We start from the raw sequence: 164459 nt of genomic DNA on the forward strand, positions 1-164459 counted from the left end.
CGGCGGTGAGGGTGATGGTGCCGGTCCGCGCGAGGAGGTCGGTGGCTTCCCCCGTGCAGGTGAGGCCCGTGAGCTCCCAGCCCGGCAGCGCCTCCTGGGTGAGGGTGTACGTCCCAGTCGGGATCGGCCCGGTGGCGACCTGGCGCGGTAGGGCGGGATCGGCGTCGTCGTCCAGGGTGAACGACGAGCAGCCGCCGTTCCCGCAGCCCGTGTAGGCCTGGTCCTGGCCGGAGTCGGTGAGGTCGTCGTCGACGAGGGTGATCGACTGGGTGGTGTCGGTGAAGGTGCACACCGGGTGGTCGGTGGGCTGGCTGAGGACAATGGTCACGCGCCGATTGGGCACGTCCCTGGTGATCCCCGTCGTGGTGCTGCAGGTGATTCCCGAGAGCGACCAAGGCACGCCGGGGCTCTGGGTGATGGTGTAGGTGCCGGGGGTCAGAGCCCCGCTGGTCACCCTGGTCGGGACCGAGGGATCGGCGTCGTCGTCGAGGGCGAAAGTGCCGCAGCCAGAGCCGAGGCAACCGGTGTAGCTGAAGTCGCGAGTGTCGTCGGGGCTGGTGTCCTGGACGATCGTGATCGACGGCGCCTGGTTCTTGAACGTGCAGGCGATGTCGGCGCCGGCGGCCAGTGCGATCGTGGCGCGGCGTTCGGCGACGCTGGTGGACACACCGCTGGTGCAGGAGATCGACGTGAGCGTCCAGCCAGGGACGGCGTCCTGGGTGATCGTGTAGGTGGCGGGGGCGAGGCCGCTGGCGCTGATGCGGTCGGGGAGCGCTCCGTCGGCGTCGTCGTCGAGGGTGAACGGCGCGCAGCCGGTGCCCTGGCAGCCGGTGAAGCCGACATCGGTGCCGTCGGCCGGCGCGGTGTCGAGGATGACGGTGATCGACCCGCCGGTCGCGGCGGCGACGGGGGTGGGCTGGCTCACCGCCAGGGCCGCGGCGATGGCGGCCGCGGCGGCCACCAGCGCGACGAGGTGGCGGCGCAGGCGCATGGGTTCATATCGGCGAAATCGGGGGTTCTCTGAGGTGCTGATTGTGCAGAAGCGGCGAGTGAGGCGGGGCGCCGCGGATGCGGATGCCTCCGGTCGGGGAAGCAGGTGGGTCACACTCGTCGGCGGGATGATCAAGTACCTGGGGTCGAAGCGCCGGCTGGTGCCGGTGCTCGGCGAGCTGTTCGCCGCGTCGGGGGCGCGCACGGCCCTGGACCTGTTCACGGGCACCACCCGGGTAGCGCAGGAGCTGAAGCGGCGGGGCGGGTTCGTCACCGCCGTCGACACCGCCCGCTACAGCGAGGTGTTCGCCCGCTGTTACGTCGAGCTCGACGCCGGCGACGTCGACGAGGCCGAGCTCGACGCCGCCCTCGCCCACCTCGCCGCCCTGCCCGGCCGCCCCGGGTACTTCACCGAGACGTTCTGCGTGCAGTCCCGCTTCTTCCAGCCCTTCAACGGCGAGCGGGTCGACGCCGTCCGCGACGCCATCGCCGCCGAGTTCCCTGGTCACCCGCTCGAGCCGGTGCTGCTCACCAGCCTCATCGAGGCCGCCGACCGGGTCGACTCCACGACTGGCGTGCAGATGGCCTACGTGAAGCAGTGGGCCAAGCGCTCCTTCAACCCGCTCGAGCTGCGCCGCCCCAAGCTGCTGGCCGGCGGCGGCCGCGCCCTGCGGGCCGACGCCGTCGAGGTGGCGCCGACCCTCGGCCCGGTCGACTTCGCCTACCTCGACCCGCCCTACAACCAGCACCGGTACTTCACGAACTACCACGTCTGGGAGACGCTCGTGGCCTGGGATGCGCCCGAGCACTACGGCGTCGCCTGCAAGCGGGTCGACGCCCGCGACCCCGCCACCAAGAGCGTGTTCAACGCGAAGCGGGCCATGCCCGACGCCCTGCGGTCGGTGATCGCCGCGGTGGACGCCCGCCTGCTGGTGCTGTCGTACAACGACGAGTCGTGGCTGGCGCTCGACGAGCTCGTCGACGCCTGCGCGCCCCGCGGCAGCGTGGAGGTGCTGGCCTTCGACTCGAAGCGCTACGTGGGCGCCCAGATCGGCATCCACAACCCGGCCGGCGAGCGGGTCGGCGAGGTCTCGCACCTGCGCAACGTCGAGTACGTGCTCGTCGCGGGCGCGCCGGCCGACGTCGAGCGGGCCGTCGCCGGCCGGGCCCCGTCGCTCGTCGACAGCTGACACGCCGACGGCGCAGCGGCCATGATGGGGAAGTGCCGGTGGGGGACACCAGGGGTGGGACGCGCCGTCGCGGCGCCGCGACGCTGACCGTCGTCGCGCTCGTCGCCGGCTTCCTCGCCGCGGTGACCACCACGGCCGCCGCGCCGGTCCCGGCGGCCGCAGCCGACAACGACGACTACGTGGCCCTCGGTGACTCGTACGTCGCGGGGCCGCTGATCCCCGACCAGAGCGGTCAGCCCACGGGCTGCCTGCGCTCGGACCGCAACTACCCCCGGCTGGTCGCGCAGGCCCTGGGCCTCTCGCTCACCGACGTGAGCTGCAGCGGGGCCGAGACCACGGACATGGCCAACAGCCAGGGTGTCACCCCCGGGCCCAACCCGCCGCAGTTCAACGCGCTGAGCGCCGACACCGACATCGTGACGCTGGGCATCGGGGGCAACGACATCGGCTTCTCGAGCATCGTCACCGACTGCATCGCCTTGTTGCCCATCAGCAATGCGGTCTGCCAGCCCGACTACGTGCGGAACGGCGTCGACGAGATCTCCAACCGGATCACCGCCACCGCCCCCAAGGTGGCCGCGGTGATCCAGGGCGTCCGCTCCCGGGCGCCCCACGCCCGCATCTACGTGGTGGGCTACCCGGCCATCCTCCCGGAGTCGGGCGGCGGGTGCTGGCCCTCCTTGCCGCTCTCCAACGCCGACCTGCCGTGGCTGCGCGCCAAGAACAAGGAGCTGAACTCGATGCTCGCCGCGCAGGCGGCGGCCAACGGGGCCCGCTACGTGGACGTGTACACCCCCGGCATCGGCCACGACGCCTGCCAGGACAACGGCGTGCGCTGGGTCGAGGGCATCGTCCCGCGCCTGCTCCAGGCGGCGCCGGTGCACCCCAACGCCACCGGCATGGCGGGGGTCGCGTCGGTGGTCGGTGCCCGCATCACGGCCACCCCGAACCTGCCCAGCGTCCCGCGGAACGTCGTGGCCGTGCCCGGCAACGCCCAGGTGAGCCTGACCTGGGCGGAGCCCAACGACGACGGCGGCGGGGCCGTGACGGCCTACCGGGTGTTCCGCAACGGCACCCTCGTCCACACCACGCCGAACGGCGCCACCCGTGCGTTCATCGACACGGGCCGCACGAACGGCACCACCTACGCCTACACCGTCGCCGCGGTCAACGCCTCGGGCCCCGGGCCGCTGTCGACCGCGGTGCAGGCCACGCCGCGCTCGGTCCCCGGCACTCCCGCGGCGCCGGCGGCAACGGCCGGCGACGGCGAGGTGCAGGTGACGTGGACTCCGCCGGCGACCAACGGTGGGTCCGCCATCACCGGCTACCGCCTGTATCGGGACGACGTGGCCATCGGGACGACCTTCCCGGCCGCGACCACGTCGTACCTCGACGAGTCGGTGGCGAACGGCCAGACCTACGGCTACCGGGTCGCCGCGCTCAACGTGGTGGGCGAGGGCCCTCGCAGCGCGGCCGCCTCGGCCACACCGACCGCCGGGTTCACCTGCTGCCCACCCCACGGCTTCAGCGACGTACCTGCCTCGCTCGGCGGCGCGGTCGACTGGGGCGCCTGGTTCGGGGTCACCCCGGGCTTCCCCGACGGCACGTTCCGCCCGACGCGCAACGCCAAGCGAAGCCAGGTGGTGACCATGCTCTGGCGCCTGATGGACGAGCCCGCCGCGACGACGCGCCGCTCGTTTCCCGACGTGCCCAGGACCGCGGGCTATGCGGACGCCGCCGAGTGGGCGGTGGGCGAGGGCATCCTGACGGCCTCGCCGAACGGCTCGTTTCGGCCCAAGGATCCGGTCACCCGCAGCCAGTTGGTGGTGATGCTCTGGCACCTCGTGGGTGACCCCCAGGTCGACACCCACCACCCCTACTCCGACACCCGCTCGGGCGCCTACTACCAGGAGGCACTCGACTGGGCCACGCGCCACGCCGTTGCCCCGGTCCGCGGCAGTCGCTTCCGGCCGACGGCCACGGCCACCCGGGCCAACGCGGCGGCGTGGCTCTACAACCTGGCGTGGACCGAGGCGGCGTGGTCCGCCACCACTGCCCGCCCTGACGCCATCCTGTTCTGACCGTGCCCCGCCCCCGTCCCTTCGCGCGCGCCGTCTCGGCGGCGCCCCTGCTCATGCTCGGGCTTCTGGTCGCGCTGGTGGGTCCCGCCTCGGCCGAGCCCGCCGACCAGCGCGTCGGCGGGGCGAACGGGGTCGACCAGGGCGACTTCCAGATGCCCTTCCCGTGCGGCCAGGTGTGGGGAGCCAGCACCCACAGCAACCACCCGGCCGTGGACTGGAACGGGGTCGGGCCCGCCGCAGGGTCCAACGACCACGGCCTGCCGGTGCTGGCCGGCCTCGGTGGCATCGTCGTCGCGGTGGGCGACCAGGCGGGCTACGGCACCCGGGTCGTCGTCGACCACGGCGACGGTTGGTCGAGCGTCTACGGGCACCTGTCCGCCATCACCGTCGCCGAGGGCCAGGAAGTCTCGGCCGTGACGCAGGTCGGCAACGTCGGGAACACAGGCGCGTCGGGCGGGGCCCATCTGCACTGGGAGCAGCGCTACCTCGGCCAGCGGGTTCCGGTGCTGTGGGCCGCGGGTGCGCCCATCGAGACCACCTACGGGTCACCCGGCCCCACCTACACGAGCGCGAACTGCCCGGCCCGCACGTTCGGGGTTTCACTCGTGACGCCACCGGGGCGACCTCGCCAGGGGCCCGTCCTGGCCAAGGACTGACCAGGGCTCGGGTCGTCCCCGAGCCTTCCTCTACAGCCGCAAGGGCTTGATGGGGCTCATGATCAGCTCGGGATCGTTGGCCCAGTCGACGCCGGGCACGTCGATGTACAGCTCGATCTCGTTGCCGTCGGGGTCGTGGATGTAGAGGCTGTGGGTCACGGTGTGGTCGCTGGCGCCGGCGATGGGCACGCCGGCGGCCTGGACGGTGGCGAGCGCCTCGCGCAGCTCGTCGTCGCTGTCTCCGACCTTGAGGCCGAAGTGGTACAGCCCCACCCGTCGGCCCTGCGGGATGGCGGCGGCGTCGGGGCCGACCTCGATGAGCAGCAGCTCGTGGTGGGTCCGACCGCTGGAGAACGCCATCGCCGGGAAGGGGAGGGCGGCATCGGGGAACGCCGGCTTCCAGCCGAGCACGTCGCGGTAGAAGGCCACGGACCGCTCGAGGTCCCGCACGTACAGCACCAGGTGGCCGAGCTCTTTGACTTCCATGGTGATCTCCTCTGCCGTGAAATCCTTGTGTGTGCAAGTACCCAACCGGCACGGGGTCGTGGATATGCCCGACGGTCGGGGCCGATCAGGTCGCGGCCAGCGCCTTCCGGAACGCCCCGAGGCTGTCGAGGTCCCGCACCGCCGCGGTGGCCCGTTCGAGCCCGGAGCGCCACTGGGCCTCGGGTTGGAGGCGGTCGCCCATGGCCGCGGTGAACACGGCGCCCCGGAGGGGGTCGACCGCGTAGAGGCGGTAGTGGGACCAGGCGTCGTCCTCGCTCGGCGCGTCGGCTCCCAGGGCTGCGAGCTCGTCGAGGTAGCGACGGACCCACCCCCGCTCGTGCTCGCGCCGCAGCGCGGTAGGTGTCGAGAGCACGGTGAAGTAGGCGATGTCGCGCAGGCCGTGGCCCTGCTGGATCACCTGCCAGTCGTAGAGGCCGGCGGTGCCGTCGGGCAGTGCGTAGGTGTTGCCGAGATGGGTGTCGCCATGGAGCGGCGCAGCGCGCTCGCCACCATCAGGCGCTGGATGCGGCGGACGCGGTCGCCGTCGGCCGGTCGGAACACCCAGCGGAGATCGCCGCCGTCGCGCAGCCGGGGGCTGTTCCAGAGCGGGGCGTGCACCCGGGCCAGGGCGACCACCACCGCCTCGGCGTGCTCGGCGGTGCAGCCGTCGGCGACCGTGGGGAACCGGGCGCCGGCGGCGGCGAGGTCCTCGAGCACGAGGGCGAAGCCGCCCCGCCGGCCGGGCTGCGCCACGAGGGCGCGTGGCGCAGGGAGTTCGAGGTCGGGCCGGACCGACCCGTAGAACCCCACCTCGCTGGCGCCGAGGCCGACGAGGGTGCCGAAGGCCCGGGCGCCGAAGCCGTCGGCGGGCAGCTTCACGAACAGCGTGGTCGGCCCCGCGGCGGGGTCCCGCCAGGTCAGCCGGAGGCGCGCACGCGACGTCGTGCCCGAGTCGAGCGGCTCGACCTCCACCCACTCGAGCCCGTCGGCCGCCCCCTCGCCGCCCGCGGTCAGAAGCGCCGCCGCCAGCCAGTCCCGGTCGATGTCCCCCATGGTCAGCACCAGCCCACCCCCATGGGGAAGAGTGAACCATGCCTCGACTCCGTGAGATCCCCCGCAGCGAGGTGACGGCGCCGATCGTCACCGTCATGTACGACCACCTCTTCGGCGAGCGTGACCCCGTGGCCGAGCCCGGGACCACCACCGGCACCCCGGGGGACTGGTGGACGGTGTTCGCCGCCGCCCCCGATGTGTTCGAGCACGCCGTCGCCGGCTTCGGCCTCTACCAGAGCCCCAAGCGGGTGCTGGACCCGGTGCTGCGCGAGCTGGGCCAGACCCGCGCGGGATGGGCGGTGGGCAGCCAGTTCGTGTTCTCGCAGCACTGCAAGTCGTGCCGGCTGCTCGGCATGCCCGAGTCGAAGATCGCGGCCATCGCCTACTGGGGGGCCTCCGACGAGTTCAGCGAGGTGGAGCGGGCCGTGCTGGCCTACACCGACGCGCTGGCCCTCCAGGGCGGGCGGGTGCACGACGGGCTGTTCGCCAAGCTGCACGAGCACCTGAGCGACGTCGAGATCATCGAGCTGACCTACATCACCACCATGTACGTGATGCACGCCATCATGAGCCGGGCGCTGCGCACCGAGTGGGATGACCGCGACGACCCGATCGTCGAGGTGGCCAGCCCCGAGGGCTTCGCCGGCTACGACGTCGGCGCCGCCATCGCCCGCCCCGACGACTGATGCCCGAGGGCCTCAGGCCGGCGTGACGGTGACGGGCACGCCGTTGAGGACGGCGTTGCCCGACAGCGGGTCGAGGGGGCCGTCGTCGGTGAGGACGTTGCAGTTCACCCCGGCGTGGGCGGCGGCGACGGCCATGTCGACGGCGGGGTCGTCGTGGCCCCAGCCGTGGGGGAGCGAGACGACGCCGGCGAGGATCTCGTCGGTCACCTCGACCGGCGCCACCACCTTGCCGACCCGGGACGCCACCTCGGCCGGGCCGCCGTCGGTGAGGCCCAGGCGGGCGGCGTCGTCGGGGTGCACCTGGAGGGTGCAGCGGTCCTTGCCCTTCACCAGCACCTCGACGTTGTGCATCCAAGAGTTGTTCGAGCGGACGTGGCGGCGCCCGATGAGGGTGAGGTGGCCGTTGGGGGCGGCGGCGTCGGCCAGCGCCTCGACGAGGCGGGGAAGGTCGGCGAGGAACTGGGCCGGGGCCAGCTCGACCTGGCCGCTCGGGGTCTTGAGCACCTCGGGGAGGCGGGGCTCGAGGGCGCCGAGGTCGAGGCCGTGGGGGTGGTCGAGCAGGGTCTGGAACGTGACCCCGTCGGGGTTGGCGCCGAACCCGTCGCCGTAGGCGCCCGTGCGGACCATGGCCTCGAGCACCCGCTCGGGCGTGTCCTCGGCGACCATCAGGTCGACCAGGTCTGCGACGGTCTTGCCCTCGGCGACGCCCCCCGGCTTGGTGGCCCGGCTGAGCACCCGGTCGAGCACGAGGCCGTCGATGATGGCCGGGTCCGCGGTGGCGCCCATGCCGCTGAGCACGAGCGCGAGGCGGGCGAGGATGGTGTGCTCGGGCAGCTGCTCGGTGGGGTCGGGGGGCAGGACCGCGGGCGAGTAGTTGGCCACGTTGCGCACCGACAGGGTGCTGAAGGCCAGGTCGTAGTGGCTCTTCTCCAGCGCGTCGGGCGGCGGGAGGATCACGTCGGCGTGGCGGGTGGTCTCGTTGCGGTAGGGGTCGATGCTCACCATGAAGTCGAGCGTCGCCAGCGCCGACTCGAGATGGGCGCTGTTGGGGGCCGAGCGGGCCGGGTTGCCGGCGAAGGTGATCAGGGCCCGGACCTGTCCGTCGCCAGGGGTCTCGATCTCGTCGGCGAGGGTGGCGATGGGGAACTCCGAGCGGACCTCGGGGTGGCCCTTGACCCGGCTGGTGGAGCGCCCGGTGCTGAAGCCCCGGCCCTTGCCCGACCCCCGCGCGCTGGTGAGGGCCAGCGGGAACATCATCCCGCCGACCCGGTCGAGGTTGCCGGTGAGCGCGGTGACGAGGTCCGACGCCCACGAGGCGACCGTGCCGAAGGCCACGGTGTTGGTCCCGATGCGGCCGTAGACCGCGGCGGACTCGGCGGCGGCGACCTCCCGGGTGAGGCGGCGGATGGTGTCGGCGTCGATGCCGGTGTGCTCGGCCACGGCCTCGGGGGATAACGGCTCGACGGCGTCACGCACCGCGTCGATGCCGTTGAACACCGACGGGTCGAGCTCGGCCGAGACGAGGTCCTCGGCGAAGAGCACGTGGACCATGGCCAGCAGCAGGTGGCCGTCGGCCCCCGGGCGGATGGGCACGTGCTCGTCGGCGTTCTTGGCGGTCTTGGTCAGGCGGGGGTCGACCACCACGACCTTGCCGCCCCGCGCCCGGATGGCCTCGAGCCGGCCAGGGAAGTCGGGTGCGGTGCACAGACTGCCGTTCGACTCGTAGGGGTTGGCGCCCAGCATGAGCAGGTAGCCGGTGCGGTCGAGGTCGGGCACGGGGATGGCGTCGGGGCTGCCGTACATCGCCCCGCAGGAGACGTGACGCGGCATCTGGTCGACGGTGCTGGCCGAGTAGAGGTTGCGGCTGGCCAGCGAGGTGATGAGGGCCCGGGCGTAGATGCCGGCGCCGAGGTTGTGCACCGTCGGGTTGCCCAGGTACAGCGCCACGGCGTCCCGGCCGTGCTCCTCCATGATGGGCAGCAGGCGGCGCTCGATCTCGGCGAAGGCCTCGTCCCAGCTCACTTCTGTCCAGGTGGCGTCGGCGCCCTGCCCCGAGCGGACGAGCGGCCGGCGCACCCGGTCCGGGTCGGTGTGCAGCTGCTTCAGCGTCGACCCCTTGGGGCAGATGAACCCGCGGCTGAACACGTCGTCACGGTCACCCCGGATGCGCACCACCTCGTCGCCCCTGGTGGTGATCTCCAGCCCGCACGTGGCCTCGCACAGCGGGCAGGTGCGGAAGTGCGTCTGGGTCTCGGCGGCGTCGGTCACGAGTGGTCCCCCTCGGTGGCGTACCCCCGATCCTGCCACCCGCCGCCACGGCGGCGCCCGCTCAGCCCGGCGGCGTGCGGACCGCGCTCGGCCGGAACCGGGCGATCGCGTCGGTGCCGTCGCCCAGGGTGCCGAGGTACCCGAATCCCCAGCACCACACCCCGCCGTCCCGGGTCAGGCACGCGCCGCTGGTTCGGGTCGCGAGGCCGGTGGCGCCCGCGACCGGCTCGCCCGTGTCCGGATCGAGCACGAGTGTGGGGCGCCCGGTCGTCGCCGGGGGCAGGGTGCCGAGCTGGCCGTAGGCGTTCGACGCCGACCAGCACGCGACCTGCCCCGCAGTGAGCAGCGCGCAGGTGACGTCGCTGGAACGACTGATCGACTGGACACCAGTGAGGGGCCCCGCGCCCGATGGGCTGGGGACCACCGTAGGGGTGGAGCTGTCGAGAACGGAGCTCGTCCAGCACCGGGCCTCGCCGTTCGCCAGCGTGGCGCACCCGGCGTCGATCTGCGCCACGCCGGTGAGGGGGCCGACGCCGCTGACGTCGGGGAGAGGGGCGGGAAGCACGTGGTTGTTCCCCCAGCACCGGACCTGCCCCGAGTCCAGCAGCGCACACGTGAGCGGGCCTCGCGCAGAGAGCTGCGTGATGCCGGTCAGCGGGGTGGTGCCGGTCTCGTCCAGGACGGCGACGGGAGTCGCTCTGTCGGTGGTGCCGCCGTCGCCCAGCTCGCCTCGGCTGTTCTCGCCCCAGCACCGGGCCTCACCACTGTCGAGCAGGGCGCAGGTTCGATCCATCCCAGCCGACACCGCGACCACGTCCCCGAGCGTGGCGATCCCGCCGACGCCGACGACGGAGGCCGGGAGCTGCCGGCCGAGGGCGGTGCCGTCCCCGAGCTGTCGAGACTCGTTCGACCCCCAGCACCGCACCCCGCCGTCGTCCATCGCCGCGCAGGCGTGCTCGGCGCCGACGGACACGCTGTGGGCGCCAGAGAGTCCGTCGCTGTCCTCGCTGTCGCGGATCTCGACGGCGCTGCGGGCCACGACGGCATCGGGGTTGCCGAGCGCACCATGGCCCCAGCAGCGCAGCTGCCCGGAACCCGACGCACAGGCGAGGTACTCGTTCGCGTCGATCTGGCTGACCCCCGTGATGGCCGGCTGCGCAAGAGGGTCGACCACCAGGGTCGGTCGTGCGCGGGGTGTCTCCGTGCCGTCGCCGAGAAGCCCACCCGAACCGCCCCAGCACCGGGCCTGACCGTCGGTCAGCACGGCACAGGCCGAGTTGCGACTCACGGTGACCGCCACCACGTCATCCAGGACGCCTGCGCCCGTCTCGTCCAGCACGGGCTCCGGCCGGACGACGACGTCGCTGGTCGAGCCGGTGCCGAGCAGCCCATCGCCGTTGGTTCCCCAGCAGGACAAGGAGCCGTCGATCAGGAGCGCGCAGGTCTTCTCGCCGCCGGCGTGGACGCTGCGCACCCCGGTGAGCGGGCCGGTCCCGTCCCCGTTCGAGACGGTGACGGGCCGCGACCGGTCGGCCTGCGTGCCGTCTCCGAGCTCGCCGGCGCCGTTGCGCCCCCAGCACCGCACCTGCGTGGATGTGAGCACGGCGCAGGTGTGCTGATGGCCGGCGCTCACCTGCACCACGTCCTCGAGAACGCCGGGCCCGTTCGGCGCGAGCACCTCGCCGGGCCGGACCCGCTGGGTGGTCGTGCCGTCACCCGACTGTCCCCTGTTGTTCGCTCCCCAGCACGAGACCGTGCCGCCGTCCATCAATGTGCAGGCGTGGAAGAGCCCGACCGTGAGTGCTCGAGCTCCGGTGAGTGGACCCAGGCCGTCGGGATCGGAGACGGCAGCGGGTCTGGGGTGGTCGGTCGTCGTACCGTCGCCCAACTCCCCGTCGCTGTTGCCGCCCCAGCAGTGCACCTCGCTCGATCGGAGAAGCGCACAGCTGACGTTTCCGCCGGTGCCGACCGTGGTGACCCCCGTCAGGGGACCGCTGCCGGAAGCGTTCGAGACGGCCACGGGGGTCCGTCTCACCGACGTCGTGCCGTCACCGAGCGTGCCGCGGCTGTTGTAGCCCCAGCACCGGGCCTCGCCGGAGTCGACGACGGCGCAGGCGTGGCTGAAACCGACGCTGACGTCGACCACGTCATCGAGCACACCCGCACCGCCGACGCCGGCCACTTCCTCGGGCGTGGTGCTGTCGCCGGCGTTCCCGGTGCCGAGTTGTCCAGTGTCGGTCTCCTGGTCGCCCCAACAGCGCACTCGGCCCGTCGTCAGGCGGGCACAGGTGCTCTGCATCCCGGCCGAGACGTCGACGACGCCCTCGAGCCGCGGCAGGGGGCGTCGATGCGTCACCGTGCAGCGCGACTGCGACCCGGGACGCACCGCGACCTCGAAGGTGCCGGCATCGATGTCCACGTTCCGGTCGTTGCTGCCGCAGTCGATCGAGCTGAGCTCGTGCTCCGGCACGGGATCGACGGTGACGGAGTACCAGCCCGCGGGGAGGGCGGCTCGGCCGCTGTAGCGGTCCCGGTCGGGTCGGGCGTCGTCGTCGAGTACGACGTCGGCGCAACCACCGTCACCGCATCGGTGCATGGTGATGTCGACCGGGCCGTCCGGTTGCGTGTCCACCTCGAGCTCGAGGGATCCGGACTCGGTCGAGTAGTCGTTCCGGAAGGTGCAGGTGACCTGTCGCCCCGGGACCAGGGTGATGTCGACGCCGCTCTTGGTGCTCCACACCGACCCCGATGAGCACGTCAGGTTCGTTCGGGGCCAGTTCGGCTCATCGGTCGTCGACCACACCCGGTAGCTGCCCGGGGCGAGGCCGACGGCGGTGATGGACGACGGGTGCTCGGGATCGGCGTCGTCATCGAGGACGAAGGGGGCGCAGCCGGAGCCCATGCAGCCATCGAAGGAGAAGTCCTGGGCGTCGTCGGGGCTGGTGTCCTGGATGACGGTGATCGACGCCGCCTGGTTGGTGAAGGTGCACGTCGTCTGCTCGTCGGCGGAGAGCGTGATGGTGACCCGGCGGTTACCGAGGCTCACGCTCTCTCCGGTCGTGCACGTGATCGACGTCAGCGCCCACGTGGCGTCGGCCGCCTGGGTCACGGTGTAGGTGCCGGGGGCGAGGCCGGCGCTGGACTGGCGGCGGGGGAGGGTGCCATCGGCGTCGTCGTCGAGGGCGAAGTCGGCGCAGCCCGACCCGAGGCACCCGGTGAAGGAGAAGTCCCTGGCGTCGTCGGGGCTGCTGTCCTGGATGATGGTGATGGACGCCGAGGTGTTGGTGAAGGTGCAGGTGACGTCCTCGCCGGCGGTCAGGTCGATGGTGGCGCGGCGGCTGGCGAGGCTGGTGGTCTCGCCGGTGTCGCAGGTGAGCGCCGAAAGGGTCCAGTTGGGGACCGCGTCCTGGGTGACCGTGTAGGTGCCGGGCTCGAGGTCGGCGGTGGTCGTGTTCGACCGGGTCGGGTCGGCGTCGTCGTCCAGGACCATCGGTCCGCACCACTGCCCCTTGCACCCGGTGAAGCTGACGTCCTGGCCGTCGTCGGGCGAGGCGTCGAGCACGACGGTGATGGTCCCGGTGGCGGGCTCGTCTGCCGAGGCGGCGCCGGCGGTCAGCAGGACGAACCCGAGGACGGCGCTCGCGGCCACGAGCGCACCGGCGAGCCAGCGCGCCACGCGCGTCACCCCCCGACGGACCATCTCTCTCCATCGGCAGGGTCGCGAGTCATTTGGAGGAAATATCCCCCGGAATCCGGGGGGTATTTCCTCCAACGAAGGGCGATTCAGAGGAGGAGGGAGCGGGCGGGGGCCACGATGGTGGGGTCGGGCGCCGCCGCGGCGGCGGGATCCTTGCCGTCGTAGGGCAGGGCGTGGAGCACGTGGCGGATGGCGTGGAGGCGGGCCACCTTCTGGCGGTTGGCGTTCACGCCGGTCCAGGGGGCCCACTCGGTGTCGGTGGCGTCGAGCATGGTGTGCAGCGCCTGGGTGTAGGCGTCGTACTTCTCCATGGCCACCTCGTCGATGGGGCTGATCTTCCACGCCTTCAGCGGGTCCTCGCGGCGCTCCTGGAGGCGCTCGGCCTGGAGGTCGCGGTCGACGTCGAGGTAGAGCTTGAAGAGGTGGGTGCCGTCCTCGACGAGAGCCTGCTCCACCTCGGGGGCCTGGCGCAGGAACAGCCGGTGCTGCTCCTCGGTGCAGAACCCCATCACCGGCTCGACGCCGGCGCGGTTGTACCAGGAGCGGTCGAAGAAGACGATCTCGCCGGCGGTGGGCAGTTGCGCCACGTAGCGCTGGAAGTACCACTGGCCCTTCTCGGCGTCGTTGGGCTTCGGCAGCGCGACGACACGGGCCTGGCGGGGGGCGAGGTGCTCCCGGAAGGTGTCGATAGTGCCGCCCTTGCCGGCGGCGTCGCGGCCCTCGAACAGGATCACCACCCGAGCGCCCGAGGCGATCACCCACTGCTGGAGCTTGACCAGCTCGAGGTGCAGGGCGTGGAGCTGCTCGTCGTAGTCGTCGCCGTCGATCTTGGCGGGGCGCGTCAGGGCCATGGCGGGGGCTCCGTCCGGTTGGGGCCGGTCAGCGCTGGCCGCGCACGAGGCGGCCCGGCCGGGCACCGGTGTCCACGCCGTTGCGCCGGGTGACGGCGCCGGCCACGACCGTGGCGGTGTAGCCCGACGCCTCCTGCAGGAGGCGCCGGCCGCCACCGGGCAGGTCGTGCGCGAGGCGGGGCGAGCGCAGGGTGAGCGCGGCGTGGTCGATCACGTTGAGGTCGGCGCGCTTGCCCACCTCGACCGTGCCCCGGTCGCCGAGGCCGTAGAGCTGGGCGGTGCGCTGCGTCTGCATCTGCACGACGGACTCGAGGGACAGCTGCGGCCCGCGGCTGCGGTCCCGGGCCCAGTGGGTCAGCCCATAGGTCGGCAGGGAGGCGTCGCAGATCATCCCGCAATGGGCGCCGCCGTCGCCGAGCCCCAGCGCGGCCCGGGGGTGGGTCATCTGCTCGCGGAGGACGTCGTGGTTGCCGTGGGTGTAGTTGAACAGCGGCAGCATCAGGAGCGCGCGGCCCTCGTCCTCGCAGAGCAGGTCGTACACCTTCTCGTCGGCGGTGACCCCGGCGGCCTCGGCCAGCGCCCCCGCCGACTGGTCGGGCGTGGGCTCGTACTCGGGCGGGTCGCCCATGACGAACAGCTTCTGCGGAATGGTGCGCAGGAAGGCCGGCAGGCCGTCCCACAGGCTGCCGTCACCGGGCGCGTCCTCCTCCGCGAGGATGGCGGCCCGCACCTTCGGCTCGCGCAGCTGGCGGATGCGCTCGTCGAGGGGCAGGCCGGCGATGGCCAGGTACGACGGGCGCCGGGCGAACGGGTGGTGGGTCTGGAAGCCGATGAGCATGCCGAAGGGGCGGTTGGCGATCTGCGGGTAGATCTCGGCCCCCTCGTCGAGGGCCTTCACCGACTCCTCCATCTGCATCTTCCAGAGGTCGGGGGCGAGGTCCACCTGCAACACGATGAAGGTGACGGGTCGCTCGATCTCGCCGGACAGGCGTCGCATCCAGCTCATCTCCGCCGCGGCCGGCGAGAGGTCCAGTCCGTCCACCCCTGCGGGGGCGAGCTCGAAGATGGAGGCACCGCCGCGGGCCATGGCCCGGCCGATGCCGAACAGCTCGTCCTCGGCCGCGTACGTGCCGGGGACGGGCTCGCCGTCGATGGCCCGGTGGGCGATCGTGCGCGAGGTGGAGAAGCCGAGGGCACCGGCCTCAACGGCCTCCTGCACGATGTCGGCCATCGCCGCGATGTCCTCGGGCGTGGCGGGCTCGTTGCGGGCGCCCCGGTCGCCCATCACGTAGCCGCGCACCGCGCCGTGGGGGATCTGGGCGCCGATGTCCACCGCGAAGTGCCGCTGGTCGAGCGCGTCCAGGTACTCGGGGAACGTCTCCCAGCCCCACGTCATGCCTTCCGCCAGCGCGGTGCCGGGGATGTCCTCGACGCCCTCCATCAGCTGGATGAGCCAGTCCTCCTGGCCCGGGTGCACGGGAGCGAAGCCGACCCCGCAGTTGCCCATGACCAGGGTGGTCACCCCGTGGCCCGCCGACGGGTCGAGCGAGGTGTCCCAGGTGGCCTGGCCGTCGTAGTGGGTGTGGATGTCGACGAACCCCGGCGTGACCAACTGGTCGGTGGCGTCGATGGTCTCGGCCGCGTCCGCCTCGATGGCCGGCGCCACCTCGGTGACCACCCCGTCTTTGACGCCGACGTCGGCGCGGCGGGCCTCGGCCCCCGTGCCGTCGACCAGCGTTCCCCCCTTGATGACCATGTCGAACATGTCTGCTGTGTCCCTCCTTCGTCGGGACGGCTTCGCCATCCGGTTCGTCGGTGCTGCTGCTCCACTCCGTTGCGCAGCGTCGCCGCCGCCGGGCGAGCCCCTCGCGTGCCGCTCAGTCTCTCAGCTGTCGGAGCCCGTGGGGTCCTCGGGCGTGTGGTCGATGCCGGTCTTCGAGTAGCCGTCCATGATGTGCTCCATCCACCACAAGGGCGCGGCGTCGAGGAGCCCCTGGAGGTCGGGGTAGTCCCACCACCGGGTGATGCGCCCGTCGAAGTCGATCTCGTGGACCGACACGAATCTCACGGTGAAGCACTCGCCCGTGTGCCAGTGCCACTCCTCGGCGTGCTCGGTCATCACCGTCTGCTCGTCGGCGACGATGCGACCCGGGTGGTGGAAGATGCCCTCGAGGGGCTCGAGCCCGAGCCGGAGGCGGGCGGCGATCTGGGCGGGGCCGACCGCGAGGTCCTCGTCGGGGGTGAACACGTCGGTGTACTGCCCGTCGGGCGTGAAGTAGGCGCCCACGGCGTCGAAGTCCCGCCGGTAGAGGTCCGCCCAGAAGCGCTCGATGAGCGCCTTGTTCATGTCTGCCGTGCGCATCCTCCCGACGTTAAGCGGTCCCAGCCGCCCCGTCGTCAGGTTGTGACCTCCAGCCCTTGGCGGATCCCCCTCCTCCCCGGACGATGAGGTCGTGGGACCTGCCTGACCGGAGGAGCACACGATGACCGCGATCACGAGACGACCGAACCGGGCGGCTGCGCTGGCGGTGTCGATTGCGTTGGCCCTCGTGCCCATGGTGCCCGCTGGGGCGGGCCGCGCGAGTACCGCAGGCGCCGCGGCGTCGCCGGAGTCGACGGTGGTGTCGGTCGCCGACGCCGCCGGGTACCGCCAGGCGCTCTCGGACCTGTCGGCGCTCGCCGGCGCGGGCGCGAACCGCATCGAGGTCACGGCGGACTTCGCGATGAGCGGCTCGGCGTGGCCGATCTACGACGGCTCCCGCTCGCTCACGGTCGACGGCAACGGGCACCGGGTCGACGGTGGCACGGCGGAGCGGCCCTTCCTGCGCGTCGAGGGCGGACCGACGGTGAAGGTCCTCGACCTCACGCTCATGGGCTTCCGCGGCTCCGCGATCACCGCGACCGCGGACGCCGCCGACCGATGGGGCCGGCTCGTCGTGCGTCGCAGTCGCTTCACGGGCAACTCGACCAGTGGGCGAGGTGGTGCGATCTCGGCGGCGTTCGTGGAGATCGGCCAGAGCACGTTCGACGAGAACCACAGCATCGGCGCCGGCGGCGCGGTCCACGCGCAGTACCGCTTGGGCGCCGCTCGCAGCACCTTCACGGGGAACTCCTCCGGCACCGGCGGGGCCGCGCTCCACTCGACCGGCGGTCTCGACCTGTCCGCGTCCACCGTCGTCGACAACTCGTCGCCGAACGCCTCCGTCCGGGTCCGTGACTCGCTCATCGCCGGCGGATCGGTCGTGGCCAACCCGCTGGGCGGCGGCGTCGCCTGCGCCGTCGGCGCCTCCAACGACCACGGGAGCCTCGCGTCCGACCCCTCCTGCGGGTTCGACGTCGTCGACCCCGCTGATCCCGGCCTCGGAGCCTTGGCCGACAACGGCGGCCCGACGCCGACCCGCATGCCCGCCCCGGGCTCGCCGCTGGTCGACGCCGGCCCCGGCGGCGACCCCCTGTCCGACCTGTTCTGCTACCCGGCGGACCAGCGGGGCGTGCGCCGGCCGGTGGCCGGGGCATGCGATCTCGGCGCGGTCGAGCGCGGCTGGGGCGCCGTGGTGACCACCGGCGCCGATGCCGGCCCGGGCTCGTACCGCCAGGCGGTCACCGACGCGTCGGCGGCGCCGTGGCCGGTCCGCATCGACCTCGACGAGCAGCGGGTGTCGCTGACCGGCGGCGACGTCGTCTACAGCGGCGACCAGCCCATCGAGGTGCGCGGCGTGCCGGGGGCGGGGATCGACGGCGGTGGCGGCGGGCAGATCCTCCGGGCCACCGTCTCGCCCTCGGTCTCGGTGGTGGACCTGGTCCTGCAGCACGGGGTGAGCGACGACTCCGGTGGGGCCGTCGAGGTCGAGGCGGCGGGCGGCGCCCTGACCATCGAGCGCTCGGCCCTCCTCGACAACGTGGCCGACGTGTACGGCGGCGGGGCCGGCTCCCAAGGGACCCTCACCCTGCGCAACTCGACGGTGTCCGGCAACGAGGCAGGCATCGGCGGCGGTGGGGTCGCCTCGGCCGGCACGATGACCCTCGAGCACGCGACCGTCACCGACAACACCTCGGGCGTGGGGGCCAACGCCGCCGGCTTCGGGGCGCTCCACTCGTTCGGCTCGGTCCTCGCCGAGGCGAACGGCCCGTCGAACTGCTCGTTCCCGGAGGCGCCCGTGTCGGAGGGGTACAACTACTCGACCGACACGACGTGCAACCCCGGCACCGGCACCGACGTGACCGGGGGCGCCGACCCCCGACTCGGCCCGGTGCGCGACAACGGCCGAGCGACTCCCACGCGCTTCCCCCTCGCGGGATCGCCGCTGGTCGACGCCATCCCGGTGGACGAGTGCCGCGAGCCGTTCGACCAGCGACAGCTCGACCGGCCGTTCCCGATCGAGGGTCCGTGCGACATCGGCGCCATCGAGGCCGTGTACCCGGAGCACCACTTCACCGACGTGCCGGGCAAGTACGACGCCGCCGTGCGCTGGGTGTCGAGCCACGTCAACGATCCTGCGCTGATGGATCCCTACGCAGGGGGCGCGTTTCTCCCGAGGCTCGTCCTGACCCGCGGCAAGCTGGCGTTGACGCTGTACCGCCAGGCGGGCACCCCGGACGTGTCGTCCCTCCCGCCCGTCGCCTTCACCGACGTCCCCGCCGCCCAGCAGGACGCGGTGCGGTGGGCGGTCGGTACCAGCATCCTCGCCCCGCGGACGCCGACCGTCTTCGGTGCCGGCGACCCGAGCACCCGTGTGCAGGTGGCCGTCGCCCTCTACCGGGTGGCCGGATCCCAGGACGTGACCTCGTTCCCGCCGCACGGCCTCGACGACGTGCCGGCGTGGGCCGATGACGCCGTCACGTGGGCGGTGCACCACGGGGTCATGGTCGGCTCCGATGGCTCCTTCAACCCGCGCGAGCCCGTCAGCCGCGGTCCCTTCGCCCGGTTCGACTACCGGCTCGCGATCGACCCGGCCGCCTGGGCCGATCCCTCGGTGGCGCCCTCGACCGTGCCCTTCCGCCCCTCGCCCTGACAGGGGGCGTCCCCGGACGTGGGAGGCTGCAGCCGGCGCCGAGCGCGGCATCGTGGACGAACCGAACGGCGAAGCCGTCCCGACGAAGCATGACGATGCGCAACGGAGTGGAGCAGCATCGTGGACGAACCGAATGGCGAAGCCGTCCCGACGAAGGAGGGACACAGCAGATGGAAAAGGTGATGTACGTGGTGCGGGACCCCGCGCGCGGGCAGGGTGACGGGCTGCGGGACGCGTTGGTGGCCGCCGCCGACCGCTTCATCGAGGCCGGCGCGCTCGCCCTCACGGTCGACGTGGACGACTCCGACTCGGACGTTCCGCCACCCGTGCCGGCCCCCGAGGACGAGCCCACCTTCCGGGCGCTGGTCTCGGTCTGGTTGGACAACTACCAGCAGCGAGGGCCCGTCGAGGCGCTGCTCGACGAGCTGGTGCCTGACTACGACGGGTACCTCGTGGTCGAGTCGCTGTACACCGACTATGGGGGCAACGCCCACGCCGCGCCGCGCGACTGGCCCGATGGCGAGCGCTCCCGGGGCCTGCTCACCGTGACCTGTCTCGAGATGCCCGAGGGCGCGGACTACGAGGCCTGGATCGAGCACTGGCACGGCCACCAGTCCCCGATGTCCGAGGCCATGCAGCCCCGGACGCGCTACGTCCGCAACGAGGTCGTGCGACCGCTCACCCACGGCGCCCCACCCTGGAAGGCCATCGTGGAAGAGGCCTGGCCCAGCGCCGAGCACGTCACCGATCCGTTCCTCTTCTACACGGCGAGCGATCAGGACGAGCTGAACGCCAACCTGACCACCATGTTGGAGAGCGTCAGCCAGCTCACGGATCTTTCCACGCTGCGGGTCAACACCATGAGCGAGTACCTGCTGCGCACGCTCTGACCGGCGCCGCCCGCGTCGGCACGTTCTCCGGGAGCGTGGCGCGGGTAGTGACCGACCATGGCCGACCACATCGAGAAGCTGGAACGGGCGACCGACCGGGCGACGGCGCCGGAGCACGCCCGCAAGCACGCCCGCTCCGAGGACGTGCGCGACGACGTGCGCGAAGCCATCCGGGAGCAGCGTGAGGAGATCAACGGCTCCTGGGCGGGCCCCGGCCTGGGGCCCATGACCGACGGCCAGTGGAAGGGCTTCGTCATCGGCGCACTGGTCGGCGGGGCGCTCGGCATGGTCCTGCTGCTGCCCTTCGGCCTCCTCGGTTGGGGAGGCGGTCTGGCGCTGGGCTGGCGGCTGCTGGTGGCCGCGATCGCCGGTGCACTCGCGGGAGGCACCGCCGGCGTCATCTACCTGGGGGGCCGGGTACCCGAGCTGGAGGGGGAAACCGTCGACGCCGCCGGCCGACCGGACATCGGATCGTCACCGCGTGACCCGGCCACCGACGCTCGGGGGCGCCACCACGCCTGAGGGCGCTGGGCCCACCGTCACCCGTTTGCGCCTGCGGTCCGGACGGTCGTGCGGCCTCGGGCGTCACCTCGTCGCCTGCGCCTCCAACCAGGCGCAGGCCGCGTCGAGGTGTCCTCCGGGGACGCGGTCCCGGCCCACGGCGGCGCCTGTTCGTGCGGACGCCGCCAGCGCCGCGGCCACGTCAGGTCGGCTGGCGAGCACCCGGAGGGGTGCGAACTGCACCCGGATGGTGAACAGGACGGCCCCCGACCCCGGGAGCCGTCGCAGGGTCTGACGCTCGCTGCGCAGCCAGAGGCGCTCGCCGGCGTTCCCTGCCGTGATGCCCGGGCGGGGCGGCGGGTGCTCGGGCACGAAGAGGGTGTCGTGGTCGTGGACCCCCCAGTTGCGCCGCAGCACGATGCGGCCCTCGGGGATCCGCTCGAGGAAGCGGTCGACCTTGGCACGCAGCTCCTGCTCGTAGTGCGGGACGGGGCCGTGGATGGCGGCGGCCGACCCCCCGATCTTGTCGGCGAGGCGCCAGTGCGACGGGAAGCAGAGGGCCGCCGCCACCAGTGCGATGTCGCCGTCGCGCTCGGCCATGAGGCACAGGTCCTCCTGCACCAGTCGGGCCGCGGCCTCGAGGGGGTGACACCCTGCCGGCGGCGGCGCCGCCGCCGTGCTCCGGAGACCCTCGGGCCGGTGGGTCGCCAGCCACGCCTCGACCAGGGCGAGCGTCTCCGCGCCGGCGGCCTCGGTGCCGGGCAGGGCGGCGAACACGTCGTCGTGGCGCCGGCTCAGCAGGCGGGCCTTCTCCGTGAGCTCGGCCTCGCGCCGGTCGTCGACGGCCAGCCAGGCCGCTTCGTCGATCGTGCGCAGGCCCATGTGCAGCCAGGGCGGGCCCGGCTCGAGCACCAGCTCGTCGAGCCACGACGGCGGCTCGACGCGCGACACTGGCGAGCCATGGCCGGCTCGGGCGTCACCATCAACCATGTGGGGCAGTGTGTCAGCGATCTGGACCGCGCCAGGGCGTTCTACGAGGCCTTCGGCTTCGCCGTGGTGCGTGAGCTCCAGGTGCCCGACGGGGCGTCGTCGCTCCTGCGCCTCGACCCGCCCATGGGCATGACCGCGCTCTACCTCGAGCGTGACGGCTTCGTGCTCGAGCTGATGCACTTCGCCGGCGACGGCCCGGAGGCTGCGCCCGCCGTGCCCCGCCCGGTCAACCAGCCCGGGCTGACCCACCTCTCCCTGGGGGTCGACGACCTCGACGAGGCCCTCGCCACGGTGCGCGACCACGGGGGCGAGGTGCTCGACGACACGAACGTGGGGGTGGCGGTGTTCGTGCGCGACCCCGACGGGCAGCTCGTCGAGCTCTTGACCGGGTGGACCAAACCCACCCGCTGAGGGCGGTCGCCCTGGCTCAGCCGGCCGTGCCGAGGGCCGCCAGGGCCTTGTCGGCGTGGACGTTCATGTTCAGCTCGCTGGTGACCACCTCGACGATGGTCTGATCGGTCCCGATCACGAAGGTGGCGCGCTTGTTGGGGAGCGGGCCTCGGCGTGACACCCCGAAGCCGTTGGCCACGGTGCGGTCCGGGTCGGACAGCAGGGGGTACCCCAGGCCGTGCTTGTCGTCGAACTCGGCCTGCTTGTCGACGGCGTCGGCGCTGATGCCGATGCGCTGCGCGCCGACGGCCTCGAACTCGGCGCCGATGTCGCGGAAGTGGCACGCCTCGCGGGTGCAGCCCGTGGTCATCGCCTGCGGGTAGAAGAAGAGCACCACGGGGCCGTCGGCGAGCAGCCCCGCCAAAGTGACGGTCGCGCCGTGCTGGTCGAGGAGCTCGAAGTCCGGGGCCCGCTCGCCCACTTTCAGTGCCATCGGGCCAGGCTACGGGGCGGCGGCCGCACTGTGGGCATCGGGTGACGCGGGTGACCCGGTTGACCGCGTCGGTAGCCTTGAACCGATGTCCACCCGGCGTCGCGTGCTCGTGCTGTCGATGGTCGGCCTGCTCCTGGTCGCCGGCACCATCGCCTTGCGCGTCGGTGCCGATCAGCCCACGGAGACGTCGGCGCTGGCCGAGACCCTCGCCGGGGTCGAGCCGCCGCCGCCGACCACGTCGTCCACGAGCACCACCGTCGATCCCGCCGACGAGGGCTTCCTGGCCGCCCACGCAGGGGTGCCGTCGGTCGAGCTCTTCGACTCGCCGACGGCCACCCAGCCGCTGGCGGCGCTTCCCAACCCCACCGACGAGAACGTCCCGTTGGCGTTCCTCGTGCGTGAGGAGCGCGGTGACCGGCTGAAGGTGGCCATCCCCGAGCGCCCCAACGGCACGGAGGCCTGGATCGACAAGGTGGACGTCGTGACGAGGGAGGTCCCGAACCGCATCCGGGTCGAGGTCGGCGCCCGGCGGCTCACGGTCCTCCGCGGCCACAGCGACGAGGCGGTCGTCACCATGACGGTGGCCGTGGGGACCGATGCCACCCCCACACCCCTCGGCAACTTCTACGTCGACATCTCGGTGGCGCAGACGAACTACACGCCCTGGATCCTCAGCGTGGCCGGGTTCTCCGACGCCCTCCAGAGCTTCGCCGGGGGCAACGGCCAGATCGCCATCCACGGCTGGAGCGACAACTCGGTCCTCGGACAGAACGTCAGCAACGGCTGCGTCCGGGTGAGCTTCGACGACCTGTGGCGCCTCCGCGACCTCGCCCCGGTGGGCACCCCCGTCGAGATCGTCGCCTGATCGACCGCGGCGCGTCGCTCGGCGGCCCCGAGGCGCGGTGCCGTCACCCGGGTGAGGTGCCCTCCGGCTCCTGAGGGTCCTGCCCGAGGCCGGGGAGCACGAAGCGGTACCCGGCTCGTCGCAGGCCGGTGATCACGTAGGGCAGGGCGTCGACGGTGGTCTGGCGGTCGCCTCCGCCGTCGTGGAACAACACGACGGCCCCGGGCTCGACCTGGTCGAGGAGGGCGGTCACCAGGGCGGTGGGTGCCGGCCGGGCGAAGTCCTCGGTGTCGACCGCCCAGCCGAGCACCCGGAGGTCGCGCTCGTGCGCCTGGGCCACGACGTCGTCGGTGAAGATGCCGTAGGGCGGCCGGAACAGGGTGGGACGTTCACCGGTGATGGCTTCGACGCGGTCGGCCGTCGGCCCGATCTCCGCGGCGAGCACGTCCGGCGACGCGTCGGTCAGGTCGGCGTGGTCGATGGAGTGGTCGCACAGGCGGTGGCCCTCGGCGGCGATGCGGGCCACGAGGTCGGGGTGGGCGTCGACCATGTCGCCGACGACGCAGAACACCGCCGGCACGTTGCGGCGCTTCAAGATGTCGAGCACCTGCGGGGTCCACTCGGCGTGGGGCCCGTCGTCGAACGACAAGGTGACCACCCGGCCCGGCACCTCGTAGGCCTCGACCGCCGGGGTCACCACTGTGGAGCGCACGGCCTCGTCGCTGTGGGCGCCGACGACGACGCGCCGCACCCCGTCGCGGCCGGGTCGCCAGGCGTGGCGCTCCACGTCGGGCAGGCCGGAAGCGGCGATGGGCTCGGTCCGGCTCACCGTCGCCTCCACCCAGTCGGTGCCGTCGGCGGTGCGCACCACGTCTCCCTCGTGCACCCGGTGGTCGTGGGTCGTGGCTTCCCCATTGCGGGTGATCACCGCCGGGTCGGTGACCCCCCGGATCACCCGGCCCGAGACGACGCTGCGCAGTCGGCCGTCACGGGGCGCCACGCCGGCGAGGTCCAGGGCCCGCCCCACGGTCGCCGGTTGACCCACCGCGACGGGCTGTTGGTCCACGACCACGTGGATGCGCACCGTGGCCGGAGGCGGTGTCGCCACCCCGAGGCCGACGAGGGCGAGCGGGGCCACGAGCCAGCCCGCCACGGTGCGCCCCGTGCGGGGTCGTCCGGAACGGGCCATGGCGGCTCAGGCCGGCCCGACGCGTTGGCCGCAGACCGGCCAGGGGGCGGCGCCCCGCTCGTCCCAGAGGGCACGGGCCATGGCGTCCTGCTCGGCGACGCTTCCCTTGTGCGGACCGAGTCCTTCGAGCCACGGGTAGTAGCGACCGGCCACGTCGTTCCAGGTGGCGCGGGAGAACTGGTAGGCGCCGAAGTAGCGCCGGTTCGCGCTCTTGGCCTGGTAGTTGTCGCTCGACTCGCACTCGCGGAGGCGCAGGAGCTGTCGGTCGCTGAGCGCGTCGCGGTGCTTGGGCTCCTCGGCGAGGAAGGCGGCGAGCTGGGCGGAGGTGCAGGCCGAGAGCCCGAGGCACAGGGCCACCACGAGCAGCACGGCGCGCCAGGCCCGCGGGGGCGCGGTCGTCGGGACGGTCATGGGGCTTCCGTCGGCGTGCGACGGGCGACCTTGAGCGCAGGCTCGGTCGCTAGGGTCAGCGAACGACCGGGCGAGCCGGCCCATGGCGACGAGAGCGGGAGCGATGAGCGAGACCATCCACGAGCTGTTGATCGGCGGCCGGCGGCGTCCGGCCCGGTCGGGTGCAACCTTCTCGGTGAACGAGCCCGCCACAGGTCGGCCCATGGCCACGGTAGCGAAGGCCGGCCTGGCCGACGTGGACGACGCGTTGGCCGCCGCGACCCGGGCCTTCGACGAGGGGCCGTGGCCGCGGATGTCGCCCACCGAGCGGGGCCGGGTGCTGCTCCGGGCCGCCAACCTGCTCCGGGAGCGCAGCGAGGCCTTCGCCGAGGTCGAGGCCCGCAACGCCGGCAAGCCCATCGGCGACGCCCGCTGGGAGGTCGTCGAGGCCGCGGCCGCCACCCTCGAGTACTTCGGCGGCGCCGCCGACAAGCTCCAGGGCGAGGTGGCTCCCATCGCCGCCCCCGGACTCGGTCTGGTCCTGCGCCAGCCGGTCGGCGTGTGCGCGCTGATCGTGCCCTGGAACTTCCCGCTGATGATCGCCACGTGGAAGATCGCCCCCGCCCTCGCCTGCGGGAACCCCGTGGTGTTGAAGCCGGCGTCGTACACGCCCCTCAGCGCGCTCATGCTCGGCGAGCTGCTGGTCGAGGCCGGCGTGCCCGAGGACGCCATCTCGGTGTTGCCCGGGCCCGGCGGCGAGGTGGGCAATGCGCTGGTGAGCGACGAGCGCGTGGCGAAGATCTCCTTCACGGGTGAGACGGGCACGGGCACGTCGATCCTCCAGGCATCGGCACCGAACATCGCCCGGGTGTCGCTCGAGCTGGGCGGCAAGTCGGCCTGCATCGTGTTCGGCGACGCCGACATCGACCGGGCGGTCGACGAGCTCGCCGGCGCCGTGTTCGGCAACGCCGGCCAGGACTGCTGCGCCCGGAGCCGGGTGCTCGTCGAGCGGGGTGCCTACGACCAGTTCGTCGAGGCCTTCGTGCGCCGCACCGAGGCCATCAAGGTGGGTTCCCCCCTCGACGAGTCCACGCAGATGGGGCCGCTCATCTCCGAGGGCCAGCGGGCCACGGTGCGCGGGTACGTCGAGTCGGGTGCGGCTGAGGGCGCCGCCGTCGTCACCGGTGGGGACGCCCCGGACGACCCCGCGCTGGCCGACGGCTCCTACCTCCGTCCGTGCGTGCTGAGCGGCGTCGACAACGACATGACGGTGGCACGGGAGGAGATCTTCGGTCCGGTGGCGGCGTTGCTGCCCTTCGACACCGAGGCCGACGCCGTGCGCATCGCCAACGACTCCATCTACGGCCTCTCGGGCTCGCTCTGGACCCGCGACGTCGGTCGGGCCATCCGCGTCGCCAAGAGCGTGCGCACCGGTGTCCTCTCGGTGAACTCGAACCGCAGCGTGCACCCGCAGATGCCCTTCGGCGGCCACAAGCGCAGCGGTCTCGGTCGCGAGCTGGGGATGCACGCGCTGACGGCCTACACGGAGGTCAAGAGCATCTACCTCTCGGACGAGTGAAGGACCGCTGACCGTGGCCCGCGCCGGCGCCGTCGAGCTCCGCTGCTGCTTCTACAACGCGTTCCTCCTGCGGGCCGCCCGGGTGCCCCTGCCCGGCCGCGCGCGCTACCTGCACTCGGCGCCGGCGGTCGACGCCCGGTCCCGCGAGCTGGGCCGGCGCCTGGCCGGCCGCTACGACGTCGCCGCGCTCTGCGAGGTGTTCGACCAGTCCGAGCACCGGGCCCTGGTGTCCGGATGGCACGGGCGCGGCGGCCGCCATGGCCGTCCCCGCACGGCGGCGGGCCCACCGGTGCTCCTGCGGCGGGTGCCCCTGGTCAAGACCAGCGGCCTGCTGACCGTGGTCGACGGCCATGCGGTCGCCCGGACCGCCACGCACCTCTACCGCACCCGCGGGCACCGGTTCCTGGACGCCGACGCCTGGGCCCACAAGGGCGCCTTGCTGGTCGAGGTGGACGTGGGCCTCGCCGCCAACCTCGAGGTCTACAGCACCCACCTGATCTGGGGTGGCGACCTGCTCGTCCCCCGTGAGCGCCATCACCGCTCCGCCGTGGCCGACTTCCGCCAGGCGCAGGCCCACGAGTTGCTGGACTTCGTGCGCCGCACCCACCGCCCGGGCAACGCCACGCTGGTCGTGGGTGACTTCAACATCGACGCCCTGCACCCGAGCTCGGCCTACACCGACCTCACCGGCGCCATGGGAGACGCAGGCTTCGACGACCTCTGGCTGACCCACGGCACCGGCCCGGGATGGACGTGTGACCTGCGCAAGGCGCCCGAGGTCATCGCCGTGGCCGACCCCGACGATCCCGACCGCTGCCTCGACCGGGCCTCACGAGAGGACCAGGCGCAGGCGGACGCGCCCCCCGAGGACGGGAACGAGCCGGGAAAGCGGATCGACTTCGCGTGGCTGCGCCGGCCCACCGGCGAGGACGGGGTCGCCGTCGAGGTCCGGGCCGTTCGCCGCCTCGCGTTCCCCCGCGAGCCGGGGGTCCCGGGCTACGACGAGCTGCCGTTCCTCTCCGACCACCTCGGGCTGCACCTCGAGCTCGCCTTGCGCTGAGGCTCGCCGCGGCCGTAGCGCGCGTGCGTCAGCCCGGCGCGCGAGCTCGGCGGCGCACGAGGGCGAGGCCGGCGGCGGGCAGCAGGACGGCGGCCGCCACGACGACGACGGGGGCGAGCCAGGGAGCGAACCGGCCGTCCAGGCCCTCCGCCGGTGGCGCCGGCGCGAGGGGGTGGCGCACCGCCCCCTCGGTCACGGCGGCATCCGCGTCCACCACGCCCGCGCCGAGGCGGGGGTCCTCCTCGGGGTTGCTGGCGGTGGTCACGAGCACCTCACGGACCTCCTCGGCGTTCAGCCCCTGAGCCAGCAGGAGGGCGGCCACCCCCGACACGAGCCCGGCCGACATCGAGGTGCCGTCCAGTGCCTCGTAGCCGTCGGTGCCGTTCGGCCACCGGGTCGTGGGAGCGACCGGGGCGGTCGACAGCACGTCCACCCCGGGGGCGGCGACCGCGCTGGGGTCGCCGAAGGTGCTGAAGGAGGCGGGGTCCCCGCCGGCGTCCGTGGCGTTGACCACCACGACCGGTACGCCCGGCCGGTAGGCGGTCTCGGTCTCGGCCCCGTTCCCCGCGGCGGCGACCACGACCACGCCGCGCTCGGCGGCGTTGCGCACGGCCCGGTTCAAGGGGCCGTTGGTGAACAGCGCCGGGGCGAGGCCGTCTCCGCCGAGCGAGAGGTTGACCACCCTGGCACCGTGGGCCACGGCCCAGTCGACCCCCTCGGCGATGGTGCGGGCCGAGCCCGAGCCGTCGGTCCGCAGGGCCCGCACCGGGAGGAGCTCGGCCTCGGGGGCGGCGCCGGTGATGCCCTCGCCGTTGCCTCCCACGGCGGCGGCGAGACCGGCGACGTGGGTGCCGTGCCCGTTGGGGTCGTCGGGGTCCTCGTCGCCGTCGACGAGATCGACCCCGGGGCGCAGGTGGTCGGCGAGGTCGGGGTGGCGTGGGTCGACGCCCGTGTCGACGACCGCGATCAACACCCCGGCACCCTGGGTCCGGGTCCAGGCCGCGGGGAGGCGCAGGGTGGTGAGCGCGTACTGCGTGTCTCGCCGCGGGTCGCCGTCCTGGATCCGATCGGCGAGCGCCGTCGCGGGGGTGAGGGTCGTTGCGGTGACCACGCCGGCAACGGCGATCGCCGCGAGTAGCCGTCGTCCCATGTCGATCCGTCGGCCCGGCGGGGGGCCGGGTGAAGGTCGGGAGCGGCTCAGGCGGCTTCGGGGTGACGCAGCGGCGCGGCGGCCGGCGGCGTCTGTGCCGTGTCCTCGGCGCTCTGATCTGCCTCGCGCAGGTCCTCGAGGACCCGCTCCCAGCGCAGGGCCCCGGCCAACCACGCCTGGGCGGCGACGCGTCCCGCCTGCTCGGAGTTCGTGATCGTGTTCACAAGGAGCACGGTACCGAGTAGAACGCGTTCTAGAAATTCCTGGCGCTGTGATTGGTGTCACACCCCGGACGCGAAGAGGGGGCCCCTTCGGGGCCCCCTCCAGTCCAGTCTGATCGTGGGTTCGTCCGGGCCCGCGACCCCGAAGGGCGACCGGATTCCCTGACGATCAGGCGGCGTCGCCCCCGGCCGAGATGCGGGAGATGGTGGTGGTCGGACCGACCCACCGGACCTCGCCCGACTCCGACACCTGAAGGCGTCGGTCCTGTAGGAGTGCCCCCTTCGCGATCAGCGTGGAAACTCGAGGCACCATCTCGTCGGCGACGTGCATGTCACCGAGCGGAAGGTGCGTTCCCTCCTCTGTCCGCATGTTGTTCATGTCTGCCAAACGGCCCTCCGACCACCCCTCTGAAGGCCAATGGGCCGGGTGGATCAGGCAAATGATCCGTACGGCCCATCGATACCGACGGGTCCGGAACGACGCCCCGCGGCACGGGATCGGCCAAGGGTTCACCTGGGGGTCACGGAGACGTCATCGCGGTCCTCCAGGCCCGTCAGACGGTGTCCGTACCGTCCGTTCCATGGACGACACCACGACCGTCACCGCCCGCCAGCGGGTCGTCATCGCGCTGGCCGCCGCCGCCGTCGTCGCGCTGACGATGCTGCGGCCGACCGCCGACGTCGGCGCCCACCTCGACGGCGTCAACGAAGTGCCGGTGGGCCCGACCGTCTTCTCGGGGACGGCGCAGGGCCGCTGATCAGGAGCGTCCGGCCCGCCGACGGCGGCGGAAGGCCCAGCTGAGCGCGAACACCAGTGCGGTGAGGGCGACGCCCGCCCCCACCTTCTTCGCGGGGAGGCGGCGGGCGGTGCCGCCGACCTGGGCCGGCGCCGGGGAGGCGTCGGCCACGCTCACGGGGCTCGGCCCCGAAGGGGCGGCGGCCGGCTCGGACTCGGGTGCCTGCTCAGGCTCCGGTGCCGGTTCGGCGGCGACGTCGAGCAGCTCGTCCACGGGGGCGGGCTCGTCGGCGGTGGGCTTGGGCCGGGCGTGGCCCTTCTGGGGGTCGTAGGTGGCCATCAGGCGTCCTCGGAGGGGTCGGGCACGACCTGGGCGAGCAGGTCGGCGAATTCCTGGGCGGCGGTCTCGGCGCCGGCGCGCTGGCCCAGGGCGTGGAGCGGGAGGGACTGGGCGGATGCCTCGGCGACGGCCGCCCGCAGGTGGATGGGACCGACGACGAGGTCGCCGTAGGTCTCGACGAGCTGCTCGTGCCAGTAGCGGGCGTCGCGGGTGCGGCCCAGGCGGTTGACGACGATGCCGGCGACTGCCAGGTCCGTGCGTTGGCGGTCGCGCACCCGCTCGATGGTGCGCAGCATCTGGGCCACGCCGTCGGAGGCCCAGGCGGCGGGCTCGCTGACCACCACGACGCGGTCGGCCGCCACCAGGCCGTTGACCGTGAGCAGGCCGAGCGACGGAGGGCAGTCGATGATGACGAGATCGTGGGGGACGCCCTTGAGCGCCGTGTGCAGCCGGTCCTGGGCGCCGACGGCGTCGGTGGCGAGCTGCACCTCGCGGCCGGCGAGTGCAGGGGTGCTGGGGGCGAGTTCGGGCACGGGGCCGGCGCCGGCCGGCCAGGCCGCGGTGGTGATGCTGGCCTCGATGGCACCGGGACGGTCGACCGAGAGGGCGTCGTCGACGGTGGCGGTGGCGTCCCACACCCCCAGGCCGGTCGTGGCGTTGGCCTGGGGGTCGAGGTCGACCACGAGGACGCGCCGACCGGCCTCGGACGCGGCGGCGGCGAGGCCCAAGGCGACGGTGGTCTTGCCCACCCCGCCCTTCTGGTTGGCGACCGCGAGCACCGGCATGGGCCAACGGTACCAACCGCCGCCTCGGGCCCCGGGGGACCCGGGAGGCGATGCCACCCCGACGATGCCATGATCGGCGGTGATGCGGGGGACGTGGGGCAAGTGGACGACCTGGGGGGTCGTGGTCGTGGTCGCGGCGCTCGCGGTGTCCTGTGGCAGCGACGACGCCGCCCTCGATGCCCCCGACGACGGGCCCGACACCGCCGCGGTGGGCGAGTGCGACTGGCCGATGTGGGGCCAGTCCCCGGAGCGTCGCTTCGTGGCGCCGGCGGCGTGCCCGACGAGCCTGTCGGCGGCGACGGTGGGCGTCCTCGAGCAGGCCTGGTTCTTCAACACGGACGACGTCGTGACCGCGACGCCCGCCGTCGTGGGCGACTCCCTGTACGTCGGCGACTGGACCGGGCGCTTCTACGCCCTCGACCGCGACGACGGGTCGCTCCGGTGGAGCTTCCAGGCCGAGCCACACGAGCAGGTCTACGCCGGCCAGATCGTGTCGAGCGCGGCGGTGGCCGACGTGGCGGGTGCCCGCACCGTCTACTTCGGTGCCGGCAAGACCCTCTACGCCCTCGACGGCGCCACCGGCGAGGAGGTGTGGGCCCACGAGCTGAACCCCGACGGCGACGACGACGATCCGACCGAGATCGAGACGTCGCCCGTCGTGGTCGACGGGCCCGCCGGCCAGATCGTGATCGTGGGCTACGACGTCCACAACGCCCCGACCGAGCGGGCCGGCGTGGTGGCCCTCGACGCGGCCACCGGCGACGAGGTGTGGACCTTCGACCCCGACCGGGGTGGGCCCCCGAGCGGGTGCGCCGACGTGTGGTCGTCGCCCTCGGTGGACGTGGCGCGGGCGCTCGTCTTCTTCGGCACGGGCAACTGCAACACCTCGCCCGAGGGGTGGACCCGGTTCACCGACGCCCTGGTGGCGATCTCGCTGGACGACGGCTCGCTGGCGTGGCGCTTCCAGCCCCACGAGCCCAACAACGACGACCTCGACTTCGCCGGCGCGCCGAACCTGTTCAGCGCCGACGGCGCCGACCTCGTCGGCTTGGGGAACAAGGACGGTCACTACTACGCGGTGGACCGGACGACCGGTGAGTTGGTCTGGGAGGTGGAGGCCACGCAGCCGGGCCTCAACGAGCCCGGGGGCAACTTCTCGACGGGTGGCTTCATCGGCCCCACCGCCGTGAGCGACGACGGCACCATCGTCGGGGGGACCGCGGTGGGCCCCTGCCCCTGCCTGCACGGGATCGACGCCGCCACCGGCGAGATCGTCTGGCAGCAGGACCTCGCCGCCCCCACCTACGCAGCCACCTCGATCGTGGGCGACGTCGCCTTCTCGGGCGGCACGGACTTCACCCTGCGGGCGGTCGAGGTGGCCACCGGCGACGTGCGCTGGGAGCAGGAGATGGACGGCCCGGTCGCCGGCGGCGTGGCCATCCAGGACGACGACGTGTTCGCAGTGGCAGGGCTGCGCGAGCCCGGGCAGGACGTCCTGGCCGAGAACAGCGGCGTCTACCGCTTCACGCTCCCCGGCGAGGATGCGCCGACGACCACCACCGAGGTGGCGGCGCCGACGACCACGGCGGTGCCGATCGCGGCGTTCGTCGACGACGGCCAGGAGTGCGTCGGCGCGCCCTGTGCGTTCTCGTTCTCGCTGAAGGACCCCCCGGCAGGGCTGACCCCGGAGATGACGTTGGAGATCGCCACCGACCCGGCGTCGGTGACGGTCTTCGCCACCGGCCTCGGTGCTCCCGACGGCTGGTTGCGCCCCGGGAGCCCCGCGGCCAATGCCGGGGCGAGCGACTACGCGGTGTTCCTGTCGAAGGGGGTCGACAACCCGAACGGCGCGCTCGTGTGCGTGCTGGAGCCGACGGTCGACTCCGATCCCGACGCGCTGGCGTGCCACACCGACGCTCTTCCCGACCTGGGCACCGCGTTCGACCGCCTCAGCGTGCTCGCGGTCAACGACACGTCCGCCCTGCCGCCCATCGCCGAGGGCTTCGACCGCCTCGTCGACACCATCTCGTTCGACCCCCCGCTCCGACCGGAGGCACCATGACCGCCGTTTCCCGCGCTCCAGGACCACGCTCCCATGGGACCGACCGACACGGTGGTCCCGGAGCGAGGCGCCGCCGGGGGCTCGCGTCCTCCGCCCTGCTCGTCGTCGCGCTGCTCGCCGCGGCCGCGTGCAGCAGCAGCGGAGACGACGCCGGCGTCGCCGAGACCGGCGACGCGGCCACGACGTCCACCACCTCGGCGCCGGCCGCGCCCATCGTCCTCAGCGGCCAGGGCAACGACCTCGTCGCATACGCCACCGACGAACCCGGCGATTCGCAGGTGGTGCTGACCAACAAGGAGGACGACCCCGAGACGGGCCGGGACATCAACGCCCAGATCTGCTTCTTCCCCGACGACCCCACCCAGTTCATCGCCGGCGAGGACACCAACCAGCCCGACCCCCTCCAGGGTTGGGGGATCTTCCGGCTCGAGGGCGACACGGTGGGGGACCTGTCCGCCACGCAGGTGGGCAAGCTCACCCCGACCTACCAGGGTTCGGCCGACAACGCGGAGAACTACGGCTGCGGCTTCCTCTCCGACGGCCGGGTGGTCACCAGCGACATCGGCAACCAGGCCAGCGGCGAGGGGGACGGGCAGTTGATCGTCTGGTTCCCGCCCTTCACGGGGGGTGAGTACGTCGACGGGGCCGACAACGCCGGCTTCGACGACGTCGCCTTCTGCAAGGTGGACGTCGGTATCGCCACGGCGGGCGGCATCTTCGTCGACGGCGACGACAACGTGTACGTGGGATCGGCCCGCCCGCCCACCGCCGGCGTGCTGCGCTACTCGGGCGACTGGCCCACGGGCCCGGACGCCGCCGGCGGCTGCGGGCGTACCGACGGCACCGGCGCCCCACTGGTGGACGAGGGGGCGGTGACCCGCGAGGTCTTCATCTCCGCCGGGGAGAACGGCTTGTCGACGCCCCATTCCATCGCGCCGGCGCCCGACGACGGCTTCTACGTGTCGAGCATCATCACGGGGGTGATCAACGAGTACGACGCCGGCGGCGCCTTCCTGCGCACCATCCTCGAGCCGCCCGCCGGCGAGGCGCTCGGCCCCGAGCCGTTCTCCACCGGCACGCCCCTCGGCCTCGGCGTGGCCCCGGACGGCACCCTCTACTACGCCGACATCGGCGTGGTGGCCGACCCCGTCGACGGGTTCGGCCCCGGCGACGACACCGGCTCGGTGCGCGCCATCGTGTTCGTCGACGGCGAGCCCCAGCCCCCCGAGACCCTCGACGAGGGCCTCGCCTTCCCCGACGGCATCGGCGTCTTCGTCCCATGATCGGTGCGATGTTGCGAGCGGAGCGGAACAGCGCCACCGGCGAACCGGATGCCGAAGGGGTTCCGACGAAGGAGGAACAGAGGTGAAGGTGGTCGTGGTGGGGGCGGGGGCCATGGGGTCGGCGTCGGCCTGGCACTTGGCGAAGGCGGGCGCCGACGTCACCTTGCTCGAGCAATTCGAGCAAGGGCACGACCGCGGCTCGTCGCACGGCACCGTGCGCATCTTCCGGCTGGCCTACGCCGACGACCTCTACGTGCGCCTGGCCCTCGAGGCCGAGCCGCTGTGGGCCGAGCTGGAGGAGGCCGCCGACGAGGAGCTGCTCGACCGAGTCGGGGCGCTCGACCACGGCGAGCCCGAGCGCATCCACGAGGTGGCCGCCGCCCTCACCCGGGCGGGGGTGCGCCATGAGCTCGTGGGCCCCGAAGCGGCGGCCGAGCGCTGGCCGTTCCTGCGCATCGAGGGGCCGGCGGTGTTCCAGCCGGACGGGGGCATCTCCTTCGCCGACCGCACGGTGCGCGCCGCCCAGGACGTCGCCCGTGGTCTCGGCGCTGAGGTGGCCCACGAGGAGCCCGCCCGGGCCATCCACCTCCGTGACGGCGGCGTCGTGGTCGAGACCGACGGCCGCGAGCTGCTGGCCGACGTCGTGGTCGTGTCGGCCGGCGCGTGGGCCGCGCCGCTCGCCGGCGACCTGGTGCCGCTGCCGCCGCTGACCGTCACGTTCCAGCAGCCCGGCTGGTTCGCGCCCCGGGACCCCACCGCGGTCTGGCCGTCGTTCATCCACTACCGGGACACGTCCAGCGCGTCGGCGGCGTCGTTCGGCGCCTACGGCATGGGCGACCCGGGCATCGGCGGCCGGCGCACGACCTTCCCCGGCACCGCGGTGAAGGTGGGGGAGGAGAGCGTGCCCACCGTGGTGGACCCCGACGACGGGCCCTTCGAGGTGCGCCAGGACGCCCTGCGCCGCCTCGCCGACTACGTCGAGATGTGGCTGCCGGGCCTCGACCCGGTGCCCCTGCGGGCCGAGACCTGCCTGTTCACCCAGACGCCGAACGACGACTTCGTCCTCGACCGCCGCGGCGCCGTGGTGATCGCCTCACCCTGCTCGGGCCACGGCTTCAAGTTCACCCCGGTCATCGGGAGGATGGTGGCCGACCTGGTCCTGGACGAAGGCGCCGCCGACGCCCTCGACCAGCGCTTCCGCCTCAGGCGCTGAGCAGGTTGCGGGCGATCTGGGAGATCTGGATCTCGTCGGTGCCGGCGTAGATCTGGAGGACCTTGGCGTCGCGGGCGAGCTGCTCGACCTGGTACTCGGCCATGTAGCCGTTGCCGCCGAACACCTGGACGGCCTCGAGGGCGACCTCCATGGCCGCCTGCGCGGAGTAGAGCTTGCAGGCCGATGCCTCGGTGAGGTCCATGCCCGTGCCGTTGGCGGCCATCTCGATCTGGCGGAAGACCAGGTTCTGGATGTTGAGGCGGGCGACCTCCATCTTCGCCAGCTTCAGCTGGATGAGCTGGAACTCGCCGATGGGCTTGCCGAACTGGACCCGCTCCTTGGCGTACTCGGTGCAGAGCTCGAGGCAGCGCTCGACGATGCCGAGCGACATGGCGGCCACGCCGGTGCGCTCCATCGAGAAGGTGTCCTTGGCGCCGGCCCGGCCACCCGAGGGCAGGTCCTCGGTCTCGCCGAGCAGGCGGTCCTTGCCGACGCGCACGTCGTTGAGGAAGAGCTGGCCGGTGGGGGAGGAGTGCATGCCCATCTTGCGCAGGGGCTTCGACTGCTCGAGGCCGGGCATGCCGGAATCGAGGACGAAGCTGAGGATCTTGCGGTCGGCGGGGTCGTTGCCTTCGTCGAGCTTGCAGATGAACACGATGGTGTCGGCGTAGGGGCCGTTGGTGATGAAGGTCTTGGAGCCGTTGAGGACGTACTCGTCGCCGTCGCGCTTGGCGGTGGCCTTCATCGAGCCGAAGGCGTCCGAGCCGGAGTCGGGCTCGGTGATGGCCCACGAGCCGATCTTCTCCATGGTCAGCAGGTCGAGCGCCCACCGCTCCTTCTGGGCGGTGGTGCCCTTCGACATGATCGCCGAGGCGGTGAGGCCGACGCTCACGCCCATGGCCGTGACCATGCCGGGGCAGTACCGGCAGATCTCGATGATGGGGATGAGGGTCATCGACCCATCGCCCCCGCCGCCGCGCTTCTCGGTGGAGGCCTCGGCCTCGCCCGCGGCGACCGCCTTCTCCTTGTCCATCTGGCGCTTGAAGCGGTCGCGGGCGGCGGCGTCCATCCCGAAGGTCGACCACAGCTTGCGCAGCACCTCGTAGGGCGGGGTGTCGCCGTGCTCGAGCTCCTCGAGGTTGGGGACGATCTCGGCCTCGACGAAGCGACGCATGGCGTCGCGCATCATCTGGTGCTCTTCGCTCCACTCGTACATACCCCCAGTATCGGACGTGCTCCGGTGCTCCGGCCACCCCGCCCGTCCTCACACCGGGAGGGGAGCCTGCCGATTGGTCCATATGGCCCATGGCGCGCGCCGCTGGAGTGTGATGGCGCTCGCCGTCGCGCTCGTGGCCGCCGCGGGGTGCTCGGCGGACAGCGGCCGGGACATCGAGGCCCTCGAGAACCCCACGCGCACGACGATGGAGCCGTACGTCGAGCCACAGTTCGACGACACCCGCGACGTGACCCTCGCCCCCGTGCCGCCGGGCGCCCCCCTGGCCTTCCCGGTCACCATCCGTGGCGGGGACGCGTCCCTGACCGGCACCCTCGTCGGCCCGGACGGGCCGGTGGCCCGGGGACGGATCCGCCTGGAGCGCTTCGTGGGGGAGGCCTCGGCCGTGCTGGAGGTGGCCACGAACGAGCAGGGCCGATGGAACGCCAAGGGGATCATCGGCGGCCGTTACCGCGTGCGCGGCTGGCGCATGCCCGACCTCGCCATGAACTCGTCCACCGTGCTGTTCCTCGGAGCCGAGGAAGCCGGCACCGTCGACCTCGAGGCCACGGCCCAGGGCGGCGTGGACGTGCAGGCCGCGATCCTGACGCCGACGCCCACCATCGGCGCCGCGGTCAACGTCACGGCCCTCATCACCCGCCACGAGGTGGACGGCGACGGGGTGGTCCGAGGCATCCCCCTCACCGGCACGGTCGCCGCCCTGACGTCGGGCGCGGGCTGGGAGATCGCCGCCCCGGACGTCAGCGTCGACGGCGCCGGCGGCGCCACCTGGACCGTCACCTGCACGGCCCCGTCGCCGGGCGACCTCGTGATCACCGCCGGTGAGGGGGTGGCCCGGATCACGGTGCCGGCGTGCTCGCGCCCGGTGGGCCCGACCACGTCGACCACCGCGCCCGACACCCCGGTGGCCGACTTCGCCGTCGGCGAGCAGTTCACGCCGCCCTTCGCCGGGCCCCTCCCGGCCGGCACCTACACCGTCGTGGGCGACGCCGCCTCGTGCGCCCTCGTCTACGAGGTCTGGGAGGACGACGCCTGGAGCGACGACCAGCGCACGTTCACCGGTACCGGCGCGCTGGTGCTCGACACCTTCGCCCGCAACCTCGTCACCCTGGGTGACGCCCCGGCGTGCACGTTCGAGCGGGTGTCGTGATGGCCCGCCGAGCCGACCGCATCGCCCCGTTCCCACCCCCGAAGCGCCGCCGGCGCTGGTGGGGCATCCCCCGCATGACCGTGAAGATGGTGGTGCTGGTCGCCGTGGTGGTGGGCGTCTGCGTGCCCGCGGCGGCGGCGACGGCCTTCTGGACCCTCATCAAGGCCGACGTGCCCGGCACCCTGCCGACCGACCGCAACCCCCGCGTGCGGTCGATGCCCACCACGGTCTACGACGCGGCTGGCAACCCCATCACCCAGTTCCGCGAGTTCGAGCTGACGGTCCCGACCCGGCCCGAAGACATCCCCCAGGTGTTGAAGGACGCCGTGGTGGCGGTCGAGGACCAGAACTTCTGGGAGCACGACGGCGTCGATCCCGAGGCCATCGTGCGCGCCGCCCTGAGCAACTTCGAGGAGGGCGACACCGTCCAGGGCGGCTCCACCATCACCCAGCAGTACGTGAAGAACACCTACACGACCGGTGAGCGAAACCTGAGCCGCAAGCTCCGCGAGGCACTGCTGGCCAGCCGTCTCGAGCGGGAGATCACCAAGGAGCAGATCCTCTTCCGCTACCTCACCAGCATCTACTTCGGCGACGGCGCCTACGGGGTGGGTGCTGCGGCCGAGTCCTACTTCCGCAAGCCGCTGTCCGAGCTGACCGCCTCCGAGGCCGCCATGCTCGCGGGCACCATCGCCTCGCCCAACAACTACGGGCCCCGGGGCAACGCCGAGGTGGCGGAGACCCGCCGCATCCAGTCGCTGCGGGCCATGCGGGACCAGGGCTACCTGACCCTCACCGAGTTCCGGGCCGCCCGCGACGAGCACATCTGGTACGCCCCCTTCGGCGACCCGCCCGGGCCCGCGACCGTCGTCCACGCGCCGCCGCAGAACGACGTGGCCACCGTCCACCCGTACTTCGTGGACTACGTGCGGCGCTTCCTGCTCGCCCGCTTCGACCACGAGTCCCTCTACCGAGGCGGCCTGCGGGTGGAGACCACCCTCGACCCGAGGCTCCAGCTGCTGGCCCAGCAGTCGGTCAGCCGCACCCTCGACGGCACCGCGCCGCCGCTCGAGATGTCGCTCGTCACCGTCGACCCCGCCACCGGCCACGTGAAGGCCATGGTGGGCGGCCGGGACTTCGCCCAGAGCCAGGTGAACCTCGCCCTCGGCGGCACCCTGGGGGTGCAGCCGGGGTCGTCGTTCAAGGCCTTCGTGCTGGCCTCGGCGTTCGAGCGGGGCATCACCCCCGAGGACCGCTACCCGGCCCCGGCGTCGATCACGCTGCCCGACTGCACCGGCCAGTGCACGATCTCCAACGCCGAGGCGGGCAACGGAGGCGAGGAGGATCTGCGCCAGGCCACCGCCCACTCGGTGAACACCGTGTTCGCGCAGCTCATCCAGGACGTCGGCCCGCAGAACGTCGCCGAGCTGGCCCACCGTCTCGGCGTCCGCTCGATCGACCCCGAGACCACCCAGTACGGGGTGTCGCTCGCCCTCGGGGCCTACGAGACCTCCCCGCTGGAGATGGCGGCCGGCTACGCCGTGCTCGCCAACCACGGCGTGCGGGCTCCCGCCACCCCCATCCTGCGCGTGCTCGACCACGAGGGTCGGGTCCTCATGGACAACACCGCCCCGCAGGGCGAGCAGGTGCTCGACCCGGCCGTGGCCGACACGGTCACCAGCCTGCTCGGAGGGGTCATCTCGAGCGGCACGGGCCGTGCTGCGGACATCGGTCGGCCGGCGGCGGGCAAGACCGGCACCGCCCAGGAGCACCGCGCCGCCTGGTTCGTGGGGTACACGCCGCAGCTCTCGACCGCGGTGTGGATGGGCTACTCGGACGTGCCCCGCCCGCTCTACGGCATCAAGGGCGCGTCCCGCGTCTTCGGAGGCGGCTTCCCCGCAGAGACGTGGGCCGACTTCATGCGCAACGCCCTCGCCGACCAACCGGTGCTGGGCTTCCCCGTGCCGGGCCCGCTGCCCACGCCCGTGGCCCAGACGCCGGCTCCTGCTCCGGCCGCCACCCCGGGCGCACCGCCGACCACCGTGCCCTTCGAGCCGGAGCCCCTGGCGCCCATGACCCCGGGGCAGGTGGCCACCGACTGCGGCGGGCCCTGTGATCAGACACCGACCCTGGGGGACCCATGACGCCACCGGACCCACCTCTTGCTCAGGCGCCCGGCGCAACAGCCGATGAGAACACCATGATCGACCGCGCCGCCCACGCGGAGACCCGTCGACTGCACCGCGAGCTGCGTTCGCCGCTGCCGGACGACGAGGTGGACGTCGGCGTTGATCACGTCGACGAGCTGCGCCAGCTCTGGGACGGGCTCGTGGCCGAGAGCATGCCCGTCGAGCCCGTGGTGCCGCCCCTCCCGCCGGCGCCCGTCGCCGACGTCGTGGCGCCGGCGTGGCCCGCGGTGGCGCCACGCGTGCACACCGGCCCCGCCGGTCCGACCCCCCTCACGACCCCCCTCACCGATCCCCTGATCGTCCTCCCCGATGCCCGCACCGCCCCCGGGGCGCCGGTGCCGCCCGTTCCCCCGATCGCCCCCGCCGCGCCGGTGGCGGCCCCGGTCGTCGAGTCACCGAGCACCGAGCGCCCGTCCCGCCGCGAGCGTCGGGCCGCCAAGCGCCTCGCCAAGGACGAGAAGCGAGGCGCCCGCCTCGAGCTCCGCCGCCACCGCATCCTGCCCCGCACCGTGATCGGCATCTCGATGCTGTTGCTGGCGGCGGCCATCGGTGCGGCCTTCGCCGGGGCGATGCTCTACGCCTATTACGACTGGCGTCTGTCCACGAACGAAGACCGCGTCGGCGTGCTGGCCGAGAGCCTTCAGCAGCGCCTCACCGACGCCGGCGCCTCGATCGACGAGGCCCAGCAGCAGGCCCTCACCGAGCTCCAGGAACGGGCCGGGCCGCTGATCGACCAGAAGAGCGACGCCGTCGCCATGGCCGACCTCACCCCCGTGGTGCTGCCCTCCACCTTCTTCGTGTCCACCCTCGACGAGAACGGCCAGCCCTCGGTGGGCACGGCCTTCGTGGTCTCGTCCGACGACAGCCAGTCCCTGCTCGTCACCTCCTACCGGGTGGTGTCCGCATCGACCACCCAACCCGGCCCCGAGATCCGACTCACCAACGCCGGCGGCGAGGCCGTGGTCGCCCAGCTCCACAGTTGGGACCCCGCGCACGACCTCGCCCTGCTGAGCCTCGACCGGGGTGGCCTGGAGCCGCTGATCTGGGCGACGGGCGACGCCGCCGCCGTGACCGGCGAGCGGGTCTACGCCGCCAGCGGCGTGGGCGCGGCCGGCGTCACCTTCAGTCCGGGCATGGTCCTCGGCCAGAGCGCCGAGGGCATCCAGATGACCACGCCGGTGGGCAGCGCATGGCAGGGCGGGCCGGTCGTGACCCAGGACGGCAAGGTGGTGGCGGTGGCGTCACTCGCCTACCAGCCCCTCGGCTTCAACCCCGGCCAGGTGCCGTACGCGCCCCCGGTCGACGCCGCCTGCGAGACGCTCCTCGACTGCGGCGCCTGACACTGGCTCCTCGTTCCTCGGAGCGGCTTCGCCACGTCGGCGGGCCTGGCGGCGGGTTCGTCGGTGTTGCGACTCCGCTCCGCTCCGTCACGTGACCTGTCCGGACATCGGTGCCTCCAACGCCTGAGGGCATCGCCTCGGGTCAGGGTGCGATCGTGGTCGGGGTGACGGCTGGGGCGACCGTGGTGGGCGTCGGGGCGCCGTTGGGGAGGTCTTCTTCGATCGCCGCGAAGATCGCGTCGGCGGCACGGTCGCCACCGGCGCGGGTCATGTGGATGCCGTCGCTGTTGCGCATGTTGACGACCTCGCCGCCGGCGCCGGGCAGGTAGTCGGAGTAGTTGCCGTTCTCGTCGGCGAACAGGTCGTAGAGCGACACGATGGTGGTGTTGGGGTGGTCGGCGGCCACCTCCTCGAAGATGCCGTTCATGAGCTGGAGCCGGGCCGAGTACTCGCCGTCGCGGGCGATGGGCTGACCGATCCAGTAGACCCGCACGCCCTGTTGCTCGAGGTAGGTCATGACCGCGTCCACCCGGCGGGCGTACTCGGCGTTCCACTCGGGGTCGCCCGGCTGGAACACGCCGGTGTCGAGCTCCATGCCCTGGCCGTCGTTGGCCCCGAACACCACGACCATGGCGTCCGGGTCGGTGGTCTCGACCACCTGTTGGATCTCGGCCGGCCAGTTGAAGAAGTCGGGTCGCGTGAGCCCGCTCGAGAACTCGAAGTCGAGGGTGGCGTCCATCACCCCGGTGGCGGCGGCCTTGTCGATCACGGACTGACCCAGGATCTCGGCTTGCGAGTCGCCCACGACCACGATCTCGAGGGGGTCCGCCGCCGTGGGCTCGGGCAGCTCGGTGGCCGGGGGAGCGGCGGGCGGCTCGGCGGTGGTGAGGTCGTCGAAGGCCTCGGCGTCGCCGAACTCGTGGCCGAGGGCGTCGTCGGCGGTGGTGCGGGGGCGGTCGAGGAAGAGCAGGTGGCTCAGGCCGTCGATGGGCTTCACCAGGGCCACCTGGACCGAGCGCTGCCAGCCGAAGGGCTGACGCTCGACGATGCGCAGCAGGCTCGAAGCGTTCATGAGCGTGAACAGCCCGAGGGCCACGACCCCGACGATGGTGACCTGGCGCAGGTCGAGGGTGCGGGCCGGCGGCGCCAGAGGTGGTGTGAAGCGACCGTGGTCGCCGGGGTCCATGGCGTCGAGGCGGTCGAGGGCCCGCTGGGTCCGCGGGCCCGGCTCCTCGCTGCCGGGCCGGGCTGCGCCGGGGGAGTGGGGGTCGGGGGTGTGGTGGTCGGGCATCGGATCAGAACTGGAAGTAGATGAACGGGGCCACGCCGACGGGGCCCAGGGTGTCGATGAGCACGAAGCTGAGGGCCAGGGCCACCCCCTGGAGCACCGGAGCCAGGCGGGAGAACCCGGACTTGCTCCAGGCGCCGACCCAGCGGGGGGAGAACTGCGCCGCCAACATCCCTACCACCACGGCGACGAGCAGCAGGGTCGGCCCCGGCAGCAGGTCGGTGACGTCGAAGATCCCCTTGATGACGTCGAACGCCGTCGCGAACGACTCGGCCCGGAAGAAGATCCAGGCGAAGCACACGAGGTTGAAGGTGGCGAGCCACGCCAACACGGGCCGCAGGGCCTCGGGGATGACCGAGGGCGCCAGCGTCCCGGCCTCCTCCTGCGCCGCCCGCCGGCCATTGCGCCAATGGCCGACGCATTGGTAGGTGCCGTGCAGGCCGCCCCACACCACGAAGGTCCACGAGGCGCCGTGCCACAGGCCGCCGAGCAGCATGGTCAGCATGAGGTTGCGGTAGGTGGCGGACTCGGAGCCCCGGCTCCCGCCGAGGGGGATGTAGAGGTAGTCCCGCAGCCAGCGCGACAGCGTGATGTGCCAGCGCCGCCAGAAGTCCTGGATGGAGAGGGCCGAGTACGGACGGTCGAAGTTCTGCGGGAAGCGGATGCCGAGCAGCAGGGCGATGCCGATGGCGATGTCGGTGTAGCCGCTGAAGTCGGCGTAGATCTGCATCGCGTAGCCGTAGACCGCGAAGAGGATCTCGAGGCTCGAGAAGTTGCCGGGCACGGCGAAGACGGGGTCGACCACCTCGGTGCCGAGCCAGCTCGCGATCACGACCTTCTTGAAGAGGCCGGCGACGATGAGGAAGAAGGCCTCGGTGGCGGGGATGCGGTGCTCGTCGGGGCGCCGGCGCAGCTGGGGGACGAACTCGCTGGCCCGCACGATGGGCCCCGCCACCAGGTGGGGGAAGAACGACAGGTACATGCCGAACTCGATGGGCGAGGCCGGCTCGAGCTCGCGGCGGTAGATGTCGACCACGTAGCTGATGGCCTGGAAGGTGAAGAACGAGATCCCGATGGGCAGGATCAGCCGCAGCAGCGGGGGGTTGGCGTCGAGGCCCAGCTTCGCCAGCCCGTTGGTGACCGAGACGACGAAGAACTCGTAGTACTTGAAGAACCCGAGCACGACGAGGTTGCCGCTCACCGCCAGCCCCATCAGCAGCTTGCGGGTGCCATCGTCGTGGTTGCGGTGGATGGCCGTCCCCATGGCCTGGTTGAACAGCGTCGACCCGGCGATGAGCAGCACGAAGCGCCAGTCCCACCAGCCGTAGAAGACGTAGCTGGCCGCCAGGGTGAACGCCATCCAGGCGCGCCGGTTGGGGCGCAGGCGCCAGCTCACCAGGAACACGATGATGAAGAAGATCCCGAACTGGGCCGTCGGGAAGAGCATGGGTCGGCGTCACTCCTCGGGCCGGTGCCCCGAGACTAGGCATGCGGCCACCGCCGCCTGCGGCATCACGGCCCCAGGATCGGGCGGACCGGTGGGTGCGCCTCAGGGCGACGCGGGAGCCGTCGCGGCGCCGTCGAGCAGCTGCGGGAGGATCATCACGCGGTTGCGACCGAGTCGCTTGGCCTCGTAGAGGGCGCCGTCGGCCCGGGCCAGGAGCCGATCGGGGGTGTCGCCGGCGCTCCAGGTGGACACCCCCGCGGACGCCCCGGGCTTGCTGGACAGCACGAGTCGCTCGAGCACGCTCGTCGCCTCGGGCACCGGGCACGAGGGCAGGATGACCACGAACTCGTCGCCGCCGTAGCGGGCGAGGATGTCCGAGCCGCGCAGCGCCGCCCGCCACCGGTCGGCCACGCCGGCCAGCACCCGGTCGCCCATCTCGTGGCCGTGCGTGTCGTTGACCGATTTGAAGTGGTCGAGGTCGACGACGGCGACGCACAGCGGCTGCCCGGTCCGTTGGGCCCGGGCGATCTCGCGCCCGAGGAGGCCGGCCAGGGCCAGGCGGTTGGGCAGGCCGGTGAGCACGTCCGTGTGCGCGAGGGCCCGCATCTGCTCGCTCAGCCAGCCGGTCACCGTCCCCGCCACGAAGACCGTGCCCATGACGATCACCCAGATCGACGCGGGCGCGGGAAGGCCGACGGCGAGGAGGGCGCCGGCGTAGAGCGCGCCGGCGAGGCCCACGTGGGCGGCGGCGGCGCGCCAGGAGAAGAAGTAGGCCGCGTAGAGGGCGACCCAGACGTAGTAGGTCGACGTCGTGATGGAGGCGTCGCTGCCCTCGGACACCACCACGCCGGCGGTGATCATCACCGTGCCGCCCGCGAGCAGGAGGTGGAACGCGGCGTTGGGCAGGCGATCACCCACCCAGAAGAGTGCCAGCGCGGTCGGCAGGCCGAGCCCCGAGATGGCGGCCGACAGCCACCAGGTGACCTCCGGGGGGTGGGGGAGCAGGAGCGCGGCCCACGAGAGGGCCGCGCCGGCCGCGAAGAACACGGCGAGGGCCCGGGCCTGGACCGCGGCGGAGCCGACGTCGCCCGCGAGCTCCCGGGAGACCCAGCGCGCCAAGGGGACGGGCGACGGTTGCGGGCCGGCCGGGGTTCCGGTCGGCGCGCCCTCGGCGGTTCGGGTGACGGCGTGCCGGGCGTCGGCCCGGAGCAGCCCGGCGACGACGTCGGGAGGCTGCGGGGGCGAGAACAGGTAGCCCTGGGCCAGGTCGCAGTCGACGGCGGCGAGGGCGGCGAGCTGGTCGGCGGCCTCGACGCCCTCGGCGATCGTGGTCTTGCCGAGATCGTGGGCGAGGCTGACGATGGCGCCGACGATCGTGGCGGCCTCGGTGTCGCCGGCCATGCCGGCCACGAACTCCTGGTCGACCTTGACGACGTCGACGGGCAGTTGGCGCAGGTAGCTCAGCGACGAGTACCCCGTGCCGAAGTCGTCGACCGCGATGCGGACGCCGAGCGCCTTCAACTCGAGCAGCCGGGCGGTGGACTCGGCGACGTCTTCGACCAGCGCGCTCTCCGTCACCTCGAGGTGCAGGAGTGAGGGGTCGAGGCCGGTCTCCCGCAGCACCCTCGCGATCACCTCCGTGACGTCCGGGCGGGCGAGCTGTCGACTCGAGAGGTTGACGGCCATGGTCAGTGGGCGGCCCGGGCGCTGGTCGTTCCACTCGACGACCTGGCGGCACGCGGTCTCGAGGACGAAGGCGCCGATGGGCACGATCATGTCGTTGGCCTCGGCATCGGGCACGAAGGCGGCCGGCGACAGCAGGCCGTGCTCCGGGTGCTCCCACCGCACGAGGGCCTCGAACCCGACGATATGGGGGTCGGCGCCGACCACCACCACGGGCTGGTAGTGCACGGTGAACTGCCGCTGCTCGAGGCCGTCGTGCATGGCGTTCTCGAGCTCGAGGGCGGCCAGCTCGTCCTTGACCGAGCCCGACGACCGTTCGATGAGCAACGTGATGGTCGTGCCGATGAGCACGAACAGGAAGGTGCGCACGATCCACTCGGCGCTGGACTGGGCCACGCCCGTGGCGACCTCGGCGGGCATGACCGGCCCGCTCAGCAACCCGGCGGCGACGGCGGTCACGAAGGCGCCGCCCAGACCGAAGCGCACGCCGGCGAACACGATGGGCAGGTAGAACCAGTGGGGCGGCACCTGGTCGACGCCGCCGAGCCAGTAGGTGAGGGCGGTGCACGCTCCGAGCTGGAGCAGGACCATGCCCACCCCCTCGTGCGTGGAGGCGCCGAGGGGCACGGCGAGCACGCGCGTGACCCAGCGGTCCCGACGGCGGGGGGCCGGTGAGCCGGGCGCGGCGCGCGGATCCATGCCCCTCTCCATCGGCCGGGGCCGCCGGGCGTTGACCCCGGGGGCGAGTACGCTCCCGCCGGATGGACGAGGGGGCCCCTGACACCGCGCCGGACGGCGCCGACCCGGTGCTGCCCCACGGTGCCCAGGGGGTGCTGCCCAGCCAGATGCTCGAGCGGGCCATCGCCGCGGGCTGGATCGGCGCCACCTACGACAAGATCCCCACCGACGCCATCCAGCCCGCCAGCGTGGACCTGCGCCTCGGCGAGCGGGCCTACCGCGTGCGGGCCAGCTTCCTGCCCGACGACGACACCGTCGAGGCCAAGCTCGACGACCTCGTGGTGGACGAGCTCGACCTGCGCGACGAGGGCGCAGTGCTCGAGACCAACCGGCCCTACCTGATCCCCCTCATCGAGGAGCTGGCCCTGCCCCCCGGCGTGCGGGCCCGCACCAACCCCAAGAGCTCGACGGGGCGCCTCGACGTGTTCACCCGGGTCATCACCGACCACAGCTACCGCTTCGACGAGATCGACGCCGGCTACCAGGGCCGGCTCTGGCTCGAGGTGGTCCCCCTGTCGTTCACCGTGCGGGTCAAGCACCGCCTCGCGCTCAACCAGCTGCGCCTCGTGAGCGGCCGGGCCGGCCTCACCGACGACGAGCTGCACGAGCGCCACGCCCGCGAACCGTTCCTGTTCCGCGGCGACGAGCCCGTCTCCGATGCCGAGCTGGCGACCGCAGACGGGCTCTTCCTCAGCCTCGACCTCGAAGGCGACGAGTCCGGGCGGGTCGGCTACCGCGCCAAGGGCAACGCCCCGCTGCTCGACATGGGCCAGGTGCGCACCCACGCGCCCGCCGACTACTGGGAGCCCGTGCCCCGCGAGGGCGGCGACCGCATCATCTTGGACCCGGAGCGCTTCTACCTGCTCCTGTCGGACGAGAGCGTGCGCGTCCCGCCGGACCTCGCCGCCGAGATGACCGCCTATGACCCCACCAGCGGTGAGCTGCGCACGCACTACGCCGGGTTCTTCGACCCCGGCTTCGGCTACGACCGCGACGGCGCCATGCACGGCTCACGGGCCGCCCTCGAGGTGCGGGCCCACGACGTGCCCTTCCTCATCGAGCACCGCCAGCCCGTCTGCAAGCTCACCTTCGAGCAGATGATCGAGCCGCCGGCGAAGCTGTACGGCGCCGACATCGGCAGCAACTACCAGGGCCAGGTCGAGACCCTGGGGAAGCACTTCAAGCGCTGACCGCTGGCTCCTCGTCCCTCGGAGCGGCTTCGCCATCCGGTTCGTCGGTGTGCCGCGGTCCCGCCGTCACCGCACGCCCCAGGCGTAGGTCTGCTTCTCGAGGTGGAGGTAGGGGAAGGCGTCGGCGGAGCGGACGCCGGGGAGGGTGCGGATGCGGTCGTTGAGCAAGTCGAGCAGCTCGTCGGTGCCCTCGCACACCGTCTCGACGAGCACGTCGTAGCCGCCGGAGGTGACCACGACGTAGTCGATCTCGTCGATGGCGGCCAGGGTGCGGGCCAGCGCCCGCAGGTCGCCGTCGGCGCGGATGCCGATCATGGCCTCGAGGTTGAAGCCGAGCGCGAGGGGATCGGTGACGGCCACCACCTGCATCACGCCGCGCTCGATGAGGCGTTGGACGCGCTGGCGGGCGGCGGCCTGCGACAGTCCCACCGCCGGCCCGAGCCGCGCGTACGGCAGGCGCCCGTCGATCTGGAGCTCGGTGATGATGCGCTTGTCGATGTCATCGAGGGGGACGGGGTCGGGCGCGGCGGCCATCGAGACAGATTGTCACAGATGGGCTAGCATCTGACGATCGAATCCGTCGTCTGTCGACACGTTGACGACGGAATCACTCGCACGAACGCGAACGACCATCCGGAGGGGACATGCCCGACCAGAACTTCATCGGCGGCGAGTGGGTGCCGGCGCAGAGCGGCGCCACCGACGCCGTCCTCGATCCCGCCACGGGCCTGAGCCTGGCCGAGGTCGCCTCCAGCGACAAGGCCGACGTCGACGCCGCGGTGGCCGCGGCCGCTGCGGCCTTCGCCGGCGAGTGGGGCCAGTCGACCCCGGGTGATCGCGCCAACGCCCTCTGGAAGCTGGCCGAGGTGCTCGACGAGCACAGCGACGAGCTGGGCAAGCTCGAGAGCCAGAACGTGGGCAAGCCCATGAACACCATGGCCGACGAGATGGGGCAGATGGTCGACCACCTGCGCTTCTTCGCCGGCGCCGCCCGCACCCTCGAAGGCCGCGCCGCCGGCGAGTACATGGCGGGCTACACCTCGATGCTGCGCCGCGACCCGCTCGGCGTGGTCGGCTCCATCACCCCGTGGAACTACCCGCTCATGATGGCGATCTGGAAGATCGGCCCGGCGCTCGCCACCGGCAACACCGTGGTGCTCAAGCCGTCCGAGCTCACCCCGCTCACCACCCTGCGGATGGCCGAGCTCATCGCCGAGCACGACATCCTCCCCGCCGGCACCCTCAACGTGGTCACCGGCCAGGGCCCCACCGCCGGCGCGTCGCTCGTCACCCACCCCGAGGTCCGGCTGATCTCGCTCACCGGCAGCGTCGGCACCGGCAAGGCCATCGCCAAGGCCGCGTCCGACAGCCTCGCCCGGGTCCACCTCGAGCTCGGCGGCAAGGCACCCGTGCTGGTGTTCGACGACGCCGACCTCGAGACCGTCATCGAGGCGATCAAGATCGGCGGCTACTACAACGCCGGCCAGGACTGCACCGCCGCGTCCCGCGTGGTCGCCGCCCCCGGTATCTACGACGACCTGGTCGCCGGCCTGGCCGACGCGGTGTCGTCGCTGCCGCTGGGCGACCCGACCGACGAGGCCATCGACCTCGGCCCGGTGATCTCGAGCGCGCAGCGCGAGCGCATGGCGGGCATGGTCGAGCGGGCCAAGGAGGCCGGCGCCGAGGTCGTGACCGGCGGCGCCAAGGTCGGCGGCGACGGCTTCTTCTTCGAGCCCACCGTCGTGGCCGGCCCCGCCCAGGACGCGGAGATCGTCCAGAAGGAGGTCTTCGGCCCGGTGGTGAGCGTCCAGCGCTTCGCCGACGAGGACCAGGCCGTCGCCTGGGCCAACGGCGTCGACTACGGCCTCGCCGCCAGCGTCTGGACCCGCGACGTCGGCCGGGCCATGCGCCTGTCGAAGGCCCTCCAGTTCGGCACCGTGTGGGTCAACGACCACATCCCCCTCACCCCCGAGATGCCCCACGGCGGCTTCAAGCAGTCGGGGTACGGCAAGGACATGTCGGTGTACGCCCTCGAGGCCTACACCGAGATCAAGCACGTCATGATCAGCCACACGTGAGTCGGGGGCGAGCGGGCGTGAGGCTGCGAAGCGGAGCGGAGCAGCACAACAGTCGAGAGTCGGATCCCGAAGGGGCGACGACGGAGGAGGAGCAAACGATATGAGTGACCAGATCATGGACCGGGCCCACGCCATCATCGAGCGGGAGGGCGCGGCCATGCAGGCGCGCACGCCGAAGTCGGCCGCCCTCTTCGAGCGGGCGGTGCGATCGCTGCCGCTCGGCGTGGCCTCGTCCTTCCAGGCCGCCGACCCGTACCCGATCTACCTCGAGCGGGGCGAGGGCAGCCACGTGTGGGACGTCGACGGCAACGAGTACGTCGACTACCACTCCGGCTTCGGCGTCAACGCCGTGGGCCACGCCCACCCGAAGATCGTCGAGGCCGTCTCCGACGTCGTGCGCCGTGGCACCCACTTCGCGGTGACCACCGAGCTCACCGTGGCCTTCGCCGAGGAGCTGTGCCGGCGCTTCAACATGGACCAGGTGCGGTTCTGCAACTCGGGCACCGAGGCCACCATGGACGCCATCCGCATCGCCCGGGCGTACACCGGCCGCGACAAGGTGCTGAAGATCGAGGGGTCGTACCACGGGCACCACGACACGGTGATGTTCTCGGTGGTGCCCGACACCAACGAGATGGGCGACCGCGAGAACCCGCAGTCGACCCCGATGTCCAAGGGCATCCCGGCCGAGATGGCGCTGGACACCCTCGTGGTGCCCTACAACGACGCGCCGGCCCTCGAGCGCATGCTCGGCGAGCGCGGCAGCGAGATCGCCTGTCTGATCATGGAGCCGGTGATGATGAACATCGGCCTCGTCCTGCCCGACGAGGGGTACCTCGCCGAGGTTCGGCGCATCTGCACCGCCCACGGCGTGGTCCTCATCTTCGACGAGGTGAAGTGCGGCGCCACCATCGCCGCCGGCGGGGCCACCGAGCTCTTCGGCGTGCAGCCCGACCTCGCCTGCTTCGCCAAGGCCATCGGCGGCGGCACGCCGACGGCGGCCTTCGGCGGCAAGGCCGAGGTGATGGACGTCATCGCCAACGGGGCGGCCCAGCAGGGCACGTTCAACGGCAACCCCCTCGTGGCCGCCGCGGGTCTGGCCGCCCTCACGGAGGTGCTCACCCCCGACGCCTACGAGCACATGGCCAAGCTGGGCGCCCGCCTCGCCACCGGTTGCCGCGACGCCATCGCCGAGCACGGCATCCCCGCCAACGTGGTCGACCTCGGCTGCAAGGGCTGCGTCTGCTACCGCCCCGAGCCGCTGCGCAACTTCCGCGACTTCCTCGAGACGAACGCCACGCTGTTCGCGGCCTCGTGGGCGTGGGTCATCAACCGGGGCATCTTCATGACCCCGGGCGACGAGGAGCAGTGGACCATCTCGGCGCAGCACACCGAGGAGGACATCGATCGCTACGTGGACGTGTTCGGGGCCTTCTGCGCTGAGCTGGCCTCCTAGGTTCCGGGCCGGTCCGACCGCACTGCGTGGTCGGGCCGGCACGTGCTGCGTCAGGAAGAACCCGACGGGGTAACCTCGGGCGCAGTGAGATCCCGGCGCTCGCCCCTGGCGATCGCGCTGGTCGTCCTGATCGGCGGGCTGGTGACCAGCGTGGTCGCGTCCGCCGTCTGGCGTGCGGTGCTGCGCGACGACGCCTCGACGTCGTTCACCGGCGCCGCCACCGAAGTCGAGGACGACCTCGCGGCCCGGCTCGACGCCCTCGCCGTCGCCGCCCGGTCGACCCGCACCGAGCTCGCCGATGGCGACGACCCCGTCACGCAGCGCTCGTTCGAGCGGGCGGCGGCCACGGCCACCGCCGACCTCGACCCGGGGGACGCCGCCAGCGTCGTGTACGTGCAGCCCGCCTCGGGGACCGTCGCCCTCGACGAGTTGCGGGCCGAGGTCCAGGCCCGGGGGGTGCCCGGGTTCGACGTCAACAACCCGACGGGAGGCGACGAGCACCTGGTGGCCACCTTCGAGGCGCCGTCGCAGTCGGTGCCGGTGTTCGACGGGCTCGACCTCGCCACCGTCCCGGCCACACGGGCCGCCCTCGACGGCGCTCGGGTCGAGGGCCGGGCGGTGCTGAGCGACACGCTGGAGATGCTGCCCCGTGCCACGGCGCGCGCCTACCCGTCGCTGCGCCAGTCCGGTGTCGCCGTCGCGGTGCCGGTGTACCGGGGCGCCACCACTCCCACGACTCCGACGGGACGTATCGAAGGGCTCCAGGGCTGGGTGGTCGTGGTGAGCTCCGCGCAGGACCTGCTGGAGGCCGCCGTGGCCCCGACCGGCGGCGAGCTCGCCGCGCAGCTCGAGGACCTCGGCGACCCCGATGCGCCGGGACCCAGCACCCCCGAGGCCGGTCCCGTCCTCGTCGCCTCGACCACGCTGGCCGACGGTGGGCCGGTCCAGGCGCTCGACGGCGCCGACCCGGACACGACGGCCGAGGCCTCGGTGGAGCGCCTCGGTCAGAGCTGGGCTCTGACCGTGGTCGACGTCGACGGCTTCGGCGGCGCCACCACGCGCGAGCCCTTGTGGATCCTCGCCGGCGGAGCCACCCTCTCGGTCCTCCTCGCCGCCCTGGTCTGGAGCCTCGCCTCGACGAGAGCGTCGGCGCTGGCCATGGCGGCGGCCGCGACCGAGGAGGTCCGCCGCACGGAGGCCCGCTTCCGCGCCCTCGTGCACAACCTGCCGGACCTCATCGTCGTCACCGACGACGAACGGACGATCTCGTTCGTCAGCCCCTCGGTGACCGCGCTGCTGGGGTGGACGTCGGAGGAGGCGCTGGGGGCGGTCCTCGCCACGGTCGTGCACCCCGACGACCGTGCCCGCTTCGAGCAGGCGCTCACCCAGGCGGCCGGTGGGGCCAGCATCGAGATACGCGTCCTCGCCAACGACGGCCAGTACCGGTGGTTCGAGGGCGCGGTCACGAACCTCTACGACGACCCGGCGGTCGAGGGCCTGGTCATCACCGCCCATGACATCACCGCGCAGAAGGCGGTCGAGGACCGGCTCGCACACGAGGCGACGCACGATCCGCTCACCCACCTCCCCAACCGCGTGATCGTGAACGACCGTCTCGGCCACGCGCTGGAACGCGGTCGCCGCGACGGATCGCGGGCGGCGGCCATCTTCCTCGACATCGACGAGTTCAAGCAGGTCAACGACCGCTGGGGCCATGCCGCCGGCGATGAGCTCCTCCGGGAGGTGGCGGTGCGCGTCCAGCGGGCGGCCCGGTCCGCCGACACCGTGGGCCGCTACGGCGGCGACGAGTTCGTGGTGATCTGCGAGAACCTGCCGTCGGCCGCCGACGCCCTGGTGGTGGCCGAGCGCATCCGCGACGAGGTGGCCCGGCCGGCGAGCGTCGACGGCGCGGAGGTGCTGGTGGGGACGTCCATCGGGGTCGCCCTCAGCATGGATGCGGACGAGACCACCCGCGACCTCATCGGCCGGGCCGACGCCGCCATGTACGAGGCGAAGTCGAAGGGCCGTGGCCGCATCGTCATCGACACCGAAGCCACCGCGGGCCTGGGCGACTGAGCCCCTCGTCGACGCCGGCAGGAGGCGAGAGGTCAGCGACGGGGAAGCCAGCGGGGCAGCGGGTCGGTGAAGCCGGCGGCCCCCGGCCTCTGGTTCAGGGCGAGGGGGATCAGGGCGTCCGGCTCAGGGCGTCCGGTTCAGGGGGTGGTGCCGAGGCGGGCGATGCGCACCGCCCCGAGGGCGACGCCGACGAGGACGAGGCCGATGACCAGGCCGAGGGGAAGGGCGGCCCAGAGGCGGGAGGTAAACGGTGGCGCCGGGGCCATGCTGCCGGCGGGAGCGGCGAGGCCACCCTCGGCCAGCGCGGTCTCCCCGAACGGGGCGATGGCGGTCTCACCGTCCCCGGCAGGTGCGGCGCCTCCCGCCGAAGCGCTCGCGTCCTGGCCCCCGCCGGCGCTCGACGGGTCGGTGGCCCCGTCCGTCTGCTCGTCGGTCACGGCGGCCTCGGCGTCATCGTCCCCGCCCGTGGCGTCCGGGTCGTCGGCGCCCGTGGACCCGGGCGAGTCGACGCCGCCGCCGGCCACGGTGGTGGGCGGCACGGTGGTCGGCGCCTCGGTCGTGGTGGGAGCCGGTGGCTCCGTGGTGGAGGTGGTGGTGGGCCGGTTGGGAGCGATCACCCCCGGCGGGCGACAGCTGTGCTCCTTCTTGGGGCCGTCGTCGTCGCCATCGTCATCGTCGTGCCCGCCGCCGTGTCCGTTGTTGCCGCCGGCGCAGCCGCTGAAACCGGGAGACACGATCGAGGTGGGCACCGGAGGTGGCTCGGTGGTGGTCGGCGCCTCGGTGGTGGTCGTGGTGGCGGGCGCCTCGGTGGTGGTGGTCGGTGCTTCGGTGGTGGTGGTCGGGGCCGCGGTGGGCGGCTCGGGCACCATCGTCGTCGCCGTGGGGTCGACGACGGTGGTGGCCACGCCCGCACCCACGGCGATCGGGTCGCCGGAGACACCGTCGTCGGCGAGGGCGACCGCCGTGCTGGCGGTGAGGCCGAGGACCACCGTCGCGGTGACCGCGGCGGCGATCCGCAGGGCCTGCCCCCGGGGTGCTGGCCCGGTGAGCCGGGTGGGCGGCGACACCTTCACACCGCGGACCTTACCCCGGATCGCGCAAATGTGACACAGGGAGTTTCTGCGACCACGGAGGGTGAGAAGCTCCTCCCATCGAGGGCACGGAACGTGGTGGCTCGACCGCTCAGGGGCGTCGATCCCGCCAGCGGTACCACTGGCCCACGAGGGGCAGGTACGCGCCCCGCAGCCCCCGGACGGGGATGGACGGGCCGCGGAGCTCGGCGAAGGCAGGGGCGGGGTCGCCGGCGGCCATGGCCCCCACCTGGGTACCCATCCAGGTGTTGAGAGCCACGCCGGAGCCGTTGCAGCCGGTGGCGTAGTGCACGCCGTCGAGCACGCCGACCTGGGGCATGCGGTCGAAGGTGATGGCCACGTTGCCGCCCCAGGCGTGGGTGACGGCCACGCCGGCGAGCTGCGGGTGGACCCGCACGAGCGATTCGTAGAGGAAGTCGCGCGCCTCGGTGATGGAGACCGGCGCGAGGCTGCGCCTCCCGCCGAACACCATGCGCCCGTCGGCGGTCAGGCGCCAGTAGAAGAGGAAGTTCTTGCTGTCGACGAACATGCGCCGGTGCGGGTTCACCGCGGCCTGCACCTCGGGGGCCAGGGGCTCGGTGGCGATGATGTAGCTGCCCACGGGCAGGACCCGTCGACGCAGCGGCGGGACGAGCCCGTCGGCGTAGGCGTTCGTGGCCACGATCACCTGGCCGGCCTCGACGGTGCCCCGGTCGGTGCGCACGGTGAACCCGGCACCTCGCCGCTCGACGCCCTCTGCTGCGGTGTGCGGGTGCAGCAGCGCGCCGGCCTCGTCGGCGAGGGCCTCGAGCCCCTGGTGGAACGCCGCGGGCTGAAGCCCGCCGGTGCGCTCGAGCAACAGCCCACCGAAGTACTGGTCGGAGCCGATCTCGCCGGCGAGCTCGCCGGCAGGCACGAAGTGGGCGGGCTGGCCGGCGGCGTTCATCTCGTCGGCCTCGTGGCGGAGGTGCTCGACCACCCGAGGGTGGTGGGCGAGGTAGAGCTGCCCGGTGCGCTCGTAGTCGCAGGCGATGGGGCCCTCGCCGGTGACGAGCGACTCCACCTGGTCGAACGCGTCGTTGACCGCCTGGAACAGGCGACGGCCGAGCTCGCCGTACTTGGCCTCCAGCGCGGCGGGGCCGACCTTCAGCTCGGGGATGACCATGCCCCCGTTGCGGCTGCTGGCCCCCCAGCCCAGCGCCTCGCGGTCGACGACCACCACCTCGAGCCCCCGGGAGGCCAGCTCGGTGGCGGCGGCCAGCCCGCAGTAGCCGCCGCCGACGACGACGACGTCGGCGCGCGGCGGCAGGGGCGCAGGCTCGCGATCGGCGAGGGGTCGCTCGTCGGTCCAGAGGGGGGTCTCGCGGTAGCCGGCGGCGAGGGGGGTGCTCATCAGGTGCGACGGTAACCGCCGGGATCGGCGAGGATGTCCCGATGGCCGACGACCTCATCCATCACTGGCACCGTGGCAACGCCTGGACGGGCGCGGAGGGCGGGCGGGTGGGCGACGTCTTCGATCCCGCGACGGGAGCGGTGACCCGCACGGTCCCCCTCGCCTCGGCCGCCGAGGTCGACGACGTGGTCGCCGCCGCGGTGGCGGCCGCGGCCGAGTGGCGCTCCTCGTCGCTCACCAAGCGGGCCAAGACGATGTTCGCGTTCCGCGAGCTCATCGTGCGCCACACCGACGAGATCGCCGCGCTGATCACCTCCGAGCACGGCAAGGTGCTCGACGACGCCCGGGGCGAGGTGGCCCGAGGCCTCGAGGTCGTCGAGTTCGCCTGCGGCATCCCGCACCTCCTGAAGGGCTCCCACAGCGAGAGCGTCTCCACCGGCACCGACAGCCACTCGGTGCGCCAGCCCGTGGGCGTGGCCGCCGGCATCACCCCGTTCAACTTCCCGGCCATGGTCCCGCTCTGGATGTTCCCCATCGCCATCGCCTGCGGGAACGCGTTCGTGCTGAAGCCCTCCGAGCGGGACCCGTCCGCGTCGGTGCGCCTCGCCGAGCTCTTCACCGAGGCCGGCCTTCCCGACGGCGTGCTCAGCGTCGTGCACGGTGACCGCGAGGCCGTCGACGCGCTCCTCACGCACCCGTCGGTCGGCGCGGTCAGCTTCGTCGGCTCCACGCCCATCGCCCGCCACGTGTTCGAGACCGCCGCCACCTCGGGCAAGCGGGTCCAGGCCCTCGGCGGGGCGAAGAACCACATGGTGGTGCTCGCCGACGCCGACCTCGACGCCGCCGCCGACGCCGCGGTGAGTGCGGGCTACGGGTCGGCCGGCGAGCGGTGCATGGCCATCTCGGTCGTCGTGGCCGTGGACGCCATCGCCGACGAGCTCGTGGCCAAGATCGCCGAGCGCACCCGCACGCTCCGGGTGGGCGTGGGCACCGAGCCGGACAGCGATCTCGGTCCGCTGATCACCGGCGCCCACCGGGACCGTGTGGCGGGCTACGTCGAAGCCGGGATCGCCGCCGGGGCCGAGCTCGTGGTGGACGGGCGCCACCCGGAGGTCGCCGGCGGGGCCGCCGGTGAGGGGTTCTTCCTCGGCCCCTGCCTGTTCGACCGGGTCGACCCCTCGATGACGATCTACACGGACGAGATCTTCGGCCCGGTGCTGAGCGTGGTGCGCGCCCCGTCGCTGGCCGACGCCGTGTCGCTCGTCAACGCGAGCCCGTACGGCAACGGGGTGGCGCTGTTCACCCGCGACGGCGCCGCCGCCCGGTGGTTCGAGGCCGAGGTCGAGGTCGGGATGGTGGGCATCAACGTCCCCATCCCGGTGCCCATGGCGTTCTACTCGTTCGGCGGGTGGGGCCAGTCGCTGTTCGGCGACACCCACGTGCACGGTCCCGAGGGCGTGTCCTTCTACACCCGCGGCAAGGTCGTCACCACGCGTTGGGGGGTGCCGGCCGAGCTCGGCACCGCACCGAGCAGCCTCGACCTGCACTTCCCCACGAACCGCTGAACCCGCCGGCGTGGCGCCGGTAGCCTCCGCGGATGAGCGAGATCACGCCCTTCCGGATCGGTGACGAACGTGTGGAGGCAGCCTCCGCGGAGGCCGTCAGCGTCGTCACGTCGCCCTACGACGGCCACGAGATCGGCCGCGTGCCGGCGGGCACCACCGCCGACCTCGACCGGGCCGTCGCCGTGGCGCTGGCCCGCCACCGGGAGGGCCCGCTGCCCACCCACCGGCGGGCGGCCGTGCTCGACCGCGCCGCCGAGCTGCTCTCCGAGCCCGACCGCCAGGAGCATTTCGCCCGCTTGGTCGCGGAGGAGGCGGCCAAGCCCATCAAGACGGCCCGGGTGGAGGCCGCCCGCGCGGTCGACACCTTCCGCTTCGCCGCGGCCACGGCGCGCACGTTCTCCGGTGAGATGGTGCCCATCGACGCCAGCAGCGCCGGCGAGGGCAAGCTGGCCTTCGTCCAGCGGGTGCCCATCGGCGTGGTCGGCGCCATCAGCCCGTTCAACTTCCCGCTCAACCTCGTCGCCCACAAGCTGGCGCCGGCCATCGCCGCCGGCTGCCCCGTGGTGCTGAAGCCGGCGTCGGCCACGCCCCTGACCGCCCTCGCCCTCGTCGAGCTGCTGGTCGAGGAGTGCGGGTTGGAGCCCGGCTGGCTCAACATCGTCACCTGCTCGGGCAGCGTCGCCGACCACCTCGTCACCCACGACGACGTGGCCATGATCACCTTCACCGGCTCGCCGCCGGTGGGCTGGGGCATCCGGGCCCGGGCACCGCGCAAGCGGGTGAACCTCGAGCTCGGCAACAACGCGCCGGTCATCATCGAGCCCGACGGCGACTGGAAAGTGGCCGCGGCCAAGATCAAGGTGGCGGGGTTCTCCCACGCCGGCCAGTCGTGCATCTCGGTGCAGCGCATCTTCGTGCACCGTGACGTGGCCGAGGCCTTCACCGAGGCGCTGGTCGGCGAGGTCGCTCAGCTGAAGGTGGGGGATCCGCTCGACCCCGAGACCGACGTCAGCGCGCTCATCAACGCCGGCGAGACCGAGCGGGTCGAGTCGTGGGTGCGCGAGGCGGCGGCCGAGGGCGCGGAGGTGTGCACGGGGGGCACGATCGACGGCGGCGTCCTGGCCCCGACCGTCCTCACGGGGGTGCTTCCCGACATGAAGGTGTGCAACACCGAGGTCTTCGGGCCGGTGGTGGGCATCGCCGTCTACGACGACTGGCACGAGGCGCTGCGCCTGGCCAACGACACCCGCTACGGGCTCCAGGCCGGGGTCTTCACCACGAACGTGGCGCGGGCCCTCGAGGCGGGGCGTGTCCTCGACTTCGGTGGCGTGCTGGTGAACGAGGTCCCCACGTGGCGGGCCGACCAGATGCCCTACGGCGGCGTGCGCGACTCGGGCAACACCCGCGAGGGCCCGCCCTACGCGGTGCAGGAGATGACCGAGCGGCGACTGGTCGTCCTCCAGGGCTCACCCGTCGGCTACGGCGCCCGGACGCCGACGCCCGACCACGGCCCCCGGGCGACAGAGGGCGTCTAGATTCGCGGCATGGCGCTGTCCCCGTTCCTGCACCCGTTCGCCCCGCCCGCCAAGGACGAGGCCGCCTTCGTCAAGATCGTGGGCGGCGAGGGCGCCGTGGTGTGGGACGACGGCGGCAACCGGTACGTCGACGCCATGGCCAGCCTCTGGTACTGCAACGTCGGCCACGGACGCACCGAGATCGCCGACGCCGTCGCCGAGCAGCTGCGCACCCTCGCCGGCTACCACTGCTTCGACCCCTTCACCAACGAGCCCGCCGAGCGCATCAGCGCCGAGATCGTGGCCCGCGCCCCCATGGACGACGCCCGGGTGTTCCTCGTCTCCTCCGGGTCCGAGGCCGTGGACAGCGCCCTGAAGCTGGCCCGCCTGGCCCAGGGCCTGCTCGGCCATCCCGAGAAGCAGCTCGTCATCAGCCGGGAGTTCGGCTACCACGGGGTCACCTACGGCGGCATGTCCGCCCAGGGCCTGCCCGCCAACCAGGCCGGCTACGGCGCCATGCACCCCGGGCACGCCACCGTGCCCAACAACGACCTCGAGGCGGTGGCCACCGTGTTCGCCCAGCAGGGCGACGAGATCGCCGCGGTCATCGCCGAGCCGGTGCAGGGCGCCGGCGGCGTCTTCCCTCCGGCCCCCGGCTACCTCGAGGAGCTGCGCCGGCTGTGCGACCGCCACGGGGCCTTCCTCATCGCCGACGAGGTGATCACCGGGTTCGGCCGCCTCGGCCAGTGGTTCGGGTCGACCCACTTCGGCATCCGCCCGGACCTCGTCACCTTCGCGAAGGGCGTCAGCTCGGGGTACCTGCCCCTCGGCGGCGTCGTCGTCGGGCCGGCGGTGCGCGCCGCCCTGGAGGCCGACCCGGCGTTCCTGCTCCGCCACGGCCACACCTACTCCGGCCACCCGGCGGCGTGCGTCGCCGGCCTCACCTCCATGGCCATCACCGAGCGCGAGGAGCTGCTCCCCGCGGCCGAGCGCATCGGCCTGCGGCTCAGCTCGGGGCTGCGGGCCCTCGAGGCCGATGGCCTCGTGGCCGAGGTCCGGGGCGAGGGGGCGGTGTGGGCGGTGAGCCTCCCCGAGGGCAAGGACATCGCCGTCGTGCGCGACGCCATGCGTGCCGACGGAGTCATCGTCCGAGCCGTCCCGCCCAACCACCTCACCTTCTGCCCGCCGCTCGTCATCTCGGACGCGCAGCTCGACCAGTGCGTGGACGTGCTCGAGCGGGCGCTGGCGGCCTGATGGGGCGCCTCGACGACGTCGATCTCAGCCTGCACCTCTCCCGCAAGGAGGAGGCGGAGCGCCTCGCCGCCGCCCAGGAGAAGCTGCTCCGGCTCCGGCTCGAGTGCGGCGGCCAGATCGGCAACGGCGAGCTGGGCCCGCCGCTGTGCGTCCTGTTCGAGGGGTGGGACGCCTCGGGCAAGGGCGGGGCCATCAAACGGCTGGTGGCCAACCTCGATCCCCGCCACGTGCGGGTCGCCCAATTCGCGGCGCCCACGCCCGACGAGCTGCGCCACCACTTCCTCTGGCGGTTCTGGCCGGTGCTGCCGGGTTGGGGCGGCATGGCCGTGCTGGACCGCTCGTGGTACGGGCGGGTGCTGGTCGAGCGGGTCGAGGGCTTCGCCACCCCCGACGAGTGGGATCGCAGCTACGACCAGATCCACGAGTTCGAGTCATCGCTCGCCGACGAGGGCATGGTGCTGGTCAAGTTCTGGCTGCACCTATCCAAGGACGAGCAGATGCGGCGATTCGAGCGCCGCAAGGACGACCCCCTCAAGAGCTGGAAGCTCACGCCCGAGGACATGCGCAACCGCGAGAAGTGGGACCAGTACGTCGAGGCCGTCGAGGACATGCTCGACCGCACCGACCGCCACCGCCACCGCTGGCACGTCATCGAGGCCGAGTCCAAGCGCTTCGCCCGGGTCAAGGTGATCGAGACGGTCATCGCCGAACTCGAGGCCGGCATGGCCCGCGCCGGCACCCGCCCCAAGCCCGGCTGACGGCCAACGGAGGCCTCATGCCGCCCCCGGGTCGGCCGTAGCGGGGGGAGCGGCTGAGCTCGCCGCTTCGACCGTGACGTGGGGCACCAGCCGGTCGAGCCATCGCGGCATCCACCAGTTGCGGTCGCCGAGCAGCGCCATCGTGGCCGGCACGAGGACCATGCGGACGAGGGTGGCGTCGAGGAACACGGCGAGGGCCAGTCCCAGCCCGAAGACCTTGATCTCGCGGATGTCCTCGAACACGAACGACCCGAAGACCACGACCATGATCGCGGCGGCGGCGGTGATGACCCGTGCGGTCGAGGCCAGGCCGTCGGCCACCGAGGTCGTGGCATCGCCCGTGCGGTCGTACTCCTCACGGATGCGGGAGAGCATGAAGACCTCGTAGTCCATCGACAGCCCGAAGACGATGGCGAAGAGCATGAGCGGGATGAACGGGTTGATCGGCCCCTGCTCGATGCCGAGGAGCGTGTCCCCCCAGCCCCACTGGAAGACGGCCACGACCACGCCGTAGGTGGCGGCGATCGAGAGCACGTTCATGAGCACGGCCTTCAGCGGGACCAGCACGGAGCGGAACACCACCAGCAGGACCAGGAACGACACGCCCAGGACCGCGGCGAAGAAGAGCGGCATGCGCTCGGCCAGGTAGTCCGTGACGTCGATGTTGGTGGCAGCGCCGCCCGTGACGTGGACGTCGAGGCCGGCAGCAGCCGCCGCGGGGACCGCATCCTCACGGAGGGTGCGGACGAGGTCGGTGGTGGCCTCGTCCTGGGGTGCCGATGTCGGGATGAGGGTCATCAGGTAGGCGCTGGGGTCCGCCGGATCGTCGACGACGGGTGCGGTCACGGCAGCAACCCCGGGCGTCGCCACCAGGGCCGCGTGCAGGTCGTCGATGCTCGCATCGGTCGTGTCGGGCCCCGTCGTGGCGACGATCACGAAGGGGCCGTTGAATCCGGGGCCGAAGCCGTCGGCGAGCAGGTCGTACGCCTGACGGGTGTCGGTGGCCTCCGGGAAGTTGCCTTCGTCGGTCCAGCCCAGGGTCAGGCCGAGCACCGGCGTGGCCAACACGACGAGGACGACCGCCGCGGCCACCGCCCACGGCCACGGTCGCCGCTGGATGGTGCGGCTCCAGCGGTGCGACAGCGTCGTCTCGGCCGGCTTGGCCGCCCGGTGCGGCACCTCGCGTCGCAGGTCGGGGACGAAGCGACCCGCCACCAGCACCGAGACGGTCACGAGCACTCCGACGGCGACGAGCGGGGTGACGTCGATGCCGACACCGAGGAGAGCGACCGCCGCACCGCCGGCGGCGAGCAGTCCCCGCCACCGGGTGACCTCGAGCCGCCCACCGGTCATGGCGATGAGGGCGGGCAGCAGGGTCACCGACGTGAACATGGTCGCGAGCACCGTGACCGAGATGCCGATCCCCATGCCCGAGAGCATCCCGATGCCGACGAGCAGGAGACCGAGCATGGAGACGACGACGGTGGCGCCGGCGAAGACGACGGCCCGGCCGGCCGTGCCCATCGCGACCACGAGGGCGTCCCTCGGCGGGTGGCCGGCGGCCGCCGCCTCCCGGTAGCGGGTGACGATGAAGAGCGCGTAGTCGATGCCGACGCCCAGCCCGACCATCGTGCCGAGCAGCATCGTGTCCTCCGGCACGGTCGCCACCTGGGTGAGCAGGACGACCGATCCGAGGCCGATGCCGACGCCGCCCAGTGCCACCGCGATGGGCAGGCCCATCGCCAGCACCGACCCGAACGAGACGATGAGCACCACGATGGCGAAGGCGATGCCGATCAGCTCGGTCTGTGGTGGCTCGATGGTGGCCAGGTACTGGCCGCCCGCGAGGACCTCGAGGCCCTCGATCGACGGTGCCTCCTCGGCGATCAGCTCCCCGATCCGGGCCGACTCGGTGTCGTCGATGTCGGCCGAGAGGTGCACCGTGGCGAACGCGAGGCGGCCGGCCAGGGGCCCGGCCGTGGCGATCTGACCCGCCCCCTGATCCGAGTAGGGCGAGACCACCGTGGCGCCCGGTGCGCTCGGGACGCCCTCCTCGTCGGGGAACCCCGCGTCCACGGTGGCGAAGAGCTCCTCCATCGCTCCGACCACTTCGGGATCGTCGACGCCCTGCTCGGCCCGGAACACGATCGTCCCGGACTGACCGCCGGTACCGAGCTCGGGGAAGTGGGCCTCCAGTGCCGCGAACCCGGCGTCGCTGTCGGAGGCCGGTGCCGCCGAACCGCTGTCGAAGGCGGGACCGACGGCGCCGGCGGCCACGAAGACCACGGCGAGGAGGCCGGCCCACAGGGCGACGGCCGCTCGGCGGTGGTCGAAGCACCAGGCACCGAGACGGCTGAGGAGGGAGCCGTCCCGCGGTGAGGCACCGTCACCTCCTTCGTCGGCAGGCGGTGACACGGCAGGGGCGCGATCGATCATCGAGGTCGGCATGACCGCCATCTTCGGGAGGACACTGCCACGCCACATCAGGCGTCCGGCCACTTCGGCATCGCCTGATCGGCCGACTCCCGAACCGTCCTTTCGGCTGATCCCCACCCGGATGGGTTCTCGTACCCTTGCCCCGTGGTGCTGCTGACGAGTCGTCCGTACTGGGCAGAGCCACGAGCCGCCGATCCCACCGGACCGACACCGCGCGACTGGTGGCTCGTCGGGGTCGTGGTCGTGGTGGCGGCGATCGAGACGGTCGCCCGCGACCAGATGGTGTGGCGGTGGCCCTCCCTGGCCGTGACGGTCGCCGTCGCCTGCCTGCTGCCCTGGCGCCGGGTCCACCCCCTTCTGGTCGTGGCCCTGGTGTTCGGGACGATGAGCCTGGGCCACACGGTGGCGCTCGTCCGCGACGTGACCTGGGACGGGCTGTTCGTCAGCCTCGTACTGCTCCTGCTGCCGTACTCGCTGACGCGATGGGGGTCCGGGCGCGAGGTTGGCTTGGGCCTCCTCGTGCTCTCGATCCCGGTGGTGCTGACCGCGGCCGCCGGTGCACCGGTGGGCGACATCGTCGGCGGGGCCATCGTGCTCCTGCTCGCCTGCGCCGTGGGCGTCGCCGTCCGCTACGCCGTCGAGCTGCGGGCCGAGGAGGTGGCCGGGCTGCGAGCGCGCGAGCGTGAGGAGCTCGCCCGCGAGCTCCACGACACCGTCGCCCACCACGTCTCCGCCATCGCCGTGCGGGCCCAGGCCGGCCGGGTCGTGGCGGCCACCCGGCCCGAAGCCGCGGTTGACGCGCTCTCGGTGATCGAGGAGGAGGCGACCCGCGCCCTCGAGGAGATGCGATCGATGGTCGGCACGCTGCGCCAGGGCGACCAAGCGGACCTGCGGCCCCAGCAGGGCATCCGCGACCTGTGCCGCCTGGAGCACCGCGGTGGCGGACCCGGTCCCCGCGTGGTGGTGACGGTCGCCGGGGAGGTCGACGAGCTCCGCCCGGCGGTCGATGCGGCCTGCTTCCGTCTCGCGCAGGAAGCCGTGACGAACGCGCTGCGCCACGCCCGCCAGGCCTCCGAGGTCGAGGTGCGGGTCGAGGCCGACGACGACGACGTGCGCCTCACGGTCGTCGACGACGGGCGCGCCACGGTCGGGCCGACGGCCTCGGCCCCGGGGTTCGGGCTGGTCGGAATGGCCGAGCGGGCCAAGCTCCTCGGGGGCACGTTCGCCGCCGGGCCCGCTCCTGGCGGGGGCTGGACCGTCACGGCCACGCTGCCCCGTCGGGCGGTGACGGCGTGACCATCCGCGTGCTGATCGCCGACGACCAGGACATCGTGCGCACCGGTCTGCGCATGATCCTCGACGCACAGCCCGGCATCGAGGTCGTGGGCGACGCCGCCGACGGCCTGGAGGCGCTCGATCTCGCGCGCCAGCTGCGCCCCGACGTGTGCCTGTTCGACATCCGCATGCCCGAGCTCGACGGCATCGAGCTCACCCGCCGGCTGGCGGGCCCCGACGTGACCGATCCACTCGCCATCGTGGTCATCACGACCTTCGACCTGGACGAGTACGTGCACGGCGCGCTGAAGGCCGGCGCCCGCGGGTTCCTGCTGAAGGATGCCGGGCCCGAATTGCTCGCTCAGGCGGTGCGCTGCGCGGCCAGCGGCGACGCACTGATCGCCCCCAGCGTGACGGCTCGCCTGCTGTCGGCCTTCGCCGAGCTCGGCGATTCCCCACGGTCGCCGGGGGCGCAGCCGTTCGACCCGCTGTCCGAACGCGAGGAGGAGGTGTTGGTCACCGTCGCCCGCGGCCGCACCAACGCGGAGATCGCCGACGACCTGTGCATCAGCCTCAGCACCGTGAAGACCCACCTCGCCAGCCTCATGCAGAAGCTCGGCGCCCGGAACCGGGTCGAGCTGGCGATGTGGGCCTACGAGACCAACCGAGTGAGCTAACTGGCGAGCTCGGAGCGGCGGCGGGGGACCCGGCTGACGGGCGGCACCACGGTGCCGGCGGGGCCGGCGGGGGCCTGGCGTCGAGGCGCCATCAGGGGCTGGGGCTCGTGCGGGCGGGGCGCATCGCGCTGGACCGGCCCGGCGGCCGCAGCGGGTGCAGGGGCGGGCGCCGCGGCTGCGGACGCCTCGGCGCGCTCGGCGTCCACGGCGCGGGCCATGCGGGCGGCGAGGGCGGCACGGCCGGCCTGGGCGGCCGCGGCCGCCACCTCGGTCTCGCTGCCGGGCCACGCGGCGGGGGACTGGGCGGGGATCTCCGCCGGGCGGGCGGTCGGCGCCGGCTGGGGCATGGGCGGACGGGGCGCGGCGGCGGGCTCGGCGGGCAGGAGCACCTCGGCCGGGGCCGCGATGCCGCGCTGGGGCAGCGACTCCCCGCCACGGGGAGGTGCCTGGGTGCGGGTGAGGGAGATGTCGTAGAGCATGTCCTCGATGACCTGGGCCGCGACCGGGTGGCCGAAGAGGTAGCCCTGGGCCCGGTTGCACTTCAGGCGGCGGAGCGCCTCGAGCTGCTGAGGGGTCTCGACCCCCTCGGCGATGGTGATCATGCCGAGCTCGTTGGCCAGGGCGAGCATCAGCTCGACGATGGCCGTGTCCTCCCGGGCCATGCCGAGGCCCGAGACGAACTGGCGGTCGATCTTCATCACGTCGGAGCGGAAGGTGCGCACCGACTGGATGGACGAGGAGCCGGTGCCGAAGTCGTCGAGGGCGAGGGAGACGCCCAGCTCCTTGGCCTGGCGCAGCATCGTCCAAGCGGTGTCGAGGTCGTCGCGGAGCGCTGCCTCCGAGACCTCCAGGCAGAGCTGAGGTGGGCGCACGCCGGCGGGGACCGACACGGCGTCGCGGAGCACGTCGAGGAAGTCGCTCTGGGCCACCTGTCGGGCGGAGACGTTGACGGTCATGTCGATGGGGCCGAGGTCGGGGTAGGCCTGCTGCCACTGGACCACCTGGCGACAGGCCTCCTGGAGCACCCACTCGCCGACCGGGACGATGAGGCCGGTCTCCTCCATGGCGGGGAGGAACTCGCCGGGGCTGATGAGGCCCCGCTCGGGGTCCATCCACCGGATGAGGGCCTCGACACCGGTCATGCGGTCGTTCTCGAGGTTGATGATGGGGAGGTAGAGCAGCTGGAACTCACCGCGGGCGAGGGCCTCGGTCAGGCGGCGGTTGGCGTTCGCCGGGGTGAGGCGGGCGTGCATCGACTGCTCGAACATGGCGATGGAGCCGGGCCCGTCGTCCTTGGCCTTGTAGAGGGCGACCTCGGCGTCGAGCAGCACCGACCCGACGTCGCTCAGGCGCTCGTCGGTGACGGTCAGGCCCACGCAGGCGTCCAGGGCGATCAGGTCCTGGTCCACCTGGAAGGGGGTCTGGATGGCGCCGAGCACCCGGCGGGCGAGCTGCTCGGCGGCCGTGGAGTCGGGGATCTCGGGGCAGAGCATGGCGAACTGGGTGCCGGCGCTGCGGATGAGCTTGTCCTGAGGGCGGAGCACGGTGCGCAGGCGGGCCACGATGGCCTTCATGAGCTCGTCGCCGATGTTGGCGCCGTACGCGTCGTTGATGTGCTTGAAGCGGTCGAGGTCGATCAGCATCGTGGCCGCTCGGGCGGAATGTCGCCGCGAGGACGCGAGGCAGTCGGCCACCCAGGGCTCGAGCACCGAGCGGTTGGGCAACCCGGTGAGTCGGTCGTGGTGGGCGAGCTGGTTCAGCTCGGCCTCCACCTGCCGGCGGGCGCGCCGCTCTCGCACGGCCACGGCAGCAGCGATGGCCACGACCACCGCGGCGAGCACCAGCGTCACGAGCAACACGGCAGACCTCGATCCGAGAGAGACACTTGGGTTACTCATCGGTGCCCTTCCCGGCGAGTTGAGCCGGGGTGAGAGGGGTGCTGCTACACATCAGGCCATGGCCGGCATCGATCTCCCCCGAGTGCGCCACGACACCCCCGGCGTCGCCCACGTGGCCCACTTCAACAACGCCGGCGCGGCCCTGCCCACCCGACCGGTGCTGGACGCCATGACCGACCACCTGTGGCTGGAGGCCAGGGTGGGCGGCTACGAGGCGGCTGCCATCCGGCGGGACGAGCTCGACCGCTTCTACGACGTCGCCGCTGCCCTCGTCGGCGGCCGCGCCGACCAGATCGCCTTCACCGACAACGCCACCCGGGCCTGGGACCTCGGCTTCTACGGCGTGCCCCTCGGCGAGGGCGACCGCATCCTGGTGTCGAAGTCCGAGTACGCCAGCAACGTCATCGCCATGCTCCAGGTGGCGGCCCGCACCGGCGCCTCGATCGAGGTCGTGCCCGACGACGAGCACGGCCAACTCGACGTCGACGCGCTGGCCCACCTGCTCGACGAGCGGGTGAAGCTGGTCGCCGCGGTGCACGTCCCCACCCAGGGCGGGCTGGTCAACCCGGCCGAGGCCATCGGCGCCGTCGTCCGGGAGAGCGAGGCGCTCTACCTGCTCGACGCCTGCCAGTCGACGGGGCAGCTCCCCATCGACGTCGCCGCCATCGGGTGCGACGTGCTCTGCGCCACCGGCCGCAAGTTCCTACGCGGCCCGCGGGGGACGGGGTTCCTGTGGGTCTCGGACCGGGCCCTCGACATCGTCGACCCGCCGGTGCTCGACCTCTTCAGCGCCTCGTGGGAGGACGACCGGCGCTACGAGGTGCGCGGCGATGCCCGCCGCTTCGAGCTGTGGGAGGTCGGCGTGGCCGCGAAGCTCGGCCTCGTCACGGCCATCGACTACGCGCTGGACCTGGGGCTCGAGGCCATCGAGGAGCGTGTCGTCGACCTTGCCGGGCAGATCCGCACGCGCCTCGGGGCCCTGCACGGCGTGTGGGTCCACGACCGGGGCGAGCGGCGCTGCGGCATCGTCACCTTCACCGTCGACGGGTGGGACGCCGCGGACGTCTCCCAGGCCCTGCGCGAGCAGCAGATCAACACCTCGGTCACCGCGATCACGGGGGCACGCTGGGACCTCGCCGACCGGGGTCTCGACCGCATGGTCCGGGCCTCGGTGCACTACTACAACACCAACCAGGAGCTCGACCGCCTGATCGACGCCGTGGCCGACCTCAGCGTCCGCCCGGCACCCTGAGTGTCAGCGGCGGACGCTGAGGCTGAGGGCGAAGTCCCCGGCCGCATCGGTCCACCACTCGCGGAGCTCGAAGCCCGCAGCAGCCACCTCGTCGGCCACCCGGTCCCGGCGGAACTTCGCGCTGATCTCGGTGCGGATCTCCTCGCCGTCGGCCAGGTCGACCACCAGGTCGAGGTCGCGGACCTGGACCCGCTGAGCGCCGAGCGAGCGGAGGCGCATCTCGATCCACTCGGCCTCGTCGTCCCACGACGCCACGTGGGCGAAGCGGTCGAGGTCGAGGTCGGCGCCGAGGTGGCGGTTGATGACGGCCAGCACGTTCTTGTTGAACGCCGCGGTGACCCCGGCGGCGTCGTCGTAGGCGCGCACGAGGCGGTCGGGGCCCTTCACCAGGTCGGTACCGAGCAGCAGGCCGTCGCCGGGGCGGAGCGCACCGGCCAGGGCTGCGAAGAAGGTGGCCCGCTGGGCGGGGTCGAGGTTGCCGATGGTGCCGCCGAGGAAGGCCACCAGCCGTGGCCCGTCGCCGGGCAGGGTGGCGAGGGCCGGCAGGTGGCGTTCGAAGTCGCCCACCACGGCGCCCACGGCGAGGGCGGGGTACTGCTCGGCCAGCGCCGCCGCCGAGGAGCGGAGGAAGTCCTCGCTGACGTCGAAGGGCACGTAGCGGGCGAGGCGCCCGTCGGCGACCATGGCGTCGAGCAGGACGCGGGTCTTCTCCGACGACCCGGAGCCGAGCTCGACGAGCGTCTCCGCCCCGAAGGCGGCGACCGCGGGAGCCACGCGCCCGATGATCTCCGCCTCCCGGCGGGTGGGGTAGTACTCGTCGAGGCGGGTGATCTCGTCGAAGAGCTCGGAGCCGCGCTGGTCGTAGAACCACTTGGGCGGCAGCACCTTGGGCTGGGCGGTGAGCCCGGATCGGACGTCGGCGCTGAGGGCCCGCTCGAGCTCGTCGGGACGGAGGTGCACGTCGACGGGGAGCAGGGTGGGGGAGGAGGGCACGGGGGTCTCGTTTCGAGGACGGTGGGACGGTTCGGGTGCGTGTGGTCAGGCGGGAGGGGCGAGGGGCTCGACGTCCAGGGCACCGGCGGTGCCGGTGACCACGGAGCGGTCGGGCACCTCCCGCCAGCGCGGATCGGTGTCATTGGGCTCGGATGCGACGACGGTGCGCTCGCCGTCGGCCAGGCACCAGAGGGAGTCGCCCACCCGGGTGGCGGCCAGCGTGCGGCCGTCGGTGAGGACGAGGTTGAGACGCCCGCCGGAGCGCTGCTCGACCTCGGCCACGACCCGGCGGAGCGCGTCGCCGGGGGAGGCGCCGGCGGCCAGGGCGGCGAGGGTCAGGTGGAACAGCACCTCGCTGTCGGAGGCCCCGAGGATGGCCGACTCCTGCTCCGGGGTGAGGAGGCGGCGGAGCTCGGCGCCGACGCCGCGGCGGAAGCCCTCGACCGCTCCGTTGTGGGCGAACAGCCACGGGCCCGAGGTGAAGGGCGGCGTGCCGCTGGCCTCGGTCGGGGCGGGGGCCGTGGCGCCTCGGACCGCGGCGACCACCGCGGTCGAGGCGACCAACCCGCTGAAGCTGGCGAAGGACCGGTCGGCCCACATCGGCAGCGTGGTGCGGTGCACTCCCGGTTCCGGACGGCGGGCGAGGTCGTACCAGCCCACCCCGAAGCCGTCGGCGTTGACGGTTCCGCTCACCTGCTGCTCGGGGGCCCAGGCCTGATGGGCCAACCCGTGGGGCGGGTCGACGAGGAGCGCCTCGAGGGTGGCGGGCGGGCCGAGGCAGGCGAAGAGGCGGCACATGGTCAGCTGCCGGCCTCGACGTCGGCGGCGCAGCGGAAGCCGGCGAAGATCTGGCGGCGGATCGGGTAGTCCCAGTTGCGGAAGGTGGCCCGAACGGCGAGGGGGTCCGCCGCCCACGACCCGCCCCGCAGCACCTTGTACTCCGCGCCCCAGAACACCTCGGAGTACTCCCGGTAGGGGAAGGGCGTGAACCCGGGGTAGGGGACGAAGTCCGAGGACGTCCACTCCCAGACGTCCCCGATCAGCTGGTGGCAGCCGCTCGGGCTGACGCCCGCCGGGTACGAGCCCACGGCGGCGGGGCCGCGGTGGCGCTGGCCGAGGTTGGCGTGGGCGGCGGTGGGGGCCTCGTCGCCCCAGGGGTAGCGCCGGGCCGTGCCCGTGGTGGGGTCCCACCCCGCGGCGCACTCCCACTCGGCCTCGGTGGGCAGGCGCTTGCCCGCCCAGCGGGCGTAGGCGTCGGCCTCGTACCAGCAGACGTGCTGCACCGGCTCGAGGGGGTGCAGGGGCAGCCGTTCCCCGAAGCGCAGGACGGCCCAACCGTCGCCGTCGCGCTCCCAGAACTGGGGCGCCTCGAGCTGGGCCTCGGTGCGCCACGCCCAGCCTTGCGGTGTCCACCAGCGTTCGTCGTCGTAGCCGGCGTCGGCGATGAAGGCGGCGTAGGCCCGGTTGGTGACGGGGGTGACGTCCATGGCGAACGGCGCCACCTCGACCTCGTGGGCGGGCCGCTCGTTGTCGTACGCCCACGGATCGAGGTCGGTGCCGAGCACCACCGTCCCGCCGGGCACGAGGACCTGGTCGGAAAGCTCGACGCCGACTGCGGGCGCCGGGGTGGTGCCCGCGGGTGGCGTCGCCCGCTCACCCATGAGCTGGCGGGTGGCGAGGATGGTCTCGTCGTGCTGGTGCTCGTGCTGGAGCACCATTCCGTAGACGTAGGCGCCGGCCAGGAGGGGGTCGCCGCCCGGGGCGAAGGGGTCGTCGCCCGGCAGGCCGGCGAGGCGATCCAACACCCGGGCCCGCACTTCGGCGACGTAGGCGCGGGCCGCGTCGGGACCGAGGAGCGGGAGGGCCGGCCGGTCGGCGCGCGGGTGGCGGAAGGCGTCGTAGAGGTCGTCGTACCCGGGGTGGGCGGGAGGGGGGCCGCCGAGGGCGCGCTCGAGCCAGAGGTCCTCGTAGTTGCCGACGTGGGCGAGGTCCCAGACCACGGGCGACATCAGCGGCGACTGCTGGCGCAGCTGCTCGTGATCGTCCAGGGCGTCCACCAGGGCGAGGGTGCGGACGCGGCTGCGCTCGAGCTCGGCCGCGACCTGGGCGGCACGGAGGGTCGGAATCGAGGTCAGCTCGCCCATGCCGGCTCGCGATCGCAGGGGGTCCCGGCCGGCAGGAGGCGGCCGGTGCGGTGCCATTCGTCGAGGCGGTCGTCCGCCGGGCAGCGCCGACGGGCGACGTACCGCTCGGCGTACCGGGCGACCGCTTCACCGGCCCCGGTGGAGGCTCCGAGGCGGGGCAGTGCGTCGAGCGCCGCGGCGATGCAGGCGTCGGCGGCGCGGGCGAGGGCGGGATCGGCGAGGCCCACCTCGGCGGCCCGCTCCCACTGGTCCGCGGTCGACCGGGTGGCGTCGTCGGCGGCCTCTCCGGCGACCGGGTCGAGCAGGAGCGCGACGAGCACGGCCACGGCGACGGGCCACGTGTCGGCGTCGAGGGCGTCGAGCATGCGCAGTTCGAGCCACCCCCGGGGCCGTACGGGCGGGAAGAGGGTGGTCAGGTGGTACGAGAGGTCGTCCACGGTCGGCCACCCCTGCTCGTGACCGTCCTCCATCCACCGGGCGAAGGGGAACGGGGTGCGCACGGCCGTCGCCTGGTCGTCGGTCGCACCCCGGATCAGCAGCACGTTCGCGTCCAGCGCGTAACGCGCCCAGGACTCGGCCGGATCGGGGTCGAGGGTCGGCGCCGCGGTGCGGGTCGGATCGATGCCCCACCACGTGGCGAGGCGGTTGGCCACCCAGCCGCTCGGCCGACCGACGCCTCCCTCCGCGCCGAAGGGCGAGTTGGCGAACAGGGCGATCAGGGTGGGCCCGAGGGCGTGGGCGCGGCGCCACCGGACACCGGGGTCACCGGGCCCGAGATCGACGTTCACCTGCAACGCCGCGGTGTTGCACATCATCCGCCGCCCGTGGGGACCCTTGGCGTCGAAGGCCGCCTCCATGGCGTCGTAGCGGCCGGTGTGCAGCACCCGGTGCGGTGGTCGGCCGGCATCGAGGCCGATGGGCACGAGTCCGACTCCGACGCGTTCCAACCGCCGGCTCAGCTCGGCGGCATCGAGGTGAGCGGCGGCGCACACGTCGTCGAGACCGACCAGCGGGGCGGTGTTGAGCTCGAGTTGGCCCCCGGGCTCGAAGCTGAGGGTGCCCCCGGCGGGCAAGGGCCCGGGCCCGGTGGCGGCGGCGCGCAGTGCGTCGAGGTCGAGTCGCTCACCGGGGCGGCCGGCGGCAATGGTGTGCCACTCCAACTCGAGGCCGATGTGCTCACCGGGTGCGACACCCTCGGGGGGTGAGAAGCACTCTTCGGCGATCCTGCGGACGTCGCCGGACGTGAGCGTGCGGTGGGGGGAGGGCACGGGGTGAGGTTCCTAACGGTGACCGGTGGTCGCGCCGACCCACCGGGGGTTGAAGATGGCGGCGAGGGCGAGGTGCCGCAACTGGATCAGGTGGGTCATGGCCTTCCTCGGTGGGGTTTCTCGCTCTGTCTCGGCACAGGGCACTTCGTACCCGAGCAAGGATCCGGATGACCTCTCTCGGCCCGGCCGGGCACCGGAGGTGCCGATGGTGCAGCGTCCTCCACCTTCTTACCCCGGTGACGCCCGGACGTGCGTCGCGCGGGGTGGCGCGACCATGACGCACCCCTGGCGGCCCGCTACCTTGTTCCCGGTGCGGCCTGCGGATCAGCCGCACGGGTCGGAGGGTCCCACGGGGGTTCCGGCGCCGTGCCCCCAGCTCTTCGATCGGCGACGGCGCGCGCCCGTGCCACCGTGGGGCCTCGCCGCGGCCACCGTCGCGGTCGTGTGGACCATGGTCGGCGCCCTCGTCTCGTTCGCGCCGTCCGCCCAGGCGCTGACCGTCGGCGAGGCCGAAGAGCGCGTCGAGGAGGCCCGCGTCCACCTGGCCGACACCCACACCGCCGTGCGGGAGGCCGAAGCGGCCATCGTGGACGCGCAGGCCGAGCTCGGCGACCTCCAAGCCGACGAGCTGGCACTCACCGAGCAGCTCCGGTCGAAGCGGCGTCAGGCCCGCCAGCTGTCGGTCGCCGCCTACATGAGCGGCGGCAACGAGAGCAGCATCGAGCTGCTGGCCGACACGGAGGAGGCCAGCGACCTCCTGTGGCGCCAGACCATGCTGGCCGAGCAGAGCATCGACACCCGCCGGGTCGCACGCGAGTTCCAGCAGCTGCGCAACGGCACCTCCGACGACGTCGAGCGCACGGTCGAGCGGCTCGATCGCCTCGACCAGCGCCTCGAGGAGGCCCGCCAGGAGATCCCCCATGCCGAGCGCGAGCTCGAGCTCGCGGAGATCACCCTCATCGGCGTGCGCCAGGCCGAGGCGGCCGCGCGTGCTGCTCGGGACGCCGCCGCACTCGGTCTCGACAAGTGGGCGGCGCTGCGCCGCTGCGAGTCGGGCGGCAACTACGGCGCCAACACGGGCAACGGCTTCTATGGCGCGTATCAGTTCGATCTCCAGACGTGGCAGTCCGTGGGCGGCGTCGGCCTACCGTCCGACGCGCCCCCGTGGGAGCAGGACGCGCGCGCCAAGGCCCTCTACGCCGCCCGCGGGGCCCAGCCCTGGCCCATCTGCGGACGCTTCCTGCTGTAGCAGCTCGATCCGTAGGGCCCGATCGAACGGGCTTTCACGCTCAAGGGGTGGCGGGAGCGAGCGGGCTGGGCGAGTCGTCGTCGTCCATGGGGATCTGTCCCAGCGGGCCGTAGCGCCGCCGGAACGCCAGGTAGGCGACCAGTCCAGCAGGCAGCGGCAGCCAGTACGAGAAGAGGCGGAAGGCCAAGGTGGCGAGGAGGGCGTCGGCGGGTTCCACGCCGGCCAGGGTGAGGCACGCCACGAGGCCACCCTCGACGAAGCCCAGGCCCCCCGGGGTGATGGGGATCATGCTCAGGACCGCAGCGGCGCCGTAGGCGAGCAGCACCGCGGACATGCGGGGACTGGCACCGACCGCCCGGAGGGCGGCCACGAGGGCCAGGTAGTCGAAGGTCCAGTTGCCCACCGACGCGGCCAGGGACCGCTTCCAGCGCGGCCCCAGGGCGGCGACCACCCGGTCGCGCTGCTCGACGAACCCCTCGGCCCGGGGGTAGGTCTCCCAGTGCCGCTTGGCCGCGACCCAGCGGCCGATGCGCTCGACCCACCCGCCGACCACGATGAGCGGTTGCTGGGTGGTGACGAGTACGAAGCCGATGCCGAACAGCAGCAGGAACAGGATGCCCCCGCCCCAGGCCACCAGGAGCAGGCCCTGGGGGATCGGCGCCCCGAAGAAGGCCAGGCCGACGGCGACGACGGGCAGCGCGCTGAGCGTGGCGGTGGAGATGAGCGAGGTGGCCGCGAGGGTGGAGCCGGCCTCGGCCTTCTCGATGCCGGCCACCGACAGCATGCGGTAGAGGGCGGCGCCGCCGACGGCGGCGCCGGCGGGGATGACCTTGGTGACCGCGTTCGACACCAGCTGCGCGGTGCCGGCCACGAACCAGCTCACCTGCGGAAGGGCGCAGCGGGTCAGCGCCCAGGAGCAGAGGAAGCTGCACGCCATGAGGATGGCGATCGCGGCGAACCACTCGACCTTGACCGTGCGCAGCTCGGGGGCGCTGGAGAGCACCTCGGCGACCCGGGGGAACAGCACGTAGAGCGTGAGGAGGCTGGCGAGGAGGAACAGGGCCCGCCAGATCGACCACCGCGTGGACGGGGTCGACCCCGCCGCAGCACCGGGACCCCGCACCGGGGCGGGATCCTCGGGCGCGTCGGCATCGTCACCGCTGGAGGCGCCCGCCGACGCGCCGTCGTCGAGACCGGGCACGCCTAGGACGATAGTGGGCGCACGGCGGGCTGCTCCCCGACCCCCGGCACCGGTTCGCCGTCTCGCGGCCCGGCGATGGCCAGGACCACCAGGGTCACGGCCACGGCGGCCTTGCCCCAGCAGCGGTGGGGAGGCCCCGGAGCGGGCGCGGGTGGTGGAGGCGCGCCCGCCCCGGGGGACGGTGCGTCGAGGCCGGGGGCGGACACCGCTTGGAGGGGACGGTGGCCCCGCCGGAGCCGGCGGCGACGATGGCTCCGGGGCCTCGATCGCACGAGGATCACCGTAAACGGAAGGGCCATGAAAAGCAATGAAAAGATGTGAAAGGTCCTGCAGCGCGCTCAGTCGGCCTCGTCGCCCGGGACGTGGGGGCTGTTGCGAGGGGTGTCGCGCAGTGAAGACAAGATGGTGAGGAAGGGCCGCTTCTTCTCGCGTGGCGGTTTCGTCAGGTGGGTCTCGACCACGTCGTGGCGGTTCACGTAGGTGGAGACGAAGGCCTGGAGGGTGGCCCCGGCTGGCAGTGCCAGGAGCGCGCCGACGGGGCCGAGGATGCTGGCGCCGGCGATCACCGCGCCGAAGGCCACGGCTGGGTGGATGTCCATGGTGTGGGCGGTGATGGGTGGCGCCAACAGGTAGTTCTCGACCTGCTGGTACACGACGATGGCGATGAGCACCCAGAGCGCCTCGATGGGTTGGTCGATGAGGGCGATGACCAGCGGGAGCGCCCCGGCGAGGTAGGTGCCGACCACGGGCACGAACTGCGACAGGACGCCCACCCAGATGGCCAAGGGGAGCGGGAAGGGGACGCCGATGAGCAGGAAGGCGAGGTAGTGGAACACCGCGGACAGGAAGGCGAGCAGGCCGCGTGAGTAGATGTACCCGCCGGTCTTGTCGACGGCGATCTCCCACACCCGTAGGACCTCGCGCTGGCGATCGGGGCGCATGACCGAGCAGATCGAGCGGCGGAGGCGGGGCCCGTCGGCCACGAGGTAGAAGGTGAACAACAAGATGGTCAGGCCCCGGAACAGCACGCCGACCGCCTGCGCGCCGACGCTCAGCACGTTGCCGGCGAGCCCGGTGGCGATGTCGTTGGCCGACCCCGACTGGATCTGCTCGGTGAGGTCGTCGGTGTTGATGTCCGCGTCGAAGGTGTCGTTGGCCCAGTCCTCGACGTCGGCGACGTACTCGGGGGCCTGGTCGACGAGGTTCTGCACCTGGTCGACGAACAGCGAGCCGATGGCGTAGACGAACAGGCCACCGGCCACGAACAACATCGCGAACACCGCGGCGGTGCCGGGTCCCCGCCGCCAGCCCCGGGCCTGGAGCCAGTTGACCGCCGGCTCGAGCGCGAACGACAGGAAGAGTGCCACCAGCAACATCACCAGGAGCTCCCGGAGCTTGCCGATGAGCCAGACCGTGGTGGCGAGGGCGATGATGCCCACGAAGAACAGGGCGATGGCCCGGGGGACCCACCGGGGCATGCGGTCGTAGTCCGGGACGTCCGGCGTGGAGGGCGTGTCCTCGGGCCCGGCGTCGTCCCCTTCTGGCATCGGGATCCACGCTAGTGCTGGCGAGTAGACACCCCGCGGGACCGCTCGTAGGTTGGGCGCCCGACCGACAAAGGGGAACCAGTGAGCTACCGAGTCATCCAGTGGGCCACCGGCACGGTGGGGGTGCACGCCGTCCCGGCCATCGCCGCCCATCCCGACCTCGAGCTGGCCGGGCTCTGGGTGCACTCGGACGACAAGGCCGGCCGCGACGCCGGCGAGCTGTGCGGGGTCGAGCCCCTGGGGGTCACCGCCACCCAGGACGCGGAGGCGCTGCTGGCCTCCGATGCCGATTGCGTCTGCTACATGGCCCACTCCGACGTCCGCCCCGGTGAGGTCGTCGACGACCTGTGCCGGATGCTGGCCAGCGGCAAGAACGTGGTCAACACGTCGTTCGTGCCCCTGCTGTTCCCCCGCCAAGCGGGCTTCCACGACCAGCTCCAGCGGGCCTGCCTGGAGGGCGGCACGTCGTTCTACACGTCGGGCATCGACCCGGGCTTCGGCAACGCCGGCGTCACCATCCCGGCGTTGGCCCTCTGCAAGGAGGTGAACACGGTCCGGATGGCCGAGATCGTGAACTACGCCACCTGGGACAACCCGTTCACGATGTTCGAGATCATGGGCTTCGGGAAGACCGACCCGTCGCAGTCGCTGCTGCTCTCGCCCGGCTCGACGGCCTTGGCGTGGGGGCCAGTGGTGGCGCTGGTCGCCGAGGCGCTCGGCGTCGAGCTCGACGAGATCACCGAGTGGCACGAAGTCATCACCGCCGACGAGGACTTCACCATCGCGTCGGGCCCCATCCCCGCGGGGACCATCTCGGGCATGCGCTTCGAGATCCGCGGCATGGTCGGCGGCGAGGCCAGGATCGTCGTGGAGCACGTCACCCGCCTGCGCGACGGGGACGCCCCCGAGTGGCCGCAAGGCGCGGGCTACCGCATCGAGGTGGACGGCGAGCCGTGCATGAAGATCGAGCTGTCGGTGTCGTCCCACGTCGGCGACCACAACCACGCCGGGTGCCTCGCCACCGCCATGCACGTGATCAACGCCATCCCGCTCGTCTGCGACGCCGACCCCGGGGTGCTCACCTACCTCGACCTCCCCGTGTACAGCGCCCGCAACCTGATGCGGTGAGCGACACGCTCTACGACCGGGTCGGGGGCCAGCCCTGGTTCGACGCGCTCGTGGAGCGCTTCTACGAGGGCGTGGCCGACGACCCGGTGCTGCGCCCGATGTACCCCGAGGACCTCGAGCCAGGGAAGCGCCACCTCGCGCTCTTCCTCGGCCAGTACTGGGGCGGTCCTGGCACCTACAGCGAGGAGCGGGGACATCCCCGTCTGCGGGCCCGCCACCTGCCCTTCGTGATCGGCGAGCGCGAGCGAGACGCCTGGGTGCGCCACATGACCGCGGCGGTCGAGGCGGGCGCGACCGACGACGACACCAAGGCCGAGCTCCTCACCTATCTGTCCGACGCGGCCACCTTCGTCATCAACCAGCGCCCGTTGGATCTGCGCCCGCCCGGGGCCGGCCGGTAGCGTTTCGACGTCAACCGGCTCGACGGGAGCCGGACGGGGAGGCGACATGCGTGGACGGCGGCTGATCGGAGCGGTGCTGGTGGCCGGGCTCGTGGCCGTCCTCGCCCCGACCGCAGCAGCGTCGGCGTCGCCGCGCCCCGCGGCCGCTGCGGCGGGTCGTGACCCGGTCATCATCGTGGCCGGCACGCTCGCCGGCCAGACCCTGGCCAGCGTCTACTACGAGCCCCTTGCCGCCCGCCTCCGGGCCAGCGGGTACGACGTCACCATCTTCGGCCTGCCCGGCAGCGGCCTCGGCGACATCGGGGCCATCTCCCAGAACCTCAACCAGAAGGCCGACCAGGTGCGGGCCCGCACCGGTGCGACCCGCGTCGACCTGATCGGCCACTCGCAGGGCGGGCTCGTCATCCGCCACTACCTCAAGTACCGGGGCGGCGCGAACGAAGTCGACAGCGCCATCAGCCTCGGTGCGCCCCACTACGGCGCGGCGGTGGCCAACCTCCTCACGCTGCTCGGCCTCGGCTCGTGCGCCGGCGTGGTGGCGTGTCGACAGATGACCATCGGCTCGCCCTTCCTCGCCGCGCTCAACGCCGGCGACGACACCATCGGCAACGTCAGCTACACGAACATCGCCTCGGTGAACGACGGCATCGTGCAGCCCTACACCACGTCGTTCCTGAACAACGACGGCAACAACACCAACGTGAAGCTGCAGAAGCAGTGCCCGCTGCGGGCCGTCGGCCACGTGGGCCTGCCCCTCGACGGGATGGTCTACAGCGGGATCCAGGACGCCCTGGCGCACCGCGCCATCACGCTGAACTGCTTCGCGCTCTAGGCGGGCTGCCATGGCCGACGGGACGAGGGCTTCGTCCCGGGCGGTCGGCGTTGTCGTCGGAGCGGGGCGATGCGACGATGCCCGTGTGCCAGGGGGGAGGACACGACGCCGCGTGGCGTACGCGGCCGCCTCGGTAGCGGTCGTGGTGGCCACGCTTCCGGTCACCGTGGGCGCCGGGACGAACGAGCCCCCGCCCGCGCTGATCTCGACGTGGTCCGACACGGTGGACCTGTTCTGGCCGTTGGGGATCGCTGCGGCCGGAGACGGCTCCGTCTATGTCGCGGACACGAACAACAACCGCGTGCTGCGGTACAGCGCGGCGCAGGCCCTCGAGGACCAGTGGGGCACGCTCGGGTCGGGAGCGGAGGAGCTCGACCGCCCGGTGGACGTCGCCGTCGCGCCGTCGGGCGACGTTTACGTGGTCGACCAGGACAACGACCGCATCAAGCGCTTCACCGCCGAGGGCGACTACGTGTCCCAATTCGCGACGGGTGCAACCCACGTCGGCGAGGTGAGCTCACCGGACGGCATCGACGTGGCCCCGGACGGCACGGTGTGGGTGGCCGACGGCCGCGTCTGGCACCACAGCGCCACCGGGGCGCTGCTCGGGGGCTGGGAGGACGGCCTCGACGAGCCCGACGACGTCGCGGTCGCACCCGACGGTGACGTCGTGGTGGGCGGTGGCGGCGAGCTGCGTCGGTACTCGCCCCAGGGCGTGAGCCTGGCCGCGTGGGAGGCGAGTGCCGGGCGCATCACGGTCGAGCCCCGGGGGACGATCGCGGTGACGACCGGGGCCTCGATGGACCGCTACACCCCAGAGGGTGAGCTCGTGAGCAGCACCGTGCTCGGTGACGCCACCGCCGTCGCGGCGACACCGGACGGGCGGCTGCTGGCGCTCGCCGAGCGCCCCTTCAGCCACACCGTCCTGGAGTACCAGCCGGCGACCGCGGACCTCGTGCAGGTGGTGCTGCGCGCCGACCGGCGGACCGCCTCGCCGCCCGAACGCATCCGCTACACCCTGACCGTCCGCAACCCCGGAACCACGGGGCTGACCGGCGTCACCGTCACCGACACCACCGTGCCCCGTTGCGCGGGGCCGATCGGCTCCCTGGCCGCCGGCGCGGTCCACGAGGTCACCTGCTCGCACGTCGCCGACCCCGCCGACAGCCCGTCGTTCGTCCACACGGCGACCGTCGACAGCGACCAGACCGCTTCCGTCGAGTCGAACGCCGTTGCCGTGGCGGTGTCCGGGGTCCGGACGCCGCGGAGCTTCAACGAATGGGAGGTCCGTCCGGGAGCCGGCGGCATCGACGTCGATCCGGGGGGCGCCGTCCTCGTGAGCCGGGAGGCGTGGCCCACGGGCGCTCCTTCGGTCGCCGTTCACGACCTCTCGGGCACGGTCACGTCGTCGTGGGACCTCGACCAGTCGGGTGAGAGCGGCGCAGGGCCGCTCGAGGTCACTGACGGCGGCGACGTCCTCACCTCCGGTCGACGGGCGGACCCCGGCGGACCGTGCGTGCCCGCCAGCCTTGCGGTGACCCGGTGCCCGGTCGTCGATCGGTACAGCCCGTCGGGCACGCTGCTCGACTCGTTCGACGCCAACGGGCGAGGGTACGGGGAAATGGCCGCCGCGGCCGACGGTCGCACGTACGTCGTGGAGCACCCGGAGACCCACTCCGATGGGATCGGTAACGTGACCATCGGCACCGCCGGCGTCGGTCGTTTCGAGGCCGACGGCACGCGCTCCGGCTCGTTCCCGACCGATGGCCACGTGCCCGACGGGATCGCCGCGTCCGGTACGACGCTCTACCTGACGTTCCCGTCGCTCGACGAGGTGCGCGCCTACTCGACCTCGGGCACGCTCCTCGGGACCCTGACCGGCGAGGACCCCACCAGCGTCGATGTCGACGTCGCCGGCAACGTCTACGTGGCGTGGTCGGGAGACGACCGCCTCTCGGTGTACTCGCCCGCCGGCACCCAGCTGGGGACCGTCGAGACGCCGGTCGACGAGCTCGCCGCCGCACCTGGGGGCTCCGTGTACGCCTTGGCGGCGCACCCGGTCGAGGGCGTCGGCATCGACGAGACCGTCCACATCCGCCACTACTCCTTCGCCATCGCCGGCACGGTGACCGAGGACGACAGCGGGGACCGGCTGCCGGGGGTCTGGACCGTGGCGATCGACGAACAGGGCCACTTGGCCGACGGAGCGGTGACCGGAGCCGATGGCAGCTACCGGTTGGTCCTGCCTCCGGGTCGGTACAAGCTCCAGTTCGTCGCCCCCGACGGTGAGCACCTCGGTGAGTGGTTCGACGACGTCGTGCTGGGGGACCCGGACAGCTCGCCCTGGGTCACCGCGGGCGCGGCCACGGCCACGGCGGACGCCTCGCTGGCACCGACACCGCGCTTCGGCACGCTGGCGGGGACCATCTCGAGCGAAGGTGGTGGCGCCCTCGCGGGAGCGTGGGTCGCGGTCATCGATCTCGACCACGGCGGGCCGGTGGCCGGCGCCGTCACCGACGTCGACGGCGGGTACTCGATCAGCGGACTGCCGCCGGCGGACTACCTGGTCGCGGTCATCGACCCGGGCGGCGCACACCGGGTGGAGTACCACGCCGACGCCACGAACCCGGCGGACGCCGGGCTCGTCGCCGTGTCGGCCGGCGACACGGCGACCGTCGACGAGTCGCTGGCGGCGGTCGCTCCCGCCGGGACCGGCGCCGGTCTCGGGGGGACCGTGACGGCGAGCGGGGGCGGACCGGTGTCCGACGCCTGGGTGGCCGTGGTGGGCACCGACGGGCAGTTCGCCGGCGGCGCCGTCACCGACGAGACGGGAGCGTGGTCCCTGGCCGTGGCCCCGGGGAACTACCGCACGTTCGTGATCGACCCCACCGGCGGGCACCGGGCGGAGTGGTTCGACGACCAGCCCGACTTCGCGTCGGCCGACGCCGTGGCGATCGGGCCGGGCGCGACCGGCACCGCGGACGTCGAACTGGCCGCCGACGGGGCGACAGGCGCGGTCGGTGGGACGCTCACCGACCAGGGATCCGGTGAGCCCGTCCCGCGCGGCTGGGTGGCGGTCATCGACAGCACCGGCACGCTCGTGGGCAGCGATCTCACCGATGCCGACGGCCACTACCTCGTGGACGGGCTCCGCACGGGGTCGTACGTCGTCGGCTTCGTGGACACCCTCGGCCTGCACGCCTACGAGTTCTTCGCCGATGCCGCCTGGTTCGGCGATGCCGACCCCGTCGCGGTGACCGCCGGAACCACGTCGACCGCTGACGCCGCGCTCGCGCGCCCGGACCCGCTCGGCTTCGTCGATCCCTGGGGTGTGGCTGCGGCCTCGGACGGGGACGTCTACGTGGCCGACACCGGCAACGATCGGATCACGCGGACCGGGGCGAACCCCTTGGCCTTCGGGCGGTCGGGGAGCGGCCCGGGGCAGCTCGACGGTCCGACCGACGTCGCCGTGGCCGGTGACGGGAGCATCTGGGTGGCCGACACCGGCAACTCCCGGATCCAGCACTTCTCGGCCACCGGCGTCCACCTCGGTGGCTTCGGCGCCCCGGGGTCCGGGAACGGCGAGTTCGACCGTCCCCACGGCGTCGCCGTGAACCCGCTGGGTGGGGGGATCTGGGTGGCCGACACCGGCAACGATCGCATCCAGTGGTTCTCGAGCGACGGGACCTGGCTCGGGGCGTGGGGCACCACGGGCTCGGGACTCGGCCAGTTCGACAAGCCCTACGACGTCGACGTCGTCCCCGCCGGTCTGGGGAACCTCGGCACCGTGTACGTGGCCGACGGAGGCAGCAACGACCGCATCGCCCGATTCGGGCAGTCCGGCCAGCCCATGGGCTACGTGGGTGGGCCGGGCAGCGGTCTCGGCCAGTTCCAGGAGCCGTCGGGGGTCGAGGTCGACGGGCTGATCTGGGTCACCGACGACGCCCCGGCGGGCTCACCCGATCGGGTGCAGGGCTTCGGCATCGCGGATCGGGCGCTGAAGATCGTCTTCGGTACCGAGGGCACGGGCCCAGGTCAGTTCGACGAGCTCGGCGGTGTGGCGGTGGACGCCGACGGCAGCCTGTGGGTGGTGGACAGCGGGGTCAACGACCGGGTGAGCGCTTTCACGCCCGTCGGTGGCTTCCTCGGAAGCCTCGCTGCGCCCTTCTGACGTCAAGGGCGGGCGCCCCTTGCCTATCCGAAGGGGTTGCCCTCGGCGGAGACCTTGGCGGTGTCGTCCGCGGCGTCGGCGACGTCGACCTTCAGGACGGGCTGACCCTCGACGCCGTCGATGCGCAACCACTCCGAGTCATTCAGCGGGAACGGCACCATCTGGGTGCGGAAGAGGATGTCGGTGATCTCGCCCTTCCAACCGTCGCCCTCGAGCTGGGCGACGAGGTGGCAGGTGGCGAAGGAGTCACCGACGCTGGTGACGAGGTTGGCCGGGCCGTCGTAGACGTTGTCGCTCATGGGCGCGCACTCTAGGAGCGCGCCACGCAGTGACGCCAGGGACCAAAGTCCCTGCTGGCACTACGCCTCCGGTGGCGCGGCGGCGGCGTGGCGGCCGGCGAGGCGGCCGAAGAAGGTGGCGTCGCCGATGGACAGGCCGGAGGCGTACGTGCGGCCCTCGAGAGGGAGGCCGGCGGCCACCCGTCCGGCGGCGTACAGGCCGGGGATGGGCTCGCCGGCGGTGTCGAGCACCTCGCCGGAGGCCCTGGTGGCGAGACCGCCGAAGGTGAAGCCGGCGTAGATCGAGCTGGCGGTGGTGCAGTCCAGCGCGCCGTAGGGGCCCTCGCCCAGCGGACGGAGGAACTCGGGGGCCTTGTGGAACAGCGGGTCCTCGCCCTGCGCGGCGAAGCGGTTGTAGGTCTCGACCGTGTGCTGCAGCTGGCCCTCCGGGATCCCGAGGGCGGCCTCGAGCTCGGCGATGGTGTTCTCCACAGCGGCGACCTTGTGGAACGCCTGGGTGGGCCCGTGGATGTCGTCGTCGAGGATGATCCAGCAGCGGCCGTCGGCCCGGCGCAGCATGGCGTCGGTGGTGCGCCCGACGTAGGCGTCCTCGTTGATGAAGCGCTGGCCCTGGGCGTTGACGAGCACGCCCATGCAGTGCGTCCCCGGTGGGTAGATGGCGTTGACCACGAGGCCCTCGCTCATGTTGGCCACGTCGGCGCCCGCACCTTGGCCCACCCGGATGCCGAGGCCGTCGTCGGCGGGGGAGGCCGCCTCCCAGTTGCAGTCGAGGAGATCGGGCGCGTGCTCGGCCAGCATCTCCTTGTTCATGATGAAGCCGCCGGCGGCGAGGACGACCCCGCGGCGGGCGCGGACGTGGATGGTGGTGCCGTCGTGGTCGGCCACGAGGCCCACGACCCGCCGGGTGGCCGGGTCCTGCACGAGGCGCTCGACCCGGCACTCGTTGACCACGAGGGCGCCGGCGGCGTGGGTGGCCTGGAGGAAGAACTCCATGAGGTAGCCGCCCACCTCGCCCGGCCGGGCCGGCTTGTGGCCGCGCGGCGCGGGGACGGCGTGCTCGACGAACGGGTGCACCTTCTCGTTGCCGCTGTAGTAGAGCGTCTCCTCCCCGAAGGGGTGGGTGGACTTCTCGGCGGCGTACGAGTCGGCGAAGTCGACGCCCAGCGCGCTGACCCACTCGAAGTGCTCGACGCTGCCCTCGCAGTAGAGGCGCACCTTCTCCTCGTCGGCGTTGCGGCCGGCGGCGAGGCGCACGTGCTTGATCATCTCCTCGACGGGGTCGTCGAAGCCGCAGGCCTGCTGCACCCGGGTCCCCCCGCCGAAGTAGATGACGCCGGTGGAGAGCGCCGTGGTGCCGCCGCCGCGGGTCTGGCGCTCGAGCACGAGGGTGTCGACGCCGGCACGGGCCGCCTCGATGGCGGCGGAGGCGCCAGCGCCACCGTGGCCGACGACGACGACGTCGGCCTCGTGGTCCCAGGCGGGGACCTCGGTCGGCGGGATCGAGCGGGTGTCGGTGGTCACCCGCCGATCGTAGGACGGCGGGCGGGGCGCCTCAGGCGCCGGCGGGCGCCGGCTTCGGCGGCGGCTCGTGGAAGGCCTTCTCCCAGCCCTTCTCGGCGAGGCGCTGGCCGACCCGGCGGCCGACAACGACGCCGACGGCGATGGCGACCGCCCAGCTGACCGCGAGGGACAGCGGGGTGTCGGGATCCATCGGGTCGGGCGACTCGTTCGTGCCCGTCACCTTGGCGAAAGCGAACTTCACCACCTGGTGGGACACGAGGGCGGCGACGCTTCCCGACGAGAAGGCGACGACCTTCCACAGCACCTTGCGGCCCGCCTCGGAGGCCTCGGGGGCGAATTCGTTGGCCACGGCGACCGACCCTGCGATCGCGAACTTCCGGGCCGCTCGTTTCGCCATCTTCGCCGATCGGTCTCGTGCCATGACCGCAACCTACCCAACGGGGCGGGGATCAGCCGCCGGGACTGGGGCGGGCGTCGAGACGGATGCGTTCGCCGTTTCGGGCCACGACCGCGGGCAGGTCCAGGTCGCGGTCGACGGCCTCGGCCAGCGACTCGGCCGCGTCCGGCTCGCCGTGCACCACGAACACCGTCTCGGGTGGGGTGGTTCCGGTCGCGAGCCAGGCGAGCAGGTCGTCGCGGTCGGCGTGGGCGGACAGCACCACCCGAGCCACCTCGGCGCGCACGCGGTGGTACTGACCGAACATCTTGATGGTGCGCGCCCCCTCGGCGAGGGCGGCGCCGCGGGTGCCAGGGGCCTGGAAGCCGACGAGCACGACGGCGTTGCGGGGATCGCCGAGGCGGGCGGCGAGGTGGTGCAGGATGCGCCCGCCGGTGGCCATGCCCGAGGCCGACACGAGGATGAACGGCCCGTGGCGCTCGTCGAGGGCCTGGGACTCCTCGCGGGTGTGGGCCTGGTGGAGCTGGAGGTCGCTGAACAGCGGCTGGTCCCACAGCTCGGGGCGGATGTCGCGCTCGTGCGCGGACGCCGCCTCCGTGTAGGCGGCGAGGGCCCGGCTGGCCATCGGGCTGTCGACGAACACGGGGAGGGCGGGGACCCGCCCGGCGCGCTGGAGCTCCTGGAGGTGCCAGAGCACGACCTCGGTGCGGTCCACCGCGAAGGCCGGGATCACCATGACGCCGCCCCGTGCCGCGACCCGGGTGATGACCTCCGCCAGGCGGTCGGGGGCGTCGCTCTCGGGTCGGGACTCGTCGCCGTAGGTGGACTCGACGAGCACGAGGTCGGCCTCGCCGAGGGGGTCGGGCGGCGGCAGGATCGGGTGGTCGTGGGGGCCGAGGTCACCGCTGAAGGCGACCCGTCGGTCACCGAGGCGCACCGACAGCGAGGCGGCACCCAGGATGTGCCCGGCCCACCGCGGGGTCACTCCGACACCGGGGACGACTTCGGTCTCGCGTCCCCACGGCAGGTCGACGAACTGCTCGAGCGACGCCCGGGCCTGGTCCTCCGTGTAGAGCGGCAGCGCCGGGTCGTGCTTCGAGTAGCCCCGGCGGTTGGCGAAGCGGGCCTCCTCCTCGTGGAGGTGGCCGCTGTCGGGGAGCACGATGCCGGCGAGGGTCCGGGTGCCCGACGTGGCGTACACGGGGCCGGTGAACCCGTCCTGCACGAGCCGCGGCACGTACCCGCAGTGGTCGACGTGGGCGTGGGTCAGGACGACCGCGTCGAAGGTCGAGGGGTCGAGCGGCAGTCGGAGCCAGTTCCGCTCCCGCAGGCGCTTGGGCCCCTGGTAGAGCCCGCAGTCGACCAGCACCCGGTGCTCACCGGCCTCGACGAGGAACTTGCTGCCCGTGACCGTCCGGGCCGCGCCCAGGAACGTCAGCGTCGGGGGCAGGGGCCGTTGCACGGATCCACCATCCCTTCACCAGGGGCCACGAGCCAGAGGCGAACGTCCCGGAAGGCCTGTCCCGGACGGCGCGGGGGTAGCAAGATGGGACCGACGCCGGTTTGGGGGGCGCATGGCCGATCCCGAGGAGGGCGTGGTCGTCGTGACCATGCCGCAGATGGGCGAGACCGTGACCGAGGGGACCGTCACGTCCTGGCTGAAGGGGCCAGGTGACGCGGTCGTGGAGGACGAGCCGCTGCTCGAGATCTCGACCGACAAGGTGGACGCCGACGTCCCCGCGCCGGCGGACGGCGTGCTCGACGAGGTGCTGGTGGCCGAGGGCGAGACGGTGGCCATCGGGGTGGCCATCGCCCGCATCCGCACCGCGGGGGCGGCGCCGGTCGAGGCGGCGATCGCGGACGACGTCGGGCTCGCGGTCGACGAAGTGGCGCGCGCTCCCATGCCCGCGCTGGGCACGCCCACGGCATCGGCACCGTCGTCGACCTCTTCTTCGATCTCTTCGTTGACCTCGGCGCCGGCCCGCGCGTCGGCCGACGGGAGCGGCCCGGCTGCGTTCCGCTCGCCGGTCGTGCGCCGCCTGGCCGCCGAGCACGACCTCGACCTGACGGGACTGACCGGCTCCGGGGCCGGTGGTCGGGTCACGAGGGACGACGTGCTCGCCGCCATCGCGTCAGCCGACGGGGCGGGTGCCGCCGCGGCGGACCCGGACGTCGAGCACGTGGTCTTCACGCCGCTGCGCCGCACGATCGCCGAGCGCATGACCGCCTCGCTGGCCACGGCGGCCCACACGCTCGTCGTCGCCGACGTGGACTACCAGGCGGTGGCCGGCCCGCGGGAGGCCGGCGGCTTCACGTGGCTGCCCTTCATCGCCCGGGCGGTCGTGGACGCGCTGGCGGACTTCCCCCTCGTCAACGCCCGGGTGGCGGGCGACGGGCTCGACGTGCACACGAGCGTCCACCTCGGCATCGCCGTCGACCTCGACTTCCAAGGCCTGGTCGTCCCGGTGGTGCGGGGCGCCGACCGGCTGCGCCTGCCGGCGCTGGCCGAGGCCATCGCCGAGCGGTCGGCGGCGGCCCGGGTCCGTTCGATCGGGCCGGACGACATGGCCGGCGGCACCTTCACCCTCACCAACGCCGGCCGCTACGGGACCCTGCTCACGGGCCCGATCATCAACCAGCCGCAGGTGGCCATCCTCTCCACCGACGGCGTCAAGGTCCGGCCCGTCGCCGTGGAACTGGACGGCGGGGGCCACGGATTGGCCTTCCACCCGGTGGGCAACCTGGCCCTCTCGTTCGACCACCGGGCCATGGACGGCGCCTACGCGTCCGCCTTCCTCGCCCGCGTACGCGAGTTGCTCGAGACGCGGGACTGGTGGGCGGAGACCGGAGGCAGTCCATGACCGACACCGCCATCACCGACACCGTGGCTCGGCTGCTGGCCGACCGCCCGATGCCGGACGGGGCGCCGGCGACCATCCGCGGCGTGGCGACGGTCGAGGCGCTCGAGGACTTCTGCCTCGCGTGCGTGTCCCGCGCCATCGACGACCGCGAGATCAACCTGCAGAAGCGCAGCGAGGTGTTCTTCCAGATCTCGGGGGCCGGTCACGAGGCGCTGCTGCTCGGCCTCGCCCGCCACCTGCGGCCCGCCTACGACTGGTTCTTCCCCTACTACCGGGACCTGGCCCTCGTCCTGGGCCTCGGGGTGACGCCGTACGAGGTGCTCCTCCAGGCCCTCGGCTCCGCGGAGGACCCGGCCTCGGGCGGCCGCCAGATGCCGGCCCACTGGGGCTCCGCCCGCCTGAACATCGTCACCCAGTCCAGCCCGACGGGCAGCCAGTGCCTGCCGGCGGTGGGCTGCGCCGAGGCGGCCCGCTACCTCTCCCGTCGCCCCGACCTGCCCGGCTGCACCGCCCACGGCGACGAGCTCACCTACGTCTCCCTGGGCGAGGGCGCCTGCTCCGAGGGCGAGTTCTGGGAGAGCCTCAACACCGCCTGCACCCTCCACCTCCCCGTGCTCTACGTCGTGGCCGACAACGGGTACGCCATCTCGGTCCCCACGGCGAATCAGGCGCCGGCGCCGGTGTCGGACCTCGTGCGGGGCTTCGCCGGCCTCGAGGTCCACCGCCTCGACGGCACGGACTACTGGGCCGTGCGCCGCCAGGCCGCACCGGCCATCGCCCACGTCCGGGCCGGGGTCGGGCCGGCACTGCTGCACGCCGAGGTCACCCGGCCCTACTCGCACTCGTCGGCCGACACGCAGTCGAAGTACCGCACCGCCGACGAGCTGGCCCGGGAGGCGGCGCACGACCCGCTGGCGCGCATGGCCGAGACCCTGGTCGGCGCCGGCGTGCTCACCACCGAGCAGGTGGCCGACGTCCACGCCGAGGCCAAGGCCCTCGTGGCCGACGCCACCAAGGCCGCCCGTGCTGCCGCCCGGCCCGACCCGGCCACGGTCGCCGACCAGGTCGTGCGCCTGCCCGCCGTGGTCGAGTCCCCGCCGCCGCCCGACGACGGGGACCCGATCGCCTTCGGGGACGCCGTCAACCGTGCGCTGCACGAGCTGATGGCCGCCGACGAGCGCATCCGGGTCTTCGGTGAGGACGTGGCCGACGCCCGCGAGGCCGTCCTGGCCGAGCTCGAGGGCAAGGGGGGCGTGTTCGGCACCACCCACGGCCTGCAGCGCGAGTTCGGCCAGGCCCGCTGCTACAACACACCGCTGGCCGAGGCCAACATCGTCGGTCGGGCCGTGGGGCAGGCGCTCCGCGGTCTGCGGCCGGCGCCCGAGATCCAGTTCTTCGACTACATCTGGCCCGCCACCCAGCAGATCAAGAGCGAGGCGGCCACCATCCGCTGGCGCTCGAACGGCGCCTTCACCTGCCCGATGGTGCTGCGGGTGCCCATCGGCGGCTACCTGACCGGCGGCTCGATCTGGCACTCGCAGTGCGGCGAGTCGATCTTCGCCCACGTCCCCGGCCTGGTGGTGGCCTTCCCCTCAAGGGCGCGCGACGCCGTGGGCCTGCTGCGCGCCGCGTTCCTCGCCGAGGACCCGGTGCTGTTCTGCGAGCACAAGCACCTGCTGCGCCAGCCGTACGCGGCGGACCCGTACCCGCCCGACGACTACGTCGTCCCGTTCGGCAAGGCGGCGGTCCGCCGCCCGGGCCACCACCTCACGGTGGTCACCTGGGGCGCCACCGTGCAGAAGTCGTTGGAGGCCGCCGACGCGATCGCGGCCGGGGGCGAGGGCCCCGAGGTCGAGGTGATCGACCTGCGCACGATCTCGCCCTGGGACCACGATCTCGTGGGCGAGTCGGTGCGCCGGACCGGCCGGGCCCTCGTCGTCCACGAGGACGTCCGCACCGGCGGCTGGGGTGCGGAGGTGGCGGCGTGGATCGCCGACGAGCTGTTCTGTGACCTCGACGCTCCGGTGCGCCGCGTGGCGGCGCAGGACTGCCACGTGGCCTACGAGCCCACCCTGGAGCGGGCCGTGCTGCCCCAGGTCGACGACATCGGGGCCGCCGCCCGCGAGCTGCTGGCCTTCTGAGCTCCGGGGGAGGGCTACTCCTCGAAGCCCTCGCCCCGCCCGTAGGCGGCGTCGCGCTTCTTCACCTTCACGAAGGCGGCGATGAGCAGGATCGCGACGAAGAAGAAGATGCCGAGGCCGTAGATCATGCGCCCACCGTAGGCGGTGGCGTCAGGCGGCGGCCGACGCGACGGCGCCCTCGGCCTCGGTGACGGCGTCGAGCTCGGCGCGGCGGGTGTAGGCCCAGCCGGGGCCGCGGAAGACGAAGGAGAGGCGGTCGCGCCAGTTGTCCGAGTCGGCGACGTCGCGGACGATGTCGAGGTATTCGTGGTCGGTGATGCGCACGGGGTTGTGGGACTTGATGTTCTTGGTGAGGCCGTACACCACGGGCTCGTCGGGGTCCTCGCGCTCGAAGGTGCCGAACAGGCGGTCCCAGACGATGAGGATCGAGCCGTGGTTGCGGTCGATGTAGCGGCGGTTGCTGCCGTGGTGCACCCGGTGGTGCGAGGCGGTGTTGAGCACCTCCTCGGCGGGGCCGAGGGTGCGGATCACGTCGGTGTGGATCCAGTACTGGTAGATCAGGTTGATCTGGCGGGCGGTCTCGATGAGCGCCGGCCGGACGCCCACCAGGGTGAGGGCGCCGTAGGGGAGCGCCACGTTGAGCACGTCGGCCACGGGCTGGCGTAGCGCCGTGGAGAGGTTGTAGCGCTCGGACGAGTGGTGGGCCACGTGGTACGCCCACAGGTAGCGGGTCTCGTGGTCGAAGCGGTGGTTCCAGTAGTAGATGAAGTCCCAACCGGCGATGGCGACGCCGAGGGCGAGGGCGCCGGTGCCGAGGTCTCGGCCCCGCCGACCCTTCGAGCCCCAGAGGGCCTTGGGGCTGGTGGCGGTGGCGAAGGCGGTTGCCGCGGCGAGGCCGCCGGCGGCGACGGTGGCGGGGCCGGCGATGCGGGCCACCTGGCGGGCCTGCTCGCGCTCCTCGGCCCGGCGGGCCTTGCGGGAGCGGCGGTCGGCCCAGGTGGTCACGGCGGCGCCGGCCACCGCGGCGGCGATGAGGCCCTTGCCCACCTTGGAGCGCTGCGGGGCGATCTTCTCGGCCAGGGCCCGGGTGGCGAGGGGCACGACGAGGCTGAGGGTGCCCATGGCGAGGTTGGCCAGCGTGTCGTCACGCTCGTAGTCGGACGTCGACGGCCCCTCGCGCTCGGCCCGGCGCTTCAGGTACCAGGCCTCGGCCCCCATGCTCGAGAAGTAGAAGGGGATGGCGCCCACCGTCAGATCCATGCCCTGATTCTCGCGGGTCCGCGCTGCCGGCGCGCAACGACGGGCGACCGCGCCTGAGTAGCCCGGCCCCCGGGGTGCGGTGGATTTGAGTAGGGGCTGCTCATGGAACCGACCCCCGCGTGGGCGATGATGCAACCATGCGACGACACCTCTGCCTGCTCGCGGTCGCGAGCCTCCTGTGCGCCCTGGCGGCCGCCACCGTCGGGGCCGCGCCCGCCGGCGCCGCCATCAACGGGATCACCACCTTCACCGCCGCGGGCATGGGCTCGCCCGACAGCGTCACCACCGGGCCCGACGGCAACATCTGGTTCGCCAGCTCCAACGGCGACAAGATCGGCAAGGTGACGCCGTCCGGCACCGTGACCGTCTTCCCGCAGGACCCGCTCTACGGCCCGAACGACATCGTGGCCGGCCCCGACGGGAACCTCTGGTTCACCGCCCGCCAGGCCAGCGGCATCGGCCGCATCACCCCCACGGGCACGGTGACCCTGTTCACCAACGTGAACATCAACCGCCCCCAGGCCATCACCGCCGGGCCCGACGGCAACCTCTGGTTCACCAGCAAGGACAACGACCGCATCGGCCGGATCACCCCCGCCGGATCGGTCACCACCTTCACGAACGCGAACGTGGACGGCCCCTGGGACATCACCGCCGGCCCCGACGGCGCGCTCTGGTTCACCTCGCTCACCAACAACCGCATCGGCCGCATCAGCACGGCGGGCTCGATCACGACGTTCGTCAACGCCACCCACGTCCGGGCCCCGCTCGGGATCACGACGGGCCCCGACGGTGCCCTCTGGTACGCCAACAGCTCGAACAGCAGCCTCGGCCGGGTCACCACCGCAGGCAGCTTCAGCAGCATCCCCGGCGTGTCGGGCGCGACCGCGGTCGTGGCCGGCCCCGACGGCAACCTGTGGGCCACCGAGGGCAACCCCGACCGCCTCGCCCGGGTGACGCTCTCGGGCGCCGTGACGACCTTCGCCAACGTCAACCTCGAGTTCCCTCAGGGCATCACCGTCGGCCCGGACGACAACATCTGGTTCGCCGGCCAGGGCAACGGCCGGGTCGGCCGTCTGACCACCCCGAAGTGCTCGGGTGATGTGGCGACGGTGCTGCTCGGGGCCTACGGCGCCCCGACGGCCGGCAATGACGTCATCGTCGGCACCGCGGGCGTCGACGTGATCAACGCCGGCTCGGGCGCCGACGTCGTCTGCGGGCGCGGCGGCAACGACACCCTCCGGGGCCAGGCCGGCAACGACGAGCTCGACGGCGCCGGCGGCAACGACACGTTGAACGGTGGCAGCGAGTTCGACACCTGCATCGGTGGCACCGGCACCAACTCCATCACCAAGTGCGAGGCCGTCCCCGCCGGCCCGTGATCCTGGATCGCTCGCCCGCCGTCTCGGCCGACGGGCGCTCTGACCGCTAGAGAGCCAGCGGATAGGTGCTGGGCGGCTCGCCGGCCGCCCAGCCCTGCTCGCCCACCAGTGGCACGAAGCGCACCGGGCCGAGAGGCTCGGTGCGCAGGTCGTCGCCCTGGCGGCGCACCCGCTCGAGCTCCTGGTCGTGCTGGCCGGCCCCGACGGGCATGACGAGGCGGCCGCCGTCGGCCAGTTGGTCCAGCAGCGCCTTCGGGACGGTCGGGCCGCCGGCGGTGACCACGATGGCGTCGTAGGGGGCGGCGTCGGGCCACCCGAGGGTGCCGTCGCCGACCACCACGGTCACGTTGTCGAGCCCCAGCTCGGCCAGCCGCTCGGTGGCCTGCGTGGCCAGGCACTGGTGGCGCTCGACGGTCCAGACCTCGGCGGCGATGCGCCCGAGCACGGCGGCGGCGTACCCGGAACCGGTGCCGATCTCCAGCACCCGGTCGGTGGGCCGCAGCTCGAGGGCCTCGGTCATGAGGGCGACGATGTAGGGCTGCGAGATGGTCTGGTCGGCGTCGATGGGCAGGGCGCAGTCGTCGTAGGCCGCCTCGACGAGGCAGGGCTCGACGAAGCGCTCCCGGGGCACCTCGCCCATCACGGCCAGCACCGTCGCGTCCCGGATGCCCCGGCCGGCGAGGTCGCGCGCCACCATCTCGGCGCGCTGTCGGTCCGGATCGAGCGGTCGGTGGTGTCTCATCCCAAGGCCAGCCAACCCCCACGGGGCCGTGGGGGCCAGGGTCCTTCGTCCCTACCCGGCGCCCGGCGCCTCCGAACCGACGATCGCGGCGCGGTCGGGCGGGAGGTGCAGGCGGCCCCCGGCGAGGCGGACGTCCTCGGCGCTGGCGGCCAGCAGGACGAGGTCGTCGGTGACCTCGACCCACGTGGCGGCGGTGCCGAGGTTGGCCGCCACCGTGACCCGGTCGTCGCCGTGGCGCCGGTCGTAGGCGAGGAGCCCGGCACCGAGACCGCTGCGCAGGTGCAGGTCGCCGGCGTGCAGCGCGGGGCGTTCGCGGCGCAGGTGCAGCAGCCGGCGGTACCACTCGAGCATCGACCAGGGCCGGCCCACCTGGTCGGCCACGTTGCGGGTGCGGTGGTCGTCGTTGACGGCCAGCCACGGGGTGGCGTCGGGCGGGCAGAAGCCGGCGTGGACGGTGCCGTCCCACTGCATCGGCGAGCGCACCTCGTCGCGGTTCAGCCGCTCGGGCAGGCGCTTCGAGAGCGGCTCGGGGATCCACGCCAGCGAGCGGGCGATGGGGTCGAGGGCGTCGCGGAGCGGCCGGTAGGTGTTGGCCATGCCGAGCTCCTGGCCCATGTAGATCGTCGGGACGCCCCGCACGGTCAACAGGACGGTGGCCAGCACGCGGGCCTTCTCCTCGTCGCCGCCGAGGCGGTCGATGCTGCGGCTGCGGTCGTGGTTCTCCACCACGTAGGTGGGCTGCGCCGGCGCGGGGAACGCGTGCTCGAAGCGGGCGATGACGTCGTGGAACCAGCCGGCGTCGTACTTGAACACGAGGAACTCGAAGAGGAAGGCGAGGTGCAGGCCGTCGCCCCCGGGGCCGCCCGTGTAGGCCTGCAGCACCTCGGCCGGCCCGAAGACCTCGCCGAGCAGCACCCGCTCGGGCTCGTACTCGTCGCAGACGGCCCGCAGCTCCCGGGCCAGCTCGATGTTGTCGGGCGTGTTCTCGGTGAACTCGTGGGGGTACAGGCGGGGCGGCGTGACCCGTGAAGCCGTCGGGCGCAGCGGGTTGTCCCGGAATCCGGGGTCCTTCATGATCGAGCCGAACATGTCGAGGCGGAAGCCGTCGACGCCCCGGTCGAGCCAGAAGCGCACGGCGGCGAACATGGCCGCCTTCACGTCGGGGTTGCGCCAGTTGAGGTCCGGTTGGCACGGCAGGAACGACGCGAGGAACCACTGCTGTCGCTCCTCGCCCCACTGCCAGCCGGTCTTGACCTCGATGGCCGCCTTCCAGTTGTTGGGGGGCTTGCGCCCGCCCGGGCCCCGCCCGTCCCGCCACACGTACCAGTCGGCCTTGGGGTTGTCCCGGGACGTGCGGGACTCGAGGAACCACGGGTGCTGGTCCGACGAGTGGTTGAGCACGAGGTCGAACATGACCCGCAGCCCCCGCTCGTGGGCGGCGGCGATCAGGGCCTCCGCGTCGGCGAGGGTGCCGTACTCCGGGGCGACGTCGCAGTAGTCGCTCACGTCGTAGCCGAAGTCGGCCTGCGGGCTCGAGAAGAACGGCGACACCCAGACCGTGCCCACGCCCAGGTCCACGAGGTGGTCGAGCCGGGCGGTGATGCCGGGCAGGTCACCGATGCCGTCGCCGTCCGAGTCGGCGAACGAACGCGGGTACACCTGGTAGATCGTCGTCTCGTGCCACCACGGTCGGTGCTCGGGCTCGGTCACGCCCAGACGGTAGAACGCAGGCGTGAGGATCGCGGTGGTGGGGCTCGTGGCGGCGGCGGTGCTCGGCGCCGGCGCGTGCTCCTCGTCCTCCACGCCCTCCTCGTCCTCGACCCCTGTCTCGTCGTCGGCGGCGCCGGGCACGCCGGCGGTCACCTCGACGGACGGCGCCACGCAGCCGGACCGCCCCGACAGGACGGGCCGCGTGCTCCGGGTGACCGACGGCGACACCCTGGTGGTCGAGGTGGACGGCCGCGAGGAGGACGTGCGCCTCATCGGGATCAACACCCCCGAGCGTGACGAGTGCTTCTTCGCCGAGGCCACGAACGCCCTCGTCGACCTCGTCGACGGCCGGGACGTGCGCCTCGTCGTCGACCAGACCGACCGGGACCAGTTCGGGCGGCTGCTCCGCTACGTGTTCGTCGGCGACAGCTTCGTCAACGAGGCGATGGTGCGGGACGGCTTCGCCCAGGCCTTCCGCTACGAGCCGGACGTCGCCCGGGCCGACCAGCTCGACGCCGCCCAGGCCGCGGCCCGGGCGGACGAGCGGGGCCTTTGGGCGCCCGACGCCTGCGGGCGGGTGGACGCCGACGCCGGCGCCCTGGTGGTGGAGCGCATCGAGGCCGACCCGCCGGGGGACGACACCCTCGACGCCAACGCCGAGTACGCCGTGGTCGCCAACCGGTCGGGCGCCGAGGTCGACCTCACCGGCTGGGTGCTGAAGGACGAGACCGCCTCCCACCGCTTCGCCTTCCCCGCCGGGTTCACCGTCCCCGCCGGTGGGACCGTCACCGTCCGCACCGGCTGCGGGTCGCCGACCGCCACCGATCTGTTCTGGTGCAACCAGGGCTCGGCCATCTGGAACAACGACGGCGACACCGCCTTCCTCCTCGACCCCAACGACAACGTCGTCGACACCCGCTCCTACTGAGCCGTTGGGCAGCGGGGATGCTGCTGACCACGGATCAGAAGGTTGGGGGTTCGAGTCCCTCCAAGCGCGCCAGCCAGACACGGCCCTGACCAGCGGAGACGCCGGCCAGGGCCGTTCTCGTTCTGGCCGTTGCTCCGGGAGTGGTAGCAGTTCTTCGGTAGCAGTTCACCGTGGCTACGACACCGTCGAGGCCGACTGACCGCTACTCGGAGAGGCGGGCGAGGAGGAGACCGATGACGAGCTCCAGGAGGTCCGGTGGATGGCGTCTTCGTCCGTGGCGATCCCGTCGGCGACGAGGACCGTGGTCGTCGGCGTGTCGGTCTCGTTGTTGAACGCCGAGTCGATGTCGAGGGTCGGGCGGTGCTCGCCGCCGACACGGCTCATGACGGCCAGGCCGCCGATGATGACGGGGCCGGCAGGGGCGAGCCGGGCGATCGAGCCGATGAAGGCGTCCATCGCTGCACCGGGGAGCAGGACCGGCGGGACTGGTGGCTCGTCGGGCTCAGTGCCAGACATGGTCGCCTTCCCAGGCGCGGACGGTCTCGGCGCCACGGGCCGGGTCGATGGCCAGCGACAGCGCCACGATCGCCTCGGACGTGACCGGGATCATCCGGACCGACAGGCGGGCAGGGTGCTTGAGGCTGACGGCGAGGGGAGAGGGGGCGACGGCGTAGCGCCCCATCGGCCCGTCTCGGCCGAGCGCCTGGGTCGCCATCGTGGCGTACTTCAAGGCAGCCGAGGATGCGAGCAGGTACTCGGGCGGAGTCTCGGCGGTCACGGCGATCGGAGCGCCGAGCTGAGCGGCCGCCAGAGCCCCGACCGCTGCGGCGTCCGATCCCGGAGGCACAGCGATCAACGGCAGGTCGATCCACTCGGGCCGCCACTCGGCTGCGGCCGCCCAGAACAGCGCTGCGGTGGCACGGTGGTCCGAGGTCAGGTAGCCAGCGCCTGCGAGGCGACGGAACGCCAGCGACACGCCGCCGGGTGTCGCACCGAGCATCCGGGCGGTCGGGCGGACGCCTGAGAGGGGCTGGGGCCAGGCGGCGAGCGCTGCGACGGTGATGCCGGAGACGACCGCTCCAGCGAACACCGAGACGCTGCGCTGGCTGGTCTGGTCTGGCAGGCCGGGCACATCGGCGTTCACGACGAGGGTGGGCGACCTGAACGTGAGGTGGCCCGTGAGGTCGAGCCATCCGGCGCCGCGCTCGTGGAGCTGCCTGGCCTCGACCAGCGTCACCCGGTCCCGCACGACGATCTGGAGGTCCTCCGGGCCGACGTCGTCGAGGTGGACGGCGACGAGGTCTCCTGTGGCTGCGAGGCGAACGCTTCCGCCGACGGCCTCGGCCTCCATGTTCAGGTGGCGGAAGGCCTCGGCGACGGCGGTCGCCTCAGGTGTGGCTCGTGGACCCATGGCGACAGTGTAAATGCGAGAGTGTCAGGTGTTCAATCCAGATTGAACACCTGACACTGGCTGTTTCGCGAGCGCGCTCCCTGGTCCGGGTCGCTACCGGGACCCGAACGGGAGCGTCCCGGTCGCCACCGAAGCGACCCGGAGGTAGCGGTTGGTGCTCCACGGGACATCACGGCCCTCGGAGCGGGCATAGCGTGGCGCCATGGGGGAGCGGGTTCCGAGCTGGGTGCGCCTCGGGGTGCTGGTGGTGCTGGCCATCCCGCAGCTGCTGGTGGGTGTGTGGGCGCTGTTGGCCACCAGGAATTGGTACGAGAACTTCCCCGGGGTGGGGCCCGATCTGGTGGCCGCCATCCCGCCGTTCAACGAGCACCTGGCGGCCGGCGCCGGCGCGGGCTTCTTCGCCACCGGGGTGGGCCTGCTGCTGGCCTGCATCTGGCCGCGCCGGGAGCTGTTGCTGCTGGCCCTCGCCGTCTTCCTCGCCTTCGCCCTGCCCCACACTCTCTACCACTCGTTCAACGAGGCCCCCGGCCTCGAGGGGATCGAGGAGATCGTGAACGCCGGCGGCCTCTGGCTCCAGGTGCTGGCCGCCTCGCTCTTCACCTGGGGTGCCTGGCGGTCCGGGCCCACCGAGGTGGTTGCCGGGCCGCGCTAGCGTCCCCGCCGTGACGACCGAGGCCCAGGGACGCACGAGCGGCACGGGCGACGTCGTCGCCGGCCTCGGGCCCATCACCCGCCGGCGCTTCCTGGCGCTGATCGGCGCGACAGGTGCGGCTGCCGCGGTGGGGCTGCGTACCCGGTCGGCGTCGGCGCAGACGCCGCCGATCCCCGCCGGCTACGTCGTCGCGTGGCCCGACGGCGTGATCGCCGGCGACCCGCTCCCCGAGGGCACCGTGGTGTGGACCCGGGTCGTCGCGCCGGCCGGCGCCGAGCCCGTCCCGGTGACCTGGGAGGTCGCCACCGACGAGTCGTTCGCCACCATCGTGGCCGGCGGCGTGGCCGTGGCCGAGGCCGCCGCCGACTGGACCGTCAAGGTGCCGGTCACCGGGCTCACCCCGGACGGCTGGTTCCACTACCGCTTCACCGTGGGACCCGACGCCAGCCCGGTGGGGCGCCTGCGCACGGCGCCGCCCGAGGGCGCCGCCGTCTCGTCGCTGCGCTTCGGCTTCGCCTCGTGCCAGCAGCGGGGAACCGAGCGGGTGGCCCAGCGGGCCGCCGCCGAGGAAGGCGACCTGGACTTCTTCATGCACCTCGGCGACTACATCTACGTCAACGACGGGAGCACGATCTCCCTCGACGACTACCGGGGCGTCTACCACCAGTTCAAGGGCGACGCCCGCCTCCAGCAGCTCCAGGCGGCGCTGCCCCTGGTGGCCATGTGGGACGACGGCGAGTTCCGCAACGGCATCGACCGCAACGAGGTCCCGGCCCGAGCGCTCGCCGCCAAGACCGCGTGGTTCGAGAACATGCCCGTCGAGGCGCCCGGCGGCGACGTCACCCGGCCCTACCGCAAGGTGGCGTGGGGCGACCTGGTCGACCTGTTCCTCATCGAGACCCGCACCCAGCGCGATCCCGAGCTCGACGAGGACGACGTCGGGGCCTCGACCGCGGGCCGCACCTGCCTCGGCGCCGAGCAGAAGGCGTGGCTGCTCGACGGCCTCGCCACCTCGACCGCCCGCTGGAAGCTGATCGGCAACCCCACCGACTTCGCCCCTTGGCGCAACCTCGACCCGTCCAAGCGGGGCTTTGGTGCCTGGGACGACTACGCCGCCGAGCGCGACGAGATCCTCGCCTTCATCGCGAACCAGGGGATCACCGACGTGGCCTTCCTCTGCGGCGAGACCCACGTGTGGATCGCCGCCCACCTCACCACCGACTTCGCCGACCCCGACGCCCCCGCAGTGGCCTTCGCCTTCACCACCGGCTCGCAGTCGGCCGACCCGGACCTCGTGCGCGACGCCGGGGGCGACCTGTACGCAGCGACGCAGGGCTTCGTGAACATCGGCTTCGGCTCGACGGTGCTCAACCCGCACCAGACCTACGTGAACCTCGTGAACTTCGGCTACACGGTCGTGCAGGTGGACGAGTGCGCCCTCACGGTCGAGTTCCGTACCGTCAACGTGTACGACGTGGACTCGCAGCCGCAGACCCTGGCCCGCTTCCGGGTCGCCCACGGCGCCACCCGCATGGACACCGAGATCGCCGACATCCCCTGCCTCTCGGCGCCCGACCCGAGCCGCACCATCGCCTCGCCCTTCACGTCGACGGGCCTCGCCGAGGTGCCCGAGGCCGTCGGCGGCGTCTGCCCGCTGCCCGCCGCCGAGCCGTTGCCGGTGGCCCCCGCCTTCACCGGCTGAAAGACACAGCCGCAACTGCAACGGTGTCAGCACCGTTGCAGGTGGGGGAGCGATCAGGGGGCGATGGTGACCGGGACGCCGAGGTGCTGGGGGAGCTGGTCCACGAGGGACTGGATGTCGGCGTTGCTCATGCGGATGCAGCCGTTGCTCACCCGTGAGCCGATGGCGGCGTCGTCGTAGGTGCCGTGGATGGCGATCTGGGGCGGGCCGCCGCCGAAGCTCTCGAGCACCTCCGAGAACCCCGACAGGCCGATGGCGGCGATGCCGTAGGCGCTGGGTTGGGCGTAGCCCTGCATGAGGGTGGTGGTGAAGAAGGTGCCGGTGGGGGTGGGGCTGTCGTCGGCGCCGATGGCGACGGGCACGTCGAGCAGAAGCTCGTCGCCGTCGAACATCTTGAGTCGGAACCAGGACAGGCTCACCTCGATGCGGAGGTCCGTGGTGGCCTCCTGGAGGCCATCGGCCTTGATCCAGCCCGTGGTGCCGTTTGGGCGCACCGGCACCTGCACCTGGACCCAGCCGTCCTGCTCGTCCTCGACCACGAACGCGAGGGGGTCGGCGGGCGCCTGCAGACCCGGCCCCGGCTTCTCGACGGTCAGCGCCGGCGCCGGATCGTCGGGGGCGGAGAACACCTCGACCGAGGTCGCCGGGGTGGTGACCACCGTCGTCGTGTGGTCGGGGGCGGTGGTGGTCGTCGGGGCGACCGTGGTGGTCGTCGGCGCCGCGTCCTCGCCGAGATCGGGGCGGTCGGCATGGCCGCACGACGCCGCGGTGACCGCAAAGGCGGCGGCCAGCACCACGCCGACCAGCACCTGGCGCGAGCGGTGGGGTCCCCGAGGCACGGACCCGATGGTACCGAGGCGGCTCAGGTGGCCTCGGTCGCCAGCAGGGCCGCCAGCGACGCCCCGAGCTCCCACGCGGCGTCGAGGGCGGCCGCATCGGGGCTGCCGGTGACCTCCAGCACGGGCTGCGCCAGCTTCCAGCCGAGCCCCGCGGTGATGGTGGCGACGGCCCGCACCGCGCCGGAGGTGTCGTCGTTGCCGTGGACGTACAGCCCGTAGGGGCGCCCGCCGGTGGCGTCGAGGCAGGGGTAGTAGACGAGGTCGAAGAAGTGCTTGAGGGCCCCGCTCATGTACCCGAAGTTGGCCGGCGTGCCGAGGAGGTAGCCGTCGGCCTCGAGCACGTCGATGGCGGTGGCGGCGAGCGCCGGCCGGACCACGAGCTCGACGCCCTCGATGTCCGGGTGGACGGCGCCGTCGCGGGCCCGCTCGAGCAGTGACTGCACGGCCGGCGACGGCGTGTGGTGCACGAGGAGGAGGCGGGGCACCCCTCCAGGGTCGCGCACGGCAGGCCGTAGCCTGGTGGGGTGCCCGCCGACGACCTGATCGCCGCCATCCGCGACGGGGTCATCGGCCTCGACGAGGTGGTGGACGGCCCGTTCGGGCCCAGGCCGGTGATCTACGCCGACTACACCGCCTCGGGGCGCTCGCTCTCGTTCATCGAGGATCACCTCCGCTCGGTGGTCCTGCCGCTCTACGCCAACACCCACACCGAGTCGTCGGGGACGGGCCTCCAGACCACCCGGTTCCGCGAGGAGGCGCGCGAGATCATCCGCCGCTGCGTCGGCGCCTCCGACGAGCACGCGGTGCTCTTCTGCGGCAGCGGCTCCACCTACGCCGTCGACCGGCTCATCGGGGTGCTGGGTCTGCGCCTGCCCTGCCAGCTCGATGACCGCTACCACCTGCTCGATCACATCCCCGCCGACGAGCGCCCGGTCGTGTTCGTGGGCCCCTTCGAGCACCACTCCAACGAGCTGCCGTGGCGGGAGTCGATCGCCGACGTCGTCACCATCGACGAGGACGCCGACGGCCACGTCGACCTCGCCCACCTCGAGGCCGAGTTGGTGCGCCACGCCGATCGGCCGCTCAAGATCGGCTCGTTCTCGGCGGCCTCGAACGTCACCGGGATCATGACCGACACCGTGGCGGTGTCCACCCTGTTGCACCACCACGGGGCGCTCTCGTTCTGGGACTACGCGGCGGCTGCGCCGTACGTCGACATCGACATGGGCTCGCCCGCCGCCGGCCCCGCCTACCTCGACGCCATCTTCGTCTCGCCCCACAAGCTCATCGGCGGTCCCGGCACGCCGGGCCTGCTGGTGGCCCGCAAGGAGCTCTTCACCAACCGGGTGCCGGACGTGCCCGGCGGCGGGACCGTCCGCTTCGTCAACCCGAGCGAGCACGACTACCTCAGCGACGTCGAGCAGCGCGAGGAGGGCGGCACCCCCGCCATCGTCGACTCCATCCGGGCCGGGCTGGTGTTCCAGCTGAAGGAGGCCGTGGGGATCGACGAGATCCGCGCCCGCGAGGAGCGCTTCGTGCGCCTCGCCATCGAGTCGTGGGAGGCCAACGAGCGCATCGAGGTCCTCGGCAACCACAAGGCCGAGCGCCTCTCCATCGTCAGCTTCGTGGTGCGCCACCCCATGTCCGACGGCCAGGACGGCTACCTCCACCACAACTTCGTGGTGGCCCTCCTCAACGACCTCTTCGGCATCCAGGCCCGAGGCGGCTGCTCCTGCGCCGGTCCTTACGGCCACCGCCTCCTCGGCATCGACCTCGACCGCTCCCACGAGTTCGAGCGCGAGATCGACCGTGGCTGCGAGGGCATCAAGCCGGGTTGGACGCGGGTGAACTTCAACTACTTCATCGACGACGCCACCTTCCGGTACCTGCTCGACGCGGTCCACCTCGTCGCCGACGAGGGCGGCCACCTCCTGCCCTGGTACGCCTTCGAGCCCGACACCGGCCTCTGGCGCCACCGCAACGGGCCCACGAAGCCACCCATGAGCCTGCACGACATCTCGTACGCCGGCGGGTCGATGTCGTACCCGAGCCGGCCGCACGAGCACGCGGTGGTGGACTTCGCGGCGCTCCTCGACGAGGCGCGGGCGATCCTCCGGCGCGCCGCCGAGGACGAGCGCCCCGAGCCCCTCGCCCGTCCCGACCTCACGTCGGACTTCGAGCACCTCCGCTGGTTCCCCCTCCCCGACGAGGTCGCTTGAAGACGTCGCGAGACCAGATGGTGTCCCTTCGGGTGCTCGTGGCTACTCGGCTCGTAGGGTCCGCCGAGCGTCCTTCATCAACAGGACGAGGTGGAGGTCGTCGGTCGGGCTGGGGATGAGCTCCGGGATCAGGTGCAGGTAGAACTCGCGCGCTGCGTCGGTCTCGGCGTGGATGAGCAACCCGCGGCAGCCGATCTCGTCGCTCAGGCCCAACAACCGGGCGATGGCGTCCACGAGGAGTCCGGCGCCCAGCCCCCTTCCCTCGTGACGAAAGTCCACCCCGAGGCGGGCGAGGAGTGCCACCGGTTGTGGGTAGCGTCCGGCGCCCCTGCGGAGTCGCTCAGGTGCTGCCTCGAGCGCGAGCTGCCCCATGCACCAGCCGTAGTACGCCACGACTTCGTGGCCGCCGGCGGGGGTGACGACGAAGACACGCGTGGTGCCGCCTGCGATGGACTGGCGGGCGTAGCGGCGCAGCCAATCGGTCTGCTCGGACGAGCCGCAGGCGAATTGCTCGACGGCATGTGCCGGTCCGAGCGGCACCGGTGCCCGGTAACTCGTCACCTCTCGAACGGGGAGCGACGTTCCAGGAGCTTGCGGAGTCCCGGCAGGTCGCGAGCGGGTTCGTCGTTGATGCGATCCCACTCTGCGGCCGCCTCAGGGGCCAGCTCGAAGTGGTCGCGGTCGGCGAGGACGCGTCGGGCTGCGTCGGTGAGATTGGTCAGGACGAACGTGGTGAGGTCGGCCCCGGACTCCGCTGCGGCCCGGCTGATGAGCGTCCGCTCCTCTGCGGTGGCACGGACCTCGATGCGCTGGTCTCTCGTTCGAATGGGTGCGGCGGCCATGCCCGTTCCTTTCTGTCTGTACGGACAGCGTACGGCCACGATGCCCCGGCGGCAAGGAGTCGACCTCCCTCCAATCGTGCCGGTCAGGTGCGGGGCTCCAGGGAGGTGAGGCGCCACTCGCCCTCCTCGGAGTAGGTGATGGCGCCGACGGGGGAGTCGGAGTCGATCGAGGCGGAACGCGTGTTGCGCAGGGGCAGGCCGTCGCTGGCCCGGAACCAGAAGTCCTCGACCTGACGGCCGGACTGGGCGTCGGACATCTCGCGCACCTGGTGGTAGTGCAGGGCGGGAATCTCCTCGGCGCCGACGGTGACCGTCTCCTCGCCGACGAAGATGGTGCGCCCCGCGGACACGGTGGTGCCCGAGACCGTGTCGCTCGTGCCCCGGCACTCCTGGCGCCACCGGTCGCCGGGCGCCGCGCCGGCCCGCACCACCACGGAGTCGGGACAGCGGAACGTCGAGGTGTTGCCGACCGCGGCCACGCCCAGGTCCCAGGCCTGGAAGGTCTGCCCGCCCACCTCGACCAGCTCCAGCCCGTCCGCGCCGTGCTCCGCGCAGTAGTCCCACGCCTGCCAGTGGTCTTCGTGCAGCTCGATCCGGAAGCTCCAGCAGCCGTCGGCGTCGTGGGTGACCGTGGCCGGCAGACGCGGCCCCTGGCCGTGATCGCCGGGCAGCAGGGACAGCGACTCAGAGCCTTCGCCGGCGTAGACGTAGACGCCCTCGGCGGGCCGGGGGACCCCATCCGCGCCGCCCCCGTCGTCGGTCCCGTCGGTGCCGCCGCTGAAGTCCTCGACAGCCTCGTCGATGGACGCGGGCCCCGGCTCGCGTCGCAGGATCAGGACCGCGGCGCCGGCCACCAGCGCGGCCACCACGGCCACCGTGACGCCGAGCGCCACCCAGCGGCCCCGGTGATGGCGGCGGGCGGGTGGGTCGTCCGGCGTCAGTGGCTCAGCGGGTGGTTCCACGACTGGAGGACCTGGCGGTAGTTGGACCGTTCGAACGCCGACGGGTCGTCGGCGTTGCGGTGGCTGACCGAGCCGCGCAGCTGGGCCACGCTCTCGTAGCCGTGGGCGTCGAGCCAGGTGAGCAGCTCGCGCAGCATCCCCTCCAGCCGCCGGGGGCCCTGACGCAGGAGGGCGGAGGTGGTCATGGCCACGTCGGCACCCACCAGCAGGGCCTTCGCCGCGTCCCGGCCCGAGTGCACGCCCGAGGTGGCGGCGAGGCTCACGCCGGCGCCGAGTTGGGGGCGCAACATGGCGATCCACCGCAGGGGCAGGCGCAGCTCGCCGGGCGCCGAGAGCTCGAGCCGGGGCACGACGTCGAGGGTCTCGAGGTCCACGTCGGGCTGGTAGAAGCGGTTGAACAGCACGAGGCCGTCGGCGCCCGCCTCGACCGCGGCGGCCGCGAAGTGGCCGAACGAGGAGTAGTAGGGGCTGAGCTTCACCGCCAGGGGCAGGGTGATGGCGTCCCGCACCCCCCGGATCAGGGCGAGGTCCCGCGCCTCGACCTCGGCGGCGTCGACGGTGGGGTCGGCCGCCACCCGGTACAGGTTCAGCTCGAGCGCGTCGGCGCCGGCGTCCTCCAGCAACTCGGCGTAGCGCACCCAACCACCACCGGTGGCGGCGTTGAGGCTGGCGATGACCGGTGCTTCCGTGAGCTCCTTGGCCTCGGCCAGGTGGTCGATGTAGCGGTCGAAGGCCGTGTCGAGGCGGGGGATGGCCGGGAAGTAGTCCGAGGCCTCGGAGAACTGGCCCGAGCCCTGCTCCAGGGCCTGGTTCAGCTCGAGCTCCTCCTCGAGCACCTCTTCCTCGAACAACGACGGCAGGACGATGGCGCCGGCGCCCGCTTCGCCGATCTGACGCAGCGTGGTGGCGTCGCCGGTGAGCGGGCTGGAGGACGCCACGATGGGCGACCGCAGGTCGAAGCCCAGGTAGCTCGTGTGCAGGTTGACCGTCATGACGGCTCCTCCTCGTGGTCGTCGTGGTCGCCGTGAGCGTCGTGGTCGTCGGGGGAGTGGTGATGGTGGTGGTGCGGGTAGCCGGCGTCGGTCGGGTGCTCGGGCTCGACGTCGGGATCGGGCTCGTGGGGGATGGTCCGCTCGATGGCGGCCAGCTGCTCGTAGAGGTGCCAGCGCTCGTCGACCTCCGCCTGGGCGAGCGCCTGGAGGTGTTCGGCCTCGTCCGGGTGGGTGCGCTCGAGCACCGCGAAGCGGGTCTCGGTGGCGGCGAAGGCCTTCACGGGGAGGGTGGGCCGTTTCGAGTCGAGGCGGAAGGGGTGGCCGCCGTCCTCCCGGCTGGGCTGGAAGCGGTACAGCGGCCAGTACCCGCTCTTCACCGCGTCGTGCTGGTGCGACATCGACTTCGACATGTCGATGCCGTGGGCGATGCAGGTGCTGTAGGCGATGACCAGCGAAGGGCCCGGCCAGGCGGCGGCCTCGAGGAGGGCCTTGGTGGCCTGGCGGTCGTTGGCGCCCATCGAGACCTGGGCCACGTACACGTTGCCGTAGGCCCGGGCGATGGCCCCGAGATCCTTCTTGCCCGTGGCCTTGCCCGAGGCCGCGAACTTCGCCACGGCGCCGAGGGGCGTCGACTTGGACGCCTGCCCGCCGGTGTTCGAGTACACCTCGGTGTCGAGCACGAGGATGTTGACGTTGCGCCCCGAGGCGAGCACGTGGTCCAGCCCGCCGAAGCCGATGTCGTAGGCCCAGCCGTCGCCGCCCACGATCCACACCGACTGGTCGGCGAGCGCGTCGACCACCGCGAGCAGGTGGTGGGCGTCGACGTCGCCGGCGTCGACCGCCGGCCCGAGCAGCGCCTTGGCCCGCCCGACCCGGTCGCGCTGGGCGGCGAGGCCGGCCTCGTCGGACTGGTCGGCCTCGAGGAGGGCGGTGACGAGCTCCTCGCCCAGCACTGGGGTGAGGCGACGCGTGAGCAGTCGGGCCTGGTCCACCTGGGCGTCGAGCCCCAGGCGCAGGCCGAGGCCGAACTCGGCGTTGTCCTCGAACAGCGAGTTCGCCCATGCCGGCCCGCGCCCGTCGGCGTTCGTGGTCCACGGGGTCGTGGGCAGGTTGCCGCCGTAGATCGACGAGCAGCCCGTGGCGTTGGCCACGAGCATGCGGTCGCCGAAGAGCTGGCTGAGCATCTTCAGGTAGGGCGTCTCGCCGCAGCCGGCGCAGGCGCCGGAGAACTCGAACAGCGGCTCGAGCACCTGCGAGCCCTTGGCGGTGTCGTGGGCGAGGAGACCCCGGTCGAGCGGGGCGATGGAGGAGAAGAAGTCCCACCGGGTGCGCTCGGCGTCGCGGTGATCGAGGGCCGGGGCCATGTCGATGGCCTTGTGCTTGGCCTCGGTCTTGTCCTTGGCCGGGCAGACGTCGACGCACACGCCGCACCCGGTGCAGTCGTCCGGCGCCACCTGGACGGTGAGGAGGTGGTCGGGCAGGTCGTGGGAGCGGAAGGTCTTCGAGAGGAAGTTGTCCGGAGCGCTCTCCAGGGCCTCGGGGGCGAACACCTTCACCCGGATGGCGGCGTGCGGGCACACGACGGCGCACTTGGCGCAGTCGATGCAGATCTCGGGGTCCCAGATGGGCAGCTCGGTGGCGATGGCCCGCTTCTCGTACTTCGCCGTCCCCGTGGGGAAGGTGCCGTCGACGGGGAGGGCGCTCACCGGCAGGAGGTCGCCGTCGCCGGCGAGCAGGCGGGCGGTGACCCGCTGCACGAAGTCCGGGGCGTCGTCGCCGATGGCCGAGACGGGCACCGGCGCCGCCACCGGGCCGGCGTCGGCGGGCACGGTCACCCGGGACAGCTCGGCCAGCGAGCGGTCGACCGCGGCGAAGTTGCGGGCGACCATGCTGCGGCCCCGTCGGCCGTAGGTGGCCTCGATGGACGCCTTGATGTGGTGGATGGCCTCGTCCGCGGGGAGCACCCCCGCGAGCTGGAAGAAGCACGGCTGCATGACCGTGTTGATGCGGGTGCCCATGCCCTCCTCCCGGGCGACCTTGTAGGCGTCGATCACCCAGAGGTCGACGCCCTTGGCCAGGATCTGCTCCTGGATGGTGCGGGGCAGGTGCTCCCAGACCTCGTCGGCCGAATAGGGGCTGTTCACCAGGAGGGTGGCGCCGGGCCGGGCCCGGTCGAGCACCCGCATGGGCTCGAGCAGACCGAACTGGTGGCAGGCCACGAAGTCGGCGTCCTCGATGAGGTAGGTCGAGCCGATGGGCTCGGGCCCGAAGCGCAGGTGCGACACGGTCGACGAGCCCGACTTCTTCGAGTCGAACTCGAAGTAGCCCTGCGCCCAGAGGTCGGTGTGCTCGCCGATGATCTTCACCGAGGACTTGGTGGCACCCACCGTCCCGTCGGCGCCGAGGCCGTAGAAGAGGGCCTGGACCTCGCCGTCGGGTCGGGGGACCCGGAAGGCGTCGTCCACCGCCAGGCTCAGGTGGGTGACGTCGTCGACGATGCCGACGGTGAAGTGCGGCGCCGGCCGCTCGGAGGCGAGCTCGTCGAAGACGGCCTTCGCGTGGGCGGGGCGGAACTCCTTCGAGGCCAGGCCGTAGCGCCCGCCGATGACCCGTGGCGTGGCACCGGTGAAGCCGGGCTCGGCGCCCTGGCGGTCCTCGCTGAGCGCCGTCACCACGTCCTGGTAGAGCGGCTCGCCCAGGGCGCCGGGCTCCTTGGTGCGGTCCAGCACGGCGACGGAGCGCGCCGTCGGGGGCAGGGCGGCGAGGAGGTCGGCTGCCGGGAAGGGGCGGTAGAGGCGCACGGTGACCACACCCACCCGCTCGCCGGCGGCGCACAGGGCGTCGACCGTCTCGCGGACCGTGCTGGCGCCGGAGCCCATCACCACGACGACGCGGTCGGCGTCGTCGGCGCCGTGGTACTCGACGAGCCCGTAGCGCCGGCCGGTGCGCTCGGCGAGGCGGTCCATCGCCTCGCGCACGACCTCGGGGACGGCCCGGTGGAAGGGGTTGGACGCCTCGCGACCCTGGAAGAAGACGTCGGGGTTCTGGGCGGAGCCCCGCAGCACCGGGGTGTCCGGAGTGAGGGCCCGCCCCCGGAACGCGACGACGTCCTCGTCGGCCACGAGGGCGCGCAGGTCGTCGTCGGAGAGGAGGGCCACCGGGTCGATCTCGTGGGAGGTGCGGAAGCCGTCGAAGAAGTGCAGGAACGGGACGCGGGAGGCGAGGGTGGCGGCGTGGGCGACCGCGGCGAGGTCGTGGGCCTCCTGCGGCGAGCCCGACGAGAGCAGCGCCCAGCCGGTGGTGCGGGCATGCATCACGTCGCTGTGGTCGCCGAAGATCGACAGGGCGTGGGTGGCGAGGGTGCGGGCGGCGACGTGGATGACCGTCGGCGTGAGCTCACCGGCGATCTTGAACATGTTCGGGATCATCAACAGCAGGCCCTGCGACGCCGTGAACGTCGTGCCGAGCGCCCCGCGTTGGAGCGCGCCGTGCAGGGTGCCGGCGGCGCCGGCCTCGGACTGGAGCTCGAGCACCTCGGGGACGCTGCCCCAGAGGTTGGGCCGCGCCGCGGCCGCCCAGTCGTCGGCGAGCTCGCCCATCTTGGTGGCGGGGGTGATGGGGTAGATGGCCATCACCTCGCTGAGGGCGTAGGCCACCAGGGCGGCGGCCTCGTTGCCGTCGATGCAGGCTCGAGGGGGCCCGGGAGGAGTGGCGTCGATCGTCATCCCTCCGAGCATTTCCCACCAGGGTGGGAGCGGGCAGGGCCAAACGTCCCGAGGGTGGCGACAGGAGGCACAACGTGACCTTCGGCCCTTGGGCCGGGGGCCCACCGGACACATGATCGAGCCGTGGGGAACACCGACGACGCCGGGGTGGACGAGGGCGTGGACGAAGAATTCGAACGTCGCCTCGGGGCGTCGGACTCGGTGCTCTGGGACATCGAGAAGGACCCGGTCCTGCGCTCCACCATCACCGCGGTGGCCCTGCTCGACCGGGTCCCCGACTGGGAGCGCCTCCAGCGCCGGCTGCACCACGGGTCCCACCTCGTGCCCCGCCTCCGCCAGCGGGTGGTGGTGCCGCCGCTGCGGGTCGGCGCGCCCCGGTGGGTCGACGACCACCGCTTCGACCTCGACTACCACCTGCGGCGGGTGCGGGCGCCGGAGGCCCCCGCCGGCGTCGACCCCCTTCGGGCGGCCCTCGACGTGGCCCAGGCTCTGTCGCTGGCCCCGTTCGACCGGGCCCGGCCCCTGTGGGAGTTCACCCTGGTCGAAGGGCTCCCTGGTGGCCGGGCGGCCTTCGTGCAGAAGGTGCACCACACCGTCACCGACGGGGTGGGGGGCGTGCGTCTGGCGCTGATGCTGGTGGACCAGGAGGCTGACGCGCCCGAGCCCGAGCCCCCGAAGCCACGAACGGCCGAGTCGGCCGCCGGGGCAGGCGCGCTCTTCGCCGGCGCGCTCTCGGAGACGGTGCGCGACGCCGCCCGCAACGCCACCCGCGTGCCGGGCGCGGCGGCGTCGGCGATGTCCGGGTTCGCCCGCGACCCGCTGGGGTCGATGCGCGACGCCGCCCGCATGGGCGGCTCGGTCACCAAGCTGCTCCGCCCGGTCACCGAGCCCTGCTCGCCGATCATGCGCGAGCGCAGCCTCGCTCGCCGCTTCGAGGCGTTCGAGGTGCCCTTCGACGACCTGCGCGCCGCCGGCCACGCCGTGGGCGGTCACGCCAACGACGCCTTTCTCGCCGCGGTCGTGGGTGGCCTGGCCGAGTACCACCGCCATCACGAGGCGCCGCTTCGGGAGCTGCGCTTCACCATGCCCATCAACGTGCGCCACGAGGGCGACCCGATGGGCGGGAACCGCTTCGTCCCGGCCCGCTTCGCGGTCCCCGCCTACGTCCGCGACCCGCAGGCCCGGATGGCCGTGGTCGGCCGGGTGGCCCAGGAGTGGCGCACCGAGCCCTCGCTCGGCCTCACCGAGCCGCTCGCCACCGTGCTCGACCGCCTCCCGATCTCGGTGACCACCGCCCTGTTCGGTGGGATGCTGAAGGGGGTGGACGCCGTGGTCACCAACGTCCCGGGGGTGCCGATGCGGCACTACCTCGCCGGCGCCGAGGTGGAGCGCGAGTGGGCCTTCGCCCCGCCCAGCGGCTCGGCACTCAGCGTGGCCCTGCTGTCCCACGTCGGCGTCGGTTGCGTGGGCCTCACCATCGACACGGCTTCGGTGCCCGATCCCGAGGTCCTGTCCGACTGCGTCCGGCGCTCGTTCGACGAGACGCTGGCCGTCGGTCGTGGGTAGGAGGGACCGGTCATGGACCGCCTGAGCCCGCTCGACGCCGAGTTCCTGCACCTCGAGGACGACGTCGCCCACCTCCACATCGCCGGCCTGTCCGTGTTCGAGGGCCCGGCGCCCGAGCTCGAGGACCTGATCGGGCTGCTCGAGGCGAAGTTGCACCTCATCCCGCGCTACCGCCAACGGGTGCGCTCGGTCCCGCTCGAGCTGGGCCGGCCGATCTGGGTGGACGCCGCGGACTTCGACGTCCGCGACCACGTCGGCGAGCTGGCACTGCCCGGCCCGGGTGACGACGCCGCGCTCTGCGATCTCATGGCCGACGCCATGTCACGGCCGCTCGATCGGGAGCGCCCCCTCTGGGAGACCCACCTGGTGCGAGGCCTGGCCGACGAGCGCTGGGCCCTGATCTTCAAGGTCCACCACGCCATGGTGGACGGCATCTCCGGGGTGGGCCTCCTCACGGTGCTGCTCGACCTCGAGCGTGACGTCGAGCTGCCCGACCCGCCTCCCTGGCAGCCGCAGCCCGAGCCGTCCGGTGTCTCCCGGGTGCTCGATGCCTGGACCGGCGCGGCCGGCGACGCGCTGCACCTGGCCGGCCAGGTCCCCGCCGCCATCGCGCGCGACCCGCTCGGCGCCCTCCGCTCGGTGACCGACACGGGGGAGGGTCTGATCGGCTTCACCCGGCACCTCGGCACCACCCCGCCGCTGTCCATAGAGGGGCCGATCGGGGCCACCCGGTCGTGGGCCCACTCCGAGGCCTCCCTCGTCGAGGTGAAGACCATCGGCAAGGCAGTGGGCGGCACGGTCAACGACGTGGTGCTCGCAACGGTGAGCGGCGGCTACCGGGCGCTCCTGGCCGCCCGGGGCGAGGACCCCGACCGGGCCGTGGTCACCACCCTCGTGCCGGTGTCGGTGCGGACCGAGGACGCCGAGGGCGTGCCCGACAACCGGGTGTCGGCCCTGCTGCTCGACCTGCCGGTCGATCTCGCCGACCCGGTCGAGCGGGTCGAGCGGGTGTGCGCCGACATGCGCGAGCTGAAGCAGTCGCACATGGCGGACGCCGGCGAGACCGTGACCACCCTCGGCGCCCTCGCCCCGCCGATGATCCTGGGCACGGTCAGCCGCCTGGCCACCCGGCTCATGCACCGCCTGCCGCAGCGCTCGGTCAACACCGTCACCACCAACGTGCCGGGCCCCCAGTTCCCCCTGTACTGCCTGGGTCGGGAGATGCTCGAGTACCGACCGTTCGTGCCCATCAGCCACGGCGTCCGGGTGGGCACCGCAATCCTCTCCTACAACGGCCGGCTGTCGTTCGGGGTCACCGGCGACCGGGACACGGCCTCCGACGTCGACGTGCTCGCCGCCGCCATCGCCGACGGGGTGGGCGAGCTGGGCGAGCGGGCCAGGGACCTTCGGCCCTAGGACGAGCCGACCGGCCCACCCATGATGTCCGCAGGCTGGCGGAGGCCGACCGGACCTGGACCCGGGCGTTGGGTCCGGGTTCTGGGCGGACGGTCGGCCTCCGATGGTCTGGCGACCGGCCCGAGAGGAATGACAGCGGCGTAACTGTCAGACCCGTTTCGCACGATGTGCTCCGGCGATCGGCCCCGTGGTGGGGGCCGGGGAGGAGCACACGATGGAAGCGAACGCACAGGAGGACCGGGCCCGGGTCGCGGCACTCATGGTCCGCATGGCCGACGGCGAGGCGGCCGCGGTGTTCGAGCTCTACGAGGCCTGCGGTGCCCGCCTCGCGGCCGTGATGCGGGCCCACCTGGGTGCGGTCGGGGTGCGGGGCGTGCCCCGAGAGGAGGTGGACGGGCTGGTCATGGACGCCTGCCTCGAGCTCTTCGCCTGTGCCGGCGCCTGGCGTCCCGACGGTGGGGCGCTGCCCTGGACCTGGGCCGCCAGCCGCCTGCGCCGCCTCGCGGCGCGCTGGGTGGGCATCCACGCCGACGAGTTGGACGAGGGGGCCCACGACGACGGTGGCGTCGCCGACGCCACCGGTCCTGCCGTCTGGTCGGGCGAGGAGGGGTCGGCCTTCGAGGTGCTGCGCGAGGCGAGTCGTCACCACGCCCTGGCCGACCTGTTGCTGGACGGCCTGGGCCGGGTGGGTTCGCCCCGCGACCAGGCCATCGTCCTCGAGCTCCGCCTCCAGGCGGACCTGGGCGACCCGTCCCCGTCGCACACCGTGGCCGCCGGCCTCGGGGCCAGCCCCGAGGCCGTCCGCCAGGTGAGCAGCCGCATGCGGCGCCGCCTCCGCCGGCTCGCCGACTCGGACGAGCGGTTCGCCCCGTTGGCCGATCTCCCCCTCGTGGCGTGACCGCCGACCCGGCCGGCGCCGGCGTCCGGGCCGGTGCCCGGCCTGCGCCCGCCGCCGACGAAGCCGCGGCCCGCCGCCGCCATCCGTCGGCGCGCCCGTGGCGCCCGGATCACGACCGCCTCGCCGCCCGCCTCACCGCGCACCTCGAGGCACTCGGCTGGTCACCGACGGCGGCGCACGCTGCGGCCAGCGCGGCCCGGGAGGCCGTCCGGCGCCCCTGACCGGGTGGTTGGGCCATCGGGGCCGCACCTGGCAGGATGGCCCTGGTCATGAGCTCTTCGCTGCGAGACATCCCCGGAGCTGGCTCCTCCGGTCGCCGCCGTGGCGATCGCAAGGCGAGCGGTCCTGTGCGCACGCCACACGTGCCGGTGACCCGCCCCACCGGTGGCGGGGCACCCCGCAAGCCTGGCCCCGGTCGCCGCCGCAGCTTCAGCAGCCGCAAGTCCGTCGACCGGGTGAACCTCCTGCTCGCGCTTGCGTTCGTGGGGCTGGCCGTGGTGGGCCTCGTCTGGATCTGGAACATGAACCAGGTCTCGGTCACCGCCACCGGGGTCGATCCGGGGGCCACCATCACGCCGCAGCAGGCCGTGGGGCTGACGATCGAGATCGAGGTCTCGCCGTCGACCAATCTGGGCTCGGCGGTGCTGACTTTCGACGGCGAGGACGTCACCGACGACGGCAACGTCGAGGCCACCGACAACGGGTTCGTGTGGCACTCACCACCGGCGGTGGGCCTCGAGAACGGCGAGCACACCATCGGGCTCGAGGTGAAGCGGGTGATCCGGGGCACCCACGAGTGGGACCTGACCTTCGAGGTCCAGCCGGCCGACTGACCCCCCGGGGTGCTCTACGGCTGGGGCACCTCGATGCTGGACATGTCCTCCGCCAGCGTGGCTCGGGCGAAGTCGGCGGTGGTGGTGCGCGCCCGCTGCTTCGTCTCGGCGAAAGCACCGGTGCGCAGCTCGCCCAGGCGGGCGGCCTCGGCCGTGGCCGCGGCGACGAGCTCGCCGGCGGGCACCACCCGGTCCAGGTAGCCCACCGCGGCCGCCTCGTCGGGGCCGTAGAGCTGGGCGCCCATGGTGGCGTGGGTGAAGGCGGTGGGCAGCAGGCGATCGCGGGCCAGCTCGACCGCGAAGATCGGCAGCTGCATGCCGATGGCGACCTCGTTGAGGCCGATCTTGAACTCGCCTTCCGCACCGATGCGGACGTCGCCGACCAGCAGGATGAGGGCGCCCGCGGCGAGGGCATGGCCGGTGCAGGCGACCACGAGGGGGCGGGGGAGCAGGTAGAGGCGCAGGAGCAGCTCGGCGCCGGCGGTGACCAGGCCCTGCATCTCCTCGGTGCCCGCAGTCATGGTGGGCAGGTGGAAGCCCGCGGAGAACCGGCCCTCGCGTCCCACCAGCACCACCGCGCGGGCTTCGGCCTCGGCCCGGTCGAGGGCGGCGTGGAGGTCGTCGACGAGCTCGTGGGAGATGGCGTTGGCCTTCCCGTCGTCGAGGCGGATCACCGCCACGGAGCCGTCGAGTTCGTACGAGACCGCGCCTGTCGTCATGGCGGGCACGCTACGGGTCGCGCTCGGCGCGGTGCACGCCCGGCACCCCGGGTGGGCGAAGATGAGTAGGTGCTACTCAGGACGGGCGGGCGCGGGCGTGGTGGGCTGTGTCCGATGAAACGAGCCACCCTGTGCGCCCTGTTGTTCGTCGTCGTGGCGGCCGGCTGCGGCCTCCAGGACGGCCAGATCGCGTTCATGTCGTCCCCCCGGGGGAGCCACCTCGAGGCCCTGACCTACCGCATCACCCTCCAGCCCACCGGTGATCTGAGGGTGCGCATGGGCGCCCGCTTCCTCGACGACGAGGGCGGCATCCTGCCCGTCCCCAAGCCGCTCCTCGGCGGCGTCGAGGACCTCCGGGTGAACGGTGCGCCGGCGCAGGGATCGTCCGAATTCGAGACGGTCAACGTCCCCGTCACCGGCGAGGAGGCGGTGGCCACCTTCACCATCACCGGAGCGGTCAAGGCCGGCGACGACATCACCACCATCAACACCCCGCTCGTGGCCGAACCCAGCGACGCCTCCCGCCAGGACCCGCCCGTCGAGGTCAGCGGGGTGCTCCTCCTGCCCGAGGGCACCCGCCCGGCGGACATCGACTTCCACTGGATCAACGGGCTCGACCAGGAGGTCTCGGTGCGGCCCGCCAAGGTGCGCTTCACCGGCGAGTCGCCCATCTGGACCTCCTCCGACCTGCTCGTGGGGCTGCCCCCGGGCCTGGCCCCCGGCCTGGCCGGCGACTTCGGGGCGGTGACGAGCGCGTCGGCCTTCCAGAACGAGGTGGCGACGGCGGACGCCAACAGCGAGTCGCTGGAGAGCACCCTCGACAGCCAGGACCTCCAGAAGCAGATGATCACCTGGGTGCTGGTGGGGGTGGGTGCGGGCGTCTGCCTGTTGATGGTGGTGCAGTGGTACCGGCTCCAGACCTCCGACCGGCGGGCCCGTGAGCGCTACCAGGCCACCTTTCCCGACCACGTGGTCGACCCGCCCGACGCCTACGACCCCGCGGTGGTGGGGTTGCTGCTGGCCGACGGCCGCAAGCTCGATCAGGACGCCGTGGCGGGCACGGTGCTCGACCTCGCTCACCGGGGGGTGGTCACCATCGACGGCTACGGGCCGGACCGCTGGGTGCTGCGGGTGCCCTCGGCGGCCCAGGGCGCGCTGCCGGCCGAGCAGGTGGTGCTGGACGCGCTGCGGGCACAGAGCCCCACCGGCGAGATCACCGGCCCGCCGCTCTGGGCGGACAAGAGCCCGTCGTGGTGGCGCCACTACCGGGCCGCGGTGTTCAAGCGGGCCAAGGACGAGGGCCTGGTCCGCCGGCGGTTCCGCGTCCTGTACGTGGGACCGTTCGCGGCGGGGATCGTGTGCGCCACCTGGCCGCTGTGGGCCACCCAGAGCACGATCTGGATCGTGCCGGTGGCCTCGATCGCCTTCGGCCTCGTGTTCGCCCTGCCGCTCGGTGGCGGGTTCGAGCCCACCCTGAAAGGCGTGAAGTCGGCGGGCTACTGGAGGGCCTTCGGCCGCTACACCGCCGACCAGGGGCACTGGGAGGACGTCGGCCCGGCCGGCATCGCGGTGTGGGGCCCCTACCTCGCCTATGGCACGGTGCTCGGCACCTGCGACTTCGCGACGGGCCAACTCGCGCCGCGGGGCGGCAAGGAGCGGGCCGGTCGCAGCGAGGCCCAGGACCAGGTGGATGCCGAGGAGCTCGCCGGCGGGCCCTTCTGAGCCGGGGTCGCGTCCGGGCGGTGGTCAGGCCTTGGTGCCGCGTCCCTTCCGAGGGCCGAACGCCGAGGTGAGGGCGTCGGCAGGGAAGCCCATGGGCACCTCGCCGGTGGTGGCGTAGCGGTAGAGGGCCATCTGGAAGATGCCGCTCAGGGCCGACACGATCGTGACCACGACGGCGACCCAGAGGACGATGATCCCGATGCCGACGATCACGAGGGCGGTGGTGCCGGTGGCGGCCAGCAGGCCGCCGATGAGGGCGCCCGGGAGGATGGCGATGAACCCGAGCAGGCCGAAGCCCATCTGCGCGGCCAGGTTCTCTCCCCAGGTGGACTTGAAGAGCTGGGCCGAGCGCTTGGTGGCGTCGATCGGGCCGAGGTCCTCGACCACCAGCACCGGGATGACGAGGAAGGTGACGATGCGCCACGCCGCCCCGATGAGGTTGGCCACGATCGCCCCCACGAAGCCCGCCCGCTCCTCGATGGCCTCGAGCACCAGGCCCACCGAGCCGGTGAGCAGGGCCCACGGGAGGATGCGGTGGAGGCGGCTGGAGGCGCCGGCGAGCGAGGAGCCGAGGGTCGGATCGCCGCCCGAGAGCGACTCGTTGGCCCCGGACACCAGCGCGGTCTGGAAGAACACCGTGACGAACGTGGCCACCAGGTAGCCGACGATCCCGAGCAGGTAGACGAAGGGCGAGGCGTCGAAGCCCGTCGAGGTCGACGTCGACGACGAGCTGCTGCTCGTGTCGAACAGCTCGTCGCCGCCCACGAGCAGCACCAGGGCGAGGAACGCCGCCATCACGACGAGGTTGACGATGAACGAGAGCACGGGCAGCAGGGCCAGCTCGCGGTCCTTGCTCAGCACCCGCCCACTCGCCTTGGCCAGGTCGATGGTGCGTTGGATCCGTCCCATCGCCGGAGTCTACGAAACGGGGCGCCGCCGCGACCGTTCGACGAGGTCGCCGAACAGGCCGAGCTGCTCGGGGCGGTGGCGCAGCAGCTCCGGGTGCCACTGGACCGCGAGGAAGTGGTCCGAGCCCTCGAGCTCGATGGCTTCGACCACGCCGTCGGCACTGGTGGCCACGGCCCGCACCCCCGGCCCGAGGGTGTCGATGCCCTGGTGGTGGAGCGAGTTGACCTCCGCCTCGCCGTGGCCGAGCAGCGCCGCGAGGCGGGTGCCCGGCTCGACGAGCACGGTGTGGGCGGTGTCGTAGGCCAGGTGGTCGGCCTCGTGGCCGTCGAGGTGCTGGGACAGGGTGCCCCCGAAGACGACGTTGGCGACCTGGAGACCCCGGCAGATGCCGAGGGTGGGGATCCCCCGGTCGACCACCATGCGCATCAGCTGGTGGTCCCAGGCGTCGCGCTCGGCGTCGGTGTACTTCGTGCGCTCGTCGGCGACGGCGCCGTAGGCAGCGGGATGGACGTCGCCACCACCGGTGAGCACCACGCCGTCCACGAGGTCGAGCAGGGCGGTGAAGACCTCCTGGCCGGCGTCGGACTCGTCGTTGAGGGGGAGGAGGATGGGGAGGCCACCGGCATCGATCACCGACCGCACGTAGTCGTGGGAGTAGGTGTCGCACCGCTCGGCGACGCCCTCGTAGTCGACGTCGCGGGGCCAGGACGTGATCCCGATGCGGGGGCGGCTGGACATCGGGGCGGACGCTACCGCCCGGGATGCGTCCCCGCCCGGGCCGACGACGCGAACGGACCGGCCCCGGGGCGATGTGGGGCCGGCCCGTCCGCTGCGGGGCCCGGCGAGGCCCTGGCGGCTGATGCGGTTCAGGCGGCCAGCAGGTCGAGGACCGGCGCGTTGTACTCGGCCGTGGAGCCGGGCATCTTGCCCGACTCGATGTTGATGGCCCCCTGGCCGGCGAGCTCGACCTGGTAGGTGTTGCTCATGGCGCCGACCTTGACGGGGGTGCGATGCACGTGCACCTGGTCCCGGTCCCAGACCCGCAGGGGGGCCTTGACCTTGATGCTCGTGCCCTTGGGCTTGTAGTCGAACACGTAGACCCGGTCGGCGGTGACCGCGACCACGAAGCTCTGGGGCAGGTTGTCGGCCTTGCCCTTGTCGAACCCTCGCTTGATCAGGCCGGCGAGCGGGGAGACCTGGCCGAGGCCGAACGAGCCCATCGTCCCGGCCCGGGAGAACACGCCGACGGCGAGCAGCTCGCCCTCCACGTGGGGAGCCACCTCCATCATCCAGCGCTCGCGGTACGCCTCGTACTTGTCGGTGCGGGCCATGTCAGTGCCTCCACTCGTTCTCGGCACGCTGCTCGCGCAGGCCGTTGACCCCGCCCCACACGAGCATGATGCCGGCGCCACCGCAGAGGTAGCCCAGTGCCCGGGCGAGGAAGAAGGGGGTGGTCATCCAGAGCGCGGCGAACACGCCGCACAGCAGGAGCAGCCCGACGCCGGCGACGAGCGCCGGTCCGGGGCGGTTGTACCAGGCCACCGAGGCGGCGGCCGGGCTGGTGGTGGCCGGGGTTGTGGTGATCGGTGTGTCCATGTGCCCAGAGGACCACCGCCGACCCCCGCGGGTCATGAGTAGGACCTACTCAACTCGCGCGGGCGGGACGGTCACCTACTCAACGCAGCCCGTACATGCCTTGACGAGCATATTCCTGATAAAGCATACTGCTTGCCATGGTGGCTGCGATCGAAGCGTTGGCCGAGCCCCAGCGGCGGCGCATCCTCGATGCGCTGGTCGATGGCGAGCGCGTGGTCGGCGACCTGGCGACTGAGCTCGGCCTCGCACAACCCAGCGTGTCGAAGCACCTCCGGGTGCTGAAGGAGTCGGGGCTGGTGCGGGTGCGGGCGGAGGCGCAGCGGCGCTGGTACCGGGTGGACGTGGGGCCGCTGGTCGAGCTCGACGCCTGGCTCGAGCCCTACCGTCGCATCTGGTCCGACCGGCTGGACGCCCTCGAACGCCGCCTCGACGAGATGGACGACCCGGAGGAACCATGACCGACCCGACTGCACCGATCGCCACCGTGCTGAACGACGAGGGCCGCCTCGGTCTGCAGTACACCCGCCGCCTCGCCCACCCGCCTGAGAAGGTGTGGCGGGCGCTCACCGAGTCCGAGCACCTGGTGCACTGGATGCCATGCGACATCGTGGGCGAGCGGCGTGCGGGGGCGACGCTCGAGCTGCCGTTCTGGCCGTCGGTCGTGGAGCAGTACCCCGACGACACCCCCCTGTTGCGGGGCGAGATCCTCGACTGGGACCCGCCCCGCCGCTTCCATTGGACGTGGGACGGCGACGTGCTGCTCTGGGAGCTGCATCCCACCGACGGCGGCACCGTCCTCACCTTCACCACGTGGTTGGGCAGTGAGGATCCGAAGGTCGTGACCGGCGCCGGCGCCGGCTACCACGTGTGCCTCGACCTGTTGGCGGCGCTGCTCGACGGCTCGCCCGTCGAACAGGGCATCGCGTCCGCCGACACGACGGAGTGGGAGCGCCGCTACGGCGCCGCCGTCGAGGCGGCCGCGTCGCCGAGGCGGTGACCGCGAGCCGCGGGTCGGGCCGGCGGCAGCCTCGGATCCGCGGATGCTCCGCGGTGAACCCTGACGGGGTGCCGCGGTACCCCGGGTGGCGACCCACCCGAAGAGGTCGCGGCGTGACCCCGGGGAGCCCCGGGGGTCGGCCGCTGTGGGGGCCGGGATTCAGGCCGGTGATCGTGTACTGAGCCTTACCGGGCGCGACCGCCCCCGCTCGGGTACGCCGGTCGCCGAGCTCGACGAGAGCGCCCAGGCGCCCCCGATGGCCGGCGCGCCGCCGTTGCGGGTGGGGTCCGTACCTCGGGCGGGTCGTCGTCGCTGTCACAGGGCCGCGGTAGGTTCGGCCCGTGGAGGATCCGGAGCCCCTCGTCGGGCGAGTCATCGGCACCGAGGACGCCACGCCGCTCGAATTCTGGGTCGGCGTCGGCCCCGACGCCTTCCTGCAGCTCGACGACGTCGTCGCCCTCGAGCGCACCGATCTGCCCGGGCGCGAGCCGGTGAAGATCTACGGCGTCGTGGGTCAGGTGCGGGCACGCCACGAGGGCGCCCGCTTCGACAGCGACGTCTGGCTCATCGAGGACGGCGTCCTGCCGGCCGAGGTGAGCGAGGCCGCGCAGGTGCAGGCCACCCGGTTCGAGCCCGAGGTCTTCGTCCCGCCCCTGCCCGGCCAGGCCGTCCGGCGAGCGTCGGGGGCCGAGCGCGACCAGGCCCTTTTCTTCGACGGCATGACCAAGCGCCTGCCCGCCGGGCTCACCCGCGACGACGAGCCGCTGTACGTCAACCTCGAGTTCCTCGACGGCACCCGGGGCGCCCACGTCAACATCAGCGGCATCAGCGGGGTGGCCACCAAGACCACCTACGCCACCTTCCTGCTCTACAGCCTGTTCCACTCGGGGGCGCTCGGCGTCGACGCGGTCAACACCAAGGCGCTGATCTTCAACGTGAAGGGCGAGGACCTGCTCTTCCTCGACCATCCCAACACGATGCTGCGCTCCGAGGACCACGACCGCTACACGAAGCTGGGCCTCACGCCGGGGCCCTTCACCAGCGTGGACGTCTTCGCCCCGCCCCGCCGCGGCGACCGCAACGCCGCGCCCGACGTCACCAGCCGCACCGAGGGCGTCACCTCGGTGTTCTGGACCATCGAGCAGTTCTGCACCGAGGAGCTCCTGCCCTTCCTCTTCGCCGACGCCGAGGACGACCGCCAGCAGTACACGATGGTCGTGCACAACGTCACCCACCGCCTCAAGCAGCACGCCGAGTCGGTCGGCGACGGCGCCGTCAGCATCGACGGCACCGTGGTGCGCACCTTCCGCGATCTCGTCGAGCTCATCAGCGCCAAGGTCGAGGACGAGGCCGACGGCATGGACTGGGCCGGCCGAGCCATCGGGCCGGGCACCGTCGGCGCCTTCATCCGCCGCCTCAACGGCGCCATCCGCCACCTCGAGCCGCTCATCCGCGCCGACGTGGCCAACCCCGAGAAGCACCGGGTGAAGTTCGAGAAGCAGGTCACCGTGGTCGACCTGCACAACCTCAACGACCGGGCCAAGCGCTTCGTGGTGGGCGTGGTGCTGCGCAAGGCCTTCGAGGAGAAAGAGCGCGCCGGCCAGGCCAAGCCGCTCCAGTTCGTGGTGCTCGACGAGCTGAACAAGTACGCCCCGCGCGAGGGCGCCAGCCCCATCAAGGAGATCCTCCTCGACGTGGCCGAGCGGGGCCGATCGCTCGGCATCATCCTCATCGGGGCCCAGCAGACCGCCAGCGAGGTCGAGCGCCGCATCGTGGCCAACTCGGCCATCCGCGTGGTGGGTCGCCTCGACGCCGCCGAGGCGACCCGGGGCGAGTACGGCTTCCTGCCCCAGGTGCAGCGTCAGCGGGCCACCATCATCAAGCCCGGCACCATGCTGTTGTCCCAGCCCGAGATCCCGGTGCCCCTCATGGTGCAGTTCCCCTTCCCGGCCTGGGCCACCCGGGCGGCCGAGGCCGGCGCCAACCCGTCGGCCACCGAGCACCCCGACGACGTCTTCTCGACGTTCCCCAAGCTGTGAGGTCGGCGTGAAGATCCTGCACACGTCCGACTGGCACGTCGGCAAGACCATCCGCGGCCGCAGCCGGGCCGACGAGCACGAGGCCGTCCTCGCCGAGATCGTGGGCATCGCCGACGCGGAGGCCGTCGACCTGGTGCTCGTGGCGGGCGACCTCTTCGACAGCGCCGCCCCGCCACCCGACGCCGAGCAGATCGTGTACCGCACCCTGCTCGAGCTGACCGGAGGCGGTGAGCGCCCCGTGGTCGTGATCGCCGGCAACCACGACAACGCCCGTCGCTTCGCCGCTGTGGCTCCCCTCCTCGCCGGGGTCGGGGTGCAAGTGGTGCCCATGCTCACCGGGCCCGAGGACGGCGGCGTCATCGACGTCGAGGCCGGCGGCCAGACGGCGCGGCTCGCGGTCGTGCCGTTCCCCAGCCAGCGCTACATCGTCACCGCGTCGGACCTCATGGACCTCGACGCCGACGAGCACGGCGGTCGCTACGCCGAGCGGGTCCGACGGGCCATCGACGTGCTCACCGCCGGGTTCGGCGACGACACCGTCAACCTCCTGGTGGCCCACCTCATGGTGGTCGGTGGCCTCGCCGGTGGCGGCGAGCGCACCGCCCACCTCTTCGACGACTACAGCGTCCCGGCCACCGCCTTCCCGTCGAGCACCCACTACGTCGCCCTCGGCCACCTGCACCGCCAGCAGTCCCTGCCCGGCCCCTGCCCGGCCTGGTACTGCGGGTCCCCCCTCCAGCTCGACTTCGGCGAGACCCGCGACGACAAGGCGGTGCTCGTCGTCGAGGCCGCGCCGGGCCGGCCCGCCGAAGTGCGCTCGGTCCCGCTCACGGCGGGACGGCGCCTGCGCACCCTCGAGGGCAGCCTCGTCGCGCTGCAGGCCCTCGTGGGCACCACCGGCGACGACCACCTGCGCGTGCGGGTCGACGAGCCCGCTCGTCCCGGCCTCGCCGACGAGGTGCGCGCGCTGTTCCCCGACGCGGTCGAGGTGGCCGTCGTGCGCCCCGAGGTCGAGCGCCGGGAGCGGGCCGAACGGGCCGGCAAGTCGCCCCAGGAGCTGTTCGACGTCTACCTCGCCGAGCGGGACGAGTCCGACCCGGGTCTCTCGGCCCTGTTCGCCGAGCTCCTCGAGCAGGCCACCGACTGATGCGCCCGATCGAGCTGGAGGTCGAGGGCTTCACCGCCTTCCGCGAGCGAACCACCGTGGACTTCCGAGACGCCGAGGTCTTCGCCCTCTCGGGCCCCACCGGCGCCGGCAAGTCCAGCGTCATCGACGCCATCACGTTCTCGCTCTACGGCTCGGTCGCCCGGTACGGCGACCGCCGCCTCGTCAGCCCGCTCATCAGCCAGGGCAAGGTCGAGGCCCGGGTGCGCCTCGACTTCGCCGTGGGCGACCAGCGCTACCGGGTGGCGCGGGTGGTGCGGGCCACCGGGGCCAAGGGCGCCACGACGAAGGAGGCGCGCCTCGAGCGCCTCGACGGGGACGGGCCCGACCGCCAGGCGGTCGAGACCCTCGCCGGCGACGCCGACGGGGTGAGCGAGGCCGTCGGCGCACTGCTGGGCCTCACCTTCGAGCACTTCAACACCTGTGTGGTGTTGCCCCAGGGCGAGTTCGCCCGGTTTCTGCACGAGAAGCCGGCCGACCGCCAGGACCTGCTGGTCGAGCTCCTCGGCCTCGGCGTGTACGACCGCATGCGCGAGCTGGCCAACCAGCGGGCCAGCAAGGCCAAGACCGAGGGCGAGCTGCTCGACCGCCAGCTCGCCGACCTGGCCGACGCCACGCCGGCGGCCCGCAAGGAGCTCGCCGGTCGGGTCAAGCTGCTCGCCAACCTCAAGAGCGCCATCGAGGAGGCCCAGCCCGAGCTCGACCGCCTCGCGGCGGAGGCCACCGCCGCCCGCGAGCAGACGTCGGTCCTCGCCGACCAGGTGGTGCTGCTCGCCGGACTGGCCGTGCCCGTCGACGTCGACGAGATGGGCGGCCGCCTCAAGGCTCTGGGCGACGAGGTCGACCGTCAGCGACGCGTGGCCGAGGCCGCCGCGCTCGTGCTCGAGCAGGCCGAGGCCGCCCACGACCCGAGCGTCGACAAGAGCACCCTCGAGGTGGCCGTGCGCGACCTCGCCGACCGCGACGCCGTGGCCGCCCGGCTGCTGGCCGGAGAGGCCAAGCAGGTCGAGGTCCGCACCGCCGAAGGCGAGGCCCGTGAGGCGGTCGCGGCCACGGCCGCGGCCCGCGACGCCGCCGAGGCCGCCCTCGACGCGGCCCAGCGGGCCGATCTCGCCCAGGCCCTCGTCCCCACCCTGGTGGTGGGCGAGCCTTGTCCGGTCTGCGAGCAGCCCGTCGGCCACCTCCCCGAGCACACCTCGCAGTCGCTGGCCGACGCCCGCGCCGAGCGCTCGGCCGCCGTCGCCGCCGCCGAGGCGGCCGTCGCCCGCCAGGCCGAGGCGCAGCGCGAGCTCGACCGTGTCGAGGCCAAGCTGGCCGGCGTCCGCGAACAGCTGGCCGAGCTCGACGAGCGGGTCCAGGGCCAGCCGCCGTTGGCCACGGTCAAGGCCCAGCTCGAGGCCCTCGTCCGCGCCGAGCGGGACGTCGTCAACGCCCGGGCGGCGGACCGGGAGGCCCGGGCCGACCTCGATCGCCTGACCGCGAGCCAGGAGCGTCTCGCCGGGCGCGAGCGGGAGCTGCGGCGCAGCTTCGACGAGCAGCGCGACGCCCTGTCCGTCCTCGGCCCGCCTGTGGCCGTTGGCGAGCGCCTCACCGACGACTGGGCCGCGCTCGTGGCCTGGGCGGACGAGCAGCGCCCGCTCCTCGAGGAGCAGGTCACCGCCGCCGAGGCCACGGCAGCCGCCGCCGACGAGGCTCGCGCCGCGCTCGTCACCAAGATCGACGACTTCTGCCAGAGCGTGGCCATCGAGCTGGCCGGCCGCGAGCCGCTCATGGTGGCGGTCGAGGAGCTCACGAAGTCCGAGGGGCAGCTCTCCGCCCTCGACCTCGCGCTCGAGCGGCGGACCACGCTCGAGGGTGAGCGCGCCGCGGCGGCCGAGGCCGAGCAGGTGGCCCGCTCGCTGGGTACCCACCTGAAGGCCGACCACTTCGAGCGCTGGATTCTCGACGAGGCCCACGAACGGCTGCTCGACGGTGCCACCCAGCAGCTCGCCGTCCTCGCCGGCGGGGCCTACTCGCTCACCGTCGACGACCGCCGGCAGTTCGCGGTCGTCGATCACGCCAACGCCGACACGGTCCGCCTGGCGCGCACCCTCTCGGGGGGCGAGACCTTCCTCGTGTCGCTCGCGCTCGCGCTGGCGCTCGCCGACCAGATCGCCGAGCTCGCCGCCGGCGGCGCCGTGCGCCTCGAGTCCATCTTCCTCGACGAGGGCTTCGGCAGCCTCGACGCCGACACCCTCGAGACGGTCGCCACCGCCATCGAGGAGCTCGGCGCCCAGGGCCGGGTCGTCGGCGTGGTCACCCACGTGCGCGAGCTGGCCGAGCGTCTGCCCGTCCGCTTCGAGGTGCGCAAGGGTCCCGGCGGCTCCACCGTCGACCGCGTCGCGGTCTAGGCGAGGAGCACCGTGCGGTTCGCGATCGAGGGGTGGGCCCCGGAGTACGGCGCGCCCCTCGACCCAGGGGCGCTGGCCGAGCCCGCCACGCCCGCCGATCTCGGCGTGGAGGTGCCCGTCGAGGAGTGGGCGCCCCGCCCGCCGGCGCCCGACACGGCGCCGCCCGCCTCGGTGCTCTTCGTGGACGGTGTGCGCCGCATCGACGCCCGGGTGTGGGTCACCGCCGACGACGGTCGAGTGCACCAGGGCATCTGCGCCTCCTACGCGTCGGGAGCCGTGCGCTCCGACGGGCGAGCGTCCCTCGTGCACCACCGCGTCGAGCGCGGCCTGTTCTGTCCCGCCCGGGAGGCCGAGCCGGTGGTCACCCGCCACGCCACCTTCCCGTTGCGGCCCGTCGCCGGCGACGACCTCGAGCAGCTGTCGCTCTCGCTCCAGCGCTGCATGGGCGACCTCGAGGCAGAGGTGGCCACCGAGGTGGCCGGGGGCGCCGACCTCGTGGTGATCGACGGCCCCCTCAGGCACGGCGGCGCCCTTCCCGCCGCGGTGGGCTACATCAAGACCCACCACGTCAGCTACCTGCCGGTCGAGCTCGACCAGGTGGTCGGCGCGCTGCGCCCTGGCGAGCGCACGCCCCTCTTCGTCACCACCAGCCTGCGTTGGTCCCGCTACTCGTGGTACCTCCGCCTCCCCGGGGCCGCGGGCCACCCATGGGCCGGGGTGGTCCGGTGCGAGGTGGCCGGCGAGGGCACTGTCGCCGACGCGGCCGCGGTGGCGGACCAGGTGGCGGCCACGCTGCCGCGCTTCGCGTCCCAGGCCCACAAGGACCCCCGCGCCCCGCAGAACCTGCACCCCATCGCCGGCCTCGAGCGAGAGCTCCGCCGGCGCCTCGGCGACCCCGCCCTGATCTACCGCGGCCTGCGGCTCGCGGCGGGCTAGGCGGCGAACACGCCGGCGCCGACGAGGACGTCGGCGGCGGTCCGGTCGTCGCCCTCGACCCGGTGGGCGAGCTCGGCGGGGGCGAGGCGCTGTGCGGCGAGCCGGCAGAAGTCGACCACGTCGGCGGTGATGGTGGCGTCGGGATGGCCGGCCGTCCCGCCGAGGGTGAGGGCCTGCACGAACTCGCCGCCGCCGGCGCCGGTCAGCACGACCCGCACCGTGCGGCCGGGATCGTCGATGCCGGCCAGCAGGAGCCCGAGGGGGAGTGCGCCGACCGCGAGCGAGGACATGAAGGCCAGGTGGCGGGGCGCCGGGGCCACGAGCGGTCGGCCGGTGGCGCGTCGGATGTCGTCGCTGTGGGTCCACACCTCGAACACCCGCGCCCCGAGCACCGACCGCAGCGAGAAGTCGTAGCCGTGGAACGTCACCCGACGGTCGAGCGCAGCCTCGTCGAGTCGGGTGAGGTCGCTGAGGTGGGTGACGTCGGCGTCGACCCGGGCCCACCACTCGGCCACCACCTCGTCGGGGGGTCGCCGGGCCTGCGCGGCGACGGTGGGCAGGGTGAGGCCGCGGTGGTCGTGGTCCAGTCCGGCCGGGGTCACGAAGGCCGTGAGCCCGGGCGGTGGGGCGATGTCCAGGACGGCGGCCGTGTAGCCCTCGATGGCCAGCAGGTGGCCGACCAGCTCGGCGACCGTGAAGCCGGCGAGGGTGGGGGCATCCCACTCGCCCGGTCCGAGCTCGAGGAGCAGGGCGGAGAGCTCGTCCATCTGGGCGCGGTAGGCCGACACCGGGAGGGGCTCGGACGAGGCCACCTCACCGGGGGCACGACGGGCGAACGCAGCCGCGAAGGTGCGGATCGCTTGCTCGGGCGGCGGCGCCGGCCCGTCGGTCAGTTCCACTGGGTGATCCCTTCGGGTCCGAGGGCGACGGCCAGTCGCTTCATGGCCAGGCGCAACCGGGACTTGGCGGTGCCCTCGGGGATGCCGAGGGTGGCGGCGACCTCGACGTAGGTCTGGCCACCGAAGTAGGCCAGCTCGACGGCTCGCCGCTGGTCGTCGGGAAGTGCGGCGACGGCGCGACGCACCTGCTCGGCCAGCAGGCGGCCGGTTGCGGCATCGGCGGTGTCGGGCCCCGGGGGCGTGGGTGCCACGGTGGCCCGGCGGGCTTCGTAGCGCCGGGCGGTCGCCTCGCGTCGCACCCGGTCGACCGAGCGACGGTGCGTGAGCACCCCCAGCCACGAGCGCAGCGAGCCCCGCTCGGGGTCGAAGGCGTGCGGTCGCTCCCACAGGCTGACGAACACCTCCTGGGTGACGTCGTCGGCGAGGCTGGCGCTCGCCGTCACCCGCCGGGCGAGGCCGTTGACGTAGCCCGCGAAGCGGTCGTAGATCTCGACCAGCGCGGTCTCGTCGCCGGCGATGAGCCGACCGCTGAGCCCGGCGTCCGTGTCGCCCACCGCGGGACGCGCCATCGCCGTGATCGTAGCCATCACCGCCTCTTCGGCTCCCACCCCCGTGCCGGATGACCCGACCGCCCCTAGCCTGGCGGGAATGGCCGAGACCACGACTTCCACCGACACCGAGCAGGAGATCGTCCTCGCGGTGACCGAGTCCGCCCTCGAGCAGGTGCTGGCCCTGCGGGCGGCCGAGGAGGACGGCGCCACCCTCGGGCTCCGGGTCGAGATCACCGGCACCGCCGGCGTCGAGTTCACCTACGACCTCTCGTTCGACCCGGTCGCCGACGCCGACCCCACCGCCGGCGACTCGGTGGTGCACCAGGGCGGCCTGCCCGTCATCGTCCCCGCCGGCAGCATCGAACGCCTCCGCGGCGCCACCCTCGACCTGCCCCGCAACGGCAGCGAGGGCCTCGTGATGCGCAACCCGAACCGCCCCAACCCCCTCGCCGGCATCGAGCTCGACCTGTCCGGCGACGTGCCCGAGCGCATCAACCAGCTCCTCGACCAGTCGGTCAACCCCGCCCTCGCCGCCCACGGCGGCTACGCCAAGCTCGAGGGCGTGAACGACGACGTCGCCTACGTCACCATGGGCGGCGGCTGCCAGGGCTGCGCGGTCAGCGCGGTGACCCTCCGTGAAGGCATCGAGGCGGCCATCCTCGAGGCCATCCCCGAGATCACCCGGGTCGAGGACGCCACCGACCACACCGCCGGCGCCAACCCCTTCTACTGATCCGCCGCCGGCCCGTGTGACGGGCGTGTGACCGAGATCTGACGCCCGCCCTCGACGTGACCGATGTCACGCGCTACCCTGTGGATTACTCCAAGTGGGGGCGACAGGGGGGAAGAGCCCGGGAAGCGCCGAAACGGCAGCTCCCGGGCTCTGTCGCGTACGGGGTGCGTAGGCGAGCCCGTTAGCCCAGGGCGGTCAGGCAGCGCCGGACCTCGGCGGCGACGCCGGCGGCGTCGAGGCCCAGGTCGGCCAGGATGGCGTCGGGCTTGCCGTGGGCGAGGTAGGTGGCGGGCACACCCAGCACCCGCACCACCGGCGCACCGCGGCCCAGCGACCGTTCGCCCACCTGATCGGCGAGGGCCGAGCCGATGCCACCGTCGCGCAGGCCGTCCTCCACCGAGACCACCAGACGGTGGCCGGCGGCGTCGGCCACGAGCTCGGGGTCGAGGGGCTTCACCACGCGGGGGTCCCAGACCGTCGCGTCGATGCCCTCGGCCGCCAACTCCTCGGCGGCCGCCTCGCACGCGCCGAGCATCTTGCCGACCCCGACGAGGCACACGCCCTCGCCGCTGCGCACCTTCCGGGCGTGCAGGCCGTGGCCCACCTGGTCCGGCGTGACGCTGGGGGCGGCGGTCTTGGCCCAGCGGATGACGACCGGGCCGTCGGTGATCTCGAGGGCGTCGTGCAACATGACCCCGAGCTCCTGGTAGGAGGACGGGGCGAACATGGTCAGGCCGGGCACCTTGGTGCACAGCACCATGTCGAGGATGCCGTGGTGCGAGGGCCCGTCGTCACCGGTGATGCCGGCACGGTCGAGGCAGAAGACCACGGGGACCCCGTGCAGGCCGACGTCGAGGTTGAGCTGGTCGAAGGCGCGCGACAAGAAGGTGGAGTAGATGGCGCACACCGGGCGCATCCCGCCCATCGCCATGCCCGCAGCCATGGTGACGGCGTGCTGCTCGGCGATGCCGACGTCGACGCACCGGCCGGGGAAGCGCTCGCTGAACGGGAGGAGGCCGGTGGAGTCGGGCATGGCCGCGGTGATGGCCACCAGCTCGGGGCGCTCGTCGGCCTCCTTGATGAGGGCGTCGGTGAACGCCGCGGTGTAGCTGCCCGGCTTCACGCCACCGATGTCGTGGAGGTGCTTGATGGTGTCGCTCTCGGCGGGCTCGTGACCCTTGCCCTTCTGGGTGACGACGTGCACGACCACGGGGCCGTCGTCGAGCTCGGCGGCGTTGCGCAGAGCGGACTCGAGGCCCTCGATGTCGTGGCCGTCGAACGGGCCGGAATAGCGCACCCCGAGGTTCTCGAAGAAGGCGGGGGGCTCCCACATCTCGCGCACGGCCGCCTTGGTGGCTTCGACCGCTCGCTCGACGCGCTCGCCCACGAGCGGCAGGTCGTGGAGCATGCGCTCGACCTTGGCCTGGCGGCGCAGGTAGGACGGGTTGAGGCGGAGGCGGGCGAGGCTCTCGCCGAGCCGGGACACGGTGGGGGCGTACGAGCGGCCGTTGTCGTTGAGGATGATGATGACGTTGCGGCCGCTGTGGCCCAGGTTGTTGAGGCCCTCGAAGGCCATGCCGCCGGTCATCGACCCGTCGCCGATCACGGCCACGATCTGGCGGCGACCCTCGCCGTCGCCGTCCCCGAGGGTGCCGGCGTCGCGGGCGGCCGCGAGGCCGTGGGCGTACGACAGCACCGTGGAGGCGTGGCTGTTCTCGACCCAGTCGTGCTCGGACTCGGCCCGGCTGGGGTAGCCCGACATGCCGCCGGCCTTGCGCAGGGTGGAGAAGCCCCCCTGGCGGCCGGTGACGATCTTGTGGACATAGGCCTGGTGGCCGGTGTCCCAGAGGATCAGGTCGTGCGGGGAGTCGAAGACCCGGTGCAGGGCCAGCGTGAGCTCGACCGCCCCGAGGTTCGAGCCCAGGTGACCACTGCCGGCGGTGTCGATGGCGTCGACGATGAAGGTGCGGATCTCCGCAGCCAACGCGTCGAGCTGTTCGTAGGAGAGCGACCGCAGGTCGGCCGGCCCCTGGATCTGTTCGAGCATGTGCCCTGCACGCTACACGGGGCGCTCGGCATCCACGATGGCGGGGGCCGGCCGGCGCTGCTCGCGGCGCCGGTCGTTGAAGCGGGTCAGGCCCGAGCCCAGCAGGTACCCGACGGCCAGGATGAGCGCCCCGCCGACAGCGTCGAGCCAGTAGTGGTTGGCGGTGACCATGATGGCGAACAGGGTGAGCCACGGGTAGGCCGCGACCAGCACCTTGGCGACGGGCGACTTCACGTAGCGGTAGAGCACGAGGAAGCACCACATGGACCAGGCGAAGTGCAGGCTGGGCATGGCCGCGAACTGGTTGGACACCTTCTGCATGGCCCCCGAGTCGAACGACCACAGGCCGCCGAACTGGGCCAGCGAGTCCACGAAGCCGAAGTCGGCGCACGCCCCGTAGGGCCCGCAGCTGTCGAGCAGGCGCGGTGGCATGAGGGGGAAGAGGCTGAAGCCGATCAGCGCGAGGCCGGTGGTGAAGGCGAGGGTGTTGCGCCACAGCGGGTACCGGGCGGGGAAGCGGCGGTACGTGAACACCATGGCGAAGATGGTCACGAGGAAGTGGAAGGTGCCGTAGAAGACGTTCCAGAACTGCATGAAGAGCTTGTTGGAGATGAAGAGGTCCTGGATGCCCTCCTCGTGGTACAGGCCCACGGCCCGCTCGATGGCGATGACCGTCTCGGCGTTGTTGAAGGCGTGCTCGATGCCCACGCTGGCCGACCCGAACCGGTTCCGGATGAACGAGTAGACGAAGTAGAAGCCGAGGACGTACAGGCCCTCGCGCCACCAGCGCAGGCCGATGCGGTCGCGGACGGCCTGGCTCTCGGCGGCGGAGGCGGCCGTGGTCTCGCTCACGTGGCCGCCCCCACCCGCGCGCCGCGACGGCGGGACTTGGGGCCACCGAAGGCGAACGACGGCGCACCGGCCAGGCTGGCGACGAGCGTCAGCAGGTAGAGGAGCAGGCCGAAGGCGATGGCGCTGTGGGCGGGGACGCCGAGCGGCTGGAGGAAGAGCACGAAGGCGCCCTCGCGGATGCCGAGGCCCGAGATGCCGATGGGCAGGACCTGGGCGATGAGCACCGCGGGCAGGAACACCAGCAGCGCGGTGAAGCCGACCTCGTTGCCGATGCCGATGGCGTAGGACGCCATGAGGGCGGCGCACACGAGCACGAGCTGGTAGCCGAAGGCCGCGAGCAGGACGTGGGCGGCGGCGCCGGGCTGGCGTCGGAGGCGGTCGAGGCCGAGGTGCACCGAGCCGGCGAAGCGTCGCCAGCCGTCGCGGTCCGCGAAGCGGCCCCCCACGTGTTGGTTGCCCACGGCGACGAGGAGGATCACGAGGCCCACCAGGGTGCCCACGGCGACGGCGAGTGCCACCCTGGTGGCGGCGCCGAGGTCGCGGAGGCCGGGGTTGAGGAGCAGCCCCACCATGGTGATGACCGGCAGCACCACCCAGCCGGTGAGGCGCTCGAGCACCACCGAGGCGAAGGTGCCGGGGCTCTCGCCGTTCTCGCGGGACAGCCTCGACACGCGCACGACGTCGCCCCCGATGGTGCTGGGCAGCGCGTTCGAGACGAACTGTCCGGCGAAGTAGTACCGCACGAGGTGGGCGAGAGGGCCCTCCAGGCCGAGGGCGTGGAGCACCTGTTGCCACCGCACCGCCGACATGACGATCGAGGCGAAGGTCAAGGTGACCGCGCCCGCGAGCCAGGCGAAGGTGGCCGGGGTGGGGTCGGGGACCAGCTCGTGGAGGCTGAAGTCGGGGATGCGCGAGAAGAGGAAGGCCAACATGGCGATGCTGGCCAGGATCCGCACGGGCATCACCCAGCGGCGCTGCTTCGGTTTGGGGTCGTCCTCGTCCAACACTTCGCCACCGGTCCTCGTCAACCCCACTGCGGTAACGCGAAAGTGTACGTCCGGGGCGGCCCCGCCGACCCTCAAGCGCGCGTGGCTCGTCGCCGATGGGGCCATGACCGGAGGAGGTCGCCGGATGAGGCGCAGGACGATCGTGCTGGGACTGGGGGCGGCGTTGGCGCTGTCGGCGACCGCGTGCGGCGCCGGCGTCGAGGCCCGACCGGGCGAGGAGGCCGCGCCCGTGGCGACGACCGCGACGGCGCCACCGACCGACGACGGGTCCTCTCCCACCACCACGGGGCCCCTCCCGGCCGACCTGGGGGATGCCGAGCCCGTGGCGCTTCTGGCCGACACCGTCGAGCGCACTGGCGCAGTCGAGAGCGGCCGATACGAGCTCGTCGTCACCTACGACACGGGAGCGGTCGGCGCCGAACCGGTTGCGCCCATCCGCGCCACCGGCGAGTTCACCGATCAGGGCCGGTCGGTGCGCCTGGTGATGGACCTCGGGCCAGGGATCGCTCCGCTCGAGGAGGTCGTGGTGGACGGGATCGCCTTTGTCACGACCGACGGGGTGGGCTGTCGTCAACTTGATCTCGACGATGCGCTCGACTCGTTCGGCGGAGCGGGCGGCGGTGCCATGGATCCCAGCAGCTTCGTCGCCCAACTGCGGGCCATCGACGGGGACGTGGAGGAAGTCGGTGCCCATGACGTGCGCGGGGTGGCCACGACTCGCTACGCCGCGTCGTACACGCTTCGTGATGCCATCGGCGTGATGCCGGAGGCGCAGGCCGACGCGCTCGAGCAGATGTACGCCGAGCTACCGCGGTCATTCCTGGAGGCGGAGCAAGCGGTCGACGTGTTCGTCGACCGCGACGGCCTCGTGCGCCGCATGCAGGTCGCCACCACCGCCATGGACGTCGACGGCATCGAGGTGCCAGCCATGACCACGATCATGGACTGGTTCGACTTCGGAGTCGACGTGACGATCACTGCGCCGGCGGAGTGCGATCCGGTCCCGACGGGGTTCCAGGTGGTTCCCGTGGACTGAATCGCCCCTAGCGAACCCTCCTACACTTCCCCGCGAGCCACGATCGCTCGACCGGGAGGCTGGCTGTGGACGTACGCATGATCACGGTGGGGGAGGTGACGCTCGCGGTCGCCGAGTCCGGCCAGGGCGGGCACCCGTTCCTCCTCCTGCACGGCTTCACCGGGGCCAAGGAGGACTTCACCCCCTGGCTCGACACCCTCGCCGCCCGCGGGTACCACGCGGTCGCCCCCGACCACCGGGGCCACGGCGACAGCTCCAAGCCCGCCGACGAGGCCGCCTACTCGCTCGAGCAGTTCGCCGCCGACGCGCTGGCCCTCGTCGACGCCCTGGGATGGGACCGCTTCCACCTGCTCGGCCACTCGATGGGCGGCATGATCGCCCAGCACGTGGCCCTCGCCGCCCCCGAGCGCATCGAGTCCTTGGTGCTGATGGACACCGGCCACGGCACCGTCGAGCTCGACGCCGAGCTGGCGGCGTGGGGGCTCACCCTCGTGCGCACCGAGGGCATCGACGCCCTCGCCGACGTGCTCACCCAGATCGAGGGGCCGCTCTACACCGACGCCTACCAGCGGCTGATCGACGCCAACCCCGACCACGCCGCCTTCGGCGAGCGCAAGCTGCGGGCCTCGTCCGCGGCCATGTACGCGGCCATGGGCACCGAGCTGATGTCGGACCACGACCGCCTCGACGACATCCGGTCCTTCGCCATGCCCACCCTCGTGTTGGTGGGCGAGGAGGACCTCCCCTTCATCGCCCCGTCGCAACGCCTCGCCGAGGCCATCGGCCCCGCCCGCCTCGAGGTGGTGCCCGCCGCCGGCCACTCCCCGCAGTTCGAGAACCCCGAGGTGTGGGAGAAGTTCCTCTTCGCCTTCCTCGACGAGCAGGGGGCATGAAGGGCCACGGCGGCGAGCTCGCCCTCGGCGCCCTCACGCCTTACGGGGTCGACACCCTCTTCACCCTCTCCGGCGGGCACATCTTCCCGCTCTACGACGCCGCGGTGAAGGCCGGCGACGTGCGCATCCTCGACGTCCGCCACGAGCAGACGGCCACCTTCGCCGCCGAGGGTGTGGCCAAGCTCACCCGCAAGCCGGGTGTCGCCGTGCTGACCGCGGGCCCCGGTGTCACCAACGGGGTCTCGGCGGTCACCACCGCCATGTTCAACGGGTCGCCCCTCGTCGTGCTGGGCGGGCGCGCCCCCCAGGCCCGCTGGGGCGCCGGCTCGTTGCAGGAGTTCGACCACGTGCCGGTGCTGGCGCCCATCACCAAGCACGCCGCGACCATCACCGACACCGCGTCCATGGGGCGCGACGTCCACGACGCCGTGGTCACCGCGCTCACACCGCACCAGGGTCCCGTGTTCCTCGACCTCCCCCTCGACGTCGTGTTCGGCGAGGGCGAGGGCGAGGTGCCCGACGCCGTCGTCCCGGCCGGCATCGAGCCCGATCCGGCCGACGTGGCCAAGGCCGCCGCGCTGATCGCCTCGGCCGAGCGGCCTGCGGTCATCGCCGGCAGCGACGTGTACTGGGGCGGCGCCTGGGACGCGCTGCGGGCCTTCGTCGAGGGCCTGCGGGTGCCCACCTTCGTGAACGGGCTGGGGCGGGGCTGCCTGCCGGCGGACCACGAGTTGGCCTTCAGTCGCACCCGGGGCCTGCTCAAGGCCGAGGCCGACGTCGTGGTCGTGATCGGCACGCCGCTGGACTTCCGCATCTCGTTCGGGTCGTTCGGCGACGCCGAGGTGGTCCACGTGGTCGACTCGCCCGAGGGCCGGGCCACCCACGTGCAGGCGGCGGTGTCCCCCGCAGGCGACCTCACCACCATCCTCACCGCCTTCGCCGACTGGTCGAGCGCGGCCGGCGCCGGCGGCGTCGCGAACCACGAGCCGTGGATCGCCCGCCTGCGCGACGCCGAGGACGCCGCCCTGGCGCAGGACGCGCCGCTGCTGGCGGCCGATGTCGGGCCGATCAAGCCGACCCGCATCTACGGCGAGCTGCGCGCCCGCCTGGACCGCGACGCCGTCGTGGTCTGCGACGGCGGCGACTTCGTCTCCTACGCCGGCAAGTACATCGACTCGTACGAGCCCGGCTGCTGGATGGACCCCGGCCCCTACGGCTGTCTCGGCACCGGCATGGGCTACGCCATCGCCGCCCGAGTCACCCACCCGGACCGCCAAGTGGTCGTGTTGCTCGGCGACGGCGCGGCGGGTTTCTCGCTGATGGACGTCGACACCCTCGTGCGCCACGAGCTGCCGGTCGTCATGGTCATGGGCAACAACGGCATCTGGGGCCTCGAGAAGCACCCGATGCAGATGCTCTACGGCTACGACGTCGCCGCCGACCTCCAGCCGGGCTGTCGGTACGACCAGGTCGTCACCGCCCTCGGCGGCGCCGGCGAGGTGGTCGAGCGGGCCGAGGACATCGGGCCGGCCCTCGACCGCGCCTTCGCTGCCGGCGTGCCGTACCTGGTCAACGTGCTGACGGACCCGGCCGACCAGTACCCCCGCACCTCGAACCTGGGGTAGCGGCGGGCGCGCTTCTGGTCTCCGCCACTTCACGCGCTGTGGCGGCGAGGTCGCAAAGGCGCGAGGACGGAGGCGAGGGCCTCGCCGGTCTCGGTCCCTGGTGCCCACCAGGTCGTGCGCTGACGAATACTCACCGTCTGCGGTCAGATCGACGCGAGATTCGATAGTCGAGGCAATAGCGCGCGCCTAGCGCGCGCTATTGCCTCGGGTTCGGTGGCGGAGGACGTGACCGGCACGAAGGGTGAGATCGAGACACGGCCGGCCTCGCTCTTCGCGGGTTTTCGCCGCTGCACGGCTGGCTCGAGTCGGGGGAGGGCCCAAAGGGCGCGAGACTCGCCGCATGACGCGGGGGCGCACGACGGTCGGGCTCGTCGCGGTCCTGTGCGTCGCCGCGATGGGACGGGCCGGGGCGGAGGCGCCGGCCTGCGCCGCCGCCGGCGATCCGGTCGTGCTCACCGGCGAACTGCCGGTGAGCGCCGCCGAGACCTACACGCTGCTCCCGGTGGACGTCGCCGAGGGGACGACCCGGGTGGAGGTGGGCTACGAGTGGGAGGACGTCGAGCCCGGCGCCGGCGGCGACACCCGGTCGGTGCTCGACCTGGGGATCTGGGACGCCGACGGCACCTCGGGTCCCGAGGCCTTCCGGGGGTGGTCGGGCAGCCGTCAGGGGCTCACCGCCCGCGGCCAGGACCCGGTCTTCATCACGGCCGCCGAGGCCGAGCGGGGGTACGTCCCCGGGCCGATCGAGCCCGGAACGTGGCACGTCGAGCTCGGCGCCGGCTTCATCGCCCCGGGTGGGGTGGCGTACGAGGTCACCGTCACCTGTACCGACGCCGACGAGGGGCCGCCCGTGGTGCGCGACCCCGTCGACCCGGAGGCGGTGATCGACGACGGGGACGCCTGGTACGCCGGCGACTTCCACCTGCACGCCTTCCACTCGAACCCGGAGGGCCCCGCCGGCCAGGAGATGGTCGACTTCGCACGGGCCGCGGGCCTCGACTTCGTCCCGGTCACCGAGTACGTCACGCCGGCGCACTGGACCGAGCTGGGCGCCACCCAGCGGGCCAACCCCGACGTGTTGCTCTGGCCCGGCCGCGAAGTCATCACCTACGGCGGCCACGCCATCGTGCTCGGTGAGACGCCGGGCGAGATCGAGTACCGGGTCGGCCACGACGGGACCACGTTGGGCGAGATCCAGCGGGGCACCTTCGCCGATGGCGCCCTGTTCGGCCTCGCGCACCCGACGATCTTCCCGGGTGAGGGCGGCGAGGAGCTGTGCCGGGGATGCGAGTTCACCCTGGAGGACCAGATCGACCTCGACCGGGTGGACACCTACGAGGTCGTGAACACCGGCGCTCTGCTCGACGGCGACTTCGAGCCGGTGGGCCCCGGCGAGGGGGGCTTCGCCAACCCGTTCGTGCAGACGTCGGTCGATGAATGGGAGTCCTACCTGCTGGCGGGTCACCGCATCACCGCGGTGTCGGGCTCGGACGACAAGGAGGGCGACCACTACGGCGCCACCGCTACCCAGGTCTACGCCGAGCAGCTGTCGCGGCCGGCTCTCATCGATGCGATCGAAGCGGGCCACGCCTACGTCCAGGCCCGGGGGGTGGCCGACAGCCCCACCCTCGTGCTCACCGCCACCGCCCCGGACGGCACGACCGCCATGTTCGGCGACACCCTCGTGGCCGACACCGCCGAGGTCACGCTGACGGTCCGCAACGGCGACGGTCAGTCCCTGCGGGTGCTGCGCAACGGCGAGGAGGTCGATGTCGTGCCCATCGACGACCAGGTCTTCGACCACACCTTCACCGCCGATCGCACCGCCGACGAGGGTCCACTGGGCACCTTCTGGGGCATCGAGACCTTCGACGCCGAGTCCCTCACGACCATCGCCAACCCGGTCTTCCTCGCCGATCGGCCGGCGAGGGTCACCGACCGCCCGGCGCCGGCCCGGGTCGCCGCGGGACCGAGCGGCATCGTCGAGCCCGCCGCGGAGCAGCCCGCCGAGGCCGGTTCGTCGACCTGGTGGATCCCGGTCGTCGTGGTGGCGGGGGTGGGGGTCCTGGTCGGTGCCGGTCTCGTCGTCCGGCGCCGGCGACGCGAGCGAACGAGCTAGGAGCCGTTGGCCTTCTCGAGGAAGCGGTCGGTGTCGACGATGACCCGGGTGATCTTGCCGGCGGCGACGAGGCCGCGGGCGTCGTTGACCGACACCGTGAAGGTGACCCGCCGGCCGGCCATGCTCTCGAGCGTCGCCTCGCAGGAGACGGTCTGACCCACGGGGGTGGGGGCGAGATGGTCGAGCTGCACCCGCATGCCCACCGTCGTGGTGCCCGGGGCGAGGTCGTCCTCGACCGCCTTGACCGAGGTCTCCTCGCACAGCGCCACCACTCGCGGGGTGGCCAGGACGGGCACCGTGCCCGATCCGATGGCGAGAGCCGTGTCGGCGTCGGTGACGGTCAGCTCCACCTCGGCGGACAGTCCCGGATGCAGAGGCACGCCGGTACGATAAGCAGCCCTTTACCGCCAGGGCCAGTGGAGGCACACGTGCTCGACGAAGCAGTGATCCAACGGACGCTCGGAGCCGCGCTCCGCACGGGCGGCGAATGGGCGGAGATCTTCGTGGAGGACAAGCGCTCGTCGTCGGCGGTGCTCGACGACGGCAAGGTGGAAGAGCTCACGAGCGGGCGTGACCGCGGCGCCGGCATCCGCGTGGTCGTGGGTGAGACCACCGGGTTCGCCCACACCGCCGATCTCAGCGAGGACGGCCTGCGCACGGCTGCCGAGGCCGCCGCGGCGGCGGCCCGGGGCGGCTCGGGCGGCACCGAGGTCGTCGACCTCACCCGCCACACCGCCCCCCGCCCCAACGACGTGTCCGTGGCGCCCGAGGACGTCGCCAAGGCCACCAAGGTCGAGCTGCTCACCCGCGCCGACCAGGTCGCCCGCTCGCAGGGCTCGGCCATCACCCAGGTCATGGCCCGCTACGGCGACAGCCGCCGCAAGATCCTCATCGCCAACAGCGACGGACTGCTCACGGGCGACGACCAGGTGAAGACCCTCTTCTCGGTCTCCTGCGTGGCCTTCGGCGACACCGGCATGCAGACCGGCCGGGAGAGTATCGGCCACACGATCGGCTTCGAGCTCTTCGACCAGTACGACGTCGAGGACCTCGCCCGCCGCGCCGCCGAGCGGGCCCTCACCAAGCTGAACGCCAAGCCTGCCCCCAGCGGCACCCTGCCCGTCGTCATCGGCAAGGGCGGCGGCGGCGTGCTCTTCCACGAGGCCTGCGGCCACGGTCTCGAGGCCGACCTCGTGGGCAAGAGCGCCAGCGCCTTCAAGGGCAAGGTCGGCGAGCAGGTGGCCAGCCCGCTCATCACCCTGGTGGACGACGGCACCATCGCCGGCGAGTGGGGGTGCTTCGCGGTCGATGACGAGGGTCGCCCCGCCCAGCGCAACACGCTGATCGAGGACGGCGTGCTCACCGACTACATGTGGGACTTCCTCCGGGCCCGTAAGGAGGGGCGCCTCAGCTCGGGCAACGGCCGGCGCCAGAGCTACCAGCACCTGCCCATGGTGCGGATGACCAACACCGTCATCACCAACGGCGACACCGAGCCCGACGACATCATCGCCGGCACCGACAAGGGCGTGTACGTGGCCCAGCTCGGCGGCGGCCAGGTCAACACCGCCACCGGCGACTTCGTGTTCGGGATGACCGAGGCCTACCTGATCGAGGACGGCAAGGTCACCGACCCCATCCGCGAGGGCAACCTCATCGGCAACGGCCCCGAGGTGCTCACCCGCATCGACGCCCTCGGCAACGACTTCGCCATGGGCTCGCCGGGCATGTGCGGCAAGGACGGCCAGGGTGTGCCCGTCGGCGACGGCGTGCCCACCCTGCGGGTCACCGCCCTCACCGTCGGCGGCACCGCGGCATGAGGCCGACGGAGGGGGCCGGGGCCCGAGCGGCCCGCCGCCCGAGTGGCCGAACGGGAAGTGGGCGCAGTCGCCAGGAGCGGGACACATGACGGCCGGGGGCGGCTCCGAGCTGCTGGAGGTCGGCGACCGGGTCGTCGCCCTCGCCCAGGGGGGCGAGCAGGTCGAGGCGGTGGTCCTGCGCTCGAGCGACACCGAGGTCCGGGTCTACGAGGGCGAGATCGAGTCCTTCTCGTCGGCCCAGTCCCAAGGCGTCGGCGTGCGGGTCATCGTCGACGGCCGCCAGGGCTTCGCCTACGCCGGAACCCTGGACGACGACGTGCTGGCGGAGACGGTGGCCGAGGCGCGGGACAACGCCGCCTTCGGCGAGCCCGACGAGTTCAACGGCCTGGCCGAGCCCGACGGGGTGGCCGTGGCCGAACTGAACCTCTACCGCGAGGGCCTGCTCTCGGTCCCGACCGACGACAAGATCTCGTTGGCCCAGCAGCTCGAGGCCGTGGTCAAGGCCGCCGACGCCCGCATCACCGGCGTCGAGTCGGCCGAGTACGTCGACTCCGTCGGCGACATGGCGGTGGTCACCAGCACCGGCATCCGCACCAGCGGGCGCGAGACGGCCTGCTACGTCGCGGCCTACGTCCTCGCCGAAGAGGACGGCGACACCCAGACGGGCTTCGGCTTCTCGGTGGGTCGCGAGCCGTCCGACCTCGACGTGGCCAAGGCCGCGGCCGACGCCGCCGACCGGGCCACCCGCCTGCTCGGCGCCACCAAGCCCGCCAGCGGTCGGGTCACGGTCGTCTTCGACCCGTACGTCACCGCGCAGTTCCTCGCCATCCTCGGCTCCACCCTCAGCGGCGAGGCCGTGCTGAAGGGCCGGTCGCTCTTCGCCGACCGCATCGGCGAGACCGTCGGCGCCTCCCAGCTCACCCTGGTGGACGACCCCACCGATCCCCGGGCCTTCACCGCGGGCGAGACCGACGGCGAGGGCCTCGCCACCCGCCGCAACGTCCTCATCGAGGACGGCACGCTGCGCCAGTTCGTGCACAACACCTACACGGGCCGGCGCTCGGGGACGGCGTCCACGGGCTCGGCCATCCGGGGCGGCTTCAAGAGCACGCCCGGTGCCGGCTGCCAGGCCGTCTCCCTGCTCCCCGGTGACCTCAGCCAGGAGGCGCTCATCGCCCAGGTGGGCGACGGCATCCTCGTGCAGTCGGTCTCCGGCCTGCACTCGGGCGTCAACCCGGTGAGCGGTGACTTCTCCACCGGCGCCGAGGGCCTGCGCATCGCCGGCGGTGCGGTGGGCGAGCCCCTGCGCGAGTTCACCATCGCCTCCACCATCCAGAAGATGCTGGGCGACGTGGTCGCCGTCGGCGCCGACCTCGAGTGGCTGCCCATGAGCGCCGCCGGCGTCAGCCTCGTCATCGGCGACGTCACCATCTCCGGAGCGTGAGGGACGAGACTGACGAACTGCTCGCGCTGGCGCGGTCGGTGGTCGACCAGGCCCAGGCCGGCGAGCAGCTCGAGTGCATCGTGGCCCGCCGCCGAGGCACCTCGGTGAAGGCCTACGGCGGCGAGGTCGAGTCGTTCACCTCCGCCGAGTCGTTCGGGCTCGGCATCCGCATCATCCGCGACCAGCGCCAGGGCTTCGCCCATGCCGGCTCACTCGCCCCCGACGTCGTGGCCGACACACTGACCGAGGCCCGGGACAACGTGGCCTTCGGCGAGCCCGACGAGTGGAACGGCCTGGCCGAGCCCGACGGCGTCGAGGCCGTCGAGCAGGATCTGTGGCACCCGGCGCTGTTCGACCTCGCCCCCGAGGCGAAGGTCGACCTGGCCCTCGAGCTCGAGCGCCGGGTCACGGGCCTCGACCCCCGGGTGCGCTCCGTGCGCAGCGCGGGCTACGCCGACGGGTCGGGGGCGGCGGCGGTGGCTTCCACCACCGGCGTCGCCGTGGCCGGACGCAGCACCAGCTGCAGCGTCTCCGCGTCGGCCCTGGCGACCGACGGCGACGAGACCCAGATCGGCGGCGGCGTGGACGTCGGCCGTGAGCCGGGCGAGCTCGACCTCGCCCAGGTGGCCGCCGACGCCGTCGACCGCGCCACCCGGATGCTGGGGGCCTCGCCCACCGAGTCCCAGCGCCTCACCGTGGTGTTCGACCCCCGCACCGCCGCCACCCTGCTCGCCATCGCCGGCGGCACGCTGACCGGCGAGCGGGTCCTGAAGGGCCGCTCGCCCTTCGCCGACCGGATGGGCGAGGCCATCGCCGCACCGGTGCTCACCCTGGTCGACGACCCGACCGACGCCCGGTCGATGGCCGCCGACCCCCACGACGGCGAGGGCCTGGCCTGTCGGCGCAACGTCCTCATCGCCGCCGGTGTCCTCGACCACTTCCTGCACAACAGCTACACCGGCCGACGAGCGGGGGCGGCCTCGACCGGCTCGGGCGTGCGGGGCGCCCGCAGTACCCCGGGCGTCGGGTGCCAGGCGCTGTCGGTGCTCCCCGGCGACCGCAGCCCCGACGAGCTGATCGCCGGCATCGACCGCGGCGTCCTGGTGCAGTCTCTCAGCGGCGTGCACTCCGGGGTGAACGCCGTGAGCGGGGACTTCTCGGTGGGCGTCGAGGGCCTGCTCATCCGCGACGGCGCGCTGGCCGAGCCGGTGCGCGAGGTGACCCTGGGCTCCACGCTCCAGCGCCTGCTGCTCGGCGTGACCGCTGTGGGCAACGACCTCGAGTGGCTCCCCGGTGGCACCGGCAGCGCCACCCTGGTCGTCGACGACGTGTCCCTCGGCGGCCGCTGAACCCGTCGATCGCCGGCACCCTCAGCCGGGTGCGGCCAAGGCCAGCGTCACCGTGGCCTGGGTGAGGGCGGTGGCGACCGCCGGGGCGTCGCTCACGCGCACCGCCACCGTCGTCGTGGCGTCGCCGGCATCGACCACGGTGGCGGCGTCGGCCACCACCTCGCTGGTGCCGTCGGGGGCGGTGGCGAGCACGTCGACGACGTCGCCGGTGCGCACCCGTAGTGCCGCCGGCCCCGCGGGCACGGCCATGGCCCGTGTGCCGTCGGGCAGGAGGGCGGCCACCCCGTGCACCCCGTCAGGGGCAAGCCGCTCGGCCAGGAGCACCTCACCGGGGTAGAGCGGGCCCAGGGCGGTCCGCCCGTCCGGCACCGACGAGAGTGCCCCCTCGGGAACGAAGGCCCGTGGCACCTGTTCGACGCGCACGTCGCCGGTGTCGACCGACTCGCCGGTGTCGACCGGGCCGTCGACCACGACCACGGGTCGAAGGCCGCCGTAGCGGGCCGCGGCGGCCTCAGCCCGCGCGGTCAGTCCGCCGACGAGCAGGGCCGCGGCGGCGGCCGCCAGCACGGTGGTGCACCAGTAGACGAGCGGGCGTCGGCGCAGGGCCAGGCGCGACAGGAGCAGGGACTGGTGGCGCACGGGCGCCTCCTCACGTCGGGGTCCGGAGGACCGCGGTCGGTGAGGGGAAGTGCGCAGAGATTACGGGGCCACGAGCCCGGAGACCAGGGGTCGCGGTGGGTACCATCCCGCCGTGCGAGCCACGACCCCGATGCACCGATGACCGCCGCAGGGTGGCACCCGGACCCCGGCGGCCGCCACCAGTTCCGCTGGTGGGACGGCGCCTCGTGGACCGATCAAGTGGCCGACGGCAACACGGTCGGCACCGACCCCTTGCCTCCTGCGCCCGGCGCCCCCGTCGTGGCGGCAGCCGCGGCCGCCGCCAAGGCCCCGACGCCGCGGTCCACACAGGCCGACGCCATCCTCGACCGCACCCACCTGCGGTTCTTCTCCGGCGGCGGGGGCAGCACCCCTCCGGACTGGTGGGCGGTCCGGGACGCCGCAGGGGAGAAGGTGGCCCGGGTCTGGCGACGCGCCAACCGGGCCACGATGTGGGGCCTGGACGACGGAGCCGTCATGGGGGCGGTCACCCGTCTCGGTCGCCGGCAACCCGGCAAGCGCAGCGGCGACGTGGCCTTCGGCCGCAACGTGATGGGGATCGATCTGACCGACCACCTCGGCAAGGTCTGGGCCACTCGGGCGACCTTCACGGCCGCGCTCGACCTCACGTGGACCTTCGCGGTCGAGGGGGAGAAGCTGCTGAAGGTGAAGGTGGACGTGGCCAACTTCAGCGGATCGTTCCAGTCCGCCGTGCTGATCGACCGCGCCACCAAGCAGGAGATCGGGAGGATCACCGAGGAGCACGCCGAGGGCCGTTGGGGTCAGGACGACTACCGGTCGTGGTTGTGCGTCGACCGTGCGCCCGGCCTCGTCGACCCGATGCGCAGCCTCGTCCTGTCGGTGCCCCTGGCCTTGCAGACCTACCTGTTCCGGCTGGGCGACAACCGGTAGGGGATCAGGGCTCGATGGCCGGGGGCCCTTCGGGCTCGATGCCGTTGGGGCCGGCGGCGCAGTCGCAGCCGATGGTGGTGGGGACCCGACCGATGGCCTCGAAGAGCAGGCCCCGCACCTTGTCGAGGTTGTCGTCGAAGAACTTGAAGATCTCCTCCTGGGTGACGGGCTCGATGCCCTCCACCCCCTCCAGGCCGGTGTCGTAGTCGGTGATGAGGGCCACGGAGGCGTAGCAGAGGCCGAGCTCGCGGGCGAGGGCGGCCTCGGGGTACTGGGTCATGTTGATGACCTCCCACCCGGCCGAGCGGAACCACCGCGACTCGGACTTGGTGGAGAAGCGGGGACCCTGGATCACCACGACGGTGCCGCCCTCGTGCATCGTGATGCCCTGGTCCCGTCCGGCCTGGAGGGCGACGGCGGCCAGCTCCGGGCAGTAGGGGTCGGCCATCGACACGTGGTTGGCCGTCGGGCCCTCGAAGAAGGTGTCGGCGCGGCCGCTCGTGCGGTCGACGAACTGGTCGGGCACGACGAACTCGCCCGGGTGGATGTGGGGCTGCAACGACCCCGAGGCGCACGGGGCCAGGATGCGGGTGACGCCGAGCGCCCGCATCGCCCACAGGTTGGCCCGGTAGTTGATGCGATGGGGGGGGAACTGGTGGTTCGTCCCGTGGCGGGCGAGGAACGCGATGCGCCGCTCCCCGATGGTGCCGAGGTGGAACGGCGCCGACGGGCGCCCGTAGGGCGTGTCGACCTCGACCTCGGTGATGTCGTCGAGGAAGGAGTAGAACCCCGACCCCCCGAACACGCCGATCTCCGCCTGTGCTGCCGCTGTGTCGCTCACGGGCGACAGGTTAGGGGACCCGGCTCAGTCCTTGGCCGACGAGGAGGCGGTGGGCGCCGCCTTGTCCGTCTTCGCCTCGGTCTTCTTCTCGGCCTTCGGCTCGGGCTTGGTCTCGCTCTTGGCCTCGGACTTCTCACTCGAGGAGCTGCTCGAGGACTTCGTGCCCGACTTGCCGTTGCCGCTGCGGCTGTCGGTCTTGTAGAAGCCGCTGCCCTTGAAGGCGATGCCGGGAGCGGCGAAGACCTTGCGCAGGGCCTTCTTCTTGCAGTTCGGGCACTTGGTCAGGGGATCGTCCGTGAAGGACTGGACGACCTCGAGATCCTCGCCGCACTCTCGGCAGCGGTACTGGTAGGTGGGCATTCGTCGGCCTCCGCCGCGGGTTAGCACTCGAACCTTGCGAGTGCCAGCGTACCGGGCCGCCCGCCCGCCCCCAAAGACGGCCCTACGATGCCCGGGTGGACGCGTCCGCCCTGCTGGTCGTGCCCTCGTATCTGGTGGGCACGTTCCCCACCGGCCTGCTGGTCGGGCGCCGGGCGGGCCACGACCCGACCGCCGAGGGCTCGGGCAACCCCGGCGCCACCAACGTGGCGCGGGTGGCGGGCCGCAACGCCGGCGTGGTGGTGCTGCTCGTGGACCTCTTGAAAGGCGCGCTCCCGGCGGCCGTGGGCCTCGCGGTCGGCGGGACCCTCCTCGGCCTGGCCTGCGGCGCCGCCGCCGTGCTCGGCCACGTCGCCCCGGTGACCCGGCACTTCCGGGGCGGCAAGGGCGTGGCCACCGCCAGCGGGATGGTCATCGTGGTGTACCCGTTGCTGAGCCTCGCGGTCGGCGCGGTGTTCGTGACGACCGCACTAGTGGCGCGGCGGGTGTCGGTCGCGTCGATCGCCATGGCCCTCGCCCTCCCCGTCGTGCTGGCCCTCGGAGGGCGTCCACCCGCCGAGGTCGCGGTGGCCGCTGGTGTTTCGCTCTGCGTGATCGCCCGCCACCATGAGAACATCACCAGGCTCCGGCACGGCCAGGAGCCCGCGTTCCGCCTGTCCCGCGCCCCGAGCCACCCGAGCCCCCCGAGAGACGAGCCATGACCCACGCCTCCCCCACGGTCAAGAAGGCCGTGATCCCCGCCGCCGGCCTCGGCACCCGCTTCCTGCCGGCCACCAAGGCCCAGCCCAAGGAGATGCTGCCGATCATCGACCGGCCCGCCATCCAGTACGTGGTGGAGGAGGCGGTGCGGGCCGGCATCGACGACATCCTCATCATCACCGGACGGGGCAAGCGGGCCATCGAGGACCACTTCGACCGCAACTTCGAGCTGGAGTACTACCTCGAGCAGAAAGGCAAGACGGAGGACGTGGCCGACATCCGCGAGCTCGCCGAGCTGGCCGACATCCACTACGTCCGCCAGGGCGAGCCCCTCGGCCTCGGCCACGCCGTGGCGGTGGCTCGCAAACACGTGGGGGACAACCCATTCGTCGTCATGTTGGGCGACGACATCATGGACGAGCGCTCCCAGGTCCTCGAGGGGATGATCGGGGTCTACGAGCAGCGTCAGCGCTCGGTGGTGGCCTTGAAGGAGTTCCCCATCGAGGAGATCTCCTCGTACGGGTGTGCCCGGCCCGAGCCGGTCGAGGGCGACGACGGCCTCGTGCAGATCCTCGACATCGTCGAGAAGCCGGCCCCCGAGGTGGCCCCGTCCACCCTCGCGGTGATGGGTCGCTACGTCTTCACCCCCGCCATCTTCGACTGCCTCGACCGGGTCGAGCCCGGCGTGGGCGGCGAGATCCAGCTGACCGACGCCATCGCCCTCCTCCTCGCCGAGGAGGACGTCTTCGGCTACGTGTTCGACGAGGGCCGCTACGACATCGGCCAGAAGCTCGACTACCTGCGGGCCACGGTCGAGCTCGCCGTCGACCGCGACGACCTCGGCGCCGACTTCCGGGCGTTCCTCGCCGACTTCGTCGAGCGCGAGAAGATCGTCTAGCCGTGCTGCCCCTCGACGAGGCCCGCGAGTTCGTGCTCGCCGGCTGCACCGTCGGCCACCCCAAGGCGATCCCCCTCGCCGACGCCCTCGGCCTCGTCACCTCGGTCGACATCGACGCCGCCGAGGCGGTGCCTCCGTTCGACAACACCGCCATGGACGGCTTCGCGGTCCGGGCGGCGGACACCGCGGGCGCCACGGCCGACGCCCCTGCCCGCCTGGCCGTCGTGGGCACCCTGGCCGCCGGCGCGCCCCCGGACCTCACGGTGGGCCCGGGCCAGGCGGTGCGCATCATGACCGGCGCGCCCCTCCCGGCGGGCGCCGACGCGGTCGTGATGGTCGAGCGCACGACCCTCTCCGACGACGGCGCCACCGTGGCCGTCACCGTGGCCGTCGAGGTCGGGAACCACCTGCGGCGCGCCGGGGACGACCTCCAGGCGGGCCAGCAGGTGTTCCCCGCCGGCACCGCGCTCACGCCCGCCCACCTCGGGGTGCTCGCCAGCGTCGGGGTCCGCCGCGTCCCCGTCCACCCCCGGCCGCGGGTGGGGGTGGTGTCCACGGGCGACGAGCTCGTCGACGGCCCCGAGCCGCTCGGCCCGGGCCAGATCCGCGACTCCAACCGGCGCATGCTGCTGGCCCTGGTGGCCCGGGCGGACTGCGTGCCCGTGGACCTCGGCCGGATCGCCGACGACGAGGACGCCATCGCCGCCGCGTTCGAGGCCGGTGCCGCCGAGTGCGACGCCCTCATCTCCAGTGGCGGCGTGAGCATGGGCGACTTCGACTTCGTGAAGGTGGTCCTCGACCGCCTCGGGGACATGCGCTGGATGCAGGTGGCCATCAAGCCGGCCAAGCCGCTGGCCTTCGGCACCATCGCCGGCACACCGGTGTTCGGGCTGCCGGGCAACCCGGTGTCGTCGCTCGTGTCGTTCGAGCTGTTCGCCCGACCCGGCCTCCGCAAGATGATGGGGCACACGGAGCTCGACCGGACCCGCCTCACCGCCGTGGCCGACGACGACCTGCGCCGGCGCCCCGACGGCAAGACCCACTTCGCCCGGGTCGTCGCCACCTACGAGGACGGGGCGTTCCACGTCCGCCCGACCGGCGGCCAGGGCTCGCACCAGCTGGCGGCCACCGCGGCCGCCAACGCCCTCGCCGTGCTCCGTGACGGCGACGGGGTCGCCGCCGGTGGCAACGTCGAGATCGTGCCGCTGGGGGACCTCGGTACCCTGGGCTGATGCCGGGGGAGCTGGTCGACACGTTCGGGCGCGTGCATCGCGACCTGCGCATCTCCGTGACCGACCGCTGCAACTTCCGCTGCACCTACTGCATGCCCGAGGAGGGCATGGTCTGGCAGCCCCGAGACGAGCTGCTCACGTTCGAGGAGATCGAGCGGGTCGCCCGCGTGCTGGTCGAGCGCCACGGCTTCGACAGCATCCGCCTCACCGGGGGCGAGCCGACGGTCCGGGCCCACCTGCCGGTACTGGTCGCGAAGCTCTCCGCACTCGCCGCGGACCTGGCCCTGACCACCAACGGGGCCACGCTCGCGGCCATGGCCGACGATCTCGCGGCGGCCGGTCTTCGCCGCATCAACATCTCCATCGACTCCCTGCGGGCGGACCGCTTCGAGGCACTCACCCGGCGCGACGAGCTGGACCGGGTGCTCGCCGGGATCGACGCCGCCGTGGCCGCCGGGCTCGCGCCGGTGAAGTTGAACGTCGTGATGATCCGGGGCGTCAACGACGACGAGGCCGTCGACTTCGCCACCTTCGGTCGAGAGCGCGGCGTCACCGTCCGCTTCATCGAGTTCATGCCCCTCGACGCCGGCCAGGGCTGGCACGGCGACCAGGTGGTCCCGCAGGCCGAGATCGTGGCCGCCATCGACGCCGTCTATCCGCTCGAGCCGGTGGCGCGCGGCAGCCAGCCGGCCGAGCGCTTCCGCTACCGCGACGGCGGCGGGGAGGGCGGGGGCGCAGAGATCGGTGTGATCCCGAGCGTCACCCAGCCGTTCTGCGACTCGTGCGACCGCATCCGACTCACCGCCGACGGCCAGCTGCGCAACTGCCTGTTCGCGGTGGACGAGTTCGACCTGCGCGCCGTGATCCGCTCAGGCGGCTCCGACGACGACCTGTCGGCGGTGCTCCAGCAGGCGGTGACCGCCAAGTGGGCGGGTCACGCGATCGGCAAGGTGCATTTCATCCGCCCCCGGCGCTCGATGAGCCAGATCGGCGGGTAGCCGGCGATCAGAGGCCGAGGCCGTCGTCCTCGTCGATGCCCAGCTCGGCGGCTCGTCGGTACGTGCCCGACCGTCCGCCCGTCTTCTCCCACAGGGCGATGTCGCCGATGACCATGCTGCGATCGGCCGACTTGCACATGTCGTAGATCGTGAGGGCCGCCACCGAGCAGGCGGTGAGGGCCTCCATCTCGACCCCGGTGCGGTCGACGGTCTCGACGTGGGCCTCGACCTCGATGAAGGCGTCGGCGATCTGGAAGTTGACCAGGACCGAGCTGACCAGCAGCGGGTGGCACAGCGGGATCAGATCGGGTGCCCGCTTGGCGGCCTGGATCCCGGCCACCCGCGCCACCGAGAGCACGTCGCCCTTGCCGATGGCGCCCTTGGCCACGAGCGAGGTGGTCTCGGGGGCCATGTGCACCCTGCCGCGGGCCACGGCCCGGCGGTGCGTCTGCTCCTTGGGGGCGACGTCGACCATGCGGGCACGGCCGAGCGGGTCCAGATGGGTGAGGCCACCGTCAGGCATGGCGGGAGTGTAGTGGCGTCGTCCCCCGGGCCCCCGGGAGGCCCGTGCGGGCGGCACCTGCTCCTGCCCTCGTGACGGGGTTGCTAGTCTCCGTGTTGCATTTGTAGTAGAACTGCAATGTTCGTTGGCGGAACGCAACAGCCGCCCTGCCGGCCTCCGCAGCACCCAGCAGCATCCGCAGGACCCCTGTTCCCTCAGAAGGTGTGACTACGCGTTGACTCCGATCGTGCTCCTGATCCTCGTTGTGATGTGGGTGGCGGTGCTCTTGCCGCCCTACCTGCGCAACCGTGGGGGGAGCGGTTCGGGAAGTTCAGTGCATTCGTTCCGCCAGAAGCTCGACAGCCTCGAGCGCTCGGCGCCGAACGCCCGCTCGGGCGGGCACGTGTCCACCTACCTGCCGGTCCACGGCCGCTCGGTGCAGGGACCCCAACCCCTGGACGGCCCCCTGCCCGCCGGCTCGCGCCACCCGCTCCAGGGCGGCGGCGGCCCCCGCCTGGTGCCCGCCCCCCAGGACGCCGGGCTCACCATCCTCGGTGCCAACGGCCTCCCGCTGCCCGAGCCCGAGCCCGAGGTCGAGGCCACGTACCTCCTGGCCCCGGCCCCCGATCTGCAGGTCGCGCCCGAGCCCGACGGCGAGCGTCGCCAGGGTCCGCCCGCGGCGGTCCTCTCCGCCCGTGCCGCCCGCAAGCGCCGGCGTGACGTGCTCTACACCCTGCTCGCGGCCAGCGCGGTCACGCTCCTGATGGGCCTCGTCCTCGGCACGCCCGCGCTGCTGCTCCACCTGCTCGTCGACGTGGCCCTCGGCGGCTACGTGTACCTGCTGATCACCATGCAGCGGTCCAAGGCCGAGCGCGACATCAAGGTGGCCTTCCTCCCGCACCAGAACCACGAGGCCGAGCCCTCCCGCCTCCTCGAGACCGGTGGCGGCTGGCAGCCTGGCGAGCCTCTCCTGCGCCAGAGCGCCAACTAGCCACCCGTCGGTCGGTACGCTCCCGCCATGCGGCGTGGCGTGGGGTGGGGCATCGGCATCGCCGTACTCGCCCTCGGCGTGGCGGCGGCGGGGTCGACCTTCGCCGGCGCGCAGGGTGACGACACCCGGCGCGGCACCGACCCCCTGTCGGCCGAGGAGGTCCGGGCCGCGCTCGACGACGGCGGCGTCTCCCCCGAGTCGGGGGCACCCGAGTCAGCGGGCCCGGAATCCCTCGGAGCCAACGGCCTGCCCGAGCACCTCGTGCTGCTCGTCGAGCGCCACGTCGAGGACAAAGGCGCCGATGACCTGCGCCGGGCCGACGTCTACGAGTACTCCTACGCCGACGACACGCTGACCGTCTCGCTCGTCGACCTCGCCGACGGCACCGTCGACGACACGCAGGTCGTCCAGGGCACGCAGCTGCCCCTCGTGGAGGTCGAGGCGCAGCGGGCGCTCGACCTGCTCTTCGCCGATCCCGACTTCCGCGAGCGGCTCGACGCCGAGCACCTGCGAGCCACCGGAGCCCCCCTCGTCGATCCCGCCGCCGAGCTCATCGTCGAGCCGATCGTCTTCCTGGCGGAGGCGGTTCCCACCGTCGCCCAGGGCGAGGCGGCCGAGTGTGGCATCCACCGGTGCGCCCAGTTCCTCATCCAGACCGACGATCACGTGCTCATCAACCTGTTCCCGCTGGTCGACCTCTCCGACGGCGTGGTGCTCACCGCCGACGGTGTGGGGGGCACGTGAGCGCCCGCCGCATGCTCGGGACCGGGCTGGTCGCCGTCCTGCTCGGTGCGCTCGCGCTCGTCCCCGTCCTCGCCCCGCGGGCCGATGCCGCCGGCGAAGGCGGGTGTTCGGTGGACTTCCAGATCGACGAGACGCTGCCCAACGGCGGCTCGTGGTCCATGTGCTGGGAGAGCCGGGCCCGGGAGGGCATCGTCCTGCACGACGTCACCTACACGCCCCCAGGGGGCTCTGCCACCCTCGTGCTGGCCCAGATGAACCTCTCCCAGATCCACGTGCCCTACGACAGCAACGTGGCCCGCTTCCACGACGTGTCCGACTTCGGCCTCGGCTTCAACTTCGACGAGCTGACCGCCGCCGAGTGCCCGAACGGGGTCCTGTTGAGCGACGGCACCCAGGACGTGCTGTGCCGGCAGGTGCTGGCGACGGGATACGCCTACAAGGCCTACGACGACCAGGCCCAGGGGGAGTCGCTGAACCTCTTCAGCGTCTCGGCCATCGGGGCCTACAACTACATCGTCCAGTGGACCTTCGATGACGACGGCACCATCCACCCGGCGGTGGGGGCCACCGGCCAGCTCCAGATGTACGGCGGCGGCCCGGCCACCGGGTGGCACGTCGGCGCCAACGGCTACGCCGTCGCCCACATGCACGACTTCTACTGGCGACTCGACTTCGACCTCGCCGGCACGGGCGCCGACCGCGTGCAGGAGCTGGCCGCCGCCCCCAGCGCGGACCGCCAGACCTTCACCAACACCCGCACGGCCTTCACCACCGAGCAGGCCCGGCGGGTGCAGCCCCGGAGCTTCCGGTCGTGGCGGGTCATCGACACCGCCACCACCAACGCCGACGGCCACCGCATCTCCTACGAGCTGCTGCCCAGCACCGACGCCATCTTCCGGGGCCCCAGCTACGAGCCCTTCACCCACAACGAGCTGTACGCCACCCGCTTCGCCGCCTGCGAGGTCTTCGCCTCGCACAACTCGACCTCGGGAGGCTGCGGCGGCGACCTGTCGGACTTCGCCAACGGCCAGAGCCTGGGGGGCGCCGACGTGGTGCTGTGGTACGGCACCTCGTTCCACCACCTGCCCCGTGACGAGGACGAGGACGTGATGGACGCCCACTGGAGCGGCTTCTCCCTCGTGCCCCGGGACCTCACCGCCACCTACCCGACCCCCTGAGGGGCCGGCGGGGTCAATACTGCATGAACACCTGGACGGTGAAGACCCGGTTGCCACGCCAGGCGACGCCCGTCCCCATGTAGTTCCAGCGGGGGTCCAAGATGTTGGCCCGGTGGCCGGCCGAGTTCAGGTAGGCCTGGTGCACCTGCTCGATGGAGCCGCCGTAACCGACGTTCTCGGCCAGCGAGCGCCACTGGTAGCTGATGCCACTCGGCAGGTTCGAGTGCTTGAGGGTGTTCTGCGAGGCGAGGTACTCGGCCCACGCCTGGGCCTTCTGGTCGAGCTGCAGGTTGTCCCGCAGGTAGCTGCGGCCGTACTGCGCCCTGGTCTGGTTGACCAGCTGCGCCACGCGCGCCTGCTCGGACGACTGGCAGGCCGTGAGCGTCGATCCCATCAGCAGGACCAGCAGGGTGGCGGCCGCCAAGCGCAACACCCGGGTCCCTCTCGTCTTGGTTCCCAGTTCCATGGGTCAGGCAACGGCCGATCAGGGCGGCGCCTTGAGCCATTCGGCCCATCCGCGCTACCCGGCGGCGCCTGCGCCCGTCGACTGCCGGGGAGCGCGGCCGCTCCGCTACGCTGGCGTCTCCCTCCGGGGGTGTAGCTCAGTTGGCTAGAGCGCTACGTTCGCAACGTAGAGGCCGGCGGTTCGAATCCGCTCACCTCCACTCGGTGTGTCAGTTCCTCGTCAGGGTGCCCCGTGACCTACGGTGCAGCGTCCTGATGTCGTTCGCGGAGGATCGAGCGTGACCATGCGGGTTCGCATCGAGCGGGAAGTGTGCACCGGCGCGGGCGACTGCGCGCGAGCGGTGCCCGAGGTCTTCGTCATGGCCGACGACGGCCTGGCGATGGTGCAGGAGGGCGGCACCGCCCTCGGTGAGGATGCCGGCGGCTTCACGCACTGGGCCGAGGTGCCCGAGGGCAAGGAGGCGGCCGTCGAACAGGCTGCGGCCGCCTGCCCGGGCACGTGCATCGTCACCGAGCAGTCGGTGCCCGACCCGGAGCCCGAGCCCGAGCCCGAGCTTGAGGTCACCGGGCCCCCGCCGCGCTCGAGCATCCCCAAGCGCATCGCCTTCCGGCTGCGTCGCCTGTTCTCCTAGCGCAGCGCTCAGGCCGTCCCGCCCGCCGGGTCGGGGCGGATCTCGGTCAGGTACTCCCGCAGCCGATAGCCCGCCCCGAGGCGCTCCACGGTGTGCTCCATGGACCGGGCGACCTGCTCGTCGTCCACACCCGCGGACCGGGTCAAGGGGATGGCGAGCTCGATCCAGCACTCGGTCTCACGCCCGCGGCCGGTGAGCTCGCAGGCGGCGAGGCTGGCCTTGGCCGCCATGGCCAGCAGGGCGTGCGCGTGCTCACGGGGTCCACTGAAGCGAAGCACCCGCACTGCCTGCACCGCACCCTCCGACCCGCCGCATGTACAGGTGTGTACATGCACCCGGGCGGACCCTAGCGCGGTGCCCGGGATGGTGCAGGCGGTTGTCGTCGGCGCGTCTACGATCGGCCGACCGGTGCGACCGCGCCGAACGAGTGGGGGTGGCCACGGTGAAGCGCAGGACCGATGTGCACTGGGCGCTGACGGCCGTCGGGACGCTCTTCATCACCCTGCTGGCCGCGGGTGCGCCCGCAGCCGAAGCGGCGTCACCGGTCTGCTCCGTGGTCGACCAGGTGACGGTCAGCACCGGGGGATCGAACGTCAACGTGTCCTACGACGGTGACGGGAGTCGGATGGCCTTCGTCTCCGATCGCAACTACGTCGGCACCAATGCGGACGGCAACAACGAGATCTTCGTCTACGACGTCGAGACCACCACCTTCACCCAGGTGACCACCACGACGGGCTCCGGCGGGGTCAACGTGCCGTCGATCTCCGCCGACGGCCAGCGCGTCGCTTTCCAGTCGAGCAAGAACCTCACGGGCTCGAACAGCGACGGCAACAACGAGATCTTCCTCTGGGACGCCGTCGGTCCCTCCCTGACCCAGGTGACGACCTCACCCACCGGCCGGACCAACGCCGCCCCCAAGTTGGCGGCCAACGGCACCCACGTGGCCTTCTCCTCCGATGCCGACCTCACGAGCGGAGGCAACTCGGACCTGAATCAGGAGATCTTCCGGTGGGCGGTGGCCGGGGCCGCCACCACCCAGGTGACGAACACCACCGGAGGCATCAACGGGAACCCGGCCATCTCCGCGGACGGATCGATGGTCGCCTTCCGCTCGAACCGTGACATCGGCGGCGCCAACAGTGAGGGCAACAACGAGATCTTCCTGTGGAACGCGTCCGGACCGGCCACCACCGCGGTCACGACGGCCGCGAGCGGCGCCAGCGACAGCCCGTCGCTGTCTGCCGACGGCAGCCGGATCGCCTTCCGGTCGACCGCCAACCTCGGTGGGGGAAACGCAGATGCCAACCAGGAGATCTTCCTGTGGGACGCCACCGGGCCCACCATCACCCAGGTCACCGCCACCACCGGCGGGTCGAGCGACGGGGCGTCGCTGGCGGCCGACGGCACCCGCCTCGCCTTCAAGTCCAGCCGTGACCTCACCGGCGCCAACAGCGATCTGACCAATGAGATCTTCGCCTGGGACGAGGCGGACGGCATCACCCAGATCACCGCCACCCCCGTCGGCGGAGGCGGCAACCGGGCGCCCGCCATCGCCCGGGACGGCAGCAGCATCGCCTTCGAGTCCGACCGCGACGTCACCGGCTCGAACAGCGACCGCAACTACGAGCAGTTCCGCACGGCCTGCGGCCTCGAGGTGACCAAGTCCGCCGACCAGACCACCGCAGTCATCGGGGGCACGATCGACTACCACGTGACGGTGCACAACGGCGGGCCCTTCACCCTCACGGGCCTGTACGTCGACGACCCCGGGGCCCCGGGGTGCTCGCAGCCCCTGGCCGACCTGGCGAGCGGGCAGTCGGTCACCGTGGACTGCACCTTCGTGCCCTCCCTCGCCGATCTCGGCACCCACACCAACGTGGCCACCGCGGACGGGGACCAGAGCCCGCCCGTGGCGTCGAACCAGGTGGACGTCGCGGTCACCTACCCCGCGGACACCGGCTCGGTCGCCGGTGTGGTGACCGACGAGGTCTCGAACGCACCGCTCCCCGGCATCTGGGTGGCCGCCCTGCGGACGTCCGACTTCTCCCTCGCGGGCGGCGCGGTCGCCGACGGTGACGGTGCGTTCGCATCCGTGCTGCCAGCGGGCTCCTACTTCCTCTACCTGATCGACCCGACCGCCGCGCACGGGGCAGGCTTCCATGGCCGACCGACGCCCACGCTGGTGGTCGTCGGGGACGGTGCCCAGGAGGCGGTGGCGGCCGAGATGGCGCCGACGCGCGGGCAGATCGCCGGCACCATCACCGACCAGGTGAGCGGGGACCCGCTCGAGGGTGCGATCGCGCTGAGCATCGGCGGCCCCTCCTCGTCGCCGGAGGCGGGCGTGGTGACGGGTCCGTCGGGCGAGTTCACCCTTCCCGATCTCCCCGCCGGCAACCACTGGGTCGGCTACGTCGACCCCACCGGGGCGCACACCCCGGAGTTCCACCCGCACTCGCCCAACGTCCCGAATGCCACGCCGGTGGTGGTCGCCGGTGGGTCGACCACGGTCGCCGACGGGTCGCTCCCGAGGCAGACCGTCACCCCCGGCGGGGAGCTGCTGACGGGCACGGTGACCGACGCCGCCACGGGGGATCCGCTGCCCGAGATCCTGGTCGTCGCCCTGCGTGCCGCGGACTACCAGTCGGTGCGCACGACCTTCACCGACGGAGCGGGCGAGTACACCCTCGACCTGGTCGCCGGGGACTACCGGCTCGCCTTCGTGGCCCTCGACGGGCGCCACCACATGCAGTGGTACGACGGGCTGCCGAACACGGGCCTGGGTGACTCCGTCATCGTCACCGCCCCTGAGACGGCCGACGCCGCCCTCGTCCCGGCGCTCGGGTCCATGGCCGGCACCGTCACCGCGGATCCCGGGGGCGTCCCGCTCCCGGGCGCGTGGGTGGTGGCCATCGGCCCGCAGGGCATCGTCGCCGGCGCGGTGACGGGGGCGGACGGTGCCTACACCATCCACGGGCTGCCTGCAGGGGTCTACCGGGCCACCTACCTCGACCTCACCGGCGGGCGCGCCCAGGAGTACTGGCCCGACAGCCCCACCTACGACGGGGGGTCGGACCTCGTGATCGCCGGAGGCTCGACGACCACGGCCGACGCCGTGCTCGGCGCTCCCTGATCAGCTGGCGTCGAGGAAGGCGCGGTAGCGCTGGCCGACAGCCATCTGCTGGCCCATGCGCTGGATCCACACTGTCGACGCACGGAGGAAGGCGTCGCCGTCGAACCCCATCTCCTCGGCCACCACCTTCATGCCCGCCTCGTCGGTGACACCCTTGCCCTGGGCGGCCTTGCCCACGCGGGCGTAGTCCTGGAGGCTGACGCCCTCGACCGGCTCCCAGATGGGGTCGTCGTCGGCGACGGCGGCGTTGGACGGGCCGCCGAAGTTGGCGGTGTCGATGCCCATGGCCCGCTGCTGGGCCATGACCTGCTCCGGGCTCTGCGGTGCGACCGCGCCCTGCATCGACTCACCGATCTTCTTGAAGAACCCCATGACGGCCTCCTGCGGGCTGGTGGAGGGGACGGGCAACGGTACCGCGCCGCACCGATCGGGTCACCCGTCCTCGTCCTCCCCGCCACGCCGGTCCGGCCCGTCGTCGCGGTCCCGATCGCCGTGGCGCCCGCGCTCACGTCCCACGGGCCCGTCGACGAGCCAGCCAGTCGGGCCCTCGACCAGGGTCATGCGGTAGCGCTCGGTCCGGCCGTCGAAGCTGACCGGGACGGTCACGCCCCCTGGGCGACCCTCCACCTGGACCGGGCCGACCACCTCGATCGAGTCGAACCCCGACCAGAACGACGACCACGACTCCCGGTCCTGCCGGCGCTGGAACTCCGGGGACGTCCGGGCCCAGGCCCCGTCGAGGTCGCCGGCATCGAGCGCGGCCAGGTAGGCCAACGCGGCGTCGCCGAGGGCGGCCTCGGCGTCGGCGGGAGCCGCCGTGGTCGGCGCCGCCGTGGTGGGCGCGGCGGTGGTGGCTGGTGCCGCCGTGGTCGGCGGTGCCGTGGCGGCGGTCGTCGCCGCGGGGAGCGCCGTGGTGGCGGTGGCCACGACGTCCGGCGAGCGTGACACGGCCGGTTCCGGGTCGTCCTCCCGGTTCAGCCCGTACGCGATCAGGAGGAGCATGGCGAGCACGGCCGCGGTGAGCACCGCCAACAGCACGAGGCGGCCGCGTCCGGCCCGGTCCCGGCCCGACGGCGCGAGCGGGGGAGGGGACTCGGCCGCGGCGTGGCCGAGGGGGGCGGCGATCACGGCCGTCCCGGTGTCGACGACCGCCGTGGCCGGCTCGGGTGCCCTCGTCGAGGCGTGGCGCAGTCGGTCGGCGAGCTCGGAGGCGGCGGGGCGCACGGCCGGGTCCTTGGCCAGGGCCGCGCCGCAGGCGTCGGCGAGCTCGGCCGGGACGGTCGGCGCCACGGCCCGGATGTCGGGCGCGGCCTGGTGGACGTGGCCGAGGGCGACCTCCGCGGGGGTGTCGCCCCCGAAGGCCGGCTGGCCTGTGAGGGCCTCGTACAACACGGCGCCGAGCGAGTACACGTCGCTGGCCGGGGTGGCCGAGCGCCCTTGGACCCGTTCGGGCGCGAGGTAGGCGGCGGTGCCGATGATGAGGCCGGTGGCGGTGAGGGGTGCGCCGCTCCCCGAGGCGGCGATGCCGAAGTCGAGCACCTTGGCCCCGTTCGGCGTGAGCATGAGGTTGGCGGGCTTCACGTCGCGGTGCACCACCCTGCGCTCGTGAGCCGCGGCCAGAGCCTCGGCGGCCTCGGCCATGACCGCGGCGGCCTCGTCCGGGGGGAGGGCACCGCGGCGCAAACGGTGCGCCAGGGTCTCGCCCTCGAGGAGCTCCATGACGAGGAACATGCGGTCGTCGGCCCCGCCGTAGTCGTAGACCACGGCGAGGTGCGGGTGGCTCAGCCGCGCCGCGGTCTGCGCCTCCCGCTCGAACCGGGCCGCGGCGACCGGGTCGTCGGCGTGGAGGTTCTGGAGCAGCTTCACCGCCACCCGGCGGTGCAGGACGAGGTCCTCGGCCTCCCACACGCTGCCCATGCCGCCGGCACCGATGAGACGGTGCAGGCGATAGCGCTCCGAGAGCACGGTGTCGCGATCGGGCACGGCGACCTGCGCCCTCGCGGTCTCGCCTTCCAACGCCTCCTCCTCGAGTCCCTCGGGCCGTGGTCGGAGTCCTCCTACCCCGCTCCGGCCCCGCTCACCCCTCGGTGAAGTGCTCGGTGAGGCCACTGACCGCCAACAGGCGTCGAGCCTGCGGGCGCAGGCCACGCAGCACGAAGCTCGCGCCGCACGCCTCGGCCGAGTCCTTCGAGCGCAGGAGCAGCCGGAGACCGCTCGAGTCGATGAACAGGACGCCGCTCAGGTCGACGAGCACGACCTGCGCGGGCACCTCCTCGAGCTCGAGGCGGAGACGGGTGAAGAGGTCCTCGGCGTTGGCGTGGTCGATCTCACCGGCCAGGGCGATCTCGAGGGTGCCGTCGCGCGAGGAACTCGACCATGCACTGTGCGGCAACGCCACCATCGGCCTCGACCTCCTGAGTGTCCTGCTTCGTCCACGGGCTTGCGAACGGAGGGACAGGGGTCAGGGTCCGACCGGGCTGCTCCCGACGCTATCGGGAGATGAACCCGGCGACTACCACCCTGTGGGTGGGTCGACCCCGTCGGCCAGGAGCCCGGCGGCGACGTCGGCCACGGCGGCCCGTTCGGAGCGGGCACGGCGTCGAAGCCGGTTGAAGGCCTCGACGGTGTCGACGCCCAGGCTGGCCATGAGGTAGCCGACCGCCCGCTCGATGACCACACGGTTGTCCAGCGCGTACTGGAGCTGCTCGACGAGCTGGTCGCCGCGGAGGGTCCGGAGGGCCTGCTCGAGGAGTGCGCTGAAGCTGCGCGCCAGGGTGCGGGCCGCGTGGAGGTCGCTCTCGTCCCACTCGCGTGGGGCGGCGTCGTAGATGTTGAGCGAGCCCACCGGCGCGCCGCCGAGCAGCACCGGGGCGCCGACGATGCTGCGGACGCCAGCGGGCACGACCACCGCCGAGACGGTGGGCCACCGCTCGTCCAGGGCGAGATCGCCGGAGACCACGGCCTCGTTGACCACGACGCAGTCGATGCACGGTCCGACGCCCTTCTCCTCCTGGACCTGTTCGAGGAGTCGGGCCGCTTCGTCGGTCGCGCTGACGTAGCGGAGCACGGCGCCCTCGTCGGCGAGCATGATGCCCGTCCCCGTCGCCGACATCAGCTCGGTGATGGAGGCGGCGGCGTCGGAGAGGACCGGCGACAGCTCATTGCTCTCGAGCTCGATGGCGCCGAGCGCGTCGACGGCTCGGCGGAGGCTGTCCGGGTCGACGTGCATGGCCAGCACGGTACCCATCTGCTGCCGTACGCTGACGCCGTGCCACCGCCGCAGATCGGGGGCTACACCGATCTGGTGCAGGTCGCCAAGGGTGGGTTCGGGGTGGTCTACCGCGCCCGCCAAGAGCGTTTCGATCGCGTCGTAGCCGTGAAGGTCCTCTCCGTCGTCGACCTCACGGAGCGGGACCGGGAGCGCTTCGACCGCGAATGCCGCGCCATGGGCGCGCTTTCGTGGCATCCCCACGTCGTGGCCGTGTACGACTCCGGCGTGGCCGACGACGGCCACCCCTTCCTGGCCATGGAGTACCTGTCCGGCGGCAGCATGGGCGACCGCCTGAGCATCGCCCCCTTCCCGTGGAAGGAGGCGGTGAGCGTCGGGGTGCAGGTGGCGGGTGCGCTCGGCGCCGCCCACGCGGCCGGCACGCTCCACCGGGACCTCAAGCCCGAGAACCTCCTCGTCGGTCCGTTCGGGGAGGCCAAGCTGGGCGACTTCGGCATCGCCGCGGTCGATGGCTCGTCGGGCACGACCACCGGTACGGCCTCGCTCACCGTCGCCCACGTCGCTCCCGAGCTCCTCGCCGGCGACCGTCCCGACGAGCGCTCGGACATCTACGGCCTCGCCTCGACCCTCCACACGCTGATCGTGGGCCGACCGCCCTTCGTCGAGCAGCACGGCGAGCCCGTCGCCGCCATCATCACGCGGGTCCTGCGCTCGCCGGCGCCCCCTGCGGCCGGTGCTCCCGACGACCTCGCCGCGCTGCTGCAGCAGTGCCTCGCGAAGGATCCTGCGGCCCGCCCGCAGACGGCGGCGGCGTTCGGTCGACGCCTCCAGGAGGTCCAGGCGGCCCACGGTCTGGCGGTCACCGAGCTGCGCCTGGCCCCCCACAGCACCCCGGACGACCCGGCCCCGACGGCCGAGGGCGCGGGTGACTCCTCGCCGACGGTCATGGGCATCCCCACCGTGCCCCCGCCCGAGACGCCCGCCCCCGCGGCCCCTGCCCCGTCGGCGCCCGAGCCCGAGCCCGAGCCCGAGCTCGCACCGCCGCCGCCGGCGCCCGAACCGCCGCCGGCGGCGCCCGAACCAGAGCCTCTCGTCGAGGCTCCCGCTGCCGAGCGAACGTCGGGGCCCGAGCCCGCCGCCCGCTCCGCCCCGCCCGCGCCCCGGTCGGGCTCGCGCTCACGGGGTGTCCTGGTGGGGGCCCTGCTGGTGCTCGTCGTCCTCGTCGCGGGAGCGATCGTCGTCGGGCTGTCCCGCTCGGGCTCCGACTCGCCATCCGACGATGTCGCGGGTCCCTCGACCAGCACGCCGACCAGCACCCCGCCCAGCACCGAACGCGACGGCGGGCCGGTCCCGTTCACCGAGCCCGCGGTGGTGGCGTCGGTCGGGGTCGACCCGGACCCGGTCGGCGTCGCCGCGACCGGGACCGACCTGTGGGTCACCCACAGCGTCGACGCCGGCGTGGTGACCCGCATCGATGCCACCACCGACCAGGTCATCGAGCGCATCCCGGTGGGACGCTCGCCCCGGGGCGTGGCGGCCACGGCCGACGCGGTCTGGGTCACGAACTTCGACGACGACACCGTGGATCGCATCGACCCCACCTCGGGTGACGTGGTCGACACCCTGGCGGCGGGGCCGTCGCCGCGTGGGGTGTCCGCCACCGACACCGCCGTGTGGGTGACGAACTTCGATGACGCCACCGTCACCCGCATCGACCCGTCGTCCGGTGCCATCGTGGCCACGGTGGACGTCGGGAGCGAGCCCCTGCGGGTCGAGGCGACCGACGAGCAGGTGTGGGTCACCAACAGCGCGGGGGACACCGTCACCCGCATCGACCCTGCCACGGACCAGGTGGTGGCCACGGTCACCGTGGGCGCGCGACCGCACAGCGTCGTCTTCAGCGACGGGGCGGTGTGGGCCTCGAGCTTCGAGTCCGGCACCGTCTCGCGCATCGACCCCGCCACCAACGACGTCGCCGCCACCATCGACCTCGGCCCCGGCATCGGCTCGATGGTGGTGTCCGACGACGCGCTCTGGGTCACGAACACCACCGACGGCACCCTCACCCGGATCGGCCTCGCCGACGACGCCGTCCAGGCGACCATCCCGACCGCACGCGGGGCCGCCGGGATGGCGCTGGCCGATGGGGCCGTCTGGGTCGCCAACACCGGCGCCGACGACGTGTCCAGGGTCGAGCCCGCCAGCGGCTGAGGCGGCGGGCGAGGTCTAGGTCAGCCGACCGCGGGGCACTGCTCGGGCTTCTCGAGCTCGGGCGGCTCCGACCACGAGCCGTGGTCCCATCCCTCGACCGGTGTGACGGGCTCGTCGAGGTGCTCATCGATCCACTGGAGCACCGGCGTGGCGAGGCGCACGACCCCGGCCGGGCACAGGTGCAGGCCGAGGTCGTCGGTGCGGCGGATGCGCACCGGCACGCCACCGGGGCCCGGGAGGGTCTCGGTGAACCCGCCGGTGGGGTCGTTCACGTAGGTGCCCGCATTGATGAAGTCCACCGCCGGGTTGCGCTCGGTCAGCGCGATCAGCTCGCGGTTCAGGCTCATCAGGTTCACCGTGCGCTGCTCCTCGCGGGCGGCGGCGGGCCCGATGAACAGCACCTCGGCACCCCCACTGGTCAGGAGCTCGACGAAGGGATCGAGCTGCTCGGTGGCGTAGGCGTCGAACCCGGCGGCGTCATGGGGGTGGAAGTCGGGGGAGAGCACCTCCCACGAGCCCACGTGCACGACGACGAGATCGGGGTCTTGCTCCTCGATGGTGTCGGCCCAGGCCTGTCGGGCGGCCGCGTCGCCGCTGATGCGGGCCTGCGCGAGGTAGTGGGCGTCCGCCTGGTCGCCGAGGGCGGCGATCACCCCCGGGGCGAGGTTGCCCATCACGGAGTCGCCCCCGAGGACGATCCGGGGCCGGCCGGCCGTCGCGTCGGGGCCCCCGGCCGTGGTGCCGGGGCCGGCGGCCACGGTGGTCGTCGGGTCCACCGACGCCGCGTCGTCACCGCTCGAACACGCCGCTCCGGTGGCCAGCGCGAACACGAGGACGAGCCATGGCCACCGGTTCACCCGGAGAATTTCGCAGGTGTCCGGGCCCGGCGCACGTCAGGGCCGGCGTTTTCTCAGTAGTCGACCGGCCGGCGTCGGCTGCGGCGAGGGCTGACCACCCCGACTTCGATCCCGCCCGTGCGCTCGCTGATGGCGTTGTAGAGCGCCGTGGTGGCGAGGGCGAGGGCCACCCCGAGGGGCACGAGGACCACGCCGGCGGCGACGGCCGTCCAGAACACCTCGTCACCGGCGAGGTCTCGCTCGCCGGGGGACCAGCCCGCGAGGGCGGCCAGGTTCCAGGCGGCGACGCCGACGAACACGGCGCCGACGTACAGGCCGAGGAACAGCGGCCAGGCCACGCGCGACACCGAGCGGTAGCTCACTCGACGAACGACGAGATCGCCGACCAGCAGACGCCGGTGCTCGTGGCCACCCCCGCCCGCCGCGGCGGGAGTGGGGGGAGCGGCCTGCACGTGGGTGGCGGTCATGGGCTCCTCAGCGGATGACAGGCGGATGCCAACACCCGCATATTCCCAAATGCCGAGCGAAAGTGACATGTACAAACCTGTCTAATACCGCGGGTACCGCGGTCGTGCTCCCGGTGGAGAGGGCCCGCGGGCCCTAGCATCCGGCCATGGAGATGTCCGAGGAGACGACCTACGACGCCACCATCGCCGAGGTGTTCGCGGTCGAGACCGACGAAGCCGAGTACCTCACCCGTTTCGAGGAGGGGGGCGATCGTGACGTCGAGATGCTGGAGTGCCGACCCGACGGCGACGGATGGCTGATGCGCAAC

145 protein-coding genes and 1 tRNA gene (1 of these 146 cut by a window edge) are annotated in these 164459 nt (G+C 72.8%); 74 read left to right on the plus strand and 72 right to left on the minus strand.

Annotation, left to right across the window (positions count from 1 at the left end; all coding sequences use genetic code 11):
• Positions 1-991, minus strand: the beginning of a protein-coding gene (locus JNK12_00480; GenBank protein ID MBL8774365.1) for a hypothetical protein. It extends 1217 nt beyond the left edge of the window; only the first 991 of its 2208 coding nucleotides appear in the window; its start codon is at positions 989-991; its stop codon lies off the left edge, out of view.
• Positions 992-1118: 127 nt separating this feature from the next.
• Between JNK12_00480 and JNK12_00485 the strand changes: the two genes are divergently transcribed.
• From JNK12_00485 to JNK12_00495, 3 genes are read left to right on the plus strand one after another with little or no spacing between them, the layout of a single operon-like run.
• Complete coding sequence (locus JNK12_00485; GenBank protein ID MBL8774366.1) at positions 1119-2180, plus strand: DNA adenine methylase; 1062 nt, start codon at positions 1119-1121, stop codon at positions 2178-2180.
• Positions 2181-2218: 38 nt separating this feature from the next.
• Positions 2219-4261, plus strand: coding sequence for an S-layer homology domain-containing protein (locus JNK12_00490; GenBank protein ID MBL8774367.1), 2043 nt, complete (start codon positions 2219-2221; stop codon positions 4259-4261).
• A 2-nt stretch (positions 4262-4263) separates the two neighbouring features.
• Positions 4264-4917, plus strand: a complete 654-nt coding sequence (locus JNK12_00495) for a M23 family metallopeptidase (protein MBL8774368.1) — start codon at positions 4264-4266, stop codon at positions 4915-4917.
• A gap of 30 nt (positions 4918-4947) precedes the next feature.
• Here JNK12_00495 and JNK12_00500 read toward each other — a convergent pair whose 3' ends face one another.
• The 3 genes from JNK12_00500 to JNK12_00510 form a co-directional block, all read right to left on the minus strand.
• On the minus strand, positions 4948-5403 hold the full coding sequence (locus JNK12_00500; protein MBL8774369.1) for a VOC family protein: 456 nt from the start codon (positions 5401-5403) through the stop codon (positions 4948-4950).
• Between the two features lie 85 nt (positions 5404-5488).
• The gene (locus tag JNK12_00505) at positions 5489-5821 is read right to left on the minus strand and encodes a hypothetical protein (GenBank protein ID MBL8774370.1); all 333 of its coding nucleotides are present in this window, start codon (positions 5819-5821) and stop codon (positions 5489-5491) included.
• The gene (locus tag JNK12_00510) at positions 5818-6465 is read right to left on the minus strand and encodes a hypothetical protein (protein MBL8774371.1); all 648 of its coding nucleotides are present in this window, start codon (positions 6463-6465) and stop codon (positions 5818-5820) included. Before JNK12_00510 ends, JNK12_00505 begins: the two co-directional genes overlap by 4 nt.
• Before the next feature lie 29 nt (positions 6466-6494).
• On the opposite strand from JNK12_00510, the gene JNK12_00515 reads away from it, so the two are divergent.
• Complete coding sequence (locus tag JNK12_00515; protein ID MBL8774372.1) at positions 6495-7142, plus strand: carboxymuconolactone decarboxylase family protein; 648 nt, start codon at positions 6495-6497, stop codon at positions 7140-7142.
• A gap of 12 nt (positions 7143-7154) precedes the next feature.
• On the opposite strand, the gene JNK12_00520 is transcribed toward JNK12_00515, so the two are convergent.
• The 5 genes from JNK12_00520 to JNK12_00540 form a co-directional block, all read right to left on the minus strand.
• Positions 7155-9410, minus strand: coding sequence for a molybdopterin oxidoreductase family protein (locus tag JNK12_00520; protein MBL8774373.1), 2256 nt, complete (start codon positions 9408-9410; stop codon positions 7155-7157).
• 61 nt (positions 9411-9471) lie between these two features.
• Positions 9472-13086: a hypothetical protein gene (locus JNK12_00525; GenBank protein MBL8774374.1), complete on the minus strand. Its 3615-nt coding sequence runs from the start codon at positions 13084-13086 to the stop codon at positions 9472-9474.
• Between the two features lie 107 nt (positions 13087-13193).
• The gene (gene ppk2, locus JNK12_00530) at positions 13194-13958 is read right to left on the minus strand and encodes a polyphosphate kinase 2 (protein MBL8774375.1); all 765 of its coding nucleotides are present in this window, start codon (positions 13956-13958) and stop codon (positions 13194-13196) included.
• 28 nt (positions 13959-13986) lie between these two features.
• The gene (locus tag JNK12_00535) at positions 13987-15723 is read right to left on the minus strand and encodes an amidohydrolase family protein (GenBank protein ID MBL8774376.1); all 1737 of its coding nucleotides are present in this window, start codon (positions 15721-15723) and stop codon (positions 13987-13989) included.
• Between the two features lie 120 nt (positions 15724-15843).
• On the minus strand, positions 15844-16320 hold the full coding sequence (locus tag JNK12_00540) for a nuclear transport factor 2 family protein (GenBank protein MBL8774377.1): 477 nt from the start codon (positions 16318-16320) through the stop codon (positions 15844-15846).
• Between the two features lie 121 nt (positions 16321-16441).
• Between JNK12_00540 and JNK12_00545 the strand changes: the two genes are divergently transcribed.
• The 3 genes from JNK12_00545 to JNK12_00555 all read left to right on the plus strand — a co-directional run bounded on the left by JNK12_00545 (position 16442) and on the right by JNK12_00555 (position 20382).
• The gene (locus tag JNK12_00545) at positions 16442-18970 is read left to right on the plus strand and encodes an S-layer homology domain-containing protein (protein MBL8774378.1); all 2529 of its coding nucleotides are present in this window, start codon (positions 16442-16444) and stop codon (positions 18968-18970) included.
• 170 nt (positions 18971-19140) lie between these two features.
• On the plus strand, positions 19141-19860 hold the full coding sequence (locus JNK12_00550; protein MBL8774379.1) for a hypothetical protein: 720 nt from the start codon (positions 19141-19143) through the stop codon (positions 19858-19860).
• A gap of 57 nt (positions 19861-19917) precedes the next feature.
• On the plus strand, positions 19918-20382 hold the full coding sequence (locus tag JNK12_00555) for a hypothetical protein (GenBank protein ID MBL8774380.1): 465 nt from the start codon (positions 19918-19920) through the stop codon (positions 20380-20382).
• Between the two features lie 63 nt (positions 20383-20445).
• Here JNK12_00555 and JNK12_00560 read toward each other — a convergent pair whose 3' ends face one another.
• The gene (locus tag JNK12_00560) at positions 20446-21312 is read right to left on the minus strand and encodes a DUF3445 domain-containing protein (GenBank protein ID MBL8774381.1); all 867 of its coding nucleotides are present in this window, start codon (positions 21310-21312) and stop codon (positions 20446-20448) included.
• A gap of 9 nt (positions 21313-21321) precedes the next feature.
• Here JNK12_00560 and JNK12_00565 point away from each other — a divergent pair, with 9 nt between their 5' ends.
• The gene (locus JNK12_00565; GenBank protein MBL8774382.1) at positions 21322-21762 is read left to right on the plus strand and encodes a VOC family protein; all 441 of its coding nucleotides are present in this window, start codon (positions 21322-21324) and stop codon (positions 21760-21762) included.
• A gap of 16 nt (positions 21763-21778) precedes the next feature.
• Here the strand turns inward: JNK12_00565 and JNK12_00570 are convergent, their stop codons facing one another.
• Complete coding sequence (locus JNK12_00570; GenBank protein ID MBL8774383.1) at positions 21779-22228, minus strand: peroxiredoxin; 450 nt, start codon at positions 22226-22228, stop codon at positions 21779-21781.
• Positions 22229-22319: 91 nt separating this feature from the next.
• On the opposite strand from JNK12_00570, the gene JNK12_00575 reads away from it, so the two are divergent.
• Complete coding sequence (locus tag JNK12_00575) at positions 22320-23099, plus strand: L,D-transpeptidase (GenBank protein MBL8774384.1); 780 nt, start codon at positions 22320-22322, stop codon at positions 23097-23099.
• A 43-nt stretch (positions 23100-23142) separates the two neighbouring features.
• Here the strand turns inward: JNK12_00575 and JNK12_00580 are convergent, their stop codons facing one another.
• Both JNK12_00580 and JNK12_00585 read right to left on the minus strand, forming a co-directional pair.
• Positions 23143-24231, minus strand: a complete 1089-nt coding sequence (locus JNK12_00580; protein ID MBL8774385.1) for a polysaccharide deacetylase family protein — start codon at positions 24229-24231, stop codon at positions 23143-23145.
• 42 nt (positions 24232-24273) lie between these two features.
• Positions 24274-24678, minus strand: a complete 405-nt coding sequence (locus JNK12_00585) for a transglycosylase family protein (protein ID MBL8774386.1) — start codon at positions 24676-24678, stop codon at positions 24274-24276.
• A gap of 103 nt (positions 24679-24781) precedes the next feature.
• Between JNK12_00585 and JNK12_00590 the strand changes: the two genes are divergently transcribed.
• Entirely contained in the window at positions 24782-26236 is a 1455-nt protein-coding gene (locus JNK12_00590) for an aldehyde dehydrogenase (GenBank protein ID MBL8774387.1), read from the plus strand.
• 13 nt (positions 26237-26249) lie between these two features.
• On the plus strand, positions 26250-27296 hold the full coding sequence (locus tag JNK12_00595) for an endonuclease/exonuclease/phosphatase family protein (protein MBL8774388.1): 1047 nt from the start codon (positions 26250-26252) through the stop codon (positions 27294-27296).
• A gap of 28 nt (positions 27297-27324) precedes the next feature.
• Here the strand turns inward: JNK12_00595 and JNK12_00600 are convergent, their stop codons facing one another.
• The 3 genes from JNK12_00600 to JNK12_00610 all read right to left on the minus strand — a co-directional run bounded on the left by JNK12_00600 (position 27325) and on the right by JNK12_00610 (position 28998).
• Positions 27325-28446 (minus strand): S8 family serine peptidase, encoded by a 1122-nt coding sequence (locus JNK12_00600; GenBank protein MBL8774389.1) that lies wholly within the window; start codon positions 28444-28446, stop codon positions 27325-27327.
• Positions 28447-28493: 47 nt separating this feature from the next.
• Positions 28494-28670: a hypothetical protein gene (locus JNK12_00605; protein ID MBL8774390.1), complete on the minus strand. Its 177-nt coding sequence runs from the start codon at positions 28668-28670 to the stop codon at positions 28494-28496.
• A gap of 166 nt (positions 28671-28836) precedes the next feature.
• Entirely contained in the window at positions 28837-28998 is a 162-nt protein-coding gene (locus JNK12_00610; protein ID MBL8774391.1) for a hypothetical protein, read from the minus strand.
• Positions 28999-29248: 250 nt separating this feature from the next.
• Here JNK12_00610 and JNK12_00615 point away from each other — a divergent pair, with 250 nt between their 5' ends.
• Positions 29249-29425, plus strand: coding sequence for a hypothetical protein (locus JNK12_00615; protein ID MBL8774392.1), 177 nt, complete (start codon positions 29249-29251; stop codon positions 29423-29425).
• Here the strand turns inward: JNK12_00615 and JNK12_00620 are convergent, their stop codons facing one another.
• Positions 29426-29743 carry a hypothetical protein gene (locus JNK12_00620; protein ID MBL8774393.1) on the minus strand — a complete coding sequence of 106 codons (318 nt, stop codon included), beginning with the start codon at positions 29741-29743 and terminating at the stop codon, positions 29426-29428.
• On the minus strand, positions 29743-30528 hold the full coding sequence (locus JNK12_00625; GenBank protein ID MBL8774394.1) for a ParA family protein: 786 nt from the start codon (positions 30526-30528) through the stop codon (positions 29743-29745). The genes JNK12_00620 and JNK12_00625 overlap by 1 nt, the downstream gene beginning before the upstream one ends.
• A gap of 82 nt (positions 30529-30610) precedes the next feature.
• On the opposite strand from JNK12_00625, the gene JNK12_00630 reads away from it, so the two are divergent.
• The 3 genes from JNK12_00630 to JNK12_00640 all read left to right on the plus strand — a co-directional run bounded on the left by JNK12_00630 (position 30611) and on the right by JNK12_00640 (position 35086).
• Positions 30611-32590 (plus strand): PQQ-binding-like beta-propeller repeat protein, encoded by a 1980-nt coding sequence (locus JNK12_00630; GenBank protein MBL8774395.1) that lies wholly within the window; start codon positions 30611-30613, stop codon positions 32588-32590.
• Positions 32587-33873: a hypothetical protein gene (locus tag JNK12_00635; protein ID MBL8774396.1), complete on the plus strand. Its 1287-nt coding sequence runs from the start codon at positions 32587-32589 to the stop codon at positions 33871-33873. The genes JNK12_00630 and JNK12_00635 overlap by 4 nt, the downstream gene beginning before the upstream one ends.
• Positions 33874-33955: 82 nt before the next feature.
• On the plus strand, positions 33956-35086 hold the full coding sequence (locus JNK12_00640) for an FAD-dependent oxidoreductase (protein ID MBL8774397.1): 1131 nt from the start codon (positions 33956-33958) through the stop codon (positions 35084-35086).
• Here the strand turns inward: JNK12_00640 and JNK12_00645 are convergent.
• Positions 35076-36302 (minus strand): acyl-CoA dehydrogenase family protein, encoded by a 1227-nt coding sequence (locus JNK12_00645; GenBank protein MBL8774398.1) that lies wholly within the window; start codon positions 36300-36302, stop codon positions 35076-35078. The genes JNK12_00640 and JNK12_00645 overlap by 11 nt on opposite strands.
• A 112-nt stretch (positions 36303-36414) precedes the next feature.
• Here JNK12_00645 and JNK12_00650 point away from each other — a divergent pair, with 112 nt between their 5' ends.
• Genes JNK12_00650 through JNK12_00660 form a run of 3 tightly spaced genes read left to right on the plus strand, consistent with a single transcriptional unit; the run spans position 36415 to position 40999 of the window.
• Positions 36415-37470 carry a hypothetical protein gene (locus tag JNK12_00650; protein MBL8774399.1) on the plus strand — a complete coding sequence of 352 codons (1056 nt, stop codon included), beginning with the start codon at positions 36415-36417 and terminating at the stop codon, positions 37468-37470.
• Positions 37470-39614 carry a transglycosylase domain-containing protein gene (locus JNK12_00655; GenBank protein ID MBL8774400.1) on the plus strand — a complete coding sequence of 715 codons (2145 nt, stop codon included), beginning with the start codon at positions 37470-37472 and terminating at the stop codon, positions 39612-39614. Before JNK12_00650 ends, JNK12_00655 begins: the two co-directional genes overlap by 1 nt.
• 56 nt (positions 39615-39670) lie before the next feature.
• On the plus strand, positions 39671-40999 hold the full coding sequence (locus JNK12_00660; protein MBL8774401.1) for a trypsin-like peptidase domain-containing protein: 1329 nt from the start codon (positions 39671-39673) through the stop codon (positions 40997-40999).
• 142 nt (positions 41000-41141) lie between these two features.
• Here JNK12_00660 and JNK12_00665 read toward each other — a convergent pair whose 3' ends face one another.
• The 3 genes from JNK12_00665 to JNK12_00675 all read right to left on the minus strand — a co-directional run bounded on the left by JNK12_00665 (position 41142) and on the right by JNK12_00675 (position 46116).
• Positions 41142-42290: a DUF459 domain-containing protein gene (locus JNK12_00665; GenBank protein MBL8774402.1), complete on the minus strand. Its 1149-nt coding sequence runs from the start codon at positions 42288-42290 to the stop codon at positions 41142-41144.
• 4 nt (positions 42291-42294) lie between these two features.
• A complete protein-coding gene (locus JNK12_00670; GenBank protein ID MBL8774403.1) occupies positions 42295-43734 on the minus strand; it encodes an MBOAT family protein in 1440 nt (479 codons plus the stop codon).
• A 102-nt stretch (positions 43735-43836) separates the two neighbouring features.
• Complete coding sequence (locus JNK12_00675; protein MBL8774404.1) at positions 43837-46116, minus strand: GGDEF domain-containing protein; 2280 nt, start codon at positions 46114-46116, stop codon at positions 43837-43839.
• A gap of 62 nt (positions 46117-46178) precedes the next feature.
• Here JNK12_00675 and JNK12_00680 point away from each other — a divergent pair, with 62 nt between their 5' ends.
• Positions 46179-47345, plus strand: coding sequence for a 2'-deoxycytidine 5'-triphosphate deaminase (locus tag JNK12_00680; GenBank protein ID MBL8774405.1), 1167 nt, complete (start codon positions 46179-46181; stop codon positions 47343-47345).
• A gap of 66 nt (positions 47346-47411) precedes the next feature.
• Here JNK12_00680 and JNK12_00685 read toward each other — a convergent pair whose 3' ends face one another.
• Positions 47412-47879 carry an Lrp/AsnC family transcriptional regulator gene (locus JNK12_00685; GenBank protein MBL8774406.1) on the minus strand — a complete coding sequence of 156 codons (468 nt, stop codon included), beginning with the start codon at positions 47877-47879 and terminating at the stop codon, positions 47412-47414.
• Positions 47880-47989: 110 nt separating this feature from the next.
• Here JNK12_00685 and JNK12_00690 point away from each other — a divergent pair, with 110 nt between their 5' ends.
• The 3 genes from JNK12_00690 (at position 47990) to JNK12_00700 (ending at position 52955) form a co-directional block, all read left to right on the plus strand.
• Positions 47990-49423 carry a gamma-aminobutyraldehyde dehydrogenase gene (locus JNK12_00690; GenBank protein MBL8774407.1) on the plus strand — a complete coding sequence of 478 codons (1434 nt, stop codon included), beginning with the start codon at positions 47990-47992 and terminating at the stop codon, positions 49421-49423.
• Positions 49424-49523: 100 nt separating this feature from the next.
• Entirely contained in the window at positions 49524-50879 is a 1356-nt protein-coding gene (locus tag JNK12_00695) for an aspartate aminotransferase family protein (protein MBL8774408.1), read from the plus strand.
• A gap of 84 nt (positions 50880-50963) precedes the next feature.
• Entirely contained in the window at positions 50964-52955 is a 1992-nt protein-coding gene (locus JNK12_00700) for a diguanylate cyclase (protein MBL8774409.1), read from the plus strand.
• Positions 52956-53092: 137 nt separating this feature from the next.
• Here JNK12_00700 and JNK12_00705 read toward each other — a convergent pair whose 3' ends face one another.
• Positions 53093-54028 carry a hypothetical protein gene (locus tag JNK12_00705; protein ID MBL8774410.1) on the minus strand — a complete coding sequence of 312 codons (936 nt, stop codon included), beginning with the start codon at positions 54026-54028 and terminating at the stop codon, positions 53093-53095.
• Positions 54029-54137: 109 nt separating this feature from the next.
• On the minus strand, positions 54138-55418 hold the full coding sequence (locus tag JNK12_00710) for an FAD-binding oxidoreductase (protein MBL8774411.1): 1281 nt from the start codon (positions 55416-55418) through the stop codon (positions 54138-54140).
• Between the two features lie 41 nt (positions 55419-55459).
• Here JNK12_00710 and JNK12_00715 point away from each other — a divergent pair, with 41 nt between their 5' ends.
• From JNK12_00715 to JNK12_00730, 4 genes are read left to right on the plus strand one after another with little or no spacing between them, the layout of a single operon-like run.
• Complete coding sequence (locus JNK12_00715) at positions 55460-56983, plus strand: CoA-acylating methylmalonate-semialdehyde dehydrogenase (GenBank protein MBL8774412.1); 1524 nt, start codon at positions 55460-55462, stop codon at positions 56981-56983.
• A 32-nt stretch (positions 56984-57015) separates the two neighbouring features.
• Entirely contained in the window at positions 57016-58518 is a 1503-nt protein-coding gene (locus tag JNK12_00720; protein ID MBL8774413.1) for an aldehyde dehydrogenase family protein, read from the plus strand.
• A 9-nt stretch (positions 58519-58527) separates the two neighbouring features.
• A complete protein-coding gene (locus JNK12_00725; protein MBL8774414.1) occupies positions 58528-59751 on the plus strand; it encodes an aspartate aminotransferase family protein in 1224 nt (407 codons plus the stop codon).
• Complete coding sequence (locus JNK12_00730; GenBank protein MBL8774415.1) at positions 59751-60509, plus strand: UDP-galactose-lipid carrier transferase; 759 nt, start codon at positions 59751-59753, stop codon at positions 60507-60509. The genes JNK12_00725 and JNK12_00730 overlap by 1 nt, the downstream gene beginning before the upstream one ends.
• Before the next feature lie 15 nt (positions 60510-60524).
• Here the strand turns inward: JNK12_00730 and JNK12_00735 are convergent, their stop codons facing one another.
• The gene (locus JNK12_00735) at positions 60525-62957 is read right to left on the minus strand and encodes an MMPL family transporter (GenBank protein ID MBL8774416.1); all 2433 of its coding nucleotides are present in this window, start codon (positions 62955-62957) and stop codon (positions 60525-60527) included.
• A 132-nt stretch (positions 62958-63089) separates the two neighbouring features.
• On the opposite strand from JNK12_00735, the gene JNK12_00740 reads away from it, so the two are divergent.
• Positions 63090-64241 (plus strand): sensor histidine kinase, encoded by a 1152-nt coding sequence (locus JNK12_00740; protein ID MBL8774417.1) that lies wholly within the window; start codon positions 63090-63092, stop codon positions 64239-64241.
• The gene (locus JNK12_00745; protein ID MBL8774418.1) at positions 64238-64897 is read left to right on the plus strand and encodes a response regulator transcription factor; all 660 of its coding nucleotides are present in this window, start codon (positions 64238-64240) and stop codon (positions 64895-64897) included. The genes JNK12_00740 and JNK12_00745 overlap by 4 nt, the downstream gene beginning before the upstream one ends.
• Here the strand turns inward: JNK12_00745 and JNK12_00750 are convergent.
• A complete protein-coding gene (locus JNK12_00750) occupies positions 64894-66756 on the minus strand; it encodes a GGDEF domain-containing protein (protein MBL8774419.1) in 1863 nt (620 codons plus the stop codon). The genes JNK12_00745 and JNK12_00750 overlap by 4 nt on opposite strands.
• A gap of 97 nt (positions 66757-66853) precedes the next feature.
• Between JNK12_00750 and JNK12_00755 the strand changes: the two genes are divergently transcribed.
• Positions 66854-68047 (plus strand): aminotransferase class V-fold PLP-dependent enzyme, encoded by a 1194-nt coding sequence (locus JNK12_00755; GenBank protein ID MBL8774420.1) that lies wholly within the window; start codon positions 66854-66856, stop codon positions 68045-68047.
• A 3-nt stretch (positions 68048-68050) separates the two neighbouring features.
• Here the strand turns inward: JNK12_00755 and egtD are convergent, their stop codons facing one another.
• From egtD to egtA, 4 genes are read right to left on the minus strand one after another with little or no spacing between them, the layout of a single operon-like run.
• Entirely contained in the window at positions 68051-69040 is a 990-nt protein-coding gene (gene egtD, locus JNK12_00760; GenBank protein ID MBL8774421.1) for an L-histidine N(alpha)-methyltransferase, read from the minus strand.
• 45 nt (positions 69041-69085) lie between these two features.
• Positions 69086-69838, minus strand: a complete 753-nt coding sequence (egtC, locus tag JNK12_00765) for an ergothioneine biosynthesis protein EgtC (protein MBL8774422.1) — start codon at positions 69836-69838, stop codon at positions 69086-69088.
• Positions 69839-69840: 2 nt separating this feature from the next.
• Entirely contained in the window at positions 69841-71184 is a 1344-nt protein-coding gene (gene egtB, locus JNK12_00770) for an ergothioneine biosynthesis protein EgtB (protein MBL8774423.1), read from the minus strand.
• Positions 71172-72452 (minus strand): ergothioneine biosynthesis glutamate--cysteine ligase EgtA, encoded by a 1281-nt coding sequence (gene egtA, locus JNK12_00775; protein ID MBL8774424.1) that lies wholly within the window; start codon positions 72450-72452, stop codon positions 71172-71174. Before egtA ends, egtB begins: the two co-directional genes overlap by 13 nt.
• 403 nt (positions 72453-72855) lie before the next feature.
• On the opposite strand from egtA, the gene JNK12_00780 reads away from it, so the two are divergent.
• The gene (locus JNK12_00780; protein ID MBL8774425.1) at positions 72856-73701 is read left to right on the plus strand and encodes a transglycosylase family protein; all 846 of its coding nucleotides are present in this window, start codon (positions 72856-72858) and stop codon (positions 73699-73701) included.
• Positions 73702-73741: 40 nt separating this feature from the next.
• Here JNK12_00780 and JNK12_00785 read toward each other — a convergent pair whose 3' ends face one another.
• Positions 73742-74902, minus strand: coding sequence for a flippase-like domain-containing protein (locus JNK12_00785; GenBank protein MBL8774426.1), 1161 nt, complete (start codon positions 74900-74902; stop codon positions 73742-73744).
• Between the two features lie 338 nt (positions 74903-75240).
• Entirely contained in the window at positions 75241-76449 is a 1209-nt protein-coding gene (locus JNK12_00790; GenBank protein MBL8774427.1) for an AI-2E family transporter, read from the minus strand.
• Positions 76450-76530: 81 nt separating this feature from the next.
• Between JNK12_00790 and JNK12_00795 the strand changes: the two genes are divergently transcribed.
• The 4 genes from JNK12_00795 to JNK12_00810 all read left to right on the plus strand — a co-directional run bounded on the left by JNK12_00795 (position 76531) and on the right by JNK12_00810 (position 82981).
• Positions 76531-77577 (plus strand): hypothetical protein, encoded by a 1047-nt coding sequence (locus JNK12_00795; protein MBL8774428.1) that lies wholly within the window; start codon positions 76531-76533, stop codon positions 77575-77577.
• On the plus strand, positions 77574-77978 hold the full coding sequence (locus tag JNK12_00800; protein MBL8774429.1) for a globin: 405 nt from the start codon (positions 77574-77576) through the stop codon (positions 77976-77978). Before JNK12_00795 ends, JNK12_00800 begins: the two co-directional genes overlap by 4 nt.
• Before the next feature lie 46 nt (positions 77979-78024).
• Positions 78025-78810, plus strand: coding sequence for an alpha/beta fold hydrolase (locus JNK12_00805; GenBank protein ID MBL8774430.1), 786 nt, complete (start codon positions 78025-78027; stop codon positions 78808-78810).
• A gap of 112 nt (positions 78811-78922) precedes the next feature.
• Positions 78923-82981 (plus strand): carboxypeptidase regulatory-like domain-containing protein, encoded by a 4059-nt coding sequence (locus JNK12_00810; protein ID MBL8774431.1) that lies wholly within the window; start codon positions 78923-78925, stop codon positions 82979-82981.
• A gap of 23 nt (positions 82982-83004) precedes the next feature.
• On the opposite strand, the gene JNK12_00815 is transcribed toward JNK12_00810, so the two are convergent.
• The 4 genes from JNK12_00815 to JNK12_00830 are packed head-to-tail and all read right to left on the minus strand — an operon-like array spanning position 83005 to position 86660.
• Positions 83005-83280 carry a hypothetical protein gene (locus JNK12_00815; protein ID MBL8774432.1) on the minus strand — a complete coding sequence of 92 codons (276 nt, stop codon included), beginning with the start codon at positions 83278-83280 and terminating at the stop codon, positions 83005-83007.
• A 60-nt stretch (positions 83281-83340) separates the two neighbouring features.
• Positions 83341-84801, minus strand: coding sequence for an FAD-dependent oxidoreductase (locus JNK12_00820; protein MBL8774433.1), 1461 nt, complete (start codon positions 84799-84801; stop codon positions 83341-83343).
• A gap of 31 nt (positions 84802-84832) precedes the next feature.
• Positions 84833-85222 carry a DUF4235 domain-containing protein gene (locus JNK12_00825; protein MBL8774434.1) on the minus strand — a complete coding sequence of 130 codons (390 nt, stop codon included), beginning with the start codon at positions 85220-85222 and terminating at the stop codon, positions 84833-84835.
• A 28-nt stretch (positions 85223-85250) separates the two neighbouring features.
• On the minus strand, positions 85251-86660 hold the full coding sequence (locus tag JNK12_00830; GenBank protein ID MBL8774435.1) for an MBL fold metallo-hydrolase: 1410 nt from the start codon (positions 86658-86660) through the stop codon (positions 85251-85253).
• 133 nt (positions 86661-86793) lie between these two features.
• Between JNK12_00830 and JNK12_00835 the strand changes: the two genes are divergently transcribed.
• Together JNK12_00835 and JNK12_00840 are read left to right on the plus strand one after the other, a co-directional pair.
• On the plus strand, positions 86794-88059 hold the full coding sequence (locus tag JNK12_00835; protein MBL8774436.1) for a 2-oxo acid dehydrogenase subunit E2: 1266 nt from the start codon (positions 86794-86796) through the stop codon (positions 88057-88059).
• Positions 88056-90200, plus strand: coding sequence for a dehydrogenase E1 component subunit alpha/beta (locus JNK12_00840; protein ID MBL8774437.1), 2145 nt, complete (start codon positions 88056-88058; stop codon positions 90198-90200). The genes JNK12_00835 and JNK12_00840 overlap by 4 nt, the downstream gene beginning before the upstream one ends.
• Positions 90201-90350: 150 nt before the next feature.
• Here JNK12_00840 and JNK12_00845 read toward each other — a convergent pair whose 3' ends face one another.
• Complete coding sequence (locus tag JNK12_00845) at positions 90351-91460, minus strand: sterol desaturase family protein (GenBank protein MBL8774438.1); 1110 nt, start codon at positions 91458-91460, stop codon at positions 90351-90353.
• 137 nt (positions 91461-91597) lie between these two features.
• Between JNK12_00845 and JNK12_00850 the strand changes: the two genes are divergently transcribed.
• A complete protein-coding gene (locus JNK12_00850; protein ID MBL8774439.1) occupies positions 91598-92842 on the plus strand; it encodes a hypothetical protein in 1245 nt (414 codons plus the stop codon).
• 46 nt (positions 92843-92888) lie between these two features.
• On the opposite strand, the gene JNK12_00855 is transcribed toward JNK12_00850, so the two are convergent.
• Both JNK12_00855 and JNK12_00860 read right to left on the minus strand, forming a co-directional pair.
• Positions 92889-93539: a protein-L-isoaspartate(D-aspartate) O-methyltransferase gene (locus JNK12_00855; protein MBL8774440.1), complete on the minus strand. Its 651-nt coding sequence runs from the start codon at positions 93537-93539 to the stop codon at positions 92889-92891.
• Between the two features lie 96 nt (positions 93540-93635).
• On the minus strand, positions 93636-95465 hold the full coding sequence (locus JNK12_00860) for a DUF3459 domain-containing protein (protein MBL8774441.1): 1830 nt from the start codon (positions 95463-95465) through the stop codon (positions 93636-93638).
• 31 nt (positions 95466-95496) lie between these two features.
• On the opposite strand from JNK12_00860, the gene JNK12_00865 reads away from it, so the two are divergent.
• Positions 95497-96222: a lamin tail domain-containing protein gene (locus JNK12_00865; protein MBL8774442.1), complete on the plus strand. Its 726-nt coding sequence runs from the start codon at positions 95497-95499 to the stop codon at positions 96220-96222.
• Between the two features lie 174 nt (positions 96223-96396).
• On the opposite strand, the gene JNK12_00870 is transcribed toward JNK12_00865, so the two are convergent.
• Together JNK12_00870 and JNK12_00875 are read right to left on the minus strand one after the other, a co-directional pair.
• Positions 96397-96738 (minus strand): hypothetical protein, encoded by a 342-nt coding sequence (locus JNK12_00870; GenBank protein MBL8774443.1) that lies wholly within the window; start codon positions 96736-96738, stop codon positions 96397-96399.
• Positions 96725-97633: a hypothetical protein gene (locus tag JNK12_00875; GenBank protein MBL8774444.1), complete on the minus strand. Its 909-nt coding sequence runs from the start codon at positions 97631-97633 to the stop codon at positions 96725-96727. Before JNK12_00875 ends, JNK12_00870 begins: the two co-directional genes overlap by 14 nt.
• A gap of 202 nt (positions 97634-97835) precedes the next feature.
• Here JNK12_00875 and JNK12_00880 point away from each other — a divergent pair, with 202 nt between their 5' ends.
• Both JNK12_00880 and JNK12_00885 read left to right on the plus strand, forming a co-directional pair.
• On the plus strand, positions 97836-98285 hold the full coding sequence (locus JNK12_00880; GenBank protein MBL8774445.1) for a hypothetical protein: 450 nt from the start codon (positions 97836-97838) through the stop codon (positions 98283-98285).
• 10 nt (positions 98286-98295) lie between these two features.
• Positions 98296-99987, plus strand: coding sequence for an alkaline phosphatase D family protein (locus JNK12_00885; GenBank protein MBL8774446.1), 1692 nt, complete (start codon positions 98296-98298; stop codon positions 99985-99987).
• A gap of 53 nt (positions 99988-100040) precedes the next feature.
• Here JNK12_00885 and JNK12_00890 read toward each other — a convergent pair whose 3' ends face one another.
• Entirely contained in the window at positions 100041-100826 is a 786-nt protein-coding gene (locus JNK12_00890) for a L,D-transpeptidase (GenBank protein ID MBL8774447.1), read from the minus strand.
• 23 nt (positions 100827-100849) lie between these two features.
• Positions 100850-101311 (minus strand): flavodoxin family protein, encoded by a 462-nt coding sequence (locus JNK12_00895; GenBank protein MBL8774448.1) that lies wholly within the window; start codon positions 101309-101311, stop codon positions 100850-100852.
• Between the two features lie 39 nt (positions 101312-101350).
• On the opposite strand from JNK12_00895, the gene JNK12_00900 reads away from it, so the two are divergent.
• On the plus strand, positions 101351-103045 hold the full coding sequence (locus tag JNK12_00900; protein MBL8774449.1) for an aminotransferase class V-fold PLP-dependent enzyme: 1695 nt from the start codon (positions 101351-101353) through the stop codon (positions 103043-103045).
• A gap of 42 nt (positions 103046-103087) precedes the next feature.
• Here JNK12_00900 and JNK12_00905 read toward each other — a convergent pair whose 3' ends face one another.
• The 5 genes from JNK12_00905 to nifJ all read right to left on the minus strand — a co-directional run bounded on the left by JNK12_00905 (position 103088) and on the right by nifJ (position 109566).
• Positions 103088-103585: a hypothetical protein gene (locus JNK12_00905; protein ID MBL8774450.1), complete on the minus strand. Its 498-nt coding sequence runs from the start codon at positions 103583-103585 to the stop codon at positions 103088-103090.
• 17 nt (positions 103586-103602) lie between these two features.
• Positions 103603-103887 carry a DUF1778 domain-containing protein gene (locus JNK12_00910; protein ID MBL8774451.1) on the minus strand — a complete coding sequence of 95 codons (285 nt, stop codon included), beginning with the start codon at positions 103885-103887 and terminating at the stop codon, positions 103603-103605.
• Positions 103888-103970: 83 nt separating this feature from the next.
• Positions 103971-104849: a hypothetical protein gene (locus JNK12_00915; protein MBL8774452.1), complete on the minus strand. Its 879-nt coding sequence runs from the start codon at positions 104847-104849 to the stop codon at positions 103971-103973.
• Positions 104825-105841 carry a dihydroorotate dehydrogenase-like protein gene (locus tag JNK12_00920; GenBank protein ID MBL8774453.1) on the minus strand — a complete coding sequence of 339 codons (1017 nt, stop codon included), beginning with the start codon at positions 105839-105841 and terminating at the stop codon, positions 104825-104827. The genes JNK12_00915 and JNK12_00920 overlap by 25 nt, the downstream gene beginning before the upstream one ends.
• Positions 105838-109566 (minus strand): pyruvate:ferredoxin (flavodoxin) oxidoreductase, encoded by a 3729-nt coding sequence (gene nifJ / locus JNK12_00925; GenBank protein ID MBL8774454.1) that lies wholly within the window; start codon positions 109564-109566, stop codon positions 105838-105840. Before nifJ ends, JNK12_00920 begins: the two co-directional genes overlap by 4 nt.
• 123 nt (positions 109567-109689) lie before the next feature.
• On the opposite strand from nifJ, the gene JNK12_00930 reads away from it, so the two are divergent.
• From JNK12_00930 to JNK12_00950, 5 genes are all read left to right on the plus strand, one after another.
• A complete protein-coding gene (locus tag JNK12_00930) occupies positions 109690-111132 on the plus strand; it encodes a DUF1298 domain-containing protein (protein MBL8774455.1) in 1443 nt (480 codons plus the stop codon).
• A gap of 12 nt (positions 111133-111144) precedes the next feature.
• Positions 111145-112548 carry a wax ester/triacylglycerol synthase family O-acyltransferase gene (locus JNK12_00935; protein MBL8774456.1) on the plus strand — a complete coding sequence of 468 codons (1404 nt, stop codon included), beginning with the start codon at positions 111145-111147 and terminating at the stop codon, positions 112546-112548.
• Between the two features lie 214 nt (positions 112549-112762).
• On the plus strand, positions 112763-113446 hold the full coding sequence (locus JNK12_00940) for a hypothetical protein (GenBank protein MBL8774457.1): 684 nt from the start codon (positions 112763-112765) through the stop codon (positions 113444-113446).
• Positions 113443-113667 carry a hypothetical protein gene (locus JNK12_00945; protein ID MBL8774458.1) on the plus strand — a complete coding sequence of 75 codons (225 nt, stop codon included), beginning with the start codon at positions 113443-113445 and terminating at the stop codon, positions 113665-113667. The genes JNK12_00940 and JNK12_00945 overlap by 4 nt, the downstream gene beginning before the upstream one ends.
• Before the next feature lie 147 nt (positions 113668-113814).
• The gene (locus tag JNK12_00950; GenBank protein MBL8774459.1) at positions 113815-114279 is read left to right on the plus strand and encodes a hypothetical protein; all 465 of its coding nucleotides are present in this window, start codon (positions 113815-113817) and stop codon (positions 114277-114279) included.
• A 14-nt stretch (positions 114280-114293) separates the two neighbouring features.
• Here the strand turns inward: JNK12_00950 and JNK12_00955 are convergent, their stop codons facing one another.
• Positions 114294-114998, minus strand: a complete 705-nt coding sequence (locus JNK12_00955) for a crotonase/enoyl-CoA hydratase family protein (GenBank protein ID MBL8774460.1) — start codon at positions 114996-114998, stop codon at positions 114294-114296.
• A 114-nt stretch (positions 114999-115112) separates the two neighbouring features.
• Between JNK12_00955 and JNK12_00960 the strand changes: the two genes are divergently transcribed.
• Positions 115113-116720: a DUF2207 domain-containing protein gene (locus tag JNK12_00960; protein MBL8774461.1), complete on the plus strand. Its 1608-nt coding sequence runs from the start codon at positions 115113-115115 to the stop codon at positions 116718-116720.
• 24 nt (positions 116721-116744) lie between these two features.
• On the opposite strand, the gene JNK12_00965 is transcribed toward JNK12_00960, so the two are convergent.
• From JNK12_00965 to JNK12_00980, 4 genes are all read right to left on the minus strand, one after another.
• Positions 116745-117629 (minus strand): hypothetical protein, encoded by an 885-nt coding sequence (locus JNK12_00965; GenBank protein MBL8774462.1) that lies wholly within the window; start codon positions 117627-117629, stop codon positions 116745-116747.
• 9 nt (positions 117630-117638) lie between these two features.
• A complete protein-coding gene (locus JNK12_00970) occupies positions 117639-118367 on the minus strand; it encodes a gamma-glutamyl-gamma-aminobutyrate hydrolase family protein (protein MBL8774463.1) in 729 nt (242 codons plus the stop codon).
• A 128-nt stretch (positions 118368-118495) separates the two neighbouring features.
• Positions 118496-118960 (minus strand): hypothetical protein, encoded by a 465-nt coding sequence (locus tag JNK12_00975; protein MBL8774464.1) that lies wholly within the window; start codon positions 118958-118960, stop codon positions 118496-118498.
• 1 nt (position 118961) lies between these two features.
• Positions 118962-119225: a hypothetical protein gene (locus JNK12_00980; GenBank protein ID MBL8774465.1), complete on the minus strand. Its 264-nt coding sequence runs from the start codon at positions 119223-119225 to the stop codon at positions 118962-118964.
• A gap of 137 nt (positions 119226-119362) precedes the next feature.
• On the opposite strand from JNK12_00980, the gene JNK12_00985 reads away from it, so the two are divergent.
• From JNK12_00985 to JNK12_01010, 6 genes are all read left to right on the plus strand, one after another.
• Positions 119363-119683, plus strand: coding sequence for a winged helix-turn-helix transcriptional regulator (locus tag JNK12_00985; GenBank protein ID MBL8774466.1), 321 nt, complete (start codon positions 119363-119365; stop codon positions 119681-119683).
• Positions 119680-120222 (plus strand): SRPBCC domain-containing protein, encoded by a 543-nt coding sequence (locus tag JNK12_00990; GenBank protein MBL8774467.1) that lies wholly within the window; start codon positions 119680-119682, stop codon positions 120220-120222. The genes JNK12_00985 and JNK12_00990 overlap by 4 nt, the downstream gene beginning before the upstream one ends.
• 341 nt (positions 120223-120563) lie before the next feature.
• Positions 120564-122261, plus strand: a complete 1698-nt coding sequence (locus JNK12_00995; protein MBL8774468.1) for an ATP-binding protein — start codon at positions 120564-120566, stop codon at positions 122259-122261.
• Between the two features lie 7 nt (positions 122262-122268).
• Entirely contained in the window at positions 122269-123408 is a 1140-nt protein-coding gene (gene sbcD / locus JNK12_01000; GenBank protein ID MBL8774469.1) for an exonuclease subunit SbcD, read from the plus strand.
• Positions 123408-125816, plus strand: a complete 2409-nt coding sequence (locus JNK12_01005; protein MBL8774470.1) for an SMC family ATPase — start codon at positions 123408-123410, stop codon at positions 125814-125816. Before sbcD ends, JNK12_01005 begins: the two co-directional genes overlap by 1 nt.
• Positions 125817-125828: 12 nt before the next feature.
• Complete coding sequence (locus tag JNK12_01010) at positions 125829-126752, plus strand: hypothetical protein (GenBank protein ID MBL8774471.1); 924 nt, start codon at positions 125829-125831, stop codon at positions 126750-126752.
• Here the strand turns inward: JNK12_01010 and JNK12_01015 are convergent.
• Both JNK12_01015 and JNK12_01020 read right to left on the minus strand, forming a co-directional pair.
• Positions 126749-127651: a maleylpyruvate isomerase family mycothiol-dependent enzyme gene (locus tag JNK12_01015; protein ID MBL8774472.1), complete on the minus strand. Its 903-nt coding sequence runs from the start codon at positions 127649-127651 to the stop codon at positions 126749-126751. The genes JNK12_01010 and JNK12_01015 overlap by 4 nt on opposite strands.
• A complete protein-coding gene (locus JNK12_01020) occupies positions 127642-128220 on the minus strand; it encodes a sigma-70 family RNA polymerase sigma factor (GenBank protein MBL8774473.1) in 579 nt (192 codons plus the stop codon). The genes JNK12_01015 and JNK12_01020 overlap by 10 nt, the downstream gene beginning before the upstream one ends.
• 79 nt (positions 128221-128299) lie before the next feature.
• Between JNK12_01020 and JNK12_01025 the strand changes: the two genes are divergently transcribed.
• A complete protein-coding gene (locus JNK12_01025; GenBank protein MBL8774474.1) occupies positions 128300-128935 on the plus strand; it encodes a NifU family protein in 636 nt (211 codons plus the stop codon).
• A 181-nt stretch (positions 128936-129116) separates the two neighbouring features.
• On the opposite strand, the gene JNK12_01030 is transcribed toward JNK12_01025, so the two are convergent.
• Genes JNK12_01030 through JNK12_01040 form a run of 3 tightly spaced genes read right to left on the minus strand, consistent with a single transcriptional unit; the run spans position 129117 to position 132841 of the window.
• Positions 129117-130982, minus strand: a complete 1866-nt coding sequence (locus tag JNK12_01030; protein MBL8774475.1) for a 1-deoxy-D-xylulose-5-phosphate synthase — start codon at positions 130980-130982, stop codon at positions 129117-129119.
• 12 nt (positions 130983-130994) lie between these two features.
• Positions 130995-131834 (minus strand): phosphatase PAP2 family protein, encoded by an 840-nt coding sequence (locus tag JNK12_01035; protein ID MBL8774476.1) that lies wholly within the window; start codon positions 131832-131834, stop codon positions 130995-130997.
• Positions 131831-132841 (minus strand): flippase-like domain-containing protein, encoded by a 1011-nt coding sequence (locus tag JNK12_01040; protein MBL8774477.1) that lies wholly within the window; start codon positions 132839-132841, stop codon positions 131831-131833. The genes JNK12_01035 and JNK12_01040 overlap by 4 nt, the downstream gene beginning before the upstream one ends.
• A 124-nt stretch (positions 132842-132965) precedes the next feature.
• On the opposite strand from JNK12_01040, the gene JNK12_01045 reads away from it, so the two are divergent.
• The 4 genes from JNK12_01045 to JNK12_01060 all read left to right on the plus strand — a co-directional run bounded on the left by JNK12_01045 (position 132966) and on the right by JNK12_01060 (position 138514).
• Complete coding sequence (locus JNK12_01045; GenBank protein ID MBL8774478.1) at positions 132966-133877, plus strand: hypothetical protein; 912 nt, start codon at positions 132966-132968, stop codon at positions 133875-133877.
• 77 nt (positions 133878-133954) lie between these two features.
• The gene (locus tag JNK12_01050) at positions 133955-134770 is read left to right on the plus strand and encodes an alpha/beta hydrolase (GenBank protein MBL8774479.1); all 816 of its coding nucleotides are present in this window, start codon (positions 133955-133957) and stop codon (positions 134768-134770) included.
• Entirely contained in the window at positions 134767-136395 is a 1629-nt protein-coding gene (locus JNK12_01055) for an acetolactate synthase (GenBank protein ID MBL8774480.1), read from the plus strand. The genes JNK12_01050 and JNK12_01055 overlap by 4 nt, the downstream gene beginning before the upstream one ends.
• A 340-nt stretch (positions 136396-136735) precedes the next feature.
• Positions 136736-138514 (plus strand): CehA/McbA family metallohydrolase, encoded by a 1779-nt coding sequence (locus tag JNK12_01060; GenBank protein ID MBL8774481.1) that lies wholly within the window; start codon positions 136736-136738, stop codon positions 138512-138514.
• Here JNK12_01060 and JNK12_01065 read toward each other — a convergent pair.
• Positions 138511-138894, minus strand: coding sequence for a thioesterase (locus JNK12_01065; protein MBL8774482.1), 384 nt, complete (start codon positions 138892-138894; stop codon positions 138511-138513). The two genes, JNK12_01060 and JNK12_01065, sit on opposite strands and share 4 nt — an antisense overlap.
• Here JNK12_01065 and JNK12_01070 point away from each other — a divergent pair.
• The 3 genes from JNK12_01070 (at position 138883) to JNK12_01080 (ending at position 143127) form a co-directional block, all read left to right on the plus strand.
• Positions 138883-140334: a TldD/PmbA family protein gene (locus JNK12_01070; protein MBL8774483.1), complete on the plus strand. Its 1452-nt coding sequence runs from the start codon at positions 138883-138885 to the stop codon at positions 140332-140334. The genes JNK12_01065 and JNK12_01070 overlap by 12 nt on opposite strands.
• Before the next feature lie 85 nt (positions 140335-140419).
• Positions 140420-141778, plus strand: coding sequence for a TldD/PmbA family protein (locus JNK12_01075; protein ID MBL8774484.1), 1359 nt, complete (start codon positions 140420-140422; stop codon positions 141776-141778).
• Positions 141775-143127 (plus strand): TldD/PmbA family protein, encoded by a 1353-nt coding sequence (locus JNK12_01080; protein MBL8774485.1) that lies wholly within the window; start codon positions 141775-141777, stop codon positions 143125-143127. The genes JNK12_01075 and JNK12_01080 overlap by 4 nt, the downstream gene beginning before the upstream one ends.
• A gap of 21 nt (positions 143128-143148) precedes the next feature.
• Here the strand turns inward: JNK12_01080 and JNK12_01085 are convergent, their stop codons facing one another.
• A complete protein-coding gene (locus JNK12_01085; GenBank protein MBL8774486.1) occupies positions 143149-143766 on the minus strand; it encodes a hypothetical protein in 618 nt (205 codons plus the stop codon).
• Between the two features lie 138 nt (positions 143767-143904).
• On the opposite strand from JNK12_01085, the gene JNK12_01090 reads away from it, so the two are divergent.
• Complete coding sequence (locus JNK12_01090) at positions 143905-144696, plus strand: DUF2510 domain-containing protein (protein MBL8774487.1); 792 nt, start codon at positions 143905-143907, stop codon at positions 144694-144696.
• Positions 144697-144700: 4 nt separating this feature from the next.
• Here JNK12_01090 and JNK12_01095 read toward each other — a convergent pair whose 3' ends face one another.
• Both JNK12_01095 and JNK12_01100 read right to left on the minus strand, forming a co-directional pair.
• Entirely contained in the window at positions 144701-145546 is an 846-nt protein-coding gene (locus JNK12_01095; GenBank protein MBL8774488.1) for an S-methyl-5'-thioadenosine phosphorylase, read from the minus strand.
• Positions 145547-145561: 15 nt separating this feature from the next.
• Positions 145562-145897 (minus strand): FmdB family transcriptional regulator, encoded by a 336-nt coding sequence (locus JNK12_01100; protein MBL8774489.1) that lies wholly within the window; start codon positions 145895-145897, stop codon positions 145562-145564.
• A gap of 95 nt (positions 145898-145992) precedes the next feature.
• On the opposite strand from JNK12_01100, the gene plsY reads away from it, so the two are divergent.
• The 4 genes from plsY to moaA are packed head-to-tail and all read left to right on the plus strand — an operon-like array spanning position 145993 to position 149742.
• Positions 145993-146616 carry a glycerol-3-phosphate 1-O-acyltransferase PlsY gene (plsY, locus tag JNK12_01105; GenBank protein MBL8774490.1) on the plus strand — a complete coding sequence of 208 codons (624 nt, stop codon included), beginning with the start codon at positions 145993-145995 and terminating at the stop codon, positions 146614-146616.
• A complete protein-coding gene (gene galU, locus JNK12_01110; protein ID MBL8774491.1) occupies positions 146613-147512 on the plus strand; it encodes a UTP--glucose-1-phosphate uridylyltransferase GalU in 900 nt (299 codons plus the stop codon). Before plsY ends, galU begins: the two co-directional genes overlap by 4 nt.
• Before the next feature lie 2 nt (positions 147513-147514).
• Positions 147515-148744, plus strand: a complete 1230-nt coding sequence (locus JNK12_01115; protein MBL8774492.1) for a molybdopterin molybdotransferase MoeA — start codon at positions 147515-147517, stop codon at positions 148742-148744.
• Entirely contained in the window at positions 148744-149742 is a 999-nt protein-coding gene (moaA, locus tag JNK12_01120) for a GTP 3',8-cyclase MoaA (GenBank protein MBL8774493.1), read from the plus strand. The genes JNK12_01115 and moaA overlap by 1 nt, the downstream gene beginning before the upstream one ends.
• A 7-nt stretch (positions 149743-149749) precedes the next feature.
• Here moaA and moaC read toward each other — a convergent pair whose 3' ends face one another.
• Positions 149750-150265, minus strand: coding sequence for a cyclic pyranopterin monophosphate synthase MoaC (moaC, locus tag JNK12_01125; GenBank protein ID MBL8774494.1), 516 nt, complete (start codon positions 150263-150265; stop codon positions 149750-149752).
• Between the two features lie 226 nt (positions 150266-150491).
• Between moaC and JNK12_01130 the strand changes: the two genes are divergently transcribed.
• From JNK12_01130 to JNK12_01140, 3 genes are read left to right on the plus strand one after another with little or no spacing between them, the layout of a single operon-like run.
• The gene (locus tag JNK12_01130) at positions 150492-151235 is read left to right on the plus strand and encodes a hypothetical protein (GenBank protein MBL8774495.1); all 744 of its coding nucleotides are present in this window, start codon (positions 150492-150494) and stop codon (positions 151233-151235) included.
• Between the two features lie 27 nt (positions 151236-151262).
• Entirely contained in the window at positions 151263-151979 is a 717-nt protein-coding gene (locus JNK12_01135; GenBank protein ID MBL8774496.1) for a hypothetical protein, read from the plus strand.
• A complete protein-coding gene (locus JNK12_01140; GenBank protein ID MBL8774497.1) occupies positions 151976-153157 on the plus strand; it encodes a hypothetical protein in 1182 nt (393 codons plus the stop codon). The genes JNK12_01135 and JNK12_01140 overlap by 4 nt, the downstream gene beginning before the upstream one ends.
• Before the next feature lie 13 nt (positions 153158-153170).
• Here the strand turns inward: JNK12_01140 and JNK12_01145 are convergent, their stop codons facing one another.
• Positions 153171-153590 (minus strand): CAP domain-containing protein, encoded by a 420-nt coding sequence (locus JNK12_01145; protein ID MBL8774498.1) that lies wholly within the window; start codon positions 153588-153590, stop codon positions 153171-153173.
• A 158-nt stretch (positions 153591-153748) separates the two neighbouring features.
• Here JNK12_01145 and JNK12_01150 point away from each other — a divergent pair.
• Positions 153749-153822 (plus strand) — tRNA-Ala (locus JNK12_01150).
• Positions 153823-153900: 78 nt separating this feature from the next.
• Positions 153901-154254, plus strand: coding sequence for a ferredoxin (locus JNK12_01155; protein MBL8774499.1), 354 nt, complete (start codon positions 153901-153903; stop codon positions 154252-154254).
• Positions 154255-154262: 8 nt separating this feature from the next.
• Here JNK12_01155 and JNK12_01160 read toward each other — a convergent pair whose 3' ends face one another.
• Positions 154263-154547 carry a hypothetical protein gene (locus JNK12_01160; protein ID MBL8774500.1) on the minus strand — a complete coding sequence of 95 codons (285 nt, stop codon included), beginning with the start codon at positions 154545-154547 and terminating at the stop codon, positions 154263-154265.
• A gap of 149 nt (positions 154548-154696) precedes the next feature.
• Here JNK12_01160 and JNK12_01165 point away from each other — a divergent pair, with 149 nt between their 5' ends.
• On the plus strand, positions 154697-157387 hold the full coding sequence (locus JNK12_01165) for a PD40 domain-containing protein (protein MBL8774501.1): 2691 nt from the start codon (positions 154697-154699) through the stop codon (positions 157385-157387).
• On the opposite strand, the gene JNK12_01170 is transcribed toward JNK12_01165, so the two are convergent.
• From JNK12_01170 to JNK12_01185, 4 genes are all read right to left on the minus strand, one after another.
• Positions 157388-157759 carry a hypothetical protein gene (locus JNK12_01170; GenBank protein MBL8774502.1) on the minus strand — a complete coding sequence of 124 codons (372 nt, stop codon included), beginning with the start codon at positions 157757-157759 and terminating at the stop codon, positions 157388-157390.
• 60 nt (positions 157760-157819) lie between these two features.
• The gene (locus tag JNK12_01175; protein ID MBL8774503.1) at positions 157820-159403 is read right to left on the minus strand and encodes a protein kinase; all 1584 of its coding nucleotides are present in this window, start codon (positions 159401-159403) and stop codon (positions 157820-157822) included.
• A 61-nt stretch (positions 159404-159464) separates the two neighbouring features.
• The gene (locus tag JNK12_01180) at positions 159465-159788 is read right to left on the minus strand and encodes an STAS domain-containing protein (GenBank protein MBL8774504.1); all 324 of its coding nucleotides are present in this window, start codon (positions 159786-159788) and stop codon (positions 159465-159467) included.
• Between the two features lie 111 nt (positions 159789-159899).
• Positions 159900-160616, minus strand: coding sequence for an ANTAR domain-containing protein (locus JNK12_01185; GenBank protein MBL8774505.1), 717 nt, complete (start codon positions 160614-160616; stop codon positions 159900-159902).
• Between the two features lie 39 nt (positions 160617-160655).
• On the opposite strand from JNK12_01185, the gene JNK12_01190 reads away from it, so the two are divergent.
• The gene (locus tag JNK12_01190) at positions 160656-162827 is read left to right on the plus strand and encodes a protein kinase (protein MBL8774506.1); all 2172 of its coding nucleotides are present in this window, start codon (positions 160656-160658) and stop codon (positions 162825-162827) included.
• A 20-nt stretch (positions 162828-162847) separates the two neighbouring features.
• Here JNK12_01190 and JNK12_01195 read toward each other — a convergent pair whose 3' ends face one another.
• Together JNK12_01195 and JNK12_01200 are read right to left on the minus strand one after the other, a co-directional pair.
• On the minus strand, positions 162848-163684 hold the full coding sequence (locus tag JNK12_01195) for a hypothetical protein (protein MBL8774507.1): 837 nt from the start codon (positions 163682-163684) through the stop codon (positions 162848-162850).
• Positions 163685-163737: 53 nt separating this feature from the next.
• Positions 163738-164151: a hypothetical protein gene (locus tag JNK12_01200; protein MBL8774508.1), complete on the minus strand. Its 414-nt coding sequence runs from the start codon at positions 164149-164151 to the stop codon at positions 163738-163740.
• A gap of 146 nt (positions 164152-164297) precedes the next feature.
• Here JNK12_01200 and JNK12_01205 point away from each other — a divergent pair.
• Positions 164298-164459, plus strand: a 162-nt coding sequence (locus JNK12_01205) for a hypothetical protein (GenBank protein ID MBL8774509.1), incomplete at its 3' end; no start/stop codon positions are given.

This window comes from Acidimicrobiales bacterium, assembly GCA_016794585.1.
Classification (GTDB): Bacteria; Actinomycetota; Acidimicrobiia; order Acidimicrobiales; family DATDAH01; genus JAEUJM01.

Bases quoted from the DNA above. Each gene is read 5' to 3' on its own strand.
- JNK12_00485 (MBL8774366.1), top strand. From the start codon at position 1,119: ATGATCAAGTACCTGGGGTCGAAGCGCCGGCTGGTGCCGGTGCTCGGC.
- JNK12_00500 (MBL8774369.1), bottom strand. From the start codon at position 5,403: ATGGAAGTCAAAGAGCTCGGCCACCTGGTGCTGTACGTGCGGGACCTC.
- JNK12_00515 (MBL8774372.1), top strand. From the start codon at position 6,495: ATGCCTCGACTCCGTGAGATCCCCCGCAGCGAGGTGACGGCGCCGATC.
- ppk2 (MBL8774375.1), bottom strand. From the start codon at position 13,958: ATGGCCCTGACGCGCCCCGCCAAGATCGACGGCGACGACTACGACGAG.
- JNK12_00535 (MBL8774376.1), bottom strand. From the start codon at position 15,723: ATGTTCGACATGGTCATCAAGGGGGGAACGCTGGTCGACGGCACGGGG.
- JNK12_00540 (MBL8774377.1), bottom strand. From the start codon at position 16,320: ATGCGCACGGCAGACATGAACAAGGCGCTCATCGAGCGCTTCTGGGCG.
- JNK12_00545 (MBL8774378.1), top strand. From the start codon at position 16,442: ATGACCGCGATCACGAGACGACCGAACCGGGCGGCTGCGCTGGCGGTG.
- JNK12_00550 (MBL8774379.1), top strand. From the start codon at position 19,141: ATGGAAAAGGTGATGTACGTGGTGCGGGACCCCGCGCGCGGGCAGGGT.
- JNK12_00555 (MBL8774380.1), top strand. From the start codon at position 19,918: ATGGCCGACCACATCGAGAAGCTGGAACGGGCGACCGACCGGGCGACG.
- JNK12_00565 (MBL8774382.1), top strand. From the start codon at position 21,322: ATGGCCGGCTCGGGCGTCACCATCAACCATGTGGGGCAGTGTGTCAGC.
- JNK12_00575 (MBL8774384.1), top strand. From the start codon at position 22,320: ATGTCCACCCGGCGTCGCGTGCTCGTGCTGTCGATGGTCGGCCTGCTC.
- JNK12_00585 (MBL8774386.1), bottom strand. From the start codon at position 24,678: ATGACCGTCCCGACGACCGCGCCCCCGCGGGCCTGGCGCGCCGTGCTG.
- JNK12_00590 (MBL8774387.1), top strand. From the start codon at position 24,782: ATGAGCGAGACCATCCACGAGCTGTTGATCGGCGGCCGGCGGCGTCCG.
- JNK12_00600 (MBL8774389.1), bottom strand. From the start codon at position 28,446: ATGGGACGACGGCTACTCGCGGCGATCGCCGTTGCCGGCGTGGTCACC.
- JNK12_00610 (MBL8774391.1), bottom strand. From the start codon at position 28,998: ATGCACGTCGCCGACGAGATGGTGCCTCGAGTTTCCACGCTGATCGCG.
- JNK12_00615 (MBL8774392.1), top strand. From the start codon at position 29,249: ATGGACGACACCACGACCGTCACCGCCCGCCAGCGGGTCGTCATCGCG.
- JNK12_00620 (MBL8774393.1), bottom strand. From the start codon at position 29,743: ATGGCCACCTACGACCCCCAGAAGGGCCACGCCCGGCCCAAGCCCACC.
- JNK12_00625 (MBL8774394.1), bottom strand. From the start codon at position 30,528: ATGCCGGTGCTCGCGGTCGCCAACCAGAAGGGCGGGGTGGGCAAGACC.
- JNK12_00630 (MBL8774395.1), top strand. From the start codon at position 30,611: ATGCGGGGGACGTGGGGCAAGTGGACGACCTGGGGGGTCGTGGTCGTG.
- JNK12_00635 (MBL8774396.1), top strand. From the start codon at position 32,587: ATGACCGCCGTTTCCCGCGCTCCAGGACCACGCTCCCATGGGACCGAC.
- JNK12_00645 (MBL8774398.1), bottom strand. From the start codon at position 36,302: ATGTACGAGTGGAGCGAAGAGCACCAGATGATGCGCGACGCCATGCGT.
- JNK12_00650 (MBL8774399.1), top strand. From the start codon at position 36,415: ATGGCGCTCGCCGTCGCGCTCGTGGCCGCCGCGGGGTGCTCGGCGGAC.
- JNK12_00655 (MBL8774400.1), top strand. From the start codon at position 37,470: ATGGCCCGCCGAGCCGACCGCATCGCCCCGTTCCCACCCCCGAAGCGC.
- JNK12_00660 (MBL8774401.1), top strand. From the start codon at position 39,671: ATGATCGACCGCGCCGCCCACGCGGAGACCCGTCGACTGCACCGCGAG.
- JNK12_00665 (MBL8774402.1), bottom strand. From the start codon at position 42,290: ATGCCCGACCACCACACCCCCGACCCCCACTCCCCCGGCGCAGCCCGG.
- JNK12_00670 (MBL8774403.1), bottom strand. From the start codon at position 43,734: ATGCTCTTCCCGACGGCCCAGTTCGGGATCTTCTTCATCATCGTGTTC.
- JNK12_00675 (MBL8774404.1), bottom strand. From the start codon at position 46,116: ATGGATCCGCGCGCCGCGCCCGGCTCACCGGCCCCCCGCCGTCGGGAC.
- JNK12_00680 (MBL8774405.1), top strand. From the start codon at position 46,179: ATGGACGAGGGGGCCCCTGACACCGCGCCGGACGGCGCCGACCCGGTG.
- JNK12_00685 (MBL8774406.1), bottom strand. From the start codon at position 47,879: ATGGCCGCCGCGCCCGACCCCGTCCCCCTCGATGACATCGACAAGCGC.
- JNK12_00690 (MBL8774407.1), top strand. From the start codon at position 47,990: ATGCCCGACCAGAACTTCATCGGCGGCGAGTGGGTGCCGGCGCAGAGC.
- JNK12_00695 (MBL8774408.1), top strand. From the start codon at position 49,524: ATGAGTGACCAGATCATGGACCGGGCCCACGCCATCATCGAGCGGGAG.
- JNK12_00710 (MBL8774411.1), bottom strand. From the start codon at position 55,418: ATGAGCACCCCCCTCGCCGCCGGCTACCGCGAGACCCCCCTCTGGACC.
- JNK12_00715 (MBL8774412.1), top strand. From the start codon at position 55,460: ATGGCCGACGACCTCATCCATCACTGGCACCGTGGCAACGCCTGGACG.
- JNK12_00720 (MBL8774413.1), top strand. From the start codon at position 57,016: ATGAGCGAGATCACGCCCTTCCGGATCGGTGACGAACGTGTGGAGGCA.
- JNK12_00725 (MBL8774414.1), top strand. From the start codon at position 58,528: ATGGCGCTGTCCCCGTTCCTGCACCCGTTCGCCCCGCCCGCCAAGGAC.
- JNK12_00730 (MBL8774415.1), top strand. From the start codon at position 59,751: ATGGGGCGCCTCGACGACGTCGATCTCAGCCTGCACCTCTCCCGCAAG.
- JNK12_00735 (MBL8774416.1), bottom strand. From the start codon at position 62,957: ATGCCGACCTCGATGATCGATCGCGCCCCTGCCGTGTCACCGCCTGCC.
- JNK12_00755 (MBL8774420.1), top strand. From the start codon at position 66,854: ATGGCCGGCATCGATCTCCCCCGAGTGCGCCACGACACCCCCGGCGTC.
- egtC (MBL8774422.1), bottom strand. From the start codon at position 69,838: ATGTGCCGCCTCTTCGCCTGCCTCGGCCCGCCCGCCACCCTCGAGGCG.
- egtB (MBL8774423.1), bottom strand. From the start codon at position 71,184: ATGGGCGAGCTGACCTCGATTCCGACCCTCCGTGCCGCCCAGGTCGCG.
- JNK12_00790 (MBL8774427.1), bottom strand. From the start codon at position 76,449: ATGCCAGAAGGGGACGACGCCGGGCCCGAGGACACGCCCTCCACGCCG.
- JNK12_00805 (MBL8774430.1), top strand. From the start codon at position 78,025: ATGCGTGGACGGCGGCTGATCGGAGCGGTGCTGGTGGCCGGGCTCGTG.
- JNK12_00815 (MBL8774432.1), bottom strand. From the start codon at position 83,280: ATGAGCGACAACGTCTACGACGGCCCGGCCAACCTCGTCACCAGCGTC.
- JNK12_00825 (MBL8774434.1), bottom strand. From the start codon at position 85,222: ATGGCACGAGACCGATCGGCGAAGATGGCGAAACGAGCGGCCCGGAAG.
- JNK12_00840 (MBL8774437.1), top strand. From the start codon at position 88,056: ATGACCGACACCGCCATCACCGACACCGTGGCTCGGCTGCTGGCCGAC.
- JNK12_00845 (MBL8774438.1), bottom strand. From the start codon at position 91,460: ATGGATCTGACGGTGGGCGCCATCCCCTTCTACTTCTCGAGCATGGGG.
- JNK12_00850 (MBL8774439.1), top strand. From the start codon at position 91,598: ATGCGACGACACCTCTGCCTGCTCGCGGTCGCGAGCCTCCTGTGCGCC.
- JNK12_00855 (MBL8774440.1), bottom strand. From the start codon at position 93,539: ATGGTGGCGCGCGACCTCGCCGGCCGGGGCATCCGGGACGCGACGGTG.
- JNK12_00870 (MBL8774443.1), bottom strand. From the start codon at position 96,738: ATGTCTGGCACTGAGCCCGACGAGCCACCAGTCCCGCCGGTCCTGCTC.
- JNK12_00875 (MBL8774444.1), bottom strand. From the start codon at position 97,633: ATGGGTCCACGAGCCACACCTGAGGCGACCGCCGTCGCCGAGGCCTTC.
- JNK12_00880 (MBL8774445.1), top strand. From the start codon at position 97,836: ATGGGGGAGCGGGTTCCGAGCTGGGTGCGCCTCGGGGTGCTGGTGGTG.
- JNK12_00910 (MBL8774451.1), bottom strand. From the start codon at position 103,887: ATGGCCGCCGCACCCATTCGAACGAGAGACCAGCGCATCGAGGTCCGT.
- JNK12_00920 (MBL8774453.1), bottom strand. From the start codon at position 105,841: ATGACGGTCAACCTGCACACGAGCTACCTGGGCTTCGACCTGCGGTCG.
- nifJ (MBL8774454.1), bottom strand. From the start codon at position 109,566: ATGACGATCGACGCCACTCCTCCCGGGCCCCCTCGAGCCTGCATCGAC.
- JNK12_00935 (MBL8774456.1), top strand. From the start codon at position 111,145: ATGGACCGCCTGAGCCCGCTCGACGCCGAGTTCCTGCACCTCGAGGAC.
- JNK12_00940 (MBL8774457.1), top strand. From the start codon at position 112,763: ATGGAAGCGAACGCACAGGAGGACCGGGCCCGGGTCGCGGCACTCATG.
- JNK12_00955 (MBL8774460.1), bottom strand. From the start codon at position 114,998: ATGACGACAGGCGCGGTCTCGTACGAACTCGACGGCTCCGTGGCGGTG.
- JNK12_00960 (MBL8774461.1), top strand. From the start codon at position 115,113: ATGAAACGAGCCACCCTGTGCGCCCTGTTGTTCGTCGTCGTGGCGGCC.
- JNK12_00965 (MBL8774462.1), bottom strand. From the start codon at position 117,629: ATGGGACGGATCCAACGCACCATCGACCTGGCCAAGGCGAGTGGGCGG.
- JNK12_00970 (MBL8774463.1), bottom strand. From the start codon at position 118,367: ATGTCCAGCCGCCCCCGCATCGGGATCACGTCCTGGCCCCGCGACGTC.
- JNK12_00975 (MBL8774464.1), bottom strand. From the start codon at position 118,960: ATGGCCCGCACCGACAAGTACGAGGCGTACCGCGAGCGCTGGATGATG.
- JNK12_00980 (MBL8774465.1), bottom strand. From the start codon at position 119,225: ATGGACACACCGATCACCACAACCCCGGCCACCACCAGCCCGGCCGCC.
- JNK12_00985 (MBL8774466.1), top strand. From the start codon at position 119,363: ATGGTGGCTGCGATCGAAGCGTTGGCCGAGCCCCAGCGGCGGCGCATC.
- JNK12_00990 (MBL8774467.1), top strand. From the start codon at position 119,680: ATGACCGACCCGACTGCACCGATCGCCACCGTGCTGAACGACGAGGGC.
- JNK12_01005 (MBL8774470.1), top strand. From the start codon at position 123,408: ATGCGCCCGATCGAGCTGGAGGTCGAGGGCTTCACCGCCTTCCGCGAG.
- JNK12_01020 (MBL8774473.1), bottom strand. From the start codon at position 128,220: ATGGCGCGTCCCGCGGTGGGCGACACGGACGCCGGGCTCAGCGGTCGG.
- JNK12_01025 (MBL8774474.1), top strand. From the start codon at position 128,300: ATGGCCGAGACCACGACTTCCACCGACACCGAGCAGGAGATCGTCCTC.
- JNK12_01030 (MBL8774475.1), bottom strand. From the start codon at position 130,982: ATGCTCGAACAGATCCAGGGGCCGGCCGACCTGCGGTCGCTCTCCTAC.
- JNK12_01045 (MBL8774478.1), top strand. From the start codon at position 132,966: ATGAGGCGCAGGACGATCGTGCTGGGACTGGGGGCGGCGTTGGCGCTG.
- JNK12_01050 (MBL8774479.1), top strand. From the start codon at position 133,955: ATGATCACGGTGGGGGAGGTGACGCTCGCGGTCGCCGAGTCCGGCCAG.
- JNK12_01055 (MBL8774480.1), top strand. From the start codon at position 134,767: ATGAAGGGCCACGGCGGCGAGCTCGCCCTCGGCGCCCTCACGCCTTAC.
- JNK12_01060 (MBL8774481.1), top strand. From the start codon at position 136,736: ATGACGCGGGGGCGCACGACGGTCGGGCTCGTCGCGGTCCTGTGCGTC.
- JNK12_01070 (MBL8774483.1), top strand. From the start codon at position 138,883: ATGCAGAGGCACGCCGGTACGATAAGCAGCCCTTTACCGCCAGGGCCA.
- JNK12_01075 (MBL8774484.1), top strand. From the start codon at position 140,420: ATGACGGCCGGGGGCGGCTCCGAGCTGCTGGAGGTCGGCGACCGGGTC.
- JNK12_01090 (MBL8774487.1), top strand. From the start codon at position 143,905: ATGACCGCCGCAGGGTGGCACCCGGACCCCGGCGGCCGCCACCAGTTC.
- JNK12_01100 (MBL8774489.1), bottom strand. From the start codon at position 145,897: ATGCCCACCTACCAGTACCGCTGCCGAGAGTGCGGCGAGGATCTCGAG.
- galU (MBL8774491.1), top strand. From the start codon at position 146,613: ATGACCCACGCCTCCCCCACGGTCAAGAAGGCCGTGATCCCCGCCGCC.
- moaA (MBL8774493.1), top strand. From the start codon at position 148,744: ATGCCGGGGGAGCTGGTCGACACGTTCGGGCGCGTGCATCGCGACCTG.
- moaC (MBL8774494.1), bottom strand. From the start codon at position 150,265: ATGCCTGACGGTGGCCTCACCCATCTGGACCCGCTCGGCCGTGCCCGC.
- JNK12_01135 (MBL8774496.1), top strand. From the start codon at position 151,263: ATGCGGCGTGGCGTGGGGTGGGGCATCGGCATCGCCGTACTCGCCCTC.
- JNK12_01170 (MBL8774502.1), bottom strand. From the start codon at position 157,759: ATGGGGTTCTTCAAGAAGATCGGTGAGTCGATGCAGGGCGCGGTCGCA.
- JNK12_01180 (MBL8774504.1), bottom strand. From the start codon at position 159,788: ATGGTGGCGTTGCCGCACAGTGCATGGTCGAGTTCCTCGCGCGACGGC.
- JNK12_01185 (MBL8774505.1), bottom strand. From the start codon at position 160,616: ATGCACGTCGACCCGGACAGCCTCCGCCGAGCCGTCGACGCGCTCGGC.
- JNK12_01200 (MBL8774508.1), bottom strand. From the start codon at position 164,151: ATGACCGCCACCCACGTGCAGGCCGCTCCCCCCACTCCCGCCGCGGCG.